At 68.8% G+C, this 227,384-nt stretch carries 206 protein-coding genes, 2 tRNA genes and 3 pseudogenes (2 of these 211 cut by a window edge); 77 read left to right on the top strand and 134 right to left on the bottom strand.

Annotated elements, in window-relative coordinates; all coding sequences use genetic code 11:
- Positions 1–1,121, top strand: the 3' portion of a protein-coding gene (locus AAG688_RS12040) for a TIGR03013 family XrtA/PEP-CTERM system glycosyltransferase (RefSeq protein ID WP_411832482.1). Its footprint begins 274 nt before the window's first position; only the last 1,121 of its 1,395 coding nucleotides appear in the window; its start codon lies beyond the left edge, outside the window; the stop codon is at positions 1,119–1,121.
- 5 nt (positions 1,122–1,126) lie between these two features.
- On the opposite strand, the gene AAG688_RS12035 is transcribed toward AAG688_RS12040, so the two are convergent.
- Positions 1,127–1,792 (bottom strand): J domain-containing protein, encoded by a 666-nt coding sequence (locus AAG688_RS12035; RefSeq protein ID WP_411832481.1) that lies wholly within the window; start codon positions 1,790–1,792, stop codon positions 1,127–1,129.
- 74 nt (positions 1,793–1,866) lie between these two features.
- Positions 1,867–2,610, bottom strand: coding sequence for a thioesterase II family protein (locus tag AAG688_RS12030; RefSeq protein WP_411832480.1), 744 nt, complete (start codon positions 2,608–2,610; stop codon positions 1,867–1,869).
- Positions 2,611–2,877: 267 nt separating this feature from the next.
- Here AAG688_RS12030 and AAG688_RS12025 point away from each other — a divergent pair, with 267 nt between their 5' ends.
- From AAG688_RS12025 to AAG688_RS11995, 7 genes and pseudogenes are all read left to right on the top strand, one after another.
- Positions 2,878–4,992 carry an HAD-IIIC family phosphatase gene (locus tag AAG688_RS12025; protein ID WP_411832479.1) on the top strand — a complete coding sequence of 705 codons (2,115 nt, stop codon included), beginning with the start codon at positions 2,878–2,880 and terminating at the stop codon, positions 4,990–4,992.
- Positions 4,989–5,711 (top strand): annotated as a pseudogene (locus tag AAG688_RS12020) (beta-ketoacyl synthase N-terminal-like domain-containing protein); the annotation flags it as partial. The gene AAG688_RS12025 and the pseudogene AAG688_RS12020, both read left to right, overlap by 4 nt.
- A gap of 9 nt (positions 5,712–5,720) precedes the next feature.
- Positions 5,721–7,856 (top strand): type I polyketide synthase, encoded by a 2,136-nt coding sequence (locus AAG688_RS12015; RefSeq protein ID WP_411834997.1) that lies wholly within the window; start codon positions 5,721–5,723, stop codon positions 7,854–7,856.
- 41 nt (positions 7,857–7,897) lie between these two features.
- Positions 7,898–11,320 (top strand): aminotransferase class III-fold pyridoxal phosphate-dependent enzyme, encoded by a 3,423-nt coding sequence (locus tag AAG688_RS12010; protein WP_411832478.1) that lies wholly within the window; start codon positions 7,898–7,900, stop codon positions 11,318–11,320.
- A 20-nt stretch (positions 11,321–11,340) separates the two neighbouring features.
- The gene (locus AAG688_RS12005; RefSeq protein ID WP_411832477.1) at positions 11,341–13,221 is read left to right on the top strand and encodes a non-ribosomal peptide synthetase; all 1,881 of its coding nucleotides are present in this window, start codon (positions 11,341–11,343) and stop codon (positions 13,219–13,221) included.
- A 57-nt stretch (positions 13,222–13,278) separates the two neighbouring features.
- Complete coding sequence (locus AAG688_RS12000) at positions 13,279–14,058, top strand: hypothetical protein (RefSeq protein WP_411832476.1); 780 nt, start codon at positions 13,279–13,281, stop codon at positions 14,056–14,058.
- Complete coding sequence (locus AAG688_RS11995; RefSeq protein WP_411832475.1) at positions 14,051–14,830, top strand: alpha/beta fold hydrolase; 780 nt, start codon at positions 14,051–14,053, stop codon at positions 14,828–14,830. The genes AAG688_RS12000 and AAG688_RS11995 overlap by 8 nt, the downstream gene beginning before the upstream one ends.
- Positions 14,831–16,114: 1,284 nt before the next feature.
- Here AAG688_RS11995 and AAG688_RS11990 read toward each other — a convergent pair.
- Positions 16,115–16,246: a lipoprotein gene (locus tag AAG688_RS11990; RefSeq protein ID WP_411834996.1), complete on the bottom strand. Its 132-nt coding sequence runs from the start codon at positions 16,244–16,246 to the stop codon at positions 16,115–16,117.
- A 590-nt stretch (positions 16,247–16,836) separates the two neighbouring features.
- Entirely contained in the window at positions 16,837–18,582 is a 1,746-nt protein-coding gene (locus AAG688_RS11985) for a hypothetical protein (RefSeq protein WP_411832474.1), read from the bottom strand.
- Between the two features lie 362 nt (positions 18,583–18,944).
- On the opposite strand from AAG688_RS11985, the gene AAG688_RS11980 reads away from it, so the two are divergent.
- The 3 genes from AAG688_RS11980 (at position 18,945) to AAG688_RS11970 (ending at position 25,239) form a co-directional block, all read left to right on the top strand.
- A complete protein-coding gene (locus AAG688_RS11980) occupies positions 18,945–22,838 on the top strand; it encodes a non-ribosomal peptide synthetase (RefSeq protein ID WP_411832473.1) in 3,894 nt (1,297 codons plus the stop codon).
- Between the two features lie 81 nt (positions 22,839–22,919).
- Positions 22,920–24,434: a lipopolysaccharide biosynthesis protein gene (locus tag AAG688_RS11975; protein ID WP_411832472.1), complete on the top strand. Its 1,515-nt coding sequence runs from the start codon at positions 22,920–22,922 to the stop codon at positions 24,432–24,434.
- A gap of 13 nt (positions 24,435–24,447) precedes the next feature.
- Positions 24,448–25,239 carry a YdcF family protein gene (locus tag AAG688_RS11970; RefSeq protein ID WP_411834995.1) on the top strand — a complete coding sequence of 264 codons (792 nt, stop codon included), beginning with the start codon at positions 24,448–24,450 and terminating at the stop codon, positions 25,237–25,239.
- 10 nt (positions 25,240–25,249) lie between these two features.
- Here AAG688_RS11970 and AAG688_RS11965 read toward each other — a convergent pair whose 3' ends face one another.
- The 14 genes from AAG688_RS11965 to AAG688_RS11900 all read right to left on the bottom strand — a co-directional run bounded on the left by AAG688_RS11965 (position 25,250) and on the right by AAG688_RS11900 (position 42,477).
- Positions 25,250–26,587 (bottom strand): O-antigen ligase family protein, encoded by a 1,338-nt coding sequence (locus tag AAG688_RS11965; RefSeq protein ID WP_411832471.1) that lies wholly within the window; start codon positions 26,585–26,587, stop codon positions 25,250–25,252.
- 2 nt (positions 26,588–26,589) lie between these two features.
- Complete coding sequence (asnB, locus tag AAG688_RS11960) at positions 26,590–28,452, bottom strand: asparagine synthase (glutamine-hydrolyzing) (RefSeq protein ID WP_411832470.1); 1,863 nt, start codon at positions 28,450–28,452, stop codon at positions 26,590–26,592.
- 21 nt (positions 28,453–28,473) lie between these two features.
- A complete protein-coding gene (locus AAG688_RS11955; RefSeq protein ID WP_411832469.1) occupies positions 28,474–29,655 on the bottom strand; it encodes a glycosyltransferase family 4 protein in 1,182 nt (393 codons plus the stop codon).
- Positions 29,645–31,426: an asparagine synthetase B family protein gene (locus AAG688_RS11950; protein WP_411832468.1), complete on the bottom strand. Its 1,782-nt coding sequence runs from the start codon at positions 31,424–31,426 to the stop codon at positions 29,645–29,647. The genes AAG688_RS11955 and AAG688_RS11950 overlap by 11 nt, the downstream gene beginning before the upstream one ends.
- Entirely contained in the window at positions 31,426–32,604 is a 1,179-nt protein-coding gene (locus tag AAG688_RS11945; RefSeq protein WP_411832466.1) for a glycosyltransferase family 4 protein, read from the bottom strand. The genes AAG688_RS11950 and AAG688_RS11945 overlap by 1 nt, the downstream gene beginning before the upstream one ends.
- Entirely contained in the window at positions 32,597–33,823 is a 1,227-nt protein-coding gene (locus tag AAG688_RS11940) for a glycosyltransferase family 4 protein (RefSeq protein WP_411832464.1), read from the bottom strand. The genes AAG688_RS11945 and AAG688_RS11940 overlap by 8 nt, the downstream gene beginning before the upstream one ends.
- The gene (locus AAG688_RS11935) at positions 33,820–34,971 is read right to left on the bottom strand and encodes a glycosyltransferase family 2 protein (protein ID WP_411832463.1); all 1,152 of its coding nucleotides are present in this window, start codon (positions 34,969–34,971) and stop codon (positions 33,820–33,822) included. Before AAG688_RS11935 ends, AAG688_RS11940 begins: the two co-directional genes overlap by 4 nt.
- Positions 34,968–35,762, bottom strand: coding sequence for a polysaccharide deacetylase family protein (locus AAG688_RS11930; RefSeq protein WP_411832462.1), 795 nt, complete (start codon positions 35,760–35,762; stop codon positions 34,968–34,970). The genes AAG688_RS11935 and AAG688_RS11930 overlap by 4 nt, the downstream gene beginning before the upstream one ends.
- 18 nt (positions 35,763–35,780) lie before the next feature.
- Positions 35,781–37,046, bottom strand: coding sequence for an outer membrane beta-barrel protein (locus AAG688_RS11925; RefSeq protein ID WP_411834994.1), 1,266 nt, complete (start codon positions 37,044–37,046; stop codon positions 35,781–35,783).
- A gap of 68 nt (positions 37,047–37,114) precedes the next feature.
- Positions 37,115–37,855, bottom strand: coding sequence for a polysaccharide biosynthesis protein (locus AAG688_RS11920; RefSeq protein ID WP_411832461.1), 741 nt, complete (start codon positions 37,853–37,855; stop codon positions 37,115–37,117).
- A complete protein-coding gene (locus AAG688_RS11915) occupies positions 37,852–39,423 on the bottom strand; it encodes an XrtA system polysaccharide chain length determinant (RefSeq protein WP_411832460.1) in 1,572 nt (523 codons plus the stop codon). The genes AAG688_RS11920 and AAG688_RS11915 overlap by 4 nt, the downstream gene beginning before the upstream one ends.
- On the bottom strand, positions 39,420–40,043 hold the full coding sequence (locus tag AAG688_RS11910) for an XrtA/PEP-CTERM system exopolysaccharide export protein (protein WP_411832459.1): 624 nt from the start codon (positions 40,041–40,043) through the stop codon (positions 39,420–39,422). Before AAG688_RS11910 ends, AAG688_RS11915 begins: the two co-directional genes overlap by 4 nt.
- Positions 40,044–40,144: 101 nt before the next feature.
- Entirely contained in the window at positions 40,145–41,152 is a 1,008-nt protein-coding gene (locus AAG688_RS11905) for an NAD-dependent epimerase (RefSeq protein ID WP_411832458.1), read from the bottom strand.
- 35 nt (positions 41,153–41,187) lie between these two features.
- Entirely contained in the window at positions 41,188–42,477 is a 1,290-nt protein-coding gene (locus AAG688_RS11900) for a nucleotide sugar dehydrogenase (protein ID WP_411832457.1), read from the bottom strand.
- A 217-nt stretch (positions 42,478–42,694) separates the two neighbouring features.
- Between AAG688_RS11900 and galE the strand changes: the two genes are divergently transcribed.
- A complete protein-coding gene (gene galE, locus AAG688_RS11895; RefSeq protein ID WP_411832456.1) occupies positions 42,695–43,711 on the top strand; it encodes a UDP-glucose 4-epimerase GalE in 1,017 nt (338 codons plus the stop codon).
- 161 nt (positions 43,712–43,872) lie between these two features.
- Positions 43,873–44,853 (top strand): diguanylate cyclase, encoded by a 981-nt coding sequence (locus AAG688_RS11890; RefSeq protein ID WP_411832455.1) that lies wholly within the window; start codon positions 43,873–43,875, stop codon positions 44,851–44,853.
- Here AAG688_RS11890 and AAG688_RS11885 read toward each other — a convergent pair.
- The 7 genes from AAG688_RS11885 to AAG688_RS11855 form a co-directional block, all read right to left on the bottom strand.
- Positions 44,847–45,707 carry an alpha/beta fold hydrolase gene (locus AAG688_RS11885; protein WP_411832454.1) on the bottom strand — a complete coding sequence of 287 codons (861 nt, stop codon included), beginning with the start codon at positions 45,705–45,707 and terminating at the stop codon, positions 44,847–44,849. The two genes, AAG688_RS11890 and AAG688_RS11885, sit on opposite strands and share 7 nt — an antisense overlap.
- Positions 45,704–46,513 carry a bifunctional hydroxymethylpyrimidine kinase/phosphomethylpyrimidine kinase gene (thiD, locus tag AAG688_RS11880; protein WP_411832453.1) on the bottom strand — a complete coding sequence of 270 codons (810 nt, stop codon included), beginning with the start codon at positions 46,511–46,513 and terminating at the stop codon, positions 45,704–45,706. The genes AAG688_RS11885 and thiD overlap by 4 nt, the downstream gene beginning before the upstream one ends.
- A 55-nt stretch (positions 46,514–46,568) precedes the next feature.
- The gene (locus AAG688_RS11875) at positions 46,569–47,255 is read right to left on the bottom strand and encodes a YoaK family protein (RefSeq protein ID WP_411832452.1); all 687 of its coding nucleotides are present in this window, start codon (positions 47,253–47,255) and stop codon (positions 46,569–46,571) included.
- Positions 47,256–47,279: 24 nt separating this feature from the next.
- On the bottom strand, positions 47,280–47,519 hold the full coding sequence (locus tag AAG688_RS11870) for a PF20097 family protein (protein WP_411832451.1): 240 nt from the start codon (positions 47,517–47,519) through the stop codon (positions 47,280–47,282).
- A gap of 48 nt (positions 47,520–47,567) precedes the next feature.
- Positions 47,568–48,965: a PhoH family protein gene (locus AAG688_RS11865; RefSeq protein ID WP_411832450.1), complete on the bottom strand. Its 1,398-nt coding sequence runs from the start codon at positions 48,963–48,965 to the stop codon at positions 47,568–47,570.
- Between the two features lie 111 nt (positions 48,966–49,076).
- The gene (locus AAG688_RS11860; RefSeq protein WP_411832449.1) at positions 49,077–49,559 is read right to left on the bottom strand and encodes a peroxiredoxin; all 483 of its coding nucleotides are present in this window, start codon (positions 49,557–49,559) and stop codon (positions 49,077–49,079) included.
- 5 nt (positions 49,560–49,564) lie between these two features.
- A complete protein-coding gene (locus tag AAG688_RS11855; protein WP_411832448.1) occupies positions 49,565–50,140 on the bottom strand; it encodes a glycine cleavage system protein R in 576 nt (191 codons plus the stop codon).
- Positions 50,141–50,279: 139 nt separating this feature from the next.
- On the opposite strand from AAG688_RS11855, the gene dapA reads away from it, so the two are divergent.
- Complete coding sequence (gene dapA / locus AAG688_RS11850; RefSeq protein ID WP_411832447.1) at positions 50,280–51,188, top strand: 4-hydroxy-tetrahydrodipicolinate synthase; 909 nt, start codon at positions 50,280–50,282, stop codon at positions 51,186–51,188.
- Positions 51,189–51,202: 14 nt separating this feature from the next.
- Complete coding sequence (locus tag AAG688_RS11845) at positions 51,203–51,721, top strand: hypothetical protein (RefSeq protein ID WP_411832446.1); 519 nt, start codon at positions 51,203–51,205, stop codon at positions 51,719–51,721.
- Between the two features lie 100 nt (positions 51,722–51,821).
- On the opposite strand, the gene fdxA is transcribed toward AAG688_RS11845, so the two are convergent.
- Positions 51,822–52,145 (bottom strand): ferredoxin FdxA, encoded by a 324-nt coding sequence (gene fdxA / locus AAG688_RS11840; RefSeq protein ID WP_411832445.1) that lies wholly within the window; start codon positions 52,143–52,145, stop codon positions 51,822–51,824.
- 243 nt (positions 52,146–52,388) lie between these two features.
- Here fdxA and AAG688_RS11835 point away from each other — a divergent pair, with 243 nt between their 5' ends.
- Positions 52,389–53,093 (top strand): pirin family protein, encoded by a 705-nt coding sequence (locus tag AAG688_RS11835; RefSeq protein ID WP_411832444.1) that lies wholly within the window; start codon positions 52,389–52,391, stop codon positions 53,091–53,093.
- 292 nt (positions 53,094–53,385) lie between these two features.
- On the opposite strand, the gene AAG688_RS11830 is transcribed toward AAG688_RS11835, so the two are convergent.
- A tRNA-Glu gene (locus AAG688_RS11830) sits at positions 53,386–53,460 on the bottom strand.
- Between the two features lie 97 nt (positions 53,461–53,557).
- Between AAG688_RS11830 and pcnB the strand changes: the two genes are divergently transcribed.
- From pcnB to pgi, 6 genes are all read left to right on the top strand, one after another.
- A complete protein-coding gene (gene pcnB, locus AAG688_RS11825; protein WP_411834993.1) occupies positions 53,558–54,889 on the top strand; it encodes a polynucleotide adenylyltransferase PcnB in 1,332 nt (443 codons plus the stop codon).
- The gene (folK, locus tag AAG688_RS11820; protein WP_411832443.1) at positions 54,886–55,377 is read left to right on the top strand and encodes a 2-amino-4-hydroxy-6-hydroxymethyldihydropteridine diphosphokinase; all 492 of its coding nucleotides are present in this window, start codon (positions 54,886–54,888) and stop codon (positions 55,375–55,377) included. The genes pcnB and folK overlap by 4 nt, the downstream gene beginning before the upstream one ends.
- A gap of 17 nt (positions 55,378–55,394) precedes the next feature.
- Positions 55,395–56,213, top strand: coding sequence for a 3-methyl-2-oxobutanoate hydroxymethyltransferase (panB, locus tag AAG688_RS11815; protein WP_411832442.1), 819 nt, complete (start codon positions 55,395–55,397; stop codon positions 56,211–56,213).
- A gap of 43 nt (positions 56,214–56,256) precedes the next feature.
- A complete protein-coding gene (gene panC, locus AAG688_RS11810; protein WP_411832441.1) occupies positions 56,257–57,099 on the top strand; it encodes a pantoate--beta-alanine ligase in 843 nt (280 codons plus the stop codon).
- 115 nt (positions 57,100–57,214) lie between these two features.
- Positions 57,215–57,595 carry an aspartate 1-decarboxylase gene (gene panD / locus AAG688_RS11805; protein ID WP_411832440.1) on the top strand — a complete coding sequence of 127 codons (381 nt, stop codon included), beginning with the start codon at positions 57,215–57,217 and terminating at the stop codon, positions 57,593–57,595.
- Positions 57,592–59,109, top strand: a complete 1,518-nt coding sequence (gene pgi, locus AAG688_RS11800) for a glucose-6-phosphate isomerase (protein WP_411832439.1) — start codon at positions 57,592–57,594, stop codon at positions 59,107–59,109. The genes panD and pgi overlap by 4 nt, the downstream gene beginning before the upstream one ends.
- Before the next feature lie 121 nt (positions 59,110–59,230).
- Here the strand turns inward: pgi and queG are convergent, their stop codons facing one another.
- Positions 59,231–60,340, bottom strand: a complete 1,110-nt coding sequence (gene queG / locus AAG688_RS11795; RefSeq protein ID WP_411832438.1) for a tRNA epoxyqueuosine(34) reductase QueG — start codon at positions 60,338–60,340, stop codon at positions 59,231–59,233.
- A 23-nt stretch (positions 60,341–60,363) separates the two neighbouring features.
- Between queG and AAG688_RS11790 the strand changes: the two genes are divergently transcribed.
- The 7 genes from AAG688_RS11790 (at position 60,364) to AAG688_RS11760 (ending at position 68,169) form a co-directional block, all read left to right on the top strand.
- Positions 60,364–61,836: an NAD(P)H-hydrate dehydratase gene (locus AAG688_RS11790; RefSeq protein ID WP_411832437.1), complete on the top strand. Its 1,473-nt coding sequence runs from the start codon at positions 60,364–60,366 to the stop codon at positions 61,834–61,836.
- An 84-nt stretch (positions 61,837–61,920) separates the two neighbouring features.
- Positions 61,921–62,268, top strand: a complete 348-nt coding sequence (locus AAG688_RS11785; RefSeq protein WP_411832436.1) for a hypothetical protein — start codon at positions 61,921–61,923, stop codon at positions 62,266–62,268.
- Positions 62,269–62,331: 63 nt separating this feature from the next.
- A complete protein-coding gene (gene tsaE, locus AAG688_RS11780; protein ID WP_411832435.1) occupies positions 62,332–62,838 on the top strand; it encodes a tRNA (adenosine(37)-N6)-threonylcarbamoyltransferase complex ATPase subunit type 1 TsaE in 507 nt (168 codons plus the stop codon).
- Between the two features lie 51 nt (positions 62,839–62,889).
- Positions 62,890–64,446 carry an N-acetylmuramoyl-L-alanine amidase gene (locus AAG688_RS11775; protein WP_411832434.1) on the top strand — a complete coding sequence of 519 codons (1,557 nt, stop codon included), beginning with the start codon at positions 62,890–62,892 and terminating at the stop codon, positions 64,444–64,446.
- A gap of 66 nt (positions 64,447–64,512) precedes the next feature.
- The gene (gene mutL, locus AAG688_RS11770; RefSeq protein WP_411832433.1) at positions 64,513–66,282 is read left to right on the top strand and encodes a DNA mismatch repair endonuclease MutL; all 1,770 of its coding nucleotides are present in this window, start codon (positions 64,513–64,515) and stop codon (positions 66,280–66,282) included.
- Positions 66,283–67,218, top strand: coding sequence for a DUF1684 domain-containing protein (locus AAG688_RS11765; RefSeq protein ID WP_411832432.1), 936 nt, complete (start codon positions 66,283–66,285; stop codon positions 67,216–67,218).
- 9 nt (positions 67,219–67,227) lie between these two features.
- Complete coding sequence (locus tag AAG688_RS11760; protein WP_411832431.1) at positions 67,228–68,169, top strand: TraB/GumN family protein; 942 nt, start codon at positions 67,228–67,230, stop codon at positions 68,167–68,169.
- 73 nt (positions 68,170–68,242) lie between these two features.
- Here AAG688_RS11760 and rnfB read toward each other — a convergent pair whose 3' ends face one another.
- The 7 genes from rnfB to AAG688_RS11725 all read right to left on the bottom strand — a co-directional run bounded on the left by rnfB (position 68,243) and on the right by AAG688_RS11725 (position 78,326).
- Positions 68,243–68,686 carry an Rnf electron transport complex subunit RnfB gene (gene rnfB / locus AAG688_RS11755; RefSeq protein ID WP_411832430.1) on the bottom strand — a complete coding sequence of 148 codons (444 nt, stop codon included), beginning with the start codon at positions 68,684–68,686 and terminating at the stop codon, positions 68,243–68,245.
- Positions 68,687–68,721: 35 nt separating this feature from the next.
- Positions 68,722–69,312, bottom strand: a complete 591-nt coding sequence (locus AAG688_RS11750; protein ID WP_411832429.1) for an HAD family hydrolase — start codon at positions 69,310–69,312, stop codon at positions 68,722–68,724.
- Positions 69,313–69,401: 89 nt separating this feature from the next.
- Entirely contained in the window at positions 69,402–71,489 is a 2,088-nt protein-coding gene (metG, locus tag AAG688_RS11745; protein ID WP_411832428.1) for a methionine--tRNA ligase, read from the bottom strand.
- Positions 71,490–71,629: 140 nt separating this feature from the next.
- Entirely contained in the window at positions 71,630–72,070 is a 441-nt protein-coding gene (locus AAG688_RS11740) for a DUF2147 domain-containing protein (protein WP_411832426.1), read from the bottom strand.
- Between the two features lie 127 nt (positions 72,071–72,197).
- Complete coding sequence (locus AAG688_RS11735) at positions 72,198–72,935, bottom strand: sel1 repeat family protein (protein ID WP_411832425.1); 738 nt, start codon at positions 72,933–72,935, stop codon at positions 72,198–72,200.
- Positions 72,936–73,143: 208 nt separating this feature from the next.
- Complete coding sequence (locus AAG688_RS11730) at positions 73,144–76,068, bottom strand: TonB-dependent receptor plug domain-containing protein (RefSeq protein WP_411832424.1); 2,925 nt, start codon at positions 76,066–76,068, stop codon at positions 73,144–73,146.
- A gap of 236 nt (positions 76,069–76,304) precedes the next feature.
- Positions 76,305–78,326: an alpha/beta hydrolase family protein gene (locus tag AAG688_RS11725; RefSeq protein ID WP_411832423.1), complete on the bottom strand. Its 2,022-nt coding sequence runs from the start codon at positions 78,324–78,326 to the stop codon at positions 76,305–76,307.
- Between the two features lie 236 nt (positions 78,327–78,562).
- On the opposite strand from AAG688_RS11725, the gene apbC reads away from it, so the two are divergent.
- The 3 genes from apbC (at position 78,563) to AAG688_RS11710 (ending at position 81,722) form a co-directional block, all read left to right on the top strand.
- The gene (gene apbC, locus AAG688_RS11720; protein ID WP_411832422.1) at positions 78,563–79,402 is read left to right on the top strand and encodes an iron-sulfur cluster carrier protein ApbC; all 840 of its coding nucleotides are present in this window, start codon (positions 78,563–78,565) and stop codon (positions 79,400–79,402) included.
- A 171-nt stretch (positions 79,403–79,573) separates the two neighbouring features.
- On the top strand, positions 79,574–80,140 hold the full coding sequence (dcd, locus tag AAG688_RS11715; protein ID WP_411832421.1) for a dCTP deaminase: 567 nt from the start codon (positions 79,574–79,576) through the stop codon (positions 80,138–80,140).
- 4 nt (positions 80,141–80,144) lie between these two features.
- Positions 80,145–81,722 (top strand): calcineurin-like phosphoesterase C-terminal domain-containing protein, encoded by a 1,578-nt coding sequence (locus AAG688_RS11710; RefSeq protein ID WP_411832420.1) that lies wholly within the window; start codon positions 80,145–80,147, stop codon positions 81,720–81,722.
- Between the two features lie 431 nt (positions 81,723–82,153).
- Here AAG688_RS11710 and AAG688_RS11705 read toward each other — a convergent pair whose 3' ends face one another.
- From AAG688_RS11705 to AAG688_RS11615, 19 genes and pseudogenes are all read right to left on the bottom strand, one after another.
- Positions 82,154–83,317 (bottom strand): serine hydrolase domain-containing protein, encoded by a 1,164-nt coding sequence (locus AAG688_RS11705; RefSeq protein ID WP_411832419.1) that lies wholly within the window; start codon positions 83,315–83,317, stop codon positions 82,154–82,156.
- A 212-nt stretch (positions 83,318–83,529) separates the two neighbouring features.
- Positions 83,530–84,489: an acetyl-CoA carboxylase carboxyltransferase subunit alpha gene (locus AAG688_RS11700; protein WP_411832418.1), complete on the bottom strand. Its 960-nt coding sequence runs from the start codon at positions 84,487–84,489 to the stop codon at positions 83,530–83,532.
- 85 nt (positions 84,490–84,574) lie between these two features.
- Complete coding sequence (gene dnaE, locus AAG688_RS11695) at positions 84,575–88,198, bottom strand: DNA polymerase III subunit alpha (RefSeq protein WP_411832417.1); 3,624 nt, start codon at positions 88,196–88,198, stop codon at positions 84,575–84,577.
- Between the two features lie 251 nt (positions 88,199–88,449).
- Positions 88,450–89,955: a catalase gene (locus AAG688_RS11690; protein WP_411832416.1), complete on the bottom strand. Its 1,506-nt coding sequence runs from the start codon at positions 89,953–89,955 to the stop codon at positions 88,450–88,452.
- Positions 89,956–90,146: 191 nt separating this feature from the next.
- On the bottom strand, positions 90,147–90,818 hold the full coding sequence (locus AAG688_RS11685) for a ribonuclease HII (protein WP_411832415.1): 672 nt from the start codon (positions 90,816–90,818) through the stop codon (positions 90,147–90,149).
- Between the two features lie 2 nt (positions 90,819–90,820).
- Complete coding sequence (gene lpxB / locus AAG688_RS11680) at positions 90,821–92,113, bottom strand: lipid-A-disaccharide synthase (protein ID WP_411832414.1); 1,293 nt, start codon at positions 92,111–92,113, stop codon at positions 90,821–90,823.
- The gene (gene lpxA / locus AAG688_RS11675; RefSeq protein ID WP_411832413.1) at positions 92,110–92,898 is read right to left on the bottom strand and encodes an acyl-ACP--UDP-N-acetylglucosamine O-acyltransferase; all 789 of its coding nucleotides are present in this window, start codon (positions 92,896–92,898) and stop codon (positions 92,110–92,112) included. The genes lpxB and lpxA overlap by 4 nt, the downstream gene beginning before the upstream one ends.
- 2 nt (positions 92,899–92,900) lie before the next feature.
- On the bottom strand, positions 92,901–93,356 hold the full coding sequence (gene fabZ, locus AAG688_RS11670; RefSeq protein ID WP_411832412.1) for a 3-hydroxyacyl-ACP dehydratase FabZ: 456 nt from the start codon (positions 93,354–93,356) through the stop codon (positions 92,901–92,903).
- Complete coding sequence (gene lpxD, locus AAG688_RS11665; RefSeq protein WP_411832411.1) at positions 93,353–94,372, bottom strand: UDP-3-O-(3-hydroxymyristoyl)glucosamine N-acyltransferase; 1,020 nt, start codon at positions 94,370–94,372, stop codon at positions 93,353–93,355. Before lpxD ends, fabZ begins: the two co-directional genes overlap by 4 nt.
- A 155-nt stretch (positions 94,373–94,527) precedes the next feature.
- Positions 94,528–96,987, bottom strand: coding sequence for an outer membrane protein assembly factor BamA (gene bamA / locus AAG688_RS11660; RefSeq protein WP_411832410.1), 2,460 nt, complete (start codon positions 96,985–96,987; stop codon positions 94,528–94,530).
- A 104-nt stretch (positions 96,988–97,091) separates the two neighbouring features.
- Positions 97,092–98,450: an RIP metalloprotease RseP gene (gene rseP / locus AAG688_RS11655; RefSeq protein WP_411832409.1), complete on the bottom strand. Its 1,359-nt coding sequence runs from the start codon at positions 98,448–98,450 to the stop codon at positions 97,092–97,094.
- A 39-nt stretch (positions 98,451–98,489) separates the two neighbouring features.
- Positions 98,490–99,680 carry a 1-deoxy-D-xylulose-5-phosphate reductoisomerase gene (locus AAG688_RS11650; RefSeq protein WP_411832408.1) on the bottom strand — a complete coding sequence of 397 codons (1,191 nt, stop codon included), beginning with the start codon at positions 99,678–99,680 and terminating at the stop codon, positions 98,490–98,492.
- Positions 99,681–99,682: 2 nt separating this feature from the next.
- Complete coding sequence (locus tag AAG688_RS11645) at positions 99,683–100,522, bottom strand: phosphatidate cytidylyltransferase (RefSeq protein WP_411832407.1); 840 nt, start codon at positions 100,520–100,522, stop codon at positions 99,683–99,685.
- Positions 100,519–101,277 (bottom strand): polyprenyl diphosphate synthase, encoded by a 759-nt coding sequence (gene uppS / locus AAG688_RS11640; protein WP_411832406.1) that lies wholly within the window; start codon positions 101,275–101,277, stop codon positions 100,519–100,521. Before uppS ends, AAG688_RS11645 begins: the two co-directional genes overlap by 4 nt.
- An 8-nt stretch (positions 101,278–101,285) precedes the next feature.
- On the bottom strand, positions 101,286–101,843 hold the full coding sequence (frr, locus tag AAG688_RS11635) for a ribosome recycling factor (RefSeq protein ID WP_411832405.1): 558 nt from the start codon (positions 101,841–101,843) through the stop codon (positions 101,286–101,288).
- Between the two features lie 282 nt (positions 101,844–102,125).
- Complete coding sequence (gene pyrH / locus AAG688_RS11630; protein WP_411832404.1) at positions 102,126–102,851, bottom strand: UMP kinase; 726 nt, start codon at positions 102,849–102,851, stop codon at positions 102,126–102,128.
- A gap of 141 nt (positions 102,852–102,992) precedes the next feature.
- Positions 102,993–104,486 (bottom strand): HDOD domain-containing protein, encoded by a 1,494-nt coding sequence (locus AAG688_RS11625; RefSeq protein WP_411832403.1) that lies wholly within the window; start codon positions 104,484–104,486, stop codon positions 102,993–102,995.
- Positions 104,487–104,712: 226 nt separating this feature from the next.
- Positions 104,713–105,129: a hypothetical protein gene (locus tag AAG688_RS11620; protein ID WP_411832402.1), complete on the bottom strand. Its 417-nt coding sequence runs from the start codon at positions 105,127–105,129 to the stop codon at positions 104,713–104,715.
- Positions 105,130–105,185: 56 nt separating this feature from the next.
- A pseudogene (locus AAG688_RS11615) lies at positions 105,186–105,913 on the bottom strand (IS5 family transposase).
- A 495-nt stretch (positions 105,914–106,408) separates the two neighbouring features.
- Here AAG688_RS11615 and AAG688_RS11610 point away from each other — a divergent pair.
- Complete coding sequence (locus AAG688_RS11610; RefSeq protein ID WP_411832401.1) at positions 106,409–106,726, top strand: hypothetical protein; 318 nt, start codon at positions 106,409–106,411, stop codon at positions 106,724–106,726.
- A gap of 69 nt (positions 106,727–106,795) precedes the next feature.
- On the opposite strand, the gene AAG688_RS11605 is transcribed toward AAG688_RS11610, so the two are convergent.
- The 9 genes from AAG688_RS11605 to tssJ all read right to left on the bottom strand — a co-directional run bounded on the left by AAG688_RS11605 (position 106,796) and on the right by tssJ (position 116,139).
- A complete protein-coding gene (locus AAG688_RS11605; RefSeq protein WP_411832400.1) occupies positions 106,796–107,449 on the bottom strand; it encodes a hypothetical protein in 654 nt (217 codons plus the stop codon).
- Positions 107,449–107,745: a hypothetical protein gene (locus AAG688_RS11600; protein WP_411832398.1), complete on the bottom strand. Its 297-nt coding sequence runs from the start codon at positions 107,743–107,745 to the stop codon at positions 107,449–107,451. The genes AAG688_RS11605 and AAG688_RS11600 overlap by 1 nt, the downstream gene beginning before the upstream one ends.
- Before the next feature lie 31 nt (positions 107,746–107,776).
- Positions 107,777–108,598 (bottom strand): hypothetical protein, encoded by an 822-nt coding sequence (locus AAG688_RS11595; protein ID WP_411832397.1) that lies wholly within the window; start codon positions 108,596–108,598, stop codon positions 107,777–107,779.
- Positions 108,595–109,956, bottom strand: a complete 1,362-nt coding sequence (locus tag AAG688_RS11590; RefSeq protein ID WP_411832396.1) for a hypothetical protein — start codon at positions 109,954–109,956, stop codon at positions 108,595–108,597. Before AAG688_RS11590 ends, AAG688_RS11595 begins: the two co-directional genes overlap by 4 nt.
- A gap of 22 nt (positions 109,957–109,978) precedes the next feature.
- A complete protein-coding gene (locus AAG688_RS11585) occupies positions 109,979–110,326 on the bottom strand; it encodes a hypothetical protein (protein WP_411832395.1) in 348 nt (115 codons plus the stop codon).
- 36 nt (positions 110,327–110,362) lie between these two features.
- A complete protein-coding gene (locus tag AAG688_RS11580) occupies positions 110,363–113,203 on the bottom strand; it encodes a type VI secretion system Vgr family protein (RefSeq protein ID WP_411832394.1) in 2,841 nt (946 codons plus the stop codon).
- A gap of 25 nt (positions 113,204–113,228) precedes the next feature.
- Positions 113,229–114,017: a type IVB secretion system protein IcmH/DotU gene (gene icmH, locus AAG688_RS11575; protein WP_411832392.1), complete on the bottom strand. Its 789-nt coding sequence runs from the start codon at positions 114,015–114,017 to the stop codon at positions 113,229–113,231.
- Positions 114,014–115,351, bottom strand: a complete 1,338-nt coding sequence (tssK, locus tag AAG688_RS11570; protein WP_411832391.1) for a type VI secretion system baseplate subunit TssK — start codon at positions 115,349–115,351, stop codon at positions 114,014–114,016. Before tssK ends, icmH begins: the two co-directional genes overlap by 4 nt.
- A 206-nt stretch (positions 115,352–115,557) precedes the next feature.
- Positions 115,558–116,139, bottom strand: coding sequence for a type VI secretion system lipoprotein TssJ (gene tssJ / locus AAG688_RS11565; RefSeq protein WP_411832390.1), 582 nt, complete (start codon positions 116,137–116,139; stop codon positions 115,558–115,560).
- Positions 116,140–116,496: 357 nt separating this feature from the next.
- Here tssJ and AAG688_RS11560 point away from each other — a divergent pair, with 357 nt between their 5' ends.
- The 14 genes from AAG688_RS11560 (at position 116,497) to AAG688_RS11495 (ending at position 134,603) form a co-directional block, all read left to right on the top strand.
- Entirely contained in the window at positions 116,497–117,108 is a 612-nt protein-coding gene (locus AAG688_RS11560) for a tetratricopeptide repeat protein (RefSeq protein ID WP_411832389.1), read from the top strand.
- A gap of 39 nt (positions 117,109–117,147) precedes the next feature.
- Positions 117,148–117,651, top strand: coding sequence for a type VI secretion system contractile sheath small subunit (gene tssB / locus AAG688_RS11555; protein WP_411832388.1), 504 nt, complete (start codon positions 117,148–117,150; stop codon positions 117,649–117,651).
- Between the two features lie 3 nt (positions 117,652–117,654).
- Entirely contained in the window at positions 117,655–119,151 is a 1,497-nt protein-coding gene (gene tssC / locus AAG688_RS11550; protein WP_411832387.1) for a type VI secretion system contractile sheath large subunit, read from the top strand.
- A gap of 143 nt (positions 119,152–119,294) precedes the next feature.
- Positions 119,295–119,792 (top strand): Hcp family type VI secretion system effector, encoded by a 498-nt coding sequence (locus AAG688_RS11545; protein WP_411832386.1) that lies wholly within the window; start codon positions 119,295–119,297, stop codon positions 119,790–119,792.
- A 127-nt stretch (positions 119,793–119,919) separates the two neighbouring features.
- Positions 119,920–120,414: a type VI secretion system baseplate subunit TssE gene (tssE, locus tag AAG688_RS11540; protein ID WP_411832385.1), complete on the top strand. Its 495-nt coding sequence runs from the start codon at positions 119,920–119,922 to the stop codon at positions 120,412–120,414.
- Positions 120,415–120,417: 3 nt separating this feature from the next.
- A complete protein-coding gene (tssF, locus tag AAG688_RS11535) occupies positions 120,418–122,253 on the top strand; it encodes a type VI secretion system baseplate subunit TssF (RefSeq protein ID WP_411832384.1) in 1,836 nt (611 codons plus the stop codon).
- Positions 122,217–123,305, top strand: a complete 1,089-nt coding sequence (gene tssG, locus AAG688_RS11530; RefSeq protein ID WP_411832383.1) for a type VI secretion system baseplate subunit TssG — start codon at positions 122,217–122,219, stop codon at positions 123,303–123,305. Before tssF ends, tssG begins: the two co-directional genes overlap by 37 nt.
- 52 nt (positions 123,306–123,357) lie before the next feature.
- Positions 123,358–126,081 carry a type VI secretion system ATPase TssH gene (gene tssH, locus AAG688_RS11525; RefSeq protein ID WP_411832382.1) on the top strand — a complete coding sequence of 908 codons (2,724 nt, stop codon included), beginning with the start codon at positions 123,358–123,360 and terminating at the stop codon, positions 126,079–126,081.
- A 38-nt stretch (positions 126,082–126,119) separates the two neighbouring features.
- Entirely contained in the window at positions 126,120–126,476 is a 357-nt protein-coding gene (locus tag AAG688_RS11520; RefSeq protein WP_411832381.1) for a hypothetical protein, read from the top strand.
- Between the two features lie 79 nt (positions 126,477–126,555).
- Positions 126,556–129,330, top strand: a complete 2,775-nt coding sequence (locus AAG688_RS11515) for a type VI secretion system Vgr family protein (protein ID WP_411832380.1) — start codon at positions 126,556–126,558, stop codon at positions 129,328–129,330.
- 79 nt (positions 129,331–129,409) lie between these two features.
- Entirely contained in the window at positions 129,410–130,330 is a 921-nt protein-coding gene (locus AAG688_RS11510) for a DUF4123 domain-containing protein (protein ID WP_411832379.1), read from the top strand.
- The gene (locus tag AAG688_RS11505; RefSeq protein ID WP_411832378.1) at positions 130,327–133,209 is read left to right on the top strand and encodes a T6SS effector BTH_I2691 family protein; all 2,883 of its coding nucleotides are present in this window, start codon (positions 130,327–130,329) and stop codon (positions 133,207–133,209) included. Before AAG688_RS11510 ends, AAG688_RS11505 begins: the two co-directional genes overlap by 4 nt.
- Positions 133,206–133,937 carry a putative type VI secretion system effector gene (locus AAG688_RS11500; protein ID WP_411832377.1) on the top strand — a complete coding sequence of 244 codons (732 nt, stop codon included), beginning with the start codon at positions 133,206–133,208 and terminating at the stop codon, positions 133,935–133,937. Before AAG688_RS11505 ends, AAG688_RS11500 begins: the two co-directional genes overlap by 4 nt.
- A gap of 117 nt (positions 133,938–134,054) precedes the next feature.
- On the top strand, positions 134,055–134,603 hold the full coding sequence (locus AAG688_RS11495; RefSeq protein WP_411832376.1) for a YdeI/OmpD-associated family protein: 549 nt from the start codon (positions 134,055–134,057) through the stop codon (positions 134,601–134,603).
- A gap of 181 nt (positions 134,604–134,784) precedes the next feature.
- On the opposite strand, the gene AAG688_RS11490 is transcribed toward AAG688_RS11495, so the two are convergent.
- The 4 genes from AAG688_RS11490 to AAG688_RS11475 all read right to left on the bottom strand — a co-directional run bounded on the left by AAG688_RS11490 (position 134,785) and on the right by AAG688_RS11475 (position 138,906).
- A complete protein-coding gene (locus AAG688_RS11490; protein WP_411832375.1) occupies positions 134,785–136,569 on the bottom strand; it encodes an ABC transporter transmembrane domain-containing protein in 1,785 nt (594 codons plus the stop codon).
- A 149-nt stretch (positions 136,570–136,718) separates the two neighbouring features.
- On the bottom strand, positions 136,719–137,303 hold the full coding sequence (locus AAG688_RS11485) for an IMPACT family protein (RefSeq protein WP_411832374.1): 585 nt from the start codon (positions 137,301–137,303) through the stop codon (positions 136,719–136,721).
- Positions 137,300–138,349: a hypothetical protein gene (locus AAG688_RS11480; protein WP_411832373.1), complete on the bottom strand. Its 1,050-nt coding sequence runs from the start codon at positions 138,347–138,349 to the stop codon at positions 137,300–137,302. Before AAG688_RS11480 ends, AAG688_RS11485 begins: the two co-directional genes overlap by 4 nt.
- The gene (locus AAG688_RS11475; RefSeq protein ID WP_411832372.1) at positions 138,346–138,906 is read right to left on the bottom strand and encodes an RNA polymerase sigma factor; all 561 of its coding nucleotides are present in this window, start codon (positions 138,904–138,906) and stop codon (positions 138,346–138,348) included. Before AAG688_RS11475 ends, AAG688_RS11480 begins: the two co-directional genes overlap by 4 nt.
- 241 nt (positions 138,907–139,147) lie before the next feature.
- Here AAG688_RS11475 and AAG688_RS11470 point away from each other — a divergent pair, with 241 nt between their 5' ends.
- The gene (locus AAG688_RS11470) at positions 139,148–142,054 is read left to right on the top strand and encodes an EAL domain-containing protein (RefSeq protein ID WP_411832371.1); all 2,907 of its coding nucleotides are present in this window, start codon (positions 139,148–139,150) and stop codon (positions 142,052–142,054) included.
- Between the two features lie 36 nt (positions 142,055–142,090).
- Here AAG688_RS11470 and AAG688_RS11465 read toward each other — a convergent pair whose 3' ends face one another.
- Complete coding sequence (locus AAG688_RS11465; RefSeq protein WP_411832370.1) at positions 142,091–143,827, bottom strand: vWA domain-containing protein; 1,737 nt, start codon at positions 143,825–143,827, stop codon at positions 142,091–142,093.
- Positions 143,828–144,028: 201 nt separating this feature from the next.
- On the bottom strand, positions 144,029–145,357 hold the full coding sequence (gene xseA / locus AAG688_RS11460; protein ID WP_411832369.1) for an exodeoxyribonuclease VII large subunit: 1,329 nt from the start codon (positions 145,355–145,357) through the stop codon (positions 144,029–144,031).
- 108 nt (positions 145,358–145,465) lie between these two features.
- On the opposite strand from xseA, the gene AAG688_RS11455 reads away from it, so the two are divergent.
- The 3 genes from AAG688_RS11455 (at position 145,466) to AAG688_RS11445 (ending at position 149,043) form a co-directional block, all read left to right on the top strand.
- A complete protein-coding gene (locus AAG688_RS11455; RefSeq protein WP_411832368.1) occupies positions 145,466–146,740 on the top strand; it encodes a sialidase family protein in 1,275 nt (424 codons plus the stop codon).
- A 370-nt stretch (positions 146,741–147,110) separates the two neighbouring features.
- A complete protein-coding gene (gene ispG, locus AAG688_RS11450; protein ID WP_411832367.1) occupies positions 147,111–148,376 on the top strand; it encodes a flavodoxin-dependent (E)-4-hydroxy-3-methylbut-2-enyl-diphosphate synthase in 1,266 nt (421 codons plus the stop codon).
- A 58-nt stretch (positions 148,377–148,434) separates the two neighbouring features.
- A complete protein-coding gene (locus AAG688_RS11445) occupies positions 148,435–149,043 on the top strand; it encodes a phosphatase PAP2 family protein (protein WP_411834992.1) in 609 nt (202 codons plus the stop codon).
- Between the two features lie 20 nt (positions 149,044–149,063).
- Here AAG688_RS11445 and AAG688_RS11440 read toward each other — a convergent pair whose 3' ends face one another.
- The gene (locus tag AAG688_RS11440) at positions 149,064–149,960 is read right to left on the bottom strand and encodes a diguanylate cyclase (RefSeq protein ID WP_411832366.1); all 897 of its coding nucleotides are present in this window, start codon (positions 149,958–149,960) and stop codon (positions 149,064–149,066) included.
- A gap of 108 nt (positions 149,961–150,068) precedes the next feature.
- Between AAG688_RS11440 and AAG688_RS11435 the strand changes: the two genes are divergently transcribed.
- A complete protein-coding gene (locus tag AAG688_RS11435) occupies positions 150,069–152,780 on the top strand; it encodes a protein kinase domain-containing protein (RefSeq protein WP_411832365.1) in 2,712 nt (903 codons plus the stop codon).
- A gap of 75 nt (positions 152,781–152,855) precedes the next feature.
- Here AAG688_RS11435 and AAG688_RS11430 read toward each other — a convergent pair whose 3' ends face one another.
- From AAG688_RS11430 to AAG688_RS11410, 5 genes are all read right to left on the bottom strand, one after another.
- Positions 152,856–153,725 (bottom strand): DMT family transporter, encoded by an 870-nt coding sequence (locus tag AAG688_RS11430; RefSeq protein WP_411834991.1) that lies wholly within the window; start codon positions 153,723–153,725, stop codon positions 152,856–152,858.
- Positions 153,726–153,843: 118 nt separating this feature from the next.
- The gene (gene murB / locus AAG688_RS11425) at positions 153,844–154,923 is read right to left on the bottom strand and encodes a UDP-N-acetylmuramate dehydrogenase (RefSeq protein WP_411832364.1); all 1,080 of its coding nucleotides are present in this window, start codon (positions 154,921–154,923) and stop codon (positions 153,844–153,846) included.
- A complete protein-coding gene (locus AAG688_RS11420; RefSeq protein WP_411832363.1) occupies positions 154,920–155,975 on the bottom strand; it encodes a quinone-dependent dihydroorotate dehydrogenase in 1,056 nt (351 codons plus the stop codon). The genes murB and AAG688_RS11420 overlap by 4 nt, the downstream gene beginning before the upstream one ends.
- A 22-nt stretch (positions 155,976–155,997) precedes the next feature.
- Positions 155,998–156,276 carry a DUF4190 domain-containing protein gene (locus tag AAG688_RS11415; protein ID WP_411832362.1) on the bottom strand — a complete coding sequence of 93 codons (279 nt, stop codon included), beginning with the start codon at positions 156,274–156,276 and terminating at the stop codon, positions 155,998–156,000.
- A gap of 176 nt (positions 156,277–156,452) precedes the next feature.
- On the bottom strand, positions 156,453–157,985 hold the full coding sequence (locus AAG688_RS11410; RefSeq protein ID WP_411832360.1) for an aldehyde dehydrogenase family protein: 1,533 nt from the start codon (positions 157,983–157,985) through the stop codon (positions 156,453–156,455).
- 134 nt (positions 157,986–158,119) lie between these two features.
- Here AAG688_RS11410 and AAG688_RS11405 point away from each other — a divergent pair.
- Positions 158,120–158,196 (top strand) — tRNA-Arg (locus tag AAG688_RS11405).
- Between the two features lie 37 nt (positions 158,197–158,233).
- Here the strand turns inward: AAG688_RS11405 and AAG688_RS11400 are convergent.
- A complete protein-coding gene (locus AAG688_RS11400) occupies positions 158,234–158,953 on the bottom strand; it encodes an alpha/beta hydrolase family protein (RefSeq protein WP_411832359.1) in 720 nt (239 codons plus the stop codon).
- Between the two features lie 404 nt (positions 158,954–159,357).
- Between AAG688_RS11400 and thrA the strand changes: the two genes are divergently transcribed.
- From thrA to AAG688_RS11375, 5 genes are all read left to right on the top strand, one after another.
- Positions 159,358–161,850: a bifunctional aspartate kinase/homoserine dehydrogenase I gene (thrA, locus tag AAG688_RS11395; RefSeq protein WP_411832358.1), complete on the top strand. Its 2,493-nt coding sequence runs from the start codon at positions 159,358–159,360 to the stop codon at positions 161,848–161,850.
- Positions 161,850–162,785, top strand: coding sequence for a homoserine kinase (locus tag AAG688_RS11390; protein WP_411832357.1), 936 nt, complete (start codon positions 161,850–161,852; stop codon positions 162,783–162,785). The genes thrA and AAG688_RS11390 overlap by 1 nt, the downstream gene beginning before the upstream one ends.
- A 120-nt stretch (positions 162,786–162,905) precedes the next feature.
- Positions 162,906–164,195, top strand: coding sequence for a threonine synthase (gene thrC, locus AAG688_RS11385; protein ID WP_411832356.1), 1,290 nt, complete (start codon positions 162,906–162,908; stop codon positions 164,193–164,195).
- Positions 164,196–164,367: 172 nt separating this feature from the next.
- Positions 164,368–165,381 (top strand): L,D-transpeptidase, encoded by a 1,014-nt coding sequence (locus AAG688_RS11380; protein WP_411832355.1) that lies wholly within the window; start codon positions 164,368–164,370, stop codon positions 165,379–165,381.
- Positions 165,382–165,437: 56 nt separating this feature from the next.
- The gene (locus AAG688_RS11375; RefSeq protein ID WP_411832354.1) at positions 165,438–166,136 is read left to right on the top strand and encodes a murein L,D-transpeptidase catalytic domain family protein; all 699 of its coding nucleotides are present in this window, start codon (positions 165,438–165,440) and stop codon (positions 166,134–166,136) included.
- Positions 166,137–166,181: 45 nt separating this feature from the next.
- Here AAG688_RS11375 and AAG688_RS11370 read toward each other — a convergent pair whose 3' ends face one another.
- Genes AAG688_RS11370 through AAG688_RS11355 form a run of 4 tightly spaced genes read right to left on the bottom strand, consistent with a single transcriptional unit; the run spans position 166,182 to position 167,954 of the window.
- Positions 166,182–166,538: a carboxymuconolactone decarboxylase family protein gene (locus AAG688_RS11370; protein ID WP_411832353.1), complete on the bottom strand. Its 357-nt coding sequence runs from the start codon at positions 166,536–166,538 to the stop codon at positions 166,182–166,184.
- Positions 166,539–166,579: 41 nt separating this feature from the next.
- The gene (locus AAG688_RS11365; protein WP_411832352.1) at positions 166,580–167,215 is read right to left on the bottom strand and encodes an SAM-dependent methyltransferase; all 636 of its coding nucleotides are present in this window, start codon (positions 167,213–167,215) and stop codon (positions 166,580–166,582) included.
- A gap of 20 nt (positions 167,216–167,235) precedes the next feature.
- Complete coding sequence (locus AAG688_RS11360) at positions 167,236–167,598, bottom strand: rhodanese-like domain-containing protein (protein ID WP_411832351.1); 363 nt, start codon at positions 167,596–167,598, stop codon at positions 167,236–167,238.
- Complete coding sequence (locus AAG688_RS11355) at positions 167,595–167,954, bottom strand: ArsR/SmtB family transcription factor (RefSeq protein WP_411832350.1); 360 nt, start codon at positions 167,952–167,954, stop codon at positions 167,595–167,597. The genes AAG688_RS11360 and AAG688_RS11355 overlap by 4 nt, the downstream gene beginning before the upstream one ends.
- Positions 167,955–168,172: 218 nt before the next feature.
- Here AAG688_RS11355 and AAG688_RS11350 point away from each other — a divergent pair, with 218 nt between their 5' ends.
- The 10 genes from AAG688_RS11350 to AAG688_RS11305 are packed head-to-tail and all read left to right on the top strand — an operon-like array spanning position 168,173 to position 178,218.
- Entirely contained in the window at positions 168,173–169,444 is a 1,272-nt protein-coding gene (locus tag AAG688_RS11350) for an NAD(P)/FAD-dependent oxidoreductase (RefSeq protein WP_411832349.1), read from the top strand.
- Between the two features lie 24 nt (positions 169,445–169,468).
- Positions 169,469–169,672, top strand: a complete 204-nt coding sequence (locus AAG688_RS11345) for a DUF2892 domain-containing protein (protein WP_411832348.1) — start codon at positions 169,469–169,471, stop codon at positions 169,670–169,672.
- A 14-nt stretch (positions 169,673–169,686) separates the two neighbouring features.
- Positions 169,687–170,763 (top strand): efflux RND transporter periplasmic adaptor subunit, encoded by a 1,077-nt coding sequence (locus AAG688_RS11340; RefSeq protein ID WP_411832347.1) that lies wholly within the window; start codon positions 169,687–169,689, stop codon positions 170,761–170,763.
- A 1-nt stretch (position 170,764) separates the two neighbouring features.
- Positions 170,765–174,016, top strand: coding sequence for an efflux RND transporter permease subunit (locus AAG688_RS11335; protein WP_411832346.1), 3,252 nt, complete (start codon positions 170,765–170,767; stop codon positions 174,014–174,016).
- Positions 174,013–174,684 (top strand): DUF3365 domain-containing protein, encoded by a 672-nt coding sequence (locus AAG688_RS11330; RefSeq protein ID WP_411832345.1) that lies wholly within the window; start codon positions 174,013–174,015, stop codon positions 174,682–174,684. The genes AAG688_RS11335 and AAG688_RS11330 overlap by 4 nt, the downstream gene beginning before the upstream one ends.
- An 11-nt stretch (positions 174,685–174,695) precedes the next feature.
- Positions 174,696–175,175: an OsmC family protein gene (locus AAG688_RS11325; protein WP_411832344.1), complete on the top strand. Its 480-nt coding sequence runs from the start codon at positions 174,696–174,698 to the stop codon at positions 175,173–175,175.
- Positions 175,172–175,627, top strand: a complete 456-nt coding sequence (gene trxC / locus AAG688_RS11320) for a thioredoxin TrxC (protein ID WP_411832343.1) — start codon at positions 175,172–175,174, stop codon at positions 175,625–175,627. The genes AAG688_RS11325 and trxC overlap by 4 nt, the downstream gene beginning before the upstream one ends.
- Positions 175,628–175,629: 2 nt before the next feature.
- The gene (locus AAG688_RS11315; RefSeq protein ID WP_411832342.1) at positions 175,630–176,916 is read left to right on the top strand and encodes an NAD(P)/FAD-dependent oxidoreductase; all 1,287 of its coding nucleotides are present in this window, start codon (positions 175,630–175,632) and stop codon (positions 176,914–176,916) included.
- A 13-nt stretch (positions 176,917–176,929) separates the two neighbouring features.
- Positions 176,930–177,115, top strand: coding sequence for a hypothetical protein (locus tag AAG688_RS11310; protein WP_411832340.1), 186 nt, complete (start codon positions 176,930–176,932; stop codon positions 177,113–177,115).
- A 44-nt stretch (positions 177,116–177,159) separates the two neighbouring features.
- A complete protein-coding gene (locus AAG688_RS11305; protein WP_411832339.1) occupies positions 177,160–178,218 on the top strand; it encodes a LacI family DNA-binding transcriptional regulator in 1,059 nt (352 codons plus the stop codon).
- Between the two features lie 476 nt (positions 178,219–178,694).
- Here AAG688_RS11305 and AAG688_RS11300 read toward each other — a convergent pair.
- Positions 178,695–178,799 (bottom strand): annotated as a pseudogene (locus tag AAG688_RS11300) (DNA adenine methylase); the annotation flags it as partial.
- Between the two features lie 71 nt (positions 178,800–178,870).
- Here AAG688_RS11300 and AAG688_RS11295 point away from each other — a divergent pair.
- A complete protein-coding gene (locus AAG688_RS11295) occupies positions 178,871–179,098 on the top strand; it encodes a hypothetical protein (protein ID WP_411832338.1) in 228 nt (75 codons plus the stop codon).
- Positions 179,099–179,136: 38 nt separating this feature from the next.
- Here AAG688_RS11295 and AAG688_RS11290 read toward each other — a convergent pair whose 3' ends face one another.
- The 51 genes from AAG688_RS11290 to AAG688_RS11040 all read right to left on the bottom strand — a co-directional run bounded on the left by AAG688_RS11290 (position 179,137) and on the right by AAG688_RS11040 (position 216,192).
- Positions 179,137–179,910, bottom strand: a complete 774-nt coding sequence (locus tag AAG688_RS11290) for a hypothetical protein (RefSeq protein ID WP_411832337.1) — start codon at positions 179,908–179,910, stop codon at positions 179,137–179,139.
- A 2-nt stretch (positions 179,911–179,912) separates the two neighbouring features.
- Positions 179,913–181,874 carry a hypothetical protein gene (locus AAG688_RS11285; RefSeq protein WP_411832336.1) on the bottom strand — a complete coding sequence of 654 codons (1,962 nt, stop codon included), beginning with the start codon at positions 181,872–181,874 and terminating at the stop codon, positions 179,913–179,915.
- Entirely contained in the window at positions 181,874–183,445 is a 1,572-nt protein-coding gene (locus AAG688_RS11280; protein WP_411832335.1) for a hypothetical protein, read from the bottom strand. The genes AAG688_RS11285 and AAG688_RS11280 overlap by 1 nt, the downstream gene beginning before the upstream one ends.
- Before the next feature lie 6 nt (positions 183,446–183,451).
- Positions 183,452–183,751 carry a hypothetical protein gene (locus AAG688_RS11275; protein ID WP_411832334.1) on the bottom strand — a complete coding sequence of 100 codons (300 nt, stop codon included), beginning with the start codon at positions 183,749–183,751 and terminating at the stop codon, positions 183,452–183,454.
- Positions 183,752–183,758: 7 nt separating this feature from the next.
- The gene (locus tag AAG688_RS11270) at positions 183,759–184,412 is read right to left on the bottom strand and encodes a hypothetical protein (RefSeq protein ID WP_411832333.1); all 654 of its coding nucleotides are present in this window, start codon (positions 184,410–184,412) and stop codon (positions 183,759–183,761) included.
- Positions 184,413–184,474: 62 nt separating this feature from the next.
- On the bottom strand, positions 184,475–185,020 hold the full coding sequence (locus AAG688_RS11265) for a hypothetical protein (protein ID WP_411832332.1): 546 nt from the start codon (positions 185,018–185,020) through the stop codon (positions 184,475–184,477).
- Positions 185,020–185,490, bottom strand: coding sequence for a hypothetical protein (locus AAG688_RS11260; RefSeq protein WP_411832331.1), 471 nt, complete (start codon positions 185,488–185,490; stop codon positions 185,020–185,022). Before AAG688_RS11260 ends, AAG688_RS11265 begins: the two co-directional genes overlap by 1 nt.
- A gap of 15 nt (positions 185,491–185,505) precedes the next feature.
- Positions 185,506–186,300, bottom strand: a complete 795-nt coding sequence (locus AAG688_RS11255; RefSeq protein ID WP_411832330.1) for a hypothetical protein — start codon at positions 186,298–186,300, stop codon at positions 185,506–185,508.
- Positions 186,297–190,889 carry a tape measure protein gene (locus tag AAG688_RS11250; protein ID WP_411832329.1) on the bottom strand — a complete coding sequence of 1,531 codons (4,593 nt, stop codon included), beginning with the start codon at positions 190,887–190,889 and terminating at the stop codon, positions 186,297–186,299. The genes AAG688_RS11255 and AAG688_RS11250 overlap by 4 nt, the downstream gene beginning before the upstream one ends.
- 15 nt (positions 190,890–190,904) lie before the next feature.
- Positions 190,905–191,210 (bottom strand): DUF1799 domain-containing protein, encoded by a 306-nt coding sequence (locus AAG688_RS11245; RefSeq protein WP_411832328.1) that lies wholly within the window; start codon positions 191,208–191,210, stop codon positions 190,905–190,907.
- A 50-nt stretch (positions 191,211–191,260) separates the two neighbouring features.
- The gene (locus tag AAG688_RS11240; RefSeq protein ID WP_411832327.1) at positions 191,261–191,620 is read right to left on the bottom strand and encodes a hypothetical protein; all 360 of its coding nucleotides are present in this window, start codon (positions 191,618–191,620) and stop codon (positions 191,261–191,263) included.
- 144 nt (positions 191,621–191,764) lie between these two features.
- Entirely contained in the window at positions 191,765–192,745 is a 981-nt protein-coding gene (locus AAG688_RS11235) for a phage tail tube protein (RefSeq protein WP_411832325.1), read from the bottom strand.
- 5 nt (positions 192,746–192,750) lie between these two features.
- The gene (locus AAG688_RS11230; protein ID WP_411832324.1) at positions 192,751–192,933 is read right to left on the bottom strand and encodes a hypothetical protein; all 183 of its coding nucleotides are present in this window, start codon (positions 192,931–192,933) and stop codon (positions 192,751–192,753) included.
- Positions 192,930–193,349 (bottom strand): hypothetical protein, encoded by a 420-nt coding sequence (locus AAG688_RS11225; RefSeq protein WP_411832323.1) that lies wholly within the window; start codon positions 193,347–193,349, stop codon positions 192,930–192,932. Before AAG688_RS11225 ends, AAG688_RS11230 begins: the two co-directional genes overlap by 4 nt.
- 29 nt (positions 193,350–193,378) lie before the next feature.
- Positions 193,379–193,900 (bottom strand): phage protein Gp36 family protein, encoded by a 522-nt coding sequence (locus AAG688_RS11220; protein WP_411832322.1) that lies wholly within the window; start codon positions 193,898–193,900, stop codon positions 193,379–193,381.
- Between the two features lie 6 nt (positions 193,901–193,906).
- Complete coding sequence (locus tag AAG688_RS11215) at positions 193,907–194,185, bottom strand: HI1506-related protein (RefSeq protein WP_411832321.1); 279 nt, start codon at positions 194,183–194,185, stop codon at positions 193,907–193,909.
- Positions 194,186–194,245: 60 nt separating this feature from the next.
- Entirely contained in the window at positions 194,246–195,154 is a 909-nt protein-coding gene (locus AAG688_RS11210; protein WP_411832320.1) for a Mu-like prophage major head subunit gpT family protein, read from the bottom strand.
- 35 nt (positions 195,155–195,189) lie between these two features.
- Positions 195,190–196,221 carry a phage protease gene (locus tag AAG688_RS11205; RefSeq protein ID WP_411832319.1) on the bottom strand — a complete coding sequence of 344 codons (1,032 nt, stop codon included), beginning with the start codon at positions 196,219–196,221 and terminating at the stop codon, positions 195,190–195,192.
- Positions 196,222–196,497: 276 nt separating this feature from the next.
- Positions 196,498–196,992: a phage virion morphogenesis protein gene (locus tag AAG688_RS11200; protein ID WP_411832318.1), complete on the bottom strand. Its 495-nt coding sequence runs from the start codon at positions 196,990–196,992 to the stop codon at positions 196,498–196,500.
- A 93-nt stretch (positions 196,993–197,085) separates the two neighbouring features.
- A complete protein-coding gene (locus tag AAG688_RS11195) occupies positions 197,086–198,285 on the bottom strand; it encodes a PBECR2 nuclease fold domain-containing protein (protein ID WP_411832316.1) in 1,200 nt (399 codons plus the stop codon).
- Entirely contained in the window at positions 198,260–199,852 is a 1,593-nt protein-coding gene (locus AAG688_RS11190; protein ID WP_411832315.1) for a DUF935 domain-containing protein, read from the bottom strand. Before AAG688_RS11190 ends, AAG688_RS11195 begins: the two co-directional genes overlap by 26 nt.
- Positions 199,852–201,147 (bottom strand): terminase large subunit domain-containing protein, encoded by a 1,296-nt coding sequence (locus tag AAG688_RS11185; RefSeq protein WP_411832314.1) that lies wholly within the window; start codon positions 201,145–201,147, stop codon positions 199,852–199,854. Before AAG688_RS11185 ends, AAG688_RS11190 begins: the two co-directional genes overlap by 1 nt.
- Positions 201,148–201,188: 41 nt before the next feature.
- Positions 201,189–201,758 (bottom strand): phage protein Gp27 family protein, encoded by a 570-nt coding sequence (locus AAG688_RS11180; protein WP_411832313.1) that lies wholly within the window; start codon positions 201,756–201,758, stop codon positions 201,189–201,191.
- Entirely contained in the window at positions 201,758–202,063 is a 306-nt protein-coding gene (locus AAG688_RS11175) for an ArsR family transcriptional regulator (protein ID WP_411832312.1), read from the bottom strand. Before AAG688_RS11175 ends, AAG688_RS11180 begins: the two co-directional genes overlap by 1 nt.
- Entirely contained in the window at positions 202,063–202,320 is a 258-nt protein-coding gene (locus tag AAG688_RS11170) for a hypothetical protein (RefSeq protein ID WP_411832311.1), read from the bottom strand. The genes AAG688_RS11175 and AAG688_RS11170 overlap by 1 nt, the downstream gene beginning before the upstream one ends.
- A complete protein-coding gene (locus AAG688_RS11165; RefSeq protein ID WP_411832310.1) occupies positions 202,320–202,541 on the bottom strand; it encodes a TraR/DksA C4-type zinc finger protein in 222 nt (73 codons plus the stop codon). The genes AAG688_RS11170 and AAG688_RS11165 overlap by 1 nt, the downstream gene beginning before the upstream one ends.
- Before the next feature lie 74 nt (positions 202,542–202,615).
- On the bottom strand, positions 202,616–203,215 hold the full coding sequence (locus AAG688_RS11160) for a hypothetical protein (protein ID WP_411832309.1): 600 nt from the start codon (positions 203,213–203,215) through the stop codon (positions 202,616–202,618).
- Positions 203,206–203,868, bottom strand: a complete 663-nt coding sequence (locus AAG688_RS11155; protein WP_411832308.1) for a transglycosylase SLT domain-containing protein — start codon at positions 203,866–203,868, stop codon at positions 203,206–203,208. Before AAG688_RS11155 ends, AAG688_RS11160 begins: the two co-directional genes overlap by 10 nt.
- Positions 203,869–203,873: 5 nt before the next feature.
- Positions 203,874–204,200, bottom strand: a complete 327-nt coding sequence (locus tag AAG688_RS11150) for a hypothetical protein (RefSeq protein ID WP_411832307.1) — start codon at positions 204,198–204,200, stop codon at positions 203,874–203,876.
- A 183-nt stretch (positions 204,201–204,383) separates the two neighbouring features.
- On the bottom strand, positions 204,384–204,698 hold the full coding sequence (locus tag AAG688_RS11145) for a hypothetical protein (protein ID WP_411832306.1): 315 nt from the start codon (positions 204,696–204,698) through the stop codon (positions 204,384–204,386).
- Positions 204,698–205,120 (bottom strand): Mor transcription activator family protein, encoded by a 423-nt coding sequence (locus AAG688_RS11140; RefSeq protein ID WP_411832305.1) that lies wholly within the window; start codon positions 205,118–205,120, stop codon positions 204,698–204,700. Before AAG688_RS11140 ends, AAG688_RS11145 begins: the two co-directional genes overlap by 1 nt.
- Positions 205,104–205,703 carry a hypothetical protein gene (locus AAG688_RS11135; protein WP_411832304.1) on the bottom strand — a complete coding sequence of 200 codons (600 nt, stop codon included), beginning with the start codon at positions 205,701–205,703 and terminating at the stop codon, positions 205,104–205,106. The genes AAG688_RS11140 and AAG688_RS11135 overlap by 17 nt, the downstream gene beginning before the upstream one ends.
- A 295-nt stretch (positions 205,704–205,998) precedes the next feature.
- Positions 205,999–206,415: a gp16 family protein gene (locus AAG688_RS11130; protein WP_411832303.1), complete on the bottom strand. Its 417-nt coding sequence runs from the start codon at positions 206,413–206,415 to the stop codon at positions 205,999–206,001.
- Complete coding sequence (locus tag AAG688_RS11125; protein ID WP_411832302.1) at positions 206,412–206,609, bottom strand: hypothetical protein; 198 nt, start codon at positions 206,607–206,609, stop codon at positions 206,412–206,414. The genes AAG688_RS11130 and AAG688_RS11125 overlap by 4 nt, the downstream gene beginning before the upstream one ends.
- Positions 206,606–207,961, bottom strand: a complete 1,356-nt coding sequence (locus tag AAG688_RS11120) for a reverse transcriptase domain-containing protein (protein ID WP_411832301.1) — start codon at positions 207,959–207,961, stop codon at positions 206,606–206,608. Before AAG688_RS11120 ends, AAG688_RS11125 begins: the two co-directional genes overlap by 4 nt.
- A complete protein-coding gene (locus tag AAG688_RS11115) occupies positions 207,958–208,374 on the bottom strand; it encodes a four helix bundle protein (RefSeq protein WP_411832300.1) in 417 nt (138 codons plus the stop codon). Before AAG688_RS11115 ends, AAG688_RS11120 begins: the two co-directional genes overlap by 4 nt.
- Before the next feature lie 55 nt (positions 208,375–208,429).
- Positions 208,430–208,891 carry a DUF1566 domain-containing protein gene (locus AAG688_RS11110; protein ID WP_411832299.1) on the bottom strand — a complete coding sequence of 154 codons (462 nt, stop codon included), beginning with the start codon at positions 208,889–208,891 and terminating at the stop codon, positions 208,430–208,432.
- A gap of 37 nt (positions 208,892–208,928) precedes the next feature.
- Positions 208,929–209,369, bottom strand: coding sequence for a DUF1566 domain-containing protein (locus tag AAG688_RS11105; protein ID WP_411832298.1), 441 nt, complete (start codon positions 209,367–209,369; stop codon positions 208,929–208,931).
- Positions 209,366–209,728: a hypothetical protein gene (locus AAG688_RS11100; protein ID WP_411832297.1), complete on the bottom strand. Its 363-nt coding sequence runs from the start codon at positions 209,726–209,728 to the stop codon at positions 209,366–209,368. Before AAG688_RS11100 ends, AAG688_RS11105 begins: the two co-directional genes overlap by 4 nt.
- Positions 209,725–210,258: a host-nuclease inhibitor Gam family protein gene (locus tag AAG688_RS11095; RefSeq protein WP_411832296.1), complete on the bottom strand. Its 534-nt coding sequence runs from the start codon at positions 210,256–210,258 to the stop codon at positions 209,725–209,727. Before AAG688_RS11095 ends, AAG688_RS11100 begins: the two co-directional genes overlap by 4 nt.
- A gap of 58 nt (positions 210,259–210,316) precedes the next feature.
- A complete protein-coding gene (locus AAG688_RS11090) occupies positions 210,317–210,892 on the bottom strand; it encodes a hypothetical protein (protein ID WP_411832295.1) in 576 nt (191 codons plus the stop codon).
- Positions 210,885–211,013 (bottom strand): hypothetical protein, encoded by a 129-nt coding sequence (locus tag AAG688_RS11085; RefSeq protein WP_411832294.1) that lies wholly within the window; start codon positions 211,011–211,013, stop codon positions 210,885–210,887. Before AAG688_RS11085 ends, AAG688_RS11090 begins: the two co-directional genes overlap by 8 nt.
- The gene (locus tag AAG688_RS11080; RefSeq protein ID WP_411832293.1) at positions 210,994–211,221 is read right to left on the bottom strand and encodes a hypothetical protein; all 228 of its coding nucleotides are present in this window, start codon (positions 211,219–211,221) and stop codon (positions 210,994–210,996) included. The genes AAG688_RS11085 and AAG688_RS11080 overlap by 20 nt, the downstream gene beginning before the upstream one ends.
- Positions 211,214–211,528, bottom strand: a complete 315-nt coding sequence (locus tag AAG688_RS11075) for a hypothetical protein (protein ID WP_411832292.1) — start codon at positions 211,526–211,528, stop codon at positions 211,214–211,216. The genes AAG688_RS11080 and AAG688_RS11075 overlap by 8 nt, the downstream gene beginning before the upstream one ends.
- Positions 211,528–211,764 (bottom strand): hypothetical protein, encoded by a 237-nt coding sequence (locus AAG688_RS11070; RefSeq protein WP_411832291.1) that lies wholly within the window; start codon positions 211,762–211,764, stop codon positions 211,528–211,530. The genes AAG688_RS11075 and AAG688_RS11070 overlap by 1 nt, the downstream gene beginning before the upstream one ends.
- On the bottom strand, positions 211,761–211,982 hold the full coding sequence (locus tag AAG688_RS11065; RefSeq protein WP_411832290.1) for a hypothetical protein: 222 nt from the start codon (positions 211,980–211,982) through the stop codon (positions 211,761–211,763). The genes AAG688_RS11070 and AAG688_RS11065 overlap by 4 nt, the downstream gene beginning before the upstream one ends.
- Positions 211,979–213,097, bottom strand: a complete 1,119-nt coding sequence (locus AAG688_RS11060; protein WP_411832289.1) for an AAA family ATPase — start codon at positions 213,095–213,097, stop codon at positions 211,979–211,981. The genes AAG688_RS11065 and AAG688_RS11060 overlap by 4 nt, the downstream gene beginning before the upstream one ends.
- Positions 213,094–215,097, bottom strand: a complete 2,004-nt coding sequence (locus AAG688_RS11055; protein WP_411832288.1) for a transposase domain-containing protein — start codon at positions 215,095–215,097, stop codon at positions 213,094–213,096. The genes AAG688_RS11060 and AAG688_RS11055 overlap by 4 nt, the downstream gene beginning before the upstream one ends.
- Complete coding sequence (locus AAG688_RS11050; RefSeq protein ID WP_411832287.1) at positions 215,097–215,555, bottom strand: hypothetical protein; 459 nt, start codon at positions 215,553–215,555, stop codon at positions 215,097–215,099. The genes AAG688_RS11055 and AAG688_RS11050 overlap by 1 nt, the downstream gene beginning before the upstream one ends.
- Positions 215,555–215,941: a hypothetical protein gene (locus AAG688_RS11045; protein WP_411832285.1), complete on the bottom strand. Its 387-nt coding sequence runs from the start codon at positions 215,939–215,941 to the stop codon at positions 215,555–215,557. The genes AAG688_RS11050 and AAG688_RS11045 overlap by 1 nt, the downstream gene beginning before the upstream one ends.
- The gene (locus tag AAG688_RS11040) at positions 215,938–216,192 is read right to left on the bottom strand and encodes a DNA-binding protein (RefSeq protein WP_411832284.1); all 255 of its coding nucleotides are present in this window, start codon (positions 216,190–216,192) and stop codon (positions 215,938–215,940) included. The genes AAG688_RS11045 and AAG688_RS11040 overlap by 4 nt, the downstream gene beginning before the upstream one ends.
- Before the next feature lie 156 nt (positions 216,193–216,348).
- On the opposite strand from AAG688_RS11040, the gene AAG688_RS11035 reads away from it, so the two are divergent.
- The 6 genes from AAG688_RS11035 (at position 216,349) to AAG688_RS11010 (ending at position 221,790) form a co-directional block, all read left to right on the top strand.
- A complete protein-coding gene (locus tag AAG688_RS11035) occupies positions 216,349–216,873 on the top strand; it encodes a helix-turn-helix domain-containing protein (protein WP_411832282.1) in 525 nt (174 codons plus the stop codon).
- A gap of 130 nt (positions 216,874–217,003) precedes the next feature.
- Complete coding sequence (locus AAG688_RS11030; RefSeq protein ID WP_411832281.1) at positions 217,004–217,198, top strand: hypothetical protein; 195 nt, start codon at positions 217,004–217,006, stop codon at positions 217,196–217,198.
- Positions 217,199–217,470: 272 nt separating this feature from the next.
- Positions 217,471–219,615, top strand: coding sequence for a TonB-dependent siderophore receptor (locus AAG688_RS11025; RefSeq protein ID WP_411832279.1), 2,145 nt, complete (start codon positions 217,471–217,473; stop codon positions 219,613–219,615).
- Between the two features lie 36 nt (positions 219,616–219,651).
- A complete protein-coding gene (locus tag AAG688_RS11020) occupies positions 219,652–219,939 on the top strand; it encodes a hypothetical protein (protein ID WP_411832278.1) in 288 nt (95 codons plus the stop codon).
- Entirely contained in the window at positions 219,939–220,202 is a 264-nt protein-coding gene (locus tag AAG688_RS11015) for a hypothetical protein (RefSeq protein ID WP_411832276.1), read from the top strand. Before AAG688_RS11020 ends, AAG688_RS11015 begins: the two co-directional genes overlap by 1 nt.
- A gap of 7 nt (positions 220,203–220,209) precedes the next feature.
- Positions 220,210–221,790, top strand: a complete 1,581-nt coding sequence (locus AAG688_RS11010) for a PepSY-associated TM helix domain-containing protein (protein ID WP_411832275.1) — start codon at positions 220,210–220,212, stop codon at positions 221,788–221,790.
- A 176-nt stretch (positions 221,791–221,966) separates the two neighbouring features.
- Here AAG688_RS11010 and AAG688_RS11005 read toward each other — a convergent pair whose 3' ends face one another.
- Both AAG688_RS11005 and AAG688_RS11000 read right to left on the bottom strand, forming a co-directional pair.
- On the bottom strand, positions 221,967–223,583 hold the full coding sequence (locus tag AAG688_RS11005; protein WP_411834990.1) for an alpha-amylase family glycosyl hydrolase: 1,617 nt from the start codon (positions 223,581–223,583) through the stop codon (positions 221,967–221,969).
- 64 nt (positions 223,584–223,647) lie between these two features.
- On the bottom strand, positions 223,648–225,030 hold the full coding sequence (locus tag AAG688_RS11000) for an MFS transporter (protein ID WP_411832274.1): 1,383 nt from the start codon (positions 225,028–225,030) through the stop codon (positions 223,648–223,650).
- Between the two features lie 336 nt (positions 225,031–225,366).
- Here AAG688_RS11000 and AAG688_RS10995 point away from each other — a divergent pair, with 336 nt between their 5' ends.
- Both AAG688_RS10995 and AAG688_RS10990 read left to right on the top strand, forming a co-directional pair.
- Positions 225,367–226,983 carry an alpha-glucosidase gene (locus tag AAG688_RS10995; protein WP_411834989.1) on the top strand — a complete coding sequence of 539 codons (1,617 nt, stop codon included), beginning with the start codon at positions 225,367–225,369 and terminating at the stop codon, positions 226,981–226,983.
- A 165-nt stretch (positions 226,984–227,148) separates the two neighbouring features.
- Positions 227,149–227,384, top strand: the 5' portion of a protein-coding gene (locus tag AAG688_RS10990) for an alpha-1,6-glucosidase domain-containing protein (protein WP_411832273.1). Its footprint extends 2,554 nt past the window's final position; only the first 236 of its 2,790 coding nucleotides appear in the window; it begins with the start codon at positions 227,149–227,151; its stop codon lies beyond the right edge, outside the window.

Genomic DNA, 227,384 nt, shown 5'->3' with positions numbered 1-227,384 from the left:
TCGGCGGGGCCGGGCTGCTGGTGATCTACTACCTGATCCCGCAGACCTACATCGGCCGCGGCGTGCTGGCGATGTCGCTGGCCTTCTCGCTGCTGGCGATCGTCGGCGTGCGTTTCGCGTCGATGCGCATCTTCAACATCGACGTGCTCAAGCAGCGCGTGCTCGTGCTGGGGGCGGGCAAGAACGCGGATCTGATCAACTCGCGCATGCGCCGGCAGGCGGACCGGCGGACGTTCACGATACTGGGTTTCGTGCCGGTCGCCGACCAGCCGGTCCAGGTGAGCGAGGAACTGCTGCTGCGCTCCGAACACGGGCTGGACCGGCTGATCGAGCAGTTGCAGATCGACGAGTTGGTGGTGGCGCCGGACGAGCGCCGCGGCGTGCTGCCGATGGAGGAGATGCTCAAGTGCGTCCAGCAGGGCGTGTCGATCGTCGACCTGTCCACGTTCTTCGAGCGCGAGGCCGGCACGGTGCAGCTCAACGTGGTGGATCCCTCCTGGCTGGTGTTCTCGGGAGGGTTCGACTATTCCGCGCCGCGCCGGTTGAGCAAGCGTTTCTTCGACCTGGTCGCCGCCTCCTTGCTGCTGTTGGTGGCCTGGCCGGTGATGCTGCTGGTCGGCCTGGCGATCTGGCTCGAATCGGGCGGCCCGGTGCTGTACCGGCAGACGCGGGTGGGCGAGCGCGGGCAGCACTTCGATCTGATCAAGTTCCGCAGCATGCGCCAGGACGCGGAGAAGGGCGGCGTGGCGATCTGGGCGAGCAAGAACGACGATCGCACTACCCGCGTCGGCAGGTTCATCCGCCTGACCCGCCTGGACGAGCTGCCGCAGCTGTTCTCGGTGCTGCGCGGCCACATGAGCTTCGTCGGCCCGCGCCCCGAGCGGCCGCACTTCGTCGACATGCTCAACGATCAGATCCGCTACTACGATGTGCGCCACTGCATGAAGCCGGGCCTGACCGGCTGGGCGCAGCTGCGCTATCCCTACGGCGCCTCGGTGCGCGATGCCGAGGAGAAGCTGAAGTTCGATCTGTTCTACGTCAAGAACCACGGCCTGGTTTTCGACGTGATGATCCTGCTGCAAACGGTGGAAGTGGTGTTGTTCGGGCGCGGGGCGCGCTGACGGCGCTAAGGTCGATCGGCGGGCGCGGGTGGCGGCCGCCGGGTGGCGGTCTTCAGCGGATACAGCGGCGAGCTGTGCCATTCGGCGAGGCGGCCGTCCTCGAAGCGCAGCCAGGAAGAACCGTATTCCCACAGCGATCCGTCGATGCGCGAGGGTTTTCCCTGCACGGCGAGGACGGTGGCCATGTCCATGCCCGGCGCCAGGTGCAGGCGATCGAGGGGCGCCGGCTCGGAACGCACGCCGCGCGCCGGCGCGATGTCCGGCGAAGGATCCGAGGGGGCCGCCGGCTGCCATTCCGAGAGACCGACGTAGCCGGCCGCGGCCAGCAGTCCCACCCATAGCAGCCAGTTGCGGCCGGAACGGCCATCCGGCGCGCCGGAATGCGCGGAAGGAACCCGGTTGGCCGGCATCCGGCCGTGCGCGTGGGCATCGGCCACCGGGCGCTGCGCGCTGGCGCCCGGCAGGCGGCCATGCCGGCGATGGAACTGGATGGCCATGCGGTACGAGGCGATCAGGCGGACGAGCTGGGCCTGCGCTTCCTCGCCGTCGGCGCCGCCGCGATCCGGATGCAGTTCCGACACCCGCTTGCGATACGCATGCTTGAGTGCCTCGAGCGTGCAGTCCGAGGTCAGGCCCAGTTGCGAATAGAGATGGGAGAAATCGGATTCCATCGCGGCCGAATCTTAGCCTGCGACCGGCGCGCGTGTCGTGCGGGCCAGTGCGGTGGAACCGATCGCCGTCGGCGTCAGCCGGGAACGGGCAGGGCCGCGCCGACGATTTCCAGCACGCGCTTCCTTTGAGCCTCGATGAAGAAGTGGCCGCCCTCCAGCACGTGGGAAGCGAAGGCGGCGCGCGTCTCGTGCCGCCAGCCATCGGTCTGGTCCGGGGGCGTGGTGGGATCGTCGCGGCCGGCGAGCATCGTGATCGGGCAATCGAGCGGCGCGCCCGTCTGGTAGGCGTAGCTGTCCAGCAGCGCGACGTCGGCGCGCAGGATCGGCGCCACCAGCTCGCGGATCTCCGGATGCGAGAGGCTGGTGGCGAGGCTGCCGTAGCGCCGGTCCAGCGCCTCCAGCAGGGCCTCGTCGCTCAACGCGGCGGCACCGTGCGCGTGCGCATCGCCGCCGCCGGGCCAGGGACGGCCCGAGACGAACAGGTGCCTGGGCGTCGCCGGACGCTGCGCCTGCATCCAGCGCGCCAGTTCGAAGGCGATCAGCGCGCCCAGGCTGTGGCCGAACAGGACGGTGGGCTGCATCGGCAACGCCGCGACCGCCGCCGTCAGCGCCTCCATCATCGGCCGCCACCGTGCGTACGGCGCTTCGCCCAGTCTGTCCTCGCGCGCCGGCAACTGCACCGCGTAGGTTTCGACATGCGCCGGCAACGCATCGGCCCAGCCCCGATACGCGCCGGCACCCGCGCCGGCGAAGGGCACGCACAGCAGGCGCGTGCGCGCCATCGGGCGCGGAGCCAAGCATTTGAGGCGGATCGTCATGCGTTGTCCTGTATCGCGGGCGATGTGCGTTCGGGTCTGTATATCACGCAATCCCCACATGCGGCCTTCCGGTCGAGGCGCGCCGCGATGAGGAGCGGACGGCTGTCCGCGAACCCGGGGAATCCGCGTTGGACGGCATCGGAACAGGGGAGAACACGTGGCGCGACGGTGGGTGAAAGGCATGCGGCAGACGGCCGGCAACGGGCTTTCGGGTCGCGGACGCGCAGGCAGGCGGTTCGTGGCGGCGGCGGCAGGAGGCGCCCGCTGATGGACGCAAGGCCGATGCTGACGCTGTGCGGTACCTACACGCTGGATCCGGTCGCGCGCGTCGTCGACTACTGGATCGATTTCCTCGGCCTGCCCGCCGGCATCGCGCTCGCGCCGTACGCGCAGCTGTTCCAGCAGATGCTGGATCCGGCGAGCGAGTTCAGGCGCAACCGCAACGGCGCCAACGTGGTGTGCGTGCGCTGGGAGGACCTGCTGCCGCGCCGTGCGGGGGCGGCGCGCGAGCCCGACTGGAGCGCGATCGAATCCTGCGTGACCGAGCTGGCCTCGGCGCTGGCTTCCTTTGAGCATGCCGTTCCCTGCCTGGTGCTGGTGGGCCCGACGAGCGCCGACGGCGAAGCCGCCGGGGACCCCTGCGCGGCACTGGCCGCGCGGCTGGCCCAGGTGCCGTACGTGTCGGTCGAGGATGGCGCGCGGGCGATGCGGCGCTACCGCGTCGGCCAGGTGGCCGATCCTGCGTCCGACCGTTTTGGCCACGTCCCCTACACGCCGGAGGCGCTGGCCGCGCTCGGCACCACCGTCGCACGCTGGCATGCGGCCATGCAGCGCCGGCCGGTGAAGGTGATCGCGGTCGATGGCGATCACACGCTGTGGGGCGGCGTGGTCGCCGAGAACGGCGTGCAGGGCGTGCGCATGGATCCTCCCTACCTGGCCTTGCAGGGCGCGCTGGCGGCGCAGAACGACGCCGGGCGCCTGATCTGCCTGCTCAGCAAGAACGACGAGCGCGACGTGCGCGATCTGTTCGCCGCGCATCCGCAGATGCCGCTGCGGTGGTCGCACCTGGTGGCCCAGCGGGTGGACTGGAACCCCAAGCCCGGCAACCTGCGCGAGATCGTCGCGGGCCTGGAACTGGGGCTGGACAGCGTGGTGTTCCTCGACGACAACCCGGTCGAATGCGCGCAGATGCGCGCGCAATGCCCGGCGACGATGACGGTGCGGGTGCCGACCGAACCGGAGCGGCTGGCCGCCTTCGTCGATCACCTGTGGCTGTTCGACCAGCCGCAGGTCACCGAAGAAGACCGCAAGCGCGCGGCGATGTACCGCGAGAACGCCTCGCGGGCCGAACTGCGCCGCGATTCGCAGACCTTGCAGTCGTTCCTGGACGGGCTGGAACTGGTGGTGGAGATCGAGCCGCCGAGCGCGGACGAAGTCGCGCGGCTGGCGCAACTGACCCAGCGCACCAACCAGTTCAACGCCAGCCTGATCCGCCACCAGGGCGGCGACGTCTGCCCGGAAGGGGCCGATGCGCTGCATCGCGCGGTCCGCGCCCGCGATCGCTTCGGCGACTACGGCATCGTCGGCCAGATCCGCGCCCGCGCCCGCGCCGGCTGCCTGGAAGTGGACCTGTTCATGCTGAGCTGCCGCGCGCTCGGCCGCGGCATCGAGCACCGCATGCTCGCCGCCGTCGGCGCGCACGCGCAGGCCTGCGGGCTGGAGCGGATCGCCGTGCTGTACCGCAGGGGCGATCGCAACCTGCCGGTGCGGCGCTTCCTCGAATCGGTGTTCGCCACCGAGGCCGACGACGACTCGATGTGGTTCGCGATGCCGGCCGCCGAGGCGGCGAAGGTGTCGCTGGATACTTCCGCCCAGGGCTGGGACGAGCGCGATGCCGCGCCCGCGCCGGTGGCCGAGGGCGAGCGCGCCGGCCCGCCGGCCGCCGATCCCGGCGCGCTGTACGAGCGCATCGCCCACGACATGACCACCGCCGCGGCGATCGAGCAGGCGATTTCCGCGCGCATCGCGCCGCGGCCGGACATCGCGGTCGGCTTCATCGCGCCGGCGCCGGGCATGGAGCGCGACATCGCCGCGATATGGCGGCAGGTGCTGCGGATGGAGACGGTGGGCGCGCACGACCGCTTCCAGGAGCTGGGCGGCAAGTCCATCCACCTGGTCCAGGTGCACAAGCTGCTGCTGGAGCGGCTGCACGTGGACGTCGACATCACCACGCTGTTCCAGCATCCGACGGTCGCCTCGCTGGCGGCCCATCTTTCGATGCGCGCCGACGGGCGCAAGACCCTGGACGCGGCGCAGCAGCGCGGCGCCAGGATGCGCGAGGCGCGCGCACGCGCGGCGAAGAACGCGGGAGTCAGGGCATGAATCAGGACGGCATCGCGATCGTGGGCATGGCGGGGCGCTTTCCGGGCGCCGCCGACGTGGAGGCCTTCTGGTCGAACATCAGGAACGGGGTGGAGTCGGTCACCCGCTTCGACCCTTCCGAGCTGGACATCCCGGCCGAGGCGATGAGCCAGGACGATCCGAACACGCGCTTCGTCTGCGCCAAGGGCATCCTCGACGACGTCGACATGTTCGACGCCAGGTTCTTCGGCTACCTGCCGCGCGAGGCGGAGCTGATGGATCCGCAGCACCGGGTGTTCCTGGAGCTGTGCTCGGACGCGATCGAGAACGCGGGCTACGACGCGCAGCGCTATCCGGGCGCGATCGGCGTCTACGCCGGGTGCTACATGGATACCTATCTCATGTGGAACCTGTGCTCGGATCCGAAGTTCCTGGCGCGCTTCATCGAGTCGATCCAGGTCGGCTCGCTGCAGACCGAACTGGGCAACGACAAGGACTACCTGGCCACGCGGGTGGCCTTCAAGCTCGGCCTGCGCGGCCCGGCGATGACCTTGCAGACCGCGTGCTCGACCTCGCTGGTCGCCATCGCCACCGCCTGCCAGAGCCTGGCCTCCTACCAGTGCGACATGGCGCTGGCCGGCGGCGTGACCATCGTGCTGCCGCAGAAGAAGGGATACTTCTACAAGGAAGGCGGCATGCTCTCGCCGGACGGCCACTGCCGCACCTTCGACGAGCAGGCGGCCGGCACGGTGTTCAGCAACGGCGCGGCGGTGCTGCTGCTCAAGCGCCTGGCCGACGCGATCGAGGACGGCGACACCGTCTACGCGGTCGTCCGCGGCTACGCCACCAACAACGACGGCGCCGGCAAGGTCAGCTACACCGCGCCGAGCGTGGACGGGCAGGCCGAGGTCATCTCGATGGCGCTGGCGATGGGCGACGTCGACGCGCGCACGATCGGCTACGTGGAGGCGCACGGCACGGCCACGCCGATGGGCGACCCGATCGAGATCGCCGGCCTCACCACCGCCTACCGCAGCCACGGCGACGCGACCGGCTACTGCGCCATCGGTTCGGTGAAGTCCAACCTGGGCCACCTCGACGTCGCTTCCGGCGCGATCGGCCTGATCAAGACGGCGCTGTCGGTGCACGAGGGCGTGCTGCCGCCCTCGATCAACTTCACCCGGCCCAACCCGAAGATCGATTTCGCGCAGACGCCGTTCTACGTGAACACCGAGCTGCGCCCCTGGCCACAGGCCGAGTGGCCGCGCCGCGCCGGCGTCAGCTCGTTCGGCGTCGGCGGCACCAATGCGCACGTGGTGATCGAGCAGGCGCCGGCGTTGCCGCCGACCACGCGCGGCCGTTCGCATTCGCTGCTGCTGTTGTCCGCGCGCAGCGAGCAGGCGCTGGCGGCGCAGGCCGGGCGGCTGGCGGCGTTCCTGGAGGCGCGGCCGGAGATCGCGCTGGAGGACGTGGCCTACACGTTGCAGGTCGGCCGCCGGCAGTTCGAGTACCGCCGCATCGTCGTCGCCGAAAGCGTGGCCGACGCGGTGGCCCGGCTGCGCGCCGCGCCCGCGCCCGGCGAGCAGGCGAGGTTGCAGGCGTCGGCGCCGGAAGTGGCGTTCATGTTCCCGGGACAGGGCGCGCAGTATCCGGGCATGGCGCGCGAGTTGTACGCCGCCGAGCCGGTGTTCCGCCAGACTCTGGATCGCTGCTGCGACGCGCTGCACGGCGCCGGCCGCGACCAGGACCCGCGCTCCCTGCTGCTGTGGAATCCGGCCGAATCGCCGCTGGACGCCGAGCAGGCCGGCGCGGCGCTGGCGCAGACCCGGATCGCGCAGCCGGCGATCTTCGCGATGGAGACGGCGCTGTCGGCGCTGCTCGACAGCTGGGGCATCCGCCCGCGCAAGGCGCTGGGACACAGCGTCGGCGAGTTCGCCGCGGCCTGCGTGGCCGGCGTGTTCGAAGTCGAGGACGCGATGCGGCTGGTCGCCGCGCGCGGCCGCCTGATGCAGGCGCAGCCGCCGGGCAGGATGCTGGCGCTGCGCGCGCCGGCCGAGCGCGTCCAGGCGCTGTTGCCGGCGGACGTGTCGATCGCGGCGATCAACGCGCCGGAACTGGTCGTGGCCAGCGGGCCGTCCGCCTCCATCGAGGCGCTCGCCGCGGCCGCGGCGCGGCAGGACATCGGGACCACGCCGCTGGTGACCTCGCACGCCTACCACTCGCCGATGATGGCGCCGGCGCGCGCGCCGCTGGTCGACGCGGTGGCCGCGGTCGCGCGCAGGCCGGCCGGGGTCGCGCTGGTGTCCACCGCGCATGGCCGCGAAGCGGATGCGGACCGGTGGTGCGAGCCGGACTACTGGGGCGAGCAGTTGATGTCGCCGGTGCGCTTCGCCGACAGCGTGGCGGTGGCCGCGCAGGGCGAGGCGCTGCTGCTGGAAGTGGGGCCGGGACGCACGCTGACCACGCTCGCGCGCCAGTGCCTGCCGCGCGAGGCGTCGGCGACGGCGCTGCCCTGCCTGGGGCCGGTGCAGGCGCCGGGTTCGGACATGCGCAACGTGTTGCAGGCGCTGGGACAGCTGTGGCTGGCGGGCGCCGAGCCCGACTGGCACGCGTTCCAGTCGGGGCAGCGCCGCCGCATCGCGCTGCCGACCTATCCGTTCGAGCGCAAGCGCTTCTGGGTGCAGCCTTCGCCGCTGGCCGGACAGGCGCCGCGCGCGAGCGAGGCGGCGGCCGCGCCGGCGGAATCCGCGGCGCAGCCCGCAGCGGCCGCCACTGCCGCGCAATCCGGATTCGCCGACGACGCAGAGCGCCTGATCCGGCAGCAGTTGGCCTTGATCGCCGAGCAGATAGGCGCCCTGGGCGGGGCCGGTTCCGGCGGTCGATGACGTTCACTCGCATACAGCGCAACGAAATTCAGGAGAACATGATGGGGAAGGTGGATCAGCTCAGGGTGCAGCGGATCGTGGAGCGCCTGCGGGCCGTGGCTGCGGACCTGTCGGGCCATGCCCCGGCCGATCTGGTCGAGAACGCCACGTTCCTCGATCTCGGGTTCGACTCGCTGTTCCTGACCCAGCTGGCGTCGGCGTTCCAGGGCGAATACGGCGTCAGGATCACGTTCCGGCAACTGTTCGACGAACTGCCGACGATACGCGCCCTGGCCGAGCATCTCGATCGCCAGCTGCCGCCGGACGCGCCGGTGGAAACCGCGGCGGAAACGCCGGCAGCGGCGGCCGCGGCCGTGGCTGCGCCGGTCGCCGTCGCGATCGCCGGGAGCGCGGCGCCGGCCGAGCGCCAGGCGCCGCCGGAGATCCCGACGCAGCCGCCCGTGGCCGCGATGCCGCCGCCGGCCGGCGAGGGGCTGCAAGGCGTCATGGCGCAGCAACTGGCGCTGATGTCCCAGCAGATCCAGTTGCTGCAATCGCTGCGCGGCGGAGCGGCAGCCGCCCCGTCCGCATCCGTGTCCGCGGCCGCACCGGTGGCGCAGAAGCCCGCGGCCAGCGCGGACGCCAAGCCGGCGGCCGTTCCTGCCGCCGCGTCCGCTGCGACCGCACCGGCCGCCAAGCCGGAGATGCCCAAGGGCTTCGGCCCGCAGGTCAGCCGCGAGGAGCGCGTGCTGACCCGCCGCCAGCGCGAGCACATCCAGCGGCTGACCGCGCGCTACAACGCCAAGACGATGGGCTCCAAGCTCAGCACGCAGGCGCACCGGCCGCACCATGCCGATCCGCGCACCGCGGCCGGCTTCAACCGGCTGTGGAAGGAGATGGTCTACCCGATCGTGATCGATCGCTCGACCGGCTGCCACCTGCAGGACATCGACGGCAACAAGTACATCGACATCCTCAACGGCTTCGGCCCGAACTTCCTCGGCCACAGTCCGCCGTTCGTGTCCGAGGCGCTGAAGGCGCAGATCGATCGCGGCATCGAGGTCGGGCCGCAGACGCCGCTGGCCGGCGAGGCGGCCAAGCTGTTCTGCGAACTGACCAGCATGGACCGGGTGAGCTGGGTCAACACCGGCTCGGAGGCGGTGCAGGCGGCGATCCGGCTGGCGCGCACCTATACCGGGCGCAATAAGATCGTGGTGTTCTCCGGCGACTACCACGGCAACTTCGACGAGGTGCTGGTGCGCGTCACCAAGACCGCCGACGGCCGGCGCACCTTCCCGCTGGCGCCGGGCATCCCGTTCCGCGCGGTCGAGGACGTGCTGGTGCTCGACTACGGCGAGGAGGAGTCGCTGGACATCATCCGCAAGCACGCCGGCGAGATCGCCGCGGTGCTGGTGGAGCCGGTGCAGAGCCGCAGGCCGGACTTCCAGCCGCGCGAGTTCCTGCACGCGCTGCGCGCGCTGACCGAGCAGGAGGAGATCCTGCTGGTGTTCGACGAGGTCATCACCGGCTTCCGCATCTGCCCCGGCGGCGCGCAGGAGTACTACGGCGTCGAGGCCGACCTGGCGACCTACGGCAAGATCATCGGCGGCGGCATGCCGATCGGCGTGGTGGCCGGGCGCGCGCGCTTCATGGACACCTTCGACGGCGGCCAGTGGCAGTACGGCGACGATTCCTTCCCGGCGGCGGGCGTGACCTTCTTCGCCGGCACCTTCGTACGCCATCCGCTGGCCATCGCGGCGGTGCACGCGACCCTGCAATACCTCAAGGCGCAGGGCCCGGCGTTGCAGGAGGCGGTGAACCGGCGCACCACCCGCCTGACCACCGAGCTGAACCAGTTCTTCAAGGAACGCGGCCTCAGGATCCACATCCCGCACTTCGCCTCGCAGATGTTCATCCGCGTGCAGGAGGAAGGCGAACTGGCGACGCTGCTGTTCTACCACCTGCGCGATCGCGGCATCCACGTGCTGGAGAACTTCCCCAGCTACATGACCGCCGCGCATACCGACGAGGACGTGGACCGCATCATCGCCGCCTTCAAGGACAGCGTGCTGGAGATGCAGGCCGACGGCATCCTGCCGCGGCCGGCCGGCGAACAGGGGCAGCCCCCGGCGTGGCGGCACAGCCTGCCGCTGACCGCGGGCCAGCGCGAGGTGTGGTTCGCCTCGCAGATGGACGACATGGCCAGCTGCGCGTTCAACGAATCGGATTCTGTGCGGATAGAAGGGCCGCTGGACGCCGGGCGCTTCATCGCCGCGGTCGAGGCCGCGCTGGGCGAGCAGGAGGCGTTCCGCTACCGCATCGACGAGGACGGCGCCCGCCAGTGGGTCGACGAGCAGGCTCGGTTCGAGGTGCCACTGGCCGATCTCTCGCACCTGGCCGAGGACGAGCGCGCCGCGCACGTCGAGGCGCTGCTGGAGCGGCAGGCGCTGACGCCGTTCGATCTGCAGCGTGGCCCGCTGGTGCGCGCGCAGCTGTTCCGCCTGGCGGCGGATTCGCACCTGTTCGTCATCTACTGCCACCACATCGTGTTCGACGGCTACTCATCCGAGATCCTGATGCGCCGGATCGCCGAGATCTATGGTTCGGGCGGCCAGGCGGACAGCGAGGCCGCGACCGCGGTGCCCTACAGCGTGTACGCCTGGCGCATGGCTTCCACCGCCGATGCGGCCTCGGCCGACGCTGCGCTGGACTACTGGCGTAGCGTCTACGCCGACCTGCCGGCGCCGCTGGACCTGCCCACCGACCGACCGCGCAAGCCCGTGCGCAGCTACCGCGGCGCCACGCTGCATCGCGCGCTCGACGCCGGGCTGTCGCGGTCGCTGCGCGACACCGCCAAGTCGCTGCGCACCAGCCTCAACGTGGTGTTGCTGTCGGCGTTCCAGACGCTGCTGTCGCGGCTGACCACGCAGGAGGACATCGTGCTCGGCGTGCCGGTGGCCGGCCAGGCGCGCACCGGGCTGGAAACGGTGGGCTATTGCGTCAACGCGCTGCCGCTGCGCGCGGCGGTCGAGCACGACAAGCCGTTCTCGCAGCTGGCCGGCGAGACCCAGCGCAACCTGTTCGACGCGTTCGAGCGCCAGGAAGCCTCGCTGGGCGCCATCGTCAACGCGCTGGAGATCCCGCGCGATCCGAGCCTGCTGCCGCTGGTGGAGGTCATCTTCAACTACAGCGGCTACTTCTCGCGGCTGGAACTGCCCGGCTGCAAGGTGGAGACGCACGAGAACGCCCGCCGCGCGATCTACTTCGACATGTTCTTCAACATCATCGAGTCCGACGGCCGCCTGGTGATCGACTGGGACTACGGCAGCGACCTGTTCGACGAGCAGACCATCGCGCGCTGGGCCGACCACTACATCGAGCTGCTCAAGGGCGTCGCCGCCGATGCCGCGCAGGCGGTCGGCGATCTCCCGCTGATGTCCGAAGCGCAGCAGGCGACCGCGGTGGCCGGATGGGGGCGGCGGTGAGTGCGGCCGCGCAGGAGGCCATGCCCGACCTGGACCAGCGCGTCGATGCGCTGATCTCGGCGCAGGCGCGGCGCACGCCCGACGCCGTCGCCGTGATCGGCGGCGGCCGCTCGCTGAGCTACGCGGAACTGGAGCGGTCGAGCGACCGCGTCGCGGCCGGGCTGCGCGCGCAGGGCGTCGGCCGCGGCGCGCTGGTCGGCATCCACCTGGACCGCTCGGTGGACATGCTGCTGGCGGTGATTGCGGTGATGAAGGCTGGCGGCGCGTACGTCCCGCTGGATCCGGAATTCCCACCGGATCGGCTGCGCCACATGATCGCCGACTCGGGGCTGGCGTTCGTGATCAGCGAGCCGTCGCTGGCCGCGGTCGCGCCGGAAGGCGCGTACCGCAGGCTGGAAATCGCGGAACTGCTGGCCGGCGACGCGCGCATGCCGACGGAAGCGGCCGCGCCGGGCGAACCGGCCGGCGGTGGCGACCTGGCCTACGTGCTGTACACCTCCGGTTCCACCGGCCTGCCGAAGGGCGTGGCGATCGAGCACCGCAACGTCGTCAACTTCCTCGCCAGCATGTGCGAGGAACCGGGCATCGCCGCGGGCGAGCGCCTGCTCGCGGTGACCACGCTTTCCTTCGACATCGCCGGGCTGGAGCTGTACCTGCCGCTGATCGCCGGTGCCACGGTGGTGATCGCCGAGCGCGAGGAGGCGATCGACGGCGAGGCGCTGCGCCGGCTGCTGGACGAGCACCGCATCGATCTCATGCAGGCCACGCCCAGCAGTTGGCGGTTGCTGATCGAGGCGGGCTGGCCGGGGACGGCGGGATTCCGCGCGCTGTGCGGCGGCGAGGCGCTGCCGCTGGACCTGGCCGCGGCGCTGGCCGCGCGCTGCGAAGCGGTGTGGAACCTGTACGGACCGACCGAGACCACCATCTGGTCCAGCCTGTTCCGGGTGCCGGAGGACGGATCGCGCGCGCTGATCGGCCGGCCGATCGCCAACACGCGCATCTACGTGCTCGACAAGGCCGGCCTGCCGGTGCCGACCGGCATCCCCGGCGAGATCTGCATCGCCAGCGCCGGCGTGGCGCGCGGCTACCTCAACCGCCCGGAGCTGACCGCCGAGAAGTTCGTGCCGGATCCCTTCGCGCAGTCGCCGGACGAGCGCATGTACCGCACCGGCGACCAGGGCCGCTACCTAGCCGACGGCAACCTGGAATACCGCAGCCGCCTGGACGGGCAGATCAAGATCCGCGGCTACCGCATCGAACTGGGCGAGATCGAGCACACGCTGATGGCCTTCCCGGGCCTCAAGCGCGCGGTCGTCAGCGCGCGCGAGGATCGTCCCGGCGACGTCCGGCTGGTGGCCTACGTGGTCGCCGAGGCCGGCGCGATCGAGCGCGACGCGCTGCTGGCGCACCTGCGTTCGCGGCTGCCGCACTACATGGTGCCGCAGCATGTCGAGCCGATCGACGAGATTCCGCTGCTGCCCAACGGCAAGGTCGATCGCAAGGCGCTGCCGCCGCCCTCTGCGCAGCCGTTCGCCGCTTCCGCCGATGGCGCGCGGGCGACGGTGGCCGATCCCAGGCTCGACGAACCGCGAGTCGCCTACCTGGCCGGCGTGTGGTCGGAGTTGCTCGGCACCGAAGCCGGCGCCGACGACAACTTCTTCGATCTGGGCGGCCACTCGATGCTGGCGGTGCAGATGGCCAACCGGGTCGCGCGCGAGACCGGCGTGCGCCTGAAGCTGCTGGCCCTGGCCACGCAGAGCCTGGCGCAGGCGGCGGCGATGCTGCCCGCCGCGCCGGAAGCCGAGGGAGCTGCGCGGCAGGGGCCGGGCCGGACCAGCGGACTGCGCGGCTATCTCGAACGGCTGCTCGGGAGGGGAAGCCATGATCGCGATGCGGTCTGACGCGGCGACGAATCCGGGCGCGCGCCCGGAGGGATACGGTGCGGCTTGCGACACGTGATGCACGCGGGACTGATCCCCGGCTACTTCGGCCCGGCTTCGCGGCGTCTGTTCGGTGCATACCATCCCGCGACGGGAACCGCGCGCGCCGCCGTCCTGCTGTGCGCGCCGCTGCTGCACGAGCACGTACGCAGCTACCGCTTCTTCGCGCAGGTGGCGGCGGAGCTGGCCGGGCAGGGACTGGCCTGCCTGCGCTTCGACTACTTCGGCAGCGGCGATTCGGCGGGGGACGATCGTGATTTCCTGCCGGATGCGACCGCGCAGGATCTGCTGCTGGCCGCCGGCGAGCTGCGCCGGCGCGCGGGCGAGGCGCCGTTGATCCTGCTGGCCGTGCGCGGCGCGGCGCTGTTCGCCTGCCGCGACGCGGCGGCGTGCGGCGCGGACGCGCTGTGGCTGTGGCAGCCGGTGACCGATGGCGCGGACTACCTGCGCCGGCTTCAACGGCGGGACCGCGCCGAGTCGGAATCGCGCGAGCGCTACCCGCTGCGGCGCGGTGGAACGGCCGCGCTGCGGCAGGGATTGATGGGCTTTTCCGTATCCGAGGATTTCCCGGATCAGATGGCCCGCTTGCAGGCACGGCTTCCCGCGGGCATCCCCACGACGGTGCTCGACGCCGAAGGGCGCGCGCATCCGCCCGGCAGCCGGTTCATCACCCTGCCGGAAACGGTGACCCGCTGGGAAGAGGAAATCGAGCTGGCCGACATGATCCCGCAACGCGATGCGCAGCCCGCCTTGCGCGAACTCGTCGCCGGGCTGCGCGAGGAGGCGGTGCATGGATGAGGTCGTCGCCCTCGACGGCGGCCGCGGCTACGGCCTGCTGACCCGCGCGTGCGGACCGGCGCGCGGCCGCACGGTGGTGCTGTTCAACGCGGGACTGATCCACCGGATCGGGCCGTTCCGGTTGCACGTGCGCCTGGCGCGGGAACTGGCCGATGCGGGATTCGACGTCTTCCGCTTCGATCTCCCGCGCATCGGCGACGCGCCGCCAGGCACCCATGCCGGCCACGTCGAGGCGGCGCAGGAAGCGCTCGACGCGTTGCAGGAGATCACCGGCAACCGCGAGTTCGTCGTCGGCGGGATATGCAGCGCGGCCGATCTGGGCTGGCGCCTGGCCACGCAGGATCGGCGCGTGACCGGGCTCTTCATGCTGGACGGGATCGCGGTGCGCAACCGCTGGTTCCGGCTGGGGCAACTGGGCGTGCTGCTGCGCCGGACGCCGCTGGACTGGCCGGGGATGATCGCGCGTTTCTTCAGGGCGCGCGGCGACGACCAGCCGGGCCTGCTGGACTACCGCGACTGGCCGGACCGCGACGCGTTCGAACGCGAACTCGCCGGCCTGATCGAGCGCGGCGTGCGGATACTCGCGCTGTACACCGGCGGCGTCTCCTATTACCTGCTGCATCGCCGCCAGATCGACGCCACCTTCGGGCGGCTGCGCTGCCATCCCTCCCTGCAATGCGACTTCCTGCCGGAGCTCGACCACATCCTGTTCTCGCCTGCCGAACGCGCGAGTATCGTGAGCCGCCTATGCCGATGGTCCATCACGCTGTGAGGCGCATCCGCCTGCGGGAGCCGGCATGACGGCCGCCGCCACGCAGGGCGCGCCGACGCCGCTGTACGCGCGCACGTCGGCGCGTCCGCCGAGGGTGGTGCTGCTCGCCCCGCGGGTGGCGCCGCGCTGGATCGAAAGCTGGATCGCGCTGGCCGCGGAGAGCGGCGATCTCGACGTGCGGGTGCTGCGCGTCGAGCCGTTGTCCTGCCGCAGGCGCAGCCTGCCGCTGGAGCTGCTGCTGTTCCTGCGCGCCGAACGGTGGCTGGTGGGCTGGTACCTGCGCATCCTGCGCAGGGAGAGCCGCAGCCCGCTGGCGCCGGTATCGCTCGCCTGCCGGGACGAGGACGTCCATCGGGTGAAGGAGGGCGACGTCACGGCGCTGGAGGCGGCGCTGCAGCGGCTGGAGCCTGACGTGATCCTCATCGCCGGGCAGCCGGAATGGGCGCGGCGGATCGAACGGCACGCGCGGCACGGCGTCTGGACCCTGGGCGGCGACCTGCTGGATCCGCTGCGCGCCGGCGTCGGCCTGATCGCCCCGATCGTCGAGAAGCACAGCGCGTATCCCATCGGGCTGGCGCTGGCGCAGGACGATGGCCTGGCGCGCGAACTGGCCTCGGGCTGGGGCGCGACCCGCGCGGTCTCCTTCAACCAGCACCGCGATCAGGCGTTCATGAAGCTGCCGGCGATGCTGTCGCGCGCGCTGCGGCGGCGGATCGCCGAGGACTGCGCGCCCGGCACGGGCGGCGAACTGCGGCTGTCGCCCGCGCGCGCTTCGCTGCCGTTCGCGTCGGGGACGCGCGCCTTCGCCATCGGCGTGGGCCTGCTGGCGCAATCGCGATCGCGCAGGCGCCGCAACGATCTGCCCTGGTTCGTCACCGTCCGGCAGGACGCGGCGCCGCTGGATCCGCAGGCGCCGGGAATGGGCGCCGTGCGCAACCTGGTGGCGCCGGGCCTGGACTACTGGGCCGATCCCTTCCCGGTGGTGGTGGACGGGCGGCGCCTGATCTTCGTCGAGGAATATGTCGACCGCGATCGCAAGGGCGTCATCGTCTGCCTGGAACTGCACGCCGACGGCACGGCGCTGCGCCTGGGCGTGGTGCTGGACGAAGCCCGCCACCTGTCCTATCCGCGGGTCTTCCGCTGGCAGGACCGCTGGTACATGACGGTCGAGTCCTGCGAGGCCGGGCGCGTCAGCCTGTACACGACCCGGGATTTCCCGCATGGCTGGGAACGCGCGACCGACATCGTCAGCGGCCGCGTCTGCGTCGATCCGACGCTGCACCATCACCAGGGCCACTGGTACCTGTTCGGCAACATTTCCGAGAGCGGCGCCAGTCCCTCGGACGAACTGTTCCTGTTCGTGGCGGAGGACCTGCACGGCCCCTTCCGGCCGCATCCGGCCAATCCGATCGTCACCGACGTCAGGTGCGCGCGGCCCGCGGGCAGCGTCTTCGAGCATGGGGGGCGGTTGTTCCGTCCTTCCCAATGCTGCGCGCCGTTGTACGGAACCGCCGTGGTGTTCAACGAGATCCTCGAACTCACCCCCGACGCCTACGCCGAGCGCCAGGTCTCCCGGCTGGACGCGCGGTGGGCCGAGGATCTGGATGGCTGCCACACCTACAACCGCTGCGATGACCTGGAAGTGCTCGACGCGCATGGTCGTCCCTCCAGTCAGGGCCGCGTCGAAGTGACGCATCCGGTCGGTGGCCGGCGTTCCGGCGATGCCCGCTTGTCATCGCCGATGCAATGGCTGTTCGCGGCTTCGATGTGGCCGTGGTGCCTGTAGGAAGGACGGGGGCTTCCCTACTCCCGGCATGGATGCCTTTCTCCCATTCGGGAGAATGGACGCCGCGCGAAACGGGCATGGGTTTTCCACGGATCACCCAGTCCGGAAGGCGCTCCGGATCTTGAGGGCGTATTTTCCGGATTTGGCGAGGGTATAAAAAACCGGCCATGCAAGCATGGCCGGATCTGAAAAGAGTGTATCGATATTTGCTGGGTGGAGATCAGTAAAGACTGTCTTCCTTATCCTCTTCGTCGTCGGGAGCGAACGCATTGGGCAGCAGGCGGGCGCCGGGCAGGGACCACAGCGCAGCCTTCACCGCCGGCCGGCTGAGCAGCAGCTTGCGGGCCGCGGCCACGGCACCATCGACGATGCGCGTGCCACGCGGGACGAAGCCACTGGACGCCGTCACCGTCCCTGACTGCGCGTCGATCTGCTGGCTGGCGACCGTGCGCCCGGTCGTGTTCAGCAGCGGGGGCAGATTGCCGCCCGTGGTCCGGCTGCTGGTGGGCGGTGGCGGCGGTGGCGGCGGAGGTGGTGGCGGTGGCGGAGGTGGCGGTTCCGGCGGCGGCGGCGGATTGCTACCGCCGGGCAGTGCGCCCTGCGGAATGTGCACGATGTAGGTGTCGATGTTGTTGGCGTCGTTGACGCCCCAGTTGCTGTTGAACGCGATGCGGGTGAAGTCGCGGCTCACCGTGGCGTGCGGTTCTGAGAAGTAGCCGCCGGCCGACTCGGCGCGACGCGTGTAGGCCACCGCGTAGACGCGCGGATTGGCCTTCAGCTCGACGACGTAGATCTTGTTGGTGAACCACGGCCAACTGCCGTCGCGCGAGGCGGTGGTCGCGTAGGTGCTCCAGACCATCCAGCCCGGCTTGTTGAAGCCCTTGCCGGAGAAGTGCATCGCCGCGGCCGCGCCGTTGGCGTAGCTGGGGAACAGTACCGTGCGCGGGCAGACCGGCGCACTGGTGGCGCTGGCGGCGACCGCGGGGCAGGCGTCGATGTCGGTGAAGAACACGTCGCCGGCCGAACTCTGGTAGTCCACGGCCACGTAGTAGTCCTGGCCATCGGGACCCAATGCCAGATCCGAGTGTTCGCTCTTGTTGTGCAGCTTCTTCTTCTTGGTGAAGTCGGGCGACCAGGCCCAGGTGCCGGTGCTGTCGGAGGAGGTCACGAACCAGCGGCCGGCGGCCGACATGCTGGAATGATCGGGACGGCTGCCGTCCTGCCGGCTGCCGACCAGGCGGTTTTCCTGGAGATCCCAGACCATGTAGCCCAGCAGCCCGAAATTCGCGTTCTCGACCTGGAAGCCCCAGTAGCGGCCGTCGGCGGAGGGCGAACCTTCCGACTTGGTCCAGATGTGGCGCGCGGTCGAACCCCAGGAAGGCAGCTTGCCGGCGAAATCGGCGGCGATGCTGTGGGTATTGGTGCGCACGTCCAGCTTCAGCAGCTTGGTGCCGCCGTTGGTGGTCACGTAGTAGAGGCTGTTGGGATCGGTCGGATGCCAGTGTGGCTCGGCATCGCCGGCCATGTGGAATTCCGAGGAGATCGAAGCATTGGCAACCTTGGGCGAAAGCTTGCGCAGGTGCTTCAGCGTGTTGGCGTCGTAGAGATGCCACCAGCCGTCGTTCGAGTAGACGATGAAGTAGGTGTTGTTGGCGTTGAAGGCCTGCCGGCGCGAATAGTCGTTGCGCGCGAAGGTCACCGGATCCTCGGCGTCGTGCGCGGTGGCGCGGACCAGGCAGGTGTTGAAGTTGGGCTCCTTCAGCACCGTACCCTTGGCGGGCTTGGCCAGGACCGGCATGGCCGGGTTGACCTTGCCCTGCGCGAGCAGGAAACCGGAGGAATAGAAGGAATTGCAGACGCCCAGCGACTGGGCCGAGGCCAGCGGCGAGAACAGGCCCAATGGAGCGGCGAGCAGCGCCGACAGGGCCAGGTTGCGTGGAAGGCAGGTGTACGGGTATGAAATCATTCTACGAACGGCTCCTGTCGGCCGTTGGAAATCCGATGGAATTGGCAGGCCCCCCTGTCCGGTTCGAAGTCTATACTACGTTTAGTGGGCTGCTGATAATTGGCTCACGCATTTGATATTTTTCCGGCCTTGTTTATTCCCAATTCACTGATAATGTGACCGGGGTCTTGGCAAAATGGGGCGGAGAGACGATTCCCTTCGCGGCATCGTGCCGGTAGGCAAGGTGGGTATCGCGTGGCAACCGCTGCGGATGAGGCGAATAATCGGGGCGACGGGTCCGGTTGCCCCCTTGTTATCCAGGGGAAGGACTGATTTTGAAGAACGGTTTTATTCCGGATGCGCCGGAAGGCGAATGTTTCCCGTTGACCGACGCGCAGGCGGAGAAATGGCTGGGGAGCCATTACAGCGAGCAGGCGGCGCTGGCGTTCTGCGAAGCCTTCGAAATCGTGTTCGAAGGTCCGCTCGATACCGGCAGGCTGGCGGCCGCGCTGGATGCGCTGGCGCGCCGCCACGAGATATTCTCGGTCGGTTTCGCGGCCGATGGCCGCACGCAGGTCCATTTTCCGGACGGCGCGATGCCGCTGCTGCTGCGGGATTATTCCCCCGAAGCGGATCCGCTGGCCGCCTATCGCGCCTATTGCGAGCGGGAAAGGAATCTTCCCTTCGATCTCGGCAGGCCGCCGCTGATCCGGGCCTGCCTGTGCCGGCTCGCTCCCGGTTCGCACCGGCTCTTCATGAGCGCCCACCACCTGGTCTTCGACGGCTGGTCGCTGCGGTTGGCATTGAAGGATCTGGCGGCCTTCTACGCGGCGGACGGGCAAGACCTGCCGAACCTGCGCCCGGCCGATTCCTGGATCGCCTATGCGCGGGCCGAGCGGGAGCGCCGCGACGGCCCTGAAGGCCTGCGCTGCCTGGAATACTGGAAGGCGCGCTTCGGCAGCGTGCCCGAGCCGTTGCGCCTGCCTACCGATCGCCCGCGTACGGGCAGGATCGATTTCTCCGCGGCCAACTTCACCTTGCCGATCGAGCCGGCGCTGTGGCAGTCCCTGCGTGGCAGCGCGCGCGCCAGCTCGGTGACGCGCTTCACCCTGCTGCTGGCCGGGTATTTCATCCTGCTGCACCGGCTGAGCGGACAGCGCGACCTGGTCTGCGGCGTGCCGTTCGCCGGCGCCGCGCAGCGCGGGGCCCGGGTGATCGGCGATACCGACAACACCCTGCCGCTGCGGATCGAGGTCGTGCCGGATGAATCCGCCGCCGCGCTGGCCCTGCGCGTGCAGGCCGCGTTGAAGGAGGCCGCCGACCACCAGGACATCTCGCTGGGACGGATCGTCGATGCGTTGCGCCTGCCGCGCGAGGCGGGGCGCATGCTGCTGGTCGAGTCGATCGTCACGCTGGTCCCGCAGATGGAGAAGCTGGAGTTCGAAGGGCTCGAAAGCTCGCTCGAAGTCCTGCCGCGCACGACCGCCGCCTGGGAACTTGGCTTCTACTGGCGGCAGATGCCCGCCGGGCTGTTGCTGGAAGTGCAGTACCAGCGCGCGCTGTACGACGAGTCCACGGTCCGCGACTGGGCCGCTCACTATCTGGAAATCCTGCGCGGACTCACCGATCAGGCGCACCTGCCGGTCGCGGAACTGGGCCTGCCTGCACGTCCGGATCCCGCTTCCTATGCGCTGGTCAACGAGCACGCACCCTCCTGCGGACAAGCGGCATCGCTGCCGGCGCTGCTCGAGGACGCCTTCCGCCGCCATGCGCAGCGGATCGCGGCCTGCTGCGGCGACGGGAGTTCCACCTATGCCGCGCTGGAAGCGAGCAGCCGCCGCATCGCCGCCGGGCTGGTGGCGCGCGGAGTGGCGCGCGGGGATTTGGTGGGCGTCGCCGTGCCGCGCGGGCTGGACATGCTGGCCGCGGTGCTTGCGGTGATGCGGGCCGGCACCGCCTACGTGCCGCTGGATCCAACGTTCCCCGAGCAACGGCTGCGACGCATGGCGGAACACTCCGGGCTGGCGGCGATCGTCACCGGGAAGGGCGCGACGCTGCCGGACAGCGTGACTGCCGGACGCGACTGCTGGCCCGTCGGCGAACTCGCCGCGCATGGGGGCGACGAACCGCTGCCTGCGGTGGGACCGGAAGATCTCGCCTATGTGCTGTACACCTCCGGCTCCACCGGCGAGCCGAAGGGCGTGCGCATCCTGCATCGCAACCTGGTCAACTTCCTCTGCTCGATGCGCGAGTCGCCGGGGTTCTCCGCCGACGACGCGATCTGCTCGGCGACGACGCTTTCCTTCGACATCGCCGCGCTGGAGCTGTACCTGCCGCTGATCAGCGGCGGGCAGGTGGTGATCGCCGACGACGACCAGCACCGCGATCCGGAGGCGTTGTGCCGGTTGATCGAGAGCACCGGCTGCACGGTCTTCCAGACCACGCCTTCGCTGATGGCGCTGCTGCACGAGGTCGGGCGCATCGAGGCGCTCGCGCCGCTGCGACTGCTGGTCGGCGGCGAGGCGCTGCCGCCGGCGTTGGCGCGCTCGCTGGCCGGCCGCTGCCGCGAGCTGTGGAACATGTATGGGCCGACCGAGACCACCGTATGGTCCAGCATCCAGCGGATCCTGCCGGGGGCCGCGGCGGTGCCGCTGGGGCGGCCGATCGCCAGGACCCGCCTGTACGTGCTCGATGAGCACCGCCGTCCGGCCCTGCCGCACGCGCTGGGCGAGATCTGGATAGGCGGGGCGGGCGTCGCGGACGGCTACCTGCATCGCCCGGACCTGTCGGCCGAGCGCTTCCTCGCCGATCCTTTCGCCGGCGACGGCAGCCTGATGTACCGCACCGGCGATCTGGGCAGGCTGCACGAAGGCGATCTGCATTTCCACGGGCGCGCCGACGATCAGATCAAGCTGCGCGGATACCGCATCGAGCCGGGCGACATCGAGGCGGTGGCCGCCGCCGAGGCGGACGTGGCCGAATGCGTGGTGGTGGTCAGGACGCTCGCGGGCGGCGACCAGGTCCTGGCGCTCTATGCCGGCAGCGAGCGCGCGGCCGCCGAGCTGGCGCCCCGGCTGAGGAAGCGGTTGCAGCAGTCGCTGCCTGCGTACATGCGGCCGCAGCACGTCACCGTGCTGCCTTCGCTGCCGAAGACGCCGAACGGCAAGATCGATCGCCGCGCGCTGCCGCCGCCGGCCGAGGAGGCGCAGGCGGTATCCCGGCGCCGGCTGCCGCCGCGCGACGATCTGGAGAGGATGCTCTGCGGGCAGTGGCAGCGCCTGCTGCAACGGGAAGCGGTCGGCGTCGAGGACGATTTCTTCGAACTGGGCGGATACTCGCTGCTGGCAGTGCGCATGTTCACCGAATGGCAGCGGCGCTACGGCATCGACCTGCCGCTGGCGACGCTGATCGAGCGTCCGACCATCGCCGGGCTGGCGGAAGTGCTGCGCGAGGCGGGCGTGGGTCAGAAGGGCGACGGCGCGCCGGTCGATGCGGGCGCCCGACCGTCGTGGCGGGCGCTGGTGACGCTGCGCAAGGGCGAGGCGGGGACGCCGCTGTTCCTGTTCCATGCGGTGGGCGGCAACGTGCTCAACTACCGGGCGCTGGCTGATGCGCTGGAGCCGGGACAGCCGGTGTTGGGATTGCAGTCGCACGGCCTGGATGGCGCCGGCGCGCCGCTTGAAAGCATCGACGCGATGGCCGACGCCTACGTGCGCGAGATGATCGAAGTCCATCCCGATGGCGACTTCCTGCTGGCCGGCGGCTCGATGGGCGGCATCGTCGCGCTGGAAGTCGCGCGCAGGCTGCGCGCGGCCGGGCGCGGCGTGGCGATGCTGGCGATGTTCGATACCTACGGCCCGGGCAGCCGCGGCATGCGGGACTGGAGGCTGCGGCTGCGCGGCCTGCTGCCGCTGGAAGGCGATGCGCTGGGCCGGATCCTCCAGCGCGCGCGGCTGCGGTTCGTGCGCCTGCCGCTGCACAGGCTGCGCGCGCGGCTGTCGCGGCGCCCGCCGCCGCTGCCGCAGGACCTGCGCATCCTGGCGGTGGAGAAGGCCAACTTCCGCGCGCTGGCGGCCTACCGCCCGCGCCCCTACGACGGCCCGCTGCTGCTGCTGCGCACCCGCGTGCGCGAAGGGGAGGGCGCGGCCGACATGGGATGGGGCCGCTGGATCGGCGGCGGCGTCGAGGTCGTCGAACTGCCCGGCCGGCACCACGACTTCATCGACCAGCCTGAACTGGCGTCGCGGCTCAGGCAGTGCATCGCGCAGGCGCGCTGAGCTGTCCTGTCGGCAGGACAATCACCGTTTGCAAGGCCATGACGAAGGTGGGCACGGGTACCATGCAGGATTGCGCCGAACATGTCTCGTGAATCCACGGGCGCCCTGCCGATGCCGGATCCGCAAAGCAAGCCCAAGGCCAGCGTAGGCACGCACTACCTGCGCTATTCCACCGCCAGCGTGCTGGTGATGCTGGCCGGGCTGGTGTCCTTCCCGGCGCTGACGCGGCTGCTGGACAACACCCAGTACGGCATCCTCGGCTACTACGAGACCTGGCTGATGATCGCCGTGGCGGTGGCCAAGCTCGGCGCGCAGCACGCGATCATCCGCTTCTATCCCTACGGCGACGAGCAGGCGCGGCTGAGGAAGTTCGCGACCAACCTGTTCCTGCTGCCGATGCTGGTGTCGGTCGGCCTGTGGGCCGTGGCGATGACGGTGTTCTTCTGCGTCGAGCGCTTCGGCGGCGCGGATTTCTCGCCGGTGCTGTGGCTGGCGGTGCTGTCGATCCCGCTGATGGTGTTCGTCAGCCTGGTGCAGATGATCCTGCGCGCCGGCGAGCATTCCGGGCTGCTGATGGTGACGCGGGTGTCGTGGCGCTGGCTGGAACTGGCGCTGATGCTGGGCGCGGTGCTGTTCCTCGAGCGCAGCGCGCTGGCGGCCTACGGCGGCAAGGTCGCCGCGGCGGTGGTGGTCATCGTGTACTACGTGCACTGGGTCCGGAAGAACCTGGAGTTCTCGCGCGAGGTGCTGGACTTCGCCGAGTTCCGCATGTCGGTGCGCTACGGCATGCCGCTGGTGGTCAACGAGATCGCCACGGTGCTGCTGATCTCGATCGACCGCATCATGCTCAAGGGCATGCTCGACGATTTCGCCGTGGTCGGCATCTACACCATCGGCTACTCGCTGGCGTTGCAGGTGAGCATGCTGATGCACGCCTCGCTGTCCGAGTCCTTCATCCCGGTGGCCAACCGCACCTTCGAGACCGAGGGCGCCGAAGGCGTGCGGCGGCTGAAGGCGCGCGTGCTGTTGCCGATGACCTACGCCTCGATCGGCATCGCCGCGGCCATCTGGTGCACCGGCAGCGACGCGGTGCAGGCGGTCAGCGGCGTCGGCAAGGCCGCCTCCGGCCCGGTGTTCGCCTGGATCGGCACGCTGTACGCGCTGTACCCGCTGTTCGACATCGGCGGCTACGGCCTGCTGCTGCACAAGCGCTCGATGACGGTGCTGTACCTGACCCTGGCGGTGGCCGCGCTCAACATCGTGCTCAACCTGTGGATGATCCCGGCGATGGGGCTGATGGGCGCGGTCTATTCCACCGTCGCCAGCTACGCGGTGCTGGGCATCGCGATCTGCCTGCTGTGCCCGGCGGATCTGCGGCGGCTGCCGGACGCGCGCTCGCTGCTGGTGGCGCTGGGCTGCGCGGCGGCGTTCGTGGCGGCGGTGCAGGGCAGCGGGCTGTTCGGATTGCAGTCGCCGTGGGCGCGGCTGTTCGCCGCCGGCGGCCTGTGGCTGCTGCTGTACGTGGCGCCGGTGCTGCTGCTGGACAAGCGGCTGCCGAAGATGATCCTGCCGCGCCGGTGGAGCCGGCAGGCGTGAGTCCTTGCGGGTGATGAGGTCGCTGGTGTTCTGGCTGTTCTCGCCATTGAGCTGGCTGCTGCTGTCGCTGGCGGTCTGCGCTATCGGCTGGCGTTGGCAGGCGCAGCGCCGCCGGTTGCTGGCCTTCCTCGCGGCCGCCACCGCGATCAGCACGCTGGCGATGACGCCCTGGTTCGCCAATCTGCTGGTGGGCTGGCTGGAGCACATCCCGAATCGGCCGCCCGCGTGCCGGCTGGATCCGCCGCAGGTGGCCGTGGTGCTGGCCGGCGGCGTCGATCGCAGCGCGCGCGACGAGCGCGACTTCTCCGCGCTGACCGTGGCCAGCCGCCGCCGCGCCGAGAAGGCGATCGAGTGGCAACGCGAACGGCTGGGTCGCGAGCTGGTGATCGCCGGCGGGCGGCCGTGGGCGAACGTGGCGCCCGAGTCGGCGCTGATGGCCAGCTACCTGGCACAACTGGGCGTGGACGCGGCGACGGTGCGGACCGAGCGGCGCTCGCGCAACACCTGGGAGAACGCGCACGAACTGCTGTCGCTGTCGCCGCCGGTCGAGCGCCGGGTGGCGCTGATCACCTCGGCCATGCACACGCGGCGCGCGGCCTATGCGATGCGCCGCGCCGGCTTCGAGGTGTGCGAGGTGCAGACCGACTGGCGCCACGTGCCCTACGACGGTCCCGGCTACTTCGTGCCCGGCAGCAGCGGCCTGAACAAGACCGAGGCCGCGCTGCAGGAGATGGCCGGGCTGTTCTACTACCAACTGCGCGACAGGATCGGCATGAGCGCCGACTACGTGCCGGCCGCGCCCTGAGCCGTCCGGATCAGGGCCGGTCGGCGCGATAGCGTCCGGGCGCGATGCGCGCGGCCAGCGGGAACCTCGCGCCGAGGGCGGCGGCATCGGCCGGCGCCGCTTGGCTGGCGGAAGGCGCGGCGGCGGCCTGCTTTTTGAGCGAGAAATAGTGCTCCATCAGTCCGCACAGCGCCCAGAAGTTGGCCATCACCGCGCCCTCGAAGAACGGGCTGCCGTAGACGTTGCCCAGCGCGGTCGAGATCACCACCAGCACGAAGCCCAGCGATAACGCCTTGCCCTCGGCGTCGCTGGCCGGCACCGAGCGCGCGAAGCCGATGCCCATGCGCAGCAGCCGCCAGAGCAGGTAGAACAGCGCGAACAGCCCGATCGGCCCGCATTCGGCCAGCATCAGGAAATAGATGCTGTGGGCGTCGTAGCCGGCGTAGCGCGGCACGTAGTCGCCGATGTATTGCTTGAAGCGGTTGACACCCACGCCCAGCGGGTGCTGGCTCCACATCTGCACCGCGCCGGTCCAGATGTCGAAGCGGCTGGCGGTGCTGACGTCCAGTTCCTGCGCGCCGACCGCGTCCTGCTGCTCGGTCTCGGCCACGCGCTGGGTCACGCTTTCGGGCAGCAGGCTGACCGCCGGCACCACCATCAGCCCGATCAGCGCGGCCAGCAGCACGTTGCGGCGCACCAGCAGCAGGGTCACGCCGACCAGCGCGATCAGGTAGGACTGGCGCGAGTAGGTGGCCATGATTGCGACCGCCATGATGCCGACGCCGCCGATGGCGGCCAGCCGCCAGAACTTCTGCTTGCGGAAGAACAGCGCCATCGCCACGAACATCGGCATGAACATCGCGTAGAACACGCCGGCGCGGTTGGCCGAGCTGTAGTCCACGCCGAACGGGCCGGAGGCGCGCCGGCTTTCGGAATAGTTGCCGAAACCGTAGTCGAGCCCCTCGCGGATCGCCTCCAAGCCGGCCACCGCTGCGACCACCATCACGAAGATGATGAGCTGGCGCGTGCCCTTCAGGTCCTGCCCGCAGCGCCGGTAGACGAAGTACAGCAGCGGATAGAAGATCAGGTTCTTGATGTAGGTGAAGTCGTCCATGAACGACATCGGCCGGGTCGCCTGGGCGATGACGAAGCCGACCACCAGCGCCAGGAACAGCAGCAGCAGCGCATGGGTGATCGGCCCGGTGGGTTGCAGCGGGCGGTACTTGCGCCCGCCCATCATCAGCGCGGTCACCAGCAACAGGAACAGGATGTTGGCGATGTTCAGGCCGGGGATGCCGGTCTCGAACGACAGGTGGATCATGTTCGGGATGAACAGGATCGGCACCGCCAGCAGCATTCGCATCCACATGGTCAGGCAGCTTCCGGCGCTGCGCCATCGAGGAAGCGTTGCGCCCACAGCTCCAGGCACAGCACCTGCCACAGCGGCTCGCCGCGATCGATGCGCTGGCGGGTGTGATCGTCCAGCAGGGTGTCGGCGGTGGCCGGATCGACCAGCCCGCGGGTGCGGAACGCGTGGCTGGCGAAGGTGTCGGCGGCCAGTTCGGCCAGCGGCCCGCGCAGCCAGTCGGCCAGCGGGATGGCGAAGCCCTGCTTGGGCTTGCTGATCGCGCGCGGCGGCAGCCACTTGCCGGCGACCTCGCGCAGCAGGTGCTTGCCGCGGCCGCCGCGCACGCGGTAGGCCTCCGGCAGGCTGAGCGCGAACTCGACCAGGTCGGTTTGCAGGAACGGCGAGCGGCCTTCCAGCGACGCGGCCATCGCCATGCGATCCAGCTTCACCAGGATGTCGTCGGGCAGGTAGCTCTGCAGGTCGATGGCGACCGCGCGGTCCAGCGCCGAATCGCCCGCGCCGAGATCGCTGCCCGCCTCGCGCAGTGCCGGCAGGTCGAAGTGATCGGCGCCGCCGGCCTGCGGGCGCAGGCGCCGCGCGATGTCCGCGCGCATCACCGCCACGCCGCTGAGGTAGCGCTGCTCGAACGGCAGCCGCAGGCGCTCGCCGATGCGCGACAGGCGCTCGCCGTAGGGGTTGGGCAGCAGCGCGCCGCCGATGCCGGCCAGCGCCGCGGCCGATCCGCGCAGCGGGCCGAGGCTTTCCAGCTTCAGCAGGCGCAGGTAGCGGTCGTAGCCACCGAACATCTCGTCGCCGCCGTCGCCGGTCAGCACCATCTTGACGTGCCGGCTGGCCAGCTCGGAGACCAGGAAGGTCGGCACCGCCGAGGAGTCGGCGAACGGTTCGTCGAAATGCCAGGCCAGCTTGTGCAGCAGCGACACCGCGTCCGGATCGACGATCAGTTCGTGGTGATCGGTGCCGAGGTGGCGGGCGACGCGGCGGGCGTCGTCCAGTTCGCTGTAGGCCGCTTCCTTGAAGCCGATGGTGAAGGTCTTGACCGGCTGCGACAGGTGCCGCGCCATCAGCGCGACCACCGTACTGGAATCCAGCCCGCCGCTGAGGAAGGCGCCGAACGGCACGTCCGACACCAGCCGGCTGGCGACCGCGCGATCCAGCAGGTGCTCCAGCCGCTCGCCGGCCTCGCGCTCGTCGAGCGTGGCCTTCGGCGACAGCGACGGCCGCCAGTAGCGGTGCAGCGAAACCTGGCCGTCGCGGTAGCGCAGGTAGTGCGCCGGCGGCAGCTTGCGGACGCCGGCGAACACCGACAGCGGCGAGGGCACGTAGCCGTAGGCCAGGTAGGCGCGCAGCGCGTCGGCGTCGAGCTCGCGCGGGCAATCGGGCGATTGCAGCAGCGACTTCAGCTCCGAGCCGAACAGGATCCGCTGCGCGTCGACGGCGTAGTAGAGCGGCTTCTCGCCGAGCCGGTCGCGGGCCAGGATCAGCTCCTGCGTGCGGCGATCCCACAGGGCGATGCCGAACATGCCGTCCAGCTTCGCGAACGCCTCCACGCCGTCGCGCAGGTAGGCCTGCAGGATGACTTCGGTATCGCTGTGGGTATGGAAGACGTGTCCGTCCTTCTCCAGTCCGGCGCGCAGCTCGCGGTAGTTGTAGATCTCGCCGTTGAACACCAGGCAGACCTGGCCGCCGGCGCCGTACAGCGGCTGGTGACCGCCGCCGACGTCGATGATCGACAGCCGGCGCATGCCCAGCAGTGCGCGTTCGTCGCGGTGCAGGCCGCCGTCGTCCGGTCCGCGGTGGTGGATCACCGCGTTCATGCGCTCGCCCAGTCCGGGCGAGGGCGCGGGGCGGCCGGGGGCGACCACCATGCCTGCAATGCCGCACATCGGTCAGGCGCTCCGCTTGGAAATGGCGGCGTCGGGCAGCGCGTCTTCCTCGCCGCGGTAGAGCCGCATCAGCTGGCGCAGCACCGGCTCCAGGCCGGCGTTGCGGCGCACGTGGTCGCGTGCGCGCTCGCCCATCGCGGCGCGCTCGGCCGGCGCCAGCACGGCGGCCGCTTCCAGGCAGCGGGCCAGGCCCTCGCCGTCGCCCGGATCGTAGAGCCAGCCGTTCTCGCCCTCGCGCACGAAGTCCTCGTTGCCGCTGATGCGGCTGGCCACCATCGGCAGTCCGGACGCCATCGATTCCAGCAGTGTGTTGGACAGGCCCTCGATGCGCGAGCACAGCACGCCGACGTTGGCGTCGGCGAGAAACGTCTCGATGCCGTCCTGGTGGCCGGCGAAGGTCACCTTGCCGCCGATGCCCAGGCGCGCGGCCTGTTCCTTCAGCGCCGTTTCCAGGCTGCCGCTGCCGACCAGCAGCAGCGAGACGTCCGGCCGCCGCGCGACCACCGCGGCGAACGAGGACAGCAGCACGCGCAAGCCTTTCTCCGCTTCCAGCCGGCCGATGAAGACGAAGCGCGCCGGCCCTTCGGCCGGGCGGGTCACGCCGGCGAAGCGCGTGGTATCCACCGCGTTGGGCACCGCCGCGATGCGGGCGGCGGGAATGCCGCGCGCGGCCAGGGTGGAAGCGATGCGCTGGCTGATCGCCTGCCAGTGCCCGGCGCTGCGCAGCAGCAGCGCGCAAATGCGGTTGACCGGGCCGGCGCCGGGGGCCAGCGTGCCCTTCTCCAGTTCCCACCAGCCGGAGACCTTGACCAGCACGCGCCGGTCCAGCCAGCGCCCCATCAGCGCGGCGATGGCCGCCATCCGGTGCGCGATGTGCGCGTGCCAGGCGTCGTAGCGATGGCGACGGCGCAGCAGGAACAGCGCCGTGGCCAGCCACAGGAAGGGGCCGGACAGCAGCGGGATGCGCGGATAGGACAGCCGGCACACCGGCACGCCGTCGACGCGGCTGACGCGCTCCTGCAGGCCCCAGCCCAGCCGCGGCGCCAGCACGGTGACGCGCTGGCCGCGCGCGCGCAGGGCGCGCGCCAGCGTCCGCACCTGCGCTTCGGCGCCGCCGCCGCGCAGGGCGGGGTAGGCGGCCTCGAGGATCATCAGTACGCGCAGCGGCGGCATCTCAGCGTCCATCCATGTAGCGCCGCATCCACAGTTCCAGCACCAGCAACTGCCAGATCGCGGTGGAATGATCCCAGCCGCCGGCCATGTGCAGCTCGACCAGCCGCGCGATGAAGCCCGGATCGACCCAGCCGCGCTGGCGGGTGCGCCCGTCCAGCAGCACGTCGCGCACCCGCGCCTGCAGGTCGGCGTCGTCCTTCATCCAGATCGCGATCGGCAGGCCGAAGCCCTGCTTGCGCTTGCGCAGGATCTCCTGCGGCAGGATGCCGGCCATCGCCTGCTTGAACAGGTGGCGCTTGTTCAGCCCGCGCACCTTGTAGGTGGCGGCCAGGCGGCCGCAGTACTCGACCAGCGCCGGATCCAGGTAGGGGAAGCGCGCCGAGACGCCGTGCTGCTTGCAGGCGCGGTGGACCTTGACCAGATCGTTCTGGGCGATGGCCATCATCAGGTCCAGGCGCATGATCCGGTGCAGCGGCTCGGCGCGTCCGCCCAGCGCGTACACCTGGCGCATGAAGTCCAGCGAGGCGTCGCGCTTGACCTGCCGGCGGAAATCCGGGGTCAGCAGTTCCTCGTAGTAGTCCGAGGCGAACGAATCGTCGGTGTAGAAGCGATCCGGGTTGGGCAGCGACGCGCGGCGGGTGAAGTTGCGCACGCGGTTGAGCAGGTGGTTGTCGCCGCCGCCGACCGCGTTGCCGATGGCGCGCGCGGCCGCCTTCAGCGGCGAAGGCAGCCCGTAGAAGGCCTGCATCACCTTGTCCTTGGCGTAGCGCTCGTTGCCGCCGAAGATCTCGTCGCCGCCGTCGCCGCCGAGCATCAGCGCGAAGCCCTGCGCCTGCCCGAGCTCGGCGCAGGCCAGGGTGGGCACCGCCGAGGCGTTGCCGAACGGCTGGTCGTAGGCGTCGATCACCGAATCGAGCAGGCCCAGCGCGCGCGCGTGATCGACCTGGGCCAGGTGCGGCTGCGCGCCGCAGGCCTCGCCGGCCAGGCGGGCGAAGTCGAGTTCGTCGTAGCCGGCCTCCTGGAAGCCGATGGAGCAGCTGTGCACCTTGCCGATGCCCTGCCGCGCCAGGATGCTGACGATGCTGCTGCTGTCGGTGCCGCCGCTGAGGAAGCAGGCCCAGCCCGCGTCGCCGGCGGGGCGGTAGTCCTCGACGGTGGCGACGATGCGATCGCGCATGCCCTGCGCCAGCGCCTCGTCGCTGCCGTGCAGGTCGCCCGGATACTCCGGCAGGTAATAGCGCTCGCCCTGCGCGCGCCGCGCGTCGAGCAGCAGCCGCGTGCCCGGCTCGATGCGGCTGACGCCCTGGCAGATCGTCAGCGGCGCGGGGATGCAGGCGAAGTTGAGGTAGTGGTAGACGGCCACCGGGTCGGGCCGGCGCTCGACCCCGGGCGCGTCGAGCAGCAGGCGCAGGTCGGTGGCGACGGCGAAGTGCTCGCCGTGCCGGTACCAGTACAGCGGCAGCGAGCCGAAGTGATCGGTGAACGCGCCGATGCCGTCCTCCCCGTCCTTCCACTCGGCGCCGGCGAAGCGCCCGCGCCAGGCGCCGAAGGCCTGCTGCGGGCGGACCAGCAGATCGTGCGGCGATCCGGCGACCAGATCCGCCAGCGCGACGAAATGCCGGCCGTCGTGATCCTGCCCGTGCAGCACCTCGCCGCGCACGGCCAGGTGCAGGCGGTCCTCCGCCGCCGTCAGCACGCGGAAGCCCTCGCGCCCGCGCAGCCATGCCGGCGCCAGCGGGCCACCGGCCAGGATGAAATCACCCCGGATCGAAGCAGCCGTCATCATGCGTCCTTGCCCGAAGGGGGCGTCATCATGGCGTTCCTCGCCAGTGCGGGTTGCAGTGAACCGTCCGACAGGCAGCGCTCGTAGACCGCGGTCGTCGCCGCGACGAGCTGCTCGATCGAATAGCGGGTGCGGGTGTGCTCGACCGCCTGGCGCGACAACCGCGCGCGCAGCTCCGCGTCGCCGGCGAGCAGGCCGATCTTGCGGGCGAGCATCGCGTCGTCGTCCGAGTCGAACAGCAGGCCGGTGCGGCCGTCCTCGATCAGTTCCGGATTGCCGCCCACTTCCGAGGCCAGTACCGGGCATCCCAGCGACATGGCCTCCATCAACACGTTGGACATGCCCTCGTAGGCGGAGGGCAGCACCAGGAAATCGGCAGCATTCATCAAGCGGGTCGCATCTGAGCGTTCGCCGAGGAAACGCAAATCGCCGGCGAGACCGGCCGCTTCGCGAAGCGCCTCGATGCGCTCGCGCAGCGGACCATTTCCGGCCAGCGCTATCCACGGGCGTTCGCACTGTGGCAATCGCGCCAGCGCCCGGACCAGGCATTCGAGGTTCTTTTCCTTGACCAGCCGGCCGACGAACAGGCCGAAGCTGCGGCCGGGCGGCACGCCCAGCAGGTCGCGCAGCGCCTGGCGCTCGTTCGCCGCCAGCGTCGGCGGCGGCACGATGCCGTTGGGCACGACATCGAAGCTCTCGCGCGGCAGGCGCGCGCGCGCCGCGGCGGTCGCCGCGCCCGCGCGCGAGTTGGAGATGGTCGCCGCGCTGCGCCCGAGGACGAAGCGCTTGATGCGCCAGAACCGGTCCGATTCGGCCATGTAGAGCCCGCGCACCGATGACACCAGCGCCGGCGGCCGCAGCAGCGGCAGCGAGCACACCCAGGTCCACAGCTCGGCCGTCAGCGAGAACGCGTGCACCAGGTCGTAGCGGCGCCGGCGCAGCAGCGCGGCGTAGCGGAACACGAAGCCGAGGTCGAGCCGGCCGCGCTTGGGCACGTGGTGGACGATGACGCCCTGTTCGCGCAACTGCTTGACCAGGAACGACTCGTTGCGGAAGAACACCAGCTCCGGCTGCCAGCGCGCGCGGTCGATGCCGCCCAGCAGGTAGGCGATCTGGCGCTGGCTGCCGCCGACCTCCATCTCGTCGGTCGCCACCAGCAGTCTCTTCTTCTCAGCCATCGAGCGCGGCCTCCATGTATTGCTGAAGGCGCAGGCCTTCCTTGCGGGCGTCGAACTCGCGCTCGATCTTGCCGCGCGCGCCGTGGCTGACGCGCCGCCGCAGCTCGGCGTCCTCCAGCAGCCGCTGCATCGCGTCGGCCAGCGCCTCGGGCTGGCGCTCGTCGACCAGCAGGCCGGTGGCGTCGTGCTCGACCAGTTCGGGAATGCCGGACACGCGGGTGCTGATCACCGGGCAGCCGGTGGCCATCGCCTCCATCAGCGCGACCGGGATGCCGTCGCGGTTGCCGTCCTCGGCGACCTCGGAAGGCAGCACGAACAGGCCGGCCTCGCCCATCCAGCGGCGCACCACGTCCTGCGGCTGCGCGCCGGCGAACTCGATGCGATCGTCCACGTCCTGTTCGCGGGCCAGTCGCCGCAGCTCGGCGTCCAGTGGCCCGGATCCGAGCAGACGGCAGCGGAAGTCCAGCCCGCGCCGGCGCAGCAGGCCCAGCGCGCGGATCAGCGTGGCGAAGCCCTTGATCGGATCCAGCCGGCCCACGGTGAGGATGCTGTGCGGCGTGCGCCCGTCGGCGTTCCAGTGGTTGACCGCCATGTCCACGCCGCAATGCACGATCTTCAGCTTGCTGCCGGCCAGCGGCGTCTCGCGCGCGCTCAGCCAGCCGACGTTGAAGCGCGAGATGGTGACCGCCAGCGCCGCGTCCTCGATCTTGCGCGCGATGAGCTGGCGCTCGACGAAGATGTCGTGCGCGTGGCAGGTGAAGCCGAAGGGGCGGTCCAGCACCCGGCCCAGCGTCCACGCGGCGGTGGAGGGATAGGTGGCCCAATGGGCATGAATGATCTGCGGATCGAATTCGCGCAGCCAGCGCACGTGCTCCAGCCCGCGCAGCCAGGCGGCCAGCGACTTGACGCAGACCGCGGGCGTGCGCCAGGTGTCGGCGAGGATCGCGCCCAGGCTGCCCAGCACCGCGGCAGGCCGACGGAAAGACGCGGCGGCCAGGCCCGCCAGCGCGCGCGCCAGCGAGCGCGGATGCCGCACGCGATCCATCAGCGTCGCCGCGTCCGCCTGCACCAGCGCTTCGGAGGGGCGCTTGAGCGAGACGATGCGCACGTCCACGCCGTTCTCGATCAGCGCGTTGATCTCGCGCACGATGAAGGTCTCCGACCAGCACGGGAACAGCGACACCACGTAGACCGCGCGTTGCAGCCGGGGCGTGCTCATGGCGTGGCGTCCTCCAGCCGGGTGGTGGTCCAGAGGTGGGCGTGCGGATTGCGCAGGTAGTCGAAGAAGGCGAGCATGGCGCTGCTGTTGAGGCTGAGGAAGGCGGTGGCCAGGCGCACCGGCAGCAGGCGCCGCGCCAGCGGCGGCCACCAGCGGCCGAGCAGGGCGGCGCCGTAGGCCGCCAGTTGCAGCGCCAGCAGCGCCGCGTAGAAGAGGCTGCCGCGCGCGGCGAGCCAGGCGCTGGCGATCAGAGCGACCAGCAGCAGCCAGGGCGCGAGCAGGCGCAGCCACTTGTGGCCCCACAGGCGCAGCGCCAGCGGATGCGCGCCGGGGATGGCTAGCCGCGGCCAGCGGTGCAGCAATTGGTAGTTGCCGGCCAGCGTGCGCCGCTTGCGCGGCTCCTCGCTGGCCGGATCCGGGCTGGCCTGGTCGTAGGCCCGCGCCTGCGGCACGAACACGACCCGGTAGCCGCGCGCGGCGATGCCGAGCGGGATCCACATGTCGTCCAGCACCACGCCGGCCGGCACCGGCGGGATGGCGTCGCGGCGGGCGGCGTACAGCGCGCCGGTGACGCCGACGATCGAGCCGCTGGCGCTTTCCATGCGGCGGATCAGCTTCTCGTAGCGCCAGTAGGCGTCCACGCCCTGGCCGTAGCCGTTGCTGGCCAGCAGGACCAGCTCGCCGCTGGCCGCGCCGACCTGCGGATCGGCCAGCACCGCGACCAGCGCGGCCGCGGCGTCCGCATCGACGCGCTGGCGCACGTCGTTGAACAGCACGATGTCGGCATCGAGCCGCGGCAGCACCGCGCCGATGCAGGCCGACTTGCCGCGTCGCACGGCGAAGGCGAACACGCGCACGCGATCTTCCGGATAGCCGCGCGCCAGCGCCTCGCTGGCGTCGTCGCAGCCGTCGCAGACGACGTTGATGCGCAGGCGATCGGCCGGGTAGTCCAGCGCCAGCAGGTTGTCGAGCTTGGCCGGCAACTGCGCCGCGCCGTTGTGCACCACCAGCAGCACGTCCACGCGCGGGGTCTGCGCCCGCGCGCGGATCGGGCGCGGCCGCAGGCGCGCGCGGATCGCCACCGCCAGCGGGTAGCCGGCGTAGGCGAAGGCGACGATGCCCAGCGACAGCCAGAAGGCGAGGATCATGCCTGTCCCCGCAGCAGCACCAGCGCGCGGTGGCGCATGCGCTCGTAGCGATCGTCGCCGAGCAGCCGCTTGGCCAGCGCCAGGCCGCCGTAGCGCGCGCCTTCGCGCAGGATGGCGCGGGTGTCCGCCGCCAGCCAGCGCTGGAAGGCGGCCTCGCCGGTCGCCGCGGTGACGGCCATGCGCGGCAGCACCACGCCACGCCCGCGCCCGGCGATCCAGCCCGGGCGCGAGGACAGCACGTGGGTATAGCCGCATTCCCGCGCCACCGCCGCCATGCCGTGCGGCATGCGCCCGCCCGGCGGCGCCAGCAGGGTCGTCGCCACGCCGACGCGCTGCGAGATCTCCTCGCGCGCGGCGCTCAGCGTCGAGCGCAGGGCGCGCGGGGACAGGCCGGTCAGGTAGACGTGATCGTAGCCGTGCGACTGGATCGACATGCCGGCCCCGGCCATCTCGCGCAACTGCGCCCAACTGGCGAAGCCGGGCCGACCGACCATCGCCGGGTTGACGAAGAAGTCGGCGGACATGCCGCGGCGCGCCAGCGCGGGCAGGGCGATCTCGTAGTTGCTGAGGTGGCCGTCATCGAAGGTGATCAGCAGGCGGTGGCCGCCGCCGCGCAGCCATGACTGCGCGCTGCCGCCGCCGCCGTGGCGCGCGACCGCATCCAACTGCCGTTCGAACGCCCCCGCGCCCAGCGTGTAGTGGGGATCCTGCCCGGCGGGAACGCCGCCGCCCGCCGCCAGCGCGTGGTACATCAGGGCCACGGCCCGGCCTGCGGCATGGCCTTCTTGCATGGGGAGGGACACCTCGGATCACCGATAGTAGGTAAAGGACAGCGCCACCACGTTCTCGACGTAATCCTGCCCACCTACCGAGCTGTCGCGCTTGCGCCGCTGGTAGTCCAGGCGCGCGCCCCAGTGCCGGCTCATCCGCGAGGCCAGGCCGATGCCCAGGGTGGCGTCGCGGTCGTCGCGGTCGAAGGAGAGGAATTCGCGGTTCTCGCGCAGCGCGTGCAGGGTCAGGTGCAGCTGCGGCCGCAGCTCGTAGCGCGCGTACAGCGCGCCGCCGTGGTTGTCCTGATCGAAGGCGGCGTCGCGCAGGTAGCGCAGCCGCTCGCGGTAGGCCTGCGCCAGCACGTGCAGGCGGGTGCCGGTGAACTCGTAGCCGAGCCCGGCGCGCTTCTGCTTGAACGTGTCCGGCACGATCTGGAGGTTGGGGTTGTCGGGATTGCCGATGCCCGGATCGATCGGCGAGGACGGATCGCCGACGCGCAGGATCAGGTCCTGCGCCGCGTCGGCGAACTGGTAGGCGGCGTCGGCGCTGAGCTTGCTGCGCGGCGAGGCCTGCCAGGCCGCCTGTCCGCGGAACAGCGCGCTGGACGAGCGATCGCCGCCCTGCGGCTCCAGCCGCGAGTAGCCGGCGTCGAGGTTGATCTCGGTCGCGGCGAGCCGGCTGCCGTAGTTGACGTAGGCGTCGTAGCGCTCGTAGTCGTAGAGCGAACTGAACTGGTCGTACTCGGTGCGGGTGGCCTCGACGTTGAACGAGATCCGGTCGGTGTCGCCCAGGTCGCGGCGCAGCCGCGCGGCCGCGTTGTAGCGGTTGCTGTTGAAGGTGCGGGTTTCCTCGGCGTAGCTGTCGGTATAACGCAGGTCGAGCTGGCCGCGCATCGCCTCGCCGACGCGGACGTGGAAGCTGGGGCCGGCCTCGAATACGTTGATCTGCTGCTGGTTGCCCGGCGTGAACGCGGTCAGCGAGTCGATCGACTGGCGGCTGAGCGAGTCGCGCACGATGAAGTTGGCGCGCTCGGGCGAGATCGTCCAGTCCAGCTCGCCGGCGAACTCGCCGCGGGTGTCGTCCGGGTAGGTGCCGTGCCGGTAGTCGAGGTACTGGACGTCGCCGCGGAAATGGGTCCGCAGCGTCGAGCTGGCATGCTCGAAGTCGAAGCGCAGGCGCGGCGAGAACACCGTCTCGCTGATCTCGCCGGTCTCGCGCAGCGCGATGTTGTCGCTGTGCATCAGGCCGGCGCCCAGTTCGTAGTTCAGCCTTGCAGCCTGCGCCATCGACGGCAGCGCGAGCATCGTCGCCACGCAGATCGCCCTGCGGGGAAACGAGGCTCGGTTGCGTTTGCCATTACGGTTGCTGTTGTTCATACGCCCTCGTTGAAGACGACGCCTGCGAACTTGCGGGGATCGAAATTGGATGCGGCCTGCGCGATGGCCTGCGCGGTATCGCGCCCGTAGCCGGCCACCAGCACCACCACGTCGGCCAGCTCGGAGAGGATGCGCGCGTCGGGCGCGCCGCGCACCGGCGGCGCGTCAAGGAAGACGTGGCAGTGCGGATCCTGGCTGCGCAGCGAGTCGAGCAGCAGGCGCATGCGGAACGAGGAGAAGTACTCGGCGCCGCTCTCGCGCGACTTGCCGGCAGGCAGCAGGCGCAGGCGCGGCACGCCGGTGTCGTACAGCACCGACTCGGCGCTGCTCTCCTGGTCTTCCAGGTAGTCGATGAGCCCGCCCTGGCTGGCGCTGAGCTTCAGCGTCCGGTCCTGCGAGGGGTGGCGCAGATCGCAGTCCACCAGCAGCGCGCTGCGGCTCTCGTCGAAGGCGACCGAGGCGGCGAGGTTGCGCGCGACGAAGCTGCCGCCGCTGCCGCGGCTGACTGGCGCGACCAGGGTGACGAAGTTGCCCTCGGCGATCGAGAGCAGCTGCGTGCGCAGCTCGCGGAAGGCGTCGACCTCGCGGCGGTCGGCGTTGCCGCGGTAGATGGTGGCGCGGTCCTCCAGTTGCAGCGGGCTCAGCGCCGTGGTTTGCGGGCGCGGCGCTATCGAGCGGCTGGTGACGGTGCCGGCGTCGCCGAGGTCTTCCTTGCGGGGAGTCAGGGCGCTGTTCATAGCACTTCCACCAGTTTCAGGGTGTAGGTCAGTCCGTAGACGAGCGGCACGGCGAGCAGCAGCGAGGCGGCCAGCGCGTAGCGGCGCATCGCCTGGCGGCGGCGCCGGCCGGTGAGGTAGGCCGGCATCGTGCCCAGCACCGGCAGGCCGGCGTCCTTCTCGATCTGCTGGATCGAGCGCACGCGCGGATCCAGCTTGATGATGGCCAGCAGCACGCCCAGCGGGATCAGCACGGCCAGCAGCAAGCCGGCGCCGGCCACGTGCATCACCCGCAGGCCACTGGGACGCAGCGGCATCGCCGCCGGCTCCTGGATGCGGAAGCTCAGGCCGCGCTGCTCGGCGTCGAGGTTCATCGACACGCGCGCGTTCTCGCGGCGCTTCAGCAGATCCTGGTACAGATCGCGGTTGACCTCGTAGTCGCGGGTCAGCTCGGCCAGCGTGCTTTCCGAGGCCGCGATGCGGTTGCTGCGACCCAGTTCGCCGGCCAGCATCGACTCGGCGCTGGCGATGCGCGCGGCGGTGGCGGCGCTGCGGCGGGACGCCTCGGCCAGCTTGCTCTTCAGTTCGCCGTAGAGCGGGTTGAACGCCGCCGCCGAGCCGTCCAGCGCGCCGGCCGACGCGGCCTTGCGCGGCTGCGCCTCCTCGCGCCGCAGCTCCTCCTCCAGATCGCGGAGCTGGTGCTGGACGCGGACCACGTCCGGGTGCTGCTCGGTGTAGGTCAGCAGCAGCTGGTCGCGCTGCGACTGCAACTCCGCCAGGCGCGCGCGGAACTGGCCGGCGCGGGTCTGCACCATCGTGATCTCGCTCTCGCCCGACAGCTGCGATTGCAGCGCCGCTTCCTGCGAGCGCAGGTCGATCAGCTCCATGCGCCCGGACTCGACGATGCGGCGCAGCTCGCCGATGCGCGCGTTGACGTCGGCGTCGGTGCCGGGCCGCGCATCGGGGTTGGTGTTGCGGAAGCGCTCCAGGTCGGCCTCGGCCTCGGTCAGCTTGTCGTGGTACTGCTTGACCTGGGAATCGATGAAGGCGTAGGCCTCGCGGCTCTCGCGCTCCTTGGTCGACAGGCTTTCCTGGATGACCAGTTCGGCGAAGCGCTTGGTGACCTGGTAGGCGCGCTCGGCGTCGGAATCGCTGTAGGCGATCTCGATCAGGTTGGCGCGCGGGTTGGTGACGCGGGTGCGGCCGATGATCTTCTCGATCAGCTTGTCCTGCTCCAGCGCGGTGGGGTTGGACTCCATCCAGCCGCCGGTCTTGAGGATCTCGTCCATGACGCGGCGGCTGAAGGCGACTTCGCGCAGGATGCTGGCGCGGTCGACCACGCTGGTGGCCACGGCGCGGCCTTCCATCAGCGGCGCGATGATGTTGCGTTCCTCCACCAGGATGGTGGTCGAGGAGGTGTAGCGCTTGGGCAGCAGCATGCCGATGCCGAGCGCCAGCAGCGACACGGCGGTGAAGATCGCCGTCAGCAGCACCGCGCGGCGGCGGAACTCCTTGCCCAGCATGGGCAGCATCGACAGCGGGGACGCGTTCTCTTCCGGAACCGTCCAGTTGACCGAAGCCGTATTCACAGGACGCGTTCCGGGATGGTGATGACGTCGCCCGGCGCCACCGTGAAGTTGGTGGCCAGATCGCCGCGGTTGAGGATGCGGTCCAGGCGCACCTGGTAGCTCTGCGTGTTGTTGCTGTTCTTGCGGTAGAGGCTGGAGCGATCCGGGGCGGCGAACTCGGTGATGCCGCCGGCCGCCAGCACCGCGTCGAGCACGGTCATGCCCGGGCGGTAGGGAATCGAGACCGGTTGCCGGACCGCGCCGGTCACGCGCACGCGCGACAGGTATTCATGGCTGCGCAGCTCGGTCAGGATGACCGCGACCTGCGGGTCGCGCACGTAGGCCGCGAGCTTGTCCTGGATGTCCCTGGACACCTGCTCCGGGGTCAGGCCGGCGGCGGCGACGTCGCCGACCAGCGGCACCGAGATGCGGCCGTCCGGACGCACCGGCACGGTGATGCCGAGCTCGGGGTTGCGCCAGACCGAAACCTGCACGATGTCGTCCACGCCGATCAGGTAGGCGTCGACGGCGGTGGTGGCCTGCGCGGGCGGTGCCGTGCGGGCGCTCGCGCCACCGCTGGCGCAGCCGGCTTGAAGGCATGCCAGGACGCAGGCTGCGACGGCAAGCAGGATCCGCTTCATCGGTTTTTTCCCCTATTGGATGGACTGCCTCCTGTAACGCCGAATGCGCGGGCATCCGGCCAGGCGATCCGGCGCGCGCGCGGGGACGCGCTCGCGCGCTTTCAGACGCCGTAGAAGCCGCGGTACCACTCGACGAAGCGGGCCACGCCCACCTCGATCGGCGTGGACGGCGAGTAGCCCGTGTCGCGGCTGAGCGCCTCGACGTCGGCATGGGTGTCGGGCACGTCGCCGGGCTGCAGCGGCAGCAGGTTGCGCTTGGCCTTGCGGCCCAGGCACTGCTCCAGCACCTCGATGTAGCGCAGCAGCTCCACCGGCTGGTGGTTGCCGATGTTGTAGACGCGGTACGGCGCGCTGGAGGTGGCGGGGGTGGGTGTGAGCGGATCGTGGCGCGGGTCCGGCTCCGGCACGCGGTCCAGCGTGCGGATAACGCCTTCGACGACGTCGTCGATGTAGGTGAAGTCGCGGGTGTGGCGGCCGTGGTTGAACACGTCGATCGGCTCGCCGGCGAGGATCTTCCGGGTGAACAGGAACAGCGCCATGTCCGGCCGGCCCCACGGGCCGTAGACGGTGAAGAAGCGCAGGCCGGTGGTCGGCAGGCCGAACAGGTGGCTGTAGGTGTGCGCCATCAGCTCGTTAGCCTTCTTGGTGGCTGCGTACAGGCTGACCGGGTGGTCGACGCTGTCCTCGACCGCGAACGGCAGCTTGCGGTTGGCGCCGTAGACCGAACTGGACGAGGCGTAGACCAGGTGCTCGACGCCGCGATGGCGGCAGGCTTCCAGGATGTTCAGGAAGCCGACGATGTTGCTGTCGATGTAGGCGTGCGGATTCTCCAGCGAGTAGCGCACGCCGGCCTGCGCGGCCAGGTTGACCACCCGCTGCGGCCGGAACTGGTCGAACGCTGCCTCCAGCGCGGGGCGATCCTCCAGCGAGCCCTGCACGAAGCGGAAGCCCGGATGCGGCAGCAGGCGATCCAGCCGGGCCTGCTTCAGCCGCGGATCGTAGTAGGCGTTGAGGTTGTCGTAGCAGAGCACCTCGTCGCCGCGCGCCAGCAGGCGCTCGCTCAGGTGGCTGCCGATGAAGCCGGCAGCGCCGGTGACGAGGATGCGCATGGTGTTTCCCGCAGTTGTCGTGGGTCGGTGGGGTTTCAGAGGCAGTCGTCGACCGCAGCGCGCGGCAGGGCGCGCTTGACGTCGAACAATACCGCGCCCGGCTTGCCCAGCGCGCGGATCCGCTCGCCGCCCATCTCGGTGAACTCGCGGTGCGCCACGGCCAGCACGATCGCGTCGTAGCGGCCCGGCTCCGGACGTTCGACCAGATCCAGCCCGTATTCCTCGCGGGCTTCGTGCGCGCTGACCCACGGATCGTGGATGTGCACGTTGGCGTTGTAGCTGCGCAGCTCGGCGACGATGTCGACCACGCGGGTGTTGCGCAGGTCCGGGCAGTTCTCCTTGAACGCCAGGCCGAGCACCAGGACGTTCGCGTGGGTGGTCTGCAGGCCGCGCTGGCCCATCAGCTTGGCCACGCGCTGGGCGACGTGGCCGCCCATGTTGTCGTTGATGCGGCGGCCGGCCAGGATCACGTCCGGGTGGTAGCCGATCTGCTGCGCCTTGTGGGTGAGGTAGTACGGATCCACGCCGATGCAGTGGCCGCCGACCAGGCCGGGGCGGAACGGCAGGAAGTTCCACTTGGTGCCGGCGGCCTCGAGCACCTCGTGGGTGTCGATGCCGAGCCGGTGGAAGATCAGCGCCAGCTCGTTGATTAGGGCGATGTTGACGTCGCGCTGGGTGTTCTCGATGACCTTGGCGGCTTCGGCGACGCGGATGCTGGAGGTCTTGTGGGTGCCGGCGGTAATGATCGCGCCGTACAGCGCGTCGACGAAGTCGGCCGCCTCGGCGGTGGAGCCGGAGGTGACCTTCATGATGGTCTCCAGCCGGTGCTGGCGATCGCCGGGGTTGATGCGCTCGGGGCTGTAGCCGGCGTAGAAGTCCCGGTTGAACGCCAGCCCGGACTCGCGCTCGATGATCGGCACGCATACTTCCTCGGTCGCGCCGGGATAGACGGTCGATTCGTAGATCGCCACGCCGCCCTTGTCGATCGCGCGGCCGACGGTGCGGCTGGCCGATTCCAGCGGGCGCAGGTCCGGGCGCTTGTACTCGTCGATCGGGGTGGGCACGGTGACGATGAAGACGTTGCAGCCGGCCAGCGCCTGCGGGTCGGCCGAGCATTCCAGCTGGGCCGATTCCTTCAGCTCGGCCTCCGAGACCTCCAGCGTGTGATCGTGGCCGGCGCGCAGTTCGTCCACGCGCTTGCGGTTGATGTCGAAACCCACGGTCGGGAAGCGGCGGCCGAAGGCGACCGCCAGCGGCAGGCCGACGTATCCCAGTCCGATGACGGCGATCCTGATGTTCTCGGGCGTGGGCAGGGGGGCATTCATCGGTGTCTCGATCTCGCAGTCAAGAAGTGAGCCGCGCAGAGTCTAGCCGAGCCGGAACCCTGGAGGGTTTCGCTGGCTGCTCCCGTCGGATTACGTCGCCTAACGCACGAACGACGCCGCACAGGACATGCGGCGCGCGCGGACTGCGCGTTGTCCTGCATCGGAGGCTATCGCCGTATCTGCTGCATCGAGACAGCGCGTGCGGACTTCAACCAAGATGCGGATCCTGCTTTGCGGCGGCGCCGGCTACATCGGCAGCCATACCTACCTGGTGCTGGCCGGGCGCGGCCACCAGGTCGTCATCGCCGACAACTTCAGCAACAGCTCGCCGGCGATCCTGGACCGCCTGCGCCGGCTGACCGGCGCGCCGGTCGATTGCCGGCGCGCGGACCTGCGCGAGCCGGCGCAGCTCGATGCGCTGTTCTCCGCGCAGCGGTTCGACGCGGTGGTCCATTTCGCCGCGCTCAAGGCGGTCGGCGAGTCGTGCGAGAAGCCGCTGGACTATTTCGACAACAACATCGGCGGCACCCTGAACCTGCTGCGGGCGATGCGCGCGCACGGCGTGCGCCACCTGGTGTTCAGTTCCTCGGCGACCGTCTACGGCGATCCCGAGCGGGTGCCGGTCGACGAAGGCGCGCGCCTGCAGGTCACCAATCCCTACGGCCGCACCAAGCTGGTGGTGGAGGAGCTGATCGGCGATCTGTGCCGCGCCGACGAGGATTTCCGCGCCGCCAACCTGCGCTACTTCAACCCGGTCGGCGCGCACGCCTCCGGCCTGATCGGCGAGGATCCCAACGGCATCCCCAACAACCTGATGCCGTACATCTGCCAGGTCGCGGTCGGCCGGCGCGAGCGGCTCAGCGTGTTCGGCGGCGACTACCCGACCGCCGACGGCACCGGCGTGCGCGACTACATCCACGTGATGGACCTGGCGCGCGCGCATGCCGACGCGCTGGACTACCTGTTCCGCGCCGACCGCAGCCTCACCGTCAACCTGGGCACCGGCCGCGGCGTCAGCGTGCTGGAACTGGTCGATGCCTTCAGCCGCGCCAGCGGCCGCGCGGTGCCGTACGACATCGTGCAGCGCCGCCCCGGCGACGTGGCCGAGGTCTACGCCGATCCGAGCCTGGCGCAATCGCTGCTGGGCTGGAAGGCGGAACTGGACGTGGAGGCGATGTGCCGCGACGCCTGGCGCTGGCAGTCAATGAACCCGCAGGGCTACGCCGCCGCCTGAACGCCCGCGCCGGCACCGGTGGACGGTCCGGGGGGCATCGCCGAGAATCGGGCGAGCCCTTCCGCCGTGGCCGGCCTTTGCCCAAGCCCCCAGCCCCATCCGCGCCGTCCCGCCCCGAACAGCCCGCGCCGTCGCGGACGCCGGGCCTGCGCACCTATCGGATGCGGACGCTGGGGCTGGCGATGGGGATGATCTGCGTGGGCGCGGCGCTGCACGAGCATGGCGCCGGCATCGACGCGTGGATCCTGCTGGCCGCCAACCTGCTGGTCTGGCCGCACCTGGCCTACCGGCTGGTGCGGCGCAGCGTCGAGCCGGTGCAGGCCGAATACCGCAACCTGGCCTTCGACTCGGCGATGGGCGGGTTCTGGATCGCGGCGATGCAGTTCGCGCTGGTGCCGAGCGCGGTGCTGGCGGTGATGCTGACGATGGACAAGATGATCGTCGGCGGCTGGCGGTTCGCCCTGCGCTGCCTGCTGGGGATGCTGCTCACCTGCATCGCCGCCAGCGCGGCGTGGGGCTTCGCCTTCCAGCCGAACGCGACGCAGGCGATGCTGCTGGCCAGCCTGCCGCTGCTGATCGCCTATCCGATGGCGATCGGCCATTCGGTGCACACGATCTGGCTGAAGGCGCGGCACCAGCGCGAGATGCTCGACCGGATGGCGCGCTTCGACGGCGCGACCGGGCTGATGAACCGCCAGCAGTGGCTATACGCCGCCTCGCTGGAACTCAAGCGCTTCCAGCGCAGCGGCCGGCCGGCGGTGCTGATCCTGATCGACATCGATCACTTCAAGAGCATCAACGACAGCCACGGCCACACGATGGGCGACCACGTAGTCGAGGAGTTCGCGCGGCTGCTGAAGGCCTGCCTGCGCGAGACCGACACCGGCGGGCGCTACGGCGGCGACGAGTTCGGCATCGTGATGCCGGAGACGCGCTGGGAGGAGGCCATCGTGGCGGCCGAGCGGCTGCGCCGGCAGGTCGCCGTCTACGTGTTCAACCGCGACGGCCTGCGCTGCACGGTCAGCATCGGCCTGGCCGAGATCAACAGCAGCATCGCCAGCGTCAGCGAGTGGGTGGACGCGGCCGACAGCGCGCTGTACCGGGCCAAGCGCAACGGCCGCGACTGCATCGCGGTCTACTGATCGCCGGCGGCCAGCGTGGGCCGCAGCAGTGCATCGGCCACCGCGTCCGGGTGGCGCATCCAGGCGAAGTGATCGGCCGGCGCGCCGAGCGCATCGGCATCCAGCGTGAGGACGCGCGCGTCGGCCCGCGGCAGCTTCGCCAGCAGCGCCCGCAGCGAGGCCGGCGGCGCCAGCCAGTCGCGTCGCAGCAGCACCGCGTCGATGGCGGCGTCCACCGTCGCCATGCCCGCTTCCGGATCGACAGTCATGCCGGCGGCGGCGTAGCGGCCGGACAGGCCGACCCGCGCCCAGTCCTCGATCAGGCTGCGCGCCTCGTTGCCGCCGAAGCCGAGCCGGCGGCCGGGCAGGAACCCGCGCCGGTGCGAGAGCCAGATCGCGAAGCGGTAGAACCACGGCAGCGACAGCCCGCGCAGGCCGGGGAAGGCGCGCCAGTGCGGGCTGCCGCTGGCGACCAGCCACAGCCGCGCGAAGGCGTGCGGATGCAGGCCCAGGTAGCAGGCGGCGAGCTGCCCGCCCAGGCTGTGGCCGCCGATCGCGCAGGGGACGTGCGGCAGGTGCCGCTGCACGGTCTGGTCGCCGAGCGGCAGGTCCCGTTCCAGCAGTTCGCGGTAACCCCAGTCGTGGCCGCGGCCGGCGCGCAGGCTGCTGCCGCCGTTGCCGCGCCATTCGTGCACGAAGACCGCCACGCCGCGCGCGGCCAGCGCATCGGCGAAGGGCAAGTAGTGGCGTGCGGCCACGCCCAGCGCCGGCAGCCACAGCAGGGCCATGCGCGCATCGTCGGGGATGCGCGACAGCAGCGGGAAGCGATGGCCGTCGCTGGCGGTCAGGAAGGTTTCGTCGGGGGTGATGCTCATCGGCTGGCCGCGCCGAAGTGATCCAGCACCCGCACCTCCGCGCGCCCGGGCCGGTAGCCGCCCGCCAGCGCGCGGTGCACGTAGTCGGAGGCGGCCAGGCAGGCCTCGTGCAGCGGCAGGCCGCGGCACAGGTTGGCGGCGATCGCCGAGGCCAGCGTGCAGCCGGTGCCGTGCGCCTCCAGCGGCAGGCGCGGGTGGCTGATCGCATGGATTCCGCTCGCGTCGGCGAACAGGTCGGTGACCTCGCCGCCACCGGGCAGGTGCCCGCCCTTGAGCAACACCGCCGGCGCGCCCAGTGCCAGCAGCGCGCGCGCCGCCTCGCCCATCGCCTCGACGTCGCCGATGGCGCGGCCCAGCAGCAGTTCGGCTTCCGGCAGGTTGGGCGTGATCACCGTGGCCCGCGGCAGCAGGCGCTCGCGCAGCGACTGCAAGGCGTCGTCCTGCAGAAGTTTGGCGCCGCTGGTGGCGATCATCACCGGGTCCAGCACCACGTGCGGCGGCCGGTGGCGCTCGATCGCGCGCGCCACCGTCGCGATGACCCCGTCGCTGGCCAGCATGCCCAGCTTGATCGCGCCGATGCGGAAGTCGTCGAAGCAGGCGTCGATCTGCGCGTCGAGGAAATCGACGGGCGGCACGTGCACCGCGGTCACCGCGCGGGTGTGCTGCGCGGTCAGCGCGGCCAGCGCCGACAGCCCGTGCACGCGGTGCGCGGCGAAGGTCTTGAGATCGGCCTGGATGCCGGCGCCGCCGCCGGAATCGGAGCCGGCGATGGTCAGGGCGGATACGACGGGGGAAGGGGTGTCCATGCCGCGATTGTGCCTGCATCGGCGCGCAGGGCGCGACCTGCGCGCCGCACGGCCGTCACGGCGACCGCGCGCGCCGCTGCTGCACCAGCTTCCATTGCCGGTAGCCGGCGTAGACGATGCCGACCAGCCCGGTCAGCGCGGCCGGCGCCAGCAGCGCGTCGTACTCCAGGCGCGCGAACAGCCACGCGCCGAGGATGCCTCCGGCCAGGAAGCCGGTGATGATGAGCCCGCTCAGCGTCAACCGCCGGATCGGCAGCGGCATCCCGCGCAGCAGGTGGCCCAGGCCGATGCCCAGGTCGGTGAACATGCCGCTGACGTGGGTCGTGCGGATGGCCGCGCCGCTGAAGGTGGTGGCCATCGCGTTCTGCAGGCCGCAGGCCATCGCCGCCGCCAGCGCGCCCCAGATCTGCTGCTGCTTGAACAGCGGTACCGAGGCGAACAGCAGCAGCGCCTCCAGCGTCAGCGCCACCCCGTAGCGGCGTCCCAGCTTCAGCGTGCTGTCCTGGATGATCATGCCGCTGAGCATGGCGCCGAAGCTGAAGGCGATCAGCACGCCCCACAGGTGCGCGATGGCCACGCCGTCGCCCTGGGTCAGCGCGATGCCGAGCAGGCTGGTCGTGCCGGTCAGGTGGCTGACCGCCTGGTGCTCGAAGCCCAGGTAGCCGATCGCGTTGACCATGCCCGACACGCAGGACAGCGAGACGGCGCCTATCCAGACCCAGCGCGGCAGTTGCAGGCCCATGACGTCAGCGCGGCGCGGCGCGCATCAGTCGCCGATGCCCACCCGTGCGTACGACTCCAGGAAGCCGCACTTCGCGCACCGGTAGGTACGGGTTTCGAACACGTCCCGGCCTGTCGTCTTCAGCCCCTGCCAGAACGAGGGCTCCGGTTCTCCCTCGATCCACGCGGCCGCGGCGCGGCGGTCGCCGTGGCCACGCTCGAGCAAGTAGCCGACCTGCATGCGGCCGCGGCACTTGGGGCATTCCGAATCAGGCTGGACACTCATGGGGTATTCCTGGATGGATGGATGGAAAAAAAGCCGGCGGCGTGGACGTCAAAGCACTTCGGAAGCGTAGTCGGCCAGCCGCGAGCGCTCGCCGCGGCGCAGCGTCACGTGCGCGCTGTGCGCCCAGTTCTTGAAGCGATCCACCGCGTAGGTCAGGCCCGAGGTGGTCTCGGTCAGGTACGGCGTGTCGATCTGCTCGACGTTGCCCAGGCAGACGATCTTGGTGCCGGGGCCGGCGCGGGTGATCAGCGTCTTCATCTGCTTGGGGGTCAGGTTCTGCGCCTCGTCCAGGATCAGGTAGCGCGACAGGAAGGTGCGCCCGCGCATGAAGTTCATCGAGCGGATCTTGATGCGGCTGGCGAGCAGGTCGTTGGTCGCCGCGCGGCCCCAGGCGCCGCCCTCCTGGTTGTGGGTGAGCACTTCCAGGTTGTCGGTCAGCGCGCCCATCCACGGCGTCATCTTCTCCTCCTCGGTGCCGGGCAAGAAGCCGATGTCCTCGCCGACGCTGACCGTGGCGCGGGTCATGATGATCTCGCGGTAGCGCTGCTGGTCCATCGTCTGCGCCAGGCCGGCGGCCAGCGCCAGCAGGGTCTTGCCGGTGCCGGCGGTGCCGAGCAGGCTGACGAAGTCCACTTCCGGATCCATCAGCGCGTTGAGGGCGAAGTTCTGCTCGCGGTTGCGCGCGCTGATGCCCCAGACCGAATGCTGGTGGTTGCGGTAGTCGTCGACGATCTGCATCTCGGCCTGGCCGTGCTCGACCCGGGTGACGCGGAACTCGGACTGCTCGTCGCCGGGCAGGTAGAGGTACTGGTTGGGATGCCAGTCCTCGTCCTGGCCCAGTTCGACCCGGTAGTAGGTGCGGCCCTTCTCGGTCCAGGACTTCAGATCGCGGCCGTGGCGCGACCAGAAGTCCTCCGGCAGCGCGGTCGCGCCGGTGTAGAGCAGGCTGAAGTCGTCCAGCGCGCGGTCGTTCTCGTAATCCTCCGACACGATGCCGGCGATGGCCGCCTTGATGCGCAGGTTGATGTCCTTGGAGACGAACACCACCGGGATGTCCGGGTGCTGCTCCTTCAGCACCAGGATCGCGCCGAGGATGGCGTTGTCCGGGATCACCGCGCCGAAGCTCTTGCCCGCCTCGAAATGGCTGGTCTGGAAGCGCAGGCAGCCGGCGCTCCTGCCGCCGCGCAGCTGCAGGCCGTTGGGCTGCACCAGCGGGATGCCGTCGGCCAGCTTCTCCAGCCCGGCCTTCTCGACCAGCTCGTTGAGGAAGCGGCTGACCTGGCGCGCGTTGCGGCTCGCCTCCGAGGTGCCCTTCTTGCCGTTGTCCAGTTCCTCGATCACCTGCATCGGCAGGTAGACGTCGTGCTCCTCGAACTTGAACAGCGCGGTGGGGTCGTGCATCAGCACGTTGGTGTCCAGCACATAGATGCGCTTGCTTCGGGTCATTCGGCTACCCCTGGGATTGATGTGTGAACACGGGTGTCTGGATCGCGGACAGCAGCCAGCCTCCACGCCCGCCGCGGCACGGGATGGAGGGGAAAGGAAAAAAGGATTCGATCACTTCGCCTGTGCGGCCTTCAGCGCGTCCAGCACGGCGTCGGCGTGGCCGGGCACCTTGACGCCGCGCCATTCCTGCACGACGCGGCCCTGGGGCGAGATCAGGAAGGTGCTGCGCACCACGCCCATCACCTTGCGCCCGTACATGTTCTTCTCGTGGATAACGTCGAAGGCGCGGCACAGCTTCTCGTCGGCGTCGCTGACCAGCGGGAAGGCGAAACCCTGCCTGGCGCAGAAGTTGTCGTGCGACTTCACCGAATCGCGCGACACGCCCAGCACCGACGCGTTGCGATGCTTGAAGTCGGCCAGGCGCGCGTTGAAATCCAGCCCTTCGGTGGTGCAGCCGGGCGTGCTGTCCTTCGGGTAGAAGTAGAGCACCAGCCATTGGCCGGCGTAGTCGGCGAGCCTGGCCGTGGCGCCGCCGGACAGCGCCAGCGGCAGGTCGAGCGTGGTTTTCGTCAGGGCCTTGCCGGATGCCGTCATCAGCGTCAGAACTTCATCGGATCCATGATCGCGTCCAGGTTCAGATGGTCGCAGAATTCGAGGAAATCGTCGCGCAGCGCGGCGATGTGCATGTTGGCCGGCACGCCGATGGTGACCTGCGCCGAGAACATCTCCGCGCCGGTCTGCATCGCCCGGTAGCGGGTGCTCTGCAGGTTCTCGATGGTGATGCCCTGGCGGTCGAAGAAATCGGCCAGCTGGAACAGGATGCCGGGCTTGTCGGCCGCCACCACCTCGACGATGTACGGCAACAGGTTGGACTGCACGACCTTGGCGCCGGTGCGGTACCAGACCAGCTTCAGGCCTTCCTCGCGCTCGAGCCGGGTCATCATCGCCTCCAGCTTGGCCACCGCGTCCCACGAGCCGGTCGCCAGCGCGGTCACCGACACGTCGCGGCCGACCGTGGACAGCCGCGCATCGACCAGGTTGCAGCCCGAGTCGGCGATGCGCCGGGTCACCGCCAGCAGCGGCGACTCCGGATGCGTCGTGTAGGCGTTGATCAGGAGATGGTTTTCGTTCGGCGAAGGCCGGGGCGTGGAATCGGTCAAAGGGGCTTCCGGCATCACTGCGAGTCTGAATGGCGGCCCGGCACGTCCCGGGCGCGGCGACCAGCATACTTGCCCGCGCTTTCGCGCCGCAAGTAACATCGCAGGCCGCGCGGTCGCAACGCGCTTCTCCCCACATCGTCCAGAGGCTAACCGCTTGTCCCTCTCCGGCAGCATCACCGCACTGGCCACGCCCTTCGGCACCACGGGCGAACTCGACCTTGATGCCTGGCGCCGGCTGCTCAAACAGCAGATCGACGGCGGCACCCAGGGCGTGGTCGTGGCCGGTTCCACCGGCGAGGCGGCGGCGCTGACCGACGAGGAATACGAGAAACTGCTGTGCATCGCGGTCGAGACGATCGGCGGGCGCATCCCGGTGCTGGCCGGCACCGGCCAGATGAACACCGCCCGGACCATCGCCACCACCCGCCGCGCCGCCGCCTGCGGCGCCGGCCATGCGCTGGTGGTCACCCCGCCGTACGTGCGCCCGACCCAGGCCGGCCTGATCGCGCACTATCGCGCGGTGGCCGAGCAGGGCGACCTGCCGGTGGTGCTGTACAACGTGCCCGGCCGCACCGGTTGCGATCTGCTGCCGGAGACGGTGGCCGAGCTGGTCGATCACCCCAACATCGTCGGCATCAAGGAAGCGCGCAACGAGCCGGAACGGATGGACGCGCTGCTGGCGCTGCGCCGTCCCGGCTTCGCCGTCCTCAGCGGCGACGACCCGACCGCCGCGCGGGCGATGCTGGCCGGCGCCGACGGCCTGATCTCGGTCGGCTCCAACGCGCTGCCGGCCGCGTTCCGCCGGCTCTGCGACCTGGCCCGCGCCGGCGATGCCGCCGCGGCGCAGGCGCAGGAAGCGCTGCTGGCCGAGTTCCACGCCTTCCTCGGCATCGAATCCAACCCCATCCCGCTCAAGGCGCTGTTGCAGCGGCTGGGCTACGGCGAAGGCCTGCGCCTGCCGCTGCAGGCGCTGTCGGCCGCGCACCGACCGCTGGCCGATCGCCTGGCCGCGCGGATCGCGGCCATCGAAGCACAATCCAGCCGCGAATCCGTCGTGGCCTGAATCAGGAGAATTCCATGCGTCTGTCGTATCCGTTGTCGCGTCCGCTTGCCCTGGCAGTGCTGGCCGTCGCCGTGGCCGGTGTCTCCGGCTGCAAGTGGTTCAGCAAGGGTGCGCGCGGCGACTACGCGCTGGCGCCGGAAGCGCGCCCGCTGGAAGTCCCGCCGGACCTCAACCTGCCCAGCACCGCCGGCGCCATGCAGGTCCCGCAGGCCGCCTCCGGCCAGCCCGCCGCCGCCGGCACCGCCGCGCCAGTCGCTTCGTCCCCGGGTTTCACCCTCGCCGGTTCGCGCGAGGAGGCGTTCGCGAAGGTGGGCCAGGCGCTGGAAGGCATCGAGGGCGCGGCCATCGCCAGCCGCGCGCAGTTGCTGGGCACCTACGATGTGTCCTACCAGGGCGGCAACTTCCTGATCCGCGTGGTCGCCGTCGAGGCCGGCGCCTATGTCTCGGCGGTGGACCCGCGCGGCCTGCCGGCCACCGGCGAGGCGGCGACCCGGCTGATGGGCGAACTGCGCGGCAGGCTGTCGGGCAACTGACGGCCGCTGTCGCGGGCAGATACAGGAACGGGCGCCCTGGGCGCCCGTTTCCTTTCTTGCCTTCACCCTGCCACCGCCGCGCCGTGGCGGCCGGCGGGATTCAGCGCTCCAGCAGCGGCAGCTTGTTCGGCTTGCCGTCCCACTCGCTGGCGTCGGGCAGCGGTTCCTTGCGCGTGGTGATGACCGGCCACGCCTTCGACAGCTCGGCATTGAGCGCGACGTAGGACTCTTGGCCCGCCGGCACGTCGTCCTCGGGGTAGATCGCGTTGATCGGGCATTCCGGCTCGCACAGCGTGCAGTCGATGCACTCGTCCGGATCGATCACCAGGAAATTCGGCCCTTCGTGGAAGCAGTCGACCGGACAGACCTCCACGCAGTCGGTGTACTTGCACTTGATGCAGTTCTCGGTGACGACGAAGGGCATGGTGTTTCGGTTCGATGCGCTGGAAACCCGACAAGTTTAGACCAGTGCGCGCCCGGCTGTTGAGAAGGATTCTCGCCACGGCGCATCCGCGCGCGTCGTCACGCCCGGCAAGGGCCGATCTGCCGATAATCCCGCGCGGTGCACCGTTCCATCGCCGGCACGGTCCGTGCGCGGATTGGCCGGCTTATCGGATGGCCGGCGCGCCTCCATCCTTGCCATTCCGAGAAGAAAGAGGAGTCCGCGATGATCACCCTGCGTCCCGCCGGCGAACGCGGCCACGCCCACCACGGCTGGCTGGAGTCCTGGCACAGCTTCTCCTTCGCCGGCTATCGCGATGATCGCCACGTGCACTGGGGGCCGCTGCGGGTCATCAACGAGGATCGGGTCGCGCCCGGGCAGGGCTTCGGCGAGCACGGCCACCGCGACATGGAAATCATCAGCTACGTGCTGGAGGGCGCGCTGGGCCACCGCGACTCGATGGGCAACGGCTCCAGCATCGTGCCGGGCGACGTGCAGCGCATGAGCGCCGGCAGCGGCGTGACCCATTCGGAATACAACCACAGCCAGGAAGCCGTCACCCACTTCCTGCAGATCTGGATCCTCCCCGACCGCACCGGCGGGCCGCCCTCGTACGAGGAAAGGCGCTTCCCGGCCGCCGACAAGCAGGGCCGGCTGCGGCTGCTGGCCAGTCCTGACGGCATCGACGGCTCGGTGACGATCCGGCAGGACGCGCGCCTGTACGCGGGATTGTTCGAAGGTTCGGAGAGCGCCGATCACCGGCTGGCCGAAGGCCGGCTGGGCTACGTGCACATGGCGCGCGGCGAGGCGATGGTCAACGGCCGCCCGCTGGCGGCCGGCGATGCGCTGCTGTACGAAGGCGAGCCGCTGATCCGCATCGAGCAGGGGCGCAGCGCGGAGGTGCTGGTGTTCGATTTGCCGGGGGGATAGGGGGCCGGGATTCGGTATTCGGGATTGGGCATTGGGGATTCGTAAAAGCGCATCGCGCAAGCTGGGACCCACTTGCCTTGCCTTTGCTCTTTCAGGAATCAGGGCAAGAGCAAAACGGATGACCAACTGTTCGGCTGTTGAGCGCTTCCGCTTGCGCCGGGGATGACGAGCAAGGCGATGCGCTTTTACGAATCCCCAATGCCCAATCCCGAATTCCCATCCCCCACACACGGCAAAGCCGCCGGACCCGGAGGGGCCGGCGCGATGCGCGGATGGAGCGGGGGAGATCGGCTGGCGCTCCCTAGGGGACTCGAACCCCTGTTTTAGCCTTGAGAGGGCCACGTCCTAACCACTAGACGAAGGGAGCGTTTGGGTGATGCCGACCAAGCGCAGTAGTATAGGCGGCTTCCGCGACGCCGGCAACGCCCCGGCGCGCCCGTTCCACCTGCCACGGACAGACCACCATTACCCCGCAAGCCGCACTGCGAATCATCCCGCGCGAGCAGCACACGATCTCGCGCAAGGACATCAGCCCCAACGCGCTGCGGGTGCTTTACCGCCTGCGCGACGGCGGGTTCGCCGCCTACCTGGTCGGCGGCGCGGTCCGCGACCTGCTGGTCGGCGGACACCCCAAGGACTTCGACGTCGCCACCGACGCCACCCCCGAGCAGGTCAAGGGCCTGTTCCGCAACTGCCGGCTGATCGGCCGCCGCTTCCGGCTGGCGCACGTGGTGTTCGGCCGCGAGATCATCGAGGTCGCGACCTTCCGCGCCAACGTCGACGACGGCAGCGGCGACCGCGAACTGCACGAAGGCGGGCGCCTGCTGCGCGACAACGTCTACGGCAGCATCGAGGACGACGCGGTGCGCCGCGACTTCACCGCCAACGCGCTGTACTACGCCATCGAGGACTTCTCGGTGCGCGACTACGTCGGCGGCTTCGAGGACGTGCAGGCGCGCCGGCTCAAGCTGATCGGCGACCCGGAGCAGCGCTACCGCGAAGACCCGGTGCGCATGCTGCGCGCGGTGCGGCTGGCGGCCAAGCTGGGCTTCAGCATCGACGAGGCCACCGCCGCGCCGATCGCGCCGCTGGCGCCGCTGCTGGCCGAGGCCGCGCCGGCGCGGCTGTTCGAGGAGATCCTCAAGCTGTTCCTGTCCGGGCACGCGGTGGCCAGCTTCGAGGCGCTGGAGCGCTACGGCCTGATCGGCGTGCTGCTGCCGGAGTCGGCCGCGGCGCTGGCGTCCAACCGCAGCGGCGCGCTGCGGCGGATGCTGATCGAGGGCCTGCGCGGCACCGACCGGCGGGTGGCCGCTGACGAACCGGTGTCGCCGGCGTTCCTGTTCGCGCTGCTGCTGTGGCCGGCGTACTGCCGCGCGCTGGCCGGGCTGCAGGCGCAGGGCGTGCACGTCGAGGAGGCGCAGCGCCGCGCCGCCGACCGGGTGACCCTGCACCAGCTCACCACCATCGCGCTGCCGCGCCGCTTCTCGCTGCCGATGCAGGAGATCTGGCTGCTGCAGTCGCGCTTCTCCGGCCGCCAGCGCAAGCGGGTGATGCGGCTGCTGGCGCATCCGCGCTTCCGCGCCGCCTACGACTTCCTGGCGCTGCGCCTGGCCGCCTCGCCCGAGCATGCCGAGGACGTGGCGTTCTGGCAGCAGGCCCAGCACCAGTCCGGCCCGGAACTGGACCAGGCGCTGGGCGTGGCGCTGCCGACCGACAGCTACGTGGACGAGGACGCGCCGCCGTCGCGCCGCCGTCGCCGCCGCCGCCGGCGCAGCACCGCCGCCGCCAGCGAATGACCGAACCGGTGGTCGCCGCCATCGGCCTGGGCGGCAACGTGGGCGATGCGGCCGCCACCCTGCGGCAGGCGGCGCAGGCCCTGGACGCGCTGCCGGGCACGCGCCTGCTGCGGCTCTCGCGCCTGTACCGCACGCCGGCGTGGGGCGTGGAGGACCAGCCCGACTTCGTCAACGCAGTGGCGCTGGTGCAGACCGCGCTGGCGCCGCGGCCACTGCTGGAGGCCCTGCTGGAAGTCGAGCGCCGCTTCGGCCGCGACCGCGCGCGGGAGCGCCGCTGGGGGCCGCGCACGCTGGACCTGGACGTGCTGCTGTACGGTGCGCAGGTCGTCGACGAACCGGGCCTGCAACTGCCGCATCCGCGCCTTCACCTGCGCGCCTTCGCGCTGGCGCCGCTGCTGGAAGTGGCGCCGGACGCCGAGATTCCCGGCTTCGGCCCGGCCCGGAATGCTGCGTCCGCGATGGATATGTCGAATATCCATCCGTTATGAGGGGATAATCCCCGGCCATGAGCACCCAAGCCGACAGCAAGCCCTGGACCGTGCCCGCGCTGGTGGAAGCCAAGCGCGCGGGCCGCAAGCTGGTCATGTTGACCGCCTACGACGCCGGATTCGCCCGCGCGATGGATGCCGCAGGCGTCGATCTGGTGCTGGTCGGCGACTCGCTGGGCATGGTGGTGCAGGGCCACGATTCGACCTTGCCGGTCACCGTCGCGGACATCGCCTACCACACCGCCGCGGTGGCGCGAGGGCTGAAGCGCGCGCTGCTGGTGGCCGACCTGCCGTTCCAGTCCGACGCCACGCCCGAGCGCGCGCTGGACGCGGCCATCGCGCTGCTGCAGGCCGGCGCGGAGATGGTCAAGCTGGAGGGCGCCGGCCACAAGCTGGAAGTCATCCGCTTCCTGGCCGAGCGCGACATCCCGGTCTGCGCGCACCTGGGCCTGACCCCGCAGTCGGTGCTGAAGTTCGGCGGCTACAAGGTGCAGGGCCGCGACGCCGCCGCCGCCGCGCGGCTGCGCGCCGACGCGCAGGCGGTGGCGCAGGCCGGCGCGGCGCTGCTGGTGCTCGAATGCGTGCCGTCGCCGCTGGCCGCCGAGGTCACCGCCGCGCTGGCCATCCCGACCATCGGCATCGGCGCCGGGCCCGGCTGCGACGGCCAGGTGCTGGTGCTGCACGACCTGCTCGGTTTGGACAGCGGCCATCGCCGCCCGCGCTTCGTCAAGGATTTCCTTGCCCAGGGCGGTTCGGTCGCCGGCGCGATCGCAGCCTACGCGCAGGCAGTCCGCGACGGTTCGTTCCCCGACGACGCCCATTCCTACGCCAGCTGATGCCCGCGGCATCCGCGCCGTCCCACACAGGACCCGAGACCCGATGATCGAGACCATCACCGCGCTGGACCTGCTGCGCGCCCGCGTGCGCGAGTGGAAGCGGCAGGGCCTGCGCGTGGCGCTGGTGCCGACCATGGGCAACCTGCACGCCGGCCACTACTCGCTGGTGATGCTGGCGCGGCAGTACGCCGATCGGGTGGTGTCCAGCGTGTTCGTCAACCCGACCCAGTTCGGCCCCAACGAGGACTTCACCCGCTACCCGCGCACGCCCGAGGCCGACACCAGCGGCCTGGAAGGCGCCGGCTGCGACGCGCTGTGGCTGCCGACGGTGGAGTCGATGTACCCGTTCGGCGTCGAGCTGGCCGCCAGGGTGCACGTGCCGGGCGTCAGCTCGCTGCTGGAGGGCGCGCACCGGCCCGGCCACTTCGACGGCGTCTGCACGGTGGTCGCGCGGCTGTTCAACCAGGTGCAGCCGGACGTGGCCGCGTTCGGCAAGAAGGACTACCAGCAGCTGGCGGTGATCCGGCAGATGGTGCGCGACCTGGCGTTCTCGATCGAGATCCTCGCCGGCGGCATCGTGCGCGAGGCCGACGGCCTGGCGATGAGCTCGCGCAACCAGTACCTGTCGGCCGACGAGCGCCCGCGCGCGGCCGAAATCCGCCGCGCGCTGCTGGCGATGCGCCAGTCCAGCCTGGACGGCGTGCCGCGCGCGCAACTGGAGGCGGCGGCGAGCGCGCAGTTGGAAGCGGCCGGTTTCGCCGTCGACTACAGCGTGGTGCGCCAGCCGGACCTGGGCGAACCGGAGGAAGGCGCGCCGGGGCCGCGGGTGGCGCTGATCGCCGCGCGGCTGGGCAGGACCCGGCTGATCGACAACCTGGAGTGGTGAGGGCCGGCGCGCCGGTGCCCGGGGCATCGCCGCGACCACGCCAATCCAAGGCCATTGCCGCGCGGGACGGCTGCTAAACTCGGCGTTTTCCCCCACGCCGACAAGCCGCGACGCCATGCAACTGAGCCTGCTCAAGACCAAGATCCACCGCGCCACCGTCACCCATTCGGAACTGAACTACGAAGGTTCCATCGCCATCGACGGCACGCTGCTGGACGCCAGCGGCATCCGCGAGTTCGAGCAGGTGCACATCTGGGACGTCACCAACGGCGCGCGCTTCACCACCTACGCGCTGCGCGCCGACGAGGGCAGCGGCATCATCTCGCTCAATGGCGGCGCCGCGCGCCACGTGCAGGTCGGCGACCTGGTCATCATCGCCGCCTTCGCCGGCATGAGCGAGCAGGAGGCCGAGGCGTTCAAGCCCACGCTGATCTACGTCGACGGGCACAACCGCATCACCCACACCAACCACTCCATCCCCAAGCAGGCCGCATGAGCGACGCGCCCGATTTCGATGCGCTGAAGGCGCACGCCGAACGGCTGGCCGATACGCCGCTGCCGGCGCTGGTCGCCGCCGATCCCGAGCGCGCCGCCGCGCTGGCGTTGCGCCACGACGCGCTCTACGTCAACACCGCGCGCCAGGCCTACGACCGCGCCGCGCTGGCCGCGCTGCATGCGCTGGCGGAAAAGCGCGACCTGCCTGGCGCGTTCCGCCGCCTGTTCGACGGCGAGCCGGTCAACCTGACCGAGGGACGCGCCGCGCTGCATACCGCGCTGCGCGGCGATCTGTCCGCCGCCGCGTTCGCGCGGCAGGCGCATGCCGCCGCGCTGGACGTGCGCGCGCGGATGCGGACGCTGACCGGGCAGCTCGCCGCCAGCGACGTCACCGACATCGTCAGCGTCGGCATCGGCGGCTCGGACCTGGGGCCGCGGCTGGTGGTCGACGCGCTGCGCGATCCGCTGCCCGGGCGCTTCCGCGTGCACTTCCTCTCCAACGTCGACGGCGCCGCCGCGCAGCGCACCCTGGCCGGGCTGGACCCGGCGCGCACCGCCGCGCTGCTGATCTCCAAGACCTTCGGCACCCAGGAGACGCTGCTCAACGGCGGCATCCTGCGCGACTTCCTCGGCGGCAGCGATCGGCTGTACGCGGTCAGCGCCAACCCGCAGCGCGCCGCGGCCGCGTTCGACATCGCGGCCGAGCGCGTGCTGCCGATGTGGGACTGGGTGGGCGGGCGCTATTCGCTGTGGTCGGCGGTGGGCTTCCCGATTGCGCTGGCGCTGGGCTTCGATCGCTTCGAGGCGCTGCTGGCCGGCGCGGCGGATTTCGACGCGCACGCGCTGAACGCGCCGATCGCCGGCAACATCGCCATCGGCCACGCGCTGACCGCGATCTGGAACCGCAACGCGCTCGGCCACGGCGCTTACGGCGTGATGACCTACGACCAGCGCCTGGCGCTGCTGCCGGCCTACCTGCAACAACTGGTGATGGAGAGCCTGGGCAAGTCGGTGCGCCGCGACGGCACGCCGGTCCCGGTCGAGACCGTGCCGGTGTGGTGGGGCGGGGCCGGCACCGACGTGCAGCACAGCTTCTTCCAGGCTCTGCATCAGGGCACCGGCGCCGTGCCGCTGGATTTCGTCGGCGTGATCCGCGCCGATCACGGGCACACCGAGAACCACCAGGCGCTGCTGTCCAACCTGCTGGCGCAGACCGAGGCGCTGGCCAACGGCCAGCCCAGCGACGATCCGCACCGCAGCTACGCCGGCGGCCGGCCGAGCACGCTGATCCTGCTCGACGCGCTGACCCCGCAGTCGCTGGGCGCGCTGATCGCGATGTACGAGCACAGCGTCTACGCGCAGTCGGTGCTGTGGGACATCAATGCCTTCGACCAGTTCGGCGTCGAGCTGGGCAAGCAGCTGGCCAGCGGCCTGCTGCCGGCGCTGAAGGGCGAGGTAGAGGCGGACGATCCGGTAACGCGCGCGCTGCTGGCCGAGGTGAAGGCGAGGGGTTGAGCCGATGGGGGCGTGACCGGAATCGGTGCGCTCCTGGGGAGCTCTCCCAGCAAAATATCGTCATTCCCGCCTGCGCGGGAATGACGAATTGAAGGAGCCTGTTCGGAGAGCCTTCGGCCGCTCATTCCGGCAGAAGCGGCAACTGCTCTTCGCTTCTGCATTTTTCCCCATGCCGCCGCAGCGCCCACGCCACGTGCTCGCGCACCAGCGCCGACGCATCCTCGCGGCGCGACGCCAGCGCCTCCAGCACCTCCGGCGTGCCGGGCGCATTGCCCAGCGCCACGGCGATGTTGCGCAGCCAGCGCTCGTGGCCGCTGCGGCGGATCGCCGAGCCTTCGGTGCGGGCCAGGAACTCGTCTTCCGTCCATGCGAACAGTTCGGCCAGCGTCGCCTTGTCCAGGTTGTTGCGCGCGCGGAAATCCGGCTCGTCGCTGCGCCGGGCGAACTTGTTCCAGGGACAGACCAACTGGCAGTCGTCGCAGCCGAAGATGCGGTTGCCGATGCCTTCGCGCAGGTCCTCGGGAATCGCGCCCTCGTGCTCGATGGTCAGGTAGGAGATGCAGCGCCGCGCGTCGAGCCGGTACGGCGCGACGATGGCCCGGGTCGGGCAGACGTCGATGCAGCGCGTGCAGGTGCCGCAATGCGCGCTGGCCGGCGCGTCGATCGGCAGCGGCAGGTCGATGTAGATCTCGCCGAGGAAGAACCAGGAGCCGCCGTCCCTGTCGATGAGGCAGGTGTGCTTGCCGATCCAGCCCAGCCCGGCGTTGCGCGCCAGCGCGCGTTCCAGCACCGGCGCCGAATCGACGAACACGCGGTGGCCGAACGGCCCGACCTCGGCGGCGATGCGGTCGGCCAGCTTCTGCAGGCGGTTGCGCATCAGCTTGTGGTAGTCGCGGCCGCGCGCGTAGCGGGCGACGTAGGCGCGCTCGCCGTCGGCCAGCGCCTCCCAGTCCGGCTGGCCGTCGCCGTCGGCGTAGTCCAGGACCACGGAGATCACCCGCAGCGTGCCGGGCACCAGTTCCTGCGGGCGCGCGCGCTTGTCGCCGTGCCGCGCCATCCATTCCATCGAGCCGTACAGGCCCTTGGCGAGCCAGTCGCGCAGGTGCGCCTCGTCCTCGTCCAGCTCGATGCCGGAGATGCCGCAGCGCCGGAACCCCATTTCGCCCGCCAGCGCGCGGATGCGCGCGGCCAGGGTGACGGGATCGGCGATGCGGAGGGCGGGCACGGACATGCGGCAAGTATAGAATCGCGCGCATGTCCGCCACCTTTCCGCTGTACGCCACGCCGGCCGCGCGCCGGCTCGATGCCCAGGCCGCCGCGCTGCTCGGCGGCGACGCCTACGCGCTGATGGCCCGCGCCGGCCAGGCCGCCTGGGCGCACCTGCGGCGGCACTGGCCGGCGGCGCGATCGCTGCTCGTCGTCTGCGGCCCGGGCAACAACGGCGGCGACGGCTACGTGCTGGCGCGGCTGGCGCAGCGGGCCGGGCTGCGCGTCGGCGTGGCGCACCTGGCCGCGCACGTGCCGCGCACCGATCTGGCCCAGCGCGCCTGCACCGAGTACGTCGGCGCCGGCGGCCACGTGGAGATCTTCGACGACGCGCTGCCCGCGGCCGACCTGGTCGTCGATGCGCTGTTCGGCATCGGCCTGTCGCGCGCGCCCGACGCCGACAGCCACCGGTTGATCGACGCCATCAACGCGCAGCGCGTGCCGGTGCTGTCGCTGGACGTGCCTTCCGGCGTCGACGCGGACACCGGCGCGGTGCCGTCGGTGGCGGTCATCGCCACGCAAACGTTGCAGTTCATCGCCGCGCACGCCGGGCTGCATACCGGCGATGCGCTCGAATACGCCGGCGAACTGCTGCTGGACGATCTGGACGTGCCGGCGGAAGCCTTCGACGGCGTCGCCGCCTCGGCCGAACGCATCACCGCCGCCGCGCTGGCGCAGTGGCTGCTGCCGCGCCGGCGCAACACCCACAAGGGCGAGTCCGGGCATGTGCTGTGCATCGGAGGCGACCACGGCGGCGGTGGCGCGGCGATGCTGTGCGCCGAAGCCGCGCTGCGCGCGGGCGCTGGCCTGGCCAGCGTGGCGACCCGGCGCGAGCACGTCGCCGCGCTGCTCGCGCGACGTCCGGAGGCGATGGCGCACGCGGTCGAATCCGACGCCGACCTGCATCCGCTGCTCGCGCGCGCCGGCGCGATCGCGCTCGGCCCGGGACTGGGGCAGGGCGAATGGGGCGGCGCACTGCACCGGATCGCATTGCAATCCGGCAAGCCGCTGGTCGTCGATGCCGATGCGCTGAACCTGCTGGCGCGCGCGCCGCGGAGGCTGGAGGACGCGATCCTGACCCCGCACCCGGGCGAGGCCGCGCGCCTGCTCGACGCCACCAGCGCGCAGGTGCAGGGCGATCGCTTCGCCGCCGCGCAGGCGCTGGCCGAGCGCTACGGTTCGGTCGTGGTGCTGAAGGGCGCCGGCACGATCGTCGCCGCGCCCGCGCACGTGCCGCGCGTGATCGACGCCGGCAATCCCGGCATGGCGGTCGGCGGCATGGGCGATGCGCTGACCGGCATCGTCGCCGCGCTGCGCGCGCAGGGCCTGCCGGCGTTCGACGCGGCCAGCGCCGGCGCGCTGCTGCACGCGCTGGCCGGCGACGCCGCCGCGCGCGACGGCGAGCGTGGCCTGCTGCCTTCGGACCTGGTCGCGCAGTTGCGGCGGCTGGGCAATCCGTAGAATCCGGCGACATTGCCCGCACTAGCCTTCCCCATGCCAATCAGCAGCTGTTATCTCTTCAAGAACTCGCTGGAGTTCCTGCCGGTGAGCGAGATCAACCGCGTACCGGCAAAGGTCCGTGGTATCTATGTTCTCTACCACGCCAGGAAGAATTCCAAGGCAATGGATGTCGTGTACGTCGGCATGGCCCGTGGCGAGAAATCCGGCGCCAAAGGCCGTTTGACGGTGCATAGACGCAGCAAGCCCGACCTTTGGACGCATTTCTCCGTGTACGAGGTCTGGGACAACATCACCAAGTCCCAGGTCGAGGAATTGGAGGGCTTGTTCCGCCAAATCTATCGCCATGATTCGAATGCAAACAAGCTCAATGTACAGCGCACCTACAAGCCGCTACGCGCCATCCGCCGCAAGTCCGTGGATGATTGGGCATAGCGCGGTGTGCACCCACAGATCATCCAGGGCGACGCGGCCTGGCAACGCGGTTTGATTGAAGCGATGGAACTCTTCCTCCCCGACAGCGACGCCACCGACGCGCTCGGCCACGCGCTCGCCGCCACGCGCCCGCCGCAGGCCGTGGTCCACCTGCGCGGCGACCTGGGCGCGGGCAAGTCCACGCTGGCGCGTGCGCTGCTGCGCGCGCTGGGCGTGCAGGGCGCCATCCGCAGCCCGACCTACACGCTGGTCGAGCGCTACCCGCTGGCGGATGGCGAGGCGTGGCACTTGGACCTGTACCGCATCGGCGATGCCGGCGAGCTGGATTTCCTCGGCCTGGACGAGGCCGAGGCGACGCTGTGGCTGGTCGAATGGCCCGAGCGCGGGCAGGGCGCGCTGCCGCCGGCCGACCTGGCGATCGAGATGGCGGTGGAAGGACAAGGCAGGCGGGCGCGCCTGCTTCCGGCCTCGGCGGCGGGGCATGCCTGGGGCGGGCGGCTGGCCGCCAATGCCGACTTGCAGCGATCACTTCTCCGACACACGCAGGAAGATCCGGCAGGTCACGGATAATTAAGGAAAAAATATTTGCATTCAGCCGGCGATGGTGCTTGAATCCGCCCCATGCGTCCCGGCAAGCCCCGCTCGATCCCTGAAAGCCTTCGCTGGCTGGGCGGTCTGCTGTCCCTGTTCCTGGCCGTGCCGGTGCTGGCCGGCGAGGTCGATGCCATCGATCTGGCCAGCACCGCCACCGGCACCCGCGCGGAAATCCGCCTGCAGGGCGCGGGCGAGTTCAAGACGCTGTCGCTGAAGGGACCGGACCGGCTGGTCGTCGATCTGCCCGCGTCCAGCGCCCGCCGCGGCCTCCGGCTGCCGGCCGGGGCCGGCATCGTCAGCGCCGTGCGCACCGGCCAGCCCACGCCCGGCACCTTGCGGGTAGTGTTCGACCTGTCCGCCGATACCGTGCCGCTGAAACCGCGCGTGGAGACCGTCGGCAATACCTCCAGGCTGGTAATCGAATGGCCGGGCGATGGCCCGGGCGAAGCCGTGGCGGCGCAGCCGGCGTCGTCGTCGTCCACCTCGCCAATCGATTCCGCGATCCACCCGCCTGCCGGCCCGACCGCCGCGCAGGCCACCGCCGCGCTCGCCACGCAGGTCAGCCGCGCCGCCACGATCGCGCCGGCCACGCCGGTGCCGGCGCCGCCGTCCTCGGGCCTGTCGCCGCAGGCGATCCTCGAAGGCCATCCGACCGACATGGCGGTCGCCAGCCCGGCCGCCTCCGGCCCCGCGATCGCGGCGGGGCAGGCCGTCCCGCCGTCTTCCGACAAGCCGGAAGCGGTGGCCACGGCGCCCGCGCGCGAAGCCGATGCGCTGCCGCCGCCGGCGCGGCCTGCGCTGGCGATGCAGCCGGGCATGCGCCCGCTGGTGATCGCCATCGATCCCGGCCACGGCGGCCAGGATCCCGGCGCGGTCGGCCCGGGCGGCACCTACGAGAAGAACGTGGTGCTGGCGATCGCCCGCGAGTTGGCGCGACAGATCAACGCCACCCCGGGCATGCGTGCCTACCTGACCCGCGACAGCGACGTGTTCATCCCGCTGCCGGTGCGCGCGCAGAAGGCGCGCGCGGCCAAGGCCGACATGTTCGTGTCGATCCACGCCGACGCGGCCGAGAACCGCAACGCGCGCGGATCCTCGGTCTACGTGCTGTCGCTGAAGGGCGCCTCCTCGCAGCGCGCGCGCTGGCTGGCCGACAAGGAAAACGCCTCCGACCTGATCGGCGGGGTGGCCCTGCAGAAGGTCGACAACACCCTGTCGTCGGTGCTGCTGGACCTGGCCCAGAGCGGCCACATGAAGGCGTCCGAGGACGCCGCCTCGCACGTGCTCGACGGCCTCAAGCGCATCGGCAACAACCACAAGCCGCACATCGAGCGCGCCAACTTCGCGGTGCTGCGCACTTCCGACATGCCCTCGATGCTGGTCGAGACCGCCTTCATCTCCAACGTCGACGAGGAGCGCCGGCTGAAGGACCCGGCCTACCAGCGCAAGGTCGCCGCGGCGGTGCTCGACGGCGTCAACACCTACTTCACCCGCCAGCCGCCGCCGGGCACGCTGTTCGCCGCCATCGCCCAGCAGCAACAGCAGGCGCGCGAGAACGCAGGCGCCGGCGCGGGCGCGCCCTGACGCTTCCGCCGCGCTCGGCTATCATCGCCGGATGAATCCCGAAGGCGGCGCGCGCGCCGTGCGAATGTGCCGATCCGTCCGCTGCCCGACACGCTGATCAACCAGATCGCCGCGGGCGAGGTGGTCGAGCGCCCGGCCTCGGTGGTCAAGGAACTGGTCGAGAACGCGCTGGACGCCGGCGCGCGCCGCATCGACATCGACTTGGAGGAGGGCGGCATCCGCCTGATCCGGATCCGCGACGACGGCGGCGGCATCGCCGCCGAGGAACTGCCGCTGGCGGTCTCGCGCCACGCCACCAGCAAGATCGCCACGCTCGACGATCTGGAGATGGTCGCCACGCTGGGCTTCCGCGGCGAAGCGCTGCCCTCGATCGCCTCGGTCAGCCGCTTCGCGCTGACCTCGCGCCGCGACGGCGACGGGCACGGCGCGCGGCTGGCCATCGATGGCGGTAGGGCCGGGCAGGTGATGCCGCATCCGCATCCGGTCGGCACCACGGTCGAGGTGCGCGAGCTGTTCCACAACGTGCCGGCGCGGCGCAAGTTCCTGCGCGCCGAGCGCACCGAACTGGGCCACGTCGAGGAATGGCTGCGCTCGCTGGCGCTGGCGCGGCCCGACATCGAACTGCGCATCACCCACAACGGCAAGCCCGCGCGCCGGTACAGGGCCGATGCCGCGCAGCCGCAGGCGCGCCTGCTTGAGGCGCTGGGCGAAGCCTTCGCCAGCCGCGCGCTGCGACTGGATCACGCAGGCGCCGGCCTGCGCCTGCACGGCTGGATCGCGCATCCGGAATACTCGCGCGGCAGCGCCGACCAGCAGTACCTGTACGTCAACGGCCGCGCGGTGCGCGATCGCAACGTCGCCCACGCGGTGCGCGCCGCCTATCTGGAGTTGATGCCGCACGGCCGCCAAGCGGCGCACGTGCTGTTCCTGGAGCTGGATCCGGCGCGGGTGGACGTCAACGTGCATCCGGCCAAGCACGAGGTGCGCTTCCGCGACGCGCGGCTGATCCACGACTTCGTCCAGCGCACGATCCACGAGGCGCTGGCCGAGGTGCGCGCGTCTTGGACGCCGGCGCCCGCGCTCGCGCCGTCTGCGCCGGGCATGCCCGATGCGCCGCACCTGCCGGGCCAGCCGTGGAGCCCGCAGCAGCGCTACGCGCAGGGCCTCTCGGTCGCCGAGGGCATGGCCGCGTATGCCGCGCTGTACGGTGATGCCGGCGTGCGCACGACGGCCGCGACGGCATCGGCCGGGGCGCAGGAGCAACCGTTCGGCCTCGCGCTGGCGCAACTGCACGGCCGTTATCTATTGACCCAGACCGGGCAGGGCCTGGGCCTGCTGGACCTGCAGGCCGCGCAGGAACGGCTCGCCCACGCGCGCCTGCGCGCGGCGCGTGCGGGCATCGGCCTGCATGCGCAGCCGCTGCTGGTGCCGCTGTCGCTGTCGCTGTCCGTGCGCCAGCGCGAAATCGCCGCGCGAAGGTGCGAAGCGCTGGCCGGGCTGGGCTTCGAACTGTCGCTGCCGGATGACGGCATGGCGGAACTGCGCAGCGCCCCGGCGCTGCTCGCCGATTGCGACCATGCCGCGCTGCTGCCGGAACTGCTGGAGGCATTGGCCGACGCGGAGGCCGGTGAAGCGCGCGAGGAAGAACGCGTCCTGGCGACGATGGCGATCCATGCCGGCCGCCGCCCGCCGCGCCTGCTGACCCTGCCGGAGATGAACGCGTTGCTGCGCGAGATGGAAAGCCCGCACAATGCGGCGGGGTTTCCCGGCGCGCGAACGCTGTGGAGGCAGGTGCCGCTGTCGGAAATCGGGCGCGGTTTCGAACAGGGGGAGTGAATGGGTATTCGCGTCGGTCTGGGGATGGTGGTCCTGCTCGCCGCAGCGCTGTCGGCCTGCGGGGACGAGGCGGCGGTCGCGCAGGCGCCGGTGGCTTCCGATCCGGTCTTCGAAGCCGAGAACCGCGCCTGGCGCTCGCAGCGCAACGACGAGCTGGTCGCCGCGCACGGCTGGGCCAGCCTGGTCGGGCTGCATCCGATCGAACTGAAGGCGCATTACGTCGGCAGCGGCCCCGGCAGCGGTATCCGGCTGGCGGCCGGGCCGGCGCGGCTGGGCATGGTGTCGCTGCAGGACAAGCGCCTGTACCTGACGCCGGAGAGCGAGGCGGCGCTGTCCTGGCAGGACAAGCCGGTGACCGGGCGCGTCGAGTTGCACAGCGACAGGACGCCGGAGCCGACCCTGATCGGCTTCGACGAGGGCAAGGGCCAGTTGAGCGCGATCGAGCGCGGCGGCCGCTTCTTCCTGCGCGTGCGCCATGCCGATGCGCCGACGCGCCTGGACTTCGCCGGGCTGACCTATTGGGACGCGGACCCGTCCTGGCGCATCCGCGGCCGCTTCATCGCCCATCCGGCGGGGCAGACGCTGCCCATCGTCGATCTGCTCGGCTTCACCACGGCCACGCCCAATCCGGGCGCGGTCGAGTTCGAGCGCGACGGCAAGCCCTACCGGCTCGAAATACTCGCGCGCGCCGACGGCGGCTGGTTCATCCCGCTGGTGGACCTGACCAGCGGGCAGGGCAGCTATCCGGCCGGCCGCTATCTCGACGTCGAGCCGCCGCAGGACGGCATGCTGTGGCTGGACTTCAACCGCGCCCACAACCCGCCCAGCGCGTTCACCATGTACGCCACCTGCCCGCTGCCGCCGGCGCAGAACCGCCTGGACCTGGCCATCCCGGCCGGCGAGCAGGCCTACCGCAAACCCGCCACCCAACGCTGAAGGATCCGCATGCTCAGGAAACTCCGCCACACCGCGCTCGCCGCCCTCGTCGCGCTCTCCGCCGCCCCTTCCATCGCGCTGGCCGATGCGCCCGCCAGCGCCGGCGCGCTGCCCGTGCCGCTGCTGTGGAAGGTGTCCGATGCCGACAACGCCGTCTACCTGCTGGGATCGTTCCACCTGCTCAAGGAAAGCGACTATCCGCTGGCGCCGGAAGTGGACGCCGCGTTCGAGGACTCGGCCGCGCTGGTGTTCGAGGTCGAGCCTTCCGAACTGACCTCGCTGGCCACCGCGCAGAAGTTCGCGCAGGCCGCCACCTACGAGGACGGCAAGTCGCTGAGCAGCGTGCTGCCGGAAGACGTGAAGAACCGCCTGGGGCAGCTCCTGTCGGCCAGCGGCGCCTCGCTCGCGCAGGTCGAGGCGAGCGAGCCGTGGGCGATCACGCTGGGCATGGTGATGGGCATCGCGCAGAGCGCCGGCTTCCGGCCCGAGCAGGGCCTGGACCAGCATTTCATCCGCCGCGCCAGCGAGGCCGGCAAGCCGGTGGCCGGCTTGGAGACGGTCGACGTGCAGGTCGCCGCGATGGACAAGGCGCCGTACAGCGAACAGGTCTACAGCCTCAACGAGCTGATCAGCGATCCCGCCAGGACGGTCCGGCAACTGCACGAACTGCACGAGGCCTGGCGCAAGGGCGACACCGAAAAGCTCGACGGCAAGATGCGCCAGGAGATGATCGCGCACACGCCGGTCAGCTACCGCATGCTCAACGTGGATCGCAACAACGCCTGGATGCCCGCGATCGAGAAGCGGCTGACCGCGCCGGGCACCGACAATACCCTGATCGTGGTCGGCGCGCTGCACCTGATGGGCGAGGACGGCGTGGTCGAGAAGCTGCGCGCCAAGGGCTACCAGGTCGAGCGGCTGTGCTCGGCCTGCGCCGCCGGGCAGAACTGAAAGGCGATCCCCGCTCGGAACCCCTCTCCCGCCTGCGGGAGAGTGATTGGGGTGAGGGCGGCGAAGCCGGGCGTCAGTCCGTGACTTCTGCTTCGCCCGCCACCATCGCCATCACGATGCAATCGACCGGGCAGGCCGGCACGCACAGCTCGCAGCCGGTGCACAGCGGTTCGATCACCACGTGCATGTACTTGGCGCCGCCGATGATGGCGTCCACCGGGCAGGCCTGGATGCACTTGGTGCAGCCGATGCAGTCGGCCTCGACGATCAGCGCGACCTCGCCCGGCTTGTGCATGCCGCGGGCGCGGTCGTAGGGAAGCGGCGGCAGATCCAGCAGGCGCGCCAGCGCGCGCGCGCCGGCGTCGCCGCCGGGGGGGCAGCGGTCGATGCCGGCCTCGCCGCGCGCCATCGCCTCGGCGTAGGGGCGGCAACCGTCGAAGCCGCACTGGCCGCACTGCGTCTGCGGTAGCAGGCGGTCCAGGCGTTCGATCAGATCGTCGGCGGTAATGTCGGGCATGCGTGGCGTCGGCTGCGCGTTGCGGAGAGCGCCGGTCAGGCGATACGCCGGCCGCGGTACCAGCGCTCGTGCGCCAGCGCCAGCATCGGCCGGTCCTCGCGGCTGTCGCCGTAGGCGTAGACGCGCGGGAAGCTGGCGACATCGTAGCGCGCGCGGATCAGCGCCACCTTGCGCGGGCCGCAGTCGCCGTCGAGGTAGCGGCCGGTCAGGCGTCCGCCCTCGGTTTCCAGGCGGTTGCAGATCAGCGCCAGTCCGTGCCGCTCGCACCAGGGGCGCAGGTAGGTGTCCAGCGATCCGGAGACCAGCACGACGGCGTCGCCCTGCGAGCGGTGCCAGTCGATGCGCGCCATCATCTCCCCGCGCAGCAGGCCCGGCAGCACGTCGCTGGCGTAGCGCTCGCCCTGCGCGTGGATTTCATCGGCGCAGCGGCCGCTGAAGGCAAGGCGGGTCACCCGCCTGCGGATGCCCGCCGCCGACACCACGCCCATCCGGTAGCCGGCCAGCCACGGCCCCACCGTCCAGCGCGCCCGCGCAAGCTGCTCGGCGGTGGCGATGCCGCGGATGAAGCGCGAGTAGGTGTCGCAGGTGGTGACCGTGTGGTCGAAGTCGAACAGGGCGAGGTTCATTGATGGGAATGGGGAGTCGGGAATGGGGAATGGGAAGGATGTGTCCAGGGTGTTTGCGATTCCCGATTCTCCATTCCCTATTCCCGGCTTCACCGCACCGGCATGCCCGGCTGCGCGCCCGCATCAGCGTCCAGCAGCGCCAGCGCGCCGCCGTCGAAGCCGGCCGACAGGATCATTCCCTCGCTGAGGCCGAAGCGCATCTTGCGCGGCGCGAGGTTGGCGATGAACACCACGTTGCGGCCGACCAGCTTCTCCGGCTCGCCATAGCTGGCGCGGATGCCCGAGAAGATCTGCCGCTGGCCGAGTTCGCCGGCGTCCAGCAGGAAGCGCAGCAGCTTGTCCGAGCCCTCGACGAAGCCGCACTCCAGCACCTTGCCGATGCGCAGGTCGAGCCTGGCGAAGTCGTCGATGCCGATGACACCGGATTCCTTTTCCTTTGTGGGAGCGACGTCAGTCGCGACGGATTTCCCGGCCGGTTGCGGCGTCGCGACTGACGTCGCTCCCACGGTCGGAGATGCTGCGGGAGCGAGGGTATCCTTCGAGGCTTCGGTCATGGCGTCGATCAGTTTCGGGTCGATACGGGTGAACAGCGGTACGTAGGGCTGGATGCGGTGCGCGGTCAGCGGGGCGGCGATGTCTTCCCAACGGCTTACCGGTGCGGCGAGGAAGCCTTCGGCCTGCGCGCCGGTGCGCGGCAGCACCGGCTTGAGCGCGGCGGCGAGGATGCGGAACAGGTTCAGGCCCTGCGTGCAGACGGCCTGCAGGCGCGCCTCGGCGCCTTCCTGCTTGGCCAGCACCCACGGCTTGTGCTCGTCGATGTAGCGGTTGGCCTCGTCGGCCAGCGCCATCGTCTGCCGGATCGCCGCGGCGGGATCGTTGCGCTCGTAGGCCTCGCGGATCGGCGCCAGCGCGTCGACGAAGCGCCGGTACTGCGCGGCATCGTCCAGCGTCGCGGCCAGCTGGCCGCCGAAGCGCTTGTCGATGAAGCCGGCGCAGCGGCTGGCCAGGTTGACGAACTTGCCGACCAGGTCCGCGTTGACCCGTGCGGTGAAGTCGCCCAGGTTCAGGTCCAGATCGTCGACGCCACCCGAGGACTTGGCGGCGTAGTAGTAGCGCAGCGCCTCTGGCTCGAGGCCCACGTCGAGATAGGTGCGCGCCATCACGAAGGTGCCGCGCGACTTGGACATCTTGGCGCCGTCGACGGTGAGGTAGCCGTTGACGTGCAGCCGGGTCGGCGCGCGGTGGCCGGTGCCGTGCAGCACCGCCGGCCAGAACAGGCCGTGGAAGTTGACGATGTCCTTGCCGATGAAGTGGTGCAACTCGGTGGACGTGCCGGCGCGCAGGTGCGCCTCGAAGTCCTCGCCGTTCTTCGCGCACAGCGCCTTGAAGCTGCTCAGGTAGCCGATCGGCGCGTCCAGCCAGACGTAGAAGTACTTGCCCGGCTGGCCCGGGATCTGGAAGCCGAAGTAGGGCGCGTCGCGGGAGATGTCCCAGGCGCGCAGGCCGCCCTCGGCGTCCAGCCACTCCATCAGCTTGGCCTTCACGCCCGGCAGCGCGACGTCGCCGGCCAGCCACTCGCGCAGGAAGCCCTCGAAGCGCCCGACCTCGAAGAAGAAATGCTCGGAGTCGCGGATTTCCGGCGTCGCGCCGGAGATCACCGACTTGGGTTCCTTCAGGTCGGTCGGCGAATAGGTCGCGCCGCAGACCTCGCAGTTGTCGCCGTATTGGTCGGCCGCGGAACAGTTGGGGCAGATGCCCTTGATGTAGCGGTCGGGCAGGAACATGCCCTTGGCCGGGTCGTAGAACTGCGCCACCGAGCGCCGGCCGATGTGGCCGCCGGCCTCCAGCCGCGCGTAGAAGCGTTCGGTCAGTTCGCGGTTGCCGTCGGAATTGGTCGAATCGTAGTGATCGAAGGCCACGCCGAAGGCGGCGAAATCGCGCTCATGGCTGGCCTGGACATCGGCGATGAACGCCTCCGGCGTCACTCCGGCCTTCTCGGCCGCCAGCATGATCGGCGTGCCGTGGGTGTCGTCGGCGCAGACGAACCAGGCGGTGTCGCCGCGCATGCGCCGCGCCCGCACCCAGATGTCGGCCTGGATGTAGCCCACCAGATGACCCAGGTGCAGCGGGCCGTTGGCGTAGGGCAGGGCGGTGGTGACGAGGGCGGTGCGGCTCATGGCGGGCTTCGTGCGGGGGATGGCCGATTATCGCATGGCCCTCCACGCGACCAGAGGCGGTAGGCAGGGGCGGGAAGCCGGAAACGCATCGGCCCGGCAAGGGCCGGGCCGATGGGATGATGCCGACGCGGCTGGCCGCGCTACTGGCGCAGCCAGGTCTGCGACTTGCAGATGAAGGCGATGCAGCCGGACACCTCCAGCTTGGCGCCACCCTCGATCAGTTCCATCTTCGACTTGTACACCTTGCCCTCGTCGGGCTTGAGGATGGTGCCGCCGGCGTACTTGCCGCCGCCATCGGCCTTCATGCCGCGGATGATTTCCATGCCCTTGATGGGCTTGTTCCTGCGATCGTCCTTGCACTTGTCGCAGGCCGGATTGGGACCGCGGTCGGAGTGCAGGATCTCGACGATGCGGCCGCTGTACACGCCCTCGGCATTGCGGGTGATCTCGACGATCGACTTGGCCTTGCCGGTGTCGCTGTCGATGGTCTTCCAGCGGCCCACCGCGTCGGCGGCGGCGGCCGACAGCGACAGGGCCATCAAGGGAGCAGCCATGCAGGCGGCCAACAGGATCTTGCGCATGTTCCCCTCCCAGGGATTCGGTTCGGACCGCCGGCGGGTGCCGGCGGGATGGCGTCTGTTATACCGCATCCGGTGGCGTATGGAACAGGCATGCCGATCATCTTGACTACCTGCCCGTCGCGGACGCTCAATCGGTCTGGTCTTCGTTCTGCGGCGGAGGGGTAGAGGGAGCATCACCGACCTGTTCTACCTCGCCAACGCTGACTCGGCCGATGCGCAGGCTGGTCCATATCGAATCCTGCCACTGCCGATAGAGCCGCGGCTCCCAATACTTCGGATCGTAGTACTGGGAACTATCGATGGTTCCTACGCCCGGCACCACGATCTGGACAGGGTTGGCCATGGAGCCGACTCGACTTCCCGTCATCTGCCTGCGTTCACGCCGCAGCGCGGCCTGTAGCCTGGGTTCGGCGGCTTCGTCGGCATATTCTGCCCGGAGACTGGGGGCATCCTTTTGCACGCGCGCGCGCTCATCTTCATCCAGATGCTGCCAGTACATCCGGCGTTTCTCGACAAAGCTCAAGTAGCCGCGCTCCGCGGCAAGTTCCATCCATATGTAGGCCAACGCACGGTCTTTCACGGTTCCCAGTCCGATCCAATACATTTCTCCAACGATGGCTTGCGACGGCTTGTCCGAATACCAGCCGGCGCGCCTGAACTCATCGAATGCCTTTGCGAAATTGCGGTCGCCGTATTCTTCCAACCCGCGGGTACGGTGGCGAAGATCGGGATGGCTGTCCAGGAAACCTGCCGCAATCAGCATCGGATCGATGGTCGGATTCAGGTTGCGCTTGGGGGGAGTATTCTCCCCTGCGATTGCGGCTGGGCACGCCAGCAGGTAAAGGAGCAGTAGGCTGATTCTCATTGGATTCCTGGATAAGGGCCTTGCATGGAAGTTGGGAGGGATTCCTGTGACAAGCCATTGTCTTTTCATGGACATGCCATGCAGGCGGCATGGTGCTGACCCTTTGAATCCTGCCTGTGTGAGGATAATCGAAACCGAAATCGCGATCATATAAACAGAAACGGCGCTTGCGCGCCGTTTCCGTTTGCTTCCTGACTTCCGCCATGCCTCAGAACTTGTAGTTCCAGCGAGCGAACAGCGAACGGCCGTACAAATCGTACTGGGTTGCGAAAGCAGGCACGTTGCCGTAGCGCGTGGCGGTACCGGTGGACATGGTGGCAGGCGCGGTATCGAACAGGTTGCGAATGCCGAGCAGGATCGACCACTTCGGCTGCTCGTAACGAACCGAAATGTTGTGATACAGCTTGCTCTCGGCAACGATGTCGCGGATGGCGGCCACGCCCTGGTAGGTAACATTCTCGGTGATGTCGGTATTTTCGGTCTTGCCGACGTACTCCGTACCCCAGGTATAGGTCCAGTCGTTGCGCTTGAGCGACACGCGGGTATTGCCCACCAGCTCCGGGCGACCAACGTAACCCTTGTTGTCGGAACGGGTCAGGCCGCCGGACAGCGGATCGTCGAACAGCAGTTCCACGTCTTCGACGATGTAGGTCGCCTGCAGTTCCGCTTCGAGCTTGCCGAACGAATAGTCCCCATCGTAACGGGCGAGCAGGTCATAACCACGGACCTGCTGCTTGTTGATGTTGACGTAGGTCTGGTAGACCTCTTCAATCTTGTTCGGAGCGGTGGGGTGGTTGGCCGGATTGCGCACGAACAGGTTGCAGAAATTGTTCGGGTAGACCGGAGAACCGTAGCAGCCACCCAGAATCGTGCCGGCGGTCAGTCGGCTGATCTGGTCATTGACTTCGAAGTTGAAGTAATCGACCGCCACGCTGAACGGAGCGAACGAGGGCGTCCAGATGATGCCCGTGGTGAACGCATTGGACGTTTCCGGCTTCAGGCCCTGGCCCGCGCCGCCGGTGAACACCTGCGCCGAAGAGCCCGACCCGCCCGTGGCCGCATAATCCTCCGGAATACCGGCAGCGTTGCAGTTGGCACGGATGAAGTCGTTGGTGCTTTCGCCCCAGCGGATGCAGGGATCGATTGCGGTCTGCGAGTTGAATCCGGACAGGTTGCCCAGGAACAACTCGTACAGTCCCGGCGCACGGTACGACGTACCCTTGGTTCCGCGCAGGCGGAGCGAGGGAATGATCTGCCAGCTCAGGCCGGCCTTCCAGACATAGTCGGAGTCGCTGACCGAGTCGTAATCGAATGCGCGGGCCGAGAGGTTCAGGTTCAGCGCTTCGATGCCCGGGATACCCTTGAGGAGCGGCACCTCGATTTCAGTGAAGACTTCCTTCACCTTGTCGGTTCCCTTGGTGACAACGGCAGTCGACTGTCCCCAGAGATCGCCGGTGCGTTCAGCCGCGCTGGGCTGGTCATCGATGCTGAACTTGCGGTACTCGGCACCGATGGCCGCACCCACTGCACCTGCAGGCATATTGAACAGTTCGCCCGTCACCACGCCGTTGAGCACGAACTGATCGTACACCGTGTTGCCCTTGTGCCAGTGGCCGATTGCAGCGACCAGATCATCGATGCACTCACCGCTCAGCGCGCAGGGCTGGAAGTAGTCGAACGTAGGGGCGCGACCGCCAGTCCAGGCACGCAGGGCCGGATCTGCATCGCCGGACTTCGACTTGAGGATGGACAGGACGTTGTAGTCGCCATCCGACTTCGAATACGAGGCATCAATGGACCATGCCCAGGTATCGGTCGAGCTGAACAGGCCATCCAGGCCGGTATTGATGTAGGTGTATTGGATCTCGACTTCCTGGTCCGAATAGAACGGCAGGATGGGGGTCGCGATGCCGCCGGGCACCGGAGCCCTGAAGGTCGGGTTGTCCGTGTAGCGGTACGCCGCCAGCGGCGAGGTTGCGCCGCCGATGTACGGGAAGAACTGACGCATGCGGTGCGTGTTGGTGGTGCGGTTGTTGTACAGGAACTCGGTGTCCCAGTTCACGCTGCCGAACGAGAAGCTGGCCGTGCCGAACACGTTCATGCGTTCCTGGCGGTCGATCAACTGCACGTCGTCCCACAACGGCGAGCTCAGCACCTGCATGTGGCCGGCACGCGGCGAGTTGACGTAGTTGGTGTTGACGTTGGGTTCGAAGCCGGGGAGCAGCCCGATGGTCCGACCGGTCGGCGACGGGACGTAGCGAATGCCGGTTATCGCGTCGTCGACGGCGTTGATGATGCCGTTGTTGTTGCAGCCCGCGTAGCGGGTGCCGGCCATGATGGAGCGATCCTCGCGGTCGATGCGGTTGCCGTCGGCATCCCAGATCAGGTCTTCGGCGCAGCGCAGGTAATCGCGATCACCGAAACGCAGCGGATGATGCCGGTAGAACTCGCCGGCCAGGACGATGTGGCCATTGTCGAAGTTCCAGCCGGATGCGGCGGAGATGCTGTAGGACTCGCCGTCACCATTGAAGGGCGAGCGGGCGGTGATGCTGAATTCCGGGCTGGTGATGTTCTTGCGGGTAATGATGTTTACCGCACCGGCAACCGCATCGGAACCATAAATCGACGAGGAGCCATCCTTGACGATTTCGATGCGCTGCACGATCGACTGGGGGATCACATTGAGGTCGAACGCAAGGACCTGGCCGCGGGTACCAGCAGGGCCGGGGCGGTGGCCGTTCAGCAGGACGGCGGTGCGCTGTGCGCCCAAGCCACGAAGGGACACGGTCTGGACGCCGGTGCCACCCTCGACGACGAAGCCGGCGAACTGGTGGTTGATCTGGGTGGAGCCGGCGGCCACGCTCGACTTCTGCAGGAACTCAGCCGTGTCGACCTGGCCGACCGCCACGCTGGTATCAGCCGTGATGACCTGGACCGGAGAAACCGAATCGTATTCCACTCGCCTCAGCAGGGAGCCCGTGACCGTAATCCGGTCGATTTCGGTAACCTTCTCGGCTTCCTTCTTTTCTTCCTGCTCTGATTCCGGTGCCGTCTGGGCTACCGCCACGGCGCCGTACAGGCAACCAAAAACGGCGATGGCCAACGGCAGGCGCTTGAAAGAACGGTGTTTCATGTCATCCCCCATAATGGAACCCCTTGCGGGTTGTTGGTTTAAAGCCCAGACAGGTTAACGCAATGTTCACCAGGCTACAACATATTTGACACGCGGTTGCAACAGTTTTACACCTTGGATTTTCGCGACACGCAAGCAATCGAAGGGTTACAAACGCCTGGCCTGCCAGCACGTACGGCACCGTAGGCAGTCAGGCCCCGTTCCTGCGAGGAACGGGGCCTTGGTGATCCTGGTTACTACAGGCCGCTTGTGCCGCAGTCCTTGGTCAAGAATTGCTCGATCAATCCCAGTGTTTTCTGGTGATGCCGGTAATACCAGGGCAGGCTGTGGGGCATGTCCGGGATGCTTTCATACTTGGCCGAAACCTTGCCCTTGACCCCATCGTAGAAGTCACGCGCATGGAATGACGGAGTGCGCACATCGCGGTCACCCACGTACAGCAATACGGGGATGTTGGCGTTTTGTACATTCTGCATCGGATCCATTCCCTTGACCGTGCGTCCTTGCAGGATGCGCTGCAGGCGGCTCTCGCTCCAGGACCATCCAAGCTTGTTCAGATCGGTCACCGGTGCGCCCGAGATCGCGCACTTATACGGGCTGTTGGGCCTGACAACGGCGGCGGCCGCGGCAAAGCCGCCATAGGAATAGCCGAAAATTGCCAGGCGCTCGGGATCGGCGATGCCCTGCTTGATCAACCATGCAGCGCCATCGTCCTTGTCATCCTGCATTTTTTGTCCCCATTCGCCGTCACCAGCCAGCCACAGCTTCCTGCCCAGGCCGGCCGAGCCACGGTACTGCGGACGCAGCACTGCATAGCCGCGTGATGTCAGGAATGGCACCCAGCCGGAAGCGTCCCAGCCGCCATAATCACGCGCCCACGGCCCGCCATGCGGATGGATGATGGTCGGCAACGGGCCATCACCCTCTTTCCAGCCTGCCGGTAGATTCAACAACGCAGGAATGTTGAGGCCATCCCTGGCGGGATAGGTGACCCAGCGTTCTTCGCCGATCTGGTTTGCATCTATCCAGGGCCGTTGTTCGCCCAGTTCGACAACCTGCTTGCGGTCCAGCAGCAGGCGGTATGCCGGCGCCCTCTGCGGGCTGCTGGTGGTGAACAGCACGCGCGACAAATCGTTGTTGTAGCCTCCAACAGATATCGTCTGGCCGGGGTAGGCCTTCTTCAGGCCCGCTTGGATGGCCTGGAGATTGGGATCAACGTAGGTGACTTCGCGTTGCGGACCATCGATCACGAAACCGAGCACGCGATTGAAGTTGCTGGGCTGGGTGCCAAGGATGAGGCCGCCTATGGAGAAGGTGGGGTGGGCCAGCAAGGGTTCAGCATCGAACTTGCGGGCGGCCGGGTCATACATCCAGGCCTGCACCAGATCCGAGAACAGGTCGGTCAGCACATAGAACTTGCCGGTATTTTCGTCGATGCCGACGATGTCGACGGTATAGCGCTCGCTGAGCTTGCGGGTAAGGTTCTCGTGGACCTCGAATTCCTTGGTCTTGGGGTTGCGGATCAGCACGCGTTGTTCGTATTCCCCGGGGGAGATCGGCTCCAATTGGGTGCGGGTCAGGAGTTCACCGTCACGGGGATTGAACAGGCCGGGACTGGTACGGCCGCCCGACTTGAACAAAAGCTTGGTTTCATTGGTACGCAGGTTGTAGAGATAGTAGTTGCCGCTCAGGGAAAGTCCGCTGACCTGCGAAATGATGACGTTGTCGGGGTCCAATGGCAGGGTGTGGATCAGGCTGGCCGTACCTGCGATTTCGAGGCAGCGCTTGATGTCCTCGCCAATGCCGATCTTGCGGGTATTGTCCGCGAAGGCCTCGTCGAATTTCTTTTGCTTGGTGTCGGTAAGGTAGGCCTTGTTGACAAAGGTCTTGGTCGCACCGACGACGCTGCCTTCACCGCAGCCGCCCAATTGTCCAGTCCATTCCTGCCGGCCGATGACCAGGACCCGGTTGGCCTTCATCGCGTTGGCGGCGATGAATTTCATCCGATCGCCGGAGGGCGTGATGACGGAGCCGGATCCGATATTGTCCAGGTCCCAGGTGGCAAGCGCCGTATCCTGATTGTTGGAGCCTGGCATTGCCACGATGGCGACCAGGTTCTTGCCGTCCGTGCTCATCGAGATGGACTGGATGTTCGGAACTCGGGCGAAGGACTCGATCGGAATCGCTTCGCGGGCTGAAGCTGCACCCGTGGTCAGTAGCAACGATGCGGCGAGCAGGCGGAATTTCCCTATCTTCATGATTTGGCTCGTACCCTGGAGGCTTTGGAGGATGCCAATGGAGTGGCAATGTGCCCTTGCAATCCCCGGCACTGAACATTCTGTTCAGCCATTGGCTTGGCGCAGATTAGTCCAGTGCGGGGGCGTAGGAAAGTACCCCTGGTGCATCTATGCGATGATGCCGGGCACCCATGACGCGGCGGGCGACCGTCGTCAGTCCTGTCCGTCCGCCCCTTGAGCCAGTGATTGAACCTGCCATGCCTGTTCCCGTACATGCCGTCCAGGGCAGCCTCACCCCCCACCCCCGCATCCGCAACATCATCGCCGTCGGCTCGGGCAAAGGCGGCGTCGGCAAGTCCACCACGGCGGTCAACCTGGCCCTGGCGCTGGCGGCCGAAGGGGCGCGGGTCGGCGTGCTCGATGCGGACGTGTATGGTCCCAGCGTGCCGGCGATGCTGGGCCTGGGCGGGCGGCCCGACAGCCCGGACAACAAGTCAATCGAACCGCTGCGGGCGTTCGGGGTCGAGGCGATGTCGATCGGGCTGCTGGTGGATCAGGACACGCCGATGATCTGGCGCGGGCCGATGGCGACCTCGGCGCTGACGCAACTGCTCAACGACACGCTGTGGGGCGATCTGGACTACCTGTTCATCGATCTGCCGCCCGGCACCGGCGACATCCAGCTCACCCTGGCGCAGAAGATCCCGGTGGCCGGCGCGGTCATCGTGACCACGCCGCAGGACATCGCCACGCTGGACGCGCGCAAGGCGCTGAAGATGTTCGAGAAGGTCGAGGTGCCGGTACTGGGCATCGTCGAGAACATGGCGGTGCACACCTGCTCCAACTGTGGCCACGTCGAGCACCTGTTCGGCGAGGGCGGCGGGCAGAGGATGGCTGCGCAGTACGGCGTGCCGCTGCTGGGTTCGCTGCCGCTGGATATCGCCATCCGCGAGCAGGGCGACGCCGGGCAGCCGGTGGTGGTTGCGGCGCCCGATTCGGCGGTCGCGCAGGCCTACCGGCAGGCGGCGCAGGCGATGGCGGCCGAACTGGCCAAGCGCCCGCGCGCGAAAGCCTCGATCGCCTCGTCGCTGCTATAGGGTCCGGCGCCACGCGGGATGCGGCCATTGCGTGCGCTGCCTGCCCGTGCGGAGCTTCCTGCGGGGAGCTTCGCACCTGCATGACCCGCGCGGCGGACCGTACAATGCGCCGGATCGGCCCGGACGGGGCCGCACGACCGGCGGCACGCCGCCCCTGACAGGAATCACCGAATGAGCATCAAGAGCGACCGCTGGATCCGCCGCATGGCCGAGCAGCACGGCATGATCGAGCCGTACGAGCCGGGGCAGGTCAAGCACGCCAACGGCGAGCGCATCGTCAGCTACGGCACGTCCAGCTACGGCTACGACGTGCGCTGCTCGCGCGAGTTCAAGGTGTTCACCAACATCAACTCGACCATCGTCGATCCCAAGCACTTCGACAGCGGCAGCTTCGTCGACGTCGAGTCGGACGTGTGCATCATCCCGCCCAACAGCTTCGCGCTGGCGCGCACGGTGGAATACTTCCGCATCCCGCGCAGCACGCTGGTGGTCTGCCTGGGCAAGAGCACCTATGCGCGCTGCGGCATCATCGTCAACGTCACCCCGCTGGAGCCGGAGTGGGAAGGCCACGTGACGCTGGAGTTCAGCAACACCACGCCGCTGCCGGCGCGCATCTACGCCAACGAGGGCGTGGCGCAGATGCTGTTCTTCGAATCCGACGAGATCTGCGAGACCAGCTACAAGGATCGCGGCGGCAAGTACCAGGGCCAGACCGGGGTCACGCTGCCGCGGACCTGAGGCGATGCGTGTGATCCCCTTCGCGCTCGTGCTGGCATCGCTGCTGGCCACCGCCGCCGCCGCCGGCACGGCCAACGCCGCGACCTGCCAAGGCGTGGTCTGGGAGGACGCCAACGGCAACGGTTGGCGTGAGGCCGGCGAGCGCGCGCTGGCGGACGTGGCGGTTTCGGACGGCGAGCGCATCGCGCTCACCGATGCGCAGGGCCGCTATGCGCTGCCGTTGCGCGATGGGCGCACCGTCTTCCTGATCAAGCCGGCCAGCCACGGACTGCCGACGCGCGCGGACGGCCTGCCGGACTTCTGGTTCCACCTGCAATCGCGGCCGGGGCCGGCGCTGCGCTATGGCGGCATCCCGGCCGCGCCGCCGCAATGCCGCGATTTCGGCCTGCGCCCGCGCGCGGAACGCGAAGGTGCTTTCGAGGTGTTGCTGACCGCCGACAGCCAGGTCGGGACGCGGCGGCAACTGGACTACTACCGTCGCGACATCGTGCAGCCGCTGGCCGGCCGCCATCGCGCGCGGCTCGGCCTGACCCTGGGCGACATCGTCAACGACGACCTGGACCTGGCCGGCGGCATCATCGCCGCCAACGCGCAGCTGGAACTGCCGTGGCTGTACGTCCCCGGCAACCACGACATGGATCTGGACGCGGCGCGCGACGAGGATGCGCTGCTGAGCTTCCGGCGCATCTTCGGCCCGGACACGTTCGCCTGGGAGGAGCCGGGCCTGGTGTTCATCGGGCTGGACGACGTGATCCACCAGCCCGGGGAGAAGCCTGCCTACGTCGGCGGGCTGCGCGAGGAGCAGTTCGCCTTCCTGCGTGCCTACCTGCCGCGCGTGGACAAGCAGCGCCTGCTGGTGGTCGGCGTGCACATCCCGTTCTTCGACGAGGGTTTCCGCGCGCGGGATCGCCAGCGGCTGTTCGCGCTGCTGGCGGACTTCCCCCACGTGCTGCTGCTGAGCGGGCACACCCACACCCAGCGGCACTGGCATCACGATGCAGGCACGGGTTGGCACGGCAGCACGCCGCTGCACGAGTACAACGTCGGCGCGGCCTGCGGTGCGTTCTGGTCGGGAATCGCCGATGCCGAGGGTATTCCCGATGCGACGATGGCCGACGGCACGCCCAACGGCCATGCTTACCTGAGAGTGGAGGCGCAGGGCCGCTACCGGCTGTCCTGGCACCCCGCGCGGGATCCGGACCGCCGGATGCGGCTGCATGCGCCGCGGGTGCTGCGGCGCGGCGCCTGGCCTGCCCACGGCGTGTACGCCAACGTGTTCAACGGCGACGAGCGCAGCGTCGTCGAATACCGCATCGGCGACGGCGAATGGAAGCCGATGCGCAAGGTGCTGCGCGCCGATCCCTGGCTGCTGGCCGAGAACCTCCGCGACGACGAGGCCGCGGATCTGCGCGGCTACGATCGCGCCCCGGAGGCCGTACCGTCGCAGCACCTGTGGCGTGGCACGCTGCCGACCGATCTGGCGCCTGGCCTCCACCGCATCGAGGTGCGCGCGCTGGAAGCGGGCCAAAGCACGCGCCATCACGCCAGCATCGAATACGAATTGCGCGACCCGCAGCCCTGAGCACCGGCGGACGCTCGCACGGCGAGGCGTCGGTGGAACCTTCCCCGAAACAAGAACGCCTCCCGAAGGGAGGCGTGCAGGTATCCGGCTGGCTGGCGCAAAGGCTGGCTGGCAGGGATGGCGTGGCGTGCGGGCTCGTGCTGGCGTGCTGCGCCGTGCGCATTCTAGGCAATGGGTCAGCACGGTGCGGAAGGGAAAATCATTCTCGATTGCGCGGGCCGGGACGCCAAGCCGGCGGCAGGCGCCATGATGACGCCATGCATCCCCGGTTATGCCGGCAGGAACAGGTTGCGCCCGTTGGTGCGCCTCGTCGCAGCCTGCGGCAAGGCTGCGATCATCAGTGCGTGCGTAGTGTGGCCAGAGCCTGAAGAACTGTCAGAGCGCAGTAAGCACACTGGCCATGACGTGGAGCCGGGGTCCATACATGACTGCTAGGTGTCGCTCTCGACCCCTAAAGGCGCTTGCAGGCCAGTTGTGTCCTTTCCCTCCGCATGGCGGATCTCCCACTGGCGATGCAAGAAGCCTGTGACCTCGAAGCATCCCGGTATGTCTGCATTGGACAGGGCGATTATGGTCTCGCCTGTGACCGGATAGGTGCGTATATCGGTGCAGATGCCATCCGCGGAACCGGCGTGCCCCCACCGGAAATTCCTTGCCGGATAGCCCGGGCCATATTCCGTGGCGAAGAACCCCAAGCCCATGAACTCGTGCTGGGGCCGGATGGCCTCTTGGAACAGCGAGGGTGGCAGTAGCTTTCCGGTCTTCAAGGCCTCGACGAACGTAAACATGTCCCGTGCCGTGGAAACCTGGCCGCCGGCGGGAAACCCTCTCCGTGGAAGGGTCTCGCAGTTCAACTTTCTTTCTCCTTCGATTTCAACGTAGCCGGTCGCGATGTCGGCAGCCTTTGTCGTGCAGTCCACGAAAGCCGTGTGAATCATGCCCAGCGGACGGAATATCCTGTCCTGTAGGTAGGCTTCGAACGTTTGGCCTGACAAGACCTCAACCATGCGGCCGAGAACCACATGGCCGAAATTTCCGTACTCCTGGTTTGACCCCGGTGGAAAGGCAGGGGCTCGATGAGCATGCAGTGACACCATTTCTGCCACGGAGTGGACATTCTGTCGGTTCTTCGCGTTCTCCGTGCCGAACAGGTCGATATCCCCCGCGCCGGCCGTGTGTGTCAGCAACTGGCGGATCGTTATCTGGCGCGCGAAGTCCTTGTTGGGGTAGTCCTTCAATACCTCGCCTACCGTGGTATCCAGGGATACATGGCCGGCGGCAACCTGCTGGAGGATGGCCACGGCAGTAAACATCTTTCCGGCAGACGCGAGATTGAATCGGGTGTCGATCGTGTTCTCATGATCTTCGCGCTCGTCCCGCTTCCCATATGCGCGCTCGAGAAGAATCTCCCCATCTTTGGCTACAAGCAGCACGCCCGAGAAAGTTCCACCCTGGGCCAGCCCCAAGGCAAAGCCATCAAGCTGAGCCACCGCCACCGGGCTCGCTGCTTCTTCAGCACCTTCACTAGCGTTGGCCCAGCCAGGGCTTGCAGCCAGCAAGGCGGCGCCAATCAACGCGAAACATTCCTTCTTCATCGGGTTCCTCTAATGTCCGGTGCGGCACTTGATGCTACGTGTCAACCACGCGAGGTCAATGCCGGGCGGGTGCGAGCTGATCTGGTGTGGGCGACCGTCATGGCGAGCGTTTCCGGCGAAAGGTATCCACGGAAGGAGGGCGGGATGGCGCACCCCGCGGTCCATGCGCAATGCCGGGCGGGTCCGCCTTCTGCGTTCCCGCCCGCGGCGGGTCACGCCGCTTCGTAGGCCCCGTAACCGCGCAGGCGCTCGTAGCGCTTCTGCAGCAGTTGGTCCAGCGGCAGCTTTTCCAGCGTGTCCAGTTCGTTGACCAGCACCGCCTTCAGGCGGGTGGCCATCTGCCGCGGGTTGCGGTGGGCGCCGCCGATGGGTTCGCGCACGACCTTGTCGACCAGGCCCAGCGAGTGCAGGCGCTTGGCGGTCAGGCCGAGCTGCTCGGCCGCGTCCTTGGCCTTGGCCGCGTCCTTCCACAGGATCGAGGCGCAGCCTTCGGGCGAGATCACCGAGTAGGTGCCGTATTCGAGCATCAGCGTGCGGTCGCCGACGCCGATCGCCAGCGCGCCGCCGGAGCCGCCTTCGCCGATCACCGTGCAGACGATGGGGATGCGCAGTTCGGCCATTTCCATCAGGTTGCGGGCGATGGCCTCGGACTGGCCGCGCTCCTCGGCACCGACGCCCGGGTAGGCGCCCGGGGTGTCGATGAAGGTCAGCAGCGGCAGGCCGAAGCGCTCGGCCATCTTCATCAGCCGCAGCGCCTTGCGGTAGCCCTCGGGGCGAGGCATGCCGAAGTTGCGGGCGATCTTGCTCTTGGTGTCGCGGCCCTTCTGGTGGCCGATGATCATCACCGCGCGGCCGTTGATGCGGCCCAGGCCGCCGACGATGGCCTTGTCGTCGGCATAGGCGCGGTCGCCGGCCAGTTCCTGGAACTCGTCGCAGAACACCCGAATGTAGTCCAGCGTGTACGGCCGCGCAGGATGCCGCGCCAGCTGCGAGACCTGCCAGGGGCTGAGGTCGCGGAAGATCTGCGCGGTGCGGATGCGCAGCTTGTCCTGCAGCGCGTGCACTTCGGCGTCGACGTTGACCGCCGGGCCGGTGCTGGCGCTGCGCAGTTCCTGGATCTTGGCTTCCAGATCGGCGATGGGTTGTTCGAAATCGAGGTAGTTCGGATTCATCAAGCGGGCCGTGGGCCGGAAAGCGGGGAGTTTAGCCCAGCCGGGTATTCCATACCGAGCCGTGTCGTGCGGAAGCGGCGGCGGCTCAATGCACCCAGGGCCGGGACAGGTTCAGCTTGACCGCGCGCACGCCGGGCAGTGCGCGCAGCGCGTCGAGCAGTTCGGCGTCCACCCGCACCGACTGCGGGCCGTTCAGGTCCAGCATGCCGGCGGTGGCGTGCCGGCCGGACGGCAGCACCAGGTCCAGCCGCAGCGGGGTGCCGCCGGGGCGGCGCGCGGCCAGCAGCGCGTCCACCCGCGGCCACAGGCCGGGCTCGCGCAGGTCCAGCCGCAGCGACAGCCGCTGCGCGTGCTGCGCGCACAGCGCGGCGTAGTCCCAGCACTGGCGGATGCGCAGGCTGAAGCCGCCGCCGCTGAACTCGTCCTCGCGCAGGCCGCCCTTGACGATCAGGATGCGGTCGCGGGTCAGCAGCGGGCCGAATTCGGCCATCGCGTCGGAGAACACGCTGCACTCGATGCGCCCGCGCCCGTCCTCCAGCTGCACGAACATCTGGGTGTCGCCCTTGCGGCGCACGCCGACCACCTGGCCGGCCAGCAGCGTGTTGACCTCGGGGCGCCAGCCCTTCTTCTCGCCGGCCGGCTGCGCGGCCCAGATGCGCTCCAGGTCGCCCAGGTCGTGGCCGACCAGCGCGCGCAGGTCGTCGCGGTACGGATCCATCGGGTGGCCGCTGAGGTAGAAGCCGAGCGTCTCGCGCTCGGCCGCCAGCTTCTGCGACAGCGGCCATTCGTCCGCTTCCGGCAGCACCACCTCCAGCGCCGGCGTCGCGTCGCCCAAGCCGCCGAACAGCGAGTTCTGGCCGGCCGCCTTCTCCCTGGCCAACTGGTCGGTGGCCTTCATCACCTCGGGCAGCTGCAGCATCAGCGAGGCGCGGTTGCGGCCCAGCGCGTCCAGCGCGCCGGCGTTGATCATCGCCTCCAGCGCGCGCCGGTTGAGCTTGGTCGAGTCGACCCGCTTGCAGAAGTCGAGCAGGTCGCGGAACGGTCCGCCGGCCATGCGCTCGGCGACGATGGCCTCGCACGCGCCCTGGCCCAGGCCCTTGATCGCGCCCAGTCCGTAGCGCACGGTGCGCTTGTCGGTGGCCTCGAACATGTAGGCGGAGTGGTTGACCTCCGGCGGCAGCACGTCCAGTTGCAGCAGCCGCGCCTCGTCGAGGAAGCCGACCACCTTGTCGGTGTTGTCCATGTCCGAGGACAGCACCGCGGCCATGAACTCGGCCGGGTAGTGGCACTTCAGCCACGCGGTCTGGTAGCTGACCAGCGCGTAGGCGGCGGCGTGCGACTTGTTGAAGCCGTAGCCGGCGAACTTCTCCATCAGGTCGAAGATTTCGTCGGCCTTGCGTTCGTCCACGCCGCCCTTGCCGGCGCCCTCGCGGAAGATCTCGCGGTGCTTGGCCATCTCGGCCGGCACCTTCTTGCCCATCGCGCGGCGCAGCAGGTCGGCGCCGCCCAGCGAGTAGCCGCCGACGATCTGCGCCATCTGCATGACCTGCTCCTGGTACACCATGATGCCGTAGGTGTCCTTGAGGATCGGCTCGACGCGCGGGTCGGGGTATTCGACCTCCTCGCGGCCGTGCTTGCGGTCCACGAACGAGGGAATCAGGTCCATCGGGCCGGGGCGGTACAGCGACACCAGCGCGATCAGGTCCTCGAAGCGGTCGGGCTTGGCGTCCTTCAGCAGCCGGCGCATGCCCGCCGATTCGAACTGGAACACCGCGCCGGTGTTGCCGGTGGCGAAGATCTCGCGGTAGGTCGGCGCGTCGTCGAGGGGGATGGACATGATGTCCAGAGCAGGCCGGGAATGGGGAATGGGGAATGGGGAATCGGAAGAAGCGGGATCGCCGCTTTTCCCATTCCCGATTCCCGATTCCCCATTCCCGTTGATCGCCTTCACCGCCCAATCGATGATCGTCAGCGTGCGCAGGCCGAGGAAGTCGAACTTGACCAGCCCGACCGCCTCCACGTCGTCCTTGTCGAACTGCGTCACCGGCGACTTGCCGCGCCCGCCCTCGTCGTGTTCGGCGTACAGCGGGCAGAAGTCGGACAGCGGCGACGGCGCGATCACCACGCCGCCTGCGTGCTTGCCGGCGTTGCGGGTCAGGTCCTCCAGCTGGCGCGCCAGGTCGATCAGGTCGCGGACGTCGTCCTCGTCGCGGTAGCGATCGATCAGCTCCTGCGAGGCGGCTTCCGGGTTGCCTTCGCCCATCGCGTCCTTCAGCGACACGCCGAGGATGTTGGGGATCAGCTTGGCCACGCCGTCGACCAGGCCGTACGGGAAGCCGAGCACGCGCCCGCAGTCGCGCACCACCGCCTTGGCCGCCATCGTGCCGTAGGTGATGATCTGGCTGACCCGGTCGCGGCCGTACTTGCGCGCGACGTAGTCGATCACCTCGTCGCGCCGGTCCATGCAGAAGTCGATGTCGAAGTCGGGCATCGACACGCGTTCGGGATTGAGGAAGCGCTCGAACAGCAGGTTGTACGGCAGCGGATCCAGGTCGGTGATCTGCAGCGCCCAGGCCACCAGCGAGCCGGCGCCCGAGCCGCGGCCCGGCCCGATCGGGATGCCGTGGTTCTTTCCCCACTGGATGAAGTCGGCCACGATCAGGAAGTAGCCGGGGAAGCCCATCTTGATGATGGTGTCCAGTTCGAATTCCAGCCGCGCGAAGTAGTCCTCGCGCGTCATGCCCGGCGCCAGCGGGTTCTTCAGCAGGCGCGCGACCAGGCCGTCGTGCGCCTGGCGGCGGATCCAGCTGTCCAGCGTCTCGTCGTCCGGCACCGGGTAGGCGGGCAGGAAGTAGGTGCCCAGCCGCATCTCCAGGTTGCAGCGTTGCGCCAGCGCCAGCGTGTTGTCGAGGGCGTCGGGCACGTCGGCGAACAACTCGGCCATCTGCTCGGCCGACTTCATGTACTGCTCGGCGCCGTACTCGCGCGGGCGCTTGGGATCGTCGAGCACGCGGCCGGAGGCGATGCACACGCGCGCCTCGTGCGCGTCGAAGCCGTCCGGCGACAGGAAGCGCACGTCGTTGCTGGCGATCACCGGCAGGCCGCGCGCGCCGGCGGCGTGCAGGGCGAAGCTGTTGAACGCCTCCTCGCCCTCGCGGCCGGTGCGGGTCAATTCAAGATGTAGGTCCTGGCCGAACGCGCGCTGCCAGTCGGCCAGGTGCTGCTCGGCCAGGTCGTTCCGACCGGACAGCGCCAGCCGCCCGGCCAGGCTGTGCAGGCCGGCGATCGCGAACAGGCCGCGGTGATCCTCGCGCAGCCATTGCGGGTCGATGGCCACCCCGTCGGTGCGGTGGCCCTCCATCCAGGCGCGGGTCAGCAGCCGCGACAGGCTCAGGTAGCCGTCGTGGTCGCGGCACAGCAGGGTCATCTGCCAGGGCGGTTCGTTGCCCTCGGCGATGCTGATGTCGGCGCCGGCGATGGGCTTGATGCCGACGCCCTCGGCGGCCTTGTAGAACTTGACCAGCGCGAACAGGTTGTTGCGGTCGGTGACCGCCAGCGCCGGCATGCGCAGTTCGACCGCGCGGCTGAGCAGGTTGGGCTGCTTGGCCTTCTTCGGGTCGGCCTGATCCGGCTTCTCGGGCACGCGGATGATCGAATCCGCCAGCGAGAACTCGGTGTGCAGGTGCAGATGGACGAAGCGGGAGGACATGCCGGCTCGGGATGCGGTCGGGCCAGCGTAGCGGCGGGGCTGGGGTGGAACAAGGCTTGACATTGCGGGCAAGCGACCGCGCCGCCCACGGAAGAGACCCGAACGCCCGGGAGGGCGACCCGGAACCCCCGGCGGCGTGCCCCGTCCACTTTCTGCACCCGTCCGGCAGCAGGCCTCCCCCGGAATCCGGATATCAAAAAAAAAACGCGGCGGGTTTCCCCGCCGCGTCGGTCGCGCCTACCGCCTTTCGGTCATTCCTCGCCGAGGCTGTTGGGCGAGGTGGTGCCGGCCAGCCAGCCGAGCTTGCGCAGCGAGGCGGCGACGCCGGCGCCGTAGGCCGGGTCGGCCTTGCCGCAGTTGTCCACGTGGCGCTGCTTGATGAAGTCCGGCGCATCGCCCAGGGCGCGGGCGGTGTTGTCGAACAGCACCTGCTGCTGCGCGGGCGTCATCAGCCGGAACAGGTCGCCGGGCTGCTTGTAGTAGTCGGCGTCGTCCTGGCGGAAGTCCCAGTGGTCGGCGTTGCCGTTGATCTTCAGCGGCGGCTCGCGGAACTGCGGCTGCTCCTGCCACTGGTGGAAGCTGTTGGGCTCGTAGTGCGGCAGGCTGCCGTAGTTGCCATCGACCCGGCCGAAGCCGTCGCGGTGGTTGCTGTGCACCGGGCAGCGCGCGCTGTTGACCGGGATCTGCTGGTAGTTGGTGCCCAGGCGGTAGCGCTGCGCGTCGGCGTAGTTGACCAGGCGCGCCTGCAGCATGCGGTCGGGCGAGGCGCCGATGCCCGGGACCAGGTTGCTGGGCGCGAACGCGCTCTGCTCCACGTCGGCGAAGAAGTTGTCCGGGTTGCGGTTGAGCTCGAACTCGCCCACCTCGATCAGCGGGTAGTCCTTCTTCGGCCATACCTTGGTCAGGTCGAACGGGTGGTAGGGCACCTTTTCGGCGTCGGCTTCCGGCATGACCTGCACGTACATCGTCCACTTCGGGAAATCGCCGCGCTCGATGGCCTCGTACAGATCGCGCTGGTGGCTTTCGCGATCGTTGCCGATGATTTCGGCGGCCTCCGCGTCGGTCAGGTTCTTGATGCCCTGCCGGGTCTTGAAGTGGAACTTCACCCAGAAGCGCTCGCCCTGCGCGTTCCAGAAGCTGTAGGTATGCGAGCCGAAGCCGTGCATGTGGCGGTAGCTGGCCGGGATGCCGCGGTCGCTCATCACCACGGTGACCTGGTGCAGGGCTTCCGGCAGCAGGGTCCAGTAGTCCCAGTTGTAGGTGGCGCTGCGCAGGTTGGTGCGCGGGCAGCGCTTGACCGCCTTGTTGAGGTCGGGGAACTTGCGCGGGTCGCGGATAAAGAACACCGGGGTGTTGTTGCCCACCATGTCCCAGTTGCCTTCCTCGGTGTAGAACTTCAGCGCGAAGCCGCGGATGTCGCGCTCGGCGTCGGCCGCGCCGCGCTCGCCGGCCACGGTGGTGAAGCGGGCGAACATCCCGGTCTTCTTGCCGACCTGCGAGAAGATCGCCGCGCGGGTGTAGCGGGTGATGTCATGGGTGACGGTGAAGGTGCCGAAGGCGCCCGACCCCTTGGCGTGCATGCGCCGCTCCGGGATCACCTCGCGCACGAAGTTGGCCAGCTTTTCGTTCAGCCAGACGTCCTGGGCCAGCAGCGGGCCGCGCGGGCCGGCGGTCAGGCTGTTCTGGTTGTCCGCGACCGGCGCACCGAAATCGGTGGTCAGGTAGCTGGGCTTGGACGTATCGGTCGGCTTGCTCATCACGCTTGCTCCAGTGGGTGGCTCGATGGGGCCAGTCTAGGCTTGTCTATCAATCAATCAAAATCGATAGATGGTATGGAAGCATTCGATGCCGGCTATCGAGGGCGCGCGTCGGGCTGGGGATGGCGCAGGCAGCGGCCAGCCAGCGGAAACCGCGCGGAGGGGTGCATCCGGAAAGCCGCGGACAGGCTTCAGCGGCTTTCCAGCAGCTGCGCCACCGGCGCGAAACTGCGCCGGTGATGCGCGCAGGGACCGTGCGCGCGCAGCGCCTGCAGGTGCGTGGGGGTGCCGTAGCCCTTGTGGCGGTCGAAGCCGTAGTGCGGATGCTCGGTGTGCAGCGCGTGCATCAGCCGGTCGCGGGTGACCTTGGCCAGGATCGAGGCGGCCATGATGCTGCGGTCGCGCGCGTCGCCGCCGATCCACGCCTCGGCCGGGCAGGGCAGGCCCGGCGGGAGGCGGTTGCCATCGATGCGCGCCAGTCCGGCCGCGTGGGCGACCGCCTGCACCGCGCGGCGCATGCCCAGCATCGTGGCCTGGTAGATGTTGAGGCGATCGATCTCCTCCACGTCGATCACGATCACCTGCCAGGCCAGCGCGCGCTCGGTGATGCGGCCATAGAGCAGTTCGCGGCGCCCGGCGGTCAGTTTCTTGGAATCGTCCAGCCCATTGATGCGCGGGCGCGCCGGGTCGAACACCACCGCGGCCACCGTCAGCGGCCCGGCCAGCGGTCCGCGCCCGGCCTCGTCGACGCCTGCGATGAGGCGGGAATCGGGAATGGGGAACGGGCAATGGCCGAACAGCGGGAACTGCGGCGAGGGTTCGCCGGTCGCCGCGTTCGCTGGCGGGCAAGCGTCGGCCTTCATGCTCACGCTGCCGGCGGTTCCTGTTTCACGCTCCATTCCCCTTCTCCCAGCAGCCAGGCCACCGCGTCTGCGGCGCGCGCGGAGGCGTCGCGGCGCAGCTCCTCGTGCAGCGCCTGGTAGCGCGGCTGCAGGCGCTGCACCGCCTCGGGATGGGCGAACCACTGCAGCACCGCCGCGGCCAGGTTGTCGGGCGTGCAGTCGTCCTGCATCAGTTCCGGCACCAGGTCCGCCTGCGCCAGCACGTTGGGCAGGGCGTAGCGGCGCGTCTTCAGCAGGCCCAGCGCGGTGACGATGCGATGGGTCAGCGGCGCGATGCGGTAGCCGACCACCATCGGCCGCTTGGCCAGCATGGTCTCCAGCGTCGCCGTGCCCGAGGCCAGCAGCACCACGTCGCCGGCGATCATCGCCTCGCGCGCCTGCCCGCGCAGCAGCCGCGGGCGGCCGGCAGGGAAGTGCATCCCGGCGATCAGGGTTTCCAGCGCGCGATGGCAGGCGTCGTTGGCGGCCGGGACGACGATCTGCAAGCCGGGCACCTGCGCGGCGACCTGTCGCGCGGCGGCGAGGAAATCGCCGGCCAGGCGCTGGATCTCGCCCATCCGGCTGCCGGGCAGCACCGCCAGCACCGGCGCATCGGCCGGCAGGCCCAGTTGCGCGCGCGCGGCGGCGCGGTCGGGATGCAGCGCGATTTCGTCGGCCATCGGGTGGCCGACGAAGCGCGCATCGACGCCATGCCGCGCGTATAGCGGCGGCTCCATCGGGAACAGGCACAGCACCATGTCGGCGCTGTCGCCGATCCTGCGCGCGCGCTGCTCGCGCCAGGCCCAGATCGACGGGCTGACGTAGTGCACGGTGCGCAGGCCGCGCTGCTTGAGCCAGCGCTCGACGCCCAGGTTGAAGTCGGGCGCGTCGATGCCGATGAAAACGTCGGGCTGCCATTCCAGCACGCGCTGGCGGAACGCCTTGCGCAGCTTCAGCAGCCGCGGCAGGTGGCGCAGCACCTCGGCCAGGCCCATCACCGCCAGCTCGCCGGCGTCGTGCCAGGTCTCGCAACCGGCCCGGCGCATCGCCGGCCCGCCGATGCCGGCGAACTGCGCATCCGGGAAGCGCGCGCGCAATGCCTCGATCAGCCCCGCGCCGAGGCCGTCGCCGGAGGCTTCGCCGGCGACCAGGGCCACGCGCGGTGCGCGCGTGGCGGGAATGGGGAATGGGTAATGGGGAATGGGGGAAGCGAGAGGCTTGGCCGACGTGTCGCCTTTCCCATTCCCCATTCCCGATTCCCCATTCCCGCTCGTCATCGCTGCAACGGCCGCTCGCCGCTCTCGATGAAGTCCAGCAGCGCGCGCACGTCCGCGCTGGCCTGCGCCTGCTCGGCCAGTTGCGCCCGCGCCTCGGCCAGCGGCAGGCCGGCCATGTAAAGGGTGCGGTAGGCGCGCTTGATCGCGGCGATGCGTTCGGCGTCGAAGCCGCGGCGCTTGAGGCCCTCGCTGTTGATGCCGCGCGGACGGCCCGACGCTTCGCCGGCCACCATCGTGAACGGCGGCACGTCGCCGGACAGCAGCACGCCCATGCCGATGAAGGCGTGCGCGCCGATGCGGCAGAACTGGTGCGCGCCGGCGAAGCCGCTCATGATCACCCAGTCCTCGACGGTGACGTGGCCGGCCAGGGTGGAATTGTTGGAGAACACGCAGTGGTCGCCGACGATGCAGTCGTGGGCGACGTGGGTATAGGCCAGCAGCATGTTGTCGCTGCCGATGCGGGTGACGCCGCCGCCGTGGCCGGTGCCGCGGTTGAGGGTGACGAACTCGCGCACCTGGTTGCGATCGCCGATCACCAGTTCGACCCGCTCGCCCCTGAACTTCTTGTCCTGCGGATCGCCGCCGACCGCGGCGTGGCCGACGATGTGGTTGTCGCGGCCGATGCGGGCCGGGCCGGTGACGCTGCAGTGCGGGCCGACGATCGTGCCGTCGCCGATCTCCACTTCCGGGCCGATGTAGCTGAAGGCGCCCACGCGCACGTTCGCGCCCAGCCTTGCGCCGGGGTCGACGACCGCGCTGGGATGGATGAGCGGGGTCGGGTCCATCGTCAGCGGGTGTCCTCGGCGCACAGCACGTCGGCACAGGCCACCTGTTCGCCGTCCACGCGCGCGATGCCGGTGTAGAAGGCCATGTTGCGGATCAGCCGTTTCAGGGTCACGTCCAGCTCCAGCCTGTCGCCGGGCACCACCATCCGGCTGAAGCGCGCGTTCTCGACCTTGACCATGTAGAACATGCGGTCCTCGACCTGGCCGGCGTGCGAGAGCTGGGTCAGCAGGCCGCCGGCCTGCGCCAGCGCCTCGATGATCAGCACGCCCGGCATGATCGGGCGCTCGGGGAAATGGCCGGTGAAGAACGGCTCGTTCTGGGTGATGTTCTTGTACGCCAGCACGCGCTTGTTGGGCTCCAGCTCGGTCACCCGGTCGACCAGCAGGAACGGGTAGCGGTGCGGCAGCAGCTTGCGGATGGTGATCGCGTCGATGGGCAGTTGCACTTCGGTCATCATTTTTCCTTGTCGGCCGCCAGCACGCGGCGGGCCAGTGAATCGAGTTGCTTGAAACGGGCGGCGTTCCGGCGCCAGGTGCGGTTGTCGGTCAGCGGCGTGCCCGAGGAATACTCGCCCGGCTCGGTGATGGAGTGGGTGACCAGCGACATCGCGGTGATCGTCACCTTGTCGCAGATCTCCAGGTGGCCTAGCACGCCGGCCGCACCACCGATCAAGCAGTAGCGGCCGATGCGCGCGCTGCCCGCCGCCGCGCTGCAGCCGGCCATCGCCGAATGCGCGCCGATGCGCACGTTGTGGCCAATCTGGATCTGGTTGTCCAGGCGCACGTCCTCTTCCAGCACAGTGTCTTCCAGCGCGCCGCGATCGATGGTGGTGTTGGCGCCGATCTCGCAGTCGTCGCCGACCACCACGCCGCCGAGCTGCGGCACCTTGAGCCAGCGGCCGGCCTCCATCGCCAGGCCGAAGCCGTCGGCGCCGAGCACCGCGCCGGGATGGATCAGCACGCGCCTGCCCAGGCGCACGCGCCTGACCAGGGTCACCCGCGCGATCAGCTCGCAGCCTTCGCCGACCACGCAGTCCTCGCCGATCACGCAACCAGGGCCGATCACGCAGCCGTCCTCGATCACGCTACCGGCGCCGATGCTGACGAACGGCCCGACGTGCGCGCCAGCGGCCACGCGCGCCTGCGGATGCACGACCGCGCCGGGATGGATGCCGGGCTCGCGCGCCGGGCGGGCATCGAACAACGCCGCCATCTTCGCGAAGGCCGCGTACGGATCGCGGGCGATCAACGCGGTGCCCGGCGCGACGTCGGCATCGTCGGCGCGCAGCACCACCACGCCGGCGCGGCTGTCGGCCAGTTGCGCGCGATAGCGCGAGTTGGCCAGGAAGGCGAGTTGCGCCGGGCCGGCCGACGCCAGCGTGCCGACGCCTTCCACGCGCACCTGGCCATCGCCACGCAGTTCCAGTGCGAAGCGTGCGGCCAGTTCGGCAGCGGTGAAAACAGGGGATTGCATGGGGCGCTAGTGTACCGTCTCGCCCCTGCCCGCAAGCCCGATCGTGCATGCAGGCGCGGCGGATGCGGCCACTATGGCCATGTACATCCGTGCATACGCCTGTACATCGATGGGCGAACCCCGGCCCGCTGCTGTGGCGGACCGGGGCCGGGCGATCAGAAGCCGCCGCCGAAGGTGAACTGCAGGCGCTCGACCTCGTCCTCGTCCTTCTTGCGCAACGGGAACGCGTAGCTGATCGAGATCGGGCCGACCGGCGCGCGCCACAGCAGCGCCACGCCCGCCGAGGCGCGCAGCTCGCTGGTCTCGAAGTCGTCCACCCCGTCGAACACGTTGCCGAAGTCGACGAACGCCGACACGCGCGCGGCCGGGCTGTCGAACAGCTTGGGGAAGATCATCTCGACGGTGCCGGTGGTCTTGAGCGATCCGCCGAGCGGCTGGCCGCGATAGCCGGAGATGCTTTCCGAGCGCGGGCCCAGCGTGTTGTCGCGGAAGCCGCGCACCGAGCGGGTGCCGCCGGCGTAGAAGTTCTCGAAGAACGGCAGGCCGCTGGCGTCGATGGTGCGCACCAGGGTCGAGCCCGGCGCGCAGGGCGCGCCGCCGGCCGCGGCCAGCGCCATCGGGATCTGCGGATCCGAGCCGTTGACCTGGCAGATGTTGCGCACCACCTCGCTGCCGTAGCTGTCGCCGTAACCGAGTTCGGCGCGGGTGTTGAGCACCAGCGCCGGGCTCAGGCTCCAGTACTTGGAGAACTCGTAGTTGAGCTTGTAGTACTCGACCGTCGAGCCGGGCAGGGCGATCTCGGCCGACACGCGCTGGTACAGGCCGCCAGTGGGCATGAAGAAGTGATTGCGGGTGTCGCGCGCCCAGCCCAGCTCGGTGCGCCAGGCGTGGAAGGTCTGGCGGCCGACCGCGTCGATGTAGTCGATGATGCTCTGCGGCGTGGAGCCCGGCCAGGTCAGGATCTGGTTGCGATCGATGCCGAACAGCAGCGAGACGGTGTCGTTCTCGGTGATCGGCAGGCCCAGCACGCCCTGCGCGGCGGCGCTGGTGCTGGAGTACTGGGCGGTGTTGAAGTCCGAATAGTCGAACTCGCGCCACCACAGGTTGTAGCCCAGCGACATGCCCTCGTCGGTGAAGAACGGGTTCATGAAGGAGAACGAGTAGCGCTGCAGGTAGTCGCTGCGCTGCGCCTCCACCGAGACCCGGTTGCCGCCGCCGAGGAAGTTGTTCTGCGAGAGCTGGATGGTGGTGGTCAGGCCGGACAGCTGCGAGTAGCCCAGGCCGAACACGAAGCTGCCCGAGGTGGTCTCCTTGACGTTGTAGACCACGTCGACCTGGTCGCTGGTGCCGGGCACGGCCGGGGTCTCGACCTCGACGGTCTCGAAGAAGCCCAGCCGCTGCAGGCGGATCTTGGAGCGGTCGATGGCGGCCTGCGAATACCACGCGCCCTCGAACTGGCGCATCTCGCGGCGCAGCACCTCGTCGGAGGTGCGCGCGTTGCCCTTGAACACGATCCGGCGCACGTTGACGCGCGGGCCGGGGATGACCTGGAAGTTGATGCCGACGGTGCGCTTCTCGCGGTCCACTTCCGGGATCGGGTTGACCTGGGCGAAGGCGTGGCCGATGTTGCCCAGGGTCGCGGTGATGGCGTCGGAGGTGAACTCCAGCAGCGCGCGCGAGAACGTCTGCCCCGGCTTGACGATCACCAGCCGCTCGATTTCCTCCTTCGGCAGCACCGTGTCGCCGGTGACCTTGACGTCGGAGATCGAATACTGCTCGCCCTCGGTGACGCCGGCGCTGATGAACATGTCGCGCTTGTCGGGGCTGATCGACACCTGGGTCGAGTCGATGCTGAAGTCGACGTAGCCGCGGTCCAGGTACCAGGAGTTGAGCTTTTCCATGTCGCCGGAGAGCTTTTCCTTGGAGTACTGGTCGTCGCGACGGTACCAGGACAGCCAGTTGCTCTCCTTGGACTCCCAGCTGTCCATGATGTCCTCGCCGGCGAACTTCTCGTTGCCGGTCAGGTTGACGTGGCGGATCTTGGCCGCCTTGCCTTCCTTGATGGCGATGGTCACGTCGACGCGGTTGCGGTCGAGCTGGCTGACCGTGGGCGTGATCTCGACGTTGTACTTGCCGCGGTTGTTGTACTGGCGGGTCAGTTCCTGGGTCACCCGGTCCAGGCTCAGGCGGTCGAAGGTGTCGCCCTCGGACAGGCCGATGTCCTTCAGGCCGCTGAGCAGCTGTTCGCTCTTGATGTCCTTGTTGCCGGTGACGGTGAGCTTGTTGATCGCCGGGCGCTCGACCACGGTCACGACCAGGATGCTGCCCTGGCGATCCAGGCTGACGTCCTGGAAGAAGCCGGTGCGGTAGAGCGCGCGGATCGACTCGCCGATGCTGGCCGGGGTGACGGTGTCGCCGCGCTCGATCGGCAGGTAGGTCAGCACGGTGCCGGCGGAGATGCGCTGCAGGCCGTCGATGCGGATGTCGGTGGCGGTGAAGATCTCGCTGCTCAGGACCACCGGAGGGGCGGTGTCCGTCGTCTGCGCCCAGGCCGGGGCGACGAGGGCCGAGGCGAGGGCGAGGGCAAGCAGGCGGCGGGTGGGCTGTCGCGTCATCATCACATCCGGTAGGGGGCGGGCCTGCGGGGCGGTGCCCGCCCGGCAGGGGTGTTGCGAAGCGCCGGCATGGCAGCGGGCCGGCGGAGGAAGGTTCGGGGGCATCAGTTCACCAGACGGAGGATGTCGTTGTAGAACGCCAGACCCATCAGGCCCGCCAGCATCGCCAGACCCACGTACTGCCCGGCGGCCATGCTCCGTTCACTCAACGGACTGCCCTTGACCAACTCGATAAGGTAATACAGCAGGTGGCCGCCGTCCAAGACCGGGATCGGCAGCAGGTTGATGATCGCCAGGCTCAGCGACACCAGCGCCAGGAAGAACAGGAACCAGGCCACGCCGCGCTTGGCGCTGGCGTTGGCGACCTGGGCGATGGTGATCATGCCGGAGACGTTCTTGGCCGAGGCCTCCGTGGTCAGCATGCGCCGGATCATGCCGAGCGAATCGGCGGCCATGCGGCCGGTCTCGCGCACCGCGGCGGGGAATGCGGCCAGCGGGCCGAACCGCTGCAGCGCGTCGTGCGGAGCGGGGGCCAGTTGCCTCGGCGGCTCCAGGCCCAGCGCCCAGTAGGCCTGGCCGTTGCCGTCGTGCCTGCGTACCGGCGCCATCTCCAGCGCCAGCCGCTCGCCGTTGCGGTCCACCTCCACCATCGCGGTGCCGCCGCGCTCGCCCAGCGCCTGCACCAGCGGCCCAATCTGGCTGAAGTAGTCGATGCGCTGGCCGTCGATGGCGGTGACCACGTCGCCGGCCTGCGCCAGCCCGTGCGCCGGCGAGTCGGGCGCGGTGCCGCTGATCACCGCCGGCGCCATCTGGTGGCGCCAGGCCAGCCCGGCCTGGCGGGCGACCGTCTCCTGGTCGAAGCCGTCCGGCAGCGTCGACAGCGGCAGCCGGCGGGTGCTTTCCCGGCCCTGCGCGTCGACCAGTCGCAGGCGCGGATCGTGGCGGTCGATGGCGGCCACGGTCAGCAGCTGCAGCGCGTCCATCCAGGTGCGCACCTCGCGCCCGTCGATGGCGGCGATGCGGTCTCCCGGCTGCAGCCCGGCCTGGGCGGCCATGCCCTGGACCTGGCCCAGCGTGGCCGAGTAGTCGGGCCGGCCGATGACGAACATGCCCCACAGCAGCAGCACGCACAGCAGCAGGTTGGCCGCCGGGCCGGCGGCGACGATGGCGATGCGCTGGCCGACCGGCTTGCGGTTGAAGGCGCCGGCCAGCTGCGCGGCGGGCACGTCGCCCTCGCGCTCGTCCAGCATCCGGACGTAGCCGCCCAGCGGGATGGCGGCGATCGCGAACTCGGTGCCGTGGCGATCGCGGCGCGACCACAGCGGCCGGCCGAAGCCGACCGAGAAGCGCAGCACCTTGACCCCGCAGCGGCGCGCGACCCAGTAGTGGCCGAACTCGTGGAAGGTCACCAACACGCCGATGGTGACGAACATCCACAACAGCGAGCCGAGCACGTCAGCCATGCGTGGGGGCACTCTTCGGCGGCAGGCTGGTTGGTGCGGTCATGCGCGGATCCGGCGTTGGGCGATCGCTTGCTCGGTGAAACGGCGTGCCTGGGCGTCCGCAGCCAGCAGCGCGTCCAGTGACCCGGCCGGCTCCGCAGGCTGCGCGGCGAGGGCATCCTCGACCAGCGCAGGGATGGATAGGAAACCGATTTGGCCCTGAAGAAAGGCTGAAACCGTGACCTCGTTGGCGGCATTGAGCACCGCCGGCGCGGTACCGCCGGCTTCCATCGCCTGCCAGGCCAGGCGCAGGCAGGGGAAGGCGTCGGTGTCCGGGGCCTCGAAATCCAGCCTTCCCTGCGCCAGCAGGTCCAGCCCGCCGACGCCCGAGTCGATGCGCTCGGGCCAGCCCAGGCCGACCGCCAGCGAGGTGCGCATGTCCGGCAGGCCGAGCTGCGCCAGCGTCGAGCCGTCGACGAACTCGACCAGCGAATGCACCAGGCTCTGCGGATGCACCAGCACCGCCAGCCGGTCGCTGCCGACGCCGAACAGGTGGTGGGCCTCGATCAGCTCCAGGCCCTTGTTCATCAGGGTGGCCGAGTCGACCGAGATCTTCGGCCCCATCGACCACTTCGGGTGCGCCACCGCCTGCTGCGGGGTGACGGCTTCCAGCGACGCCCGGCTGCGGCCGCGGAACGGGCCGCCGGAGGCGGTCAGCACGATCCTGCGCACGTCGCCGAGGGCCTGGCGCGAGCGCAGGCACTGGAAGATCGCGTTGTGCTCGCTGTCGATGGGCACGATCTCGGCGCCGGCCGCCTCGGCCGCGGCGGTCAGCAGTTCGCCGGCCAGCACCAGCGATTCCTTGTTGGCCAGCAGCAGGCGCTTGCCGGCGCGCGCGGCGGCCAGGGTCGAGGACAGCCCGGCGGCGCCGACGATCGCGGCCACCACGGTGTCGCAGGCGTCGCCGGCCACCAGCGCGTCGAGCGCCTCGGCGCCGGCGTGGGCGCGGGTCGGCAGGCCGGCTTCGCGCAGGCCGTCGCGCAGCGCCGCGTAGGCGTCCGCATCGGCGATCACGGCGTGATCGGGACGGTGCCGCGCGCACAGCGCGACCAGCGCCTGGACCTGCGAGCCGGCGGCCAGCACGCCGGCGCGCAGGCGCTGCGGATGTCGGGCGATCACGTCCAGCGCCGAGGCGCCGATGGAACCGGTGGCGCCCAGCACCGCGACGGTGCGGAAGGAGGACTCGGCCATGCTCAGAACCCGAACAGCTCCTTGCCCAGCGCGAACACCGGCAGCGCGGCCAGCACGCCGTCGATGCGGTCCAGCACGCCGCCGTGGCCGGGGATCAGGTGGCCCGAGTCCTTGGCGCCGACGTGGCGCTTGATCAGGCTCTCGAACAGGTCGCCGACCACCGAAAACAGCGCCGCCGCCAGCGCCACCACCAGCACGCCCGGCAGTTGCGCGGCGACGCCGCCGGCCAGGAACAGGCCGCCCGCGGCGACCAGCAGGGCGGCCACGACGCCGCCGACCAGCCCCTCGACCGTCTTGTTGGGGCTGATGCGCGGGGCCAGCTTGCGCCTGCCGAAGCGACGGCCGGCGAAATAGGCGCCGCTGTCGGCCGCCCACACGATCGCCAGCGCCACGAACAGCCAGACGTGGCCGTTGGGCTGGCTGGCGTGGATCAGGCACAGCGCGCACCAGGCCGGCACGATCGCCAGCGTGCCGGCGAGCAGCTTGAACGCGCGCGCATAGCTCTCGTGGTTGGAGGCGAAGCCGAAGAAGCGCAGCCACAGCAGCGCCAGCAGCCACCAGGCCACGCCGACCAGGGTGACGATCTGGAACAGCACCAGCGAGCCGGCCGAGGCCCACACCAGCAGCACCATCAGCAGCAGGTTGGCCGCCAGCAGCACGGTGCGCGAGAGGGTGTCGTCGATCTCGGCCAGCCTGAACCATTCCCACAGGCCGACCAGGAACAGCAGCGCGGCCAGCGCCGCCAGCCATTGCGTGGGCAGCAGCAGGATGGCGCCGATGGCGACCGGCGCCATGATCAGCGCGGCGATGACGCGGGTGCGGGTGCCGCCGGATTTGCTCATGCGGGGGTGTCCTCGCTCGCCTGGGCGGCGATCTGGGCGCTGGTCAGGCCGAAGCGGCGCTCGCGCCGGGCATAGTCGTCCAGCGCTTGTTGCAGGGTCGCCGCGTCCAGTTCCGGCCACAGCAGGTCGGTGAACCACAGCTCGGTATAGGCCAGCTGCCAGAGCAGGAAGTTGCTGATGCGGTGATCGCCGCCGGTGCGGATGAACAGATCCGGCGCCGGCAGGTCGGCCAGCGAGATGCGCGCGGCCACCGCGCGCTCGTCGATGTCCTCGGCGCGCAGCCGGCCGGCCTGCACGTCCTGCGCCAGCGCGCGCGCGGCCATCGCGATGTCCTGGCGGCCGCCGTAGCTGGCCGCCACCACCAGGTGCAGGCGGGTGTTGCCCAGGGTCTGCCGCTCGGCGGCGGCCATGCGCTCGCGGATGGCCGGCGAGAAGCGCTCGCGCTCGCCGATGAAGCGCACGCGCACGCCGCGGCGGTCCAGTTCGTCCACCTCGCGCTCCAGCGCGCCCATGAACAGCTTCATCAGCGCGCCGACCTCGTCGGCCGGGCGGCCCCAGTTCTCGCTGGAGAAGGCGAACAGGGTCAGCGCCTGCACGCCGCGCTCCAGGCAGAAGTCGATGCAGACGTTGACCGCGCGCGCGCCGGCGCGGTGGCCGATGGCGCGCGGGCGCCTGCGCTGCTGCGCCCAGCGTCCGTTGCCGTCCATGATGACGGCGATGTGGCGGGGAATCGCGCTGTCGGCGGCAGCGGACATGGCAGTCCTCAGACCGCCATCAGTTCCTGCTCCTTGGCCTTGACCACTTCATCGACGTCCTTGATGGACTTGTCGGTGAGCTTCTGGATCTCGTCCTCGGCCTTGCGTTCCTCGTCCTCGGTGATCTGCTTGTCCTTCAGCAGATCCTTGATCTGCTGGTTGGCGTCGCGGCGGATGTTGCGGATGGCGACCTTGGTGTCCTCGCCCTCGCCGGCGACGACCTTGGACAGCTCCTTGCGGCGCTCCTCGGTCAGCGGCGGCAGGTTGAGGCGGATGGTGGTGCCGGCGGTGTTGGGGGTCAGGCCCAGGTCGGAGGCCAGGATGGCCTTCTCGACCGCGCCGACCATCTGCTTCTCCCAGGGGGTGATGACCAGCGAGCGGGCATCGGACACCGCCACCGAGGCGACCTGGCTCAGCGGCATGTCCGAACCGTAGTAGTTGACCTTCAGGTGCTCGACCAGCGCGGTGGACGCGCGCCCGGTGCGGACCTTGACCAGCGAATGACGCAAGGCCTCGATGCTCTTGTTCATGCGCGCCTGCGCGTCCTGTTTGATCTCGTTGATCATCGCCTTGGATCCAAGCTGTAACCGAATCGGACGATTATAGGGCCGGGAGGCTGGATTGGGGGACTGGGCCGGGAGATTGGGCTGGAAGCCGGGGAATGGGGAATGGGGAATGGGGAATGGGGAATGGGGAATGGGGAATGGGGAATGGGGAATGGGGAATGGGGAATGGGCGAGCCTACCGCGCTTCGCTCGTCATCCCAGCTTGCGCCGGGATGACGCAAAAGCAGGATGCTGGCCTCTAGCCTCCAGCCTCCAGCCTCTAGCCTCTAGCCCCTAGAAACCTCAACCCCGCCCCTTGACCAGCGTGCCGACGTTCTCGCCGCGCAGGATGCGCATCAGGTTGCCCGGCACCGACAGGTCGTAGATGCGCAGCGGCACGTCGCTGTCGCGGCACAGGGCGAAGGCGGCGGTGTCCATCACCTGCAGGTCGCGGGCGATGACCTCGTCGTAGGTCAACTGCTCGTAACGCTTGGCGTCGGCGTGCTTGCCGGGATCCTTGTCGTAGACGCCGTCGACCTTGGTGGCCTTGAGCAGCAGGTCGGCGCCGATCTCGATGGCGCGCAGGGCGGCGCCGGAGTCGGTGGTGAAGAAGGGGTTGCCGGTGCCGGCGGCGAAGATCGCGATGCGGCCCTTTTCCAGATGGCGGATGGCGCGGCGGCGGATGTAGTCCTCGCACACGTCGTTGATCTTGATCGCGCTCATCACCCGGCACTTGGCGCCGAGCTTCTCCAGCGCGTCCTGCATGGCCAGCGCGTTGATGACGGTGGCCAGCATGCCCATCTGGTCGCCGGTGACCCGGTCCATGCCGCCGGCGGCCAAGCCGGCGCCGCGGAAGATGTTGCCGCCGCCGATGACCAGCCCGATCTCGGCGCCGGCCTCGCGCGCCTCGATGATCTCGCGGGCGATGCGGTTGATGACCACCGGATCGATGCCGTAGTCCTCGGCCCCCATCAGCGCCTCGCCGGAAAGTTTGAGCAGGATGCGGCGATAGGCCAGGGGTGCGGTCATGGGAGTCTCGGCGGGGGATAAACGGCGCAATTCTAGCCGACGCGTCCGCGCAGCGTCAGGTTCGGCCGTGCCGTGGGCCGTTGCGGCGGCGTCGCGCGGGGCTGGCGGGAACGGCGGACGCCGGCCGTGGCCGGGCGGGCGCTACTCGCCGATCGGGCCGGCGGCGACCCGGTTGCGGCCGTTGCGCTTGGCGCCGTACAGCGCCTCGTCGGCGGCGCGCAGCAGCTGATCGGCGTCGCTGAAGCGTTCCAGCGTGCCGTGCGTGGCCAGCCCGGCCGAGAAGGTGATGTACAGCGGCTCGCCCGCCACGCTGGCCATCGGCAGGTTGGCCACGTCGGACAGGATGCGCTTGAGCACGTTGAGCGCGGCCGGCTCGTCGGTGCCCGGCAGCACGATCAGGAATTCCTCGCCGCCGTAGCGGGCGACGATGTCGCTGCCGCGCAGCTGCTTCTGCAGCGTCTCGGCGAAGTGGCGCAGCACCTGGTCGCCGACCTGGTGGCCCCAGCGATCGTTGATCTTCTTGAAGTCGTCCAGGTCGATGAAGGCGATCGACAGCGGCGTGCCGCTGCGGCTGGCGGCGTCGAACTCGTGCGCCAGCACCTGCTCGAGCTGGGTGCGGTTGTAGACGCCGGTGAGCGGGTCGCGGCGCACTTCCTCGGCCAGCTGGCGCACCCGGCTCTCCGACTCGTCGGCCTCACGGCGCGCGCGCGCCGCGCTCTGGATCTCGCGCAGGTTGCGCAGCACCAGCAGTTCGCGTGCCTGGTCCAGCATCGCGTTGATGCGCGCCGGCTGGGTGATGCGCACGTCGAACATCGCCGAGATTTCCGGCAGCGTCAGCGTCATCTGCTCGATGATGCCGTCCAGCGCCTCGGCGTCCAGCTGCAGGCGCTCGGACAGCACCGCCAGCGCGCGCTCGCGGGCGGCGTCGGTGTCCTCCAGCATCCACAGGTCGGCGAGGTAGCCGGAGGCGGCGACGCAGGCGTGGAACGGGGAAGAGGAAGCCGCCGCCTGGCTTTCGCCGATGGCCGACTGCAGCAGCGGCGGCAGGTTCCAGTGGGTGGCGATCCACAGGCCGATCTCGACGTGGTCGCAGCCCAGGTGCGTCTGCTCGGCCTGCAACTGGGCCGTGGCATCGGCCGGGTCCAGGGTCTCCAGCAGGCGGCGGTAGCGCTCCGGCTCGATCTGCAGCAATACCAGCGCGCCGATGTCCTGCAGCAGCCCGCCCAGCATCAGCTCTTCCAGCTTGTGCACGCCGATCTTCTGCCCCAGCAGGCGGCTGGCCAGCGAGGAAATCACGCTGCGCCGCCAGATGCGCTCCTCCGGCTCGTCGGCATGGCCGGCCGAGCGCAGCCCCGAGGTCAGCGAAAAGCCCAGCGCCAGGGTCAGGGTGGCGTTGAGCCCGAGCAGGGTCAGCGCCTGGTTGAGCGTGTCCACGCGCCTGCGGCTGGCGTACAGCGGCGAATTGGCGATGCGCAGCATCCGCGCGCTGAGCGCCACGTCCACGCCGATGGCGGCGGCCGCGGTGTTCATGCCCACGTCCGGATCCTGGGCGATATCCAGGATCCGCAGCGCCACCCCGGGCGGCGAGGGCAGGTCACGGCAACTGGCCAGCTTGGCTTCGAAATCGGGGTGCATCGAGGGACATCCGTGGGTTCATTGCCGCCCGCATCATGCGGCCGGGTGCAGGGCTTGGTGAGGTATCGGCCCCGATTCGGCAAAGTTGAGCCCCACATTCTGCGCGATTTGTGTCGCTGCGTCACACTTCACCCGGACTTCGGCTCACGGGCTGATTGCACCCGGCCACGGGAACGAAGCGCTTTGGTGGCTACCCGGATGGCATTCCCGAGCAGGGCTGTTGGCTCTAGTTCAATTGCTTGTCCGGGAATGAAGGGCAAGACTCGGCCATCAAGTTGATGTCTTCGGTCATGCCTACTATTTCTCCGGAGTTTTGGTCAATCACGTAATCGTCCACGCTTGCCTGTCTCAGGTCTTGGCTGAAGATTACTTCATAGGGGCCGCGTGTCACCGTGTATTGATTGATGGGTTTGTCATGCTCGATGTCTACAACGTATACCCTGGTTGCAGGAGGCGCGCCCACTTCTTCCAGATCATCAGCTTTGCCCCAGACGATGGCGTGGGTTCGACTGCAGTTGACGGTCCAGCCGGTAATGGTTGCATCGAGACGAATATCGATCTTGCGCTGATTGCGGTCGAAGGAGAATGTGTTGGCGCTGGCTCGGAAGGATTGGCTGGAGCCCTGATTGCTGGCGCATGCCATGCCGGATGCAATGAGTATGGATAAAGGCAGTAAGGTTATTGGGTTTCTAGAGTGTGTCATGAACTTTGAAGGATGTTTGCTGCATTGCCGAGCATGAGGATGGTGAAGACGACGAAGTGCAAGCCGGCCGAGGTTTCCGGCAAGCGTTCACAGTCGCGGGCCAGCCGTCGGAAGCGGTTGACCCAGCCGAAGCTGCGTTCTACCACCCAGAGACGCGGCAGCAGCACGAAGCCCTTCTTGGCCTCCAGCAGTTTCACCACATGCAGTTCGATGCCTTCGGCTTGCGCCGCTTCGGCAGGCGCCTGTCCCGTATAACCCTGGTCTACGAAGGCGACTTTCACTGTCTCGCCCGTGACGTGTTGGACTTCCTGCGCCAGCGACCGCACCTGGGCACGTTCCTGCTCATTGGCGGGCGTGACCTGCACGGCCAGCAGGTGTCCGAGCGTGTCCACGGCCATGTGGACCTTGCTGCCCTTCTTGCACTTGTAGCCGTCGTAGCCTGCGCGCGGCCCGCTCTCGCAGGTGGACTGCAAGGTACGGCCATCCAGGATCACCGCGCTGGACTGGCCCTGCCTACCCTGGGCGACCCGCAACACCGAGCGCAGGTCGTTGACCATCGCCTCGAAGCAGCCGGCCTGCAGCCAGCGCGGGGTCTGTTGATAGACCGCTTCCCAAGGCGGGAACTCATGGGAAATCAAGCGCCAGGGTGCTCCGGCGCGAGCCATCCAACGCAAGGCGTTGAACATCAGGTGCAGGTCGTACTTGCGTCGCCGATCAAGGTCAGGTAGGGCGCGGCGAAGGCTCATTCTTCATCGGAAACGTCGGTGGGATACGGGCGAGGCTTCATCCGGCCACGATAGCCGCACCCACTCAAAGTTCATAACACGCTCTAATCTATTAAAGGCCGGAGCTCGCTTGTACGCTATAGATGATGCTCTGCTCCTTGCGGCTGTCCACTGAAAAATACAAATGGGGGGTGCCAGGTTTTCCTGCATGGTCGGAGCAGATATTTATTCCTCTGTTGCAACTAATTGATAGTTCGCCATGAGCGCGTCGGTTGGTCTCGTGAATCGTGGATTGAGCATCGATGGCCAGTCCGTTTGTCTCGAGATGGTCTTTGAAAAAATTCCTTTGGCGCAATTTTCTTTCCGGGGCCGGATTCTTTGTATTCTGGATCCCATTCTTCATAAAGTTGCTTGGAATTCAACTCCACGGACAGCGTCCTGACTTGCTTTTATTTTGAGGTTACAGAATTGCTATCAATCCTTTCTCATCCCAAATGAAAATCGCCACGATACATTCTGAAATTCGGCCCCAGCACCTCAATCCACTCTTTTACATCAGCCCTCAGGCGGAGCGGCTTCCCATCGAAGGTAATCTGGTCGCCTTTGATGATGATTCCCGGCTTCGCTCCGCGTTTGATTTCACGAGGCGCATTAGTGGCCTCGCGCAGGCCGGCGGTGAACTGGCTCCACTGACTGCGCGCGAAGTCGCAGCCATTCAATGGCAGGAGCAGGGCAGGATGATGGCGTGCGTAATGGCGCGCATCAGTTCACCTGGTTCTCTTCGCCAAACAGTTCTTCGTAGTTCTGCTTGATGTACTCCCAACTTTCGGTGTTGCGCAGCAGTCTCCTGGTGTATGAGGTAGCTGTTTGTTGTAGTTCATCTAGTCGAAGCCAGCGTCAACTTGTACTTCATAGATGATGCTTTGCTCCTTGCGGCTGTCCACCGAAAAATACAAAAGAGGGGTGCCAGGCTTTCTTGCGTGATCGGAGCAGATATTGATTCCTCTGCTGCAACTAATTGACAGTTCACCATGAGCGCGTCGGTTGGTCTCGTGAATCGTGGATTGAGCGTCAATGGGCAGTCCGTTTATCTCGAGATAGCCCTTAAAAAACTCCTTCGGCACACCTTTCTTTCCTGGACCGGATTCTTTGTATTCTGGATCCCATTCTTCATAAAGTTGCTTGAAATTCAACTCAACGGACAGCGTCCTGACCTTGCTTTTATTTTGAGGGTGCAGAATTGCTATCAATCCTTTCTCATCCCAAATGAGATCGCCACGATAAATTCTGAAATTCGGCCCCAGCACCTCAATCCACTCTTTTACATCAGCCCTCAGACGGAGCGGCTTCCCATCGAAGGTAATCTGGTCACCTTTGATGATGATTTCCGGCTTCGCTCCGCGTTTGATTTCACGAGGCGCAGTGGTGGCTTCGCGCAGGCCGGCAGTGAACTGGCTCCACTGACTGCGCGCGAAGTCGCAGCCGTTCAATGGCAGGAGCAGGGCGAGGATGACGGCGTGCGTAATGGCGCGCATTAGTTCACCTGGTTCTCTTCGCCGAACAGTTCCTCGTAGTTCTGCTTGATGTACTCCCAGCTCTCGGTGCCATAGCGGCCCATGCGACGGATGCGTTCCAAGGCTTTCTTGCCATGCTGTTCGTGCAGGTGATGCAGGATGGTGGCCGATTGCCCGCGCTTGATGTTGTCGGGGTTCCCGTCAGCCCACTTCCGGACGATGGCGTCCTGCCAGGCACTGTCGTTGGGGTGGACCAGGAAGCGGGCAGCCACGGCAGCCGGGTCGGAACTGGCTTTGCCGCTCCAGCGTTCGCTCACTGCGCGCCCGACTTCCGTGGGATGGAGGTCTTCATTTATCGCAGAAGACAAGGCAATTTCCCTGATTGTCGTGTAGAGGGCGATCGGGCTCATCATGGCGCCAGAAGGTCCAAGTCAATCCAAGCCCGCTGGACTCAAAACCGGGATAGCCGTAGTAACGAGAATTGACCTGATATTTCCAGTGGGAAGTATCAGCTTCGGGAGCCTCGCCGCAGCGGCCATTGATGTACAAGCGTGCTGCTTGCTTATTACCAGGCCATGATGTGAATGTGCTTTCATCCAATGCTGGGCATAGCATGTCGCCATCCATGACGAGAGCATAGTAGGCGACATCGCCTATCCTGGAAGTATTCTTAAGTCTTTTGTTCTTATCCTGTTCGTTATTGGGTATCAGGCGATAGTAGACACGCGCGGTCGGCCACATGCGAACGCCAGAGACGCGGACCTCCATCATTTGATTACCGATAGCATCGGGTTCGTTGGAGTCGACAATGACGCCTTGATGGTCGAACACATAGAAAAATATCCTGTCCCAGGCTCTTGGGTTACCAGAAAATAGGATGGCGCGGAACGGCCAACTTTCCGGAGGATGATAGGTCTCTGTGCCGAATGGAGGAGGGCCCGGATTGTCGAACGGCAGTTGCCAGTGCGTCTTGTCGTCCGGAGGTGTTACGTCATGGTAAGGATTCATTCCTTCTTCGGGGTGGCATTCGTAGATGCGACCATCTGATGTAGTGATTGTTTTGGGAGGCTTGGGACAATTGATTGGTCCAGATGCATCTGCTGGCAAGGCGGTAAGATGAGGTGGGGACAGGAGTGCTGCCCCCAAGGCGATTGCTAATGTGATGCTCATGGTTGATCTGTGCCCATGCTTATATGTATATGGTGAATGTGCGTGTCATCAGTGGCAATCGCCGGTGCATTTGGAGTGCGGCCATTTGGGGTTTGAGGTCCAGGAAGACCCAATCGTGCATAAGTTAAAGGCCAGGGCCCACCAAGCCAGCCGAGCGTGCCCTCTTGCTTGGCCTGCGCAATATATACATGTACAAGGTGAGAGAATTCCCGCATGCGAGTGCGTTCGGCGGTCTCTTGTGGATGAGTTCGTTGTGGGTTGGAGTTGGGGGAATTAATCCGATGGAGGTGGATGGCGACCCGATGCTGTTGGTTGTTAGCGCCAAGCACATTGGTGCGAAGGTGCGTCAAGTCGATCGCAGAAGCATAGCGATGCCGGGTCGAACCAACGTGCGGTCGCCATGCGCCACTGCTTCTGGCGTAGGTGATATTCAAGTCCGCCATCATTTGTATCAGGAATTCTATCGTTGCTGGATGAGTTCTCCGAAGGGACTCGTCTGCTGTCATCCGATTGCCCGGTTGGCCATTGTTCTCCAGGAAGGAAAGGCGCGTTCGTCCACCTGTGGTGGATTGGTGGTCGAACTCTATTTCGATGCCCTCGGAAGTCAGAGTGCGGTCGTGGGCATCGCTGCCAGCACCAGTTCCTGGCGTTAGGGTTTCACCGTAAATCATTTGCAGTGCAGCCTGGAATTGGCTGTTCTGCACGCGGGGATGATTGATGCCATAAGTGCGAGACGCGTCGGCCCAGAGTTGGTGCGAAATGACGTAATCGCCGAGGTCCAAAGATCTGGCGATGGCTCGAGAAGTATGCGTCTGGGTGAAATTCTGGCGGGCGCCGTTTGCAGGTACTTGGTCATCGCCATTCCCCTGGCCGCGCCCCAGTCCATTGGGGTGTGTCCTTTGTACGGACATGGTGCAGTCGGCGTTATCGGTTACATCCAATTCGAGCAATGGCTGGACTTCGCGCCCGCTGTCGTTGCCATTCGCGAGTGCATGCTGCTGAATTGTGAATACGCTGCCTTGGGCAGGTGTCTCCGTTGGTTCCTTGATGTAGATTCTGTATCTGCCGGTGTCGCTTATCTCTATCTGAACAATGCCAGCATCTGGGCCGTTCCCGGTGTTGGTGTTTGGTGGTGTGATGATCGTCCATATATTCGGTGCCTCCGATGTAGCGTGGACGATGACATATGGAAGAATGGTGGCGGTCGTTGTTATTTCTCTTCTTTCTCGGACGGTTCTCATCTGTAGCCTGACTTTCGCGTAATAACTTTGGCGAAGCCGGCAAACATTCATCAACACACCATCATTGTCGGTCTCGACATTGACGGGTGCCTGTGCGGCCGCATCTTGCTGGGTCATGGTGAGAACTCCCTTTCAAGGTTCAGACAGGAGCCATCCGGAAGGGCACCGCGATGGCCCCTGCGATGACATTTACTTGCCTGTGCAGTCCAGCGCCGTGCTGGAAGTTGCCGATGACTTTCCATGAGCCGTCGTCACGTTGCACTTCGAGTTGAAGGCTTGCTTCACCGGGAAGCTCCCAACTCTCTGACGACGGGTCGCCTTTTGCTTCCACGATGGTGAGGCCCAGGCCGCCCTTGCCGGTAGTGCCTATCCATGTGTTGCCCTGGCCATCGCTGAGGCGATAGCCGAGGTCCTCGACGGGCGTTCCCAGCGAGGTGGAGAAGATGAGTGTTGTCGTTCCCTTGGAGGCGGAAGAGTGTGTCGTCATCTGGCACGTCCTGCGATGTCGGCCTGGGTGTTTGATTCAGCAGCCGCAGTCTTCGTCACTGCACTGGGCGCTTTCTTCGAGCGTCCAGCCGCCTTCGCCGATATAGGCGGTGGCGAGCATGTTCTCTTCCGTCGTCACCACGATGCTGCGGCCGGTATCGTCGGTGATTCCCTCTGCGAGGATTTGCCCCTCCTGGGTGACGATTTTGTAATAGACGTCGGGTCGGGCCTTTTCCCGTGCATCGACAAGGCGCAACTTGCCCTGGTATTTCTTTTTTGCAAGCTGCGGCGAAGTACGCGCGAGGGAAGTTGCCGTTGATGCGGCCTGTTTTGCTTTTGACCCGCCAGACAGCCGTTGTGCGTCAGTGGGAGTGGAGGGTTGGACATGCGCCACCCCCGCCGGCAATGCTTCCAACCCGGCGGCGTTGCTTTGCCCGGCCAGCATGGGCTTTTGACTGGCCTTGACGGTGAACTTGCCCGGGCAGGCGAAGGTGATGTCGCCGCCTTCCAATACGATTTGGCTTTGCCCGGCGTGCAGGACGATTTTGTTGCGTGCCAGCACGTCGATGCGCTCGTCGGTGGCGGTGACGGTGACGCTCTGGTCGGCCAGCAGTTCCAAAGGGCCGGCGTGGGCCTGCAGGCTGAGCGGGCCGTCGGCGGCGATGACGCGCAGCGGGCCGGCATGGGCGTAGAGGGCGGCGTGCTGGCCGGCCACGGCGGACAGGGTCTGGCCAGCGATCAGGTGGGCATCGTCCTGCACGGTCAGGTGCAGGGCGTTGCCTGCCCAGGCGGCGGCGCTGTTGGGGGTGGCGAAGGCCACCGATTCGGGCGACTCGGCCACGAGCCGGGCATCGGCGAAGCGTTCGACGGGATCGGGGCCCGGCTCGCGGCTGCCGGGCTCCGGCTTCATGGCGCTCTGGCCGTTGACCGGGCCGGGATAGCGGCCGCCGACCTGGGGATCGATGGCCTCGCGCAGTCCGGTGAGCTGCGGGTTGGCGGCCAGGCCCGGTACCCGTTGCTGGCACAGGACTTCATGCAGCCCGTCGGCGGTGCGCTCGGCGCCCTTCAATTGTGCCACCGTGGCGGCGATGTCCATCTGCGTCGAGCCGGCGTCGGGCTGCGCGCTGGCCGACAGCAGCAGGCCCTGCGCGGCGCGCACGTTGCCCCAGCCCTGCGAATGCAGCTCGAAGCCCTGGCCGCGCAGGCCGCCGCGGGCGGTGTCCTGGTGATGGACCAGGTAGCCCAGTTCCAGCCGGCTGTCGGCCAGGCTGGTGTGCAGGCGGGTGCGCAGTTGGCCGGGGCTGTCGTCGATGACCCATTGCTGGCGGTGGCCGCCATCATGGGCCTGGCTGTGCAGGCCGCTGAGCACGCCCTGCTGCGGGGCATCGAAGGCGCCGCCGAAGGGTGGGGCGACCTGGCCGTTGTATAGCTGCCCGGTAATGCGCGGCTGGTCGATGTCTCCGTGCAGGAACTCCACCAGCACCTCGGCGCCGATGCGCGGCAAGAAGTGGCTGCCCCAGTTCGGCCCGGCCAGCGCCTCGGCCACCGGCACCCAGAAGCCGCTGCTGGCGTCATCGGGCGCATGGCCGGGATGGGCGCTGCCGGTGTCGGCCAGGCCACCCGGATGCGGCCTGGGGCCGCGCTGCCAGGGGAACTGCACGCGCACCTGGTGGTCGCGGTTGGGCGTGACGGCGGCGTCGGGCAGGCCGACGACGCGGGCGGTCTGCGCACCCGGGGCGGTGGGACGCGGGCGCGGCAACGGCGCCAGCGGGACGTCGGCGGGAGCGGCGAGGAAGCGGTTGCGGTAGCTGCCGCGCTCCAGTTCCGGCGTGGCCAGCAGTTCGACGATGCCGCTGCCGAGGTTGTTGACCGCCACGTGTTCCAGGTTCAGCGGCACGAAGCGCGGGATGTCGCGGTCGGGATGACCGCGCAGGACGTAGGCGCTGCCTGCGGACAGGCCGCGCACGCTGCCGGCGCCGGCATGGAGACGATGCGGCAGGCGCAGCGCGTCGAGGTGGCGCCCGGCGGCCGCGCGCGCCTGGCCGGCATCGTCGAAGCGGCCGGCGCGCGGCTGCACGAACACTTCCAGCGGCGGCAGGTTGCCCGGCTCGACCTCGGCGCCGCCGGCTACGGTGGCGACCTGAGCGCTGCGCCAGCTGCCGGTGTGCACCGCGCTGGGCACGGCCTGGCGCTGCTCGGCGAAGCTGGCCACGGCGTCGTCGGTCTCGCTGATGTCGATGCGGTGGAAGCGCAGCGCGCCGCCGTCCGGATGTTGGGCTTGCGAATCGAAGACGACCAGCGTGTGCGCCGGCGTGTCGCCTTGCCGCTGTTCGAAGCGCCAGGCCAGCCCGGCCTCGGCGAGCAGGCGGAAGACGAACGTGGCGTCGCTCTCGCGGTACTGGGTGATGATGGGGCGGACCGGAAGGGGGCCGCTGACGTCGAAGCGGAACGCGGCCTGCGGGTAGTCGGCGAACACCTGCTCCAGCACCCCGCGCAGGTCGCGGTCGGGGAAGATGAGGGCGTTGCGGCGCAACCGCAGCAGCGCCGTCCACGGTTCCATCGCCAGCCGGTAGCGGGCCAGGCCGCCGTCGGCGCCCAGCGCCTGCGCCTCGGTGCACAAGCCGTGCCAGGTGCGTGAGTCACCATCGGCGCGGAGCAGTCGCAGGGCCAGTGGCTGCGCCAGCAGCGGCGCGAGGTCCAAGCTGGCCGAAGGGGAGAAGACGTCGATGTCGAAACGGAAGTCGGCGCACACGGCTTCCCGGCCGTGGAAGCGCTCGACCACCAGCCCCGCGACCGGGGCGTCGAGCTGGATCAGGCGTGCATGCTGCGAAGGCGCCGCCAGCGGGGCGAGCAGCGAAGCCAGAGAGGGCATGTCCATAGCGTTCTCACGGCAGGGAGAGGATTCACGGCAGGGTGATGGTGATGTGCGCAGTGCGCTCCGGCATCTGCACCACCTGGTCATGCGCGGCCAGGTGTCGTTCGGTCTGCTGATCCAGGTACATGCGCAGGCCGAGGAAGCCCAGCAGGCCGAACCCGGCCACCAGCGCGGCCGGCAGCCACAGCGGTGCGACCCGGCGCAACGCGTGCCTGACGTTGTCGGGCGGCGCCGCATGCGGGGCGAAGCCGTTGCGCTTGCCGCGCAGGTAGACGATCTCGTCGCCCAGGCGCGCGGTCAGGTAGCCCAGCTTCTCCGGCCCTTCCAGCCGGTACTTGCCCTCGAAGCCGAGCAGCAGGCAATAGTGATGGACCTCCAGCGAAGGCAGCCGCGGCGCGCCCTGGCGGCGCAATTCCTCCAGCCGCTCGAAGAAATGTTCGCCGCCGAGGTGATCGCCGAACAGGCGCAGCTGCAGCGGCTGGAGTTCCCACCGGTCGCGCAGCGGCGAGGGCTGCGACAGGATGGCCTCGTCCACCGCCACGCAGAAGGCGTAGCGGGACGCATGGATGTCCTCGGAGGCGATGCCGATCTTGACCGCGGCGCGCTCCATGCCATCGAGCAGGCGCTGCACCGACTGCACGAAGCTCTCGGCGTCGCCGGGCAACCGGCCACGCCGCAGCAGCAGGAGCAGGTAGAACCCGTCGGCCAGCAGATCGGACAGGCTGCGGGCGCTGGCGCCGCCAGCCGCGGGGGCCACCGTGTTCTGCGGCAGCAGCGACGGCATCGGGCCGGGAGCGGGGGGCAGGGGAGCGTTCATCCGATGATCGCAATCAGGTCGAGCTTGAGCTCGGGAATGCCGGCCGGCACGTAGATCACGGTCGACTGCGCCTTGAGCATGCGTTCGTACAGCGGCCCGCGCGGTTCCAGCGCGAAGTAATGGCTGTCCGGCCGCACCGGGATGGCCGCCGGCACCTGCGCGGCATGGGTCAGGCGGATGCCCGGCAGCGCCGACAGCACGCATTTCTCCACGTCGTCCGGCGCGCCCACCTTGAAGCGCAGCGGCACGTTCTGCACCAGTTCCTGCGCGGGCATGGCGGCGGCCACGCGGATGTAGAAGGAGGCGTTGGCGTCGATGCGCTGCGAGTCGATGTGGCCGGCGTGGTAGGAGGGCTTGATCTCGTTGAGGGGAATCTGCACGTAGCGCGCCGAGATCACCGTGTCGATGAGTTCGCGGATGATCAGGAACAGGCGCTCGAAACCCGCCTCCGGCGAGGCGTGATCGTAGGCCGGCAGGTCGGCCAGGCCGTAGGCGTTGGAGAAGGTCAGCAGCGCCCCGGCCAGGCGCAGCAGTTCCTGGTGCAGGCGTTCCGGATGCAGGCGCGCGTGGTGGAACAGGTGTGAAAGCCCGGCGAAGGCGGCGTTGGCGGTGTGCAGCAGCCAGAACGAGGCGATGTCGCCGGAACGGAACTCGACGATGCTCTGCGACGGCTGCCGGTGCTGGCCGTACAGCGCATCGACCTTGGCCTGCAGCGAGTCGAGCAGGCGGCGCAGTTGCAGGTGCAGTCGTCGCGAGGCGTCGATGTGCAGGGCCGGCGGCACGAAATCCTCGTCCAGCTCGAAGCCGCCGGTGGCGGTGCGGCGCACGCGCGCCACCGGCAGGGTGACGAAGGCGTCGCGCGGCTTGTCGTCGGTGAGCAGGCGCACCGCCTTTTCCAGGTAGGCCAATTGGGCCTCGGCCGCGTCGGTGAACAGATCCGCAGTGGGATGATTGCCCTGCACGTAGCGCGTGGCCTGCGCGGCGTCGGCGCGGTCGGAACAGTTGCCGCCGTGCCCGCGCAGCAGCGGCAGCGCCAGGTGGATGGTGGTGGCCTGCATGCCGGCCGGCAGTTCGTTCAGCGACAGCGCATCGGGCAGCGCATCGTGGGCCGGCGCGTCGTAGCCTTCGCCATCGGGGAATACCGCTGAAAGTTCGAGCGCGCGCAGGCTGCCGTTGGCCAGGCTCTGCGGATCGAAGCGCAGGCGGCGCGCGCCCCAGGCGTAGGGATGGAGATTGCGGCCCAGGTCTTCCAGGCGCGCCTCGTGGTAGGCGTCCTGGCGCTGGAAGTGCTGCGGGCGCAGGAACAGGCCCTCGCCCCAGAAAACCTTGGTCATTCGGCTTGCGTGCGACACACTCGTTCCTTGTGCTGCGTTGAACTGTGCTGCCGGGTTCGCCTCGAATCACCGATGGCCGCGATCATGCTGCGTGATCGGATTCGGGTCGAACCGGGCATGCGGCCTTTGCAGACATCCGCATCGCGGATGGCGTTCCCTGGCGCTTGCGCGCGGCGATATTAGCAGGAGCCCGGCGCATGGCGCGATCAGCGCGGCGACTTGCTGCAGCGCGTGGAAACCAGGCTGGCGGGATCGCCGGCCAGCCGGGTGATCAGCGCGGGACTGCCGGTGGTGATGGCGCAGGCGTGCAGGCCCAGGGTGATGCCTTCCTTGTCCAGCCTGGCGTGGCGTGCATCGAAGGCCAGGCGCCAGCGGTTGTCGGCCGGTTCGCGGAACAGCGCCACCACGCCCAGCGCGGCGGCTTCCGGCGGCAGTGCCTGGCTGATCTCGTGACGCGCGCCGGGAACCAGCACCACTTCCTCCACGCCCAGCAGATCCTCGCCCAGTGCGCTGCGTTCGCGCGCCGCATCGAGGAAGGCATTGAACGGCGCCTGCTCGAAGCGCTGCGTGCCACGCAGGCGGTACAGCTTGATCACCGCGGCATTGGCGCGGTTGTCGCTGCCGGCATTGAGGTTGGTGCCGGCATGCAGGCGCACGACGATGGTGCGCGCCCGTGGCTCGGCCGGCTTGATGCCGGCCATCTGCAGGGTCCTGTCCACCGTCCTGCCCAGTGCGCCATCGCTTGCGCAACCGCCCAGCAGCAGGGCCGGCAACAAGGCGGCCAGCATGCGTCCGGCGGCGCGCGCCGGTTGCGGGAAGCACGGTGAGGAAAACCGGGGAAGTGGTGTGTCCATGCCTGGCCTGTCGTCCATGATTGCCCTTGTCGCGGCGGATCCTGCCTGCGAATCACTGGCGCGGAGCCGGTGTCGGATTCCATGCCAACGGTCTTGCCCGTGCGCCTGCCATGCCGTCGTCGTTTCCGGCGTGCAGGCGTCGGAGACTTGACGCGGGGATTACTATACCCATACTGATGCCACTTTGGTGGCAGGCTGGCCGGGCGGGAACCGGCTTCTCGCAGTCCCTGCCAGCCACGGCGCCACCGGCGCCGGACGATGGATCGTTCAGGAAGAAGCACAGGAAGGTGCATGATGGCAACGCAAGGGACAGGCATCGGCGTGCGCGCCGCGTGGGGACTGGCACTGATGGCGGCACTGGCCGCCTGCGCCACCCCGTCGAAGAAGAAACTCCCTGATTTCGCCGCCTTGATGGAGCAGGCGGACGCCGCCGTGGGCAACGGCCGCGTCGACGAGGCCCTGCAGCTGCTGGAGAGCGCCGGCAAGGCGGACCCTGTCCGCAAGGACGCCTGGTTGCGTGCGGCCAGGCTGCAGTTCGAGGCAGGCAACTACGCCCGCGCGATCGTCGCCGCCGAGGAAGCGCTGCAGCGCGATCCCGGCGACCAGAGCGCAGACGGCATCATCACCGTGGCCGGCTTCCGCATCGCCAGCAGTTCGCTGCAACGCCTCAAGGCCAATGGTGCGCTGGTGTCCGATTCGGCGCGCAAGGAAGCCGAGGTGCTGGCTGCCACGCTCAAGGACACGCTGGGCGATGACATCCTGGCGCCTCCGCCGGCCACTCCACGGCGCCGTGCGGCCACGCCGCGCCCGCTATCGCCCTCCACACCCGCGCAACCGGCCCGTCCCGTCGCCGCGCCGGCGCCGTCCGGCGATCCGTTCCAGAAGATTGGCGGCAACCGCTGAGGCGAGAAACCCGATCCGAATCCCAGGGAGGAACCCGAAATGTCCAAGAAGGATAGTGTGCAGAAGCGGCTGCAGAAGATTCGCCCGCCCCGCGTGCAGTTGACCTACGACGTCGAGAAGGGCGACGCCATCGAGCAGAAGGAGATTCCGTTCGTGGTCGGCGTGCTCGGCGACTTCAGCGGCAACCCCGGGCAGCCGCTGCCCAGGGTCAAGGACCGCAAGTTCGTCAACGTCGATCTCGACAACTTCGACGAGGTCATGGAAGGCATGGCGCCGCGCGCCAACTACCGGGTGGCGAACAGGATCGGCGACGACGGCGGCGAGTTCGCGGTCGAGCTCCAGTTCAACTCGCTGGACGATTTCCGCCCCGAGGCCGTGGTCCAGCAGGTCGAGCCGCTGCGCAGGCTGCTGGAGACGCGCACCCGGCTGGCCGATCTGCGCAACAAGATCGCCGGCAACGAGAAGCTGGAAGACCTGCTGAACGATGTCCTCAACAACACCGAGCAGCTCAAGAAGCTTGGCCAGCAAGCCCCACAGGAGTGAGCCATGTCGTCAGCAGATGCCATCAGCGCCAACCCGGCGGCCGCGACCGCCACCTTCGAGCCCGGCCTGCTCGACCAGATCGTCGAGAAGAGCAAGGTCGCCAAGTCGGACGCAGAGCACCGGCGCGCCAAGGACATCATTTCCGAACTGGCGAAGGAGGTGATGGAAGGCACCGTCGTGGTCTCCGACAGTCTCGGCCTGACCCTGGACGCGCGCATCGCCGAGATCGACCGGATCATCTCCGAGCAGCTGAGCGCGGTCATGCATGCCAGCCCGTTCCAGCAACTGGAAAGCAGCTGGCGCGGGCTGCACTACCTGTGCCAGCAGACCTCGACCAGCCCGATGATGAAGATCAAGGTCTTCAACTCGCCCAGGAAGGATCTGGTGCGCGACTTCAGGTCGGCCATCGACTTCGACCAGAGCGCGTTGTTCAAGAAGGTCTACGAGGAGGAGTTCGGCACCTTCGGCGGCGCCCCGTTCGGCGCGCTGATCGGCGACTACTACATCGGCCGGCAGCCGGAGGACATGTACTTTGTCGAACAGATGTCGCACGTGGCCGCGGCCGCGCACGCGCCGTTCATCGCGGCGGCGGCCGAGGACATGTTTGGCCTGGAGAGCTTCACCGAGCTGGGCCGGCCGCGCGACCTGGCCAAGGTGTTCGACACCGTCGAATACGCCAAGTGGAAGTCGTTCCGCGATTCCGAGGACAGCCGCTACGTCGGCCTGGCCTTGCCGCGCTTCCTGGGCCGGCTGCCGTACAACCCCAAGGACGGCACCACGGTGGAGGGCTTCAACTTCGTCGAGGAGGTCGATGCCGCCGATCATGGCAGGTACCTGTGGTGCAACACCGCCTACGCGATGGGCGCGCGCCTGACCAGTGCGTTCGAGGATTACGGCTGGTGCGCGGCGATCCGCGGTGTCGAGGGCGGCGGCCTGGTCGAGGACCTGCCGACGCATACCTTCCGCACCGACGACGGCGAGATCGCGCTGAAATGCCCGACCGAGGTCGCCATCACCGACCGCCGCGAGAAGGAGTTGAGCGATCTCGGCTTCATCCCGCTGGTGCACTGCAAGAACACCGACTACGCCGCCTTCTTCGGCGCGCAGTCGGCGCAGAAGCCGAAGAAGTACAACACCGATTCGGCCAATGCCAACGCTATCCTGTCGGCGCAGCTGCAGTACATCTTTGCGGTCTCGCGCATCGCCCATTACCTGAAGGCGATGATGCGCGAGAAGATCGGCAGCTTCGCCTCGGCGGGCAACGTCGAGGATTTCCTCAACGGCTGGGTCGCCCAGTACGTGCTGCTCGACGACAACGCCGGCCAGGAGGCCAAGGCGCAATACCCGCTGCGCGAGGCCTCGATCCAGGTATCGGAGGTGCCGGGCAAGCCCGGCGTCTACCGCGCCGTGGCCTTCATCAGGCCGCATTTCCAGCTCGATGAGCTGTCCGTTTCGTTGCGGCTGGTGGCCGAGTTGCCGGCTGCTGCAAGGAAGTCGTAACGCCTTCGCTGTTCTTGTTGTCGTTGTAGGCGTGGCGCCAAGGGGCGCAGACCCCGTGGTGCAGCGCCGTGCGCCATGCTTCGGCCGGGCGCAAGTCCGGTCGTGCCCCTCTCACGGAAGAACGTAACTCAGGAGACCAGATCATGCAGCACGCTTTCCTTTCCATCGACACCATCAAGGGCGAATCCCGCGACGACAAGCACAGGGACTGGATCGAGATCAAATCGTTCTCGCAGAACCTGACCCAGCCGCGCTCGGCGACCGCCTCCACTTCCGGTGGGCAGACCGCCGCCCGCGTCAACCTGTCGCCGATCGAGATCGTCAAGTCGATCGATCTTTCCACCACCGCGCTGAACCAGGCCGCGGCCAGCGGCACCACCTTCCCCAAGGCCCGCATCGATTTCATGCGCGCCGACAAGGACGGCAATGCCGTCAACTACTACTCGGTCGAACTGCTGAACGTGCTGGTGCATAGCGTCACCACCACGGTGGACGACGAAGGCTTCCCGCACGAGGTCGTCCAACTGAGCTTCGCGGCCATCAAGTGGACCTACAACCAGCAGAAGCCGGAAGGCGGCGTCGGCGGCAAGACCGTCGCCCAGTGGAGCGCGAGCAAGAACATCCCCAACTACACGGTCTGAGGGAGGTTTTGCGGTGGCGCACCCCGCCACCGCATTTCCCGGATGTGGCCCGGGCCGGCGCCGGGATGGGCGGCCGGGACGACACCAATGGCGTAACCAGGCAACAGTGGCGGCGAGGAGTGGAGCGGTGCAGGCGTTGAAGGGATTCGAGCCCGGCCTTCTGGAAAAGCTTTTCGACGAAGCGCCCAAGAGCGGTTCGTCCACGGGCGTGTTCAAGGCGTTCTCGCTGGAGCAGTACAAGGAATCGGTGGCGCGCGACCTGGAGGGACTGCTGAACACCCGATCGGCCTTCTCCGAGGAGCGGCTGGCCGGATTCCCGCAGTGCCGGCAGTCGTTGATGACCTATGGATTGCCCGACTTCTCGGCCATGAGCATGGCCAATGCCCATGACCGCGCCTCGGTCTGCCGTTCGCTGGAGCAGGCCATCACCCGCCACGAGACCCGCCTGCACAACGTGCGGGTCAAGCTGGACGCCGCCCAGTTGGGCGCCGGCCTGCACTTCACCATCCATGCGTTGCTGGACCTGCACCCGGCCCGCGAGCCGATCAGCTTCGACGCCGTGCTGCAGCCTTCGACGCTGCAGTACGCGGTGAGCCGCCTGCGGCGTCCCGTGGCGGCCTGACCGATGCAGGAACTGCTGCCCTACTACGAGCGCGAACTGGCCTTCCTGCGCCGCTACGGGCGCGAGTTCGCCGAGCGCTATCCCAGGATCGCCGGGCGCCTGCTGCTGTCCGGCGACGATTCCAGGGACCCGCACGTCGAGCGGCTGATCGAGGCGTTCGCGCTGATGGGCGCGCGCATCTCCAGGCGCATCGAGGACGACTACCCGGAGTTCACCGACGCGCTGCTGGAGGTGATGTACCCGCACTACCTGCGGCCGTTCCCGTCGTGTTCGATCGCCCGCTTCGAGATGGGGCCGGCCGCGGCCCGGCTCAGCGCGCCGGTGCGCATCGCCCGCGGCACGCAGTTGCAGTCGCGCGCGGTGCGCGGGGTCCACTGCCGCTTCCGTACCGCCTACGACGTGGACCTGCTGCCCGTCGAACTGGAGTCGGCCAAGTATCGCGCGGTGGCCGAGCCGCCGATGGGGGTGGCCCTGCCGCCGGGGTCGGGGGCGCAGATCTCGCTAAGGTTCGCGCTGCTGTCCGAGCAGGTCTCGTTCGCCGATCTCAAGCGGGAGGCGCTGCGCCTGTTCACCGACGGCGAGCCTTCGTTCTGCGCGGCGCTGCGCGATGCGCTGGCGCTGCAGGTCAAGGCCGCCTACGTCGAAGCCGACGGCGACGGCCGCTGGCGGCTGCTGCCGCAATCGCCGCTGGCGCCGGTCGGCTTTTCCGAGGAAGAGGCGCTGGTCGATTTCCCGGCGCGCTCGCACCCGGCCTATCGCCTGCTGACCGAGTTGTTCGCCTTCCCGGAGAAGTTCGGATTCTTCGACCTGCAACTGGCGCCGGTCGCCGCCGGCGCCAGCCGCGGCTTCACCCTGCACCTGATCCTGCGCGCGGCCATGCCGGACCAGGCGGCCAGCCGGGTGCTGGAAGGACTGGGCCGCGACAACGTCTTGATGGGCTGCACGCCGGTGGTCAACCTGTTCCGGCAGGCCGGCGAGCCGATCCGCCTGACCCATCGCAGCGCCACCTATCCGGTGGTGGCCGACGCGCGGCGCGCCTTCGCCTGCGAGGTGCATTCCATCGACTCGGTCCGGCGCATCCGGCAGACGCCGCAGGGCGAGCAGGTGCAGGAGTTCCGCCCGTTCTATTCGCTGCACCACGGCGAGGATCCGGAATCGGCGGGGCAGTACTGGCTGGCGCGGCGCGACGAGGACGTGGCGCGGCACAGCCCGGGCTACGAGACGGAGCTGAGCTTCGTCGATCTCGACTTCAACCCGACCCTGCCGCAGACCGACGTGATCAGCCTGATGCTGACCTGCAGCAACCGCGACCTGCCCAGCCAGCTGGCCTATGGCGTGGCCGGCGGCGATCTGACCCTCGAAGGTGGCAGCCCGGCGCGGGCGATCGCCCTGTTGCGCAAACCGACCCCTCCGCTGCGCTTCCCGCGCGGGCAGGGCGCGCAGTGGCGGTTAATCTCGCACCTGACCCTGAACCACCTGTCCCTGACCCGGAGCGGGCTGCCGGCGCTGAAGGAGATGCTGCGCCTGTACGACCCGTCGGCGAGCAACGTGTCCGGCCGCCAGATAGAGGGCATCGTCGGCCTGGAGCACCACCCGACCTCGGCCTGGCTGTCCGGCGCGCACTTCGGCTCGGTGGTGCGCGGCATCGAAGTGCGCCTGACCCTGGACGAGAGCCATTTCGTCGGCGCCGGCATCGCCGCCTTCGCGCACGTGCTGGACCGTTTCTTCGGCCTGTACGTGCACGCCAACAGCTTCGTCCAGCTCGTCCTGCTCTCCAGCCACAACGGCGAGGAAATCCTGAGATGCCCACCGCGCAGCGGCGAATCGATCCTGGCGTAGTCCAGCAGCTGATCGCCGAGCCGCATCGCTTCGGGTTCTTCCAGGCGATGCGGATCCTCGAGCACATGTTCCAGCGCCAAGGCGCCGGCGCCGGGGACGTGCTGCCGCGGCGGGTGCGCTTCCGCAACACCTTGTCGCTGGCGTTCCCGGCCAGCGAGCTGGAATCCGTGCGGGCGTATTCGATCCAGGGCGATGTGCTGGACAGCGCGGCGGCGCTGAACCATGCGATCGAGACCGAGGGCATCGGCGAAGTGCACGTGACGCCAGCGTTCATGGGCCTGCTCGGCGTCAGCGGCGCCTTGCCGCTGCACTACACCGAGATGCTGGGCGAGCGCGAGATCTACCAGCGGGATCGCACGCCGCGGGCCTTCCTCGACATCTTCACCAATCGCGCGGTGGCCCTGCACTACGCGGCCTGGAAGAAGTACCGGCTGGGCCTGCACTACGAGCTGGAGCGGCGCGAGCGCTTCCTGCCGCTGCTGCTGTCCCTGTCCGGGATGGGGCTGCCCGGATTGCACGACCGCATGGTGGACGGCAAGGGCGACGTGTTCGACCAGGCGGTGGCGTTCTACAGCGGGGCGATCCGGCAGCGCCCGGTATCGGCGGTGCTGCTGCAGCGCGTGCTGTCCGACTATTTCGGCGTGCCGGTGCGGGTGGAACAGTTCGTCGGCGCCTGGTACGAGGTGCCGCAACACCAGACCACCCGCCTGGGCCTGGCCAACGCCCGGCTCGGATCCACCGCGCTGGCGGGCAGGCGCATATGGCAAGGCGACCTGCGCCTGTGCCTGCATGTGGGGCCATTGTCGCGCAGGGATTTCGACGCCTTCCTGCCCGGCGGCAGCGCCGCGCGCGCATTGGCCAAGTGGCTGATGCTGCTGACCGGCTCGTGCCTGGAGTACGAGGCCAGGCTGGTGCTGCGCGCACAGGACGTGCGCCAGGCCGGCGTCGGCGAGGCGAATGGCGTGCGGCTGGGCTGGGACAGCTTCCTGTGCACGCGCCCGGCCCAGGCGCCGCGCGCCGACGCCAGCTACGGCATCCGCACCCTGCAATGAACGCGCGCATCCAGACCTCTTCCACCGCAAGACAGGAGCAACAGGTTCAAGCATGAGCATCAATCTCAAGACCCTGATCGGCAAGCTCAACGATACCTGCCGGCAGGCGGCCGAGCGCGCGGCCAACCTGTGCATGGCGCGCGGCCACTACGAGGTGGACCTGGAGCACCTGCTGCTGGCGTTGCTGGAGCAGCCCCAGGGCGATTTCGCTTTGATCGCGCGGCGCAGCGGCGTTTTGGCCGAGGCGCTGGAAATGGATCTGGAACGGGAGATCGCCGGCTTCAGGAACGGCAACACCCGCACGCCGGTCTTTTCGCAGCACCTGCCGCGGCTGTTCGAGCACGCCTGGCTGATCGCCTCGCTGGACGCGCAGGCCACCCGCATCCGCAGCGGCCACCTGCTGCTGGCGTTGCTGACCGATCCGGACCTCTCGCAACTGGCCTGTCGCGGCTCGCGGCGGTTCGCCGGCTTCAGGCGCGACGAGCTGAAGCACGACTTCGCCAGGCTGACCGAAGGGTCGCAGGAGGCCGCCGGCGACGTGCGCTTCGCCGATGCAGCGCCAGTCGAGCCCGATGCCGCGGCCGCGGGCGATGCGCCGTCCGGCGGAGGCGGATTGTCGAAGACGCCGGCGCTGGATCAGTTCACCACCAACCTGACCCGGCGCGCGCGCGAGGGCCACGTCGATCCGGTGATTGGCCGCGACGGCGAGATCCGCCAGCTGATCGACATCCTGATGCGGCGCCGGCAGAACAATCCCATCCTCACCGGCGAGGCCGGCGTGGGCAAGACCGCGGTGGTCGAGGGCCTGGCGCTGCGCATCGCCACCGGCGACGTGCCCGACTCGCTCAAGGGCGTGGCGCTGCACGCGCTGGACATGGGCTTGCTGCAGGCCGGCGCCAGCGTCAAGGGCGAGTTCGAGAACCGGCTGAAGAACGTGATCGAGGAGGTGAAGAAGAGCCCGCACCCGATCGTCCTGTTCATCGACGAGGCGCACACCATGATCGGCGCCGGGGGCGCCGCCGGGCAGAACGACGCTGCCAACCTGCTGAAGCCGGCGCTGGCGCGCGGCGAACTGCGCACCATCGCCGCCACCACCTGGGGCGAGTACAAGAAGTATTTCGAGAAGGACGCCGCCCTGGCGCGCCGCTTCCAGGTGGTCAAGGTCGAGGAACCCGGCGAGGCGCTGGCGGCGGCGATGCTGCGCGGCATGGTGCCACTGATGGAGAGGCATTTCGGCATCCGCGTGATGGACGAGGCCATCACCGAGGCAGTGCGCCTGTCGCACCGCTACATCAGTGGCCGCCAGTTGCCGGACAAGGCGGTCGGCGTGCTCGATACCGCCTGCGCCAAGGTCGCGCTGGGGCAGAGTGCGACGCCGGCGATCATCGAGGACACGCGCAGGCACCTGGAACGCCTGGAGGCGGAGATCGCGGCCCTGGCCCGCGAGGCCGCCGCCGGCGCCCGCCACCAGGCGCGCCTGGCCGGACTGCATGGGCAGCGGGCGCAGGCGCGCGAGCGGCTGGCCGACAGCGAGGCGCGGCTGGTCCGCGAGAGCGAACTGGCCGGCAGGATCAAGGCGTTGCGCGAGCAACTGGAAAACGATGCCGCCGCCGCGCCGCAGGACGCGCAAGCCGCCAGGCCCGCGGGCAAGGGCGCGCGCAGGAGGGGCGGCGCCGCAATCACGCCGCGCCATGCCGAACTGGACGCGCTGCTGGCGGAACTGCGCCAGTTGCAAGGCGAGAGCGCGATGGTGCCGTTGCAGGTGGACGGCGCGGTGGTGGCCGAGATCGTCTCGGCCTGGACCGGCATTCCGCTGGGGCGCATGGTCAAGGACGAGATCCGCACGGTGCGCAACCTGCGCGTGCTGCTGGCCGAGCGGGTGATCGGCCAGGACCACGCGCTGGAGGCGGTGGCCCAGCGCGTGCGCACCGCCAGCGCCCGACTGGAGGATCCGAACAAGCCGCGCGGCGTGTTCCTGTTCGTCGGTCCGTCCGGCGTGGGCAAGACCGAGACCGCGCTGGCGCTGGCCGACATCCTCTACGGCGGCGAGAAGAAGCTGCTCACCTTCAACATGAGCGAATACCAGGAGGCGCACAGCGTCTCCGGGCTGAAGGGATCGCCGCCGGGCTACGTCGGCTATGGCGAGGGCGGCGTGCTGACCGAGGCGGTGCGCCGCAATCCCTACAGCGTGGTGCTGCTGGACGAGGTGGAGAAGGCCCATCCGGACGTGCTGGAGATGTTCTTCCAAGTGTTCGACAAGGGCATGATGGACGACGCCGAGGGTCGCGAGATCGACTTCCGCAACACCCTCATCATCCTCACCTCCAACGTCGGCTCGGCGCAGATCATGCAGGCCTGCCTGAACAAGCCGGCCGCGGAATTGCCGAACGCCGACGAACTGGCCGAGGCGCTGCGCCCGGTGCTGTTCAAGCATTTCAAGCCGGCCTTCCTCGGCCGGCTGAAGGTGGTGCCTTACTATCCGGTGGGCGACGAGGTGCTGGCGCGGATCATCGAACTCAAGCTGGGCCGCATCCGCGGCCGCGTGTGCGCCAACCACGAGGCCGCGTTCGAGTGGGATGCCGGCCTGGTCGAGGCGGTGCTGGCGCGCTGCACCGAGGTGGATTCGGGCGCGCGCAACGTCGACCACGTCCTCAACGGCACGCTGCTGCCCGAAATCGCCGGGACCGTGCTGGCGACGATGGCCGAGGGCGGCGCGATCGCCCGGATCAAGGTCGGCACCGGCAAGGATGGCGGCTTCAGGTACCGGATATCCTGAGGCGTGGCCTCACCGCATACAGGACAGGAGGAAACGACATGGACTTTCACGGATTCGATCGCCACCGCGCCCTCGGCAACCATGACGGCCTGCGCGTGGGCACGCCGCGGGCGTTGGCGCAGGTGGGCGGTTGGGAGCGGCTGCAGCCGGCCCATGTCCTGGAGTTGCTGGACCAGGCCGCGCCGGAAGTGCGCGAGGATGCACGCAACCTGGCAGCCCTGCTGGCGCGCATGCCGTGGCGCATCCCGCCGCACTCGCCGCTGCCCGGCAAGGCCAGCCAACTGGTGAGCAACGCGCGCGAGGTGATCATCAGCACGGTGGGCCGCAACTTCCGCCTGCACCTGGTACAGGCGCCCACCTTCAGGCTGGAACGCATCACGCTGCAGTCGGCCTGATTCCCGTCATCGCAAAGGACGCCCTGCCGGGCGTTCCGCCATCCGCAGGAGCGGACGGCAGATCCGCAAGGAGCATCACATGGACGTGCCCGCCGTCGCCCAGACCGCTTTGCTGGCCAATCCCGACCAGCACGATCGGCTGCTGCGCCTGCATACGCCGCTGGGTCCGAACGTGCTGGTGGCGGAGACCTTCCACGGTTGCGAGCGGCTGGATGGGGGCGGTTTCCGTCACGAGCTGACCGCGCTGTCGCTGGACGCGCACCTGTCGCTGGACGCCCTGCTGGGCAAGCCGGCGCTGCTGGATCTGCTGACCGCCGATTCGCGTACGCAGCTGCGGCCTTTCCACGGCCACGTGACCGGCTTCGAGCGGTTGGGCAGCAACGGCGGGCTGGCGCGCTACCGGCTGGTGCTGGAGCCCTGGCTGGCGCTGCTGCGCCACCGCGTGGACAGCTACGTGTTCCAGGACAGGACGGTGGTGGAGATCGTCGAGGACATCTTCGCCGATTATGCCGGCACGCTGGCCCCGGCCTGGCGCTGGGAACTGGCCGATCGCGCCGTCTATGCCCGCCGCAGCCTGACCACGCAATACGAGGAAAGCGACGAAGCCTTCATCCGCCGGCTGCTGGCCGAGGAGGGCATCTGTTTCTGGTTCGAGCACGAGGGTGACGCCTCCGGCGATGCGCTGGGCTGCCACACGCTGGTGCTGGGCGACTACGACGCGGCTTTCGCCGAAGCCGGACAGGTGCGCTACCACCGCGCCGATGCGACCGAGCGCAGCGACAGTATCCAGCACTGGTCCACCGTGTACCGCGCGCAGGCCAGTGTGCTGCGGCGCCGCAGTTGGGACTACCGCAGCCTGGACGCGCGCGAGGTATCGGCCGAGGGCCAGGCCTGCGGCAGGGTGGCGGTGGAGGAATACGACCCGGCCGGTCCGTACGCCTATCCGGACCGCGCCACCGGCGAACGGCGGGTGCGACAGCACCTGGAGGCGATGCAGGTAGGCGCACGCACGGAACAGGGCCAGGGGACATGGCGGCGGCTGGCGGCCGGCGCAAGGTTCGAACTGGGCGGGCATTTCAACGCCGACGGTCGCTACCTGTGCGTGCAGGTGGAACATGAAGCGCGCAACAACTTCGAGGTGGAAGTGTTCGACGCGCTGGAGCGCAGCCTGGGCGCGGCGGCGACGGCGGGCGCGCCGTTGCCGGAGGGGTTCGTGGACGTGGCGGACTTCGCTGCCCATCCGGTGGTGCAGGCGGTCGGGCACGTGGCGCTGTCGCAGGCGCCGCGCACGGGCTTCTACCGCAACGTCTTCACCGCCGTTCCCGCGGCCACCCCCTACCGGCCGCAGACCGAGGACGGCCACGGCCGCTACCTGCATCCGCGTCCGACGGTGGACGGCATGCAGAGCGCCATCGTGGTGAGCGACGGCGGCCCGGTGCTGGGTGACCGCGACCACCGCATCAAGGTGCAGTTCGTGTGGCAGCGCGGCGGCAACGGCAGCAGCGGCCATCCGCATCCCGGCGGCGACGACAACGCCCCCGGCGACGGCGGCGCCGGCACCTGGGTGCGGGTGATGACGCCGTGGGCGGGCGACAACTGGGGCGGCGTGTTCCTGCCGCGCAAGGGCCAGGAAGTGCTGGTGGCGTTCATGGAAGGGGACATCGACCGTCCGGTGGTGGTGGGCGCGGTGTACAACGGCCGCGGCCAGCCGGACGCCCCGCACAACCAGGTGGCTGGCGGCGCGGCCGGCGCGACCGGCAATGCGCCGGCGTGGTTCGACGGCAATGCGCACGCGGCGGTGTACACCGGTTTCAAGAGCCAGGCATTGGCGAGCAGCCAGGATGGCGGCGGCGGTTACCAGCAACTGCGGCTGGACGACACCCCCGATCAGGGACGCATCCAGCTTTCCACCACGCAGTGCGACACGACACTGACGCTCGGCCACCTGAAGGGCGGAGCGGACAACGTGCGCGAGGGCGAGCGCGGGTTCGGCGCGGAACTGGCGACGGAGGCCAACGGTGCGTTGCGCGCCGGACAGGGCCTGCTGCTGACCACCGAACCGGGTCGGCACCAGATGGAGGCGCCGCAGGCGCAGGCCCAGCTCGCGCAGGGCGAGGCGTTGTTGCAGGCCTTGCAGGACGCGGCGCGGCAGCAGCAGGCCACGCTGCCTGATGAACCTGCGACGCTGCCTGCGCAGACGAGCCTGCATGCCTTGCAGGAGGCGATGCGGGCGACCTGGGACGGCAGCCAGGTGGCAGGCGGCGGCGACGGGCAGACGACCGGCTGGAGCCTGCCGCTGCTGGTGGGCAGCAGCCCGGCGGGCATCGTTAGCCTGACCCCGCGCGACCAGGTGTGGGTATCGGGCATGCAGACGCGGCTGCTGGCCGGCCAGGACCTGAACTGGGCCAGCCAGGGCGAAGCGGTGCTGGCGGCGGCCGGCGGCATCGCGTTGTTCACGCTGGGCAGCCAGGCCCCGCAGGGCAAGCCGAACCAGGAGCGCGGCATCGCCCTGCACGCGGCGCAGGGCGAGGTGAGCGCGCGGGCGCACAAGAACGTGGCCAAGGTGGCGGCGAAGACCCGGGTGACGCTGGCCAGCACGCAGGCCGGGGTGCTGCTCGACTCGCCCGGCAAGCACCTGCTGCTGACGGCGGCCGGCGCCTACATCAAGCTCGAAGGCGGCGACATCGAACTCGGCGCGCCCGGCGCCATCGAGTTCAAGGCCACGCGCAAGGAGTGGAGCGGGCCGCAGGGGGCGGGGTCGCAGAAGCCGGAACTCGGCGAGGCCGACTTCAAGGGGTGCAGGCAGCGGGATCGGCTGGCTGCCGAGAGTGGCGCCGCCACGGTCGATCTGTGAGCTTCGTTCTCATGGGGCCGTCGCATTGAACGCTTTCGTTGTCGAACGGGTAGGGGAGCCTGCGCCGACTGCCGTCGCCATGGCCGAAGCGGTGGCGCGATACGCACAGCAGCATCCGCAACGGCACTGCTATCTGTTGACCGATCCCACGCTGCGCGACTTCATGCCCGGACTCGGGGAGCGCTACGCCGCCTATGGCGGAACCGATGCGCTGGCGCCGGTTCAGGTGCCCCTGGCGCCGGGGCTGATCGACAAAAGCCATTGGCCGACCCTGCTGGCGCTGCATCTGCAAACCGCAGCCGGCAGCGCATTGCTGGCGATGTCCTGCGAAGCGGCGATGGAGGATTGGGCGCCGCAGTCGCAACGCCAGTCCGATGGCCATCGGGTGGGCGGATGGTTGTTCAGCCAGGCGCCTGCCGGAAGGATCGCGGCGCACCTTGCATCGCGTTGCGTCCAGCAGCGTGTTGCAGGACAGAGGACGCTCGTCCGCTACTACGACCCTTCCGTGCTCGACATGGCCTGGAATGTGATCGTCCAGGAACAGCGTGATGCGTTGCTGGGGCCGATCGACTGCTGGTTCATCGCGGGGCGGGAGCGCCAGCCGCGATCGTATGCGCGTGTGCATGGCGGTATCGGCGATGCCGGTTTCCCGGCGCTCTCACGTGGCCAATGGCTGGAACTCGGCCACATACGCCCGTTCAACCGCGCCTGGGCAAGAATCACGGCAAGCGCGAAGGAACTCCCGGGTCCCGTGCTTTGCCGGCAGGTTGCCCAGGCGCTGAGCCGCGCCTACGGGTACGGGTTCGAAAACCCCGAGGATCTGGAGGAGTTCGCGTGGCGCGCGTTCAGCGTGTCGCCGCGCTTCGACCAACATCCGTCCATCGCCAGGCTCATACGGGAGCGCATGGCCGACGATGCGTTCGGCTACGTGATTGCTGATCTGAAGGACGAGGATTGGAGTGTCATCGCGATGGAATACGGCGAGGAGAAAATGGAATGAACACGGAACCGTGTCCGGTATGCACGAAATACGGACTTCCCGTCATGCCCGCGCGCTACACGGTGGTACCCGAGGAATTGAACGTCCGGGAGCTTTCCTTCAGCGGGGAACGCGTCGTCGATGTCCCGGCGCAGGGCGTCAAATACGCTGCGCGCGTACTGCGGCAGGGATACCTGTATGTGTACTACGAGAAGAACCACCTGGGGGCGAAGAGATGGCAGGTCTATTCGGTCTCGCCTGAGGGCAAGCTTCACAGGCAGTCGGGAACGGCGTCGGCCAGGCTCGTCGACAAGACCGAGGTCTGTTCCCGTTGCGGCAGCGCGGGCTTCAACAAGGATTTCTTCGTCATCGAGGAGCCGCAGAAGTGCGCCACGACCTGGCTGGCCTTCAGCGAGCACAAGTGGAGCGACGCCATCGTGCAGCGTTACCAGGACGACGCGGGCCTGCGCGCACGGCGCATGCAGAAGATAGAGCCGGCGCAGTGGCTTGACGCTGCCGTGGCGAAAAACCACCAGTTGATCCTCGCCCTGCCCGAGAACCTCGGCGTGATCGTCGAATACAACGATGCGCTGGGCTGGAACTCCCTCACCAACGAACCTGAAACGTTTCCCTGCGAGGGCTATGTGGTCGCACCCCCCGCGGTCCATGGGGACGGCCGTTTCGACGTGGACTGGCTGCGCCAGCGCTCCAGCCTGTACCGCTGGTCGCGGCGCAGCGCCCCTGACGGCGCCACCGCGGAAGGGCTGTTCAATCACATGATGGCGGCCTGTGGTGGCGAGCATGCCAATCACTGGCCGATGATGGTGGCGTTGTGGGATGCCGTGGGAACCACGCACGAGCTGAACGGCTTTCGCAACGACGTGCTGGGCCGGTTCACCTGGTTCTCCGACGCGCACGAGCGGCATATCCACGCCATGCAGTCGATGGAGGCGGGGAAGGTCGCAGTCGAACAGGGCGCGCAGAACCGGGCGGGCCAGACGGAGCTGTGGGTGGGTATCGACGCCGGCGACCCGTATGGGCGTGCCCACCTGCTGGTGCCGTTCTTGGAGCATGCGCGGCGCGATACGCCCGCGCTGGGCGAATACGAGCAAATGCGCGCGGAGTACGTGTCCGGGGACATCGATTTCCAGCAGTTCCAGACTCGGCGGGCGCGGATGGACGCCGAATACGCCAGCCAGCCGGGCAAGCTGGACGAGGCGCTGCGATACGACGAGGAACGCCTGCACCGGCGCCGGGAAGAGTTCAGGCAGCAGCAGGAGAAGGCGGTCGGCAAGGCATGGGACCGCTATGAGAAGCGTATCGTCCGTCGGTTGCTGGATGCCTTCATCCGCAATTTCGACAGCCTCAACCAATGGCGGGAGCGTCTGCTCGGCGATCGTACGCCGGCCTTGAAGGCATGGCTGGCCACGCCGTTGTTCCTGGACACCCTGGAAGACTACGACAAGCAGAACGAGCAGGACGGCAGGCAGTTCAACATCGTGATTGAGGAAGCGCTGTCGGGGCTGGAGGGCGACCCCGAAGGCCGGAAGGTCTTGCAGGCACTGGTGGACAATATCGATGCCACCGATCCCGCGTCGCTGGTATGGCGGGCCGTCGCGTTGAACCAGAGCACCGCCGCCGGCGAGGTCAAGGCCGCGCTGGCGCAGGCTGACAGTCGGCGCGATCTGGTGGTTACGGCGGTCGTGGGCGCCTTGGACGGCGCCATCAAAAGCCTGAAGTCGCTGGCCGGGCTGTACGTGGCGTACGACGCGGGCGGGACGTCGCGGGTCAGGCCGCTCGAGCACTACAAGATGCTGGCGCTTGGGGTCGACAAGCTGATGGGCAGCGTCGGGACCCTGGTTTTCGAGAAGTGGCGCGTCGGCGCGGTGAGCGATTATTTCGGGGAGAAGCTGGTCCAGTACATGCTGTCGCTGCGGCTGACGCTGGACCCGGCCGATTCCAGGGCGTTGATAGAAACCCAGCTGCGCCACGAGTCGCGCCTGCGCACGCTGTACCTGGAGCAGGTGGGCCTGCACCAGAGCCAGGGCAGGAGCATCCACCAGGCGGCGGACCTTGCCATGGCCGCGGTCGTTGCCGACCGCGGCACGCAGGAATTGCGGCAGCGCTGGCAAAGCCTGCGTCTGGAGCATACGCCCAAGATGGCGATGTTGGCGGCGCTGTGCGAAACGGTGGGCATGTTCAAGCTGATGTTCAAGGCCGACAAGAGCCGGGCCGACTGGGCGCTGCTGGGGGCGTCGGCTATGTCCACGGCGGCCGCCTACAGTCAAGTGATGCTGGGGCCGATGGCGGTACTGCTGGGAGAACGTTCTAGGACGCTAACGAACTGGAAGGCGCTGGGTGGTGGGCTGGCGGCCGGTGCGAGTCTCATTCAAGTAGTAGTGGATATTTCTGAGTTACGTAGGGAGATCAAAAGTGGATATATCCTGGTTGGGGCTTTATTTGTAATAAAAGCCATTGTTGGAATTGCGGTATCTGGCGCCTTCTTTGTAACAGCACTAAGCTCCAGTGGTCATCTTCTGCAAAGGATGGTCGGCCGCAATGGCGTAGTCGTGGTGCTTGAACGGATTGATGATGGCATCGCTAGGGCTGCGAAGGAACGCGCAGCGCAGGCACTTGGGCATCAGATGACTACGCAGGCTGGTAAGAAGGTATTGGAGCGTGGTTTATATGTGTCGATTGGTCGTAGTGTGCTGATGTTAGTGGGCTGGAAGGTCACTGTAGTAATCATGGTGGTGCAGGGGGCGATTTGGTATTTCTCGCCTGATGAGCTGGAAAGATGGATTGACAAGACACCATTTGGCCATGGCCAACAGTTCACGGCGCTTAAGCATCAGCAAGCGGCCCATGACAGTGCCTTGAAGGAAATGGGGCTGCAATGAAAAAGCAGGAATTATCTGAACGTCGCATTCTGCGCGGGGGAATTCGTAACTATCGAGTTCGGCGTACTACCGAGGATTTCTTCTTCTCAGCATCTGAGCGCAGGGGAATGGCAGCGACGGGTCTGGCTGCTTCAGCGATGGGATTGCTTGGTGTGGGTGTTGCTTTGATGGGTGAGAGTACAGACACTTACGAGGAGGCAGACTTGGCCGAGTTTGAGGTGGAAGGTGAGCCGGTGCAGGCGTTCTTGTGGCTGTCGCCATTTGCCGAAGGTGATGAAGTGGAAGTGGTGGCGGAGAGGGTGGGAACTGTATGGAAGGCATTCGGCATAGCTCGTCCTGTGGACCGTATTATCGCTATGCGCCCACATTGCTCGCGCGGCTCCAAAGCGCACTGGAAGATGGTGGCAAGGTGGTGTTTCCTGACTTGGGGGGGGGCATCATTGTTGGTTGGTATTTTGCTCGCTCTTATAAATGTTTTTGATGGCGGAGGGGGATGGTTTTCTCTGTTTCTTGGCTTTTCTTATGGTTGCATCGGCGCCTTGATTATTTTTTCTGTCATCGCCTGGAGCGTTGGTCGCAAATACATTGGCTTCGTGCGAATGACAGAAATCGTCTTTGGTCGCCTTGGTTGGCGTGACGTAGAAAACATCGATCTTCCGGCCAAGAGCCGGCGCCTGCGTCGGCCCGAAGATCCGGATGAACTGGGCTTCACCTACTTTCGCTACTGAACTTTTCCTGTATTCAAACGGAAAGGGATGGCGACATCAGTCCGGAGAACGGTGAAGACAGGGAGGCAGCCATGCCACAGCGACACGCGATGGCCGGAGCTCTGTTATTTTCCCGCCATGACTGGACGCATCGACAGAATCCGTTTTGAGGCCAGGCTGCTCCGGCCAGCGAGCCCGAAGGGGGCCTCCTGGGCCTTCCTGCTGCTGCCCGAAGGCGCGAGCGCGAAGCTGCCGACGCGGAGCATGGTCACGGTGGAGGGTACTTTCGCGGGTCGTCCTTTCCGGGCCACGCTGGAACCGGATGGCCAGGGCAGCCATTGGCTCAAGGTGAGCAAGGCGATGCGGGAGGCGGCCGGCGTCGGGGTGGGCGACGACGTCGCGCTGGAGATCGCGCCGGTGGCGCAGGAGCCGGAGCCCCGCGTTCCCGCCGATCTGCGCAAGGCCCTTGCGGCGGCGCCGGATGCCAGGGCGGTGTGGTCCGACATCACGCCCGTGGCGCGGCGCGACTGGATCCAATGGATCGTCACGGCGAAGAAGCCCGAGACGCGGGCGCGCAGGATCGCCAGTGCCTGTTCAATGCTCGCGTCGGGCAAGCGGCGGGCCTGCTGTTTCGATCGCTCCGGGATCTATGGCAAGAATCTCGGCGCTCCCAGGGCGGCAGAGTAGGGTAGCCGGCAACAGGATCAGGATAGGATCCAAGGTCTGAATGTCCCATCATGCCCGCAAGGCAAGCCAACTTTTCGGTCTTGCGTCCGTGGTTCGACAGCATCGCCACGAGCGGAATCCGCGGGAATCCGTAAGCAAGTACGGAATCTCCGCGATTATGGCAAGCACGCAGTCTCGGCGGTCATGTGTCGAGGAACTGCAACCGCGCCAGTTCGGCATACAGCCCGCCCTGGGCGAGCAGTTCGGCGTGGGTGCCCTGGGCGACGATGCGGCCGGCGTCCATCACCACGATGCGGTCGGCCTTGAGCACGGTGGCCAGGCGGTGGGCGATGACCAGGGTGGTGCGGCCTTCCATCAGCCGTTCCAGCGCCTGCTGCACGGCGCGCTCGCTCTGCGCGTCGAGCGCGCTGGTGGCCTCGTCCAGCAGCAGGATGGGCGCGTCCTTGAGCAGGGCGCGGGCGATGACGATGCGCTGCTGCTGGCCGCCGGACAGGCGCGCGCCGCGCTCGCCGAGCTGGGTGTCGAAGCCTTCCGGCAACTGGTCGAGGAAGGCTTCCGCCTCGGCGGCGCGGGCGGCGGCGCGCAGTTCGGCTTCGCTGGCGTCCAGGCGGCCATAGCGGATGTTCTCGGCGGCGCTGGCGGCGAACAGGGTCGGTTGCTGCGGCACCAGCGCGATCCGTTCGCGCAGTCGCACCGGGTCGAGGTCGCGCAGGTCCACGCCGTCGATGCGCACCACGCCGGACTGCGCATCGTGGAAGCGCAGCAGCATCGAGAACACCGTGCTCTTGCCCGCGCCGGAAGGGCCGACCAGGGCGACCGTCTCGCCCGGCTGCACGCTCAGGTCGAAACCGTCCAGCGCCGGCAGGTCCGGGCGGCCGGGGTAATGGAACACCACCTGTTCGAGCCGGATCTCCCCGCGCAGCGGCTGCGGCAGCGCGCGCGGCTGCACCGGCGGGTGGATGGCGGGCGTTTCCTGCAACAGTTCGGCGATGCGGCCCATGCCGCCGGCGGCGCGTTGCAGTTCGTTCCAGACTTCGGCCAGCGCGCCGACCGAGCCGCCGCCGATCAGCGCGTAGAACACGAACTGGCCCAGTTCGCCCTTGCTGATGCGACCGGCGATGACGTCGTGCGCGCCCGACCACAGCACCAGCACCACCGCGCCGAACACCAGCGTGATGACGATGGCGGTGACCAGCGACTGGGTGCGGATGCGGCGGCGCGCGGTGTCCACCGCGATGCGCACCGCCTCGGCGAAGCGGCCGGTCTCGTAGCCCTCGCGCGCGTGCGCCTGCACCGTGCGCACCGCGCCCAGCGTCTCGCTGGCGAGGTTGTTGGCGTCGGCGACGCGGTCCTGGGTGGCGCGCGAGGCCTTCTCCAGCCGGCGCGCGCCCAGCACGATCGGCAGCACCGCCAGCGGGATGCCCACCAGCGTGAACGCGGCCAGGCGCGGGCTGGTGACGAACAGCATCGCCAGGCTGCCGATGACGGTGACGGTGCTGCGCAGCGCCACCGACATGCTGCTGCCGACCACGCTGCGCAGCAGCTCGCTGTCGGCCGACAGGCGCGAGACCAGTTCGCCGCTGCGGTTGCGGTCGTGGAACTGCGCGTCCAGCGCGATGAGGTGCGCGTACAGCTGCCGGCGCAGGTCGGCGACGACCTTTTCGCCCAGCAGCGAGACGAAGAAGAAGCGCGACGCGCTGGCCAGCGCCAGCACCACCACCACGGCGAACACCAGCAGGAACACCTGGTCGATGTTGCCGCCGCTGCTGAAGCCGTCGTCGATCATGCGGCGGAACGCCACCGGGAAGCTCAGCGTCGCCGCCGAGGCCACCGCCAGCGCTGCCAGCCAGGCGGTGAACAGGCCGGTGTGCTTGCGCACGAACGGCCACAACGCGCGCAGCGTGCCCAGCCGCGCCCTGGCGGAAGTCTTCGGCGCGGATTCGGACGCGGGGGAGGTGTCGGTCATGGGGGCTGGAAGCGAGGAGTGAGCGCAGAGGAGTGAGGAGTGAGGAAATGGCAACAGCAACAGCGACAGCGGGTTGGAGGGCAAGTATGGGCGAGAAAGTGGAGCAGGCGTCCGCCATCGGCTCTTACTCACTCCTCACTCCTCTGCGCTCACTCCTCGCTCCACCGCACCCTGTCACGGGTGGCGTCGCGCAGCTGGTTTTTCAAGCCATCGACCCGATCGGCGGGCAGTTCGATGCGCAGGCGCGCGCCATGCTCGTCGAAGCTTTCCTCGTGCTTGTCGGCCGCGTGCAGCGCCATTTGCGCATATACGGCGCCGAGATCGTCGAAAGTGCAGGCCAGCGACAGCCTCTGCATGGCGATCAGCGGCCGCCTCGGCGCCAGCCGCAGGCATTCGGCGGCCGCGCCGCCATAGGCGCGCACCAGCCCGCCGGCGCCCAGCTTGATGCCGCCGTACCAGCGGGTAACCACCACCATCGCCTGGTCGAAGCCCTGGCCGTCGATGGCCGCCAGGATCGGGCGGCCGGCGGTGCCGGCAGGTTCGCCGTCGTCGCTGGAACGGTACTCGTCGCCGATGCGGTAGGCCCAGCAGTTGTGGGTGGCGGCGGCATCGGCGACCTGCGCGAGGAAGGCCAGCGCCTGCTCCGGCGTGGCCGCCGGCGCGGCATGGACCAGGAAACGGCTGTGCTTGACCTCCAGCAGGTGGGTCGCCGCCGCGACGAGGGTGTGGCTCATTCGGTCAGCAGCGCTTGCAGGTCTTCGGGCACCTTGCGGAAAGGATGCTCCTGCACGTACAGGCGCAGGCTGGCGGCGGCGCTGGCGCGGTCGCCCAAGTCGCGGCGCAGGCGGATGCGCTCGATCCAGTCGTCGCTGGACAGCTTGGCGTCCTCGGGCACCGGCAGTTGCAGGTCGGTGCGCTGGATCGGCGAGGGGGCGAACGCGGCGCGGTCCTGCGCCGGTTCCTCCGCCGGGGCCGCGCGGCGGGCCGCGTTCGCGCGCCGCTCCTGCTGCTGCAAGGCGCGCTGCTGGGTCTGCGCGCGGCGGGCGGCTTCGAGGTCGCGCGCATCCAGGGTCGCTTTGGCGGGACTGGCCTGTTCGGCGGTGTCGGCGTCGAGCGCACGGCCGGCGGCGGCCTGCGACGCGGGGGCCGAGACGGTGAGCGCGGGCGCCGGGGCGGCGGGAGCGGGCGGCGCAGGCGGCGAGGGCGGATGGAAAGCCGCAGGCGCGGTCTCGCCGCGCGCGCGTTGCGCAGGCGCGGCAGCGGCCGGTTCGGCGGGCGCCGGTGGCGGCACGGCCCTGGCCTGGCGCGGCGCAGCCGGCACCGGGCGCGGTGCCGTCGTTTCCTGGCGCGGACGGGATGGCTCGGGACTGGCGGCGGCGGGCGGCTCGGCAAGCTGCGCCGGCGGCGGCGAGGCCGTTTCCTCCGCGAAGGTGTCGCTTGCGGCCGCTTCCGGCGGCGGCGCGTCTTGCGCACCCGCGTCGGCGGAACCGACGAGCGAGGCCGACGGCTGCGCCTGCTCGACGATGGCCGGCGTTTCCTGCAACGGCCGCAACTGCCAGGCGATGCCGACCGCCAGCACCGCGGAGGCGGCCAGCCCGGCCGCCACCGGCCAGCGCGCGCGCCGGTACGGCTGCGGCGGGGCGGAGGCGACGGTGGCCGCGCGCGCGGCGGCCAGGATGCGCGCGTCCAGCTCCGCGGACGGCTGGGCGTGCGCGTCCAGCCGGGCCAGGCGTTCGGCCAGGGCGCGCTCCTCGGCGGTGAACGGTTCGCGCGCGCTCATTTGCCCAGCCTCGCGCGCAGCTTGTCCATCGCGTAGCGCAGCCGCGATTTGACCGTTTCCCGGCCCACGCCGGTGATGTCGCCTATCTGCTCCAGGGTCAGCTCCTGTTCCAGCCGCAGCAGCACCACCTCGCGCTGCTCGTCCGGCAGTTCCTCCAGCGCCTGCTGCAGGCGCCGGCGTTGCTCGAATTCCGACAGCTGCCGCTCCGGCGTGTCCGGATCCGGGACGCGGGCGGCGCGCTCGTCGGCGTCCTCCGGCGCGGGCGGGCGGTGCTTGAGCGCGCGCCAGTGGTCGTTGAGCCGATTGTGGGCGATCCGGTACAGCCAGGTGGTGAACGCCGCCTCCGGCTTCCAGCCGGCGCGCGCGGCGATGACCCGCTGCCAGACGTCCTGGAAGCACTCGTCGGCCAGCGCGGCGTTGCGCAGGTGGCGCATCAGGAAGCGGTACAGCGGCGCGCGGTGGCGGCCGTACAGCCGCTCGAACGCGCGCGCGTCCCCGGCCGCATAGGCCAGCATCAGGGTCTCGTCGGCGGGTTCGGCGGCGTCGTTCACCGCCATCAGCGTAAGCGCTGGGGCGGTCGCCGTGAAGCCACGCGCGGCGGATGCGCGGGGGCGGTGGTCCAGGCCGAGGGGGCAGGGCGACGGCAGAACGGCGGCGGCAGGCATGCATCTTGCAACGGCCGGGGACGGGCAACGGGGTTGGCGCCGGACTTGCGGTGCATGCACCTGCGGGCGCTATGCTCGGCCCTGGCAAGCGCGCCCTTGCCGCTTCCTGTCCCTCCTCCCAGCCAGCGACGGCATGTCGAACCGCAACGCAAGCAACGAAGTCGCCGCGCGTTCCGATGCGCTCTCCACGGTGTCGCGAATCCTCGCGCTGCTGCACGCGCGGCTGCCGGAAGGGGCGGCGCTGGCGGTGTGCTGGCGCGACTGGGCGCTGGGGCAGGACGGCGCGCAGTCGCCCGGCGCGCCGGATTCGCTGCGCCGGCAGGCCGAGCAGGCGCTGTCCGGGCCATCGTCCGGGCACGGGGCCGCCGGCGTGCTGGTGCATGCCTGGGACAATCCGGAATGCAACACGCGGATCGCGCTGGCCGTGGCGTCGCCGCGTGCGCTTTCGCCCGGCGAACAGGCCGACTGGCTGGCGCTGGCGCAGGGCTTCGTCGCGTTGATGCTCGACGCCATGCGCGCGCACGCGCGGGTGCTGTCGCTGGAGAAGTCCAAGCGCCTGCAGCAGGCGCTGTACGAGATCGCCGACCTGGCCGGCGCCGACCTGGAGATGCCGGAGATGCTGCGCCGCATCCACGTCGTCATCGCCACCCTGATGTACGCGGAGAACTGCTACATCGTGCTGTACGACGACCAGCGGCGCACCCTGCGCTTCCTCTACTTCGCCGACCAGAAGGACACCTACGTCGCCGACCCCGGGCGCGATTTCGGCGAGGAGGAGATGATCAACAGCATGACCTTCGCGCTGCTGCGCCACGGCCAGCCGCTGCGCGGCCCGTCGAGCGCGATCCGGCAGCGGCTGGGCCTGAGCCGCGATCCCAGCCAGGGGCCGGAAAGCCTGGACTGGCTGGGCGTGCCGATGCGCCGCGACGAGCGCGTCTGCGGCGCGATCGTGGTGCAGAGCTACGACACCCCGGCCAGCTACGACGACGAGGACCGCGCGCTGCTGGGCTACGTGGCCCAGCACATCCTCACCGCGCTGGATCGCCGGCACGCCCACGTCGAGCTGGAGCGGCGGGTCGAGCTGCGCACCCACGAACTGCAGCGCAGCAACCGCGACCTGCAGGCCGAGATCATCGAGCGCAAGCGCGCGGAGAAGCTGCAGGGCGCGCTGTTCCGCATCACCGACCTGGCGATCACTTCGGAGACGCTGGAGCGTTTCTACGCCGACGTGCACGCGGTGGTGGACGAGCTGATCAACGCGCGCAACTTCTACATCGCGCTGGTTTCCGAGGACGGGCAGGAGCTGCAGTTCCCGTACTCGATCGACGAGCGCGACGCGCTGCGCCGGACCCGGCAGATGGCCAAGGGCCTGACCGAGTACGTCATCCGCACCGGCAAGCCGCTGCTGGCCGACCGCGCGATCATCGGCGAGCTTTCCCGCCGCGGCGACGTGCTGCAGCACGGCCCGCCGGCCAACAGCTGGCTCGGCGTGCCGCTGCTGCGCGGCGAGGACGTGGTCGGCGCGGTGGTGGTGCAGAGCTATTCGCCGCAGGTCAGCTACACCCCGCACGACCAGAACCTGCTGGCCTTCGTCGCCCACAACATCGGCAACGGCCTGGCCCGCCAGCGCGCGCAGGAAAGCCTGCGCGCCGCCCACGCCGAGCTGGAGCGGCGGGTGGAGGAGCGCACCCGCGAGCTGGCCGACGCCAACACGCAGCTGCTGGCGCAGATCGGCGAGCGCCTGCGCGCCGAGCAGCGGCTGACCCACCAGGCCACCCACGACGCGCTGACCGGCCTGCCCAACCGCCCGCACCTGCTGGAGCAGCTGGCCGCGGCGATCCACCGCGCCCGGCATGGCGACGGCCAGGCGTTCGCGGTGCTGTTCCTGGACCTGGACCGCTTCAAGCTGGTCAACGACAGCATCGGCCACGCCGCAGGCGACGAGCTGCTGATCGAGGTGGCGCGCCGCATCACCATGAGCGTGCGCGCCAACGACGTGGTGTCGCGGCTGGGCGGCGACGAGTTCGCGATCCTGGTCGAGTACGCCGACGGCGACGAGAACGTGCTCGATCTCGCCCAGCGCCTGCTGGCGGTGCTGGGCCGGCCGATGTGGGTGGCCGGGCGCGAGCTGTTTCCCTCGGCCAGCCTGGGCATCGCGGTCTGGCACCCGCGCTACCGCAACGGCGAGGAACTGCTGCGCGACGCCGACGCGGCGATGTACCGCGCCAAGGAGGAGGGCCGCGACCGCTGCGCGATGTTCGACGAGGCGATGCGCGAGGCGGCGATGCACACGCTGGACCTGGAGGCGGACCTGCGCCGCGCCATCAACCACCGCGACTTCCTCGCCTACTACCAGCCGATCATCCGCCTGGACGACGGCGAGATCATCGGCCACGAGGCGCTGCTGCGCTGGCAGCACGAGCGCCGCGGCCTGCTGACGCCGCCCGAGTTCATCAGCCTGGGCGAGGACAGCGGCCTCATCGAGCAGGTCGACTGGCTGCTGTACGAGCAGGTCGTGCACCAGCTCGCGCGCGGCGGCGAGGGCTACATCTCGGTCAACGTGTCGCCGCGGCATTTCCGCTCGCCCAGCTTCGCCGACCGGCTGCTGTCGATGTTCGACGTGATCGGCGCCGACCCTTCGCGGCTGCGGCTGGAGATCACCGAGGTGGCGCTGCTGGACGACGCGCCGCGCACGTTGCGCACGCTGCGCACGCTGCGCCAGCACGGCATCCTCGCCCAGCTGGACGATTTCGGCACCGGCTTCTCGGCGCTGTCCTACCTGCACCGCTTCCCGATCTCGGTGCTCAAGATCGATCGCAGCTTCGTGGCCGGCATCGGCGACGAGGGCCGGCCGGAGAGCCTGGCGCTGGTGCGCGCGATCCTGGCGCTGGCCAGCACGCTGGGCATCGACACCATCGCCGAGGGCGTGGAAACCGAATCGCAGCGCCGCGCGCTGCTGGAACTGGGCTGCAGCTTCGGCCAGGGCTACCTGTTCGGCCGCCCCGCCGCCGAGGTCTGCAGCCAGGTGCTGGTGGCCTGAACCCCGGCGGCCGCGCGTCCGTGCGCGGCCTTGCCCTCAGTGTGCGATGCGCGGGGTGGCGTCGGCCTCGCGGGCCACGAGCTGGCGGCCCTGCTCGATCAGTTCGACGAACTCGCGGCGCAGGCCGTGGCGATCCCGGCCCTGGGCGCCGCGCGCGGCCCGCAGGGCGTCGTCCCACGACCAGCCGTCGATGTGCGTGCCGCCGCGCAGCAGGTCCGCGTAGGCGGCCACAGCACTGGCGAAGCGCAGCGACTCGCCGGGCGCATGGGTCAGCGAGGATGCCGGGATCGGCGTTTCGATCAGGCGGCTGGTGGACTGGCCGGGCAGCTTGTAGCGCAGGCGCAGGTGCGCCAGTTCGCCGTCGTTGCTGCCGGCGGGCGCAGCGGCGGCGTAGCGCAGCGCCGGCAGCCGCGTCGCGGGCGAGCCGGCCGGGGTGATCTCGTACAGCGCGGTGACCTCGTGGCCGGCGCCGATGTCGCCGGCGTCGACCTTGTCGTTGGCGAAGTCCTCGCGCGCGAGCACGCGGTTCTCGTAGCCGATCAGCCGGTACTCGGCGACCGCGGCCGGGTTGAACTCGATCTGGATCTTGACGTCGTTGGCGATGGTCAGCAGGGTCGCCTGCATCTGCTCGACCAGCACCTTGCGCGCCTCCAGCGGGCTGTCGATGTAGGCGTGCTGGCCGTCGCCGACGTCGGCCAGGCGCTCGGCCAGGTGGTCGTTGTAGTTGCCCTGGCCGAAGCCCAGCGTGGTCAGCGCGATGCCGGCCTTGCGCTGGTCGGCGACCAGCGTCTCCAGCGCGCCCTGGCCGACCGTGCCGACGTTGAAGTCGCCGTCGGTGGCGAGGATCACGCGGTTGACGCCGCCGCGGACGAACGCCTGCCTGGCCATCGAGTAGGCCAGGCGGATGCCGTCGCCGCCGTTGGTGCTGCCGCCGGCCTGCAGGCGATCCAGCGCGGCGAGGATCTCGTCGTGGCGATCGCCGGGCGTGGGCGGCAGCACCAGGCCGGCCGAGCCGGCGTAGACGACGATGGAGACGCGATCCTGCGCGCGCAGCTGCGGCACCAGCATCGCGAACGCCTGCTTGAGCAGCGGCAGCTTGTCGGGCGAATCCATCGAGCCGGAAGTGTCGATCAGGAACACCAGGTTGGACGGCGGCAGCGTCGCCTTCGGCACGTCGTAGCCCTTGATGCCGATCATCAGCAGCTGGCGCTGCGCGTTCCACGGCGCCGGCGCCAGCTCGGTGGTCACCCGGAACGGCGCCTGCCGGCTGGCGGGCGCGGGATGGCCGTAGTCGAAGTAGTTGATGAACTCCTCCACCCGCACCGCGTCGGCCGGCGGCCGCACGCCCTGGCGCAGCATCCGCCGCACGTTGCTGTAGCTGCCGGTGTCCACGTCGATGGAGAAGGTCGAGACCGGCTGCTCGCTGGCGCGCTGCACCGGGTTGTCCTCGCGCGCGGCGTACTTCTCGGTGTTGGCGACGGGAGCGGGGAGGCCGGCCTGCGGGGGCGGCACGAGGTAGGCGACGGATGGTGCGGGAGGCGCAGCGGGCGCGGGAGGTGTATAGGCCTCGCGCATGGCGCTTTCCGTGCGCGATTGCGCCGCCATCGCCCGCCGCTCGCGCGTGGCCTTGGCGGCATGGAGCTCGTAGGCGGCATCGGCGGTGGCTTCGGCAGGCGGTTCTGCCGCGGATTGCGCGACGCCGGAGGGCGTGGACTTGCAGGCGGCCAGCAGCGCGACGGCGAGCAGGCTCAGGCAGGCGAGACGGTGTTGCATGGCGGTTCTCCCGTGGTGGACAAGCCATCGAACGGGCCATGCCGGGGAGTGGGGTTGGACGTGCGCGCCAAAGGCGAGGCGGGTGGGGGGAGCGATGTGGGAGGCGGGCCGTGGGAGCGACGTCAGTCGCGACGTTTTCCATCGGTGAGGCCCGTCGCGACTGACGTCGCTCCCACGGTTGGAAATCCGGCTTCGGGCCGGTTATTCGACCCGCAGCCGGATCTCGCCGTCGCTCAGCCGCGCCTGCACGCGGTCGCCGCGTTCGACCTGCGCAACCGAGCGCACCAGCGTGCCGTCCTCGCGGGTAATCAACGCATAGCCGCGGGCTACCGTGGCCAGCGGGCTGACGGTTTCCAGCGAACGCGCCAGCGCGCGCAGCTTCAGCGCGTCGCGCCGCAGCGTGGCGACCATCGCGCCCTGCGGACGCAGGCGCAGGGCGTGCAGGCGTTCGCGTAGTTGCTGCAGCCGGCGCTGCGGCGAGCAGGTCCGCAGCACCGCGGCAGCATGGCGCAGCGTCGCGTGGCGGCGTTGCTGCTGCTGGTGCCATTGCTGCCGCAGCCGGCGCAGCGCGTCCTGCTGGCGGCGGCGCAGCAGGTCCAGCCGCGCCTGCGGCCGTTGCGCGTGCAGGCGCAGGAAGGCGCGGTCGGCGCGCTGGATGGCCTGGCGCAGGCGGTGTACTTGCAACGTCGCCAGCCGCCGTTGCAGCGCGCGCAGGCGGGCGATGGCATCGCGCTGGTCCGGCACCATCAGCTCGGCCGCCGCCGACGGCGTCGGCGCGCGCAGGTCGGCGGCGAAATCGGCGAGGGTGAAGTCGGTCTCGTGCCCGACCGCCGACACCACCGGCGTCGGCGAGGCGGCGATCGCGCGCGCCAGCCGCTCGTCGTTGAACGCCCACAGGTCCTCCAGCGAGCCGCCGCCGCGCGCCAGCAGCAGCGCGTCGTAGCGGCCGCTGGCGTTGGCGCGGGCCAGCATCGCCACCATCTGCGCGGCGGCCGTCTCGCCCTGCACCTGCACCGGCAGCACCTCCACCTGCAGCAGCGGCCAGCGCCGCGCCAGCACGCTGATCACGTCGCGCACCGCCGCGCCGGTGGGCGAGGTGATCACGCCGATCCGGCGCAGGTGGGCCGGCAGCGGGCGCTTGCGCTCGCTGTCGAACAGCCCTTCGGCGGCCAGCCGGTTCTTCAGTTCCTCGAACGCGCGGCGCAGCGCGCCTTCGCCGGCTTCCTCCATGTGGTCGAGCACCAACTGGTACTCGCCGCGCGCCTCGTACAGGGTCAGCCGGCCGCGCGCGAGCACGCGCAGGCCTTCGCGCGGGATGAACTTCAGCCAGCTGCTCTTGGGCTTGAACATCGCGCAGCGCACCTGCGCGCGCGCGTCCTTGAGGGTGAAGTACAGGTGCCCGGAGGCGGGGCGGGTGACGTTGCCCAGTTCACCCTCGACCCAGATCAGCGGGAAGGCGCTTTCGAGCAGGTCGCGCGCCAGCGTGTTGAGCTGGCTGGGCGTGAGGATGGCGTCGGCATCGGCGGTCATGCGGGAAGGATATACGCTCCGCCGCGCTCGCCGTTTTCCTCGTGCGCATGCCGCGGGCGGGCGCTTTCCCGATTACCCTGTCCGATGCCGGACGAGGACGGAAAACGCATGGCCCTGCACAAGACGACGATCCTGCTGCTGATGTCGGCGGCCCTGCTGGCCGGCTGCGCGCGCGAGCCGGCGCAGCCCGAGGCAGCGCCGGCCGATGCCTTTACCCGAGCATCGCCGCTGGAACTGCCGGCGCCGCCCGCCGCGGCGCAGCCGGATCTGCTGCTCGCGCCCGACGGCGAACTGCTGCTGAGCTGGGTGGAGCCGGGCGAGGCAGGCGGGCATCGATTGCGCTTCGCCCGCCGCGCCGTCGCCGCCGATGCGCGCTGGTCCGCGCCGCTGACCGTGGCCAGCGGCGCGGACTGGTTCGTCAACTGGGCCGATACGCCGCATCTCTACGCATTGAAGGACGGATCGCTGTGGGCGCACTGGTTGCGCCGCAGCGGCGACGGACCGCTGGACTACGGCATCGCGCTGGCGCGCTCGGGCGACGGCGGGCGCAGCTGGACGCCGGCGCAGCCGGTGCATCCGGCCGGCACGCCGGGCGATCACGGCTTCGTCGCGTTCTGGCCGCAGGACGACGCGCGCCTGGGCATCGCCTGGCTGGACAGCCGGCAGAAGGCCGCCGCCGGCCATCCGCCCGCGCACGACGGGCACGATCACGCCGGCGGCGCGCCGATGATGCTGCGCGCGGCGCTGCATGGGCCGGACGGCGCGCAGCAGGCCGAGTGGCCGCTGGACGCCTCGACCTGCGACTGCTGCACCACCGCCTCGGCGACGACCGGGCGCGGGGTGGTGGTGGTCTATCGTGGTCGCGACGCCGGCGAGATCCGCGACATCCGGCGGGTGCGCTTCGACGGGCAGGGCTGGAGCGCACCGCGCGAGGTGCATGCCGATGGCTGGCGGATCGCCGGCTGCCCGGTCAACGGGCCGGTCGCGGCGGCGCGTGGCGACACGCTGTGGGTGGCCTGGTACACCGAGGCCGGTGGCCTGCCGGAACTGCGCGCGGCGCGTTCGGACGATGCCGGCGACAGTTTCGGGGCGCCGGTCATTGTCGCCCGCGGCGAGCAGGTGCTGGGCCGGGTGGCGATGGCGCTGGCCGGCGAGCACCTGCTGCTGGCGTGGCTGGAACAGGAGGCGGCTTCGCAGCGCCTGCTGCTGGCGCGCTATGCGCTGAACCTGGAAGCGCCGGTAATCAGCGAGGTCGCCCGGCTGGCGGCGAAGGGGCGCGCCAGCGGCCTGCCGCGGCTGGCGGCCACGCATGACCGGGCCTGGCTGGTGTGGACCGATGCGGCGGAAGGACGGCCGCTGTTGAAAGGCGCGGTGGTGCGTTAGGGAAGCGTTGAACGAATCTCCTTCCCTCGTCATTCCCGCGTAGGCGGGAATGACGGGGGAATGACGGGACGGGAACGACGGGCATGAATGGACTTGTCCGGAAGTCCTTCGGGAATCGGCCCGAAACAGTAATGAATCCCCCTTCCCACCGTCATTCCCGCGAAGGCGGAAACCCAGTGCCTTTGCTTTCAATGGCTTGAAGTCGCTGGGTTCCCACCTACGCGGGAAAGACGGGGAATGACAAGACGGGAACGACGGGCATGAATGGATTTGTCCAAAAGTCCCTCGGGAATCCGCCCAAAACAGCGATGCGAACGCGATTGCACCCGCCGTCAGCCTGCGCGGCACCGATACCGCCTAAAATGCCGCCATGCACGACGCCGTCTCCCGCCCCACGCCGCCCGCCAACGCCGCCGCCTGGCCCCGCCGGATCACCCATGCCGTCGCCGTCGGCGCGGTGAAGCTCGGCGGCGGGCACCCGGTGGTGGTGCAGTCGATGACCAATACCGATACCGCCGACGTCGCCTCCAGCGTCAGGCAGGTGGCCGAACTGTGGCGCGCCGGCTCGGAGATGGTGCGGCTGACCGTCAACAACGCCGAGTCGGCCGCGGCCATCCCGCGCATCCGCGACAAGCTGGAGATGATGGGCGTCGACGTCCCGCTGATCGGCGACTTCCACTACAACGGCCACCAGCTGCTGGCCGCCGAGCCGGCCTGCGCGCAGGCGCTGGCCAAGTACCGCATCAATCCCGGCAACGTCGGCTTCGGCAAGAAGAAGGACACCCAGTTCGCCCAGCTCATCGAGTTCGCCATCCGCTACGGCAAGCCGGTGCGCATCGGCGCCAACTGGGGCTCGCTGGACCAGGCGCTGGCCGCGCAGCTGATGGACGAGAACTCGCGCCGCGACGAGCCCTGGGACGCCGGCCGCGTGCTGCGCGAGGCGCTGATCCGCTCGGCGCTGGATTCGGCGGAAAAGGCGGTCGAACTGGGCCTGCCGCGCGATCGCATCGTGCTGTCGGCCAAGGTGTCCGGCGTGCAGGAGCTGATCGCGGTCTATCGCGACCTGGCGCAGCGCTCTGACTTCGCCCTGCACCTGGGCCTGACCGAGGCCGGCATCGGCAGCAAGGGCATCGTCGCCTCGTCGGCGGCGCTGGCGGTGCTGCTGCAGGAAGGCATTGGCGACACCATCCGCATCTCGCTGACGCCCGAACCCGGCCAGCAGCGCACGCAGGAGGTGATCGTCGCGCAGGAACTGCTGCAGACCACCGGCCAGCGCGCGTTCACGCCGATGGTCACCGCCTGCCCGGGCTGCGGGCGCACCACCTCCGAGTTCTTCCAGGAACTGGCCAAGGTGGTGCAGGAGCACGTGCGCGGCAGGATGCCGGAGTGGAAGGTGAGCCACCCGGGCGCGGAGAACATGACCCTGGCGGTGATGGGCTGCGTGGTCAACGGCCCGGGCGAATCGCGCCAGGCCAACATCGGCATCTCGTTGCCCGGCACCGGCGAGGCGCCGGCCGCGCCGGTGTTCGTCGATGGCGAGAAGAAGGTGACCCTGCGCGGCGACAACATCGCGCAGGAGTTCCTCGCGCTGATCGACGACTACGTGGAAACCCGCTACGCGCGTGGCCCCGGCTGAGGCCCTCGCGCAGGGCCTGCGCTTCATCGCCGGGCTGCTGCGGCACAACGCCTGGCGCATGGCGCTGCTGTTCGCCTGCCTGCTGGCGCCGCTGTGGCTGTTCGTCGAACTGGCCGACGAGGTGCACGAGCTGGAGGCGTTCTTCTTCGACGACGCGCTGCTGCTGCGGGCGCGCTCAATGGCCACGCCGGGGCTGGACCGCTTCTTCGTGTTCCTCTCGGCGATCGGCTACCAGTGGGGCGTGGTGCCGGCCGACGTGGCCCTCTCGCTGGCGCTGCTGGCGCTGCGGCGCTGGCGCGAGGCGAGCTTCGCGATCGTGTCGTTCACCGGCTCGGCGCTGCTGAACATCGCCACCAAGCAGTTCTTCCAGCGCGAGCGCCCGTCGCTGTGGGAATCGATCGCCCCCGAGCACACCTTCAGCTTCCCCAGCGGCCACGCGATGGGCTCGATGACGCTGGCGATGGTGGTCGCGCTGCTGGCCTGGAACACGCGCTGGCGCTGGCCGGTGGCGGCGCTGGCGGCGGCCTTCGCGCTGCTGGTGGGCGTGTCGCGCATCTACCTGGGCGTGCATTACCCCTCCGACATCCTAGGCGGCTGGGCGGCCGGCATGGCGTGGGTGGCCGGCATCTACCTGCTGCTGTACCGCGACCGCTGGCGCCTGCGCTAGCCCCTAGCCTCTAGCCCCTGCTAGTACTCGATGCAGACCCGGTTGCGCCCCTCGCTCTTGGCGCGGTACAGCGCGGCGTCGGCGGCGGCCATCATCCGGCTGCAGGTGTCGCGCGCCGGGTTCAGCGCGGCGATGCCGATGCTCACGGTGATGTGTTGCGGATCGCCACCGGGGGTGAACAGCACCTCGGCCACCGCCTCGCGCAGCCGTTCGGCGAAGCCGTAGGCCGCCTCCGCCCCGCATTCGGGCAGCAGCACCGCGAACTCCTCGCCGCCGATGCGCGCGGCGGCATCGTCGTTGCGCGCGTGCCGGCGCACCAGTGCGGCGATCTGGCGCAGCACGTTGTCGCCGGAGATGTGCCCGTAGCGGTCGTTGATCGGCTTGAACAGGTCCACGTCGATGATGCACAGGGTCAGCGGCCGCTGGTGGCGCATCGCGCGGGCGATTTCCTTCTCCACCGTCTCGATGAAGTGGCGGCGGTTGTACAGCTCGGTCAGCGCGTCGTGGGTGGCGAGCTGGTAGATCTCCTCGTGGTAGCGCGCCTCGACGCTGGCGTGGCTGATGAACTTGAGGATGCTCTCGCCGAGGGTGACGTGATCGCCGTCCTGCAGCACGGCCTCGCGCACCGGCTCGCCGTTGACGCGGGTGGCGTTGGTGGCGTCGAGGTCGCGCACGCGGTATTCGTCGCCCTCGCGCCAGATCTCGCAATGCCGCCGCGAGACGCTGTTGTGCGGGATGTGCAGGTCCGCCTCCTGCGAGCGTCCGACCACGACGGCGCGCTCGTCGATGTCGGCGCGCCGGCCCAGGCCCTCGCCGTGGATGACGACCACGCAGGCCGAGCGCGGCGAGAGCGGACGCGGCCCGTCGCTGATCACCGTGCGCAGGGTGGTGTGCGGGTCGTGGTTGGCGGAAGCCATGAGCGGGATGGGACGCGGGGAGACGGGTGGCTGGCGAGTGTAGCCGAACGCCGTCGGGGTTCCTGCGCTTCCCGTAAAATGGCCGCCTGTTCAGGGGGGAGCGCCACGATGGCCGCGCACGAAGACTTGGACCGTACCGAAATCCTGGTCACCCGCCTTCCCGGCCTGGCGCCGGACGGCGAGCCGTCCTTCGGCACCGGTGTCGAGCTGGGCCGCTACCGCCTCGATGCGCTGCTCGGTCGCGGCGGCATGGGCGAGGTCTACCGCGCCGAGCAACTGGAGCCGGTGCGCCGCACCGTCGCCCTCAAGCTGCTGCGCGCGCGCCGGATGGAAGCGCGCCACCTGGCCTACTTCGAGGTCGAGCGCCAGATGCTCGCGCAGATGCGCCATCCGGCCATCGCCCAGATCTACGACGCCGGCGCCACCGCCGAGGGTTTCCCGTTCTTCGCGATGGAATACATCGAGGGCAGCCCGGTCACCGAGTTCTGCCGGCAGCGCCGGTTGCCGTTGCGCGAGCGCATCGAGCTGTTCGTGCGCATCTGCGAGGGCGTGCAGCACGCCCACCAGAAAGGCGTGATCCACCGCGACCTGAAGCCGGGCAACCTGCTGGTCGCCGAGGTGGATGGGCGCCCGCTGCCGAAGATCATCGATTTCGGCATCGCCACCGCCGCGACCCGCGCGCTGGGCGATGGCGAGCACGAGCGCGCCGGCACCCCCGAGTACATGAGCCCGGAGCAGGCCGGTGCCGATCCCGCCGGCATCGACACCCGCAGTGACGTGTATTCGCTGGGCGTGATCCTGTACGAACTGCTGGCCGGCCAGCGCCCGTCGATCGCCGGCGAGACCCGGCAGGCTTCGCAACAGACCCTGCCGCTGCCGTCGGAGAAGCTGGCGACGCTGCCGCCGCAGCAGGCGGACGACATCGCCCGGGCCTGCGGCACCCGCGCGGCCGGCCTGCAGCGGCTGCTGCGCGGCGAACTGGACTGGGTGGTGGCGCGGGCCATGCGCCACGAGCGCGCCGAACGCTACGCCTCGGCGGCGGAACTGGCCGAGGATCTGCGCCGTTTCCTCGACGGCCGGCCGCTGCAGGCGGTGCCGGCCAGCCGTCGCTACGTGTGGGGCAAGTTCGTCCGCCGCCACCGCAGCGCGCTGGCCGCCGCCGCGGCGGTGCTGCTGGCGCTGCTGGGCGGGCTGGGGCTGTCGCTGTACGGCTTGGCCCAGGCGCGCACGCAGCGCGCGATCGCCGAGCAGCGCAGCGGCGAACTGGGGCGGGTGGTCAGCTTCCAGCAGTCGATGCTGGAATCGATGGACATGCCGCTGCTGGGCGCGCGCATGGGCCAGGAACTGCGCCGGCAGGTGGCCGCGGCCGCGCCCGGCGAACAGGCGCGTTTCGACAGCCTGCTGGCGCGCGCCGACACCACCGATGCCGCCCGCCGGCTGGTCGACGCCGCCCTGCTGGACAGCGCCGAAAGCGCCATCGATCGCGATTTCGCCGACGACCCGCGCCTGGCCAGCGACCTGCGCGAATCGATTGCGCGCGTGCAGGCATCGCTGGGCCTGCATGCCAAGGCCGCCACCGCCTTAGGCAAGGTGGCCGACTACCGCAGCGGCGCATTCGGCGCGGCCGCGTCGGAAACGCTGCGCGCGCGCCAGGCGCAGGTGCAGGCGCTGATCGAATCCAACGAACGGGAACGGGCCGCAGCGCAGCTCGAACGCGCGCTGCCGCATGCCGCCACGCTGCCCGGCAACGATCCGGTCCGGGTCCGGCTGGAACTGGCGCAGGCGCAGCTGGTTTCCGCCAGCGGCGACCGTGCGGCCGGCAAGGCGCTGCGCCAGGCCCTGCTGGAACGGCTGGTCGCGCAGCATGGCGAGCGCGACCCGATGGTGCTGGAGGTGCGCAACGACCTGGCCGCTTCGCAGCGCGCGCTGGGCGAGATGCAGGAGGCGCGCGCCAACATGGAGAGCGTGCTGGCGACACGCCGCGAAACGCTGGGCGCCGATCACGAGGACACGCTGAACGCACAGGGCAACCTGGCGGTGTTGAGGATGATGGGCGGCGAGAAGAAGGGCGCGTTGGAGCTGCAGCGCGAACTGGCGGCGCTGCGCGTGGCCCGCCTAGGCAACGAGCACCCGGTGAGCCTGTACACGCGCGCGACGCTGGGCGCGATGCTGGCCGACAGCGGCAACGCCGGCGACGCGCTGCCGCTGTTGCAGTCGGTGCTGGAGGCGAGCGAACGCGTGCTCGGCGCCGAGCATTCCGACACCGTGCGCATCCGGCTCAACCTCGCCACCACCCATGCGCGCCTGCACGACTACGCCGCCGCATTGCCGCTGGAGCGGCAGGTGCTGGAAGTGCGCGGCCGTCGCCAGGGCATGCAGCATCCCGACACGCTGTCGATCCTGATCAACCATGCCGGCACCCTGCACCGGGCCGGGCGTTCGGCTGAGACGCTGAAGCTGCTGCACGACGCCGCGCCGGTGGCGCGGCAGGTGCTGGGCAACAAGCACCCGCAGACCCATCGGATGCTGCTGATCCGCGCCGAAGCCCTAATGGCGCTGGGCCAGCGCGAAGCCGCGCTGGCGGTCCACCGCGAACGCGTCGCGCTGCTGCAACGGGTCCTCGGCGAGCAGCACCACGACACGCTGCAGGCGATATGGCAGATGAGCGCGGCGTACAGGAAGGTCGGCCATGTCGCCCAGGCCGACTCCCTGCACCAGCGCCATCTCGTCCCATTGCTGGAAGCCCGTCCCGGCACGCTGACCGAGCCGCAGCAGGCGCTGGCCGACGCCATCCGCTCGGGCAGGGATCCGTTGAACTAGCATTCCCTTCCCTTCTCCCGCTCGCGGGGTGGGGGAAAAGGCAGGGACTTGAAGGCGCGGCGCGGCCTGCGGGCCTTACTCGCCAGGCTTGGCCGCCGCGGTCGGCGACTCGCTCTGCGCGCGCCGCGCCAGCACCGCCTCGCGGTGGGCGATGTAGGCGTTGGCGCCGAGGATGATCGAGGCGCCCAGCAGCGTCCAGCGGTCCAGCGTCTCGTCGAACAGCCACCAGCCGAACACCGCCACGATCGGCAACTGCATGAAGCTGATCGGCGTCAGCGCCGACACCTCGCCCAGCTTCAGCGCGCGCGTCCACAGCATGTGCCCGCCGGTGCCCATCGCGCCGGCGGCGATCACCCACAGCCAGGTGATGCCGCGCGGCCATTCCCACACGCCCAGCGCCGGCAGCAGCGACATCGGCACCCACAGCAGGGTGGTGTAGATGACGATGCGGTCGGCCGGCTCGGTGTGCGAGAGCTGCTTGATCTGGATGGCGACGATGCTGCTGAGCACCGCCGCCAGCACCGCCACGATCGCGCCCATGCTGAAGCCGGACGTGCCTGGCCGCACGATGATCAGCACGCCGACGAAGCCCAGGAACACCGCGGTCCAGCGCCGCGCGCGCACCTGCTCGTTGAGCAGCGCGGCCGCGGCCAGGGTCACGAACAGCGGCGTGGAGTAGGACAGCGACACCGCCTGCGCCAGCGGCAGCTGGCCGATGGCCCAGAAGCCGGCCAGCATCGAGCAGATGCCGATCACGCAGCGGAACAGGTAGCGCGGGAACTGCTGCGTCTTCAGGAAGCCCGGCCCGTGCCGCAGCAGCAGCGGCAGCGCGACGATCAGGCCGAAGAAGTTGCGGAAGAACGCGATCTCGAACGTGTGCAGCGTCTGCGACGCCAACCGGATGGCGACCACCATCAGCCCGAAGAACAGCGTGCTGCCCAGCATCAGCAGCGCCGCGCGCAGGTGGGTGGGCAGGGGAGCGTTCACGCGCCGGCCTTCCTTGCGCCGCCGCGCGCTTCCCGCGGGCGGGCAGGGACGCGTGCGATGCGGGCGGGAGCGCGCATCAGCCGTCCTGCCAGTCCGCGCCGATCAGTTTCGGCTCCGGCTCGATGGCGATGCCGAAGCGCGCCTGCACGGAAGCGGCGATGCGCCGCGCCAGCGCCAGCAGCTGCGCGCCGCTGGCGCGGCCGTGGTTGACCAGCACCAGCGCGTGCGCGGCCGACACCCCGGCGTCGCCGTCGCGGTGGCCCTTCCAGCCGCAGGCCTCGATCAGCCAGGCCGCCGACAGCTTGCGCAGGGCCTCGTCGCCGGTGGGGAACACCGGCAGGCGCGGATGCTCGGCCTGCAATGCCAGCGCCTGCGCCGCCGGCACCAGCGGGTTCTTGAAGAAGCTGCCGGCATTGCCGACCGCCGCCGGATCCGGCAGCTTGCGCCGGCGGATGCGGATGACCGCCTCGGCGACGTCGCGCGCGCCCGGCGCGGCGATGCCCATCGCCGCCAGTTCCTCGCCGATGCCGGCGTAGTCCAGCCGCAGCTGCGCCCGGCGCGGCAGGACGAATTCCACCGCGGTGACGATCCAGCGATCCGGCTGCCGCTTGAACACGCTGTCGCGGTAGCCGAACCCGCACCCGGCGGCGGCCAGCCGGCACGGCGCACCGGCCTGGCGGTCCCAGGCCTCGACCGCGGCGATGCGCTCGCCGGCCTCGCAGCCGTAGGCGCCGATGTTCTGGATCGGCGCGGCGCCGACGGTGCCGGGAATCAGCGCCAGGTTCTCCAGCCCGGCCAGATCCTGCCGCAGCGTCCACATCACCAAGTCGTGCCAGGACATGCCGGCCTCGGCGCGCACCACGGCGTGGTCGCCGTCGTCGGAGAGCACGGCGACGCCGCGCGCGGCCAGCGACAGCACCGCGCCGGGCGGATCCCCGGCCAGCAGCAGGTTGCTGCCGCCGCCGATCACCAGCAGCGGCCGATCGCGCAGCTGCGGCAGCGCCAGCGCCTGCGGCAGCGCGCGGCCGTCGTGCAGTTCCAGCAGCCAGGGCGCGGTCGCGTCCACGCCGAAGCTGTTGCGCGCGCGCAGCGGCGCGTCGGCGGCCAGCGTCCAGGCATCGGCGCGCGCAGCGGCCGGGGCGGGCGTTTCGATCATTCCGGCGCGACCGGCCCGCGGCTGGGGGCGTAGCGGCGGCGGCGGATCGCCTCGACGCATTCGCCGATCAGTTCCGGGCCGCGGTAGATCAGCCCGGTGTAGCACTGCACCAGCGACGCGCCGGCGGCCATCTTGGCCACCGCGTCGGCGCCGGACAGGATGCCGCCGACGCCGACCAGCGGGATCTCCTGCGGCAGCCGCGCGCGCAGCCGGCGCAGCACCTTGGTCGACTGGCCCATCAGCGGCGCGCCGGACAGGCCGCCGGCCTCGTGCGCGTGGCGGTGCGATTCCACGCCCATGCGCGAGACCGTGGTGTTGGTGGCGACGACGCCGTCGACGGCCAGATCGCCGAGCACGCGCGCCACCGCGTCGATGTCGTTGTCGGACAGGTCCGGCGCCAGCTTGACCAGCATCGGCACGCGCTTGCCGTGGCGGGCGCCGAGCGCCTCCTGCGCCTCGCGCAGCGTGCCGATGAGCTGGCGCAGCGCCTGTTCCTCCTGCAGCTCGCGCAGGCCGGCGGTGTTGGGCGAGGAGATGTTGACGGTGATGTAGTCGGCCAGCGGGTACACGCGCTGCAGGCAGTGCAGGTAGTCGGCGGCCGCCTCCTCGTTGGGCGTGTCCTTGTTCTTGCCGATGTTGATGCCGAGCAGGCCGCCGCGGCGCTGCGCGCGCTCGACGTTGCGCACCAGCGCATCGACGCCGTCGTTGTTGAAGCCGAGCCGGTTGACGATGGCCTGGTGCTGGGCCAGGCGGAACATGCGCGGCCGCGGGTTGCCCGGCTGCGCGCGCGGGGTGACGGTGCCGATCTCGACGAAGCCGAAGCCCAGCGCCATCAGCGCGTCGATGTGGGCGCCGTTCTTGTCCAGCCCGGCGGCCAGGCCGACCGGGTTGGGGAAGTCGAGGTCGAACACCCGCACCGGCATCGGCGCGGGCGGCGCGCCCAGCAGCGGCAGCGCGCCGCCGCGGTGGGCCATGTCCAGCGCCTTCAGGCCCAGGTGGTGAGCGCGCTCGGCATCGAGGCAGAACAGGAAGGAACGGGCTAGCGGATACATGGGGGAGGCGCGGCCGCTCGGTTCAGCCCAGCGCGGCCAGCCAGGCCAGGCCGCCGAGGAACAGGAAGACGAACGCCACGCCGATGACCCACAGCACGACCGAGGCCCAGCCCAGGACCAGGCCGGCGATGGCCAGGCCGTCGCCTTCCAGCCGCGCCGGTTCGCGGCGGATTTCCGTGCGCGCCATGTGGCCGGTGATGATGGCGCCGATGCTGCCGACGAAGGGCAGCAGCGTCCAGCCGAGGATGCCGGCCACCAGGCTGACGATGGCAAGCGTGCTGGTCTGGCGGATCTGGTTCATCGGGGGAAGCTCCATGCAGAAGGGGAGGGCGGGTCGTTGCGCGCCCGTCCGGCGGGGGCGGGACGGACACAACTCGCTGATCGGGGGGCGAATTATCCCAGAAGCGGTTGCCGCATGGGACAGGCGGGCACAGCGGGCGGAACGGGGCGGGCCGCAGCCCGCCCCGCGCCCGATGGTTACAGGTCGAACCTGATGCCCTGCGCCAGCGGCAGCGCGTCGGAGTAGTTGATGGTGTTGGTCTGCCGGCGCATGTAGACCTTCCACGCGTCCGAGCCCGACTCGCGGCCGCCGCCGGTGTCCTTCTCGCCGCCGAACGCGCCGCCGATCTCGGCGCCGCTGGTGCCGATGTTGACGTTGGCGATGCCGCAGTCGCTGCCGGCCGCCGACAGGAAGCGCTCGGCCGACTTTAGGTCGTTGGTGAAGATCGACGAGGACAGGCCCTGCGGCACCGCGTTCTGCATGTCGATGGCCTCGTCCAGCGTCGAGTACTTCATCACGTACAGGATCGGCGCGAAGGTCTCGTGCTGGACGATGGCGTCGCTGTTCTTCAGCCCGGTGACGATGGTCGGCAGCACGAAGTTGCCGGGGCGATCCAGCGCCTTGCCACCGGTGACGACGGTGCCGCCGGCGGCCTTGGCCTTCTCGATGGAGTCGAGGAATTGCTGCACGGCCGCCTTGCTGTTGAGCGGGCCCATCAGGTTGGCCGGGTCCAGCGGATCGCCGATCTTGCCCTCGACCTGCCTGTACGCCTTGACCAGCGTTTCCAGCACGGTGTCGTGGATGGATTCGTGCACGATCAGCCGGCGCGTGGTGGTGCAGCGCTGGCCGGCGGTGCCGACCGCGCCGAACACGATGCCGGGGATGGCCAGCTTCAGGTCGGCGGTCGGGTCGAGGATGATCGCGTTGTTGCCGCCCAACTCCAGCAGGCAGCGGCCCATCCGGCGCGCCACCCGCTCGCCGACGGTGCGGCCGACCTGGGTCGAGCCGGTGAAGCTGATCAGCGGGATGCGCCTGTCGTCGACGAAGCGCTGCGCCAACTCGGTGCCGGCGTCGTTGAACAGGAAGAAGATGTCGGGGAAGCCGCCTGCCTTCAGCGCGTCGTTGCAGATCTTCATCGACGCGATCGCGGTCAGCGGGGTCTTGTTGGACGGCTTCCAGATGCACACGTCGCCGCAGATCGCGGCCAGGAACGAGTTCCACGCCCACACCGCGACCGGGAAGTTGAACGCGCTGATGATGCCGACCAGGCCCAGCGGGTGGTACTGCTCGTACATGCGGTGGCCGGGGCGCTCGGAGTGCATGGTGTAGCCGTACAGCATGCGGCTCTGGCCGACCGCGAAGTCGGCGATGTCGATCATCTCCTGCACCTCGCCGTCGCCCTCGGGCTTGCTCTTGCCCATTTCCAGCGCGACCAGCGAGCCCAGCGCGTCCTTGTGCTGGCGCAGCGCCTCGCCGCACAGGCGGATGGCCTCGCCGCGGCGCGGCGCCGGGGTGGTGCGCCAGATCTTGAAGGCGGCCTGCGCGCGCTCGACGATCTTCTCGTAGTCGGCCTGGCTGCTGGCGTGGACCTCGGCGATCGGCTCGTTGGTGGTCGGGTTGATCGATTGCAGCACGCCGAAGTCGCGGGTCGGCGACCACTCGCCGTTGCCGAGGTAGCTGCCGGAATTGTTCGGTTCAAGGCCGAGCGCCTTGAGGAGATCTGCGGGCATGGAAAGCTCCGGGAAGGACAGGGAAGGGCCGTCGCGGGGGGAAAGCGGCCGGAAAGTCGCGGAATTTTAGCAGAGTGGGCCGGCCCGGCCGGGATGGCCGGACCTCGCGCCCTCGTGCGAGAATGCCGGCCCGTGGCCCCGTAGCTCAGCTGGATAGAGCGGTCCCCTCCTAAGGGACAGGTCGCACGTTCGAATCGTGTCGGGGCCGCCATGCTCTGCTTCCCGCGCCCGGCGGGACCGCGTCGCCGTCATGGCAGGCGCATCAGCCATGCCGTGAGCAGATCGGTGTAGGCCTGCTGCTGGCGGGGATCGCCCAAGGCGTGGTCGGCGCCTTCCAGCACGTGGGCTTCCAGCGAACGCGCCTTGCCGAAGGCGGCGGCGTAGTTGCCGGCGACCTGCGCGGGCAGCACCTCGTCGCAGCCGGCGCGCACCAGCAGCACCGCTCCCTGGTAACCACTGCACGCGCGCAGCGCCCCGTTCTGCGCGGGCGACAGCGCGCGCTCGCGGTAGCGGCGCAGATCGCGATCGCGCTTCAGCTGGGTCTTGGGCACGCGCCAGCCGCGATCCGGGTACAGCGCCGGCGAGCGCAGCGCCAGCCAGTGCAGCGGGCGCTGCGCCGCCAGCAGCGCCGCCAGGTAGCCGCCGTAGCTGAAACCGGCCACGCCGATGCGTTCGGCATCGACTTCCGGCTGGCGGGCGAGCCAGTCGTACACCTCCAGCAGATCCGCCAGTCCCTGTTCGCGGGTGGCCGAGTCGTGCTCCTCGCCATCGTCGCCGTGGCCGCGCTGATCGAAACCGGCGCAGGTCATGCCCAGCGCGCCCAGCCTGCCCAGGCGCTGGAAATCGTCGGCCGCCGAACCGTCCCAGCCATGCACGAACAGCGCGGCGGGCGAACGGACGGGCTGCCGCAGCAGCGTGCCGCGAAGCTGCGCGGCGCCGATGCGCGATTGTTCGATGCCTGCATCCATCGCGCCCGGTTATCTGTGGTCGGCGATGAGCTTGCCGTGAAGCGCGCGGGGCGACAGCGCGCATCGCGCCGCCGGGCGGGCGGATGGTTTCAGATGCATCCATCGGCAGGGAAGCGGTTTGATGCGCCGCACCACTTGACAGCGCCCCCGGTCTTCCTGTCCTCTACCGGACATGCACCGCGACGCCCGCCCACTGCCAGTCCACTGCCAGACCACCCGGTCCACGGATGCGGCGATGGCGCGCGCCGCCACCACTACCACCACCATTACCACCACGATTAGTCGGGTGCGGCTGGTTGTGTTCGCGTAATTCGCAAACCACGGCCCCGCACCCGGATCAGGATGCGGACCCGTCCCCAGCCTGATGCATGCGCGGAGCCTCAACCCTGAAGGCCCGAGGTCCCATGTCGTCCAGCGCCGCCCCTGCAGCACCCGCTCCGCTCCGCACCGTCGTGCACAAGTTCGGCGGCACCTCCGTCGCCGACGCCGAGCGCTACCGCCACGTCGCCCAGCTGCTGCTGGCGCGCGACGAGGACGTCCAGGTCGCCGTCGTCTCGGCGATGAAGGGCGTCACCGACGCGCTGATCGAACTGGCCGGGCTGGCCTCCTCCGGCCGCGCCGAATGGCGCGAGCGCTGGCACGAGCTGCGCGCGCGCCACCGCGGCGCGGCGGTCGCGCTGCTGGGCGAGCGCGCCGGCACCACGCTGGAATGGCTGGACGGGCAGTTCGACGGGCTTTCCGACATCCTCGCCGCGCTGGCGGTGATCGGCGAGCTGCCGCGCGAGGCGCTGGATCGCGTGCAGGGGCTGGGCGAGGTCTGCTCGGCGCGGCTGCTCGGCGATCACCTGGCCGCGCTCGGCGAGGACTGCGCGGTGCTCGACGCGCGGCAGGTGCTGGTGGTCGAACGCAGCGACCTCGGCGTGGTGGTGGACTGGGAAACCAGCGCGCGGCGGCTGGCCGAATGGCGCGCCGGCCACCCGCAGCGGCGCGTGGTGGTGACCGGCTTCGTCGCGCGCGACCGCGACGATCGCGTCACCACGCTGGGCCGCAACGGCAGCGATTATTCCGGCGCCATCTTCGCCGCGCTGTACGAGGCGGCCGAACTGCACATCTGGACCGACGTGGACGGCGTGCTGTCGGCCGATCCGCGGGTGGTGCCGGAGGCGGTGCAACTGGAGTCGCTGAGCTACGACGAGGCTTGCGAGCTGGCCTACTTCGGCGCCAAGGTGGTGCACCCGCAGACGATGTCGCCGGCGATCGAGCGCGGCCTGCCGATCATCATCCGCAACACCTTCCAGCCCGCGCATCCGGGCACCCGCATCACTTCCGCCCGCGACGTCAGCGGGCCGGTCAAGGGGCTGACGCTGAGCCCGGACCTGGCGGTGCTGAACCTGGAAGGCACCGGCCTCATCGGCGTGCCGGGCACCGCCGAGCGCGTGTTCGCCGCGCTGCGCGACGCGCGCGTGTCGGTGGTGATGATCTCGCAGGGCTCTTCCGAGCATTCGATCTGCTGCGTGGTGCGCAGCGCCGAGGCCGAGCGCGCGCAGTCGGCGCTGCTGGGCGCGTTCGCGCACGAGCTGGCGATCGGCCAGGTGCAGCGGGTGCAGCTCACCGGCGGGGTCAGCGTGCTGGCCGCGGTCGGCGACGGCATGGCCGGCCAGCCCGGCGTGGCGGCGCGGCTGTTCGAGTCGCTGGCGCGCGCGCGGGTCAACATCCTGGCCATCGCGCAGGGATCGTCGGAGCGCAACATCTCGGTGGCGATCGACAGCGCCGACGCCACCCGCGCGCTGCGCGCCGCGCACGCCGGCTTCTGGCTGTCGCCGCTGACCTTCTCCATCGGCGTGATCGGGCCGGGCAACGTCGGCGCGGCGCTGATCGAGCAGTTGCGCGCGGCGCAGCCGCAACTGCTGGGCAAGGCCAACCTGGACCTGCGGCTGCGCGCGATCGCCTCGCGCGGCAGGCTGCTGCTGGACGAGCGCGGCATCGGCGACGACTGGCGGCAGCGGCTGGCCGCCAGCACGCTGTCCACCGACCTGGATCGCTTCACCGCGCACCTCACCGCCGCGCACCTGCCGCATGCGCTGATCATCGACTGCAGCGCCAGCGCCGAGGTCGCCGATCGCTATGCCGACTGGCTGGCCGCCGGCATCCACGTGGTCACGCCGAACAAGCAGGCCGGCGCGGGGCCGCTGCCGCGCTTCGAGGCGATCCGCGAGGCGGCCGCGTCCAGCGGCGCGCGCTTCCGCTACGAGGCCACCGTCGGCGCCGGCCTGCCGGTGATCTCGACGATGCGCGATCTGCTCGACACCGGCGACACGGTGACCGGCATCGAGGGCATCTTCTCCGGCACGCTGGCCTGGCTGTTCAACAAGTACGACGGCAGTGCGGTGTTCTCGCAGCTGGTCGCGCAGGCGCGCGCGATGGGCTACACCGAGCCGGATCCGCGCGACGACCTGTCCGGCACCGACGTGGCGCGCAAGCTGGTGATCCTGGCGCGCGAGGCCGGGCGGCCGCTGGCGCTGGAAGACGTGCAGGTCGAAAGCCTGGTGCCCGAATCGCTGCGCCAGGCCAGCGTCGAGGACTTCATGGCGCGGCTGCAAGAGGTGGACGCGGCGTTTGCGCAGCGCCTGCAGCGCGCCGCGGCCGCCGGCAACGTGCTGCGCTACGTGGCGCGGCTGGACGGGGAAGGGCGCGCCAGCGTCGGGCTGGTCGAACTGCCGCGCGCGCACGCCTTCGCCAACCTGCGCCTGACCGACAACGTCGTGCAGTTCACCACCCGCCGCTACTGCGACAACCCGCTGATCGTGCAGGGTCCGGGCGCCGGGCCGGAAGTGACCGCGGCCGGCGTGTTCGCCGATCTGCTGCGGGTGGCGGCGGGACAGGGGGCGCGGCTGTGATGCCGGAGGCGCGTGCGTTCGCCCCGGCATCGGTGGGCAACGTCGGGGTGGGGTTCGACATCCTCGGCCACGTGATCGAAGGCGTCGGCGATACCGTCACGGTGCGCCGGGTCGATGCGGCGGCGGCGGGCGAGTCCGGCGTGCGCATCGCGGCGATCCGCGGCACCACGGTGGATCTGCCGCGGGAGGCGGCGTCCAACACTGCCGGCGCGGCGCTGATCGCGATGCGGCAGGCGCTGGCGCTGCCGTTCGGCTTCGAGATCGAGATCGACAAGGGCATCCCGCTAGGCTCGGGCATGGGCGGCTCGGCGGCCTCGTGCGTGGCCGCGCTGGTGGCGGCCAACGCGCTGCTCGATGCGCCGCTGGCGCGCGAGGCGCTGTATCCGTTCGCGCTGGTCGGCGAGGCGGTGGCCAGCGGCGGGCGGCATGGCGACAACCTCGGTCCGATGCTGCTGGGCGGGCTGGTGCTGGCCACGGCCGAGCATCTGGTGCGCATCCCGGTGCCGACGGACTGGCACAGCCTGCTGGTGCATCCGGACGCGGTGCTGGAGACGCGGCGCGCGCGCGCGGCTTTGCAGGGCGAATACGCCTTGAAGGAGTTCGTCGCGCAGAGCGCCAACCTGGCGCTGGTGCTGGCCGGTTGCCATGCCGGCGATGCGGCGCTGGTGCGGGCGGGCCTGAGCGACGTGCTGGTCGAGCCGCGGCGCGCGCCGTTGATCGCCGGCTTCGATGCGGCCAAGCAGGCGGCGCTGGAGGCGGGGGCGATGGGAGCGAGCATTTCCGGCGCGGGGCCGAGCGTGTTCGCGTGGTTCGAGACGCGCGAGACGGCACAGGCGGCGGCGGGAGGCGTACAGGCGGCGTTCGCGCGGGCGGGATTCGACAGCCAGGCGTGGGTGTCGCGTATCGACGCACCGGCGGCGCGGCTGTTGCCGTAGCGCCGGGCTTGCTCGGCTACGCGCAGGAAAGGCAGCCGGGCAAGCCCGGCTCTACAGGAGCGATTGCCGCGAGTAACGGGCAATGGATTCCAGGCGAAAACTTGAATCGACGGACAGGCAATGAACTTCATCTCCACCCGCAATCCATCCCCGGCCGCCACGCTGAGCCAGGCCATCGCCGCCGGGCTCGCGCCCGATGGCGGGCTGTACGTGCCGGAGCGGATGCCGCCGGCGCGCGAGCTGCAGGCCGGCGCGGATCTGGCCGAGACCGCGGCCGCGCTGCTGCAACCATTCTTCGCCGGCGACGGGCTGGAGGGCGAACTGCCGGCCATCTGCCGCGAGGCGTTCGACTTTCCCGCGCCGCTAGTGCCGCTGGCCACGCCCGGCGATCACGTGCTGGAGCTGTTCCACGGGCCGACCGCCGCGTTCAAGGACTTCGGCGCGCGTTTCCTCGCCGCCTGCCTGGCGCGCCTGCGCCGCGATGCCGTCGCGCCGCTGACCATCCTGGTGGCGACCTCGGGCGATACCGGCGCGGCGGTGGCGGCGGCGTTCCATCGCCAGCCGGGCTTGCGCGTGGTCGTGCTGTATCCGGACGGGCGGGTGTCGCCGCGGCAGGCGCACCAGCTCGGCTGCTTCGGCGACAACGTCGCCGCGCTGCGCGTGGCCGGTTCCTTCGACGACTGCCAGGCGCTGGTCAAGCGGGCGCTCAACGACGCCGACCTGCAGGCGCGCGCGCCGCTGAGCTCGGCCAACAGCATCAGCCTGGGCCGGCTGCTGCCGCAGACGAGCTACTACGCCGACGCGGCGCTGCGCCATCATGCCGCGACCGGACGCGCGCTGAACTTCGTCGTCCCCACCGGCAACCTCGGCAACGCGCTGGCGGCCATCCTGGCGCGCGCGCTGGGCGTGCCGCTGGGGCGCATCGTGCTGGCGACCAACGCCAACGCGGTGCTGCCGGACTATTTCGGCGGCGGCGACTACGCGCCGCGCGCCAGCGTGGCGACGCTGGCCAATGCGATGGACGTCGGCGCGCCGAGCAACTTCGAGCGCCTGCGCTGGCTGTACCGCGGCGACGACGCGCAACTGCGTGCGGCGTTCACGGCGCATGGCGTCGACGACGCGGTCATCCGCGAGGTCATTGCGCGCCGCTTCCGCGATCACGGCGAGGTGTTCTGCCCGCATACCGCCACCGCGGTGAAGGTGCTGGAGGATCTGCGCGCGCAGGGCGAGGGCGGCGACTGGGCGGTGGCGGCCACCGCGCATCCGGCCAAGTTCGAGTCGGTGGTCGAGCCGTTGATCGGGCGCGCGCTGGAGGTGCCGCCGGCGCTGGCGGCGCTGCTGGCGCGACCGGCCCGGGCCGATCCGATCCCGGCCGACTACGCGGCGCTGCAAGAGCGGTTGCTGGCATAGGCCGGCCTCGGAACCTTCTTCCCACCTCACCCTGTGGGAGCGACGTCAGTCGCGACCGGAAAGAAACTCCCGCCATGCCCTGTCGCTTGTGATGGTCTCCGTCGCGACTGACGTCGCTCCCGCAGGGGGCGTCATCGGCCCGCAGGCCGGCTGCGCTAAGCTCGCCGCCATAATGAAAGTGCCCTCGACCATCCTCCTCGTCGTCGTCCTGGTCGCAGGCTCCGTGGCGCCTGCCGCGCGGGCGCAGGCGGCATTGGCCGCGACGCCGGATGCCGGCGCGCTCAAGCCGGGCCAGTTCCTGTGGTATCCGCAGATCGCGCCCCGCGGGCCGGTGGTGCTGGTGGTCAGCCTGGACGAGCAGCGCGCCTACGTGTACCGCAACGGCATCGCCATCGGCGTGTCCAGCATCAGTTCGGGCAAGCGTGGGCACGAGACGCCGCCGGGCGTGTTCACCATCCTGCAGAAGAACAAGGATCACCGCTCCAACCTCTACGACGATGCGCCGATGCCGTACATGCAGCGGCTGACCTGGGACGGCATCGCCCTGCACGGCGGCGCATTGCCGGGCTATCCGGCCTCGCACGGCTGCGTGCGGCTGCCGCAGGCGTTCGCCGAGAAGCTGTTCGCCATCACCCAGCGCGGCGATTCGGTGGTGGTGGCCAGTGCGCGCGCCGCGCCGGCCAGCCTGGTGCATCCGGCGGTGCTGGCGCCGGTGACGGCGGGCGGGACGCCGCAGGGCGGGCCGATGCGGCCGTGGGAGGTCTACTGGAACGATCAGGCGCCGGAAGGCCCGGTCAGCGTGCTGGTCAGCCTGCACGACGCGCGCGTGTCGGTGCTGCGCGATGGCGTGCTGATGGGCTCGGCGCCGTTGCAGACGGTGCGCGAGGTCCAGCTGAACGGCACGGTGCTGTTCGTGATGACCGAGGAGATCGAGGACGCGCCCGGCCTGCGCGATCCGCAGCGGCCGCAGCACCGCTGGGTGGCGCACCGGATCCTCGGCGACGCGGCCTCGCCGATGCCGTCGCTGCAGGCGCTGGCCGATGCGTTCTGGATACCCGAGGCGTTCTCGCGCCGGCTGCATGGATTGCTCGCGCCCGGCGCCACCGTGCTGCTGTCGGACCTGCCGGGCGTGCGCGCCACGCCGGTGGAGCAGATGGAGCAGCCGGTCTTGGAATCCGGGGGCTGAGCCACCATGCTGCAGGTATCGCCCGGTGCGCCGGGCAGCGTCTTCGCGGTCCCGGCATGAACAGAACCTCCCTGCAACTCCTGTCGCTGCTGCTGGCCGCCTCGGTATCCGCGCATGCGCAGGCCCGCGATGCGTCGCTGGTCGATACGCTGGCGCGTGCCGCGCCCAAGCTGGATCGCAAGGTGCTGGAACTGGCGGCCCGCGCGTTGCGCTGCGCCGCACCGTCGGCCGCGCCGCCATCCACGCTCAGCGTCATCGACTATTCGCGGCCTTCCACCGAGCCGCGCCTGTGGGTGTTCGATCTCGCCCGCCAGCGGCTGCTGTTCGAGGAATGGGTCGCGCACGGGCGCAATACCGGCGGCAACCTGGCCACGTCATTCTCGAACGAGGCCGGCAGCTACAAGTCCAGCCTGGGCGCCTTCCTCACCGCCGAATCCTACGTCGGCGGCAACGGCTATTCGCTGCGCCTGCAGGGACTGGAACCGGGCATCAACGACAAGGCGCGCGAGCGCGCCATCGTCATCCACGGCGCGCCCTACGTCAGCGAGCAGTTGATCCGCGCGCAGGGCCGGCTCGGCCGCAGCCTGGGCTGCCCGGCGGTGCGCGCCTCGGTGGCGCGGCCGCTGATCGACACCATCAGTGGCGGTTCCTTCCTGTTCGCCTACTACCCGGATCCGGCCTGGCTGCGCCGCTCGCAACTGCTCGACGCCGACTGCGGGCAGGGCGTGGCGAGCGTGGGCGCGGCGGGGCGCTGAGCGCGCCTGCCCGCGGACGCGACCGCCTCCGCGGGCGCCGCAAGATCAGGCGGCGGCGCGGGAGAACTCCTCGAACGCCTCCATCGCGTGCGCGGCGTACATCAGCGACGGGCCGCCGCCCATGTAGACCGCCACGCCGAGCATCTCGCGCACTTCCTCGGCGGTGGCGCCCAGGCGCACCAGCGCCTTGGCGTGGAAGCCCAGGCAGTCGTCGCAGCGCACCGCCACGCCGATGGCCATTGCGATCAGTTCCTTGGTCTTCTCGTCGAGGTGGCCGGGCGCCAGCGCGGCGCGCGCCATCGCGCCGAAGCCCTGCATCACCTCGGGGATGCCGCTGCGCAGCGGGGCCAGGTGGCGGTTGGTGCGGGTGGTCAGTTCCTGGTAACGGTCGGTGCTGGACATGCGCAAAACTCCTGTGGTGATGGGATGCGGGCCGCCGGGGTTCAGGCGGCCGGTGCGGACGGCGGCTTGCGCGCCACCAGGTCGATCAGCGCCGACATGCCGCGGTGGCCGCTGCCTTCCTCGATGACGCTGTCGTGCGAATGCAGGTGCAGGATCTCCATGCCGGCGAAGGCCTCGCGCAGCAGGGCTTCCTCGTAGAGGTTCTCCGCCTGCGCGGGGCCGCCGGTGCCGTAGCCGATCTGGGCGGTGCGGTAGCCCTGCAACAGTAGCAGCCCGCCAGGCCTGAGCGCCCGGCGCATGCCGGCGAACATCGCCTCGCGCAATGCCGGCCCGGCGAACTGGATGAAGATGGCGGCGATCAGGTCGAAGCGTTCGCTGCCCCAGTCCCAGGCGGACAGGTCGGCCAGCTCGGTGTCGATGCGCACGCCGTGCGCGGCGGCCAGCCTGGCGGCCTTCTCCAGCCCCACCGCCGACGCGTCGACCGAAAGCACGCGCAGGCCCTGTCCGGCCAGCCACACGCCGTTGCGGCCCTCGCCGTCGGCCACCGCCAGCGCGTGCATGCCGGGGCGCAGGCGGTGCGCCTGCGCGGCGAGGAAGGCGTTGGGCGCGGTGCCGAACACATAGTCGTCGGTGGCGTAGCGCGCGTCCCAGCGGGCGGTGTCTGCGGTTGCGGTCATGGCGGCGTGCAGGGAAAAGATCAGCGGGCCAGCGGCAGGCCGGCCGCGACCCAGGCGGCCATGCCGCCGTCGACGTTGACGAAGCGGCGGCGGCGATCCCGCGCCAGCAGCGCGCGCGCCGCGCGCGAGCGCATGCCGCTGTGGCAGATCAGCAGCACTTCCTCCACGCCCTGATCCAGGCCGAGCGCGTCGAGGGTGGCCGCGCCGCCGGCGCGGATGCACGACAGCGGCAGGTGCAACGAACCGGGGGCGTGGCCTGCGGCGTATTCGCCCGGCTCGCGCACGTCCACCAGCACCGCGCCGGCGTTCATCCGCTGCACCGCCTGGCGCGGCCCCAGCCGCTCGCCGCCGAGCCCGAGCAGGTCCTTGAGCAATCCGATCACTTGTGTCTCCCGGCAGCGCCCGCGCGCAGGTGCGCGGGGCTGCAATAGATGCCGTGCAGGGTATGGATGATGTCGAACGCCGGACCCGGCGCCAGCGCGTAGAACACGTTCTGGGCGTCGCGGCGGGTGCCGACCAGGCCTTCCTCGCGCAGCACGGCCAGGTGCTGCGACAGCGCCGACTGGCTCAGGTCGAGCAGCGCGTTGATCTCGCCGACCGAGCGCTCGCCTTCGGCCAGCAGGCACAGGATCTGCAGGCGCTTCTCGTTGGCCAGCGCCTTCAGCAGCTGGGCCGCGTCGCTGGCGTGCCTGCGCATGGCGTCGGGATCGATGTTCAGGCGTCGGGACTTGGCGGGCATGTGCTCACTCGTTGCGGGAATCGCGATCGGCCAAGGGTAAACCGGCCTCGCACCAGCCCGCGATGCCGCCGGCCGGCGGGCGCGCCTGGTCGAAGAGGGAAGCCTGCATCGATGCGCTCCAACAAATTAGTTGACTCTAATATAAGAGATTGCTAATGTTATTGCAACCGGAGCGAAACCGCCCCATCGCGGGGCGGCCGGGAGGCGGGAGGGGTGTCATGGCACGCATCGTGGTACTGGGAGCCGGCATTGGCGGCATGAGCGCGGCCTACGAACTGCGCGCGGCGCTGGGCGCGGACGTCGAAGTCATGGTGATCGGCGAGGGCGATCTGTTCTCGTTCACGCCGTCCAATCCCTGGGTCGCGGTGGGCTGGCGCACGCCGGCCGAGGTGCAGCTGGCGGTGCCGGCGCCGCTGGCCAGGCGCGGCATCGCCTTCGAGCCGGCCGGCGCCGAGCGGGTCGAGCCGGCGCAGAACCGGGTGGTGCTGCGCGACGGCCGCCAGGTGGACTACGACTACCTGGTCATCGCCACCGGCCCGCGGCTGGCGTTCGACGAGGTGCCCGGGCTGGGGCCGGAAGGCGGCTTCACCCAGTCGGTGTGCACCACCGCGCACGCGGCCGGTGCATGGGAGGCCTACCAGCGGTTCCTGCAGAACCCCGGCCCGGTGGTGGTGGGCGCGGCGGCCGGCGCGAGCTGCTTCGGCCCGGCCTACGAGTTCGCGATGATCCTCGACCGCGACCTGCGCAAGCGCAAGCTGCGCGACAAGGTGCCGATGACCTACGTCACCCCGGAGCCGTACATCGGCCACATGGGGCTGGGCGGGGTCGGCGATTCCAAGGGCCTGATGGAGTCGGAGCTGCGCCAGCGCCACATCAACTGGATCGTCAACGCCAGGATCACCGGCGTGCGCGACGGCGAGATGGAGGTGGCCGAGATGGACGAGGACGGCAAGCCGAAGAAGGCCCACGTGCTGCCGTTCCGCTACTCGATGGTGCTGCCGGCCTTCACCGGCGTGGACGCGGTGCGCCAGGTCGAAGGGCTGGGCAACCCGCGCGGCTTCGTGCTGATCGACCGGCACCAGCGCAACCCGACCTACCGCAACGTCTTCTCGCTGGGCGTGTGCGTGGCGATCCCGCCGGTGGAGCAGACCCCGGTGCCGACTGGCGCGCCCAAGACCGGCTTCATGATCGAGTCGATGGTGACCGCCATCGCGCACAACATCCAGGCCGAACTGAAGGGAGAGCCGGCCACCGCCGAGGCCACCTGGAACGCGATCTGCCTGGCCGACATGGGCGATACCGGCGCGGCCTTCGTGGCGCTGCCGCAGATCCCGCCGCGCAACGTCACCTGGGCCCGGGTGGGCAAGTGGGTGCACGTGGCCAAGATCGCCTTCGAGAAGTATTTCATGATGAAGATGAAATCCGGCAACACCGAACCCGTCTACGAAAAGTACGTGCTCAAGCTGCTGGGCATCCTGCGCGTGCGTTGAACCAACCAAAACAGGAGAAATGCAATGAACCTCGACCGTGCCGTGCTCGCCTTCGCGGGCGTGATGATCCTGATCAGCATCGCGCTGGTCCATTTCGTGTCGCCGTGGTGGCTGCTGTTCACCGCCTTCATCGGCCTGAACATGCTGCAGGCCAGCTTCACCGGCTTCTGCCCGGCGGCGATGCTGTTCCGCCGCCTCGGCATCGCCAGCGGCTGCGCCTTCAAGTAAGCGGGCGGAGAACCATGAAGCCCAATCCGTCTATCGCCGCCCGGGCGGCGCTACCCGCGTTGATGCTGCTGGCGCTGGCCGGCTGCGGCGGCGATCCCGCGCAGCCGGCGGCCAAGCCGCATGACGTCCGCACCGTGGAGGTGCTGGCCGCCGACGCCGGCGGCGGGCGCAGCTGGGATGGCGTGGTGGAGGCGGTGCGCCAGGCCGCGCTGTCGGCGCAGACCGGCGGCCGCGTGGTCGAGGTGCGCCGCGACGTCGGCGACCGCGTGGCCGCCGGCGAGGTGCTGGTGCGGCTGACCGCGGTGGAGCAGCAGGCCGGGGTGGACGCGGCGCGCGCGCAGCTGCGCGCGGCCGAGGCCTTCCTGGCCGAGGCCGAGAGCAACCACCAGCGCTATCTGTCGCTGGCGGACGCGCAATACGTGTCGAAGGCGCAACTGGACCAGGTGCGCGCGGCGCGCGACTCGGCCCGCGCCGCGCGCGACGCCGCGCGCGCGCAGCTGGCCAACGTCGGCCAGCAGAGCGACTACACGGTGGTGCGCGCGCCGTATGCCGGCATCGTCAGCACGCGCCGGGTGGAGCCGGGCGAGACGGTCGGCCCGGGCCAGCCGCTGATGGCGATGTACGCGCCGGAGGCGCTACGCATCGAGGTCGGCGTGCCGCAGTCCGACGCCGAGGCGATCCGCGCCAACCCGGTGGCCGGGGTGCGCTTCGACGATGGCCGCCGCGTCGAGGCCACGCAGGTGACGGTCTACCCGAGCGCCGACCCGGCCACCCACAGCGTGGCCGTGCGCGTGCAGTTGCCGGCGCTGGATCCGGCGCCGCAGCCGGGCGGCACCGCGCGGGTGGCGTTCCCGGCGGTGGCCGGCGCGGGCCATCCGCGCGTGCCGGCCTCGGCATTGGTGCGGCGTGGCGAGGTCAACGCGGTCTACGTGCTGGCCGATGGCCGCCTGTCGCTGCGCCAGTTGCGCCTGGGCAGCCAGGCCGGCGACCAGGTCGAGGTGATCGCCGGGGTGGAGGCGGGCGAGCGGATCGCCGCCGATCCGGCGGCCGCGCTGCAGGCGCTGGTCGCCGCGCGCAAGGACGGGGACTGACATGGCGATGCAGGACGCAACGCGGCGGCTGGGCGTTTCCGGGCGCCTGGCGCGGACCTTCCAGGACAACCCGCTGACGCCGATCCTGGCGCTGCTGGGCCTGCTGCTGGGGCTGGTGGCGGTGATGATCACCCCGCGCGAGGAAGAACCGCAGATCGACGTGACCATGGCCAACGTGATCGTGCCGTTCCCCGGCGCCGACGCGCGCCAGGTCGAGCAGATGGTCACCTATCCGCTGGAGCAGAAGCTGGCGGAGATCGAGCAGGTCAAGCACACCTATTCGGTCAGCCGCCCGGGCATGGCGGTGCTGACGGTGGAGTTCGAGGTCGGCGTGGCGCGCCAGCCGGCGCTGGTGCGCCTGTACGACAAGGTGTTCTCCAACCAGGACTGGATGCCGCAGAACCTGGGCGTGGGCCAGCCCATCGTCAAGCCCAAGGGCATCGACGACGTGCCGGTGATGGCGCTGACCCTGTGGACCGACGATCCGCAGCGCGGCGCGCGCGAGCTGGCCGAGGTGGCGCACACGCTGGAGACCGAGCTCAAGCGCATCCCCGGCACCCGCGACGTCTACACCATCGGCGCGCCCGAGCGCGCGGTGATGGTGACGCTGGATCCGGCGCGGCTGGCCAGCCACGGCCTGACCGCCAGCGACCTGGGCCAGGCCCTGCGCTCGGCCAACCTGGCCCGCCAGGCCGGCGAGCGGGTCGGCGCCGGAGGCGTGACGCAGGTGACCTCCGGCCAGTTCCTGGCCGACCGCGCCGACGTGGCCGACCTGGTGCTGGGGCTGGACGGCGGCAAGCCGGTGCGGCTGGAGGACGTGGCGGCGGTGGCCGACGCGACCGACGCGGCGGTGTCCTACGTCTGGCACGGCGCACCGGCCGGTCGCGCCGGCCCGGCTTCCGGCATCGCCCCGGCGGTGACGCTGGCGATCGCCAAGAAGCCGGGCAGCAACGCCGCCGACATCACCGCCGCGGCGCTGCGGCGGGTGGAGGCGCTGCGCGGGCAGGTCATCCCCGACGGCATCGAGGTGCAGGTCACCCGCGACTACGGCGCCACCGCCAGCGACAAGGCGCAGACGCTGATCAAGAAGCTGGCCTTCGCCACCGGCTCGGTGGTGCTGCTGGTGCTGTTCGCGCTGGGCCGGCGCGAGGCCATCGTGATCGGATCGGCGGTGATCCTGACCCTGGCGGCGACGCTGTTCGCCTCGTGGGCGATGGGCTTCACCCTCAACCGGGTGTCGCTGTTCGCGCTGATCTTCTCCATCGGCATCCTGGTCGACGACGCCATCGTGGTGGTGGAGAACATCCACCGCCACATGAGCCTGGGCGGCAAGTCGCTGCGCGAGGCGATCCCGCCGGCGGTGGACGAGGTCGGCGGCCCGACCATCCTGGCCACCTTCACCGTGATCGCCGCGCTGATGCCGATGGCCTTCGTCAGCGGCCTGATGGGGCCGTACATGCGGCCGATCCCGATCAACGCCTCGGTGGGCATGCTGCTGTCGCTGCTGATCGCACTGGTGGTCACGCCGTGGCTGTCGCTGAAGCTGCTGTCGCGCCACGCCCCGGCGCACGCCGCCGCGGGCGCGGACGGGCAGGGCAACGGCCACGCCGGCATCGCCGCGCGCCTGCACGTGCTGTTCGAGCGGCTGATGGCGCCGTTCCTGGACGCCGGCAAGGGCGGCCGCCGCCGCGGCGCGCTGTTCCTGGGCATGGCCGCGCTGGTGGTGCTGGCGGCCAGCCTGGCGGTGTTCAAGCTGGTGGTGCTGAAGATGCTGCCGTTCGACAACAAGTCCGAGCTGCAGGTGGTGGTGGACCTGCCGGAAGGCCGCACGCTGGAGGACACCGACGCGCTGCTGGCCGAGCTGGCCGCGGCGCTGGACCGCGTGCCCGAGGTGCGCGACTACCAGGGCTACGCCGGCACCGCCGCGCCGATCAACTTCAACGGGCTGGTGCGGCAGTACTACCTGCGCGCCGGCGCCAACCTCGGCGACCTGCAGGTCAACCTGGTCGACCGCCGCGAGCGCAGCCGCAAGAGCCACGACATCGCGGTGGCGCTGCGGCCGCAGCTGGACGCCATCGGCCGCCGCCACGGCGCCTCGGTCAAGGTGGTGGAAGTGCCGCCGGGGCCGCCGGTGCTGGCGCCGATCGTGGCCGAGATCTACGGGCCGGACTACACGCTCGCCCGCCGCATCGGCCGCGCGCTGGAACAGCGCTTCCTCGCCACCGGGGGCATCGTCGACGTGGACAGCAGCGTCGAGGCCGAGGCCACGCGCGAACTGCTGGTGATCGACCGGGTGCGCGCGGCGCGGCTGGGCGTGGTCCAGGCCGACATCGCCGAGACCCTTGCCGCCGGGCTGGGCGGCTGGGACGCCACCTACGTGGTCAACGCCGGCTCCCGCTACCCGCGGCCGATCCGGCTGCGCCTGCCGGTGTCCGACCAGGCCGCGCTGGAGCAGGTGCTGGCGCTGCGCGTGCGCGGCGGCCAGGGCCAGCTAGTGCCGCTGTCGGAACTGGTGCAGGTGCGCACGGCCGGCTGGGACGGCGCCATCCACCACAAGGATCTGCTGCCGGTGGTGTACGTGACCGGCGACGAGAGCAGCCGCATCGACAGCCCGCTGTACGGCATGTTCGACCTGGTCGGGCAGGTGGCGGACAACGACATCGCCGGCCAGCGCCTGGGCCAGCACTTCATCGCCCAGCCCGAGGACGGCGCCGGCTTCGCCATCAAGTGGGACGGCGAGTGGCAGATCACCTACGAGACCTTCCGCGACATGGGCATCGCCTACGCCGCCGGCATGGTGCTGATCTACCTGCTGGTGGTGGCCTATTTCCGCAACTACGTGGTGCCGCTGGTGATCATGGCGCCGATCCCGCTGACCGTGATCGGGGTGATGCCCGGCCACGCGCTGCTGGGCATGCAGTTCACCGCCACCTCGATGATCGGCATGATCGCGCTGGCCGGCATCATCGTGCGCAACTCGATCCTGCTGGTGGACTTCATCAACCACGAGCTCGCGCGCGGCCGCAGCGCGGCGCAGGCCGTGGTCGACGCCTGCGCGGTGCGCGCCCAGCCGATTGCGCTGACCGCGCTGGCGGCGATGGCCGGCGCGTTCTTCATCCTCGACGATCCCATCTTCAACGGCCTGGCCATTTCGCTGATCTTCGGCATCCTGGTGTCCACGGTGTTGACGCTGGTGGTGATCCCGCTGCTGTACTACGCGCTGATCCGGCGCCCCAAGGAGGCAAGCCCATGACCCGGTTCCCCCGCAATGCCCGCTTCGCGCCGCACGCCGCCTGGCTGGCCCTGATCGTGCTGGCCGGTTGCCAGACGCCGCCTTCGGCCACCGCGCCGGCTCCCTCCACCGCGGAGCCGGCGGCTCCCGCACCCGCGGCCGCGGCGCAGGATTCGCTGGCGCGCGCGCAGGCGGCGGCGCAGGCGTTCAGCGGCCGCCTGCGCGGCACGCTGCAGGCGGCGGTGCAGGCCGGCGGCGCCGAGGCCGCGGTCGACGTCTGCCATTCGGCCGCGCCGGCGATCGCCGAGGAGGTGATGCGCGAGCACGGCGTGCGGCTGGGGCGGGTGGCGCTGCCCGGCCGCAACCGCAACCCGGGGCAGGCGGCGCAGGGCTGGCAGCACGAGGCGCTGCTGGAATTCGAGCGCGCGGTACAGGCCGGTGCGCCGGCCGCGGCGCAGGCGTCGGTGCGGCGCGACGGCCTGCCGGTCGGCGTGGCCCTGCGCATGGTGCGCGGCATCCCCACCGAGCCGGGTTGCCTGGCCTGCCACGGCCGCGAGGTCGCGCCGGCGGTGAAGGCGGCCATCGCGCGGCATTATCCGGGCGATGCGGCCACCGGTTTCGACGTCGGCGGCCTGCGCGGCGCGCTGTGGGTGGAAGTGCCGGCCGCCGGCAACGCCGGGATGGAATGACGGAGACACGCATGGACAGCCTCGAACCGATCCGCATCACCCTGGAGCAGGAGAGCGACTTCGCCTTCCGCGTCAGCTTCGACGACACCGCGCTGGCGCCGCTGCTCACCGACGAGCCGGCGCCGCTGGGCCGGGACCAGGGGCCGAACCCGTCGCGGCTGCTGCTGGCGGCGGTGGCCAACTGCCTGGCCGCCAGCCTGCTGTTCGCGCTGCGCAAGCATCGCAACGCACCGGGGCCAATCCACGCCGAAATCTGCGCGCTGCCGATGCGCAACAAACATGGCCGCTGGCGGATCGCCTCGGCCAGGGCGACCCTGAAATTGCCCGGTCACAATGCCGACTACCACAATCTCGACCGCGTGCTGGCCCAGTTCGAGGACTTCTGCATCGTCACCCAGAGCGTGCGCCAGGGCATCGACGTCGAGGTCAACGTCGTCGACGGCGAGGGCCGGGTGCTGTTCGGCGACAAGAGCTTCGAGGCGGGGGCATGAGCACCGGCACTCTCCTGCAGATTGCCTGCCCGCAGTGCGGCGCCATCAACCGCGTGCCCGCCGGACGCCTGCCCGACGCACCGAAATGCGGGCGCTGCCACCAGCCGCTGTTTACCGCGCATCCGCTGGTGATCGAGTCGGACGCGATGTTCCAGGCGCATGCGGCCCGGAGCGACCTGCCGCTGCTGGTGGATTTCTGGGCGCCCTGGTGCGGGCCGTGCCGGATGATGGCGCCGCATTTCGAGGCCGCCGCCGTGCAGTTGGAACCTGCCATGCGGCTGGCGAAAATCGACACCCAGGCGCAGCCGGAGCTCGGCGCGCGTTTCGGCATCCGCAGCATCCCCACGCTGGTGATGTTCAAGGGCGGGCGCGAGATGGCGCGCACGTCCGGCGCCATGACGGCGGGCGAGATCATCCACTGGGCACGGGTGCAGCTCGGACAGGGGCGGTAACCATGCCGATGTCCCGCCGCCGCGCGCTGCTGTGGCTGGCCGCCGGCCTGGGCGCATCCGGCTTCGCCGTCTCCCGCCTGCGCGGCCGTCCGTCGCCACCATCGCCCGAACGCCGGGCTTCCGCCACCGCCACCATCACGACAACAGGGCAGGCCAACGCCATGACTCGCATCGTCATCCTCGGCAGCGGTTTCGCCGCGCTGACCGCCATCCGCCGGCTGCGCGAACAGCGCGTCGATGCCGACATCACCGTGGTGTCGCCACGCAATGAGCTGGTCTACCTGCCCAGCCTGATCTGGCTGCCATCGGGCGGGAAGACCGGCGACGACCTGCGTATCCCGCTGGCCGGATTCTTCCAGCGCATGCGCGTGCGCTGGCACGAAGGCAGCGTGCGGCAGGTCCTCGACGGCGGACGCCGCGTGGTCACCGACCGCGGCGAACTGGCCAACGACGTGCTGATTGCCGCCACCGGGGGGCGCTACCTGCGCAAGCTGCCGGGCATCGAGCACGCGATCATCCCCTGCGAAGGCATCGCCGCGGCCGAAGCCATCCGCGATCGCCTGGCGGCGATGGACGGCGGCACCATCGCCATCGGCTTCGCCTCCAACCCGATGGAGCCGGGCGCGGTGCGCGGCGGGCCGATGTTCGAGTTTCTGTTCGGCATGGACACCCTGCTGCGCCGCCAGGGCAGGCGCGACAGGTTCAGGCTGGTGTTCTTCAATCCGTCCAGCGAGCCGGGCCAGCGCCTCGGCCCGTCCGCGGTGCGGAAGCTGCTGGGACGGATGCGCGAACTCGGCATCGAAACGCACCTGGGCCACAAGCCGTTGCGCTTCGAGGCGGACAAGGTGGTGACCGAAGGCGGGGAATTCGCCGCCGACCTGATCCTGTTCATGCCCGGCCTCACCGGCCCGGCGTGGCTGGACGACAGCGAACTGCCGCGCTCGGAAGGCGGCTTCGTCGCCGCCGACGAGCATTGCCGCGTGCGCGGCCTGGAACGCGTGTATGCGGCCGGCGACATCGGCAGCTATCCCGGCCCCGACTGGATGGCCAAGCAGGCGCACCAAGCCGACCTGCAGGCCGAGGCGGTGGCGAGGAACATCGCCGCCGAACTGCGCGGCGAACCCGCCAGCCACGGCTTCAAGACCGAACTGGCCTGCATCGTCGATGCGCTCGACAGCGGCCTGCTGATCTATCGCAGCCAATCGCGCACCTTCACCTCGCCGCGTTCGCGGATGTTCCATTGGCTCAAGCGCAGGTTCGAGGACCGCTACCTCAGGGCCTATCGTTGAATCCACCGGCCGGTTGCCGATGCGCACGGTGCTGGTGGCCGCCGCGGCGCTGCTGGCGTGGTGGCTGGCGCGCGCGCTCGCCGGGCGCATGGGCAGCCGTCGACAGGAGCGTGCCGAAGCGGACCGGTCCGGTGATTTCTGCAGGGTGACCGGCGCCGACGGCCAGCGGCTGCGCGGCGGCACCGTCGCGGCGGCCTGAAGCGGCGGTCGCGGCCGCGGGGTTCGTGGCATCATCGCCGGCGCATGGCCACCGAAAAGCCCACCGTCATCGCGCCGATCCGCGGCAAGGCGACCTCGCTCGACATCGCCCACCTGGCGGGCGTCTCCCAGCCGACGGTGTCGCGCGCGCTGCGCGGCAGCCCGATGGTCAGCGAGGAGACGCGCAGGCGCATCCTGGCCATCGCCGAGCAACTCAACTACAAGGTCGACAAGAACGCGTCGAACCTGCGCCGGCAGCACTCGGGCACGATCGCGCTGCTGTTCTTCGAGGATCCGACTCCGGACGACTCGCAGATCAACCCGTTCTTCCTGTCGATGCTGGGCTCGATCACGCGCGCCTGCGCCTTGCAGGGCTACGACCTGCTGATTTCCTTCCAGCAGCTGTCGACCAACTGGCAGGCCGACTACGAGGACAGCAACAAGGCCGACGGGCTGATCCTGCTGGGCTACGGCGACTACCTGCAGGCGCAGTCGCGGCTGGAGCAGCTGGTGCAGCAGGGCACCCATTTCGTGCGCTGGGGCGCGGTGCTGCCGGGGCAGCCAGGGGTTTCGATCGGCTGCGACAACTTCCAGGGCGGGCACGACATCACCGCCCACCTGATCGCGCAGGGACGCCGCGGGATCGCCTTCCTCGGCGATGCCTCCAACCACTATCCGGAGTTCCTGGAGCGCTACCGCGGCCACGCGCAGGCGCTGCGGGCGGCCGGGCTGGAGGCGTCGCCGCAGCGGCAGGTCGATGCGATCACCACCGAGCAGTCCGGCTACGAGGCGGTGCAGGCACTGCTGGCGCGCGGCCAGCGCTTCGACGCGGTGTTCGCGGCCAGCGACCTGATCGCCATCGGTGCGATGAAGGCCCTGCACGAGCGCGGCCTGCGCGTGCCCGATGACGTGGCGGTGGCCGGCTTCGACGACATCCCGCTGGCCAGCTTCGTCAATCCCGGCCTGTCCACCGTGCAGCAGGACACCAAGCTGGCCGGCACGATGCTGGTCGAGAGCCTGCTGAAGCTGATCAATGACGAGCCGGTGGAGAGCCGCACGATTCCGGTCCGGCTGGCGCTGCGCGGTTCTTCCGGCGCGATCTGAATCTCTGTCGCCGTTCGGGCGCAGGCCGCGACCCGTGGGCTTGAACCAAGGCCGGCAGGAAAATCGTCGGCCCCGGCCCCGGCCCCGGCCGCGCAAGCGTGCACGATGCGGAGGCGTATCGACAGGCATCTCCGTCTTCTCTAGAATGGGAATGATTCTTATTTGTCGCCATCGGCGACTGCCACCGGGCGTGTCTACCGGTGACAGGTGTAAGGCGACACATGATTTGCGAAATACGGACACATGATTTGCGAAACCCCGGCCGGGCCACTTGAGCGCCCTTCAATCGCTGGTTTCACGCCCTTCGAATGCCAATACCTGAAACCAGCGCCACCGCATCAGGCGCCCTGGGCACCGGCAGGCTATAACAACTGGGCCTGGTTGTCGTCCCAGCTCTTGATGATGAGTTCCCCCGCCGGCTTGTCCCGGCCCTCCCGGCCGATGGTGTACCGGATTTGCAGCGGGACCATCGTGAACCCGGCGAACGCCTCGACGTAGCACTCGTGGGCGGGGAAATGTGGATAGAGGTGTTTCAGCAGACGGCGCTTGCCGCCGGGCCACGGAATGATGGGCTGGGTCATGTTCTCAACCTGTGCGAAGTGAGCCGGTCAGAATCACCACGCTCTCGCGGGAGCGCAGGGTCTCGGCCGGAATGCACGCGGTTCAGCGCGTGGGTTCGGCGGCGACGCGGGCACTTGCCGGTGTCCGCGTCGTCGCCCTGTTTCTATGGGAAAGGCCGTGCCAGGCCAACAATCCTGGCGAGTTCGCTCACAACATCACAGCCTCGGCCTTGCGCTTCCTGCAGCTGCTGCATTTCAGTGCGCTGCTGATCTTCGAGAGCGCTCCGCTCGAGTTCGTGCTTGCGTGCCAACTCGGTTAGTTCGCGGGCCTGCGCTGCGGCTATTCCAGTGTACTTGCTCATTGTGGCAACGCCGGCACTTCGGCAACGGTGATACCGCTCGCGTAGTAGTCGCCGCCCAGGTGCTGAATCGCCCCGACGCGACCCACGCCATAGATGGCAGTCCTGGCCAGCTCAGCGGCATCGACCCCGCCGCTGGCGCCGCGCCAGCGCGGCACGGCCACGCAGCGCCGGTCCTGCGCCAGCGCCATGCGCAGCCACTCCCAGTCCATGTTGTTCGCCAGGCCGCCGCACCGTACGTTCTGCGGGCCGTCCGGGGTGAAGCTTGCGGTGAGCTGGCGGTACGGCACGCGCAGGCTGGACGCCGGCTGCGCCGCGAGGCTGCGCGTGGTTTCCGTCGTGTCGATGGTCTCGACGGCCCAGTCCGCCTGGTGCGCGATTTCCACCGCCGGCATCACCACCACTTCGCCGATCTCGACAATGCCCTGCGCGGTGCCGATGACGATGCTAATGCTCGAGGTCGCCGAGCCCGGCGGCGCCAGCAGCCAGGCAGCAACGGTGCCATCGGCGAGCCGGCGCGTGATGCCACTGGCACCGGCAGCGGTGACGCTGATGCCGGCCGGTAGGTTCAGGCCGAGCAGCGCGACCAAGCGCACGACGATGGGACTTGCCAGCGTGATGCTGAGCGTCGGATTGCCCACACTGCGCTGGATGCGCGTTGCGCGCGCCGGCCGGCCGTCAAACAGGGCGGCGCCGACGTCGGACGTGAGCCAGCTGCTGCCGGCGGCGAGCGAAACGGAAGAAACGGCGGGCATGCCGTAGCCGATAAGCATCGTTATCCCCAAAGAGCCAGCGTGATATCGCCCGTGGCCGGATTGCGGCGGCGGCCGCGCACCAGCACGTGCTTGCCGCCAGCCAGGCCATAGCGCGGGTACGTGATGCGGCCGACCTCGCCTGGCCGCGGCGCGAACGCCGGATCGCCGGCGAAGGAAGCGATGAAGAAAGCGCGCTGCTGGCCGTACATGACGAGGACGCGATTGGCCTCGGCATGGGCATCCTCGGCGCGCCAGAAGCACGACACGAAGGGCTCGGCCGTGTCCGCGTGCGCGTAGCGCGCCGGCAGCGCACCGCCGGCGTACACCTGGCCGCGCCACAGGCCGGTCAGTTCGTCGCGTCGCGCCGGCGGCACATCGACCACGTCTGTGACCAGATCGGCGTGGCCCAGCGCCTGCGCGTTTGGCCGGTAGGCCCATCGACGCGTCAGGTTCGGCGCCATGTCGGGGGCGCAGCCAAGATCGGCCTGCAGGTCCTTCTTCGACACATCGAACGCCAGCGCACCGCTGGCCGCCTCGGGCGCGACGACGCGAACGAAGCGCAGCACGCCGTCATCGTCGCGGTACCACCAGGCGCTGTAGCTGGGCAAGATCGCCGCGAGCGCATCGCGCACGGTCACCGCCGGCGAGGCAGCGTAGTAACCGATGCCGGCATAGCCGGTCGCCGCGTCAATGGCCTGCGCATCGGCCTTCGACCAAGCGGCGAAGCCGATGCGCCGGAACAGCTCGGTTAGCGCCTGCGTCAGCGTCGCCGGCGCCGGGCCGGCGCCGATGCTCGACACGTCGCAGACCACCGGCCCGAGCGAGGGACTTGTCATGACGATCTGCTGTCCATCCGGCGCCACCTCGTACGTGCCCGACTCCATCGCATCGCCACGGTCCAGCACGACATCCACGGCGGCCAGCGGTGCGTCGGAGAGGAACAGCACGGTACCGTCGCTGTTGGCCGGCTGCGCCAGCGCGCTGGCGACCGCGCCGATCACCGCCGGCTGCGGCTTCCATGCCAGCGCGGGGATGCTGGGCAGGTAGACGCCGCGCGTCACCGACTCGTCCAGGGCCGCGTGCGGGTCATCGAGCGTGATGCGCTTGCGCGCGTCGTCCTCGATGTCGATGCGCTCAATGACGTATCGCGCCACCGCATCCGCGCCGGCGACGGTGCCGGCACGCGCGCCAAGGCGCACAGCAATCGGAATACCCGACACGTCCTGCATCGCCATCTCGTCGAGCACGCCGTCCGGGTCCAGCACCCGGCACGTGGCGCGGTCGCCGCGCACCGGCGGCTCGCCGGCCCAAGGCCAGAAGCCGATTTCAGCAGCCGTTTCCAAGCCCTCGACGATGAGACCCTCGTAGCGCGCATGCGCCGGTGAATCGGTGGCGGCGCTGAGATAGTCCAGGTCGGCCAGGTGCAGGGCAGCCGGCAGCACGCGCGGCGCCGCCCAGCCGGCGGCGGCCGCATCGCTGCGGTGTGGCCACTGGCCGGCGTTGACGGCACACACCAGGCCGCCGGCCTCGGCGGCCGCCAGCGCAACGGCGAAATGCAGCGCGCCGAGCGGCGAGATGGACTGCGTGTGCACCAGCTGCTCGCCGGCGTAGAACCGCACCTGCGGCACGCCTGCGAACGCGACGCGAACGCCGACCATATCGCCCTTGAAGATTTCCGGCAGGCCGGTGGCCACGACGCTGCCGTTGACCACGACCTGGCCGGTGTGGAGTTGCCAGCCGATGCCTTGCGGCCCGATGCCAGCCGACAGCGATGCGCCGCTCGGTACCAGGCCAATGACCGCGCGCAACTCGCCCTCGCCCCAGAACGTGAACTCGACGCCATGCGTGCCGCTGGCGTGCGCGATGTCCGAGCGTGCCACGCTAGTCACGCCGACCGCGCCGGTAGACGACAGGGTGAGGCCGCCGTCGCGCGCAGCGAGTGCGGGGCCTATGGGCGTCGAAGAAAAGCGAGCGTACATCATCATGACTCCGTCGATGAAAGTGAAATCACCTGCTCGGTCGCACTTAGCCCCAGGATGTTGCGAGCTGAGATGGCTGCGCGGTAGATGTACGGGCCGGCGCTGCTGCTGTTGTCCGTGCTTGTGCTGGAAGCCGACAGGGTGATGCTCACAAGCGTTGTGCCGCCCGGCCCCGCGTCGGCTTCATACGATGCATCGCTGACGCCCGTTGCATTCAACGTGGTGAACAGGGTTTCACTTGCGGTGCCGATTTTGCGGAAAACTTGCACGGTCGCGCTAACGGGCTTGCCGTCGAAATCGGCAACCTGATTGCCCGGCAAGCCCTGGCCGACCGCCACCGTGTATGAACACAACACGGTCTTTGCGCCGCCCTGGCTTGGGAACGGGCCGATGGAAACACTGGCGGCCGGCGAGGTGCTTTCGCTGCGCGCGGCCTCCCGCTGAATACCGATGTGCAGCGCGCCACCGAAGTAAGCGTTGCCGGAGGCGTCGAACCAGATCGTGCCGTTGGACTTGCTTGCGCTGCCCACGCCGACGTTCGGCCCGGCGTACAGCATGAGGTCGCCGCCTGTGCCGAAGCCGTTGCCGATGACAACTTGCGTACCGCCGCGCCAAACGCGCAGGTAGCCGTCCTGCACCTCCATGCCGTTGGTCGCGCCGGGCGACAGCAGCCGAAAGACGTGAGCGAGGACGTTGAACTCGGCGAGGACGCCGTCGTTGATGGACTGCACGCCAGAAATCAGGTTGCCGGCCGTGAGATAGACGCCCCAGGTTGCTTTCGCCGCGCCGAGTGAGTTGACTTCCGCTTGCAGCAGGCTGGTCGCGTTCGCGACGTTGATTAACTCCCCATCGAGCCCCGTGATTTGTACGTTGATGCTGGTGAGTTTCTGGCCGTGCGATGTGAGTATGTCGCCTTGCAGGGTGCTTGTAACCTGCAGCGCACTGAGGGCGCTGCCCTGTGTCGCTTGCGCGCCCTCCACATTGACAACGCGGGTTGTGAGCGCGGTCGTGCGGGAAGATTCGGCTTGCAGGCCATCTTCGAGTACGGATACGCGCGTGTTCGTAACCACCACCGCATTTGCTGCTGCCGTCGCTTTGTCGCCAGCATCTTTTGCAAGCAGACGGTTGTGCTCATCGATGGCGACCCAGCCCGCAGCTTCGGCGGCGTACCAGCGCTGGAAATGGTCCTGAAGCGGCGGCAGCTCTGTGAGCTGGAGACCCTGCGCATACATCGCCGTGAGGATGCCGAACGGCCGCGCGCGCATCGCCGGCTCGCCGATGCGGCCGACGCGGGCCGACATGCCCACCTCGACAACAATCGGCGCCGCCGAAATGACAAGGTACTCTTTCAGCGCCGAGCGCGCGGCCACCTCAACAGTGACGACGATGGGTGCTGCGCCGAGCGGGACAAGAATGGTCTCGTCCAGCGTTGCCGTAGCGACAAACGCAACCTCAATCTCTATCGGTTGCGTGCTGAGCGCAGGCCCAATGCCGCCCGGCGCACCGATTGAGCGAACATCACCGGACGGCAACCCACGCAGGCGGCCATCCGGAGTGGCGCGATAAATCGTCATTTGCGATCAGTCCGCTGCGTACTCGGCGTGAAGGTCAGCAAATAGTTGCTTGATGTAGCCGATGACAAGCAGCGGTGAGATTTCCTGCTCGCCGACAATAACGGAGCGCTGCATCAACTCCTGCAACGTCAGCGCGTATTCTCCGCGCGGTGTCAGCTGGTGGAATACGCCATCCCTGTATTCCATCTCGTCCACTTGAAAATGCACGCTTCCGGTGTCCGTGTCCGGATTCCAGTTGATGACGATGCGCGGGGATACGATTTCCGCGCGAATGGTGCGCTGCTCTTCACTCACGATGATGGCCATGCTTACCTCACTTGGGGCGCAGCGCGAGCGCCACGCTGATTGAACTGGGAGCCGTTCCGCTGTTGTAACCGAGCACGTAGTTACTTGCCGGGCTTGTGCCGCCCGTCCAGGGCTTGGAGTACATGCCAGCGGACACGTGGGCATTTCCGGTCGGGTTGTGGGATGACTGGCGTGCGATGCTAGTGAACCCGGTGGGCGCAGGAATGGCGCCGTATGCGCCCGACACGTAAACCGAACTACCCAGCAACACGCCGACAACCAAGGCTCCCGGCGTTGTCGGCGTAATCGCCGGAACGCGTGTGCGCACATTGTCGGGCCAGTATTCTACTTGCGGCGAAATATCCAGAGGATTGGTTGTTGAGACGCCTCTAAATACACCCACCAGCAATGCCGTCATCGAGTTCGCGCCAACGCCAGCGAATTCAACGGATGCATCCGGAGTGCCTCCCATCAACTTGACGAAGATTCCGGCATTGGATGCCATTGCTCCGACTGACGAGGCTTGATGAAGATCTTCGGATTTTGTGTATCCGCTGGTCAGCAAGGAAATGGCGGCGTTGCCATTGAAACTGCCACACACTGCGGCCAGCACAATGTCGCCCTGTTGAACAGCGGCAGGCAAGCTTGCGGCGCCTGCATTGGTGCCGTATACGATGCTCACGCCCGAATGCACGAGCGTGATTCCGGCGCGGCGCACAGACCCGATGATTCCAAGATTTAACATCAAGCCCCCCCGAACTGGCCGAAGAGCAGCCATTCGTTCAATGCGACTCGCTTGATGCCTAGCGGCTTGTACTGTCCGCCGCTCGTCGCACTGATGTCGGCTGCTTTGCGAAGCGTGACCCCGCTTCCGGCAACAAAGCTGACCGCGCCAGCGCCCCACTGAGCGCCCTCCAGCTGACAATCATCCGGCCACGCGACCGAAGACTGCGGCGGAATCGTCACCGTCTGCGCCGTGGCGTTATTGAAGCGGATGAAGCGGTTAGCATGCGCAAGTGAAAGGGTTGCGGATGCGCCCGCGACTTCAACGCTGGATGCGCCGCCCGATTCCAGCGTGAGCGTACCGGATGCAAGCGACAGCCGAATCCCACTGCCGCCAACGATTTTGCTAAATAAATAGGCGAGAAGCTTTGCGGACGTGACACGAAGCCCGCTATTCGGTACCGGTGGGACGGCCTCCGGATCGCCGTCCGGCCGCTCGATTTCAAGCATGTCCGCGTCGGCCAGCGCGGCGGCCTCGTCCAGGGCGGAGATAGGGAGCGCCGACATTACGACACCACCCATGAAACTTCGCCCGGCTCAAACACTGGCGCCTGCCCCGGCGTAACTTCGACGCTCACGGGCTCGGCGAGTTGCGTAAAGAAATGCAACTTGCCTTGGCCGCTGGCAGACGTGCCGATGCCGATGTGGGTGATCGTGGAACTTCCACTCGTGCACCGAGGGAACAGGATTTGCACTGCATTTGTCACTTCGCCGGCAACCTGACCAATGACGTCTTCCATCACACCCCAGCCGGCCGCGTTGCGAGGCACCGCGACTCGCGCGTAACCGCCGTAGTCGGCTTCACTCGTGTTCTGATGCGCGTCCTCGCCCAGTGCCTCGGTGTGCAGCGAAACCCACCAACTCCCCGAGGCGGTCGATGATTGAAGTCCGGCCGCATCACCGATACCCGCCATCGGGAGGTTGTGGAAAAAATGCTTTGCGAGCTCAATGCGGAATTCTTTTGTGGTTCGAGACATGTCGGGTTCCTCTAATTAAGTGATGTGGGTGTTTCCGGACGTGTCATTCCACGGCACCGGTGAATTGAGTTCTGCGAGATAGCTGATCAGCCCGTTGTAGGCGTCATCCAGTTCCTCTACATCGAGTTCGGCCAGTTCCATCTGCTGGCGCAGGCGCGGGTAGATGTCGTGGATGGCCTGCACATCCGTGATGAGCTGGGGCTTTTCGCCAGGCGAAATGATGGCGTCGTCGTCGATGGCGTCGAGGCGAATCACCGCGGCGGCGACGGCGAGTTCGCGTGCCGCACGCTCGGCTTGCAAGGCCTGCTCCTGCAGCAGCGCCAGGTTGAGCAGGTCGCTGGCCGCCTTGGCGGCATTCTCCGCATCTTCCTGGAACCGCTTGACGCGCTCTTCCTCAAGCTGGCGCTGCAGCTCTTCAAGGGACTCTTCGGTGGGCGACAGTGCGGGCGAGCCCTCGACGAGGGTTTCAGGGCCCACGCGGCCGCGCACGTTCGTGTGCAGCCGAAAATGCCAGGGGCCAGTACCGGTGCTATTGAAGGTGTAGCGCGGCGAGGAAGTGCGGGCGATTTCGGTCCAAGGACCGTCCGCAGTCTCGCCCTGCTCGATGACATACACCGCCGCAGAATGCAGACTGCTCGGCCAGGTCAGCACAACACCGTTGGCCACGGGGGCTACCGCCACGACAAGCTGGGCAATCTCGGCGGCCACATGCACCGCGGGCACCCAGCTGGCATGTCGCACCTGCACTGGCGTCACGGCCGGCAGCGGCCCGGCGCCGATTTCCATCAGCAGCAGCACACGCGCGCTCATCGGATGCGCATCTCCGCGAACATGTCCGGCTGATAGCCCTTCTCGATGACCGCAATCAGATGCCGAAGCAGATTGTTAGTCTCGTCCTGGCTGCCGTTGCCGCCCGTGCCGGTGTTGGTGGATGTGCCGGTGCCCGTTCCCGTGCTGACGGGGGGCGTGTTGCCGCCGGTGGGCCGCTCAGGTGCTACTGGCGCGTACAGAACAGCGAAGAGCTCGCGGGCGAAATCCTTCGGCAGCGAGAGGATGGCGTCCGCCAGGTCGCCCATCGTCGTGCCGTCGTCCATCTCCAGCTGCGGGACTGTGATGGTGTCGAGCAGCCCGGTGACCTGGTTGTACAGCGCGTTGTAGTCGTTGCCGCTGGCATAGAGATTGCGACCCAAGCCCAGTGCGGTTTGCGAGAGCTGTGAAGCCTTGTTGAGGTTGCCGGCGGCCACGGCTGCCTGCAGCTGCTGCATGGCTTCCGCGAGCTTCTGGTCATCGCGCAGCGGCGAATACTGGCTCAGTGCAAGGTCACCGAGCAGGTTGCGGCGTTCTTCCTCCATCTGCCGCTGCAGGCTGGCCATGTTGAGTGCGCGCAACTGCTCGATTTTCGCCAGGTCCTCGGCGCGGGCGCCCGACAAGCCCAGGGCCTTGGCGTAGTCGTTGGCGGCGCTGACCTGGTTGCGGTACTGCAGCTCGATGTCGAGCTGGGCCTGCTGCCAATCATTGAGCCCCGAGGTGAGCAACTGCTGCTCGATGCCGGCCATGAAGCTGCCGTACTCGTTCGCCGCGCTGGTGATGCGCGCGTACGTGTCGGCCAGGCTCTCGCCGGCGCGGCCCAGGCGCTCGAACAACTGGGTGATGTCGGTCAGCACACCGTCGCCGGCAGCCGTCCACAGTTGCGTGGACTGCTTGATGTCGGACTGCACGGCGAGCAGGAACGTGGCCACTTCGCGCAGGCTCTCCGCGCTGCCCCGGTAGCCGGCGGCGATGCGCTCGATTTCAGCCGAGGCGCCGACTGCCTTGGCCACGGCGAGCAGGTTCTCGCCGAGCAGGCGCTCCGCGAAAGCTTCCTGCGCTTCGTTGTAGATGCGACCGGCGATGGTGCCGAACTCTTTTGTCAAGTTGCCGTTCTTGTCGAACTCCTGCCGGAACGTGCCGCCGACCAGCGTCGGCACGTCGATGGCCAGGGCCGCAGCGGCTTCGCTCATCGCCGCCGCGATTTCATCGAACAGCGCTTGGACAGACGAAAGCGCGTCGGCGTCCAGGGCTGTCTTCGTCGTGCGATGCTTGGTTCCGCGGAAGAGGCTGCGCTTCTTCGACTCGCTGACTTCAGTAAAGCCGGTCGCACCGGCGCTGGTGATGCCGAACTGGCTCGCCGAGCCGGTGGCTTTCCACGAAGTGCCGAACAGACCGCCGCCGGTGATTTTGTCGAGCACGGTGGCGCCCAGGCCGACCCAACCCAGGGGACCGATGCTCTTCAGGCCGGCAGTCAGCGCACCGACGATGCTGGCGCCCCCCTTGCTCGCCGCCAGCGTCGCGGTGAGCGCGCCGCTGAGCGCGTTTCCCGCTACGGCACCGGACAGTCCGGACAACCCCTTCGTCAGCAGGTTGTCGCCGCCTTGGAGCCCAACCAGGCCACCGGCGAGCATGCCACCGAGCTTCGCGTTGCCCATCGAGCCGAGCAGCTTGGAGATCATGCCGCCGCCGCTGCCTGCCGCTGCTGCAGAGCCCCCCGGCATGGCGTAGAGCGCGGCCAGGTTGTTGCCGAAGCCCTGCAGGCTGCCGGCGGCGGGCGCCGCACTGCTGCCGCCGAGCAAGCTGGGCAACCAGCCGCCGCCGACCAGGCTGGCCAGGTTGCCGCCGGCAGCCGCGAAGCCGTTGCCCATCAGCTGGGCCTGGATCGGCAGCACGATGCGTTGCTGAAGGAAGGTGCGCACCAGGTCGCCGACGATTTGCTTTGCGATCGACTTCAGGTCGCGCCCGAGCTGCTGGAAATCCCGCAGCCCCGACATCGCGAAATCGGTAACCGCATCGGCCGCCGACTCAATCCCACGCGTCCACGCACTGGCCCACTCCTGGGCCTGGCGCGCGGACTCCTCGGCGGCTAGCGACCAGTCCGCCATCGCGCGTGCGCTGGCGATCAGATCTTCCTGCTGCTGGGGAGATGCGGCCAGGGCATCGTTGCCTGCCGCGATGGATTCTGCGATGGCACGGCGCATGTCGGCTTCGTTCTGAAGCCGACGGCTGTAGCGCTCCCGCTCGATTCCCAGCATGCCCAGCAGGCGCAACTCGCCGGACATAGTGTCCAGGAGCGCTTGGGGGGCGTTCTGCTGTTTCACCAGCTCGGCGGTGGTCTTCTTCAACTGCGCTTCGTAGGCGGCTTCAAGGCGCGTTGCAGCCGCCTTTGTGATGTTGCCTTCCTTCAGCTCACGGGCGATTCCCGCCAGGCGCTGAGCATGCTCGACCTCGGCAATCTTGACCGGCCCTTGCAGTTCGGCCTCTAGGCGTTCCACCTGTTCGGTGTAGCGGCGCTGAGACTCCGCCTGTTGCTCCAGGTCGCGCGCATGATCGCGCGTGGCCTTGCTCGCTTCACGGGTGGAGGCAGCATTGTCCTTAGTGAGCTGGCGCGCTTTCTCCTGCGCCTGGTCCGCCAGTTCCGATGCGGCGGCAACAGAATTCCAGGCGTTGTACATATCGGCCAGCTGCTGCTGACTCAGCTTTCCGCCCGCCTTCTTCTGCTCATCCAGCACCGCGAAGCCGAATTCCAAACGAGAACCAGCACGTTTGCCTGATTCGGCAGTGCGCTGACGCACCAACTCCTGCTGGAGTTGCTGGTTCATTTTTTCAACATATCCGGTCGTGCGCTGCGCCGCTGCCCCGACAGCTTCGATGCCGTTGGCCATGATGTACGCTCCCCGCGTAACATCACCTTCAGCTACGGCCAGGCCGGCCATTGCTTCGGTCAGTTCTTTGGAGCTAATGCCTGTCTCGCGCTTGCGCTGAGCCAGCTCCGCCAACTTCTGCTGCGTCTGCTCGCTGATGTTGTTCAGACCCAGCAGTCGCTGCATCTCTTCGAGGGCGGCCGCATCCGCCGCGCGACGCTGCTCGGTCAGCGCCTCCAACTGTCCCTTCTGCCGCTCATAGGCGGCAGTAGCTTCGTCAACGTCACGGCGAGCGCTGGCGGACGTGTCGCCCGTCCGCGCTGTCACGCGCAGGTAGCTCTCATGCGCGCGAATCATCTTCTCGTGCGTGTCCGTGACCGACTGCGTCAGTTCCTTGAATGCCTCGTCCGCCGATTTCAGATCCGTGATGCCCTGGAACGTGGGAGCCTTGGCGAATTCACCATAGGCATCGCTGGCCAATACAACGCGCTCGTGCAGTGCCCTCACATTCTCCGAAGCGGCCTCAGCCGCTCGGCTGGCCTGCCAGAACGCGCCAGCCAGGAGTACTACGGCAGTCACCGCCAGCATGATGGGATTGGCCTGCACAACGGCCAGCGCCGCAGCCAGACCGCGCGAAGCCACGGCCGCTGCCGTCTGCGCGGCCGTCAAGCGCACAGTATTGGCGGTGGTTGTGGTGACGATTCCACTGTGCGTCAGGTAGCTGGTGGTGGTCGTGTTGACCACGGTTGACTGAGCCATCCAGGCTGCGTGCGCGGCGCGCAGGCCCTTCTGCACCAGCTGCGCGGCGAACACGGTGGCGGCCAGCGCGGCGGCGGTGGCCAGCATGTCCAGGTTCTTGCCGAGCGTGCTAATTGCCTGGGCCACGGCGGACGATGCCCCGATACCCTGGTCGGCTTCGCCGACATAGCGCAGCGCGTCGTTCTTAGCCTGCTGCCATGCGCGTCCAATGGTCAGCGGCACGTTGCTGGCCTCGGCGATGATGCGTTCGGCTTGATCACCCGTCAGCGCATCAACAAGCACGTCGATGGTCAGCTTGCCGTCCTCGGCCATCTTGCGCAGCTCGCCACGCGTGACGCCCAGGGAGTCGGACAGCGCCTTCATGATGCGCGGCGCCGCTTCGTTGACGCTATTGAATTCCTCTCCGCGCAGCACGCCGCTGCCTAGCGCTTGGCTGAACTGGATGATGGCGGAGGCGGACTCCGCCACACCTGCGCGGTCCACGACCAAGGCCGCGCTCATGGCTTCGGTCAGCTTGAGCGCCTTCTGCTGGCCGTAGCCGTATTCGTTGAGCGCACGCGCCGAGCGACCGTAGAGCGTCACCGTGGCGTCGAGTTGCTGGTAGTAGCGTTGGGCAATGTTGAACGTGGCCGCCTTCGCCGTGGCAAGCTCGCGTTCGCCGTTGCTGACCTGCTTGAGCTTGCCGACGATGTCGGCGTAAGCGTCAGCGGTGCGCCCGGCGGTGACCAGAGCCTGGGCCATCGCGGCGGCCCCAAGGAAGCGCTTGAGCATGGTTTCGGCCATGCTCGCACTGCGCGCGGTGCGCTCGATTTCCTGGTTGACGCCCTTGATACCCTGCTGGGCCTTCTTGCCTGCGTTCTGAGCGGTGCCGCCGAGCTTGTCGATTTCCGATTGCGCCTGACGCACGCCAGGCGCCACGCCGCGTCCGTCGGCGGTCAGTCGCAAGGTTACGGTTTGGTCGGTCACGATGCCCCCAGGCGCTTAACGCTTCTGCCGGTATTCCTCGGCGCTGGCCAGCGACATCACGCGGATGCCCTGGCTGATGTCCGGCCACTGCATCGGCGGGATTTGAAGCAGCCGGCATGCGGCTTCGACTTCGGTCGCGGAGATGCCCGCGTAGGACGCGCCGCCCAGGCCCACAAGCCAACTTGGCTGGCACTGGCCGAACACGGCGACGGTGTCCCAGTTGTCGTCCAGAACTTCGACCTCGATATCGGGGTCGTCATCCTTTTCATTGCCGTCGTTTGGACGGAGGAAGTCCGCCGTGCTGGTGCCGGGGGCGGGCAAGTCATCATCCCTTCCTTCGGCACCAGCACGTGGACCCTTCCCACCGGATATCAGCGCCCGCGCGACGGCTTGGAGTTTTTTACGCGCGCCTCGCCGAATTGTTCGAAGTAGGCCGCCAGGATGGCGGCTTGCAGGAACGGGGACCACGCGCCGCTGCGCACTTCGTGCATCGCCGCATCACCGGTGATGGGCTGGCCGTTCTCGTCACCGAGGCCTTCGACGCTGTCAACCAGCTCGTTGATGTATTCGATGTCCGTAAAGCCCTGCTCGGACATATCGAGCAACTGCTCCTTGGTCTTGACCTTGACCTTGGCAGTGATGGCGCCCTCATTGAAGGTGCCGGGCGTTTCGGTAGGTAGTCGCAGCTTCGCGGTCAGCGCGAACAGCGCGGTCTTGGTGAGTTTCAGCATGGCGCAATTCCTCTAGGAAGGGGTTTTGAACAGCCATGCCAAGATGCCCGCGTGCGCGCGTGGGTTGGCACTAACGCGCGTTAGTTCGCAAAGAAAAGCCCCGCGCAATGGCGGGGCTGAAATACCTCACATGAAGAGGGTCAGTTACGGCGTGGCGTCGCCGAACTCGATGTAGAACTCGTCGCCACCGGAGCTGCTGGGGATGCAGCGCCCGGACAGCTCCCAACCGTAGTCGCCGTCGATGTCCACCTCGTTGATCTGCTCGATTTGCCCACGCACGCCCAGTTCGCTGTAGAGATTGGCCGCCTGGGTCAGGCGCAGGGAGGTGGTGAGCAGCGTGCCCGCGTCGCGCACAGCCCAAGGGTTGAAGTCGTCCAGGTCGGTCTTGGCAAGGCGTAACGTGAAGGTCGGCTGCCGGCTGGTGATGCCGGTTTCCTTGTGCTCGGTGAACTCCTTTTGCTGGATCTGATTGCCGAAGTCCACGGCCAGTGACTTGGCCCACACGTTGAGCGGGGAGCCGCCCGGCAGCACGGTCACCTGGGTGACGGTGTTGTTGGCACGGGCCACCACGGGCACGGTCGAGGGCAGCACGATGGTGGGCAACGCCGCTTCCTCGACATCCTCGTAATCGCCCTGGATGCGGACATTGGCACGGAAGCGGTTGCCCACCTCCAGGGTGAGGCTAGTGATGTTGTGGCGTGCTGCCTGCACTTTCTTCAGCAGGCCCGCATGCCACCAGTAGGCGTCGCTGATCGGGATGCCGCTGCTGATCGGGTTGTAACGCGTGGTCTTGGCGCCTGCATTCTTGACCACCGTCATGCCGGCGGGCAGCAGGACGATGCCGCAGTCCGCGTCGCTGGTGGTCACCGCGCCGGGCGTGGCCGGCGGATACAGTTCCACTTCACCTTCGATGAAGGCTCGCTTGGCACCGACGGCGAAGGGCGTGCCGCCGAAAAATGGCCGATCTACTTCGCGTTCGATGGGATCGAACTCGGTGCCGGAACTGCCGTTGAAGATCATGACGCCGTTGCTGGCGGGCAACGGCACCACGGGCGTGCCAGGCGCCACGCGCAGGGCGACCGCCAGGCCGCGCTTGGTGAACTGTTCGAGTTGGGGCTGGGCCATCGCGGTTATTCCTTGGTGGACGCCTTGCGGCGGTGAGTGGGGGCGTTAGGCGTGGGCGCTTCTGGTGCCGGCGTGGATGGTTCGGCATCAGCCGGGGCCGGTGGAGGCAGGTCGGCCTCGTTGACCAACTGGCCGTCGATGACGCGCCACGCGCCGTGGGTGGTGGGGGTGGGTTGCGAGTTGCTCATGGCTGCACCTGGTGCTGGATGCGGTATCCGGTCTGATAGATCTGCTGGCTGACCAGCCAACCGCAGTCGAAGTACTCGTCGCGGCCAGCTTGGAAGTACAGCGCCTGGAAGGCATCGCCCGGCGACCAGCCCACCAGCGCCGCGCGCGTGGCGGCGATCAGCACGTCCATGCCTTCACGCGCGCCTGCGCCATCGCCTTCGCCCTTGGCGCTGCGGAAGAACAGCACCAGTTGCAGTGACACGCTCACGTCCTGCACGGTGACCGGGCCGCTGTACTTCACCGGGCCACCGCGCTCCTCGGCTTGCAGGTAAGCCGCCGGCGACGTGCGCGGCTTGGACTGCAAGGCCGTGCGCAGGTCGGCCGCGTTGCCCACGGCATTGCGCAGCGCCGCGACCTTGTCACGCACGCGGGTCATGGCCAAGCTCACCGGGTACGGGCCGACGCTCACAGCGCCCCCAGCGTCTTGCGGCTGAACATGCGCTCGTTGCTGATCAGGCGCGTGGAGCCGGTACCAGGATCGTCGGGATCGGCCGGCGCAGGGGCCAATGGATCGTTTACGCCCAGGGACAGCTTGCCGGCGGCCACCTGGTCAAGTGCGCGCAACGCATCGCGGTAGTCGCGCTCGATGCGTCCGGTTTCCTCGCTGGTCTTGTCGCGCTGGCGGTGCAGGTGATAGCGCGCAATTGCGCGCGCCCACACCGTGAGGATCGGAAACTGCGCCGCATCCTGCGGCAGCGGGTACCCGCGTTGCGCCAGGCGCGCGTCCACCTCGCCATCTGCCTGCACGATGAACCGCTGGATGCTGGCCAGCGCCTCGCTGGCCGCCGCCACGTCATCCGCTGGCCAAGCGCCGGTGTCGCCGCCGGCGATCACCGCCGCCAGCAACGGCGCGTCCACGCCGTACAACTCGGACAGCTCTTTCAGGCTGTCCGAACCATCGGCCAAGTGGGCGGGCGTGACGTACATGGCGACTTACTTGGCCTTCTTTCTCTTGGCGGGCTTGGTGGTGGTCCCGCCATCGACCGGCGTCACGGGCATCACGGGAGGCGGATCACTTTCCAGCGTAACGGCGTCCTGATCGAAGCTGCACTCCTCGACCACCAGGTGCGGGTCATTTTTCAGCAGTTCGACCTGCGCCTCGGTCAGCGCATCCAGCGCAAAGCCAGTGCCGGCGCGGGTATGCTGGAAACCGGCGCGGCGGTACGGTTCATGCTTGGCGCGAACGAACAGCGCAGGGATTTCTTTCGTCACGGGATTTCTCCAGTCAGGGCGACCCCGGCGGGCGAACCCGCCAGGGTGGCAAGGCAACGGTCAGAGCCAGCTCGGGCACAGCAGCGTGGCGCTGCCGGCCCACTCGTTACCGCCGTTCTCGTCCTTGACCAGCAGCTTGCGCGCAGCGCCTTCCAGCGACCCCGGCACCACCAGGGTGTTGGGCGTGATACCCAGTGGGCGGCCACCGTCGGCCTTGAAGGCCTTCATCGCGGCGCGCGCAGCGGCGTAGTTGGCGGCGGTCAGCGGCTGGTTGCTGGCGAAGGCCAACTGCCAGAAGCCGAAGCCCACGTTGTTGCGGCTGTCCGCGCCGAACTCGTACTCGTTGCGGGCGAACACGTTCTCGTCGGTCAGGCCCGTGCGCGACACCAACTGCGGTGACTTGCGGTTCTGGAAGATGATCGGCTTGATGGCGCGCGTGGTGTCCAGCAGGTACCAGATCGGGGCGTTCGGCCGAGCAACCAGATCCACATCATGGTTTGCCACCAGCGTCGCCGCACCAGTGCCATCGGCGTTGGCGTAGACCGGGTGTTCGTCATCGAAGAAGTTCTGACCGTCGAAGCACAACGTGGTCAGGCCGGCCTTCAGCAGGGCGAACACCTGCTCATCGGGCTGGGCCTTGGCCGCGCGGCCCATCTCGGAGAACAGCGGGCTGTACACGCCCACCTGGTCATCCTCGATGTCGGTGCGCTTGACGCCCACCGTGGACTCCCAGTCCTTGTTGACGATGCTGTAGCCACTGGCGGCGATGGACTTGATGACGCGGTCGCCAATCCATTCGCGGAACTGTGGGAACTGGCCCAGCCAGGCGTAGGTGTTGCTCTTGGTGGTGCTGGGCACCACGGTGGCGATCTTTTCGTAGTCGGTGGGCGTGGCGGTCAGCGCGTTCTGGAAGTCGCGGCGGTAGCCGACGAACAGCGCCTGCACGATGGCAGTGGAGAGAATGGCCATTGAAAGGATTCCTTGGGGGGTCGTCGTCGGGTGGTTTAGGCAGTGGCGCGGTTGAGTTCAGCCGTGAAGTCGGCCTCGCTGATGCCCAGCAGGCGGCAGGCTTCCTTCTGCTCGGCATTGAGCGCAGTAACGGTGCCGGCGGGCTTCTTGTTGTCCAGCCCGCTGGGGTCACCTACGGCCGGGGCCGCACCCACGAATGCCTTGAAGCGCTCCAGGCCGGCGGTGTCGCTGCATGCGGCGCGGTGGTAGTCGGCGGTGGCCGGCGTGATCTTGCCGGCCTTCAGCGCGCCCTTGATGGCCGCGTCCACGGCGGCGGCATGGTCGGCCTGGTTGCGCGTCACCAGCGCCTGTTCGGCGTTGATCGCGCGGTCCTTCATGGCGTCGTAGTCGCCGCGCGGCACGAAGCGCTCCAGGTTGGGCTGGTTGGCGGCATTGAGCGCGGTGGCGGTGTCCTTGTCCTTCTTCAGTGCGTTGATGGCCGTGGCCAGGTCGTCATCGCTGACGTCTTCGGTCAGGCCAAGGGCACCGACGATGGCGGCGGCGAGCAGGGTGGATCGCTTCATGGCGGGTTCCTGTTGGTTTAGGGCTTGCAGGGGGAGGTTGGGCTTGTTGACCAGCCCGGCCGACACCAGCCGCACGATGCGGCCGGTGTCCGGTTCGTAGTCGAAGACGGGGGACAGGAAGCGGTACTCGCGGTTGGCCACCTGCTCGGCGGCACGCGGCGTCCACTTCACCCGGCCCCACAGCGCGCCGTCGCGCACGTCCACGCCCTCGATCCAGCCACCGGCCGGGGCTTCCTGGCCGTGGGGGGCGCGGTGCTGGGTGGCGTGCTCCCAGTCGATGGGCAGGTCGATGCCGTTGGCGGCGAAGGCTTCCAGCACGGCACGCTGGCCGGCGGCATCGAACAGCCAGTTGCGGCCGTCACGGCCCCGCACCCGGCCCGTGGCCGGATCGGTGACGCGGATCAGCTCCACGTCCTCCGGCGCGGCGGCACTGTGGGCGGACAGGTCGATGTTGAGGGCAAGACGCGGCATGCCGGCCAGAGTGACCACTGCCGACGGAGGCATGGGACTAACGCGCGTTAGTGAGATCGGGACGGGCTGCCCGCGCGCGCGGGTTGGCTGAACGAACTATCCGGCAATCCCGGAAGGTTGCCCGGCGCGCGACGGGGAAGTTGCCCGGTTTCGGACCGCCTGTCCAGATGCCGTCCTCGCACCCCGCCCAGACGGCCTTCAAAACCCATTTAAATCGCCCTTGGTGGCCCGATCACCCCGATGGACGCCCATCCACCGTAGGAAGGGGCTGTACGGCCCTCCTGGGCCGTTTCTGGCGGGGCCGTCAATTCAGGCCCGGCCCAGTTCCAGCCAGGCAATGCCCAGATCGCCGATGCGCTGGTCATCCTCGGCGCTGATCCCCATGAAGGGGCGGGCCGGCAGGCCGGGGTGGTTAACCTTCTTGCGTGGGCCGGGGCCACCGGGCCAGGCGAGTGCTTTCTTGCCCTTCGGCGTTATGGTGTAGGCCGGGGTGCCTTTCTGGTGCCAGCGGGCCTGACGGGCATGGGCGGTCAGCTCCATCCAGTTCGGGCCGGCGCGCGGGCTGATGTCCTGCCACATGCGGCCGGTATCGGTCAGTGGCGTGCGCCCGCTGCCATCGGCCAGCGGCACCCAGGCAACGCCGTCTGGGCCGGTGCCGGTGCGGAAGCGACCCTGGGTGGATTCCAACACCGACTCGCCGATGGCGGCCATCAGCGGGGACAGATCGGTCGCGCGGCGCAGCAGCTCGCCGAACCAACGCTGTACCTGGGCGTCGTCTACTTTGATTACCAGCGCGTCGGTCATGGTATGGTTGCCCTACCTTCGTCGGTTCGGGACACGGCCCTTGTTCCGGCGATTGCGCCCTTGGGGCCGTGCTCCCCTTGAGGTCCCACCCGCCTACCGCCCATAGAGCAGGTTTCCCTGCCGCTGGCGTTCCAGGTAGCCGATGCGGCTGGGCATCAGCGTCCAGCTCACCATGCGCCCTTTCACCGCTTCCATCACCACCATCATGCCTGGCCGCTCCGGCATGTCGAAGGCGCGGATGTAGCGCGTGCGCAGCACCATGCGGCCGCTGCCCTTGTGGCGCATGAACATCTGCCAGACCTCGAACGGCTGCTCCATCACGTCAGGCAGCAGCGGTACGACGCTGGCGCGTGCCGGGTCGATGTGCTTGGCCAGTTCCTCCACCGTAGCCACCATGTCGTAGCTGAAGTCGTCGCTGACCTTCAGCTTGAACACACGCTCATCCGCGCCCAGCGCACCACGCAGCAGGGCGCGCAGTTCATCCCCATCAGCGCGTCGAACGGCTGCCAGCGGGCGCGGCAACACATCCAATGGAATCTGCTCGGGCCGGCCGTAGTCGGCGGCCTGTTTCTGCGTCAGCACTTCCCAGGCATCGCCCTTCTGATCGCGCCAGTACTGCATGTCCTGTTCGCTGAGCTGCTGACCCGTGGAAGCCTGCCCCACGTGATACCGCCACTCTGGCGGCGGGTCGCCCTCCACGTCCGGTGGTGCAGCATCGGGGCGCTTTCCATCGGCCTTCAATCGTGCTTCGGATATGCCGTAAGCGGTGCAACGGCAGCCCCAGCCGTTGGGTGGGTAATGGGTCTTCCACCAGGCATCACTGGTAGGCAACACCAGTCCATCCCATGCCTTGTGGTGCTCTCGCGGGTTGCGGATGGTGTTGTGCTTGTACTTTAGATAGGGGAAGTGTTTCAGCGTTTCCCAGCGCCCGGCCTGATAGGCGGTCCGGATGTTGGTGTGGTAGATGACGGACGTGCGCCAGGCCATGCCGGCCGCACTGTCGCCGCCGGCCCCGCCGATCCAGCCGTGGGCCTTCACGATGTCTGCAAACTTCTTGCGGAAGTCGTCCAGCGTTTCGCCCTTGCTGATCGCGTCATCCACCGCACGGCGCAGATCGGTGAGTACCGCGTCGCGGGTGACGCCGGCGGCCACGAAGGCACGCGCGTGCTGACCCTGCCACAGGTCATTCCACTTGCGCGTGGGCAGGTTGACCTTCTGGCGGAAGTAATCCTCGGCTTCCTTGAAGCTGCCGAAGTTGCCCCGGATTTCAGGCACGGCTATCGTCCAGCGCATCCAGCATGCCGGCCGCGCCGGCGATGGCCAGCGCGTGCTGCATGACCTGGGCGAACTTGCCTGCATCCAGGGACGGCAGCAGATCCAGCAGCCCGTCGCGCACGTCTTCCAGCGAACTGGCGGTGTCCACCAGGTTGCGCACCTGGTCGATCCACTCGCCTACCAACGGATCGGCGGCATCGGCCAACAGTGCGGCCAGTTGATCCTCGCGGTCGGGTGCGGGCGCTCGTTCGCGGTTCTCGGCCTGCTTCACCATTTTGGTGGCGTCAACAGAATGGTCTGCATCCGGCGCACCGGACGCGGCTTGCGCCGGCGCGCGCAACAGCTTCACATCCTTGCCGGTGGCCGGATCGGGCAGGCCCAGCTTGTCGCGGATGATGGACTGCTCGACTTCCAGGCCCATCGGCACCAGCTTTTCCAGGGCGTCGATCAGCAGGCGCGTGTCTTCCGGTTCGGGCACTGGCACTTTCAGGATGGGATAGCGGCCCGGCCCGAAGTTCAGATCCACGAACGCGCGCACCAGGTCGCGGTTGAGGGTGTTCTCCAGTGCCTGGGCATCGGCCTTCAGCAGATCCAGGCGCACCTCGTTGTGCACCTTGGCCTGGCTGTGCGACGAACCATCGTCGGCCGTCATGGTCTGGCCCAGCACGCCCTTGCTGATCTGCTTGTCCCACCAGGTGGCCAGCTTCTCGAAGAAATCCGCTGCGCCGGCGGTGTTGGGTGCGGCTTCGAAAGAAATGCGGGTGGATTCGTGGATGACGGCCGCCGCATCGCTGCCCAGGTTGGCCACCGCGCTCATCAGGCGGGCGATGTCCTCTTCCTTCGCGCCGTTGCCGTAGGTTCCCACTCGCATGGGCAGGCCGAAGATGTCCGCAAAGGCCATCCAGTCCTTCCACGTCCACGCCTTACACATGTAGCCCACGGCCGCCAGGCGCGCCAGGCCACCACGCACGGGCAAGCCGCTGCGGATCTTCGGCAGGTGCACGATGAACTTGTACGGGGCCAGGGCAATGCCATTCACCGGGTCGGCATCGTCCAGCAGGCGCAGTTGCCGGCCGGTGGCTTGGTCGAAGCGGAAGAACCGCGGGTCGCGGTGTTCCAGGCGCGCCGCCTTCCAGGGCGTGCCGCTACGATCCCAGATGATCTCCACCACCGAGTAGCCCTTGCCCAGGGCATCGGTCAGGTCGCTGATCATCTCGCCGAAGTCGGGCGTGGCGATGACCTCGCGCACGGCATCGGCGATCTCGACATCGCGTGCCTCATCGGTGGCGGCGTCCACCTGGATTTCCAGGCCGGCGAATGCCAGCTTGCGCGTCCCCAGCACCGAGGCGTAGTGCAGGTCGCGCTCCTCCATTTCCTCGGCCAGCGTCAGGTAGTCGTAGGCATTGCCGGCCGCCGCCCCTTCCAGGATGGACGCCAACCGCACCGGAGTCATGCCGTCGGCCACGCCGGTGTGCCAGACCTGCCGGATACCGGTCAGCCCACCGGCGGAGATTTCCCGATCAAGCACTTCGTACTGGATGGGCTGGCCATCCGGGCCGAGGATCTTCGATTTCACGGTGGCCATTACCAGATGCCTTTCTTGTTGCGCCAGCCGGCACCGCGCGTGATGGCGGTGGAACGGTCTGTGGTGTGGTGAGTGATACGCCGATAGTCGATGACCTCCTGGCCACTACTGGCGGCGTTGGTGGCCAGGAACTTGGCCCAAGTGCGGTCGGCGTGGCCGCTGCTGTCGCTGTCGGCCAGGAAGCGCGGCGTGCCGGTCGGGCCGGTGACTTTCTTCAGCTTGTGCAGGTCGGCGCGCAGGGCGTTGTCACCGGCGGGGATGCGGGTCTTGCGATCCTCGAAGGCTTCCTTGCCCTGAGTGGCCAAGGTCAGCTTGTTGGCGGCGGTGAACAGCACGCCTTCCACACGGGTGCTGCCGTGCCGGCGCTGGGCGTCCTCCACCGGCTTCTCGCCCATGCCGGTCTGATCCATGCAGCAGCGCAGCACGCGATAGCGGGCGAACACGTCATCGAGCAGCGCGTCCTGCTCGGCGAAGGTGGCGCGCTTTTTGGTGATGATCTCGCGGCACCAAGCCACGTCGCCCACCATCTCATCCACCCAGATCACGAACAGGTCATTGCGCGCGGCAATGTCCACGCCCACGTAGCACGGGCCGCCGGTATACAGCTCGGGCCGGCCGGCATTGTCGTCTTCCACGCTGTTGATCAGTTCGAAGTCCAGCCAGGCGCTGGCTTCGTCCAGCCACTTAAGCTCGAACTCCTGCGCCCACAGGTCGTCATCCCCCGCGCCCCGGCGCAGTTCCTCGATGTCGCGTGGCAGGCCATCGGCCACGGCGGTGTAAATGTCGGTGACGTGCCGGCTCCAGCCATCGTCATGGCCGGTCATCAAGTCGTAGAACCTGTTGCCCTTGCCGTTGGGCGTGCTGATCACGCGCAGCTTCAAGCCGGGTTTGGAGATCACCGGGAACAGCGCCTTCCAGATGGCGCGGCTGTCCTGGTGGAACGCGAACTCATCCAGCAGCACGTTGGCAGAGAAGCCGCGCGCTGTGTCCGGGTTAGCCGGCAACGCCGTGATGCGACTGCCGCCGGGCAGCTCGACCTCCAGCGCCTTGGTGTTGGCGTCAAAGTCGATTTCCAGTTCCTTGAAGCCCCGTTGCATGGCCTTCAAGTGCAGCTTGATGCCTTCGTTCATGGCCTCGCGCGCCTGGCGCTCGCCGCGCGAGAGGATCACCCAGCGCTCGCGCCGGCCGGCGGCTTCGGCTTCCAGGCAATCCAGTACGATCTCCAGCGTGGATGTGAAGGTCTTGCCGCACTGGCGCGCGAACATGGCGATCTTGAAGCGGCTGTGATCCCTCACCCACCGCTTCTGGTACGGATAGAGTTGGAGCGCCGGGCCGGTCACAGGTCGTAAGCCGCCTTGATGACCGTGGCCAGGATGGCCGGGTCGATGGCCCCGGACTTGCCCAGGGCTTCGATCTTCTCGCGCTGTTCCTTCAGCACGCGCTCGCGCGCCTCGGCCGCGATGGCCTTGCGCACGTTCACGTCCACGCGCTTGGAGTCGATGGCATCCTTGGCCGCGCGTGCCAGCTTGCGAGCCGTTTCCACGTCCACGCCTTCTTCGGCGCTTTGCTGGCGCAGGGCCACGTCGGTGACCAGCGTCACCACGGCATTGCTCAACAGGGTGCTGGCCTTCTCTCCCAGGGAATCGCCGAACTCACCCACCAGCGCCTGCGATGCCTGGTCGATCTCGCGCATGCGCGCGGTCAACTCGGCAAAGCCAGCGCCGTAGCGGTGCAGCGCCGAACGCGACAGCTCGGCAGCCGGCTCGCCCGGAAAGTGCGCCTGGAGCGCGGCGATCATTTCGTCCAGCGTAAGGCGGTCTTCGCGCATAAGCTTCTCCACGAAAGCCTTCTGCTCGGCTGGCAGACGGCCCACGCTGGACTTCGCGCGGCGCTTCCGGGAGGCCATTACTTCGGACTCGGCCTGCTCACGCCCGGCACCACGGCGGAGCCTTGCACCACGTCGTGTCCACGGCCAGTCAACACGGCGACCTCTACGCCGGGTACCGCCTCGCTCAGCCGCACCAGGTCCTGGTCGCGCAACCAATACAGATCCGTCAGCACGTCGTCGCGACTGCTCGCAACGCCCATGTGGTGCAGGCCGGCGTGAAGGATGGAGCTGTTGGTCATGTAACCGTTCTGCTCGCTCAGCAAACGCAGCAGGACCAGGCGGCGATCCTCGCGCAGGCGGTCGGCGAAAGTCTTGGTGTTCATCAGTCGTTCTCCAGCAGGTGTTCCTGCACGGTTTGCATCAGGCGGTTCGTCGTCTGGATCTGGCCTTCGATGGAAGACAGGCGCTCGTAGATCTGCCGGGTCTCTGCGTGGGTGAGGTTCTGCTCCTGGTAGACCTCAAGCCGGGTGACACGCGCAACCAGTCCGACATGTCGCCACCACAGCACCATGCCGATGCCGACGTTGATCACGCAGACGATCAGCACCGCGACCAGGAGTGGGACAATCAGGCTGTCCATCAACGGCGCTCCACATCGGAGGCACACGGCTGGCAACGCTTGGTGTGCGGCATGGCTACCAGGCGCGCGGGCGGAATCACTTCGCCGCAGTCCAGGCAGTGGATTTCATCGCTCCGTTGCGCCCAAGCATCGGGCGCCGCCTGGTGGCGCTGGCGTGATTGCAGAAACAGTTCCATTGCACGTTCGTCGTCTTGTACGACCTTGTCGGCCGCATCAATCACGCGCACATCCTTTCGTCGTCGCTCCCGTAGCCCGCAGGGCCTGGCAGTACCAACGCCATGCCGTTGTCTCCCATTCATTGACCGCTTCGTCCAGGCGCGCCTTGCTGCTCCTGCAATCGCGGTGAAGGGCCGCCTCCTGGTCGTGCTGCGCCAGGACCGTGATCGGGTCGCTGCGGGCCAGCAGGGACGGCTCCGGGCACGGCTGGCGCAGATTTGCCGGAATCTCCGGCGGCGGGGGCGATGGCGCAGATGGCACCGGTATTGGCCGAATTCCAGTGACACAGGAACTCAGGGCCAAGGTCAACACGCTCCAGGTCAGGACGCTGCCGGCGCAGCGCCTCCAACGCTTGGAATTGCGCACCCATCCAGCGCCGCAGTTCTTCACGGTCATCTTCTTTCCCCTGTGAAATGGCACTTAAGCGCTTGACGGCCTCGCCAAGCTCCATCGTTTGCTCCACGTGCTGCTGGCGTTGGCCTTCGGCGATGTCAGCCCAGGCTTTCGTGTCTGCGCGCAACTGTGCGTTCTCCGCCAAGGCGTGCTGGCCGTCCTTCCACTTCCAGACCAGGAGTCCACTGCCGATGGCACCCACTACGAACGCGATGGCCGCCGCCAGGAGGAATGCCGGCAGAAGCTCGGCAAGGCGGATTGCGCGGAAGGTATCGCTCAGGGACACACGGCCGTCCCCGGCCAGCCGGCCGCGATGTAGGCGGGTTCCAGCACCAGCAGGATTCGGCGCGGATACCCGACGTTCTCCTTGTGCGGCTCCGAGCCGCGCGCGCGGAAACGCTCCACGTCGCGCCAGTCATTGGCGTTTGCTCGACCGGCCACCGTGAGACCGCGCTCGCGCAGCAACCACTGCTCGCCGCCGTTGTAGCCGCGTAAAGCGAAGTTCCAGCGCGTGCACTCAGTCAACCGGGTATGCCCGATGGGCTGAACCCGGTCCAGCAGCCATTTGTCGTAGATCGCCGCCGCCTTGATGGCCTGCATTGGATCCCAGGGGTCGAATGCGCCCAGTTCCGCCGGGAACTGCTCGGCTATCCACTTCGCAGTGCCCGGCATGAACTGCGCCATGCCCTGCGCCCCCACCGGCGATTTGGCGCGGATGCGCCACGCGCTTTCCTGGTGCAACTGGGCCGCCAGGCGTGCCGGAGAGGCATTGACTCCCCACACATCGGCAGCAACCTGTTCCACGCGATGACGATAGAGCGCCGATGCCTCCGGGATGGCGACACGCTGCTGCGCATCGGCATTGGAGGCCCAGGCCGCGAACAACAGGATGGCCAGGACGATCAGGACGAACACCAGCGCGTCGCGGGCATTGGACATCCTGCTCATCCGATCAGCCCCGCGCCGATGATGGCGGCCGCGATCAGCGTCGCGCGCCGTGTCTGGGCCATCGTCTTTTCGATGCCATCCAGGTATCGCGGGTCGGCGCCCCGAAAGGCGGCCCAGTCGAATCCGTAGCCGAGCGCGAACGCTCCGCTGGTCTTCGACATGAACCACACGTAGGCGCCCAGCTTGGCGGGGTTGAGCACCACCACCACACCCAGCAGCAGCACTGACACCAGCAGCCAGAGCCAAACAAAGCCGATGCGTTCAAGCAGTTGGGTAGCCGGCGCCAACAGGCGCTGGACCTTGTCCAGGAAAGGTTCGTTCAAGTCGTTCTCCCAAGTAGGATGCCGGCGGCGGCCAGGGGGATGGCCGCCGGCGGGAAGCGGGCATGTGAGGCCCGCTATGGGAGCAACGATGCGCGTGCGCGTGATGGGTGCGGGACTAACGCGCGTTAGTGAGGCAATAAAAAGCCCCGCACTAGGCGGGGCTTGGCATCTCGTCATCCGCAACTAGATGATTTGCTTGTCTCCAACATCTAGTGCGTAGATTTTTCCTTCCCTCACAACGCATATGGCCGTGGTGTCGATCATCGCCCCAAAGCCATTTTGCATACGAAGCCCATCGCCATGCTTCCAGATCATGCGGTAACTGGAATCACCCTCCTTCTGTGCGCGTGTGTAAGGCACTTCGGTGCTGCTCGGGTTCTTGGCTGCAAGGCGTATGGCTTCTTGGCATTGTGTGATGGCTACGGCTTCGGGTGAACTCCCGCATGCGGTCAGTATGGCTATTGCTATGCTCGACATAACAATCTGAAAAACCTTCATCACTTCCCCCTTTCCTCATTGAACAAGTCGCCCTGAATCTTGCGATGGTGCAGCGCACGCTGTTGACGAACGATGCGCCATACGTGCTGGTCAGTGAGCTGGTACTCCCTGGCCAACTGGGGGATGTTACCGCGTCGCGCTCGCCGGTAGATTTCGGCGTCTCGCAAGGCGGCACGCAGTTGGTCGCCGCGCGGCAGGTACATCCCCCTGCCACCTTGGTACTCAGCAATCGCCAGCGTCGCCGCTCTCGCCAAACGAAATGCCTCGCCTCCTTCCAGTCCCATGCGCGTGAAGGTGGCCTCCTGCACTTCCACCAACTGCACCAGCCCTTGCGCCCATTTCGAAGCCGGCACGTCGTCCAGGGGGACACTGGTCAAGTCCACGTCCGTGGGCATGCCCAACAGGTCAGTTTGCGTCGTCATCGTTCACTCCGTACTTCGCACGGGCCTTGGCACGCTCGGCCTGGGCCTCCTCGGCGCCGAAGCCACCTGCGCTTTCCATCTGTCGAATCCAGTTCATCTGCCGCTCAAACGGCGTTTCAGCATGGGTTTGCGCTGACGCGCCGCCGAGGTGTTTTCCTACCCTCGCGTTAGCTTCTTTCTGACGCTCAGCTGCGGCATCGGCCTTGTCGGCCAGGCCGTACACCACCGCGCGCAGGTAGTTGTGGGTTTCCAACGGCAGCGCCAGGGCGGCACGCTGGGCCAGCATGGTTTCGATGCCGGTCGCCCACATGGCAGGCGTCGCGGGGCGGCGCACCCCGCTGCGCTCGTCTTTGCAGACGGTGCTGGCAGCGACTAGGGCGGCCAGCTCCTGCGTCAGCTTCACCGCGCGCGACAACCGGAGCGCGCTCTTGCCCGGCTTGAACAGGCCCAGATAGCCGATGGCTGCGCGGCCCAGTTCGGGCTGCATTTCGGCCAATAGTGCAGCCAGGCGCTTGCCATCGTCCTCGGCAAAGAAGGCCGACAGGTGCGCCTGGGCGCCGCAATCGGGGCAGGTGGCGCGCATTAGGGCTCCTCCTGTCCACGCCGGCGATGATGCAGGCATGTCTCCACCCGCCTCACAAGGTCACCAGCATTCGCGGCTGCGCAGACTAATTCTGCATACTGCCGATCGAACATGATGACTTCGCCGGTTTCCGTGCTGCATTGGGAGCCGTGCTTGCCCACGACACGATGCGCCAGGATTGCCGTGCCATCGCTGTTATGAAAACTTGTAGCCCAAGTATCGACGACGAAAGGGCCGGCCGCGTTCCATGCGATGCGCCAGCGATTGCTCGGGGCTCCGTCACATGAGAGCGGCATCATTTCCCCCTGCGATTCGCATCTACTTGCAGCGCCGCCACCAGCTTGTGGAGCTGGTCGTGTCGCAGCCACTGGACGCGGGACACCTTGAACATGTGGTCGGCCATTTCGTGGGCATACGCCCAGGGGCGCCTGGCATCAGCCAGGAGCGCTTCGACCTTCCTCAGCATCGGCACCTGGTCAACGTTGGCCGGGCGGCCTGGGAAGCGCTTGCGGCGCTCCTTTCGGCCTTCTTCCCTGAAACCCTGGCGGACCATCTCGGCGATGACCGCATTGCGTTGAGCGACGCTCATCATGGCCGAGGAGTCATGCCCGCCCACCCGGCGCAGCAGGCTGCGATAGGTGTCCTCATCCAGGCCCAGGGCCTTCTTGCCCAGGTGGATGCGCACGATTTGCTGTTGGCGCAGATTTCTCACTGCTCTATCTCCCTTTCTTCGAAAGCAACGGCCACGCGCAGGTATGGGACACCCATTTCCACCATCAGCAGGCATTCGCCCTTGGACTGGCGCCGCGTCCAGGAGCCGTCGGTACGTTGGTTCCGGTAGTACATCGGGGGCGGCCGCCCCTCGAAAAAATCCGCCTGTTTGCTCGGGTTGTGACCGGTGTTCATGCCTGCCTCCAGACAGTGACCTGGTGGCCTTCCAGGCGATGCGCGAAGCGGCGGGGTTGCATCGCCGCGGCCAACCAGGGGAAACGGCGATGCAGCGCCCGGCGCAAGCGCCATGCGTTCGCATGCTTCAGGTGGCCGAAGTAGCTGCTGGCGCGCGCCTGTATCAACCGGAAGTCCTCCGGTGTGCCTTGCAGCGTGCGCCCGCGCACGTGGGCCGCTTCCCAGGCCGCCAGCGCTGCGCGGGCGTTGCCTACGACGCGGCGACGGGCCAGCCGGTGCGTCGGGAACACGACGTATCCCAGAAAGTCCAGGCCATCGGTGAGGCGGCGCAGCCGGATTTCCGATTTCAGGCCCAGGTGCAGGGTCTCGCCCAGGAACCGCTCTATCCTGGCCAGCCACGCCTGGAGCTGCTCACGGCTCTCATGGAACAGCACGAAGTCGTCCACGAAGCGGATGTAACGGCGGACCTTCAGCTGGTGCTTGCAAAACTGGTCCAGCTCGTTCATCAGCACCTCCGCCAGGAACTGGCTGGGGTAGTTGCCGCTGGGCATCCCGCAGCCGGCCGGCGCGTTCTTCAAACGCTTGTGAGGCGGCACCAGGGCGTACTCGGCGGCCGTACCGCGATAGTCCACCCTGGCGTGCAGGGGAGAGCGGCGCAGCAGTGCATGCGCCACCTGCATCGACCGGCGTGGTAGGCCGGCACGCTGCATGCGGCGCTTCAATAACTGCCACAAGATGGCGCGGGGCACCGTGTTGAAGAAATTGTGGATGTCGAGCTGGAGATACCAGCCTCCACTCTGTCCGGACTCAACCTCACGCATGAACTGCTGCGCACGCTCGACGGCCGCATGCACGCCCTTGCCTCTGCGCCCTGCGTAGGCGTCGTGGATGAAGACGCGCGCGTACACCGGCTCCAGCTGCGCAATCAGCCAGTGATGGGCGACGCGGTCCGCGAAGTGCGGCGCGTGAATTTCCCGGGCTTTCGGCTTGACCGCCATAAAGCTGGTGGAGCGACGGGGCGACCAGGTGCCGCCAACAATCTGCCGGGCCAGCGCCAGCAGGTTGTCCGTCAGGCGCGCTTCGAACTGCATCTGACCCCAGCTCGGCACCTTGTGCCGCCGGGCCTGCTGCCACGCGCGATAGAGCGCGTGGAATACCTCTTCCAACTCCCCCTGAAACTTACCGGCCGGACGAACCGCCAGCGCCCAACCCTCGTTGTCGAGGTTGTTGTCGTTGACGTCGCCGTTGTTGAAGTTGACGAACCACGCGGCCGAGGCCGGAGCCCACGCAGCCGCTTTCCCGCAATCTTGCGACCCGGCCGTGCATCCGTTGCGGTAGCGCGGCGTCGTCATGGCTTGGCCCCACGATTGGAGGCGTTGCGGGCACTCAGTTTCTGGCCACGCTGTGCATGACCACCCTCGGTCTGCACATTCTGGGCACTAGGGGAGAGCGAGTTGTGCCAGCCACCCACCTGGGCGCCCAGCTGCTCGGCCTGGAGCGCCAGCGGGAAGTGCTCACGCTTCCCGCTGAATGCCTCCAGCCGCTTGCACAGCGTCATGCAGAGCTTTAGGTCATCCACCTTCCAGCGGAGCCGATCGACCAAGTAGCGCTGCTGGCGCCTGTCGCGCCAGGCGCGGTTCGCCAGCGAGTACACCTCGAATGCAAGGTCGTTGAGCCGCGCACCGACACCGTGGCGGTGCCGGCGCGCGGGGAAGCGTTCGACGGCGCGCTCGATGGCGAGCCACAAGTTCTCTGCGGCCTTCATTATCGGCGGCGGTTGGAAGCGTGATGTCACTGGATGCCCTCAGCAAATAGGCCAATTACTGACCGGCCGGACGAACCGCCAGCGCCCAACCCTCGTAGTCGAGGTTGCCGTCGACGACGCCGCCGTCGTTGAAGTAGACGAACCACGCGGCCGAGGCCGGAGCCCACGCAGCCGGCGTGCTGGTCGCGTGCCAGCCGGGCTTGATGCCGGGGAACAGGTTGGTATCGACCGCCGGGTCATGGCGGTCGCGGCGGATGATGGACGCAGCTTCGTTCACGTCGGCCATGCGCCAGTTGCCGCCCAGCACGTCGAGCCCGGCCACCGCTTCCTTCAGCTTCTCCTGTCGCGCGCGCTTACCGTTGACGCCGATGGACTGCGGGTAGAGCAGGAGGTTGCGCGTGGTGTCCAGTACGGCCACGTGGTCGGTGCGCTGGTCAGTCATCGGCACCTGCGTGCCGTCGGCCAGTACCTTGAAATACTGCCCGGTCGCGGGCGCGATTTTGAGCTGTGCGTTCATGGGGTTTTCCTTGAATGATGTGGATGCAAAAGGCCAACTACTGACCGGCCGGACGAACCGCCAGCGCCCAACCCTCGAGGTCGAGGTCGTCGTCGAAGACGCCGCCGTAGTTGAAGTTGACGAACCACGCGGCCGAGGCCGGAGCCCACGCAGCCGGCGTACTGGTCGCGTGCCAGCCGGGCTTGATGCCGGGGAACAGGTTGATATCCACCGCCGGGTTGAATCGCGACAGGTCGAGAATCGACTCGGCCTCCTCGCGCGAGGCCATCCGCCAACCACCGCCCAGCATGTCGAGCTTGGCGACAGCCGTCGGCAGCTTCTTGGCGGGTGCGGGCTTTCCTTTCACACCGATGGAATGCGGGTGGATATGCAAGTTGCGAATCGTGTCCAGCACCGCGACGTGGTCGGTGCGCGGGTTGCTGGCGTGCACCTGCGTGCCGTCGGCCAGCACCTTGAAATACTGCTGCGTTGCGTTCATTCGGCGGGTTCCTTGTTGATGAAACGGACCATGTGCCCGGCACCGTCAACACGGACCATGTGCCAGGGAAAAATATCGCCGCGCAGATCGATGTAGCGCGCGGCCCGCAGCGCCTTGTCCACGCAGCGCTGCTGCTCTTCCTCGCTCTCGGCGCCGAAGGGTTCGGCGCGCGTCAGGTCGTAGACGGTGAAGCCTTTCGAGTGGGCGATACCCTTGGCGTACAACTCCACATCCGAGCGCACCGCGTCGTCGGCGATTTGCAGGGCGTTCCACAGCACCTGCATACCCAGTGCCTTCATCTGCTCGCGCCGCGTCTTCCAATCCGTCGCGTCGCTGCCCTGATCGGTGCCGGCGCTCATGCCTGCACCGCCTCAATCTGGCTTTCGTGCGGCACCACGACGAAGTCTTCTTTCTGGCTGACCGTGACCCCGCCGACTTGCTTGGCCACGTCCAATTCCTTGAGCATGGCTTCCTTGTCCACCTCCTCCTTCGCGCGCACGAAGCGCTGAAGGCCCAACTTCTTCAGCGTCTGGAGGACGGCCTCCGCACCGCGGATGGCGATGGACGGCGGGCGCAGGCGCCACTTGACCACGCCCGTGGCGAACTCATGGAACTTGACCTTGCCGTCCTGCGTCAGCGTGGCGCGGTTGGCTTCGCACCACAGGTGCAAACCCTTCGTCAGCTCGGTGATTTCGTCGCCGAGCGGCTTGGCTTCGGTGTCGTGCTTGGACTTCACCTCAGCCATTTCATCGTTCATCGCCGTCTCGATGCGCAGGCGTTCGCGCTGGAGCCGCCCCAGCTTGGCAATGGCTTCGTTCACTTCGTCGCGGCTCTGCGGGACCCAGTGCTCGATGGCGGCAACCTTGGTGCGGGTGGATTTCTTCGTCATGTGCTGTCTCTGTCGTTTTTGGTGCCGCCGGGCGGCCATGTGTTCTCGCGGGGTTGGATCAGGTGGCGAGCTGACGCGCCGCGCGATGGGTAGCGTTGTTGGCGATGACCAGGTCGGCGATGAACGCGTGGGACAGCCGCTCGCGGCAGGCATCCTCAAGCGCGTCCTGCAAGTCCTGGACGATGGCGCTCAGGCGCTCGGCCAGCGCGCAAGGAATGACCGGCTTCTGGGCGCGTGCGTGGATGAGCCCATCCGCTTCAAGTTGCGATGAGCCTTCCGAGTCATCCAGCAGGTCGATGGGTGGGGCGGGGAGACAAGCGGGACGCACTTCCACCTGCGGCGGCACCACTGATTCGGGAACCCAGGCGGTCTTTCCTGTGGGTGTGGCTTTCGCACGCACCTTCTTGGCTGACCACTCCGGGTTGTTTGTCCAGCGAATGTGGCCCGCGATGTCGGCACGCACGAACACGCCATCCAGCTCCCCAGTTCGCATGAACGCCGCGACCGCGCTCGTTCCCGCATGCGATACGCCTCGCGCCTTCAACTTGTCGGAAATCTCCCGGCTGCTGAGGTTGTCGTCAGCGGCTTCCAGCACGTCCTGGATGTGCTGGCGAATGGTCTTCGTGCTAGCCATGCAGCACCGCCTGGGCGCCCAGCGCCAGCGCAGCGCCCAGCACCATGAAAGCGACACCGGCCAGGGCGGACACCAGGCCGGCGCCGTGGAAGCGGGGGTCGTCAAAGCGCCTGTTCTTCATTGGAGGTTCCTTCGTCGAAACGGGTAATGACCACGGCCGGGACCGGGTCGGGTGAGACGTGGGCCAGCACCTGCACCACGTAGCGGGGTTCCTTGTCGCTTTTGGTCTTCAAACCAGCGTGGCCGAGCGCCTCTTCCAAGCCTTCGAAGGCGGCGCTGCTGCCGGCGATGTGCTCGGCGCGCACGACCAGGAAACGGTTGTCAGGCATGGCTCACCGCCCGTGCCTGGCGGCACTCCAGGAACCACTCCAACTGCACGCCGAAGTAACGCGCAGCCATCACCCGCGTGATGCCACCGGCTGGGTTGCGGAAGCGGCTCTTGCAGACGCCCTGCACGAACGGCGGCGGTGCCATGACAATGACAGTGGTGTGGCGCGGACCGGCAATCAGGCGCAAGACCTTGCAACCCGATTCCTCCAGCCTCTGGACCGCTTCGATGGCGCGTTGAAGGCGTGCCGAGACCTCTCCGACGACGGGCGTAGTGACGATGTTGGATTCCGTATGCATGTGTTTCATCAGGCAGGCTCCTCGATGTGACGCAGTGCGTTGAGCAAGCGCGCGGCAGCGCTGTAGCTGATGCCGCGCAGAAAGGCATGGACGGGCATGCCGTACTGCGGCGCTAGTTCTGCACGCTTGAGTACGGCTGCGTGCTGGTCGGTGACGTAGGCGGTCGGCAGGCCGGTATCTTTCAGCGCTTCCCGGATGCGGGCGCGTTGCAAGAAGGTGCTGGTGGCGACAGTGGTGGCACTCACCGGGGACTCTCCCGCCGGATGATGGTCACCAGCTCATCCACGGTGAGTTCGCCGGCAGCCTTGCCGGTATCCACCACGGACTGCACCACCGCGCACTTGAAGCGCAGGCTGCCCATCGCGAAGGCGCTGACCGCATCGCCGGCGATGATCAGGTCGGCGGTCGCCTGGCTGATGGCCACGCCCCGGGACGGCGGCAGGGTGAATGCGAGCGCGCTCACTCGTACACCCCCAGCTCGCGCGCAGCGACGTGGATGTCATCGCACGACAGCTTGTGGTTCTGCGCCTTGGCGTAGGCGGCGGCCAGGCGCAGCACCTTGTTGAGCTGCCTCAGCGCGCCGGGTTTGTTGGCGATGGCGCGCAGGGCATCGCGGCAACGGGCATCTTCGAAACCCCAGGCGTCGATGATGGCGTCGGCGTCCTTCGCCGTGGCCTTGCGCAGGATGATCTTCTGTCCTACGCGGGAATACAGGCGGTCGAGGAACGGCGCGCGCGTGCCGCCGGTCATTTGCGTGTAGACGCGCTCGTTGCCGGAAAGCACCAGGCCGATACCGCCCTGGTCGAGAATCGCGCGTACCTGGTCGAGCGCCTTCACCGTCAGGTGCTGGGCTTCGTCCAGAATCAGCAGGCCATTGGTGTGCCGGACCTTGGACAAGATGGTGCGGAACAGATGCCCGCTGGTACGGGCGTAGTCGCGCACACCCAGGGCGATGACGATTTCCTCCATCGCGGTGATTTCGCCGCCAGTGGCCGGCGTCAACTCGACCGACCACACGTTCGGCTGCATCGACTGGTATTTCTCGATGGTCTTGGTCTTGCCGACGCCGGCGCCGCCGAGAATCAGCACCAGGTCCTGGGCCATCTGGGCATAACGAAGCCCGCTCATGATGCGGGCGCTGGTCGGCGTTTCTGCCCAAGCCGGCGGCTGCGGCAGCCCGCCATCCTTGTTGCGCTCCTCGTAGCTGCGGTGCCACGCGCGCAGCTTTTTGGCGATGGCCTGGTGGCTGCCGGGATAGGTGCCGCCCATCCACTGGCTGAGCGTGCTGGTGGACACGTCGGATTCCTTTGCGACGCGGGCCTGCGAGTAGGCGCCGTCCTTCTCCAGGACCGTGCGGATGCTCTCGCGCAGCGCATCCAGTTCCTGCTGCGTGATTTCGGGTTGTAGTGTGGTGATGTTCGACATGGACTCCCCTGGGGTCATGCGTTGGTGGACTAGAAGTGGTTGTTTCAGCGGCGGGCAGCGAGGCGGCGTCTTCTGCTGCAGGCGTTCACGCCAGCGCAGCACGCGGCTGCCGGGGCGACCTTTAAGGTCCCAGTGAGGTGCGTAGGGCTTCATGCGTCGTCCTCCGGCGCGCGCCAGCCGAACTGCGCGTTCTGCTGGGCTTGGGTGCGCGCGAGGTAATCGCCTAGTGCGCTGACGCGGGCGTCATCGGTGCCGGTGCGTGCGAGCGACTCGGACTGCGACTCGGGCTTGGGGCGGCATTTGCCGAACATGGGCGCGACGACGCCGGCCGGCGGCAGCTCCTCGGGCGCAGCCGCCGGCAATTGCTGGACCAGGGTGGCCAGGTCCATACGGCGCTCGGCTTCCAGTTGCTTCTTCGTGGCGTTGCGGTGCTGGGTCTTTGCGCGCGCGTGATCCCGCGCGGCCTGGGTGTCGGCGAAGCCGACGGCGGCGGCGCATTCGGCCTCGCCCAGGTACACGTTCGCGAGGGTGTAGACCTGCACGCTGGTGTGGAGCGCGTCGGGATCGAAGCGCAGCATCACTTTCTTCCCCGCGTGGGCGGCCAACTGCTCGGACCAGTAGCGGTTTCCGCTCAGCTTCACGCTGCCATCGAACGCATCTGCCTTGACCACCTCGGCCGCGAGGAGCATTTCGCGCAATTGGGCGTCGGTGGCCTTGCGAATCTGCGATTGCGCGTAGCTGTGGTTGAAAACCTGGTCAAAGCTGTATTTCCCGTCGCAAATGCGGCTGCGGCGGCCCTCGCGGGCGTTGTGCGCCACGATCTCGGTGTTGAGGACGCGCACGAAGGTATCCAGTGGTACCGCCTTGCTGCCGTAGTTCTCCGGCTTGGCGTCCGGCTTGTTGCCGGTGTAGGCGCCTGCGAACTCAGGGTGCTTGGCAATGTAGTCGCACATGTCCCGCCAGGCGCGCTCAATGGGCTTGGCCTGACCGTGATACGGCGTGGTCCAGTGGATCTCGTCCACCAGCGTGGTCAGGATGCCCAGCGGGTCTTCCTGCTTCACCTTGAAGCGGAACCGGTTGGCCACGCCGCCGGTGATGTACTTGCTCGCGAAGGCGCGACCGTTGTCCAGCCAGACTTTCGAGGGGATGCCGTATCGTTCGATGGCGTCGCGGAACGCCAGGCGGACCAGGTCGGACGATTCCGTTTCAGCGACGCGGTAGCCGAGAATCTTGCCGCTGTAGAGATCCTGCACGCCAACCAGGATCGGGCGGGCAATGGTGCCGTCTGGCCAGCGCACGAACACGTCGAACTTGTGACCATCGGCGTTGACCGCCTCCAGCGCATGGAACACGCTGCGGTCGCGTTCCTGCGCCGGGAAGGTGCGGTCAAACGCTTCGCGCCCTTGCCGCGCCATGATCAGCACACCGCGCGGCAGTTCTCGCTCGATGCGGCGCATGAAGGTGCGCAGGTGCGGAATCGCCCAGCCCTTGACCTTGGCGACGCGCTGCAAGCGCTCATAGCAGCTCGTCGCCGATGGGGCTTCGACGCGCAGGTAATCGGTTTTGAAGAAGTCCCAGGCCTCGGCCGGAATATCGACCGTGGCCGTGCGGCCAGCATATTCCGGCAGCAGCATCGCCATGCGGTGCTGTTTCTCAACGCCGCTCACGTCGCTGGCCCACCGGTAGAGGCTGGCGACGCTGGCGCCGCGCACGTTCTCGCGTGCGAGCTGAGAGGCCACGGCTTTGCGCGCTTCCAGCGGGCTATGGCCTTCGCCAACCAGGCGTTCCACTGCTTGTAGCGCCTGCAGGCGCCGCGCGGCCACATCCTTGATGTGCTGCGGTGCGGCTTCGTAGCGCGTCCAGGCGTCGTGGAGCTGCGCTTCGGACACGGAGGTCTTGCCTAGGCGCTTCGGCTGGGTGCCGATGGCCACCGCCACCGGACGGCGGGAGAGCAGCAGCGCGGCCTGCGTGGCGGCAGGCAGGCTGGTGAGCGGGTACTCAAACCCTTTGCCCTTCGTCCTTCTGCGAGCCGTCCAGCCGCCGCGCTCGGCCATCTTGCGCACACCGCGCTCAGTGGTCGGCATGCCGGGCTTTCCGGCGAGCGCTGCGGCACTGAACCACTCGATGGAAGCGGCGCGATCACCGTCGGCCATCAGCCCATCCTCCGGCGCAGATCCTGGGCGGCGCGCAGGCGATCACGCATGCCATCCATCTCGGACTGCATGCGGCCGATCTCTGCGTCCAGCGCCGCCGGCCCCATGAGGAAGCGGCCACCGCGCTTGCCGGCATGCCAGTCCGTCAGCAACGTGGAGCGGCAGACATGCTCGATGGCAACGACCGTCCAGAAAGGCAGATTGAACGCGTCGCGGCTCTCGGCCGTGTAGCCGTCCAGCATGGCCTTGCTGACTTCCTTGCCGACCAGGCGGGAGACATTGGCCGCCACCCAGTAGCGGTCGTGCTCTGGGTTGTCGGCCTGCGTCTCGGCCAGCATCTGGCTCAACAGGCAAGAAACCTCGGTGCGGAAGTCCAGGGCGCCCGGCGCTGCCTGGACGGGTTGGGGAATCGCGGCGAAGAGGTCGCCCGTGCCCGCGTCGCTGCGACGGCGGCGCATCAGGCGACCTCCTCACCACACACGCTCGCGCAGGCAGTGTCTTTTTCACCCGCCACGCGGGAAACCTGCTCACGTGCTGCCGGGGTTTTCGCGCTGAAGGTGGACGCGGGGCACTGACCGGCTGATCCCCGCCCGTTGACCTGGGCCAGGCTGTTTGAAAGGGCGTTCTGGCGGCTGACCAGGTCGTCGATGACACTTGCCATGACCTCGTGCGTGGCCATTGCATACAGGCGCAGTTGCCTGCTCTGGTCTTCGGTCAAGCAGCCGTCAATGCGCGCGCGCGCGAACAGGGCGTCGGCATTGGTGGTGTTGACCCCGCACCGGTGCAGGACCGCGGATACGGCGCTGGCATCGCCCGCCAGTTGCACCAACTGGGCGGTATTCATGCAGCCACCCGCTTTTGTGGATTGCGCGACACGGTCGGGCTGGTAGGCTGGTCATCGGCCAGCTTCATGCCCAGGGCCACGGCAATGTCGTGGGCCTTGCCGTAGCGAGCCTTGTGCTGGCCATTCAGCACCCGGTAGACCTCGTTCCGGGTGTACCCGTGGGTTTCTGCCCATTGGGTGGTGGTGATGCCCTGCGTACGCAGGCGCTGCTTGACCTGTTCTGGAGTCAAAGCCTTCTTGGGGCGGGACATGTCGGGCGGCTCCGTAGTGCGAATAAATGGCGTCTATCTACGGGGCAAATATCCGCACATCTGCGGCGCATGTCAAGCAGAAATGCGGTTCCGATTCGAAGAAATGCAGGGTTGGCTAGAAAAAGTGCGAATCATCCTTTCAAATCAGGCATTTAGATGACAATCGGAACGAGCGATGGCCGTTACGATTTGGTTCCGATTCCGGCAAGGGGAATCGGAACTAGAATTTCTGCGGCTCTGGATAAGCTGGGCACTAGAAAAACTGCGGCTTCATCGCTGGGGGTCTCGGTGGACTCCTTGGCCCGCTATGTGCGCGAAGACAACATGCCGCCCTTCGACGTGGTCGCTCGGCTCTGTCTATCCACAGGGTTCAGCATGGAGTGGCTAGCAACGGGTATTGAGCCGCCGAAAGCCGCGCCACAGATGGCTTCTCAGGCCGTGCGACCCGAAGTTGTCAGCCTTGCCGTCCAACTGGCTGAGGAGGCGTTGGAGGGAGGACGACTGGAACCGGCCGATTACGGCCAACTGGTTGCGCTGATCTACGACGCCCTGGTCAATGGCCTGCCAAGCGCCCAGGTGCTGGCGTTCGCACGACCCGCTGCACGCGGGTTTTCCAGGGGGAAAGAGGATGCCGCACAGGGCATGGGTGGATCAGGTAAGGGAACTGCTGGCAAAGGCTAAAACGCCCCGAAACGCGACGTTCGACAATCTAGGGGCCTTGAAGTGCAGCATTGACGGGGCGCTGGCCGCCGCTGACGCGGCCCGGCAGGAGCCGCACCCTACACCTTTCCCCATTCGGCGGCGCAACCTAATGGCGCAGATCGGCCTGAAAGCCAAGCACTACGGGCTTTCGGACGAAGTTCAAGCCTTCATCTATGCTGCCGGCTTTCGGGTCATCCAGGAATTGGACAACGACCAGCTCGACGCCCTGAACACATGGTTGGCCCAGTGGGTGGACAGCATGCAAACGGCGTGTGACTCTCCGTATGCCCCACCAGCCCGTTGAGGCCGCTTTACTGGGCATTCGAACGGCCGTCTAATCCAGACGGCCGTTTCTCATTTCATGTGTCCATTTCGGACTTTTCGCCGGATTTCGCAAACCAGAGCCACACGCGCGGCACAAGGTGCGAATCGGCCTGAAACCCTGAAACGACGGGCCTTTCGTGCCATTTTTTTCCGCCTTATTCCGCCTTATCCCGGTTTCTCAATCCAAGAGTCCCCGCACAACAGGCATGCCGGATGACCGACCCCGTCCCCATTCCCGCAGGTTTTTCCCCCATGCCATCGCTTTCCGCGCCGCACCGCGCCAACGTCCATCCGCTGACCCTGGCCCTGCGCATCACGCTGGCCGCTCCCTTGTCCTTGCTCGTCGCGTTGCCGTTGGCCGCCGCCGCGCAGTCCGCGCCCGCGGCCGACGAGGCGGTCACGCTGGACGCCGTGCAGGTGCAGGCGCCGATCGCGCGCAGCACCGGCATCGCCACCAAGACGGCGACCTCGCTGAAGGAGATCCCGCAGTCGATCTCGGTGGTCACCGACCGGCAGATGCGCGATCGCGGCATCCACGGCGTGGAGGAGGCGGTGTGGTTCACCGCCGGCGCGCAGGGCGGCGGCTACGGCAGCGACACCCGCAGCGACTGGCTGCTGGTGCGCGGCTTCACCCCGGCGCGCTACATGGACGGCCTGGCGCTGCCGGAAGGCTCCGGCACCGGCATCACCCGCATCGAGCCCTACGGCATGGAGCGGGTCGAGGTGCTGAAGGGGCCGGCCTCGGTCAACTATGGCGCGATGCCGCCCGGCGGCCTGCTCAACTACGTCAGCAAGCGCCCGGTCGAGGACGCGCTGCGCGAAGTGGAGGTGCAGGTCGGCAGCGACGACCTGCGCCAGCTGGCCGTCGATTTCGGCGGCGCGCTGAACGAGGGCGGCACGCTGCTGTACCGCCTGACCGCGCTGGGCCGCAACAGCGACACGCCGGTCGACTTCATCCACGACGACCGCTACTACTTCGCCCCGGCCATCACCTGGAAGCCGGACCAGGCCAACGAACTGACCGTGCTGGCGCGCTGGCAGAAGGCCGACACCAAGGGCGGCGCCGGCTTCCTGCCGGCCGAGGGCACGCTGCTGCCCAACCCGAACGGCCGGATCCGCGCCAGCCTGTATACCGGCGAGCCGAACGCCAACGACTACGTGAAGACGATGAAGTCGCTGGGCTACGAGTTCCGCCACGACTTCGGCGGCGGGGTGGCGTTCCAGCAGAGCGCGCGGCTGACCGATGCCGAAGTGGAGCCCGGCGTGTCGGTCGGCGCGTTCGGCCTGCTCGCCGACCAGCGCAGCCTGTTCCGCTACCTGTGGTCCACGCGCGAGGACGAGATGGTGCTTGGCCTGGACAACAACCTGCAATGGCGCTTCGCCACCGGCCGCGCCGAGCACACGCTGCTGACCGGGCTGGACTACCGCCGCACGCGCTGGAGCTACGACTCCAACTTCGTGTTCGCGGCGACCCCGCTGGACGTGTTCGATCCGGTCTACGGTTCGATGCCGGACCTGCGCCCGGACTTCGATCCGGCCACCACCGCCGGCACGCGGCAGACGCAGTCGCAGCTGGGCCTGTACGTGCAGGACCAGATCAAGCTGGACCGCTGGGTGTTCACCGTGGGCGGGCGGCAGGACTGGGTGGGCACCGACAACAACGGCGGCCACCAGAGCGACGACCAGTTCTCCGCGCGCGTGGGCGTGAACTACCTGTTCGACAACGGGCTGGCGCCGTACGTGGGCTGGTCGCAGTCGTTCCAGGCCACGGTGGGCGCGGATTTCTTCGGCAACGCCTTCGTGCCGACCACCGGCGAGCAGATCGAGGCCGGCCTGAAGTACCAGCCGGCCGGCGGCAACGTGCTGGCCACGCTGGCGCTGTACGAGATCACCCAGCGCAACACGCTGACCGTGGATCCGGATCACACCCTGTTCTCGATCCAGCAGGGCCAGACCCGGGTGCGCGGCGCCGAGCTGGAAGGGCGCTGGAACATCGGCCGCGGCTTCAGCGTGTACGGCGCCTACGCCTACATCGATTCGGAAGTGACCCGCAGCAACGATCCCGCCACGCTGGGCAAGGAAATCGCGCTGCAACCCCGGCACGCCGCCTCGCTGGGCGCGGACTACACGATCACCGGCGGCGCGCTGGCCGGCCTGGGCTTCGGCGCCGGCGTGCGCCATACCGGCGAGCACTACGGCGATGCGCGCAACGAATGGCAGACGCCCTCGTACACGCTGTTCGACGCCGCCGTGCGCTACGACTTCGGCAACTGGCGCCTGCAGCTCAACGTGCAGAACGCGGCCGACAAGGAATACGTCAGCGCCTGCAACGCCATCTACTGGTGCTACTACGGCTACGCGCGCACGGTCACCGCGACGGCGCGCTACCAGTGGTAGCGCGCTGAACGACGCCGCCACGGGCCAGCCGACGCCATGCCTCCTTTCATCCCGATCGCCGCCTTCGCCGCCGCCGTGTCCTCGGCGGCGGCGCTGTACGCCGGCTCGCGCCATTGCCGCTGGGCGTCCTGGCGCAGGCTGGGCCGTGCCGGCCGGTGGATCGGCCTGGCGCTGGCCGCAGTTTCGCTGGCGCTGTGGATCGCAGCGCTGGGCGCGGGCGCCGGCCTGTGCGCGATGCTGGGCACCTGGATGCTGGCGCTGACGGGCCTGCCGTACCTGGCCGGCCTGTCGGCGGCGCCGGCTGGCAATGGGGAGGACGGCTGATGTGGGGCCGCGCGAGCGCCGGCATCGTGCCCGGCTTCTTCCTGAGCGCCGCGCTGGTCGGCCTGGCGAGCTGGCTGCTGCCGGGGCCGTGGCAGTCCACGCTGGTGGCGGGCGCGCTGGCGTTCTTCCCGGTCTGGGTGGGCGTGTTCTGCCTGGGCTTCCTGTTCCGCAGCGGCGCGCGCGCGTGGATCGCCTACGGCGCGTTCGCGGCGGCGGGACTGCTGCTGCTGTGGGCGCTGCGGCAGTGGCAATGGGTGCAGTAGGGCGATGATGAAACTGAAATCCTCCACGCTGCGCACCTTCACCACGCTGCACACCTGGGTCGGCCTGGTGGCCGGCTTCGCGCTGTTCGTGGCGTTCTACGCCGGCGCGATCACCGTTTTCCACCACGACCTGATGACCTGGCAATCGCCGCATGCGGCGGACCGGCCGATGGAAACGCTGGAGGACGCGCAGGCGCTGCTGGACGAAACGCTGGAGCGGCATCCGGACGCGCGCGCATGGGTGGGCATGATGTTCCCCGGCGAGGAATCGGCGCAGGCCGCGATCTACTGGCCCGACGCGCAGGGCGCCTGGCACTACGCCAGCCGCGACAACCCGCGGGGCAGCGGGCAGCCGCCCTCGGCCGAACTCTCCGAACTGGTCAACGCCCTGCATTACTCGCTGGGCATTCCGCTGGCCGGCACCTACCTGATGGGCATCGTCAGCCTGCTGTACGGCGTGGCGCTGGTGTCGGGCCTGGTCATCCACCTGCCGAAGCTGGCGGAGGATCTGTTCGCGCTGCGGCGCGGCCGCAACCTCAAGCGCTTCTGGCAGGACGCGCACAACGTCATCGGCGTGCTCAGCCTGCCGATGCACGTCATGTTCGCCGCGACCGGCGCGCTGCTGTGCCTGGTGATGGTGCTGGCGCTGGCGCTGGACCCGCTGATCTACGGCGGCAAGCTGATGGAGGCGATGCCGGCCGCGCTGGACACCGCGCCGCAGGTGGCCGCCGCCGGTAAACCCGCCGCGCTGGGCGGCGTGGCGATGTGGCATGCGCGCGCGAGGGAAGTGGCGGCGGAGCAGGGCATCGCCGGGTTCGAGCCGGCCTACCTGAAGCTGACCCATGCCGGCGACGCCAACGCCATCGTCGAGGTCACCGGCGAGGCGCCGCGCACCCTGGGCGCGCTCGGCGCGGTGGCGCTGGACGCCAGCACCGGCCGCCTGATCGCCTCGCAGTTGCCCGGCCGCCGCGACGCCAACCACGCCACCCTGTCGATCGCCTACCTGCTGCACTTCGGCGAGTACGGCAACGCCTGGGTGCAATGGCTGTACTTCCTGCTCGGCCTCGGCGGCGCGTTCCTGTTCTATTCGGGCAACCTGCTGTGGATCGAGTCGCGGCGCAAGCGCCGGCAGCAGGTTCAGGGCCGCGCGCAGCTGTGGATGGCGCGCGCGACGGTGGGGTTCTGCATCGGCGTGTGCGTGGCGATCTCGGCCGCGTTCGTCGCCGCGCAGGCGCTGGAGTGGCGCGGCGCGGATTGGGGCGTCGGCGTGGGCGCGGGCGTGCAGTGGGCCTGCTTCGCCACCTGGGCGCTGTGCCTGCTGTGGGCCGCCATGCGGCCGCCGCTGCGCGCCGCGCGCGAGCTGCTGTGGCTGGCCGCGCTGGTCACCGCGCTGGTGCCGGTGGCGCACGGTCTGGCGACCGGCTGGTGGCTGTGGAAGAGCATGGCGGCCGGGCATATGGCGCTGTTCGCCATCGACGCCGGTGCGCTGGCGATGGCCTTCGGCTTCGCCTGGCTGGCGCGCATGACCGCCAAACGGGCGCGCAGCGGCGAGCCGAACAGCGTGTGGGCGCTTCCGCGTACTGCCTAGCCGGAATGTGGGATGTGGGAGCGACGTCAGTCGCGACGCGCTACCGGCATGTGGGGACTGCCAGAGCGGCAGTCACGCAGTCATGGCAGACATGCCGCCTTCAATCCCTTGCGTATTTCCGGGAATCCCTCGGGCATCCGTCGCGACTGACGTCGCTCCCACAACAGGTTGCGGGGTCAGTCGGCTTTCGGCGACTTGCGCGCCATCAGATCGTCCAGGCGCCGGCGGGTGTCCTCGCGGGTCAGCGGCCGGTCGAACAGGAACACGCGCACCCCATGCGCCGGCACGTCCGCCTGCAAGCGTCCGCGCACGCGCTGGGTGCGGCCGCTGAAGGCGTCACGCCACGGGCCGTCCTCCAGGTATTCCTCGACCGCCATGCGCCGGGGCGCGTCACCCTTGTTCAGCAGCACCAGCGCGGTCTGCCGTTGCCCGTCCTTCTGGTAGATGCGGTAGAACACCGCCTCGTCGCCCTTCAGGCGCACGTTGAGCTGCAGCCCGCGTTGCAGCGCGACCGAGGACTGGCGCAGCCGGGCGATGCGCCGCAGCGGCCCGAAGATCGGGCTTTGCGGCGCGGCGTCGATGCGTTCCTGGCCGAAGTAGTTGCGGTTGCCGGCGTGCTCGGCGCGGCCGCGCATGAAGCCGGTCTCCGAGCCGTAGTAGATCACCGGGATGCCGCGCGCGGTGAACAGCCAGTGGTGCGCGTCGATGAAGCCTTCGTCGCCGGCGTCCATGCGCGGCATGTCGTGGTTGTCGTAGAAGGTCATCAGATCGTAGGGATTGGCGTAAGGGCCGTCCTCCAGGTACAGCGCCGGCTCCAGCGCGGCGAAGTCGCCATCGGGCTTGCCGAACACCTCCACCAGCCTGGCCTTGAGCGGGAAATCCAGCACGCTGATGCCGCCGTTGCGTTGCCAGGTGTGCGCGGCGATGCGCGCGGCGTCGTGGTCGAAGTTCTCGCCGAACATGAAGAGCCCCGGACGCGAAGCGCGCAGGCGATCGGCGAACGCCTTCCAGAAGCGGTGCGGCATCCAGCCGATGGTGTCGATGCGCAGCGCGTGCGCGCCCTGATCCAGCCACTGCGCGTAGGCGCCGGCCAGGTAGTCCAGCACGGCCGGATTGTCCTCGGCGAAGTCGGACAGCTCGGCCACGCCGGGCCGGGCGTTGTAGAAGCGGTGCAGGGGATTGCTCGCCGGATCCAATTGCTCCGGCGGCAGGTTCTGGTGATCGGCCAGCAACTCCCCGTCCTTGCCGTAAACCTTGCCGAACTGCGGCTGCGGCGACGGCATCGTGTAGGCCGGCGAGCCGTGGTTGGTCACGATGTCCAGCACCACCTTCAGGCCGTGATCGCCCATCGCGCGGGTGAAACCGGCGAAGTCCAGGCCGGGGCTGGGCAGGTGCTCGTCCAGCCGGTAGAAGTCGATGCCCCAGTAGCCGTGGTAGCCGGTCTTGCCGCGGTCGGTCCAGAAGCTGCCCCAGCTGGCCGGCTTGCCGCCGCCGAAGTGCTGGTCGGGCTGGTCGACGATCGGCGTGATCCACACCGAGGTGAAGCCGAGATCGCGGATGTAGCCGGCGTTGTCGACGATGCCCCTGAAGTCGCCGCCGAGGTAGCCGATGTTGTCGCTCTCGCCGTCGGGGCCGGGGATGCGCTGGTCGAAGGTCGGGTACGGGCCGCCCTGGTCGCGGTGATCGTTGGACGGATCGCCGTTGACGAAGCGATCGGTCAGCACGAAGTACACCGCCTCGCCGGCGAACGGCTCCAGCGTGCCGTAGTAGTCGTCGCCGGAAGCCGCCGCCACCGGCGCCAGCGCGGCCAGCAGCGCGGCGGAAAGCATGCGTGCCGGGACTTTCATGCGCGCCTCCTCAATGGCCGGCCGCGGCCAGCGGCGCGGCGATCGCCGGCTCGCGCACGCGGTACAGGCAGAGCGCGCCGAGCAGCAGGCTGGCGCCGCTGATCACCAGCGCGTAGATCGGCTGGTTGCCGAACAGGTGGCGCACCACCGGGCCCAGCAGCGTCGCCGCGACGATCTGCGGGATGACGATGAACATGTTGAAGATGCCCATGTAGATGCCCATTCGATCCGCCGGCAGGTGGCTGGCCAGCAGCGCGTAGGGCATCGACAGGATGCTGGCCCAGGCCACGCCGACCAGCGCGAACGACAGGATCAGCCAGGCCGGCTGCGCGACGAACCACATCGACAGGAAGCCGATGCCGCCCAGGCCCAGCGCGAAGAAGTGCACGGCCCTGCGGTTGAGCGGCCGGCGCGCGGCGTAGAAGCTCAGCAGCAGCGCCACCGCCATCGACGACAGCCCGTAGTAGCCCATGTAGGAGCCGACCAGGTCGGCCGCGTTCTGGAACGCGGCGTTGGCGCCCTGGAAAGCGGCCGCCGAGGCGGGAATCGCCATGTCGAACAGCGCCGGATCCGGCGCCGGCGCCTTGAACACGTGCTCGGTCAGCGCCGGCGTGGCCATGCTCCACATCGCGAAAAACGCCAGCCAGCTGAAGAACTGCACGACGCCGATGCTGAGCATCTGCGGCGGCATCGCGCCAATGTGGCGGAGGATCTCGGCAAGGAAGTTGCCCTGCGCGCCGCGCTGGCGCCGGAACGCCTCCATGTCCTCCGGCGGATGCTCGCGGGTGGTGAACACGGTGACCAGGATGCTGGCCAGGAACACGAACGCGCCGATCGCGAAGGCGATCTTCACCGATGGCGGCACCACGCCCGGGCCGGCCTCGTTGGGCACGCCGAGCTGGTTGACGAACCACGGCAGGTTGCTGGCCACCCAGGTGCCGATGCCGATGATCAGCGTCTGCAGCACGAAGCCGTAGGCGCGCTGGCTCTCGTCCAGCTTGTCGGCCACCAGCGCGCGGAAAGGCTCCATGCTGACGTTGATGGAGGCGTCCAGCACCCACAGCAGGCCGGCCGCCATCCACAGCGTCGGCGAGTGCGGCATGAACAGCAGCGCGATCGAACTGAGGATCGCGCCGGCCAGGAAGTAAGGACGCCGCCGGCCCAGCCAGGGATGCCAGGTGCGATCGCTGAACCAGCCGATGATCGGCTGCACCAGCAGCCCGGTCAGCGGCGCGGCGATCCACAGCAGCGGCAGCTGGTCCTTGTCGGCGCCGAGCGTCTGGAAGATGCGCGACATGAAGCCGCCCTGCAGCGCGAAGCCGAACTGGATGCCGAGGAAGCCGAACGACATGTTCCAGATCTGCCAGAAGGACAGGGTGGGCTTGGCGGTCATGCGGGTTCCGGCGGTCGCGTGGGTCGGCGCATCTTGCAGGCAACGTGCGGCGATTCCATGCTGCAGCGCAAACATCCTGGCGCATGTGGCGGCGCCGCCGTCGCGCGCCGGCAATCGTCCCGCGCAGGTCGCAAGTGCGCGCCGTTGCTGGGGATTTTGCGCTCGTCGCGCGTTGCCGGGCGCGCGCTTCCCGCGATCGCGCATGCGCTCGCCGCGCGCGGCTGCATACGTATTCATCGGCACCCATCGCCGATGCGGTTCGCCAGCGCGGGCATGGCATGGAATAGTGCGCGCGCCAAGCGCTGGACGGCGCGCATCGATGGACACGGGCAGGCGATGAAGAAAGACAACTGGTGGCGCGGCGCGGTGATCTACCAGATCTACCCGCGCAGCTTCCTCGATACCAACGGCGACGGCGTCGGCGACCTGCCGGGCATCGTCGAGAAGCTGGACTACGTCGCCAGCCTGGGCGTGGACGCGATCTGGATCTCGCCGTTCTTCAAGTCGCCGATGGCCGACTTCGGCTACGACATCGCCGACTACCGCGACGTCGATCCGCTGTTCGGCACGCTGGCCGATTTCGATCGCCTGCTGGCGCGGGCGCACGCGCTCGGCATCAAGGTGATGATCGACCAGGTGCTGAGCCACTGCTCGGCCGAGCATCCCTGGTTCAGGGAGAGCCGCGAGAGCCGCGACAACCCGAAGGCCGACTGGTACGTGTGGGCCGATCCGAAGGAGGACGGCACCCCGCCCAACAACTGGATGTCGCTGTTCGGCGGCGTGGCCTGGCGCTGGGAGCCGCGCCGCGAGCAGTACTACTTGCACAACTTCCTGGCCTCGCAGCCGGACCTGAACTTCCACAACCCGCAGGTGCGCGAGGCGACGCTGGACAATGTGAAGTTCTGGCTGGACAAGGGCGTGGACGGCTTGCGGCTGGACGCGATCAACTTCTGCTTCCACGACGCGCAACTGCGCGACAACCCGCCCAAGCCCAAGGACAAGCGGGTGGGCCGCGGCTTCAGCCCCGACAACCCCTACGCCTACCAGTACCACTGGTACAACAACACGCAGCCGGAGAACGTCGGCTTCCTCGAGGATCTGCGCCGGCTGCTGGATCGCTATCCGGACGCCGCCGCGCTGGGCGAGATCTCCTCGGAGGACTCGCTGGCCACCACCGCCGAGTACGTCGGCGATCGCCGCCTGCACATGGGCTACAGCTTCGAGCTGCTGACCGACGACTTCAGCGCCGCGTACATCCGCGCCACGGTCGAGCGGCTGGAAGCGGCGATGGCGCACGGCTGGCCGTGCTGGGCGGTATCCAACCACGACGTGCAGCGCGCGGTGACGCGCTGGAGCGGAGGGCACGCCTCGCCGCAGCTGGCCGCGCAACTGGTCGCGCTGGTGTGCTCGCTGCGCGGATCGGTCTGCCTGTACCAGGGCGAGGAACTGGGACTGCCGGAGGCCGAGGTGCCGTTCGAGGCGTTGCAGGATCCCTACGGTAAGGCGTTCTGGCCCAACTTCAAGGGCCGCGACGGCTGCCGCACGCCGATGCCGTGGACCGGCGACGAGCACGCCGGCTTCAGCCCGGGCCTGGGCTGGCTGCCGATCCCGGCCGAGCATCGCGCGATGAGCGTGGCGGCGCAGGAGGCCGATCCGGCTTCGGTGTTGAACGCGGTGCGCGGCTTCCTGACCTGGCGCAGGCGGCAGCCGGCGCTGCAGTACGGCGCCATCGCCTTCCTCGACGCGCCCGAGCCGGTGCTGGCGTTCCGCCGCGATGCCGGGGGGCAGTCGCTGCTGGCGGCGTTCAACCTGTCGCCGGAGGCGGTCGAGTGGACGCTGCCATCGGGTTCGAGCGTGCAGGCGCTGGACGATCACGGCCTGCCCGCGGGGCAGGTGGACGAAGGCCGCCTGCGCCTGCCCCCGCGTGGCGTGTTCTATGCGCGTATCGAGTGAAGGTCATCGGATTTTCCCTTCCCCCGCAAGCGGGAGAAGGAAACGAACACGGCATGTGTTGGTAACCAGCAGCCTTTCCCTTCCCCCGCTCGCGGGGGAAGGTGCCCGAAGGGCGGATGGGGGCAGGCCGATCGCCACGACGCATGGGATAGCACGGAAATGACGATGAAGAAGCAGGCAGTCCATGTCTCCCGCCGCATCATCGCGGGAACGGCGACCATGCTGGGATTGGGCTTGTTGTTGTCGCCATCGTACTCGATGGCCTCGGCACCCACCCCAGCGACACTGGCCGATTGCGACGGTGAAAATTTAGCCACCACCTTGCAGGCCAGCGCCGATCCCGACATCGATCGCCAGGCGCGCGCCTACTGGCTGGACCGCGGCCTGATCAGCTGGCCCGG

The organism is Pseudoxanthomonas mexicana (genome assembly GCF_046736355.1).
GTDB classification, from domain to species: Bacteria; Pseudomonadota; Gammaproteobacteria; order Xanthomonadales; family Xanthomonadaceae; genus Pseudoxanthomonas_A; species Pseudoxanthomonas_A mexicana_B.
The sequence above is the reverse complement of the archived record's forward strand: the minus strand, read 5'-3'. Positions and strand labels throughout refer to the sequence as shown.

Coding starts and splice junctions, on each gene's coding strand:
- AAG688_RS11410 (WP_411832360.1), bottom strand. CDS start 157,985: ATGCCCGCAGATCTCCTCAAGGCGCTCGGCCTTGAACCGAACAATTCC.
- AAG688_RS12030 (WP_411832480.1), bottom strand. CDS start 2,610: ATGACGATCCGCCTCAAATGCTTGGCTCCGCGCCCGATGGCGCGCACG.
- AAG688_RS11345 (WP_411832348.1), top strand. CDS start 169,469: ATGAACCTCGACCGTGCCGTGCTCGCCTTCGCGGGCGTGATGATCCTG.
- AAG688_RS11905 (WP_411832458.1), bottom strand. CDS start 41,152: ATGCGCATCCTCGTCACCGGCGCTGCCGGCTTCATCGGCAGCCACCTG.
- AAG688_RS11725 (WP_411832423.1), bottom strand. CDS start 78,326: ATGAAGATAGGGAAATTCCGCCTGCTCGCCGCATCGTTGCTACTGACC.
- AAG688_RS12000 (WP_411832476.1), top strand. CDS start 13,279: ATGCACGCGGGACTGATCCCCGGCTACTTCGGCCCGGCTTCGCGGCGT.
- AAG688_RS11925 (WP_411834994.1), bottom strand. CDS start 37,046: ATGCTCGCGCTGCCGTCGATGGCGCAGGCTGCAAGGCTGAACTACGAA.
- AAG688_RS11835 (WP_411832444.1), top strand. CDS start 52,389: ATGATCACCCTGCGTCCCGCCGGCGAACGCGGCCACGCCCACCACGGC.
- AAG688_RS11290 (WP_411832337.1), bottom strand. CDS start 179,910: ATGCTTATCGGCTACGGCATGCCCGCCGTTTCTTCCGTTTCGCTCGCC.
- AAG688_RS11335 (WP_411832346.1), top strand. CDS start 170,765: ATGGCGATGCAGGACGCAACGCGGCGGCTGGGCGTTTCCGGGCGCCTG.
- AAG688_RS11155 (WP_411832308.1), bottom strand. CDS start 203,868: ATGTCCAATGCCCGCGACGCGCTGGTGTTCGTCCTGATCGTCCTGGCC.
- panC (WP_411832441.1), top strand. CDS start 56,257: ATGATCGAGACCATCACCGCGCTGGACCTGCTGCGCGCCCGCGTGCGC.
- panB (WP_411832442.1), top strand. CDS start 55,395: ATGAGCACCCAAGCCGACAGCAAGCCCTGGACCGTGCCCGCGCTGGTG.
- AAG688_RS11985 (WP_411832474.1), bottom strand. CDS start 18,582: ATGATTTCATACCCGTACACCTGCCTTCCACGCAACCTGGCCCTGTCG.
- AAG688_RS11430 (WP_411834991.1), bottom strand. CDS start 153,725: ATGCTGGGCAGCACGCTGTTCTTCGGGCTGATGGTGGTCGCCATCCGG.
- AAG688_RS11140 (WP_411832305.1), bottom strand. CDS start 205,120: ATGACGACGCAAACTGACCTGTTGGGCATGCCCACGGACGTGGACTTG.
- AAG688_RS11920 (WP_411832461.1), bottom strand. CDS start 37,855: ATGAACAGCGCCCTGACTCCCCGCAAGGAAGACCTCGGCGACGCCGGC.
- AAG688_RS11255 (WP_411832330.1), bottom strand. CDS start 186,300: ATGAGCGCGCGTGTGCTGCTGCTGATGGAAATCGGCGCCGGGCCGCTG.
- AAG688_RS11230 (WP_411832324.1), bottom strand. CDS start 192,933: ATGAGCAACTCGCAACCCACCCCCACCACCCACGGCGCGTGGCGCGTC.
- AAG688_RS11645 (WP_411832407.1), bottom strand. CDS start 100,522: ATGAGCAAATCCGGCGGCACCCGCACCCGCGTCATCGCCGCGCTGATC.
- AAG688_RS11145 (WP_411832306.1), bottom strand. CDS start 204,698: ATGAAGGTTTTTCAGATTGTTATGTCGAGCATAGCAATAGCCATACTG.
- pyrH (WP_411832404.1), bottom strand. CDS start 102,851: ATGACCGCACCCCTGGCCTATCGCCGCATCCTGCTCAAACTTTCCGGC.
- AAG688_RS11590 (WP_411832396.1), bottom strand. CDS start 109,956: ATGACCCAGCAAGATGCGGCCGCACAGGCACCCGTCAATGTCGAGACC.
- AAG688_RS11445 (WP_411834992.1), top strand. CDS start 148,435: ATGGCGCTGCTGTTCGCCTGCCTGCTGGCGCCGCTGTGGCTGTTCGTC.
- AAG688_RS11285 (WP_411832336.1), bottom strand. CDS start 181,874: ATGATGTACGCTCGCTTTTCTTCGACGCCCATAGGCCCCGCACTCGCT.
- AAG688_RS11845 (WP_411832446.1), top strand. CDS start 51,203: ATGCGTCTGTCGTATCCGTTGTCGCGTCCGCTTGCCCTGGCAGTGCTG.
- AAG688_RS11480 (WP_411832373.1), bottom strand. CDS start 138,349: ATGAGCGCGCGCGAACCGTTCACCGCCGAGGAGCGCGCCCTGGCCGAA.
- AAG688_RS11340 (WP_411832347.1), top strand. CDS start 169,687: ATGAAGCCCAATCCGTCTATCGCCGCCCGGGCGGCGCTACCCGCGTTG.
- AAG688_RS11355 (WP_411832350.1), bottom strand. CDS start 167,954: ATGCCCGCCAAGTCCCGACGCCTGAACATCGATCCCGACGCCATGCGC.
- AAG688_RS11890 (WP_411832455.1), top strand. CDS start 43,873: ATGCGGACGCTGGGGCTGGCGATGGGGATGATCTGCGTGGGCGCGGCG.
- thrC (WP_411832356.1), top strand. CDS start 162,906: ATGAACTTCATCTCCACCCGCAATCCATCCCCGGCCGCCACGCTGAGC.
- AAG688_RS11180 (WP_411832313.1), bottom strand. CDS start 201,758: ATGGCCTCCCGGAAGCGCCGCGCGAAGTCCAGCGTGGGCCGTCTGCCA.
- trxC (WP_411832343.1), top strand. CDS start 175,172: ATGAGCACCGGCACTCTCCTGCAGATTGCCTGCCCGCAGTGCGGCGCC.
- AAG688_RS11790 (WP_411832437.1), top strand. CDS start 60,364: ATGTCCGCCACCTTTCCGCTGTACGCCACGCCGGCCGCGCGCCGGCTC.
- AAG688_RS12005 (WP_411832477.1), top strand. CDS start 11,341: ATGCCCGACCTGGACCAGCGCGTCGATGCGCTGATCTCGGCGCAGGCG.
- AAG688_RS11365 (WP_411832352.1), bottom strand. CDS start 167,215: ATGACCGCAACCGCAGACACCGCCCGCTGGGACGCGCGCTACGCCACC.
- AAG688_RS11705 (WP_411832419.1), bottom strand. CDS start 83,317: ATGAAGAAGGAATGTTTCGCGTTGATTGGCGCCGCCTTGCTGGCTGCA.
- AAG688_RS11235 (WP_411832325.1), bottom strand. CDS start 192,745: ATGGCCCAGCCCCAACTCGAACAGTTCACCAAGCGCGGCCTGGCGGTC.
- AAG688_RS10995 (WP_411834989.1), top strand. CDS start 225,367: ATGAAGAAAGACAACTGGTGGCGCGGCGCGGTGATCTACCAGATCTAC.
- AAG688_RS11750 (WP_411832429.1), bottom strand. CDS start 69,312: ATGAACCTCGCCCTGTTCGACTTCGACCACACGGTCACCACCTGCGAC.
- AAG688_RS11275 (WP_411832334.1), bottom strand. CDS start 183,751: ATGGCCATCATCGTGAGTGAAGAGCAGCGCACCATTCGCGCGGAAATC.
- AAG688_RS11950 (WP_411832468.1), bottom strand. CDS start 31,426: ATGACGGCTGCTTCGATCCGGGGTGATTTCATCCTGGCCGGTGGCCCG.
- AAG688_RS11080 (WP_411832293.1), bottom strand. CDS start 211,221: ATGCCTGACAACCGTTTCCTGGTCGTGCGCGCCGAGCACATCGCCGGC.
- AAG688_RS11020 (WP_411832278.1), top strand. CDS start 219,652: ATGCCTCCTTTCATCCCGATCGCCGCCTTCGCCGCCGCCGTGTCCTCG.
- AAG688_RS12035 (WP_411832481.1), bottom strand. CDS start 1,792: ATGGAATCCGATTTCTCCCATCTCTATTCGCAACTGGGCCTGACCTCG.
- AAG688_RS11055 (WP_411832288.1), bottom strand. CDS start 215,097: ATGGCCGACGGTGATCGCGCCGCTTCCATCGAGTGGTTCAGTGCCGCA.
- AAG688_RS11390 (WP_411832357.1), top strand. CDS start 161,850: ATGCCGGAGGCGCGTGCGTTCGCCCCGGCATCGGTGGGCAACGTCGGG.
- AAG688_RS11650 (WP_411832408.1), bottom strand. CDS start 99,680: ATGGCCGAGTCCTCCTTCCGCACCGTCGCGGTGCTGGGCGCCACCGGT.
- AAG688_RS11260 (WP_411832331.1), bottom strand. CDS start 185,490: ATGTCTCGAACCACAAAAGAATTCCGCATTGAGCTCGCAAAGCATTTT.
- tsaE (WP_411832435.1), top strand. CDS start 62,332: ATGGAACTCTTCCTCCCCGACAGCGACGCCACCGACGCGCTCGGCCAC.
- AAG688_RS11455 (WP_411832368.1), top strand. CDS start 145,466: ATGGCCCTGCACAAGACGACGATCCTGCTGCTGATGTCGGCGGCCCTG.
- bamA (WP_411832410.1), bottom strand. CDS start 96,987: ATGACGCGACAGCCCACCCGCCGCCTGCTTGCCCTCGCCCTCGCCTCG.
- AAG688_RS11135 (WP_411832304.1), bottom strand. CDS start 205,703: ATGCGCGCCACCTGCCCCGATTGCGGCGCCCAGGCGCACCTGTCGGCC.
- AAG688_RS11195 (WP_411832316.1), bottom strand. CDS start 198,285: ATGCGCTGGACGATAGCCGTGCCTGAAATCCGGGGCAACTTCGGCAGC.
- AAG688_RS11015 (WP_411832276.1), top strand. CDS start 219,939: ATGTGGGGCCGCGCGAGCGCCGGCATCGTGCCCGGCTTCTTCCTGAGC.
- AAG688_RS11775 (WP_411832434.1), top strand. CDS start 62,890: ATGCGTCCCGGCAAGCCCCGCTCGATCCCTGAAAGCCTTCGCTGGCTG.
- AAG688_RS11875 (WP_411832452.1), bottom strand. CDS start 47,255: ATGGGCCTGCAACTGCCGCGCTGGGTCTGGATAGGCGCCGTCTCGCTG.
- lpxB (WP_411832414.1), bottom strand. CDS start 92,113: ATGACGAGCGGGAATGGGGAATCGGGAATGGGGAATGGGAAAGGCGAC.
- AAG688_RS11110 (WP_411832299.1), bottom strand. CDS start 208,891: ATGAACGCACAGCTCAAAATCGCGCCCGCGACCGGGCAGTATTTCAAG.
- AAG688_RS11735 (WP_411832425.1), bottom strand. CDS start 72,935: ATGAGAATCAGCCTACTGCTCCTTTACCTGCTGGCGTGCCCAGCCGCA.
- lpxA (WP_411832413.1), bottom strand. CDS start 92,898: ATGGACCCGACCCCGCTCATCCATCCCAGCGCGGTCGTCGACCCCGGC.
- tssF (WP_411832384.1), top strand. CDS start 120,418: ATGCAGGAACTGCTGCCCTACTACGAGCGCGAACTGGCCTTCCTGCGC.
- AAG688_RS11470 (WP_411832371.1), top strand. CDS start 139,148: ATGTCGAACCGCAACGCAAGCAACGAAGTCGCCGCGCGTTCCGATGCG.
- queG (WP_411832438.1), bottom strand. CDS start 60,340: ATGTCCGTGCCCGCCCTCCGCATCGCCGATCCCGTCACCCTGGCCGCG.
- AAG688_RS11240 (WP_411832327.1), bottom strand. CDS start 191,620: ATGCTGAAACTCACCAAGACCGCGCTGTTCGCGCTGACCGCGAAGCTG.
- AAG688_RS11580 (WP_411832394.1), bottom strand. CDS start 113,203: ATGGACATGCCCTCTCTGGCTTCGCTGCTCGCCCCGCTGGCGGCGCCT.
- pgi (WP_411832439.1), top strand. CDS start 57,592: ATGAGCGACGCGCCCGATTTCGATGCGCTGAAGGCGCACGCCGAACGG.
- AAG688_RS11280 (WP_411832335.1), bottom strand. CDS start 183,445: ATGACGATTTATCGCGCCACTCCGGATGGCCGCCTGCGTGGGTTGCCG.
- thrA (WP_411832358.1), top strand. CDS start 159,358: ATGTCGTCCAGCGCCGCCCCTGCAGCACCCGCTCCGCTCCGCACCGTC.
- AAG688_RS11115 (WP_411832300.1), bottom strand. CDS start 208,374: ATGAAGGCCGCAGAGAACTTGTGGCTCGCCATCGAGCGCGCCGTCGAA.
- tssC (WP_411832387.1), top strand. CDS start 117,655: ATGTCGTCAGCAGATGCCATCAGCGCCAACCCGGCGGCCGCGACCGCC.
- AAG688_RS11560 (WP_411832389.1), top strand. CDS start 116,497: ATGATGGCAACGCAAGGGACAGGCATCGGCGTGCGCGCCGCGTGGGGA.
- AAG688_RS12010 (WP_411832478.1), top strand. CDS start 7,898: ATGGGGAAGGTGGATCAGCTCAGGGTGCAGCGGATCGTGGAGCGCCTG.
- AAG688_RS11620 (WP_411832402.1), bottom strand. CDS start 105,129: ATGGCATGCGCCAGCAATCAGGGCTCCAGCCAATCCTTCCGAGCCAGC.
- AAG688_RS11400 (WP_411832359.1), bottom strand. CDS start 158,953: ATGGATGCAGGCATCGAACAATCGCGCATCGGCGCCGCGCAGCTTCGC.
- AAG688_RS11900 (WP_411832457.1), bottom strand. CDS start 42,477: ATGAATGCCCCCCTGCCCACGCCCGAGAACATCAGGATCGCCGTCATC.
- tssJ (WP_411832390.1), bottom strand. CDS start 116,139: ATGCTGGCCGCCTTGTTGCCGGCCCTGCTGCTGGGCGGTTGCGCAAGC.
- AAG688_RS11855 (WP_411832448.1), bottom strand. CDS start 50,140: ATGCCGGAAGCCCCTTTGACCGATTCCACGCCCCGGCCTTCGCCGAAC.
- AAG688_RS11295 (WP_411832338.1), top strand. CDS start 178,871: ATGCACGCGGTTCAGCGCGTGGGTTCGGCGGCGACGCGGGCACTTGCC.
- AAG688_RS11100 (WP_411832297.1), bottom strand. CDS start 209,728: ATGAGCGCCGGCACCGATCAGGGCAGCGACGCGACGGATTGGAAGACG.
- AAG688_RS11090 (WP_411832295.1), bottom strand. CDS start 210,892: ATGGCTAGCACGAAGACCATTCGCCAGCACATCCAGGACGTGCTGGAA.
- tssB (WP_411832388.1), top strand. CDS start 117,148: ATGTCCAAGAAGGATAGTGTGCAGAAGCGGCTGCAGAAGATTCGCCCG.
- AAG688_RS11860 (WP_411832449.1), bottom strand. CDS start 49,559: ATGACGGCATCCGGCAAGGCCCTGACGAAAACCACGCTCGACCTGCCG.
- thiD (WP_411832453.1), bottom strand. CDS start 46,513: ATGGACACCCCTTCCCCCGTCGTATCCGCCCTGACCATCGCCGGCTCC.
- ispG (WP_411832367.1), top strand. CDS start 147,111: ATGCACGACGCCGTCTCCCGCCCCACGCCGCCCGCCAACGCCGCCGCC.
- tssG (WP_411832383.1), top strand. CDS start 122,217: ATGCCCACCGCGCAGCGGCGAATCGATCCTGGCGTAGTCCAGCAGCTG.
- AAG688_RS11485 (WP_411832374.1), bottom strand. CDS start 137,303: ATGAGCCACACCCTCGTCGCGGCGGCGACCCACCTGCTGGAGGTCAAG.
- AAG688_RS12025 (WP_411832479.1), top strand. CDS start 2,878: ATGGACGCAAGGCCGATGCTGACGCTGTGCGGTACCTACACGCTGGAT.
- AAG688_RS11190 (WP_411832315.1), bottom strand. CDS start 199,852: ATGGCCACCGTGAAATCGAAGATCCTCGGCCCGGATGGCCAGCCCATC.
- AAG688_RS11085 (WP_411832294.1), bottom strand. CDS start 211,013: ATGAAGAACAGGCGCTTTGACGACCCCCGCTTCCACGGCGCCGGCCTG.
- AAG688_RS11125 (WP_411832302.1), bottom strand. CDS start 206,609: ATGAACACCGGTCACAACCCGAGCAAACAGGCGGATTTTTTCGAGGGG.
- metG (WP_411832428.1), bottom strand. CDS start 71,489: ATGAGCCGCACCGCCCTCGTCACCACCGCCCTGCCCTACGCCAACGGC.
- murB (WP_411832364.1), bottom strand. CDS start 154,923: ATGATCGAAACGCCCGCCCCGGCCGCTGCGCGCGCCGATGCCTGGACG.
- AAG688_RS11995 (WP_411832475.1), top strand. CDS start 14,051: ATGGATGAGGTCGTCGCCCTCGACGGCGGCCGCGGCTACGGCCTGCTG.
- AAG688_RS11225 (WP_411832323.1), bottom strand. CDS start 193,349: ATGACCCGCGTGCGTGACAAGGTCGCGGCGCTGCGCAATGCCGTGGGC.
- AAG688_RS11685 (WP_411832415.1), bottom strand. CDS start 90,818: ATGAAGGCCGACGCTTGCCCGCCAGCGAACGCGGCGACCGGCGAACCC.
- AAG688_RS11965 (WP_411832471.1), bottom strand. CDS start 26,587: ATGTGGATGCGAATGCTGCTGGCGGTGCCGATCCTGTTCATCCCGAAC.
- AAG688_RS11710 (WP_411832420.1), top strand. CDS start 80,145: ATGCGTGTGATCCCCTTCGCGCTCGTGCTGGCATCGCTGCTGGCCACC.
- AAG688_RS11315 (WP_411832342.1), top strand. CDS start 175,630: ATGCCGATGTCCCGCCGCCGCGCGCTGCTGTGGCTGGCCGCCGGCCTG.
- AAG688_RS11490 (WP_411832375.1), bottom strand. CDS start 136,569: ATGACCGACACCTCCCCCGCGTCCGAATCCGCGCCGAAGACTTCCGCC.
- AAG688_RS11035 (WP_411832282.1), top strand. CDS start 216,349: ATGACAATCGGAACGAGCGATGGCCGTTACGATTTGGTTCCGATTCCG.
- AAG688_RS11370 (WP_411832353.1), bottom strand. CDS start 166,538: ATGTCCAGCACCGACCGTTACCAGGAACTGACCACCCGCACCAACCGC.
- AAG688_RS11030 (WP_411832281.1), top strand. CDS start 217,004: ATGGCGCAGATCGGCCTGAAAGCCAAGCACTACGGGCTTTCGGACGAA.
- AAG688_RS11690 (WP_411832416.1), bottom strand. CDS start 89,955: ATGAGCAAGCCGACCGATACGTCCAAGCCCAGCTACCTGACCACCGAT.
- AAG688_RS11350 (WP_411832349.1), top strand. CDS start 168,173: ATGGCACGCATCGTGGTACTGGGAGCCGGCATTGGCGGCATGAGCGCG.
- AAG688_RS11095 (WP_411832296.1), bottom strand. CDS start 210,258: ATGACGAAGAAATCCACCCGCACCAAGGTTGCCGCCATCGAGCACTGG.
- AAG688_RS11330 (WP_411832345.1), top strand. CDS start 174,013: ATGACCCGGTTCCCCCGCAATGCCCGCTTCGCGCCGCACGCCGCCTGG.
- AAG688_RS11975 (WP_411832472.1), top strand. CDS start 22,920: ATGTCTCGTGAATCCACGGGCGCCCTGCCGATGCCGGATCCGCAAAGC.
- dnaE (WP_411832417.1), bottom strand. CDS start 88,198: ATGTCCTCCCGCTTCGTCCATCTGCACCTGCACACCGAGTTCTCGCTG.
- fabZ (WP_411832412.1), bottom strand. CDS start 93,356: ATGATGACCGAAGTGCAACTGCCCATCGACGCGATCACCATCCGCAAG.
- AAG688_RS11025 (WP_411832279.1), top strand. CDS start 217,471: ATGCCATCGCTTTCCGCGCCGCACCGCGCCAACGTCCATCCGCTGACC.
- AAG688_RS11970 (WP_411834995.1), top strand. CDS start 24,448: ATGAGGTCGCTGGTGTTCTGGCTGTTCTCGCCATTGAGCTGGCTGCTG.
- AAG688_RS11515 (WP_411832380.1), top strand. CDS start 126,556: ATGGACGTGCCCGCCGTCGCCCAGACCGCTTTGCTGGCCAATCCCGAC.
- AAG688_RS11930 (WP_411832462.1), bottom strand. CDS start 35,762: ATGCAAGAAGGCCATGCCGCAGGCCGGGCCGTGGCCCTGATGTACCAC.
- tssH (WP_411832382.1), top strand. CDS start 123,358: ATGAGCATCAATCTCAAGACCCTGATCGGCAAGCTCAACGATACCTGC.
- panD (WP_411832440.1), top strand. CDS start 57,215: ATGCAACTGAGCCTGCTCAAGACCAAGATCCACCGCGCCACCGTCACC.
- rseP (WP_411832409.1), bottom strand. CDS start 98,450: ATGGCTGACGTGCTCGGCTCGCTGTTGTGGATGTTCGTCACCATCGGC.
- AAG688_RS11205 (WP_411832319.1), bottom strand. CDS start 196,221: ATGCCTCCGTCGGCAGTGGTCACTCTGGCCGGCATGCCGCGTCTTGCC.
- AAG688_RS11170 (WP_411832311.1), bottom strand. CDS start 202,320: ATGGACAGCCTGATTGTCCCACTCCTGGTCGCGGTGCTGATCGTCTGC.
- AAG688_RS11585 (WP_411832395.1), bottom strand. CDS start 110,326: ATGACGACACACTCTTCCGCCTCCAAGGGAACGACAACACTCATCTTC.
- AAG688_RS11415 (WP_411832362.1), bottom strand. CDS start 156,276: ATGAACCAGATCCGCCAGACCAGCACGCTTGCCATCGTCAGCCTGGTG.
- AAG688_RS11935 (WP_411832463.1), bottom strand. CDS start 34,971: ATGATCCTCGCCTTCTGGCTGTCGCTGGGCATCGTCGCCTTCGCCTAC.
- AAG688_RS11305 (WP_411832339.1), top strand. CDS start 177,160: ATGGCCACCGAAAAGCCCACCGTCATCGCGCCGATCCGCGGCAAGGCG.
- AAG688_RS11520 (WP_411832381.1), top strand. CDS start 126,120: ATGGACTTTCACGGATTCGATCGCCACCGCGCCCTCGGCAACCATGAC.
- AAG688_RS11060 (WP_411832289.1), bottom strand. CDS start 213,097: ATGAAGCCCTACGCACCTCACTGGGACCTTAAAGGTCGCCCCGGCAGC.
- AAG688_RS11175 (WP_411832312.1), bottom strand. CDS start 202,063: ATGAACACCAAGACTTTCGCCGACCGCCTGCGCGAGGATCGCCGCCTG.
- AAG688_RS11760 (WP_411832431.1), top strand. CDS start 67,228: ATGCTCAGGAAACTCCGCCACACCGCGCTCGCCGCCCTCGTCGCGCTC.
- AAG688_RS11610 (WP_411832401.1), top strand. CDS start 106,409: ATGAAAATCGCCACGATACATTCTGAAATTCGGCCCCAGCACCTCAAT.
- AAG688_RS11075 (WP_411832292.1), bottom strand. CDS start 211,528: ATGAAACACATGCATACGGAATCCAACATCGTCACTACGCCCGTCGTC.
- asnB (WP_411832470.1), bottom strand. CDS start 28,452: ATGGTGGTCGCCCCCGGCCGCCCCGCGCCCTCGCCCGGACTGGGCGAG.
- AAG688_RS11865 (WP_411832450.1), bottom strand. CDS start 48,965: ATGACCCGAAGCAAGCGCATCTATGTGCTGGACACCAACGTGCTGATG.
- AAG688_RS11440 (WP_411832366.1), bottom strand. CDS start 149,960: ATGGCTTCCGCCAACCACGACCCGCACACCACCCTGCGCACGGTGATC.
- icmH (WP_411832392.1), bottom strand. CDS start 114,017: ATGAACGCTCCCCTGCCCCCCGCTCCCGGCCCGATGCCGTCGCTGCTG.
- AAG688_RS11500 (WP_411832377.1), top strand. CDS start 133,206: ATGAAAAAGCAGGAATTATCTGAACGTCGCATTCTGCGCGGGGGAATT.
- AAG688_RS11605 (WP_411832400.1), bottom strand. CDS start 107,449: ATGCGCGCCATTACGCACGCCGTCATCCTCGCCCTGCTCCTGCCATTG.
- AAG688_RS11465 (WP_411832370.1), bottom strand. CDS start 143,827: ATGCAACACCGTCTCGCCTGCCTGAGCCTGCTCGCCGTCGCGCTGCTG.
- AAG688_RS11050 (WP_411832287.1), bottom strand. CDS start 215,555: ATGCGCCGCCGTCGCAGCGACGCGGGCACGGGCGACCTCTTCGCCGCG.
- AAG688_RS11870 (WP_411832451.1), bottom strand. CDS start 47,519: ATGAGTGTCCAGCCTGATTCGGAATGCCCCAAGTGCCGCGGCCGCATG.
- AAG688_RS11885 (WP_411832454.1), bottom strand. CDS start 45,707: ATGAGCATCACCCCCGACGAAACCTTCCTGACCGCCAGCGACGGCCAT.
- AAG688_RS11940 (WP_411832464.1), bottom strand. CDS start 33,823: ATGAGCACGCCCCGGCTGCAACGCGCGGTCTACGTGGTGTCGCTGTTC.
- galE (WP_411832456.1), top strand. CDS start 42,695: ATGCGGATCCTGCTTTGCGGCGGCGCCGGCTACATCGGCAGCCATACC.
- uppS (WP_411832406.1), bottom strand. CDS start 101,277: ATGTCCGCTGCCGCCGACAGCGCGATTCCCCGCCACATCGCCGTCATC.
- AAG688_RS11945 (WP_411832466.1), bottom strand. CDS start 32,604: ATGGCTGAGAAGAAGAGACTGCTGGTGGCGACCGACGAGATGGAGGTC.
- AAG688_RS11045 (WP_411832285.1), bottom strand. CDS start 215,941: ATGAATACCGCCCAGTTGGTGCAACTGGCGGGCGATGCCAGCGCCGTA.
- AAG688_RS11495 (WP_411832376.1), top strand. CDS start 134,055: ATGACTGGACGCATCGACAGAATCCGTTTTGAGGCCAGGCTGCTCCGG.
- AAG688_RS11380 (WP_411832355.1), top strand. CDS start 164,368: ATGAAAGTGCCCTCGACCATCCTCCTCGTCGTCGTCCTGGTCGCAGGC.
- AAG688_RS11545 (WP_411832386.1), top strand. CDS start 119,295: ATGCAGCACGCTTTCCTTTCCATCGACACCATCAAGGGCGAATCCCGC.
- AAG688_RS11955 (WP_411832469.1), bottom strand. CDS start 29,655: ATGGACGCTGAGATGCCGCCGCTGCGCGTACTGATGATCCTCGAGGCC.
- folK (WP_411832443.1), top strand. CDS start 54,886: ATGACCGAACCGGTGGTCGCCGCCATCGGCCTGGGCGGCAACGTGGGC.
- AAG688_RS11010 (WP_411832275.1), top strand. CDS start 220,210: ATGAAACTGAAATCCTCCACGCTGCGCACCTTCACCACGCTGCACACC.
- AAG688_RS11265 (WP_411832332.1), bottom strand. CDS start 185,020: ATGTCGGCGCTCCCTATCTCCGCCCTGGACGAGGCCGCCGCGCTGGCC.
- AAG688_RS11120 (WP_411832301.1), bottom strand. CDS start 207,961: ATGACGACGCCGCGCTACCGCAACGGATGCACGGCCGGGTCGCAAGAT.
- AAG688_RS11105 (WP_411832298.1), bottom strand. CDS start 209,369: ATGAACGCAACGCAGCAGTATTTCAAGGTGCTGGCCGACGGCACGCAG.
- AAG688_RS11510 (WP_411832379.1), top strand. CDS start 129,410: ATGGCCGAAGCGGTGGCGCGATACGCACAGCAGCATCCGCAACGGCAC.
- AAG688_RS11730 (WP_411832424.1), bottom strand. CDS start 76,068: ATGAAACACCGTTCTTTCAAGCGCCTGCCGTTGGCCATCGCCGTTTTT.
- tssK (WP_411832391.1), bottom strand. CDS start 115,351: ATGACCAAGGTTTTCTGGGGCGAGGGCCTGTTCCTGCGCCCGCAGCAC.
- AAG688_RS11325 (WP_411832344.1), top strand. CDS start 174,696: ATGGACAGCCTCGAACCGATCCGCATCACCCTGGAGCAGGAGAGCGAC.
- AAG688_RS11595 (WP_411832397.1), bottom strand. CDS start 108,598: ATGAGCATCACATTAGCAATCGCCTTGGGGGCAGCACTCCTGTCCCCA.
- AAG688_RS11435 (WP_411832365.1), top strand. CDS start 150,069: ATGGCCGCGCACGAAGACTTGGACCGTACCGAAATCCTGGTCACCCGC.
- AAG688_RS11475 (WP_411832372.1), bottom strand. CDS start 138,906: ATGGCGGTGAACGACGCCGCCGAACCCGCCGACGAGACCCTGATGCTG.
- frr (WP_411832405.1), bottom strand. CDS start 101,843: ATGATCAACGAGATCAAACAGGACGCGCAGGCGCGCATGAACAAGAGC.
- xseA (WP_411832369.1), bottom strand. CDS start 145,357: ATGACCGCCGATGCCGACGCCATCCTCACGCCCAGCCAGCTCAACACG.
- AAG688_RS11625 (WP_411832403.1), bottom strand. CDS start 104,486: ATGCACCCCGATTTCGAAGCCAAGCTGGCCAGTTGCCGTGACCTGCCC.
- rnfB (WP_411832430.1), bottom strand. CDS start 68,686: ATGCCCGACATTACCGCCGACGATCTGATCGAACGCCTGGACCGCCTG.
- apbC (WP_411832422.1), top strand. CDS start 78,563: ATGCCTGTTCCCGTACATGCCGTCCAGGGCAGCCTCACCCCCCACCCC.
- AAG688_RS11910 (WP_411832459.1), bottom strand. CDS start 40,043: ATGAAGCGGATCCTGCTTGCCGTCGCAGCCTGCGTCCTGGCATGCCTT.
- AAG688_RS11040 (WP_411832284.1), bottom strand. CDS start 216,192: ATGTCCCGCCCCAAGAAGGCTTTGACTCCAGAACAGGTCAAGCAGCGC.
- AAG688_RS11505 (WP_411832378.1), top strand. CDS start 130,327: ATGAACACGGAACCGTGTCCGGTATGCACGAAATACGGACTTCCCGTC.
- AAG688_RS11375 (WP_411832354.1), top strand. CDS start 165,438: ATGAACAGAACCTCCCTGCAACTCCTGTCGCTGCTGCTGGCCGCCTCG.
- lpxD (WP_411832411.1), bottom strand. CDS start 94,372: ATGCAATCCCCTGTTTTCACCGCTGCCGAACTGGCCGCACGCTTCGCA.
- AAG688_RS11200 (WP_411832318.1), bottom strand. CDS start 196,992: ATGACCGACGCGCTGGTAATCAAAGTAGACGACGCCCAGGTACAGCGT.
- fdxA (WP_411832445.1), bottom strand. CDS start 52,145: ATGCCCTTCGTCGTCACCGAGAACTGCATCAAGTGCAAGTACACCGAC.
- AAG688_RS11765 (WP_411832432.1), top strand. CDS start 66,283: ATGGGTATTCGCGTCGGTCTGGGGATGGTGGTCCTGCTCGCCGCAGCG.
- dcd (WP_411832421.1), top strand. CDS start 79,574: ATGAGCATCAAGAGCGACCGCTGGATCCGCCGCATGGCCGAGCAGCAC.
- AAG688_RS11700 (WP_411832418.1), bottom strand. CDS start 84,489: ATGAATCCGAACTACCTCGATTTCGAACAACCCATCGCCGATCTGGAA.
- AAG688_RS11420 (WP_411832363.1), bottom strand. CDS start 155,975: ATGTATCCGCTAGCCCGTTCCTTCCTGTTCTGCCTCGATGCCGAGCGC.
- AAG688_RS11210 (WP_411832320.1), bottom strand. CDS start 195,154: ATGGCCATTCTCTCCACTGCCATCGTGCAGGCGCTGTTCGTCGGCTAC.
- AAG688_RS11740 (WP_411832426.1), bottom strand. CDS start 72,070: ATGCGCAAGATCCTGTTGGCCGCCTGCATGGCTGCTCCCTTGATGGCC.
- AAG688_RS11220 (WP_411832322.1), bottom strand. CDS start 193,900: ATGTACGTCACGCCCGCCCACTTGGCCGATGGTTCGGACAGCCTGAAA.
- AAG688_RS11000 (WP_411832274.1), bottom strand. CDS start 225,030: ATGACCGCCAAGCCCACCCTGTCCTTCTGGCAGATCTGGAACATGTCG.